This window comes from Hoyosella subflava DQS3-9A1, from assembly GCF_000214175.1.
GTDB lineage: Bacteria > Actinomycetota > Actinomycetes > Mycobacteriales > Mycobacteriaceae > Hoyosella > Hoyosella subflava.
This window is the reverse complement of record NC_015564.1, coordinates 4,298,476-4,524,617: the sequence shown is the minus strand read 5'-3', so window position 1 is coordinate 4,524,617 and position 226,142 is coordinate 4,298,476. Positions and strand designations below refer to the sequence as shown.

The window sequence follows — 226,142 nt, the reverse complement described above, 5'->3', positions numbered from 1 at the left end:
TCCGGATCGGCGGGAAAGACATGGTCGGTGTGCACCCGAAGGACCGGGACATCGCGATGGTCTTCCAGAACTACGCGCTGTACCCAAACAAGACCGTCGGAGAGAACATGGGCTTCGCGCTGAAAATGCGTGGCATCCCTGCCGATGTCCGGAAGAAGAAGGTTGAAGAGGCCGCGAAGGTGCTCGACCTCACCCAGTTCCTCGATCGCAAGCCCGCGAAGCTGTCAGGCGGCCAGCGGCAACGTGTCGCCATGGGTCGCGCAATCGTCCGTGAACCGCAGGTCTTCTGTATGGACGAGCCGCTGTCGAACCTGGACGCGAAACTGCGGGTCCAGACTCGTACACAGATCGCTGCGCTTCAGCGGAAACTTGGAACAACCACCGTCTACGTGACGCACGACCAGGTCGAAGCCATGACAATGGGCGACCGCGTCGCGGTGCTCAAGTTCGGCAGACTGCAGCAGTTCGCCTCTCCTTCCGAGCTGTATGACCGGCCGGCAAACGCGTTCGTCGCGGGATTCATCGGCTCGCCTGCGATGAACCTGATGACGGCGCCGATCGTGCCAAATGGTGTGCAGATCGGAAACTCGGTTCTCGAGCTCGAACGCGATCAGATTGCGGCACTCAGCCGTGCCGGTGTCGAAACTGCCACGGTGGGTGTGCGGCCGGAACACCTCGAGTTGTCGTCCTCGGGCGACGGCATCGATGCGGTCGTCGACCTCGTGGAGGCGCTGGGCAGCGAGTCCTACGTGTACGCGCACATTTCAGGCACCGACCAGCAGTTGACTGCTCGCTCGCTGAGCAGGGCGCCCGCGCGGCTGGCGGAGTCGGTAACCCTGCGGAAGCACGGTGGCGCAGTGCACCTGTTCCACCCGGAGACTGGCGAACGCATCGAGTGAGGTCCGACTGAGTTCACTACCCTTTTGTGTCAGCCACAACGGCCATGGACGTTGTGGCTGACACGTTTCTGTGGTGAACGTGGGGAGCGTCAGGCAGCGACGGCCAGGTGTGCCTCCACGTATGCGGTCAACCTGCGCGGTCGTGCCGAGTCTGCGCCGCGACGATTTCCGGGACCGACTCTTCAACGAGCGTGATGAGCGCAAGCAATGGTTCTGTGATGCGGCTTCCGAGGCCGGTGAGTGAGTACTCCACATGCGGGGGGATTGTGGTCAGGACATTGCGGCGCACGAGCCCGTCGCGCTCTAGGTTCTGCAAGGTCTGGGAGAGCATTCGCTCACTGACACCGTCGATATGTCGGCGCAGTTCCGAGAACCTGCAGGTGCCGTCGGCCAGCGCCGCCAGGACCAGCACGCCCCACCTTCCCGTGATGTTCTGCAGCACAGGACGGGACGCGCATTCGCGGGCGAAGACGTCTCCCAAAGGGGAGGGGCCGGTGCTCATGAGTTAAGGATACTCGGCTAGTAAAACCCTAGCACTAACATTGTGGGTTGCACTTACGACAAGTAAGTGCTCAAATTGTGAAGGAAGTTGCTCGAACAACGACTTGGCGTTCCGCTGAGTCACCCACATAGAAAGGATTCTCATGACTATTGCCGTTACCGGAGCTGCCGGTCACCTTGGCCGGCTCGCCATCGACGCACTGCAGGAGCGCGGAGTCGCCGCTGGGGACATCGTCGCGATCGTTCGCGACGCCGCCAGAGCCGCTGACCTCAGTGAGGCTGGCGTACAGGTTCGCGTCGCCGATTACAGCGATTCTCAGGCGCTCACCACCGCGCTTAGTGGGGTCGGCAAGTTGCTGCTGATTTCCGGAAGTGAGGTCGGTCAGCGAGTAGCCCAGCACGCGAACATCATCAACGCCGCCAATGCGGCTGGCGTCACATTCGTCGCTTATACATCGATCCTCGCTGCGCAGACGAGTCCGCTGGCGCTCGCTGAGGAGCACAAAGCTACCGAAGACCTGCTCGGCGAATCAGGCGTGCAGTATGTGCTGCTACGCAATGGCTGGTATTGGGAGAACTACGTGTCCGCAATCGGAACCGCCAAGGCAACCGGTGCGCTGTTCGGTGCCGCCGGAACCGGGTCCGTCGCCGCTGCAGCCCGAAAAGACTACGCCGAAGCGGCCGCTGCGATCCTTACCTCCGACGAGACTCAGGCCGGCAAGATCTACGAACTTGGTGGTGACGAGCGTCTGACCTATCCAGAGTTGGCCGAGGTGCTGTCCGGCATCGTTGGTGCGCCAGTCGCATACAAGAACCTCGCGGAAGAGGAATACTCGAGAGTTCTCGAGGAAGCGGGCGTTCCGGCGCCCTTTGCGAAGGTCCTTGCGAACTCGGACGCTGGCATCGCTGTCGGTGCCCTCGATACCACCAGTGGCGATCTCCAGCGGTTGCTCGGGCGCCCGTCAACACCAGTGGCTGAGGTCCTTGGGGGCTGATTTCCAGATAACTGGTACAACCGCTAGCCGAGTGCCCACGGATGCGACTACCTTCGGAACTGATCGTCATATCAAACTATTTGAATATGAGCACCTAAGGAGCTGATCCGATGCCGCAGCAGGTCCGTGGAGTCGTCGCCAGGTCGAAAGGGGCTCCCGTCGAACTTGTCGACATAGTTGTTCCAGATCCGGGTCCGGGTGAAGCCGTCATCACCGTCGCAGCGTGCGGTGTCTGCCATACCGATCTGACGTACCGCGACGGCGGGATCAGCGATGACTTCCCCTTCCTGCTCGGGCACGAGGCGGCCGGAACAGTTGAGGCTGTCGGACCCGGCGTGACATCCGTCGAGCCAGGCGACTTCGTCGTCCTCAACTGGAGAGCCGTTTGTGGGCAGTGCAGGGCGTGTAAACGCGGCCGCCCGCACCTCTGCTTCAGCACGTTCAACGCATCCCAGAAAATGACACTTACGGACGGAACCGTGCTGAGCCCCGCCCTCGGCATCGGTGCGTTCGCTGACAAAACTCTCGTCCACGCGGGGCAATGCACCAAAGTCGACTCCTCCGCGGACCCGGCAGTGGTGGGCCTTCTGGGTTGCGGAGTGATGGCTGGATTTGGTGCCGCCGTGAACACGGGCGGGGTCACCCGTGACGACTCTATCGCCGTGATCGGTTGCGGCGGTGTCGGAGCCGCAGCGGTAATGGGAGCTCGCCTGGTCGGCGCGCGACGAATAATCGCGATCGACCGTGACCCGCGGAAGCTCGAGTGGGCGCGAGCACTTGGAGCAACCCACACGATTGACGCCACCAGCACGGATGCCGTCGAGGCGGTGAAGAAACTCACGAACGGTGACGGAGCGAACGTCGTCGTGGATGCTGTGGGCAGGCCAGAAACGTGGAAACAGGCCTTCTACGCTCGAGATCTCGCTGGGACAGTTGTGCTGGTTGGTGTGCCTACACCTGACATGCGGCTGGAGATGCCGTTGCTTGACTTCTTCTCGCATGGTGGCGCGCTGAAGTCTTCGTGGTATGGCGACTGTCTGCCGGAACGGGACTTCCCCACAATGGTCGACCTCTTCCAGCAAGGCCGATTGCCGCTGGAAAAGTTTGTCAGTGAGCGCATTTCACTCGACGGTGTGGAACACGCATTCGAAACGATGCACCGCGGTGAGGTGCTGAGATCGGTGGTGGTTTGGTGAGAATGGATAGGGTCGTCACCTCAGGGACGTTCAGCCTCGACGGTGGGACGTGGGACGTCGACAACAACATTTGGCTGGTCGGTGATGACTCCGAAGTGGTCATCATTGATGCCGCGCACTCCGCGGAACCCATTATCGAAGCTGTAGGCAACCGCAGGGTCAAAGCCATTGTCTGCACACACGGTCACAACGATCATGTCACCGTTGCGCCGGAACTGGCGGAGCGGCTCGATGCGCCGATTCTCATGAATCCCGAAGATGATGTCCTATGGGAGATGACGCACCCTGGCATTGCGTATCGGTCACTTGAGGATGGGCAGCGAATCGACATCGCTGGCACCGAGATCCAAGCGATCCACACCCCGGGCCATTCACCAGGATCGACCTGCCTGTACGTGCCCGAAGTCGGTCAGCTTTTCACCGGTGACACGTTGTTCTCTGGCGGGCCTGGCGCGACAGGACGGTCGTACTCCGACTTTCCGACAATCATCGGCTCGATTCGGGACCGGTTGTTCGCTCTCCCGCCTGAGACTGTCGTCAACACCGGGCACGGGGACGGTACGACGATCGGGAAGGAATCCCCTCACCTCGAAGAATGGATCCGAGCGGCAGCTGACGACTAGTCGCCGTGGCGTAGCGCGCAGGACGACGTCGACAGCGTCGGCCTGGCTGTAGGTTCTCGGTCAGCTGGGGGAGCAGTGCCGCTGACATGTGAACGGCGAAGTCGAAGGTTTAAGCGAGGCTTGTCGCCACCTGGTTGATGAGCTACGGCAGTTGTGATTACTATCTGCGTATGAATGCAGATAGGAAGGCATGCCGCCGACGCCTGCAGGATGACGAGGTGAACCTCGTCGTCGAGATCTTCCGTATGCTCGCCGATCCCACCCGCATCACGATCCTGTGGGCGCTGGTAGATCGGGAACTGTCCGTCAACGAAATTGCGGCTGTAGTAGGCAAGCCAGGACCGTCAGTGTCGCAGCATCTCGCGAAACTCCGCATGGCGCGGCTCGTTCGCACGCGGCGTGACGGGACGCAGGTTTTCTACCGGATCGAAAACGAGCACGTGCGGCAGCTCGTCACCGACGCTGTCTTCAACGCCGAGCATGCAGGTCCCGGTGTGCCACCGCACCATCGTGCCGAGAGCGAAATTCGCCTCCTTCATCCAAGTGAGCGCGTGGAGGAGGCATGACCGCGGAGCACGGCCACGGGCACGGGCATGGCGGAGTACGGAACGCGGTGCGCGAGTTTTTCGTGCCGCATAGCCATGATCATGCGGACCGGGTTGATGACGCTCTGACGTCCAGCCAGATCGGCATACGCGCAGTCAAAATCAGTCTCGTTGCTCTCGGCGCTACCGCGCTGCTCCAGTTAGTCATCGTTGTCATCTCAGGTTCTGTCGCACTTTTCGCCGACACGGTCCACAACTTCGCTGACGCGATGACAGCGGTGCCGCTTTGGATCGCATTTGTGCTGGGCAGGCGGGCAGCCACCCGGAAGTTCAACTACGGCTACGGCCGCGCCGAGGACCTGGCCGGACTTTTCATTGTGGCGATGATTGCGCTGTCCGCGCTGATCGCGGGATTTGAGTCAATTCGCCGGTTGATAAATCCAGTGGCAATTTCACACATCCCGTGGGTCGCCGCCGCCGGTGTTATTGGCTTTATAGGGAATGAACTGGTCGCCATGTACCGGATTCGCGTGGGCCGTAGGATTGGGTCCGCAGCGCTGGTTGCCGACGGTTATCACGCGCGCACGGATGGGTTCACGTCGCTGGCGGTCGTCGCCGGTGCGGCCGGTGCAGCGTTAGGTTACGACCTCGCTGATCCTATTGTTGGACTCCTGATCACGGCCGCGATCGTCGCAATTCTCTTCGCATCAGGGCGGGAAGTGTTGCGCCGGCTCCTGGACGGTATCGACCCCTCGATCTACGACACCGCCCTGGATGCGCTGCGTGCTGCGCCCGATACTTCAGAGGTGCGCTCCCTTCGTATCCGCTGGATCGGGCACGAAATGCACGCGGAAACCGAAGTGGATATTGCCCCCGAGTGCACACTTGCGGAGGCCCACGAGATCGCGCACCGCGCCGAACGCCGGATTAAAGAGGCGCTGCCCCGTGTGAGTGCCGCAGTCGTACATGCTTACCCGGCGCACGGACGCGTCCGCGGATCCAGTGGACGATCAGGCCGCGATGGCGGGTGACCAGGAGACCGTCAAACCGTCGCGTTCACCAAATTCGGCGAGGTGGCGAGCGAGGATGTCTTGGACGCTCACGAGGTCATTGGCTGAGCGCGCTTGGGCGGTGAGAACCAAGTAGCCCCGGCTGGCGTCGGCCACACCGTAGCCCATGTCGAAACTGAATTCCGCGTGCGGCCCTTCGCGGACGACGGGGACTTTGTGCCCGAAGTGGCTGGCGAGCTGCTTCAGGTAGCGCTCAGCGCGGTCTGTGGCGACGTAGGCAACCGATTCAGGCATTTCCTTCTCTGGCTTTCTCTGTGCTCGACTTTGAACGGAGAGTGTTGGAAATGAAAGGTACCGGTGAATTTCTCGAAACAGGTATCAGCTGGGTCACAAAACGCAGGCCCAAAAATTAGCCAGGCCGAAACCTGCGAGTAGGGAACGATTCAGAGCGACTCCGGTGTGGCAGGAGTCACGCCGTTCCCCGGGTTCTGAGCTAGTTCTAGTCTTCTCCCAAGTTATATGCATGTGCTATGCATATAAATATGGCCACGACGACAGTCGACTTGACGTTCCTCGACGAGCAGGTGCTCCGCCTCTTCCGCGCGTTGCGCCGGCCTGGTTTTCGCAGCCGCGTGCTCGAAGGCGTCCCGGAGATCCCCGGGGTTGGGGACCTGCGGGTTCTGCGCTCAGTTGAACGTCACGAAGCGCGAGGCGAAAGTCCGTCCATTGGAGTCGTGGCGTCCGAACTAGAAGTCGAGCAGTCGACAGCAAGCCGAGCGGTGAACGCCGTGATAGCTCGAGGACTTCTGACCAAGACTTCGTGCCCTGACGATCAGCGGCGCACCCGGCTGCGTCTGACAGCGAAAGGCGTCACAGCGCTGAACAAGGCCACCGAGAACCGTGCCGCATTGCTGGCCGAGATCACGGACGCGTGGTCTGACGATGAGCGCCGCACCTTGAGTGCTCTGCTCAGCCGATTAGCCGACGGTTATGACCAGATAGAGGCGACGTATGGCGCACGCTGAAATCGCTGCGCCGCCACGGTCCGTGGCTCGCCTTCTCGTCGACCGGAACTTCGGCCTATTCACGTGGGGGCGCTTCTTCTCCACCGCAGCAGTGTGGGTCCACGGTGTGGTCGCCGCGATCGCCATCTATAGCGCCACCGGCTCGGCACTCGCGGTTGGCCTCGTCACCGCTGTGCAGTTCGGGCCGCAACTGTTCACCCCGCTGAGCGGGAAGTGGGCTGACCACGGTGATGTGAAGCGTCAAATTCTTCTCGGCCGTGTGGTGTGCGCGACGGGCGCAGGCGGAGCAGCTCTCTTCTACGCCATTGGTACACCGGTCGGCTGGGCCGCGGCGTGGGGCATCCTCCTCTGCTCCCTTATCGTTGGGATCGGGTTCGTGATCGGCGGCCCCGCCATGCAGGCTGCGACACCAGCGCTTGTCACGAGGGAAGAACTTCCGGCCGCGATGACGCTGAATACCGCTCCGATGACGGCAGCAAGGCTCGCAGGCCCGGCGCTGGGCGCATTCATCGTCACCGTTTCCGGGTCTGTCGCCGGATTCGCGTGTGCCGCCCTAGGCCATCTTCTTTGCATCGCTGCGGTCATGCTAGTAAAGATCCCGCGAAAAGCGGCGCCGAGCGAAGACGTCGACTACAGCGTGCGAGCTGGGCTCCGGCACGTGTGGACAGACCGTCCGTTGCTCTTTCTCCTCATCGCGATCGCTGCCGTCGGATTCGCATCAGAGCCTACGATTACGCTCGCCCCAGCCCTCGCTGCAGAACTCGGCGGCGGACCCGAACTCGTCGGTGCGCTCACCATGTCGTTCGGAATCGGAGCGCTCGCCGGTGTCGGCCTTCTTGCGATCTTCGCGCGTCGGATAGTCACGGAGGTCTTTGTCGCGACGGGGCTCGCCGTAATGGTGTGTGGCGCGGTCTTTGCGGCGGCAACCGCAACCACCCCGATTGTTCTCGCTGGATTTGGCGTGATCGGAATTGGATTCAGCCTCGCAGTGACGGCGATAGGAACTGGTATACAGCTGCGGATTCCTGTTGAACTGCGCGGGCGAATTATGGCCCTGTGGCTCGTGGCTTTCACAGGGCCCCGGCCAGTGGGATCGCTGCTTACCGGCCTGATCGCTGATTTGACGACCGCGCGGTTCGCGCTGGCGGCAATGGCAGTTGCGCCCGCGCTGGCACTCGTGCTGTGCCGGCCCCGTTCTCTTCGCCGGACCACGGCGAATGAAGTACCCGAGCAGTAGTGACCTACTAGCATCAATTAATGTGCCCCACGGTGATGATCCGCACAGCGATCACACCGGCGAAGACTTCTTCGCCGGTGCCGGTCTGCTCGATGGGCTGAACGACAAAGCCCGTGCGCTGCGCGTGGTGGCTCTCGATGCGCTGATCTGCGAAGGTGTCAGCGTCGATGAACTCAAGTCAGCTACGGCTGACGGACGATTACCCATGCTGATCCTCGAGCATGCGCTCGAACCACCGGGGACACTGACACTCGCCGACCTTGCCGAGAAAGCAGCGGTCGACGAGGCACTGCTGCGATCCTGGTTCAGGGCGCTTGGGCGCGGCGTCCCCGGTGACGATGCGCCCGTCTACAACACAGACGACGTCATGGTCGCGCAGCAATTGGCTGATTACCTTGCGCTTGGATTCGAATTCGAGCAGCTCCACGCGCTCGCTCGAGTGTGGGGACGGAACCTTGCCAGCTTCATTGACGGGTTAGCTGAGCTCGTCGCGGACGGTTTGTCGCGCGCAGAGGGGGACACTGACGTCATCCTCCGCTATGCGCTTGAAGTCCGTCGATTCGCTGAGGTGGAGGCGCAGGTACTCGGGCATATTCTGGGTACGACATTGGCGCAGCGAATCCGCTCGGAGGCAGTGAGTACGGCCAACAAGCAGAACATGCGCATCGGCGGAACGCAGGACGTTGCCTTCTGTTTCGCCGATCTTGTGGGTTTCACAAAGCTCGGCGGCCAACTACCGGCCGAGGTTCTCGGTGGAGTTGCTGACGAGTTGTCCGCGCTCGCGACGGAGTTGGTTGATCCGCCCGTGCGCGTCTTCAAGACCATCGGGGACGCGGTGATGTTGATGTCGCCCGATGTGGATGCGATTGTGGCGGTCGCCGTCAGGCTCGTTGATCAGGCTCAGACGCGAGGCTTGCCGCCGCTGCGTGCATCGGTGACGTTCGGCAAGGCGGTTCCGAGATCAGGTGACTGGTACGGGCATCCCATCAATTTGGCGAGCCGAGCTTTGTCAGTCGCGACTGCTGGACAGGTCGCGGTCACCAAGGAGGTTGTTGAACGCCTCAATGCCGACGGTTTCACGATCGAGCCGCTAGGTGCCTTCGCCTTCAAGGGTGTCGACACGGATACCGAAATGTTCGCTGTGTGGGTGCGGTCGGGCGACGCTGTCGTGCCACGGTGAGCGCCCACGCCGCTAGATTCCTGCGCGTTGAATCATGGCGTCAGCGAGAGTTGGGGCGAAGGTGCTGATGTGCCGGAGCATCGCAGCGTAACGGGGATGAATCTCGACCGGACGGGTCATGGCGGCGGTGAGGATCCAGTTCGCTGCCTGCTGCGGGGTCAGCGCGGGCATTGACTCGTACTGCTTGGTGGGTGCGATCATCGGTGTCCGGATCAGCGGGAACTGGACTGTCGTCACGTGGACCCCAGAACCTCTGGATTCGGCCGCTAGGCTGCGACCGAACGCGGTGATTGCTGCCTTCGACGCGTGATACGCCGTGAACATCGGCATTGATCCAGCATGCACACCCCACGTCGCGACGTTGATGATGTGGCCCTCACCTGCCTTCAGCATTGACGGGAGTAGCGCAAGCGTGAGCCGGGCCGCGCCGAAGTAGTTGAGCGCCATGGTGCGCTCGTAATCGTGAAAGCGTGATACAGAATCTTCCGCGCTCCGGCGGATTGACCGGCCCGCGTTGTTGACCAGCACATCGACCGTGCCGAACCGTGCGATTACGTCATCGACGAGGGTGGCGACGGCGGCTGCATCCGTAACGTCGCACGAGAAGGTCTCGCACGGGCCGCCTCTGCTCCGGATCGTTTCTGCGGCCGCCTCCAGTCGGTCAGTGTTTCGCGCGACGAGAAGCACGTTCGCGCTGTGGTCAGCAAGCAATTCGGCTGTTGCAGCCCCGACGCCCGAGGACGCGCCGGTGATCAGCACGTTTTTCCCCCGCAGCGGAGTCGACCTCCCCGGGAGCACGGTGGCTGCCAGACCGCGCATCGTTGCGGGTGGGCTGAGAAGAAATGTTGCTGTGGCCTTCTTGAGCACCGTGGGCATTCCGAGATCCATCTGTGTATGTCAACATAAACGGCCGCGAAAAGCGCGTTTGCGATGACATGCGCTGCTGGATTCGGTCGGTGCAGAGCGCTGTGCAACCCTGTGCAACGCTTACTGCCCGATCCGCTGAACGTGTACCACTAGGTGTGGTCCACGAGACCCAGATCACACTCAGGCGTCACACCGACAGGGCCGGGCGACCACAGGGAGCGCCCGTTCTGGCCACTTCTGACGTCCTGTATCTCTCACTTCGCGATCGAGGTATTCGTATGTCCCAAGTGTCAGTATCCGCCCACGTCACCACCACACCGCCCGCACCGAGACGGCCGATACCGTGGTACGCCTTCGGCGCTGCGAACCTGGTGATCGTTACCGCACTGTCCCTTCTGTTCTGGTATCTCCTCATCGACCCGGCATGGAGCGGCCTGGGCCTGTACCCGCAGCCATTCCTTGCCCTGCTGTTCTGGACGGTTCTCGCTGTTGTCTGGATTGGCTTCAATCTGGAGTTCGTAGGCTTTGACCGGCTGCGCCAGCCCGCCCGCGGTTTAGCCGTAATAGCGGTATCCCTCGCTATCGGTGCGGGCATCACGTACCTGCTCGCATACGGCTGGGGGAGAATTGATCCCAGTTTCGCGGCCGATCGCGCTGACGGTGCGGGCTACCTTACGGGCGCGCTGTTCGTACTTTTCGGCTTCTTTTTCTTCGTCACCGGCGTCGTGAACTGGCAGCATTGGCCGTTCGCACGCGCAGCATCACCGCAGCCCTGGACAGGCCTGGGGCAGATCGGCTTACTGATGGTGCCGACACTGCTGGTGTATGCCATCCTCGGCCTGCCTGGCCTGGCAGTGTGGGCTGATCCTGCGACGGCATGGTTCAGTACCGACACACTGATCGGCTGGTTTTACTCAGTCATCGTGTCGGTCGTACTGACGGGGCTGATCACTGACAACTGGCCGTGGCGGCTCGCAGGTTCTCCGGGCCGGGTGGCCGCCGTATCGATCGCGGGAAACCTCGCCCTGGGTACGGCGCTCTACTATCTGTTCCTGAGCGTCGGGAAGGTGGTCATCGGTAGCGACGCGGCGGCGGCCATCGGTCCGGGCATCACTGCTTTCGCGGCACAGATCGGCGTCTGCTGGGTGTTCTGGATGATCTTCTGGGCTAACGCATGTGGCAATCGCCCGGATGGATTGAGTCCCGCGGTGAATTATGCGGTTCGAATCGGGGTGACACTGGCTCTCGGTGTCGGGACTTTCCTTGCCTATTACTTCCTGTTCGCTGGGACGGTTCTGCACGAACCCGCTGTCGCGGGAGCCTTGCACGGTAACGCCCTGGGCTGGATGAACTGGATGGTGCTCTGGACCCTGTACTACGTGGTGTGCCTCGAATCCTATGGCCTGCCCCGGCCCGTCCCTTCCCCGCGCGATCCATCTGCACAGGTCAACTAAACGCGGCCCATACCAGGCGTTTAGTTGACACCCGCAGATGGATCTGGAAGGGGGACGAGAGCGCGCACGTCCTCTGCCCGGGCCAGTCGCAGTGCCTGCTGTGCGAGTTCACGGCACTCTTCCACGCTGAGGCCACGCACAGCTTGCTTCACGGCGGGGATCGAATAGGGTGCGACGCTCAGTTCGTCGACCCCGAGACCGAGCAGTAGCGGCGCAGCTACCGGGTCGCTGGCGATTTCACCGCAGACCGCGACACGCGCCTGGCCGTGCGCGGCCGCGCACACCTCCGCAATGAGGCGCAGCACGCCAGGGTCGAGCGGGTCCGAAAGGGCGCCCAGGCGCTCGTTGCCGCGCTCGGCGGCGAGCGCGTACTGCGTCAGGTCGTTCGTGCCGATGCTGAAGAAATCGACGTGGGGCGCAAACGATCCAGCTTTCAGTGCGGCAGAAGGCACCTCGATCATCATTCCGACCTCGGTGTCGGCGCGCATCGGCTCCGCTGACGCTTCCTGTAGCAAGTGTTTCGCTGCGGCGAGTTCGTCGACGGTGCTCACCATCGGGAACATGACGCTAACGGGATACTGCGCGGCCACGCGACGCAATGCCGTCAGTTGCGGAGCGAAAAGCTCCGGCTGGGCAAGCGCTAGTCGGAGGCCACGCACGCCGAGGAACGGGTTCTCTTCGTGTGGCTGTGAAACGTAAGGCAGGGGTTTGTCGCCACCGATATCGAGGGTCCGGAAGGTTGCTCTACGGCCATCGAGCGCCGCAGCTATGCGCTGGTACGTCTGGAACTGTTCGGCTTCCGTCGGCGCCGTGTCCCGGCCGAGGAACAGGAACTCGGTACGGATGAGACCCGCGAGGTCAGCCCCGTTCGCCACGGCAGCTTTAGCGTCGGCAAGGCTGCCCAGATTCGCGGCGACGTGCACGGTGACACCGTCTTGGGTGACGGCGGGGTCCACGGCACGAGCGAGTGCTTCTGTGAACTGTTGCTGATCTCTGGCTGCACGATCGCGAAGGCCGGCCAACAGTGAGTCGGCTGGGTCGACGTGCAACGTACCGGTGTCGCCGTCGACGGCCACCATGGTGCCCGGCACTACCGCGAGCACATCTGGACCCGCGCCGACGACTGCGGGAATACCGAGTGAACGCGCAAGAATAGCGGCGTGCGACGTCGGGCTGCCGTGCGCGAGCACAATGGCGTTTACGATGGTGCGGTCGAGCAGTGCCGCCTGCGCCGGTGTCAGGTCGGCGGCAATCAGGACACCGTCCTGTGGTGTGAAGTCACCGGAAATGCCGAGTAGTGCACTAAGGACCTGATTGCGTACGGCCCGCACGTCGGCGGCGCGGGCACGCAGGTACTCGTCATCGAGCCGCTCGAAATCCGCTGCTGCACCGTCGAGGACGTCGGCCCAGGCGCGGGGAGCCGACGCGCCAGCGTCGATCTGCGCGTGTACGGCGTCGAGGAGTTCGGTGTCATCGAGGAGCATCAAATGTGCGTCGAAAACGGCTGCCTCGGTTTCGCCGACTTGGCGTGCTGTGGTGGCGCGCGTGTGGGAGATGCTGTGCCGTGTATCAGCTGTCGCGCTGCGGATCCGCCGCCACTCCGCTGCCGGATCAGCAGCGGTCGAATCGATGCCGGAGACGTCGATTTCACCGGAGGAGGCGAACCAGGCAGGTCCGATGCCGATGCCTGGCGACGCTGGTCGTGGTCCTAGCTGAGTTGCCTGCCGCGTGATTGTGGGTGGCTTCTCTGTCGGCACGGTCTCATCGAAGTGGCGTGCGGCCAGCGAAAGCACGTGATCGATCGTTTCTTTGGCCTGTCTGCCGGTGGCGGAAATTTCTAGCTTGTGCCCGGCGAGTGCACCGAGTGTCGCCAGGCGGGTGAGGCTCGACGCGGGTACTGGCGCTGACCCAGTTGTGACGTTGCGCAGATGAACCCTCGCGTCACGTCCACGTACTTCAGCGGCTAGCCGGGCAGCGGGCCGGGCGTGCAGCCCGTGCGCGTTCTCTACGACGAATGTCGCTGTCAGTCCATCGTTCGTCTCCACTTCGGCGACCGGGGCAGGCTCTGCGGGCCCGAGGTGCGCTTGCTTGCCGGCGAGGCCGCCGACCGCCTCTGCCTCGACCTCGGCGAGTGAGGCACCCCCAGCGGCAGCAACGGTCGCGGCGACGAGGCCTTCGACGATCGGTGCGGAGCACAAGCGCACATTCGCGGCGATGTCAGGGTCAAGCAGGTCGAGCGCGAGTTCGGCGGACAGCACCGCGGAACCAAGGTCCATCAGGACGAGTACGCCCTCATCACCAGCGACTTTCTCGATCGCGGCTTGCACTTCGATCGCATCGGTTCCGAGTGTGCGTTCGTCGAGGCCCGCTGCCACCGCGATGCGTAAGCTGCGCCCGTGCACCATTTCCGACGCGAGCGCGACGGCGGCATCGGCGAGTTGACGGCTGTGAGAGACGACGACTAGTCCTACCATCGCGATCACCCGAAAGCTCTTGCTGCGGCGGTGATCAGTAGTGCTGCGCTGGTCGCGCCAGGGTCTTGATGCCCAACGCTGCGCTCTCCGAGGTAGGACGCGCGTCCTTTGCGTGCGAGCATTGGGATTGTGGCGTCGCGGCCAGCGTTGGCAGCGGTGACGGCTGCGGCGAGTGCGTCGCTGAGAGAGGCGCCGTCGTCAAGGGCGTCGTCGACCGCTTCTACTGCTGGAGCCAGCGCATCGAACATGGTTTTGTCTCCAGGCTCAGGTTTGCCCCGCGCGACAACGCCTTCCAGTCCCGCGTGCAGGAGCTTCGCGAAATCGTGGGAGCTGAGTTCCGTGACCGCGCCCGCGGACGCCGCTGCTCGAATGAAGAACGTGCCGTACAGCGGACCGCTTGCGCCGCCTACTTTGCTGACGAGCGCCATTCCCGCGGTTTTGAACAGTGCGGCGGCGTCGTCGGCCGGGTTGGCGTCGATGGCGGCGAGGACGGCCGCGGTACCGCGTTGCATGTTTGTGCCATGGTCAGCGTCGCCGATCGCCGAGTCCAACTGGGTGAGTTCCTCGGTGTGTTCGTTGATGAGTTCCGCGTAGATGCGAAGCCACGAGCTGAGTTGGGTAACAGTAATCGTCATTTTCAGACCCCCCAGCGCAGTGCTGGCGTGTTCACTGGTGCATCCCACAGCGTCATGATGTCGTCGTTCGCTTTGAGGAGCGTGACGGAGCACCCGGCCATTTCGAGAGACGTCATGTAGGAACCCGTGAGAGACCGCGCGATTTCTATGCCATGCCCCTTCAGGATGCGAGCGACTTCACCGAACATGAGGTACAGCTCCAGCAGCGGGGTGCCACCCATACCGTTGATGAACGCGATGACGTTGTCGCCCGTTTTAAATGGAAGATCGGAAAGGATTGGCTCCATGAGCATTTCGGCGATCTCGCGCGCCGGTGCAAGCTTCACAGTTGCCCGGCCTGGCTCGCCGTGAATCCCGACGCCAACTTCCATTTCGTCTTCGGCGAGTGTAAACGTTGGTTTGCCTGCCGCGGGGACGGTGCACGGGGTCAAGGCGATACCCATGCTGCGGCCGTTGTCATTGACGAGCTGGGCGACGTCAGCGACCTCTTTCAACGGGCGGCCTTGTTCTGCTGCGGCCCCGGCCAGTTTCTCCACGAGAACGGTCACGCCGACCCCTCGCCGTCCAGCGGTGTAGAGGCTGTCCTTGACAGCAACGTCGTCGTTGGTGACGACTTGGATGACCTCGGTGCCGGTCTCTGCGGCTGCTAGTTCGGCAGCCATTTCGAAGTTCATGATGTCACCGGTGTAGTTCTTCACGATGTGCAGCACGCCCGCACCGGAGTCGACGGACTTTGTTGCTTCAAGCATCTGGTCCGGGACTGGTGAGGTGAAGACCTCGCCAGCACACGCGGCATCGAGCATTCCCAGTCCGACGAATCCGCTGTGCATCGGCTCATGCCCGGAGCCGCCGCCGGAGATCAGGCCGACTTTTCCTTTCACGGGAGCGTCTGCGCGGTAGACGATTCGGTTCTCGAGGTCGATGCGGAGCTCGGGATGTGCGGCGCCCATTCCTGCGAGTGCTTCGGTGACGACACCGGCGGGCTCGTTGATGAGTTTCTTCATGAGGTTTCCTTGCTATGCAGGTGCTTTAACAGTCGTGGTGGCCATGGGCTGGGGAACTCTTCGCGCGGTCGTCAGCGCCAGATAGACCAGCGCTGCGGCGGCTCCAGCGGAAAGTTCGGCAGCGAGGTACACCGGTGCCTGACTCCACGCTACGTCGCCGCCGTAAAGCTGGTGGATAATCATGGGTCCGAGTGTGCGGGCGGGGTTGATGGATGCACCTGTGGCTGGTGCGAGGGGAATGATTACGGCGAAAACGACAAGGCCGATGGCAATTCCGGCGAAGCCGGGCGTCGCTGCACGATGAATCACAAGCAGGACTGTCAGGACGAGGATAAATGTCCCTATGAACTCCCCGGTAAATGCTTGTCCGGCGTTGACGCCTCCGCCGTAGGAGGCGACGCCTAGCCCCACGTCGTTTGCTTGCTGGCCGAGGACGCCGACGATGGCGAGCGCGCCGAGTGTCGCACCGACTACTTGGGCGGCGAGGTATTCGGGGACGCGACGCCATGGGAATTGCCGAGTGACGGCTAGCGCGAGCGTGACCGCGGGGTTGATGTGGTTGCCCGAAATATGGCCGAACGCGTAGACGGTCGCGACGACGATTGTGCCGAAGGCGAGCGAGATGATGCCCAGGTCAGCCATGGTGAACGGGCTGTCGCCGTTGATGATGAGCGTCGCAGGGACGGCGCCAACGCCGATGAATACGAGAAACCCCGTGCCCAGCGCTTCGGCTGCGAGTTTCTGGGGAGTGCTTGGAGGAATGTGATCGTCCATTGGTGGTCTCCGATGCCAGCCATTGAGAGCTTCTGCCGAATGACATTCGACATTATCGAATGATGTACGTCACACTACGCTGCCGGTTAGGCTGTTCGCAATAGCTTTCGAAATTCGTTGTGAGCGAGAACCGAGGACTCACGTGATTCAGTCGGTCGACCGCGCGATCCGCATCCTGACGGCGCTTCAGGGAGCTCGCCGCATGAGCCTTTCAGAACTGTCTGCGCACCTCGAGCTGCGTCCGCCCACCGTGCACGGCATCGTGCGCACTCTCGTCTCCCACGGACTTGTCGTGCAGGATCGGCCGACGGGGCGGTACCAGCTGGGGCCTGCGACGCTGCGGCTCGGCAACGTCTATCTCGACACCCTCGACCTGCGGTCACGGGCCATCACCTGGGCAGAGGAACTGGGCCGACGTACGGGTTTCGCTGTGCGGGTAGGTGTGCTGCTGCCGGGAGAAGCACTGGGCGACGTCGTGATCATCTACCATCAGCCGCGGCCAGACGGCGGACGCTATATGCCTGAGGTCGGCATTGTGATTCCAGCTCATGCGAGCGCCCTTGGCAAAGCTCTGCTCGCGTTCTTGCCGGCCGTCGAGACTCAGGGGCAGGCTCTACGGGGAATGACGGGCGAGACGATAACCAGCCGCGAGGAACTGCAGGGCGTGCTCGCGCAGGTGCGCCGGACAGGGATCGCGGAGGAGTGCGATGAAGCGGTGCTCGGTGAATCGGGGCTCGCCGGCGCCGTGTTTGACTCGCACCAGTTGGTCGGTGCAATCGGAGTCGTGGTGCCCACGACGGAATGGCCGGTTGGCGACTCAGTCGTGGAGGCCGTGCGGTCCGCAGCGCGGACGATTTCGCGCGAATTGGGTGCGACCCAATGGCCGCACCCAGGCATTTGAGTGACGCCGCGAGCGAATGCTGATGGGGCTCCCCCTATCGCTACACATGCTCGCGGCGCCGAACCTACTCGTTATCAGCCTCGTCGGGGTGGAGCTGAAGGTGGCGGAGCGCCGCCGCCAAGCCGCCGAGGGTGATTCCGAATGACAAGATCATCATGATGACCGCGGATATGTTCATTGTCTGACCTCATTCCGAGAAGGCGCCGCCGACAGGAACACAGTTTGCTGTGCGCGCCATGGCAGTGTCGCGGCGATGATGGCAAGGATGATGAGCGCAGCCTGCAGCGCCCAGCCGAACGTTCCCACGAACCCACCAGGCAGGCCGCTGTAGCCGTCACGGAGCAGCGTGTGCAGTTCCGTGACCAGCATCGTGCCGATTACGGCAGGAGTGAGCACGCTCACGAAGATGATCCAGGGTGAGCCGAGCTGGAATGTAGAGACTGAGTTCAGATGAGCCTGAAGTTCGGGGAGCCGCCGCAGTAGCCAGCTCAGCGTGACGACTGAAACCAGTGCAACACCCACGATCCCGAGGTTGTTGGTGAACTTGTCGACCACGTCGAGAACGTTCACCCCCGTCGTCGTCGGAAAGAACGCCAGCGAGACGAGCGCCATCGGTGTGCCTACCGCGACTACAGCCGCGACTCGCGAAATGCCGAGCTTTTCCTGTACGGCAGCGACGACTACCTGCACGAGGCTGATCAGAGACGTGTAGCCCGCGAACACGAGACACCCGAAGAACAGAACACCGAAGAGGGCGCCGCCGGGCATCGCGGAGATGATCTGCGGAAAGGCGATGAACGCCAATCCGATTCCGCCTGAAACCACCTCGTCGACCGGAACGGACGCCAGCGTGGCCATGTAACCAAGGGCGGCGAATACGCCGACACCAGCGAGAATTTCGAAGCCACTGTTCGCGAATCCCACTACGAGTCCCGACCCAGTGAGGTTGGTTTTCCGCTTGAGGTACGACGAGTAAGTCACCATGATGCCGAACGCGACGGACACCGAAAAGAAGATATGGCCGTATGCGGCAATCCACACCGTCGGTTCACGGAGAACATTCCAGTCTGGAGTGAAGAAGGCATTAAGCCCCGCGATCGAGCCCGGCAGGAATAGCGAGCGGACAACCAGCACGATGAATGTGACGATGAGCAGCGGAACGAAGATCTTGTTCGCTCGGCCTATTCCCCGCTGGATTCCCAGACCGAGTGCGATCAAGACGGCCAGCCAGATGAGGATCAAGGGGAATGCCACACCAGGCACCAGGGAAGTGCCGACCGCGGCTCCTTCTTGCTGACGAAGGAAATCCGTGAAGAGGAATCCTTCAGGGTCGTCTCCCCATGCTCTGGTAATCGAGAAGAAGGTGTATCGCACTGCCCACGCGACGATCACCGCGTAGTAGGCCGCGATGACGAAGCAGATGCCGACTTGCCACCAGCCGATGAATTCAGCGCGTTTATGGAGGCGCCGGAAGGCGAGGGGTGCGGAAGCGCGGAACTTATGCCCGATCGCGTAGTCGAGAAATAGCAGCGGAATCCCAGCGGTGAGCAGCGCAAAAAGGTAAGGGATGATGAATGCGCCAGCGCCGTTTTCGTAAGCGACGTAGGGGAACCGCCAGATATTTCCCAGACCGACGGCCGAGCCGATCGCCGCCAGAATGAAGACTGAGCGGCAGCTCCAGGCCTCACGGTCGGGTTGTTCCGCTGTTCGTGTTTGCTGCATGCCTGTTTGTGGCACGACCACTCCTTGTGCAGCCCGCTTCGAACAACCGCATGTAACGCGGATGGCGGGCCTGCTTGGTTGTCGGTTGGACTCTCCATTCGCCCATCAGGCTGGTGGCCCTCCGAGCGCAACTCAGTTAGCTCTGCAACGCGTGGTTACGCCGAGAGCCTCCATTGCCAGCTACCCTGAGATCAGTTGCTTGGCGATTTCCCGCATCTCGACCTTGCGGATCTTCCCGGTGATCGTCATCGGGAACTCATCGACGATGTGGACGTAGCGCGGAATTTTGTAGTGCGCGAGTTTGCCGGTACAGAACTCACGCAGGGCCTCGGCTGTGAGTGGCTCAGCGTCTTCCCGTAACTGCACCCACGCCATGAGCTCCTCGCCGTACTTCTCGTCCGGGACGCCGATTACCTGGGCGTCGAGGACGTCGGGGTGCGTGTACAGGAACTCTTCGATTTCACGCGGATACACGTTCTCGCCGCCGCGAATGACCATGTCTTTGATGCGTCCAGTGATGCTGACGTACCCCTCGTCATCCATCACTGCGATGTCGCCGGTGTGCATCCACCGAGCCGCGTCGATCGCTTCGGCAGTTTTGTCGGGCTGATCCCAGTATCCGAGCATCACCGAGTACCCGCGCGTGCAGAACTCTCCTGGCGTGCCCCGGGGCACTGTCTGGCCGGTGGCGGGATCAACAATCTTGATCTCGAGATGCGGGCCGACCTGACCCACCGTTGAGACGCGGTGCTCGATCGAGTCATTCTTGCGGGTCTGTGTGGAAACCGGTGATGTCTCGGTCATGCCATAACAGATGGATACTTCCGCCATGCCCATCCGCTCGATTACCTGCTTCATGATCTCGACGGGGCACGGTGACCCAGCCATGACGCCGGTGCGCAGATTCGAGAAGTCGTAGCCATCGAAGTCAGGTTCGTTCAGTTCAGCGATGAACATCGTGGGTACGCCGTAGAGAGACGTGCAGCGTTCTTCGGACACGGCCTGCAGCGTCGCTTGGGGCTCGAACGACGGCGCAGGGATCACCATCGTTGAACCATGACTGACACATGCGAGGTTGCCCATCACCATGCCGAAGCAATGATAGAAGGGCACCGGAATGCACACGCGGTCTTCTTCTGTGTAGCTGAGCAGTTCCCCGACAAAGAAGCCGTTGTTGAGAATGTTGTGATGGCTGAGGGTGGCGCCCTTCGGGAATCCGGTGGTGCCAGACGTGTACTGAATGTTGATGGCATCGTCAGCGCTGAGCTTCGCCTGGGCTTTCCTCACTATGTCCGCATCCGCACGGAGAGAGTCGGCGCCGGACGTGAAAATGCTATGCCACTCGGATGAGCCAAGGAAGATCGCGTGTTCGAGCCGGGTAGTTTTCGGGCGAACCTCGGCGACCATTGCCTGATAATCGGAGGTTTTGAAGGCTGCTGCCGCGACAAGGACTTTGATGCCGGCTTGGTTCAGGACGTATTCGAGTTCTTGCGTTCGGTACGCCGGGTTGATGTTGACCAGGATGGCACCAATCTTGGCTGTAGCAAGCTGGGTAAACACCCACTCCGCGCAGTTGGGAGCCCAAATGCCGACGCGGTCTTCCTTCCTGACGCCCAGTGCAATCAGGCCAGCCGCAACTGTATTCACCTCGTCTGCGAGCGCGGCGTACGTCCATCGTCGGCCGCTTGGCCGGTCGACGAGCGCCTCGCGATCGCCGAAGGCTGCCACCGTCCTATCGAATGTGTCGCCGATTGTGTCGCCGATCAAAGGTGTATCGGAAATGCCAGATGTGTAGCTGATCATCACCGCTCCGGGGTAGTTGCCGTCGTGGATGCTTCCAGTGTGATCCACGTAACTCAGTGAATCAAGGTTAACTGGAATGTTTGTGAAGCACAACGCCGGGATATTTGTGGCGTTCAGCTTGAAGAAACGTTCGGACCACTCGGGGCGGTCAGATACTCCTGCAACCCGGTCATCGCGTTGTCAAGAACGACCAGCAGGTCCTCGGACGGATTCTCAAGCCAGTGTTCGTACGCGGTGACGGCGAGAGCAAGGCTGACGTGCCCAATTGTGCGCGGGAGAAGATCGCTCGCGGGAAGACTCATCCGCGCGGCGACGAAGTCGGCGATAACCGCTCGCCATTCCGCATATCGCAGCACCGAATGCGCTTGGAGTGCAGGAGTTTTAAGAATCAACGCCATGCGTTGCCGATGCTGGGGTACTGCTTCGGGAGGGTAGGTGTTGAAGGCCAGCACGCCTTGGTGAACGGCAACATGAACGGGCAGTGTGCTGGGCATCGTGCGCAATGTTTCCCGGAAGGACACGAGGCTCGCGTCGAACTGCCCCCAGGGGATGTCGTTCTTGGAATCGAAGTACCGGAAGAATGTGCGTCTGCCAATTCCGGCAGCGCGCGCAATATCGTCGACTGTGGTTGCCTCGAAACCCTTGCTCTCGAACAGGTCAAACGCGACGCGCTCGATCCATGCGTGACTCGTCGCCGAGGGACGGCCCTGGCGTCCCTGCTGCGGTCGAGTCACGAGAAGCAAACTACCCCACCATCTCGGCGACGTAGGCATTTAATGCCCGGCCGATACGGCCACACTTGATTTATGGCCCTGAGTGCCATTAATGTGTCTGTCATCACAAACCCGAACAGTATGAGGAGTAGCTCATGTCGAGTGCACCCGAGAATTCAGTCACGGAAACAGGTTCCGACGTGCTCGCCAGCGAGGACCTTGTCGAGGACGTGTCCATCGACGGCATGTGCGGCGTGTACTGACATGTCCGTCTTCAGTGACGAAGCGTTTCTGAGTGAGGGCTGGGCGTTATCCCCGTCGGTAGCGCTTCGTCCTGAGCCCTTCGGTGCGCTCGCGTATCACTTCGGCAATCGGCGGCTGACGTTCCTGAAGCGCCCCGAACTCGTCGAACTGGTGCGCGGGCTCGCCGAGAGCGATTCGGTCCGGGGTGCGCTGAGTGCCGCCGATGTCCCGGCCCAGCAATGGCCGGCGTACCTCAAAGCTCTGCGCGGACTTGCCGCCGCGGACATGATCCGCCCCCAGCTAGCCTCAGGAGCCACACCATGACGACCGTTGAACAGCGCCCGGCCGGCGGATCGCTCGTCGAGCAGTTCGAATACGGGCTCGACGCCCCCATCTGCCTGACCTGGGAACTGACGTATGCATGCAACCTCGCGTGCGTGCACTGCCTCTCCTCCTCCGGCCGCCGTGATCCACGCGAACTCACGACCGAGCAATGCGAAGCGGTGATCGACGAACTTCAGCGGATGCAGGTTTTCTACGTCAACATCGGCGGCGGCGAACCGACCGTTCGTTCCGATTTCTGGCACCTGCTCGAATACGCCGTCAGTCATAACGTCGGCGTGAAGTTCTCGACGAACGGCGTCCGGATCACGCCGGACAAGGCGCGCTTCCTCGCATCGACAGACTACGTGGACGTACAGATTTCCCTTGATGGCGCTACGGCGGATGTCAACGACCACGTTCGCGGCCCCGGCTCGTTCGATATGGCCATCCGGGCACTCCAGAACCTCAACGACGCGGGGTTCAGGGACGCAAAGATTTCCGTCGTCGTGACCCGGCAGAACGTCGGACAGCTCGACGAGTTCAAGGCGATCGCCGACAGCTTTGGTGCGACGCTGCGGCTCACACGGCTACGCCCCTCCGGACGCGGCGCGGATGTGTGGGACGAACTGCACCCGACCGCAGTCCAGCAGCGGGAGCTCTACGAGTGGCTGCTCAGAGCCGGTGATAACGTGCTGACCGGCGATTCGTTCTTTCACCTCGCCGGGTTCGGTGAGACTTTGCCTGGACTGAACCTATGCGGTGCGGGACGCGTGGTGTGCCTCATTGACCCGATCGGCGACGTGTACGCGTGCCCATTCGCGATCCACGACCAGTTCCTCGCGGGCAATATCCTCGCGGACGGAGGCTTCGCCAGCGTCTGGCAGACGTCTGAGTTGTTCCGCGACTTGCGGTCGCCGCAAACGTCCGGCGCGTGCACCTCATGCCACGCGTTCGACAAGTGCCGCGGCGGATGCATGGCCGCAAAGTTCTTCACCGGCCTTCCTCTTGACGGTCCGGACCCTGAATGTGTCCAGGGCTACGGCGAGGCTGCACTAGAGTCACGCGGCGCTATTCCTAAAGCGAGCCAGGACCACTCCCACAGCGCAAAGCCCCGGCCGCCTAAGAGGAAAACGGAACCGGTGCTTCTCACACTGGGTAAACCTGCCCCGCCGGTCCGTGCGTGCGCGGAGAACCCGCTCGCCGGGTTCGATCCCCATTCGAAAGGCTCATGATGGCGCGAAATTCCTGGTTCGAAACTGTCGCGATCGCGCAGCAGCGGGCGAAAAAACGTCTCCCGAAATCCGTGTACAAGGCGCTTATCGCTGGCTCGGAAAAGGGGGTGAGCTATGTCGACAACCTGACCGCTTTCTCCGAACTTGGCTTCGCGCCGCACGTGGCCGGACTGTCAGCGAAGCGCGAGATGTCCACCACCGTCATGGGGCAGGACATCTCGTTTCCAGTTCTCATCTCACCCACCGGTGTTCAAGCCGTGCACCCCGAAGGTGAAGTTGCCGTCGCGCGTGCCGCCGCTGCTCGCGGCACCGCGATAGGACTGTCGTCGTTCGCCTCGCGCACACTTGACGACGTGGTCGAGGCGAACCCGCAGACGTTCTTCCAGATGTATTGGATGGGCGACCGTGACTACACGGTGCGGCGGATGGAGCGCGCAAAGAGTGGGGGCGCGAAGGGCATCATCGTCACGCTCGACTGGTCATTCTCAATGGGCCGGGACTGGGGCAGCCCGACTATCCCTGAGACGATGAACCTCAAGGCGATGCTCAAGCTCGCCCCAGAAGTCATCACGCGCCCGAGCTGGCTGTTCGAGTTCGCGAAGTCGGGCAGCATCCCCGATCTCACCGCGCCGAACCTCGACGATCCCCAGAACGAAACGCCTGCGCCAACGTTCTTCGGCGCGTACGGACAGTGGATGCAGACACCGCCGCCCACGTGGGACGACATCGCGTGGATGCGCCAGCAGTGGGACGGCCCGTTCATGCTCAAAGGGATTTCGCGCGTCGACGACGCGTTGCGGGCAGCAGAAATTGGGGTCAGCGCGATCTCCGTTTCTAACCACGGCGGCAACAACCTCGATACGACCCCAGCGCCGATCCGGATGCTCCCCTCCATTGTGAACGCGGTCGGTGATGACGTTGAGGTGCTGCTGGACGGCGGCATCCGGCGCGGTAGCGACGTTGTCAAAGCTTTAGCGCTGGGCGCTCGTGCGGTGATGATCGGGCGCGCGTATCTTTGGGGTCTTGCCGCGAACGGTCAGGCTGGTGTCGAGAATGTACTCGACGTCATCAGGGGCGGAATGGATTCGGCGCTTCTCGGGCTCGGTCACTCGACCATTCACGACCTGAGTCCCGACGATGTTGTCATCCCGCCGGGCTTTACCCGTGAACTCGGAGTGCCCGCCCGTCATAAGTGAGGTGGAACGTGAACGACCTCAGCCGCACCCACTGGAACGACATTGCGGAGCAACCGATTGTGCTGCTCCCCCTTGGATCCGTGGAGCAGCATGGTCCGCACCTGCCGCTATACACGGATACAGCAATCGCAATGGCTGTCGCCAACGGGGTGGCGGGAAGGATGTCCGGGAAATCGTACGTCGCGCCGGCACTGTTCTATGGCTCCAGCGGTGAGCACCAGTCGTTTCCCGGAACGGTGTCAATCGGGCAGGATGCGCTCAAAGTGATGCTCATCGAACTGGTCCGTTCACTCTCGCACTGGGCGAGTCGGGTCGTGGTCATCAACGCGCACGGCGGCAACGTGCGGGCTCTCGCTGCTGCCGTGAAGCAGATGCGTTACGAGGGGCATATCGTTGCATGGGCGGCGTGCGCGACCGAGAATGTCGACGCGCACGCCGGATACACCGAGACGTCGCTCATGCTTCACCTTGATCCAGGAAGCGTTGACCTATCACGTGCGGAGGCGGGAAACACCGCACCGATCGGTGAATTGCTGTCCCAGATTATCGCTGGCGGGGTCGCAGCAGTCTCGCCGAATGGGGTGCTCGGCGATCCACGCGGTGCCACCGCAGAGGAAGGCGCGCGCGTGCTCGAGTGCATGATCACAGAGATCACGCAACGGGTTGATGCGGGGGAGCCAGACAGCAAGGGTTTCTTGACCCTCCCGGATCGGAGTTGGGTGTGAATGATGGCACGGTTGCACTTGTTACGGGCGCGGCGCGTGGAATGGGAGCAGCGACCGTCCATGCGCTCGCTGCTCAGGGATACCGTGTCCTTGCCGTGGATAGCTGTGCAGGCGATGGCCCGGCGCGTCCACACGAAGTCAAATACGCACTCGCGTCAGCAAGCGAACTCCTCGCCGTAGCGGAGAAATACGACGATGCACAAGTTCAGCCACACATTGCGGATGTGCGAGACCGAAAGGCGATGGAACACGCGGCGGCGGCCGCGGTCACTGCGTTCGGGCAACTGGACGTCGCAGTAGCTGCGGCGGGTGTGATTGCTGGCGGACAGCCACTTTGGGAAACCTCCAACGCGGAACTCCACGGCATGTGGGAGACCAACCTTGTCGGCGTGTGGAACACGGCGGCCGCGTGCGTGCCGCACATGCTGACGGGACCAGACCCATCACGATGCCGGTTTGTTGCAGTCTCCTCCGCTGCGGGAACGCATGGCCTGTACCACCTTGCCGCCTACAGCGCGTCTAAACATGCCGTGGTTGGGCTGGTAAAAGGGCTGGCAGCCGACCTGGCAGGCACGGGTGTCACGGCAGCCGCGGTCGCCCCCGGCGCTACCCAGACGGACATGCTCGAAGGTACGGCACGACTCTATGGCCTCACCACATCGGAAGACCTGGGCAAATCGGCATTGATCAGGCGCCTCCTCGCGCCCGAAGACCTCGCCGGAGTGATCGCCCTGTGCTGCTCCCGCGAGGGTGCAGCGCTGAATGGTTCCGTGGTGAGTGCGGACGGCGGTTTCCGCCCGTGACCGCGACACCACGTCCCGCAGATAGCGTGCGAGTGAAGCTCCATCGCGACGTTCGCGTCTATGGGGACACCAGCATCCTCATGGGCGGCGAGCCACTGCGTGCGCTGCGGCTCAAGCCCCAGGCAAGCCGCCTTATCAGCAACCGCGAACTGCGGGTCAACGATGCGCTGAGCCGGTCGCTCGCCGAACGGCTCGTCAGCGCTGGCCTCGCTTCAACTGTCACGGAAACACTTCCGGAAGCCAGCCTCGCTGACGTTACCGTCATCATTCCCGTAAAGGATCGCAGCGACGAACTCGATCGGGCATTGAGCGCGATCACCGGTGCCGTCGCCACGATCATCGTTGATGACGGATCGGATGAGCCACAGAAAGTCGCTGCGGTGGCAGTGAAGCACGGCGCTCATCTGGTGGCTTTGCCGGTCAATCAGGGGCCGGCGGCTGCGCGCAACGCGGGGCTTCGTGAAGTGACAACGCCGTTTGTCGCTTTTGCTGATTCTGACGTCGCAGTGACCCCGGATGCGCTTGCGCTGTTGCTCCGTCATTTCGCCGATGACCGGATCGCGGTGGCAGCACCGCGCATTGTGGGCCGGGCGGGCACGAACTGGATCGCGCGATACGAGGCGGCGTGCTCCTCACTTGACCTCGGGCCCGAACCCGCGCTGGTCAAGCCGGGCTCGCGTATCGCGTGGCTTCCGAGCGCATGTTTTGCGGCGCGTGTGGCGGCGCTGGCTGACGGTTTCGATGAGCGGCTGCGCTGCGGCGAGGACGTCGACCTGATGTGGCGTTTAGCCGAGAAATGGCGGATCAGATATGACCCATCGGTTCACGCGATGCACGAACATCGTGACGAGTTGTGGCCCTGGCTTGCCCGCAAGAAGTTCTACGGGACGAGTGCCGCTCCGCTCGCATCAAGGCACGGTGATGTCGTTGCGCCAGCTGTGCTGACACCGTGGATCGGCGCGGTCAGTGGACTGTTGCTCGTGCAGCGGAAATGGTCGGTCACCCTACTTGCTGTGCTGCTCGCCATCACTGGGTATCGTGCGAGCTGCCTCCTAGAAGCACCCCCACAGACGCGGGCCGAAATCGGTGCGCGACTGGCGGTTCGGCTGCTCACCGGCAGCGCAACGCAAGCAAGTGCACTCTTGGTGAGGCATTGGTGGCCAATCGCGCTGACATCGGCACTCTTCTCGCGGCGCGCCCGGCGCGCGCTGCTGCTAGCGGTGTTGACGGACGGCCTCACAGAGTATCGCCACACCAAACCCCAACTCGACCCGGTGCGGTTTCTTGTCGCGCGAAGACTCGATGACCTTGCGTACGGATCTGGTGTGTGGGCCGGCGCGATAAGGCAGAAAGCGCCGCGTGCGCTTCTCCCGAGAATGAGGGGATTCACGATGGGAGGTTTGCGCCCTCAAGCTTTCGGCGGGGTTCATTCTCCCCACTAGGTAGGACGCGCCGCGCGGATCCGCTGCGCAGCAGCAGTCCCGCCCAGATGAAGATCGCGACATAAATCGGGAAGAGGGTGTGGCTCAATAGCGGGGATTCAACACGAATGTGTGTTGCTATCGCGCCGCCGAGATACCCGGTCAGCAGAATCGCCCCGGCTACCTCGGTGCGAGGAATGAGATACAGCACCAGGCAGACGAGAAGAATCCAGCCGACAGTCGGTAATTGTGCGGCTGCCCAGCCGAGATCGTTGGAACCTTCGATCGCTGATTCGACGGTGAAGATTTTGATCAGACTGTCGAACAGAAGGAAAATGCTGATCAATCCGGTGAGAATCCAGCCAGCGATGCGCTGCGTGCGAGTGGGGACGAGTGACATAGCTACTCCTTCGAGGTCGTGTTATTTCTACTGACCCTGGAGAGCGCGGAATTTCATCGCGGCTAGGAAGCGAGTGCCGCTTTAGCCATGTTGCGCAGTAGCTCTCGTGTGCGTGCCGCCGGTGCCCGGGCACTGTGCGGGGTGGAGTTGATGAGCCCGAATACCGCGTGGGCTTTGGTGCGCGCACTTACCGCGTCAAGATCCGGGTTGAGATCCATGAGGACCTGCACCCAGCGTTCCACGTAGCGCCGCTGCATCATTCGGACTTGATGTTGGGCCTCACGCGGCAAGCTGTGCAGGTCGCGGTCCTGGACCCGGATGAGGTCGGACTGGTTGATCGCGAAGTCCAGGTGGAATTCGATCAGGCCCGCGAGGGCGGCTTCTGCATCAGACGCGTTGTCAGCCACCTCGGTTCCCCCGTAAAGGAGGTGATCGCTGACGCCCGTCAACAGTTCAACGAGGAGGGCTTCCTTGTTGGGAAAATGGCGGTAGATCGCCGGGCCGCTGATGCCGACCTCAGCACCGATGTCCTCGAGTCGCACACCGTTGTAGCCACGTTCAGCGATGAGTTTGGCGGCTGCGGAGAGAAGCTGCTTCCGGCGGTCCGCCTTCATTTGGCTGCGGCGGGTAGGCGCTGCGTCCTGCGCGGTTGCGCGCGCGTCCATCCTGATCACCTCGCTTCCGGAAACCCTCGGCACCTTTTGGTGAATAAAGATTAACCGATGTTCGGTCGCACCTGCAGCTTCAGCGCAGCTGCAGGTGCGCTCCGCGCTGTTCAAGGATATTTTCGAGAAAGCAGGATTCGACTGCCGGACAGGGGACGCGATGCGCGGGGTACTGACATGGCTTGCGGCCGAACCTGAAACCGGGGTCGAATTCGCCCTCGCGACTGTCGTCTCGGCGTCAGGCTCCGTCCCGTTGCCGGTGGGCAGTTCGATGGCCGTGACGAGGCAGGGGCATGTCTTCGGCGGCGTGTCGGGTGGCTGCATCGACGCCGATGTCTATGCGCGGGCTGAGGAGGTGCTCGCTACGGGAATTGCACAGCTCACCACCTACAGCCCCTCGGTCGACGTCGGGAATATCGCGCTGACCTGCGGAGGCGAAATTCAGGTACTTGTGGAGCGTGTCTGTGGTGAGCAGCTGCGTCTCTTTAAGAAAGCGAGTGCAGCAGTCCTGGCGGACAAGGCGGTCTGCAGCGCAGTGATAACCCGCAGCGACGATCCAGGCCGTGTGGGGCTACGACAGTGGCTAATCGACGGCGAGGCCTGCGGGGGTACCTCTGAACTGCTCGGTGTCGTGGTGTCAGCGAGTTCTGCTGCCGAATCCGTGGGACTTTGGGATGCTGTGGGCTCGGAGGCTTTCGCGACAGTCCTTCCCCCGCGACCGCGAATGCTGATTTTCGGGATGTCCCCGTTCGTCGCGGCGATGTGCGAGATGGGAAGGATGCTTGGCTACACGGTCAGTGTGTGCGATCCCAGGGGAGCCTTCATGGAGCGCGCACGGTTCTCCGCAGCGAATGAGATCCTGATCGAGGAGCCCGCCACGTACTTGCGGAACCAGTTGGCCGCAGGACGTGTGGATGAGCGGACGGTGATACTTGCGATGACCCACTCGGGCCGGTTTGACACCGCGGTCATTGCTGACGCGCTGCGCGGCGAGTGCTCCCCAGCATTCATCGGGGCGCTTGGATCCGCTGCCACGGCACGAGAACGTAAACAGGCGTTGAAAGAACTCGGAATACCGCCCGACCGCGTCGACCGCGTTTCGATGCCGGTCGGACTTCCGCTTGGTGGTCGTACGCCGCGGGAGGTTGCAGTCGCTATTGCAGCGGAGTTAATTGCGGCAACGAGGGGGAAGCGCGGTGCACAGCCAGCAATGCGGGTTGAGGCTGAGAATTGATTAACGCGTACGTTTAGTGAATTGCTCCCAAAGTTCGGATGTGAAATAAAGACAGCACGAAAGGGCTGGACAGTTGTCCAGCCCTTTCTGCCGTTCGAATTAGATTCAGGCTGGTGCCTGAGCGTCTAATTAGGAACCGAAGTTCGCGCCGCCGCCGAGGTTGAGGCCGAGGAGATCGCCAACGTTCAGTCCGCCGTCGACGCCGCCGCCAAGACCGAGGCCGCCCAGGTCGAAGCCGCCGCCTGCGCCGAGGTCGAGGTTGAACTCAGGGAACTCGGGACCCTGGAACTCGAAGTTGAAACCGCCACCGCCCTGTGCAGCGAGGAAGGCTTCCCAGTCAGCCTGAGCCTGTGCCCAGAAGCGGTCCCATTCGGCCTGGAAATCGAAGTTGGCCTGTCCGCCACCGCCGCCGGTGCCACCCTGGCCGCCGAAGTTCGCCTCGAGCCACAGCTGCCACTCGCGCTCGACCCATGCCGCGAAGTCAGCACCGGCGTTGCCCTCAACATTGAAGTCAATGCCGGGGAAAGCGAGATCGAGGTTCAGGTCACCCATGCCGCCTCCGCCGCCAAGGCCGAAGAATGCACCGAGGTCGGCGCCGGCGCCGAGGTCGAGGCTGCCAGCTCCGAGATTGAGGTCGCCCCCAATGTTTCCGCTAGGCTGTGCCGCGGCGGTGCCAGCGAATGGAATCATCAGCGCAGCAGAAGCTACGGATGCGATTGCGATTTTGTGGAGACGTCCCACGATGATCCTCCTAAGAATGAAGCGAGATCAGTTGTCTGCAGTGTGTCACATTTTTCTTAGCGGGGAGGTCGGTCTCCACGCGGCGCACACCGGCAACTGGGATATCGGCGGTTGAACGACGAATGTTACAGCTTCTATTAAGTAGTACTTATTCAACGTTCAGGTGTGGATAAGTGACGCATTGTGACGGGTTTGTGATAGCCCCTGAGCCATTCTGGACGCCCGTTGTTTCAGGGTGTAATAAACAATGGCCAATCTGCGCAACTAGGAGAAAACGGTCGTCTGCCAGCGGATTTGAGTCATGCGAACGGCCGACGCCGACGCGGGGGCGCGAGTACAGGGCCGGCGTCGGCCCCGAAGCGGGGGCGCGGCATTTCAGCCAGGTGTTATGTGCGTCACACCATGGTCGCGCGGACGGCGGGTTGCTCTGTGATCTAGACAACGGCTCGCCCGGGCGCTACTCTCGAACTCAGTTATTCATCATTAACTCAGTTCGGAGAGTGGAGATGGCCTTCGACCGGGCAGCCAACCGTGCAGAACACCAGCGGATCGTCGCTGAGCTGCGTGACAAACTTGCTCAAACCGCGCTCGGCGGCAGCGAGCGGGCCAGGGAAAAACACGTGGCCCGCGGAAAGCTTCTTCCGCGGGAGCGCGTGAATCGGCTGCTCGACCACGGCAGTCCATTCCTGGAGCTAGCGCCACTCGCGGCCAACGGGATGTACAACGACGAAGCCCCCGGCGCTGGAGTTATCGGCGGCATAGGCAGGGTCGCTGGACGTGAATGCGTGGTTCTCGCCAACGATGCGACGGTCAAAGGTGGCACGTACTACCCGATCAGCGTGAAGAAGCACCTGCGTGCGCAGGAAGTGGCGCTGCAGAACCACCTGCCCTGCATTTACCTCGTTGACTCTGGCGGCGCCTTCCTGCCGGAACAGGATGAGGTGTTCCCCGACCGGGAGCATTTCGGTCGCATCTTCTACAACCAGGCGAACATGAGCGCGCGCGGCATTCCACAGATTGCCGCTGTCATGGGCTCGTGCACGGCTGGTGGCGCCTACGTGCCAGCTATGAGTGATGAGGCGGTCATCGTCCGGAATCAGGGAACCATCTTTCTTGGCGGTCCGCCGCTCGTAAAAGCCGCGACGGGAGAAGTTGTTTCCGCGGAAGATCTCGGCGGCGGTGATCTGCATTCGAAAGTTTCTGGTGTGACCGATCACCTTGCGGAGGATGATCAAGATGCACTCAGGATCGTCCGCAACATCGTCTCGACTTTTGGCCCTCGCAGTGAGCCGCCGTGGGACGTCAAGCTCCCGTCAGGGCCAGAACGTGACCAGACGGAACTGTACGGCCTAGTCCCAACCGACCCGCGTATCCCGTACGACGTCCGGGACGTCATCGAACGGGTCGTTGACGGCGGTAAGCACCAGGAGTTCAAGGCGGAGTACGGCAAGACTCTCGTCACGACTTTTGCGCGAATCCACGGCCACCCGGTGGGCATTATCGCGAACAACGGAGTGCTCTTCAGCGAGTCAGCACTGAAAGGTGCGCACTTCATCGAGCTGTGCGACAAGCGGAAGATCCCACTTTTGTTCCTGCAGAACATCACGGGCTTCATGGTGGGCCGTGATTACGAGGCCGGTGGCATCGCGAAGAACGGCGCGAAGATGGTGACAGCAGTCGCGTGCGCGCGGGTCCCGAAGCTCACCGTCGTCATCGGTGGTTCGTACGGTGCGGGCAACTACTCGATGTGTGGGCGCGCCTACTCGCCCCGATTCCTGTGGATGTGGCCCAACGCGCGGATCTCCGTGATGGGTGGGGAACAGGCGTCGTCTGTCCTCGCGACCGTCAGGCGCGACCAACTCGAAGCTCAGGGCAAAGAGTGGACCGCAGAAGATGAGGAAGCGTTCAAAGCCCCGGTCCGGGACCAGTATGAACGCCAGGGCAATCCGTATTACTCGACTGCACGGCTGTGGGACGATGGCATCATCGATCCCGCAGACACCCGCACGGTTCTAGGTCTCGCTCTCAGCGCCTGCGCCAACGCGCCGCTTGAACCGGTCTCGTACGGCGTCTTCCGCATGTAGTCACTGATAGGGCGGCGCCGGCGGGTATCCGAACGGTGGCGGCTGGTGTTCGCGAAGAAACTTGCGGCGCTTCGCCCAGACAATGGCCGCGGTGATGCCCGCGCCCGCAATCCCCGCGAAAACCGCGCCGATTGCGGCGAACACCAATCCAACGAAACCGAAGACCGAACTATGTGGTCCGACGGCGTAAACAAGTGGAGCATCACCGGACTGGCACGTTACGTCGAATCGGCCCGGGCGGACCGGCTCCTCAGAGCGCAGTGCGACGAACCAGGTAGTGCTCCCAACGGATATTTCTTCACTGCCGCCTGGTCGCCTGAGTGGTACCTGCGTGCCGCGGTTATTCAGCACTGTGCAATCGACTGAGGAAACCGGCCGGTTTGTGAAAACCGTGAGTCCCTCGCGGTCGAGGTCCGCCGTGAGAGAGGTCCCTGCTCGTGCCTCGGCGACCGGGGCGGGAAAAGTGTCGATGATCCGCCATACGAAAATACCGGCCAGAGCGAGACTAGCGATCAGGATCGCTAGCGCGAGCAAGTACCACGATCGCGCTGGTTTCACGTCCGGATGCATGGACGAATTTTGCCATTGTCTGCACCACTTCGCGGGCTTAACGTTCACGTGGCGGTGAGTCGTCCCCATTCAGCGGCCAGCCTGACTGCGTGAGTCCACCGAATGACCTCGCCGTCGCGGGTATCTGGCTTCATATGCGGCCGCCACTCGGCGGCCTTCTTCCAGTTGCGCCGCAACACAGCTTTGTCGGCCCAGTATCCGGCAGCAAGACCAGCGCTGTAGGCGGCGCCGAGCGCGACAGTTTCCGCCATCATGGGACGGACGACAGGGACGTTCGTGAGGTCGGCGACCATCTGCATCAAGAGGTTGTTGGCTGTCATACCGCCATCGACCGCGAGGTAGCGTGCCTGTGCGAGCGTCCCGGCGTCACGCGCATCACTGTTCATCGCCTCCACAAGGTCACGAGTCTGGAACGCGGTGGCTTGCAAGACAGCCCGGGCAAGGTGCTCGCGCGTTACATAGGACGTTAGTCCGACCACGATTCCTTGCGCGGTGGTGACCCAGTGGGGTGCAAGGAGGCCAGAGAATGAGGGGACGACATAGCATCCCCCGCAGTCCTTAACCTGGGAGGCGAGAGTTTCGATCTCAGCTGAAGAGCGGATCGCGCCGATGTGATCCCGGAACCAGTCGACGAGCGCCCCCGCGGCGGGATTGGCGCCTTCGAGGGCGTACACAGGCGGCTCGCCCTCGACTGTGTAAGCAACGGTGCTGATGAGTCCGCGGCGCGAGCGCACGAGATCCGCGCCGGTATTGAGGAGCAGAAAACTGCCAGTTCCAAACGTGCATTTCGCTTCCCCTGCACGAAGTGCTGTCTGTCCGATCAGTGCTGCCTGCTGGTCGCCGATGACACTGCAGACGCGGATGCCTGGTACCGGGTCGACGGTGACACCGACGGTGCCGAGCGATGGACGGATCTCAGGCAGTACCGACTGCGGGATGCCAAAGACGCCGAGCAGGACGGGATCCCACTCGAGCGTCTCGAGATTCATCAACATCGTGCGGCTCGCATTCGTAGCATCAGTCATGTGGATGCCACCGTTCGGCCCGCCTGTGAGGTTCCATACAAGCCAGCTGTCCATTGTGCCGAACAGGACGTCACCAGCCAGGACGCGCTCATGAAGGCGGGGGTCCGATTCGAGGAGCCACTTCAAGCGAGGTCCCGAAAAGTAGTTGGAAAGCGGCGCCCCTGCGCGATGCATGATGTCCGGAAGGTCGACGTGCGACGATAGATCCGAGATCAGTCCCGAGGTCCGGGTGTCCTGCCATACGATCGCACGATGCAGTGGCGTGCCGGTGGTGCGGTCCCACAGCACAGTGGTTTCGCGCTGGTTTGCAATACCGAGCGCTGCAATCTGCCTGGCGCTGATCTTCGCCTTTCGCAGCGCCTCAGGAATGATCCGTCTGGTCACAGCCCAGATCTCAGCCGCATCATGTTCGACCCATCCAGGCTGAGGGAAGTGCTGGTGGTGTTCGTGCTGCGCGACAGACACCATCCTCCCGTGGCGATCGAAAACGATGCACCGCGTTGATGTGGTGCCCTGGTCGAGAGCTGCGATGTAGTGCTCGGTCATAGCGACCGTCCGTGGCCGAAGTCGTGAGAGATGCTGTGGGCAGCACGTGTGACCTGCTCGATCAGTTCGGGCCGTGGCGCTCCTCGGTTTGTGCAAATGTCGTCAAGTGGCCCCTCGATGCCAATAGCAGCGATCACAGCGCCCCCTTCGTCGCGCATGGGCGCAGCAATTGCCGCCGCATCAGGAGCCAGTTCCTGAATTGCTGCCGCCCAGCCCAGGTCGCGCACCTGGGCGAGTTCCCGTGCGAGGGCAGTGCGGTCCGTGATGGTCCGGAATGCGATGGCAGGTAGAGGCTTCACCCCCAGGCTCCGGGAGGCACGAACATCATGAGCGAGAAGGACCTTTCCCAGCGCGGTCGCGTGCAGGGGCAGTGTCGCCCCGGTGGTGCTGGTTTGCGGGGCCGAATCAGTACGGAATACGTGATGGACGATCAGGAGGTGGCCACCTCTGAATGCCGCGAGGCGGGTCGTCTGACCGGTACGCGCGGCCAGTGCGTCAGCCCAGTTCATGGAGCGGGAACGGATCTCGTTCACATCCCAGAGGACGGATTCTGGCGTTAGTGGGTCGGGCGCCAGCCGATACTTCCCTGACTCCGGGTGTTGTTCGACAAAACCGACGTGAATGAGCGTTTTCAGTAGTCCGTGCGCTGTTGCTTTCGCGATGCCGAGCGCGCCGCAGATCTGGTTGAGGCCTAGCGGTTCCCGCTCAGCGGCGAGCAAGCGCAGCAACGCCGCGGCGCGTTCAACAGACTGCACCAACCCTGGCATGTATTGAAGGCTACAAGACGAAGGTGTATGTCATTACCGTCACGCGTTCGGCATTGTCGAATGAAAGACCATTCGACAATGCCGAACGGTTGTAGTTTTCGTGGTCGGCCTCGCGCTCTACATTCCAAAGACCAATTGAGACACACATCACATCGGAATGGGGAAGCGTGGCGAACTACGTCGGTGCCGTTGACCAGGGCACCACCAGCACAAGGTTCATGGTGTTCGATCACGATGGCAATGAAATCGTGCGCCACCAGCTCGAGCACGAGCAGATCATGCCGCAGCCGGGCTGGGTAGAACACAATCCGGTTGAGATTTGGGAGCGGACGTCGTCCGTACTCCAGACGGCGCTGGGGAGAGCAGGTCTTTGCTACAGCGACCTAGCGGCGCTCGGTATCACCAATCAGCGGGAAACCACCGTCGTCTGGAACCGCACAACCGGCCGACCCTACTACAACGCGATCGTGTGGCAAGACACGCGCACCGACCGCATCGCCTCGGCCCTGGAACGTGCGGGCAAAGGTGCCGTCATACGGCGCAAAGCGGGCCTGCCGCCCGCCACATACTTTGCGGGCGGCAAAGTCCAATGGATTCTCGACAATGTCGACGGGGTGCGGGCGGACGCGGACCGCGGCGATGCCCTCTTCGGCACGATTGACACCTGGCTGCTGTGGAACCTCACAGGCGGACCGAACGGCGGGATCCACGTCACCGACGTGACGAACGCGAGCCGCACCATGCTGATGAATCTCGAAACTCTGGACTGGGACGATGAACTGTTGTCGTTCTTTGGGATTCCCCGTGCGATGCTGCCTGAGATAAAGCCGTCATCTGTATCCGAGGGTTACGGGCACACCACCGAGAGTGGGCCGCTCGGCGGCCGTGTGCCGCTGACTGCCGCGCTGGGTGACCAGCATGCGGCCATGGTCGGGCAGGTGTGTTTCGCGCCCGGAGAAGCGAAGAATACCTACGGCACCGGCAATTTCCTGCTCCTCAACACAGGCACCGAACTCGTGCATTCGGACAACGGTTTGCTGACGACTGTGTGTTACCAGTTCGGTGAGGAGGCGCCGCGATACGCGCTCGAGGGATCTATCGCGGTGACGGGCTCGGCGGTGCAATGGCTGCGGGACCAACTCGGCATCATCCAGGGTGCCGCGCAGAGCGAATCGCTCGCTCGTGAGGTGCCTGACAATGGCGGCGTCTATTTCGTGCCCGCCTTCTCCGGGCTGTTCGCTCCCTACTGGCGCTCCGATGCGCGCGGCGCGATCGTTGGGCTCTCCCGGTTCAACAGCAACGCACACATCGCCCGTGCCACCCTCGAATCGATCTGCTATCAGAGCCGCGATGTCGCTGACGCGATGGCGAAGGACTCGGGGGTGCAACTCGAGGTGCTCAAGGTCGACGGCGGGGTCACCGCAAACTCGCTCTGCATGCAGATCCAGGCAGATGTGCTCGGTGTTCCGGTGAGCCGCCCCGTCGTCGCGGAGACAACCGCCCTAGGTGCCGCCTATGCTGCCGGACTCGCGGTCGGGTTCTGGAAAGACACCGATGAGTTGCGCCAGAACTGGAACGAGCACAACCGCTGGGAGCCCCAGTGGAACGACGAGCAACGAGCTGTCGGCTATCGGCGCTGGCAGAAAGCCGTCGAGCGGACCTTCAACTGGGTTGACGTGGCGTGAGCACCGATCACGATCTCACCGTCCCCACCACAGAAAAGAGAAGTACGATGCTTGCTCCAGTTGCACTGAGTCCCGAGAATCGCACCCAGGCACTCAGCGCCATGGCCGAAGGTGAGCTCGACATCCTCGTCATCGGTGCCGGTGTCGTTGGCGCCGGCGCAGCTCTCGATGCCGCATCACGCGGCCTCCGTGTCGGGCTTGTTGAAGCCCGCGACTACGCATCCGGCACCTCGAGCCGCTCCTCGAAACTCGTGCATGGCGGCCTGCGCTACCTCAAGCAGCTCGAGTTCCCCTTGGTCTTCGAGGCCCTCCGTGAACGGGCCCTCATCCTGCACACACTCGCACCGCACCTGGCACGACCCGTACCGTTCTTGTTCCCGCTGCAGCGCACCGGTTTCGACCGTCTCTGGGCCGGGGCAGGAATCGGTGTCTACGACCTGCTCGGTGCAGGAAAAGGAGTGCCCGGGCATCACCGTCACCTTGGAAAGAAGAAGACGCTCAAACTATTCCGCGGCGGGAAGGAAGGCGCGATCAAGGGTGGCGTCCTCTTCTATGAAGGACAGTTGGACGACGCCCGGCACACTATGATGCTCTCGCGAACCGCAGCGTCATACGGCGCGCTCTGCGCGAACAGCACTCGGGTGGTGGGGTTCTTGCGCGACGGAGGCAAGGTCGTTGGTGCTCAGGTCTGCGACCTCGAAACCGGCAACCTGATCGATGTCCGAGCCCGTCAAGTCGTCAACGCCGCAGGTGCCTGGACAGACGAAATTCAGAACATGCTCGGGGGCAAAGGCAAGCTCAAGGTGCATGCGTCGAAGGGTGTGCACATCGTGGTGCCCCGCGACCGCATTCCTTCCGGCGTCGGGCTCATCACAGAGACCGAGAAGAGCTTGCTTTTCATCATCCCCTGTCCATGGAGCGACGATTTCTGGATTATCGGCACCACTGACACCACATGGAACCTGGACCTCGCGCACCCAGCCGCGAGCAGCAAGGACATCGACTACATTCTCCGCGAGGTCAACTCGCTGCTGAAGCGTCCTCTGAGTCGCGACGACATCGTCGGAGTGTTCGCCGGGCTGCGACCTTTGCTCGCTGGTGAGTCAGACGACAGCAGCACTCTCTCGCGTGAGCACGCGGTCGTGAGCCCATCGCCGGGGCTCACGATTGTGGCGGGCGGGAAATACACCACTTATCGCGTGATGGCCAAGGATGCCATCGACGCTGCCACAAGAGATTTCGCCACGCCCGTCGAACCGTCACGCACAGAGTTGGTGCCGCTCGTAGGTGCCGAAAACTATGAGCAAATGTGGGCTGCCCGCGCCAGACTCGCGGCGTCGGCAGGCATCACGGTCGAGCGGATGGAACATCTCCTTCGGCGATACGGTTCCGCGGTCACCGAAATCCTCGGACTCATAGCGGAGAACCCGGAACTGGCGCACCCGCTTCCTGGCGGTGAGCGTTACCTCAACGCCGAGATTGTGTACGCGGTCGCCTTCGAGGGAGCGCTTCACCTCGATGACATTCTCGCTCGACGAACACGCCTCTCTATTGAAACGGCTGACCGCGGCAAGGCTGCTGCTGAGTTCGCAGCGAAACTCATAGCCTCCCAGCTTGGCTGGGATCAGGTGGCCGTCAAGCGGGAAGTCGAACACTACACGGCGCGTGTCGACGCTGAAATCGAGTCGCAGCGCCAGCCAGATGACCACACCGCAGACGCCGCTCGGCTGGGTGCTCCAGACGTTCGCGTAAGCGTCGCGACAACAGAGTAGAGGGCGAATTCAATGGACTCCCTGACGATTCCGCAGATTCTCATCTTCGAGGCACTGGGAACAGGACTTCTCGTCCTCCTCGGCACCGGTGTCGTTGCGACGGTGGTGCTGAAACATTCCAAGGGTGCGGGTGGCGGCTGGCTCCTCATCAACCTCGGTTGGGCGATGGCCGTGTTCGCGGGCGCATCGGTGGCGTGGAAGTCGGGCGCGCACATCAACCCGGCTGTGACCTTCGGGCTTGCGGTGTCCGGTCGTACAAACTGGGACCTGGTCCCGTTTTACGTTTGCGCGCAGCTAGTGGGCGCGTTCATCGGCGCAGCATTGTGCTGGCTCGCGTTCAAGAAGAACTTCGATGTCGAGCCGGAACCAGGCAAGACGCTAGGAATCTTCTCGACTGGCCCCGCGGTCCGTAGCTACGGATGGAACACGGTCACCGAAATGATCGGGACATTCGTGCTCGTGCTGTGGATTCTGCTCGCCGCATCGGACCCAGCCGGTAACAGCCTCGGATATGCCGCAGTGGCTTTCGTGGTGCTCGGGCTCGGCGCGAGTCTGGGTGGGCCCACAGGTTACGCGATCAACCCGGCTCGTGATCTGGGACCGCGGCTCGCCTATGCCTTGCTGCCGATCCGCGGAAAAAGCGGAGCGGACTGGGCCTACTCGTGGGTGCCCATCGCCGGGCCAATCGCTGGCAGTTTCCTGGCAGGAATGCTCTACGTTGGGATCGCTGGATACCTCGTCTAACCGCGTACGGAATGCGGCAGGGTGAGATCATAGGCGGTAACTGCAGCCGAGCAAGGAGACGCAATGCCCGAGGAGCGGAAGATCGCAGCATGGCTGACAGATATGGACGGGGTGCTGGTCCATGAAGAGCGGGCGATACCTGGCGCGAACGAATTCATCGGGGCCCTCCGCGATACCGGTACACCTTTCCTGATCCTGACAAACAACTCCATCTACACCCCCCGGGACCTGCGGGCCCGCCTCGCGAATTCGGGTCTCGATGTTGAAGAGAAGTCGATCTGGACCTCCGCGCTTGCCACCGCAACGTTCCTCAGTGATCAAGTCCCGAACGGCAGCGCATTCGCGGTGGGAGAAGCAGGGCTGACGACCGCTCTGTACGAAGCGGGCTACACGATGACAGACCGCGACCCCGAATACGTGGTGCTCGGCGAGACACGGACGTACTCGTTCGAGGCAATAACCAAGGCCATCCGGCTCATCAAAGGCGGGGCAAGGTTCATCTGCACCAACCCCGACACCACGGGGCCGAGCGCGGAAGGGCCGCTCCCCGCGACCGGGGCGGTTGCCGCCCTAATCACCGCCGCGACAGGACGTGATCCCTACTTCGTTGGCAAGCCTAACCCGATGATGTTCCGGTCCGCGCTCAACCGGATTGGTGCGCACTCGGAGCACACAGCGATGGTCGGAGACCGCATGGACACCGACATCATTGCCGGGATGGAAGCGGGACTGACCACTTTCTTGGTGCTGACCGGTTCAACCTCACGCGAGGAGGTTGACAAGTTTCCGTTCCGGCCGAGTGTGGTCGTCGACTCGGTCGCCGACCTTGTTGGACGGGTATGAAAGCCTCACCCCGCGATAGTTCCGTGCAGCCGCGGTAGGCAATGCTAGCGCGGCTGCATGTAACTATCGCGCCTGGTCGCGCTGCTTTCGCAGTGGTGGAGGCGCAGCTTGTGCGACGAAATCTCATCAGCGATCTAGACAACTCAGTGAATCACGATTAACCTAAAATCAGTGATTTCGAGTTAACTCAGTTCGGAGTGTGGCATGGGCGAATCAGCTCTTTTCAACACAATCCTCGTTGCCAACCGCGGTGAGATCGCGGTGCGCGTGATGCGAAGCTTACGGGCACTTGGCATTCGCTCCGTTGCCGTATATAGCGACGCAGATCGCGATGCGCTTCACGTTCGTGAAGCTGACACCGCAGTGCATATTGGGCCGGCGCCTGCTCGTCAGAGCTACCTCAGTGTGGACAAGATCATCGCCGCGGCGAAAGAAACTGGGGCACAGGCCATCCACCCTGGCTACGGTTTCCTGTCAGAGAACACTGCGTTTGCCGCAGCGTGCGCGGAGAACGACATCGTGTTCCTTGGGCCATCGGCGCGGGCAATTGAGGTCATGGGTGACAAGATCACCGCGAAGAACGCGGTGACCGAGTTTGGTGTGCCGGTGGTTCCCGGCATCGCCAAGCCAGGCCTGACGGACGATGAACTCATCGCAGCGGCCGATGAGGTTGGTTTCCCGGTCCTCGTAAAGCCCTCTGCAGGTGGGGGTGGCAAAGGGATGCGGCGCGTCGAAGATCCCAAAGACCTGCCGGAAGCCCTTCGCTCGGCGCGGCGTGAAGCAGGATCTGCGTTCGGCGACGACACCCTTTTCCTCGAGCGGTTCGTCACACGCCCTCGGCACATCGAGGTTCAGGTCCTCGCTGACATGCACGGCAGCATTGTGCACCTCGGCGAGCGGGAGTGCTCATTGCAGCGCCGCCACCAGAAAGTCATTGAAGAGGCACCCTCGCCGCTGCTTGACGAGGAAACGCGCGCGAAGATCGGCGAGGCTGCGTGCAACACGGCACGCAGTGTCGACTACACCGGCGCGGGCACGGTCGAGTTCATCGTTTCGGCAGACAAGCCGGACGAGTTCTTCTTCATGGAGATGAACACCCGACTGCAGGTGGAGCATCCTGTCACTGAGCTCGTCACGGGCGTGGACCTGGTCGAATGGCAGGTGCGTATCGCCGCGGGCGAGCCCCTGGGCTTCGCACAAGAAGACGTCACCCTCAGTGGCCACGCGATCGAGGCCCGCGTCTACGCGGAGGATCCAGGCCGAGGTTTCCTGCCAACTGGCGGCACAGTGCTGGGACTCAGCGAACCCTCCTCGGTGCGCGTCGATTCAGGCCTGCGCGTGGGCACGGTTGTGGGTAGTGACTACGACCCGATGCTCTCCAAAGTGATTGCGCACGCGGCAGATCGTGCGACTGCTCTGCACCGGCTTGATCAGGCGCTCGCGTCGACTGCTGTTCTCGGCGTGGGGACCAACATCGAGTTCCTCCGGTTCTTGCTCGCAGATGAGGATGTCCGTGCTGGGCGGCTCGATACCGCGCTGCTCGATCGTCGATTGCCGGACTACGTTGCGGAGCCCGCTCCGGACCTAGCATTCGTCGCGGCAGCAGTCTCCCGCTGGCTGCGACACTGGCCCGAAGCGCCCAACAGCATCTGGGATGTTCCCACTGGGTGGCGGGTCGGCGAACCAGTGCCCTATCGGGTGCGGCTCACCGCAGGTGACCGCACTGACATTGTCAAACTTACAGGGACTCCGGAGTTGGGAACAGCGGTCATCGGGGAAGCTGACCCCATCGACATTTCGGCGGAGATGGACGACGGCACCCTGCTCCTCACCGCTGCTGGACGTAGACACCGGCTCCGCGTGGCCGAGGACCACCACCACTTGTGGTTCGCAAACGGTGAAGGCGCCTGGTCGCTTCAGGTGGTTCGCGAAGCGAGCGTTCGCCAGCACGAGGCGCATCGGGGTGACGCGGAGATCCTCAGCCCGATGCCGGGCACCGTGATCGCGATCCACGTCGCTTCTGGTGACGATGTCGCGGCCGGCACCCCCGTGGTCGTCGTCGAAGCAATGAAGATGGAACACACTCTGACTTCGCCCGTAGACGGCACAGTCGTCATTCATTCCTCGCCTGGCGACCAGGTGAGCGTCGATCAGCTACTTGCCCGAGTTACCGCATCCGCGACGCCGTCCGAATAAGGAGCATGCACCACATGACGAGCTTTCTCTCCACCGCACAGCTGCCAGACGAGTATGAGCAGCTTCGCCGTTCAGTCGCTGACTTCGCGAAGACAGTCGTCGCGCCGGTCGCTGCCGAGCATGACGAAAAGAAGACCTTCCCCTACGAGATCGTGTCGGGCATGGCCGACATGGGGCTGTTCGGTCTGCCGTTCCCCGAGGAGTACGGGGGAATGGGCGGCGACTATTTTGCTCTGTGCCTCGCACTAGAGGAACTCGGCAAGGTTGATCAGTCGGTCGCCATCACGCTCGAAGCGGGGGTTTCGCTCGGTGCGATGCCGATTTACCGTTTCGGAACTGAGGAGCAGAAGCAGGAATGGCTGCCGCTCCTTGCCAGCGGTAAGGCGCTCGGCGCCTTCGGGCTCACCGAGCCCGGCGCGGGCAGTGACGCGGGTGGCACGAAGACAACTGCGAAGCTCGACAGCGGGGAGTGGGTGATCAACGGCAGCAAGCAGTTCATCACCAACTCCGGTACCGACATCACTCGCCTCATTACCGTCACGGCAGTGACCGGCACGAATGCGGCTGGCAAAAAGGAAATCTCGACGATCATCGTTCCTGCCGATACGCCTGGTTTCACCGCCCAGCCTGCGTACTCCAAGGTGGGCTGGCATGCGTCAGATACTCATCCGCTTTCCTTCGATGACGTGCGCGTCCCTGAAGGTAACTTGCTTGGCGAGCGTGGGCGCGGGTACGCGAACTTCCTCCGGATCCTTGACGAGGGACGGATCGCTATCGCTGCGCTTGGTACGGGTGTTGCGCAAGGTTGCGTTGACGAATGTGTTCGGTACGCGAAGGAGCGCAGTGCATTCGGCAAGCCGATCGGTCAGAATCAGGCGGTGGCGTTCAAGATCGCGCGGATGGAAGCCCGGGCCGCTGCCTCGCGTGCCGCCTATTACGATGCGGCCGCTCTGATGCTCTCTGGGAAGTCCTTCAAAAAGGCTGCCGCGATCGCGAAGATGGTGTCCAGTGAGGCTGCAATGGATAACGCACGGGACGCTACTCAGGTCTTCGGTGGCTATGGGTATATGAACGAGTATCTGGTGGCGAGGCACTACCGCGATAGCAAGATTCTCGAGATCGGTGAGGGAACGACTGAGGTTCAGCTGATGCTCATCGCGCGGGAGCTTGGATTATGAACCAGCAGGCGCCGCGCCGGATTGTTCAGCGGGGTCTGTGGTTCGAAGAGTTCGAGGTCGGTGCGGTTTACGAGCACCGTCCCGGCAGGACGATCACCGAAGCTGACAACGTGCTCTTCACCACCCTCACGATGAACACTCAGGCCCTTCACCTCGACGCAGCCTGGAGCGAAACCCAGAAGCCGTTCGAGCAGCGACTGGTGAACTCGATGTTCACACTGTCGACGCTGGTAGGCCTTTCCGTAGCCCAGCTCACCCAGGGCACCATCGTCGCGAATCTTGGATTCTCGGACATCAGCTTTCCGAAACCAGTTTTCCATGGCGACACCCTGTACGCGGAAACACTGATTCTGGATAAGCGCGCCTCGAACAGCCGTCCCGGCGAAGGTGTCATCACCTTCGAACACACAGGGCGTAACCAGCACGGAGATGAGATTGCCAAGGCGGTGCGCAAAACCCTGGTGCGGATGGCACCTCATGGCTGATGCTGGTGCTCGGGCCCTGTTACCCATTCGCGACCGGACGTGGTGTCCCATACGGTGAGGAGGCGCGATGACGTCATTGAAGTACGGCCCGGCCTGGTTGTTCTGTCCGGCTGACAGGCCCGAGCGATTCGCTAAGGCCGCTAAAGCCGCTGACATTGTCATCCTTGATCTCGAGGACGGCGTCGCGCCCGCGGACAAGCCTGCCGCGCGCGAGGCTTTGATCGGCACACCGCTCGATCCGGAGAGAACCGTGGTGCGCATCAATCCGCACGACACGGAAGACCATGCGCTCGATTGTGAAACTCTTGCCAAGACGGGTTATCACGCCATTATGCTCGCGAAATGTGAAGCGCCAGCACAGCTCCGTGACCTCTTCGACTATGAGGTCTTCGGATTGATCGAGACTCCACTTGGTGCGGTACGCGTGGCCGATATTGCCCAGACGCCGAACTTGCGTGGATTGATGTGGGGTGCAGAGGACCTCATTGCGGGTATGGGTGGGCAATCCAGCCGTCGCACGGATGGGACCTACCGCGATGTAGCTCGCCACGTGCGCTCCTCAGTCCTCCTTGCGGCGACGGCGTTCGGCCGCTTAGCTCTCGACGCCGTGTACATCGACATCCGCGACATCGACGGACTTCGTGACGAAGCGATTGATGCTGTGGCAACCGGTTTCGACGCGAAAGTGGCCATCCACCCATCGCAGGTCGCCGTGGTTCGAGAGGCGTTCACTCCCGCGCCAGAAGAAGTCGACTGGGCGCGCCGCGTACTCACCCAGGCGGAACGTGAACGCGGCGTATTCGCGTTCGAAGGGCGAATGGTGGACGCGCCGGTGCTGCGTCATGCGGAAGCAGTCGTTGCACGCGCGGAAGCAGCACGGCAGGAGGGGCCGAAGTGAGCACATCAGAGTCACAAGAACTGTGGACGCCCGCGCCCGGGGACATCGAGTTCGCGCAGGTCACTGAATTCACGAGGTTCGCTGGGCGGTTTGGGGCGCCATCCGGTGACTATGACGCCCTGTGGTCCTGGTCGGTGGCAGATGTAGGGCGGTTCTGGGAGGTCGTGTGGGACTACTTCGGTGTCGGTGAGCGCCGCGGCCCGGCATTGACCGACGACCGGATGCCCGGCGCCCGGTGGTTTCCGGAAGCGCGGCTGAACTATGCCGATGTGGTGCTGCGCGCCGGCCGGGGTGATCAGGTCGCGATGCTTGATCTCGCTGAGGATGAGCCCACACGGGAAGTGACCTGGCAGCGACTGCGGTTCGAGGTGGCGTCATTGGCGCAGTCCCTGCGCGACGCGGGAGTTGGCCGCGGTGATCGCGTAGTGGGGTATCTGCCGAATATCCCCGAAGCGATCGTGGGACTACTCGCGACTGCATCCATTGGCGCGGTGTGGGCCGGGTGCGGTCAGGACTACTCGCCGCCAGCGGCGGTGACGCGGCTGGGGCAACTGGAGCCGAAAGTGCTGATCGCGGCGGACGGTTACCGTTACGGCGGCAAGGCTCACGACAAACGCGAAGCAGTCAATGAGGTCGCGGACGCGCTGCCGTCAGTGAGTATGACGATTCTTGTCCAGCGGCTCGGCCTCGACGTTCCAGAGGGTATGGAGGCCTGGGATGCGGTGACGAGCAGCCCTGCGGAACTCACGGCGGAACCGGTGGAGTTTGATCACCCACTATGGGTGGTGTTCTCTTCGGGCACAACGGGTTTACCAAAGGGCATCGTGCACGGCCATGGTGGCGTGGTGCTCGAACATGCGAAACATCTTTCACTTCACCTCGATCTAGGTCCAGACGATAGGTTCTTCTGGTTCACGTCCCCGAGCTGGATGATGTGGAACTTTCTTGTTGCGGGCTTGATTGTTGGTTCGGTCATCGTCACGTATGACGGCAGCCCAGCTCATCCTGGAGCGGATGGTTTGTGGAAGCTGGCCGCCGACAACGCGGTGACATTCCTGGGGACGAGTCCGGGGTACGTGCTTGCGTGCAGCAAGGCGGGCGTCGTGCCGCGAGATTCGTACGACCTGTCAGTGCTGCGATCGGTGGGGATCACGGGGGCGACGCTGCCGGCGTCGTCGGCTCAGTGGCTGGCCGACAATGTGGGCGCGCAGAAACAGATCTGTTCGATCAGTGGCGGTACGGATGTGGTGTCGGCGTTTGTCGGCCCGGTCCGAACAGTGCCTGTGTGGGCAGGGGAGATTAGCAGGCCCTGCCTGGGCGTGGCGCTTGACGCGTTCGACGGTGCAGGCAAGTCGGCGCGAGGCGATGTCGGTGAGCTGGTGATTACCCAGCCGATGCCGTCGATGCCGGTGTCATTCTGGAATGACCCCTCGGGGGAGAAGTACCGGGATGCGTATTTCTCGGACTTTCCTGGAGTATGGCGTCATGGCGACTGGATCACCATCACCGAGCGCGGATCGATCGAAATGCATGGGCGTAGCGATTCGACGCTGAACAGGCACGGAATCCGGATGGGCAGCGCGGACATTTACCAAGCCGTGGAACAGGTTGAGGAGGTAACCGAAGCACTAGTGCTCGGCATCGAGCTACCTGACGGCGGATACTGGATGCCGCTGTTCGTTGAGTTGGCCGACGGGGTAGAACTGACCGAGGAGCTCGTTTCGAAGATCCGGACGGTGATCCGCGACGAGCTTTCACCGCGACACGTTCCCGACGAAGTAATCGCCGCGCCGGGCATTCCGCACACCCGCACCGGCAAGAAGCTGGAAGTCCCGCTGAAGAAAATCCTCCAGGGTGCGGACCCGGCAAAAGCCGTCGATCGCAGCGCCATCGACTCTCCGGACCTGCTCGACTGGTACGCAACACATAAACGGTGACAGGCCTGGCCACCGGCCAGGAGAGACTGGGACGTTACTGCCCCAGTATCTCCTTGATCACGAGATAGTCGGGCCGGACGGGAAGTGCTTGACGGGTACCAGTGATATCGGCGGGCAGTGTGCCGCTGGGATGTTCCACAATCGCTTTGATGAAGGTGCTGACGGCTTCCCCTTGCTGTTTGGTCAACTGCCACACTTCCCTCGGCGGAGTCCAGAGGTAATCATCGCGTGGCGGCGGAAGGTGGGCTGCCTTGTGCAACTGCTTCAGCGGGATGCCCAGCAGGCGTGAGAACGCCCGGAGAGTGCGGTGAGTGGGCTTCCCGTGCTTTGAGCTGAGATACAGCGAAATGGTAGCGATCGAAAGTGGCAGTCCATGGGCTTCAGCCATTTCCGAGAGCTTCCGGACTCCCCAGCCGTGCGGGATGTGGTCCTTCAAGAACTGCGACAGCTCACTCATCACCCAAATCTCCAAAATTAACAATGCCTATCAGCTAGACCCTGATACTAACCGCGGCCTGATCCAATGGGAATGGGCATACTCAGCGAGCTAGCGCGTCTGGCGCCGGAAGATCGCCATCGACCAGAAATACCCAACTACTCCGATTCCGAGGCACCAAGCTAATGCGATGGGCCCACTGCTACCGATTTCCGTGCCCATTAGCAGACCGCGCAGCGTCTCTGTGAGTGGCGTGAACGGCTGGTGCTCGGCGAAGTGCCGCATGCCGGCCGGCATTGTCTCGGTCGGCACTAGGCCGCTGCCGAGGAACGGCAGCATCACTAGCGGAAACGGCATGTTGCTGGCGCTTTCTGGATTGGCGGCGAGCAATCCCATCGCGACGGCCAGCCAGGTCAGGGCGATTACCAACAGTGCGATCAGTCCGAATGCGGCGGCCCATTCCACGGCGGTAGCGGTTGGGCGGAAACCGATGAGCAACGCGACACCGACCATCGCGGCAACTCCGAGGAGTGCCTGTATCAGTGTCCCGATGACGTGGCCCGCGAGTATCGACGATTGTGTGATCGCCATCGTACGGAACCGGTTGACGATCCCCTTCGTCGCGTCGGTGGCGATGGAGACTGCCACTCCTACCGTGACATAAGCGGGTATCAGCAGCATCATGCCAGGCGTGAGGTAGTCAATGTACGCGCTGTCACTGCCTCCGACAGCGATACCGAGCGCACCGCCGAAGACATAGTTGAAGACCAGGAGGAGAATGATTGGCATGACGATGAGACTGAACGTCATGCTCGGATACCGTTTGGCGTGAACCAGGTTGCGGCGCAGCATGGTCGCCGAGTCAGCGAGTGGGTAGGTCAGTGTGCTCATCGTGCGGGTTCCTTAGTTGTCGTGGTGTGGCCCGTGAGGGACAGGAAGACGTCGTCGAGGTCGGGTGTGTGAACGGACAGGCCCTCCGGCTCGATGCGTGCGGCGTCGAGTTGGTCGAGCACCGAGCGCAATGACCGGACTCCGCCGTCGCTCGGAACAGCGAGGGATAACTTCTCGTCGTCCCGGGCGCCGGTGTTGAGGAGACTGGCGGCAGCCTCGAGTCCGGCACGGTCCGTGAATTGCAGCCGGATATGTCCACCTGGCACGAGCCGTTTGAGCTCAGCTGGTGTGCCCTCTGCGACGATCTTTCCCTGGTCAAGCACCGCGATGCGATCAGCCAGCTGGTCCGCTTCCTCTAGGTACTGGGTGGTGAGGAAGATGGTGACTCCGGTCGCGACGAGTCCGCGGATGATCTCCCACATCGTGCGGCGGCTGCGCGGATCCAGGCCGGTTGTGGGCTCATCGAGAAAAATGATCCGAGGATCTCCCACCAGCGTCATTGCGAGATCGAGCCGCCTGGTCATGCCTCCTGAGTAGGAGCTGGCCACGCGGTTCCCGGCCTCGGTGAGGCTGAATCGCTCCAGCAGTTCGTCGGCGAGGCGGCGGCTTTCCCGTCTCGCAAGGTGGTGCAGATCGCCCATCAGGATCAGGTTTTCCCGGCCCGTAAGGAGCTCGTCAACTGCCGAGAACTGGCCCGTCACGCCGATCGCCGCACGGACGGAGTGGCGTTCGCTGGCGAGGTCGTGGCCATCGATCTGAATGACACCGCTGTCCGCCTGGATCAGTGTGGAGAGGATTTGCACGGTTGTGGTCTTGCCCGCTCCGTTGGGGCCGAGCAGCGAGAAGATCGTGCCTTCGCCGATCGTGAGGTCGATGCCGTCGAGCACGATGTGTTCGCCGAATGATTTGTGGAGACCGGTTACCGAGATCGCCGGTCTGCGGGTCGTCGCAGTCATGGTTGCCTTTCATAAAGTGATGCGAATTAATGCATGGGTTTAGCGAGCTGTGGCCCCGGGTGTGGCCAAAGTGTGCTGGAGTATGATTATTTGGTTGTGGGGCAGACCTCGTTAGATGTCGAGGTCCTCAATCTGTGGCAGGTCGGCAACACCAGCTACTCGCTCGTAAAACTTGCCTGGCAGGTGTTCGCGGAGTTCTTCGATCGAGTCCGTGATTGTCAGCGTGAAGTCGCCCCAGTCCTGATCACCGACGCTTAGCATGCGGCGCCAGTTCTTCAGGTCTTTCAGCCAGTTGATGTCAGTCGGGTACTCGGCCCAGTTGGAGCGCTGGGCGTGCATCGCAAACTTCCCCTTCCGGCCGCGATACACCCGTATGTGCTCGATGCGGCGCTCATTGAGATCGCGCCACTCGCCAAGCAGCGTGCCGGAGAACCGCACCTGGCGAACGCCGTTGTGGCCGACCTTGAGGACCACTTCGTCGAATCCTTCTTGTCGTCCTTCCTCGAGTTCGATGAATCGGCGCAGAGCTGCCACGACCGCTCCGGAGAGGTTTCCGCCGACCAGTTCTTGAGCGCGCTGAAAGAGCGGCAGATCGTCGTCGGCGACATAAATGGTCTTGTTGGGCATGAGATGACTATACGTAGATGTATACATACATGCAAGAAACGTGGGTGACTTTGCGACCGCGCGTCCGGAAAACGAAATTGCCCCTCGCCCTGATGCAGGCACCAGGCGGGCGAGGGGCGAAATCGTCTCCGAGTTCGAAGAGGATGGGGTCGCTGTTGTTACTTTCAGGGCACCTGATCAGTCGTGAAACCTGGAATGACGCCGCACATCTCGCCCGCCGCGTTCTCGTAGATCCCGTAGACCGCGGAGATGACCATCCCTGGCCCGGTTTCTGCGAGGGCAAGCGGCACAAAGACGTTGTCGGCGAGGAACTCAGTGGGCACCAGCGGCTGCGTCCCGAACTGGAATGAGTCGATGTTCAGCCAGCCGACGTTGGCGCCGTCGCCGCCCTGCTCGTTGATGACATAGAAGATGTGCTCGGCTGGCACAGCATCGTTATCGGTGTTGACGACCGATTGAACGCCAGCTATGCCGCTCTCACACAGCACGACTGTCGGCTGATTATCGAAAGGTGCTGCCCCTGCTATTGCTGGGACAGCAATAGCTGCTGCTGCGGCTGCACTGATCGCGAATGCGGAACGGGTGATGGTTTTGGTTGTAGGCACGCGAATTCCTTCCTGAGAGCCTTCGTGACAACTTGAGGCTAACCCGAATTCCGGTACGCGTATGCAGGTTTCAGGAGGTCAGCCAAGATCCGACAAAATACCCGAAATGATGCGCCTGCGCGCATCGGCGCTGACGTGACTGGTGTGACAGCGTCGCGCAGCCACAGCAAGCCTATGCGCTGCTTCATTGAGCGGGTGCCCGTTGTGCCCGCGCACCCAATCGAACGTCACGACCCGCCCGGAGCGCTTGATATCAACACGTGCGAGCACTTCGATCACCGCGTGGTCGTGCAGGTACGAGCCATTTTTCACATATCCGAGTGCGGTTTGGCTGTCCATCAGAATATGGAGCGGCTCATTTGCGGGAAACGTGTCCAGGGCGAGCTCGACCGCCAAGAGCTCCGCAACATCCACTCGACCAGTATTCGGGCGGAACCTGGACTGTGCGACACCGTCGGTACTCACGCATGCGATGCCGGCGCCCTTATGTCGTGCGCGCAGCGAGGCATCGGTAGCGACGACATTCCGTCGCGGCTCGGACCGTGCGACGCCCGCGCACTGGGCTTGACACCTATGCACTTCGCCGTCGACCCAGTGCCCCGCGATTTGATTCAGCCGGGCGAGTACCGGGTCATCCGCTTCCACGGCGATTTCAGACTGGGGAAAAGCTGCCACGGCAGGGAGGAACAGGTCGCGCAGAGGTTCCTGATGCAGATAAACGTGGAGAGTGCGCGGACGGCCTTCGACAAGCTTGTAGAGGTACTCGAAGGCGTCCACTCCCGCTAGGCCCAGCGACGAAAGATCACGGCCGTTGCCGCGCGGATTCTCTCGCGCAAAATGTCTGAGAGTGACGAACGTACCGTCGCTGACGGCCGCGACCGCGCGCGAAACCGTCCGTACGGCTGTGTCTGTCACCTGATCAGAGGTGAACGTCCGAACGACGCCATACCATTGGCCAGCGCAATTGTTGGAGGTGCGACTTTCTAGCGGAGGAGCAGGGCGCAGCAGATGCTGCAGCTTGCTGTACAGCACAGGCGCTCCTTCCTCGCGAAAGTAGCGTCAGGTTACGGCAGTTTGTGTCGCGCCGGGCGGAAAATCACCTGTCGTGGCGATTTTCCGCGTGAGTCGGCGCGCCTGTGCTGTGGTCTGTCAGCAGCCTGTCGACTGAAGCAAGTTCAGGATCTGATCCGCACGGGCATCGTCGATTTCGGCGTCGCCCGACTCGAACGAGTCGCGCACCGAGTCAATGAGATCTTCCCGATCGTCGCCATCGCGCACGTCGTCGCAGACATCCTCGGCCGCAGAGAGGATTTCCTCGTCCGTCATGTCGGCGGCAACATCTGGATACTGGTTTCGCAGTGCCGAGACGAAGGCGAGATCGACGATCGCATCCACGGCACCTCCAACTGCATTGGTCGTGGTTTCCTCCGCGTCACTTCCGTTGTCGTCCGAACCGCAAGCAGGCACCACTGCGGCGAGCGCAACGATCGCAGCGGCGGCGAATGATTTTTGAATGAAGCGAGTGTTCACAGGGTCTCCTATGAGCTAGGGCTGGATGTCAGCGTCGCGGATTGGTGTTTCGTCATTGCCTTCAATAGCACAAAGAGCTGTAACCGCGAGGGATGCTCCCTCGATCTGTGCGTCACTCGGTTCGCCTTCATGTTCTTCGGACAAGAAGTCCTCTACCGTTGAGCGCTGTTCGTCCGGGTCCTGCTCAGCGAATTCGCGGCAGGTGGTGTCTCCACCAGTCCGGAAGGTGTCGCCGACTTCCTCAGTGAAGTCTCCAATCGTGTCTTCTACATCGGTGTCATCACCACAACCGGTGAGAACTAGCGCAGCAGCCGCAGCTGCGGCAACAAAGGCGGTGCGGATACGGCGTGAAGCAGTCATGTTTACCTCCAAGTGAGCCCAAGGGAGAACAGCAGGACGCACTGATCAAGGTAACCGCTTCCGGCGAACTTCATACCTTTCGGGCGAATTTGGCGATAGTTACGGTACAGCGGATCGGGCTTCGGCGACGACGTTCGATGCCACGGTGCGTAGTTTCTCCTGGCTGCGCTGGGAGAGGTTGACGAGCAATGAAAACGCGCGCTCGTCGTCAATCTTGAAGCGCTCCATGAGAATTCCCTTGGCCATACCGATCACGTCTCGGTTGTCGAGCGCTTCGAGTAGCTGGACCTTCTCTCGTGAATGGGAGAGGGCGATCGAGGCGTGTGCAGCGAAGGGCTGTCCGGTGTAGATAGCTTCGTTGTCGAAGGCATCCCGATGGCGTGAGTAGAGGTTCAGCGCGCCAAGAATCTGGCCGTCTGAGTGCAGGCGAAACGCCAGCATGGACTGCACACCTTCCCTGACCGCGGCGGGCGCGAAACGCGGCCAGCGTGATTCGGCAGCCATGTTATTGGTGCGGAAGAAGTCCGCCTCCAGAATCGCGTCGAGGCACGGGCCCTCGCCAAATTGGTATTGGAACTGGTCTATATGCTCAACGAAATCTGAGGACGGCGCAGCAGTTTTGATCCGTCCGCTGGAGAGGAGCGATAGACCGGCCTCGTCAGTCCCTGGGATGCTTTTCTGCGCCTCTCTGACGATCGCCTCGAGCGTAGCGTCGTAGTTTGGTTCACCGCCCATAGACATTGCGGCGTCGGCGAGTAAGGCAGCAAGATCCGGGCGAGTCTGCGATTCCGTCATCGGAACTCCTTGTGAGCAGTAAGGGCCGCACCACCACCGCTGACAAGTCGGGAGCGGGTGATGCGATCAATTATGAGGTCTGCTCGAGAACCTGAACCGTTGGGTGGTGTGAAAGCTTGTGCACGGCGTCGCTGACGCCGCGCATGACGTTGAGCTTCTCGTCGAGTTCTGCGGCGCACAGCAGGTGGCGAACCGCGCGGCTACCGACCGTCGCGAACCGCGTGCCGTGGTCCATGAGCCTGTCAGCTGCGCGCAGCAGCACCTCGGCGCCGCTCACGCCGAGGAAAGTGATGCCAGTGAGGTCGAAGATGCGGGGTCCACCGGTTTCGAGGTGGGGCGCCAGTGAACTCCAGACGTCGAGCGCGTTGGTCGCGTCGATCTCACCCGAGATCCGGATGATGACCGCCCCGCTGAAGGTGCGTTCGGCTGAGACATGCGCGTCCGCTACTGCCGTCGCGTAGATACGTGTTGAGTATGACCTCATCGCTGAAGGGTCCTCCCATCTAGTGAGTGGATGGGAGCGTAAAACCGGGCCTAGCGATGTAAGAGCACCAGGCTAGGTATACCGTGACTTCACGCATCCCGCAGCGGCTGTGTGCTCAACCGTCTTTGATGTTACCTGTGTCACGCGAGCTGTCACAACAATTCGCAACTAAATCTCACATAACCGGGCGTATGACTTTCTACCATCTGGGTACCCTCCCCCGTGCACCGGGCATTGCGGTGCGTGACTAATGAACACCAGCTCACGTGGAGTAAATATGACCGACGGCGTGGGGTTTGACCACAACGCCGAGGAACGAGTCGAGCTGCGTTTCCCGGCAACCCTGACTCAGCTTTCTCTTGCTCGTCTAGTCACAGTGGCCGTCATGACGCGCGCGGATTTCGACGGTGACTCCGTTGAGGATCTGCGGATGGCCGTGGATGAGGCGTGCACCCAGCTTATCGCTACTGCATCTGAAGATGGCGAAGTTCATTGTGTGTTTGTTTCGACGGACGAGGGTGTGACCGTCACAGCAGGCGTCACCCCCAGCGGCAATTCTGAGCTGCAAAGGACGGGTCTTGGTTGGCACATTATCGAAGCGCTGACGGATTCCGCAGTCGTCCGTTCCCTCCCGGCCGGTGCGGTTTCGGGCGGCGATAGTGCACGAACGTCAGTCATCGAGTTGCAGAAGCGGAAGTGTGGCGTCAAAGGGTGACGAACGACGACTACGCCGACGTCGTCCCATTATTGAGGGAACTCTCGGCGATTCCTGAAAATACACCGGATCATGGTGAGTTGCGCGACAAAATCATCGTGCGCTGTCTTCCGCTCGCCCAGAACATCGCCCGGCGATTCGCGGGCCGCGGTGAGGACCCGGAAGACCTTCTTCAGGTTGCTCGCCTCGGCCTGGTGAATGCAGTGGAGCGGTTCGATGCGGAGCGTAATTCCGAGTTCCTCGCATTCGCTGTACCGACCATCATGGGGGAGGTTCGACGCTATTTCCGAGACAGTTCTTCAGCGATCCGACTGCCGCGGAGACTGCAAGAACTTCGTGCGCAGATCGCTGCGGCCACCCCAGAGTTGACGCAGAGGCTTGGCAGATCCGTGACTACAAGCGAAATCGCAGCCGAACTGGGTGAATCATTCGGGGATGTGGCTGAAGCCATCGCGGCGGCGGCGACGTCGCATATGGTACCTCTCGATGCTGATTCCAACGATGACGGCTCCGCCGCGGGCCGGTGGGAGCGTATTGGCATCAATGATGAGCGGCTCGAAACGGTGGATGATCAACAGCTATTGTTACCTGCGATTGCTGAACTCCCAGAACGCGAGCGGGAGATGATGCGACTTCGATTCATCGAACAGCAGACTCAAAGCCAGATCGCTCAGCGATTCGAAATCTCCCAGGTGCACGTGTCTCGCCTGCTCGATAAGGCGATGCGGCTGATTCGGGAACGCATTTCCGATTCCGAATGAGCGCACTATGTTTGACGCAGTCGGCAGCGGGGTATTCCTTTCGCGGTGGGGTGGGAGAGGAGGTAAGTGATGAGCGACCGTCCAAGTAGAGCGCCTTTCGGCAATATTGGCTTTCTCCTGATGGGTGCTGCAGTTATTGCACTAGCGTTAGCGCTGGTGGCGGCTGCCAACTCCGTCACTGGTGGCGCAGTGGCCGGCGGAGTCGTTGCGGTGGTGTTGTTCGTCGCGGGAGCGTTGCTGTGGCGTAAGAACGCGTCAGTGAAGGCTGACGTGCTTCCAGATACCCACGATAGGCAAACTTCCTCGGAGGGCAGGGGCCCGCTAGATGCATGAGGTATAAAAACGATCTCTTTGGGAACCCTACTATCGCCGCTGATTAACACCCGTCACATTGCCGGGAGTATGGCGGTCTGAGATCAAAGGAGTGAGCTGATGGCTGATTTCACCGACAGGATGAAGCACAAGGCCGAGGAACTCTCCGGCGAGGCCAAGCAGAAAGTCGGCAAGCACACTGACGACAGCGACCTGCAAGGCGAAGGTGCCAGTGAGAAGGCGAGCGCCAAGGCGAAGCAGGCAAAGGACAAAGTGACCGATGCCTTCAAGGATGCGAAAGATGCCCTGAAAGGGGACAAAAGATGATTGCACTCGGCTTGATTCTTCTGGTTATCGGCTTTCTGGCCGGTATTCAGATTCTGTGGACAATCGGTATCGTGCTGCTCGTCATAGGTGCGATACTCGCGATACTCGGCGCGATCGGACGCCCGATTGGTGGACGCAAGTACTGGTATTGACGCGAGACGCGGATCCCAGTGTGCTGAGGAGTTCCTGAGAGAAAGGTCGTTGCCATGCGTGGCGGAGGGCTAATTCTTACCATCGCGCTCATTTGGCTGATTATCGGCGCAATCGCCGCGGGGCAGCGAGGGTTGTACACCGACACCCCGGAGAACTGTCCGGGGATCAGCACCCTCGCGGTCACCGTGATCGCGGGCCCGCTCAACTACTTCGGTGTTAACCCCGAGGTCGACGAATGCATTATCCCTGAGCCGAGCCAGTAGTTATCAGCTCACAAACGACGGGTAACCCTCCCAGCGCTCGACGCCCGTCGTGTCCCAAGGTGTTGCGCCGGTTAAGAGGTAGCCGGCGCAACACCGCTTTTTGGGGTGTGTATCAGAAAACCGGGAGATTAAAAGCTCCGCCGGTGATGTCATTCACGAAGACTGAAACTGCTAGCAGGCCATCGATGATGGCCGCGTACAGATCAGACGGAGGAAAGCCTAACTGCTCGGCGCCGAGTGTGGACAGATCGAAAACCATGATGGGTGGCATTTTTCCTCCGCTGTTTGGGAGTGGGACTGGCCGGACGGCTGCCCCGGAGTTTACGGGACGCGGCACGCGGGTACACCGGAGACAGTGCATGTACTGTGGTCTGCATCACAAATCGACGACAGGGGGCCGACTATGGCCGAGGAAAAGAAAGAACGCCCCGAACCTACGAACACGGTTGACGCGATGAAGCACATCGCGCAAACCTCGCTTGATAAGTCCGGGGAGATCGTCGAGGGAGCCGCTGACACGCTCAAGGGGAATGTGTCCGGCGGCATCGGCAAGATCATCAAGAGCAGTACCGACATCGCGACGAACGCTGCGGGGAAAGGCACTCGGATCCTCACCCAGCAGTTCAAGAAGGAAGAAAAGGACGACTCCGCGCCACCACCTTCCGGTGAAAAGGAGCGGTAGCGCTCGCTAGATTTCCGCTTGGTCACATCCCGCGCGTGAAGTTGGCCGGGATGACGATGTCGTCTGGCGTGAGTTCGTGGATTGACGACTTCCCGAGGCCGAGGAGTGCGGAGTCTATCCCAGCCCGCAGAAGTTCGATCACGTTATTGACCCCTCGCTCACCGTTGGCTGCCATGCCCCATAGGTAGGCCCGGCCGATCATGACTGCGCGTGCGCCCAGCGCGACAGCTTTGACGACGTCGCTCCCGCGTCGTATGCCGCCGTCGAGGACGATCTCGATCTGGTCCCCGACGGCTTCCGCGATGCTCGGTAGCGCCCGGATCGACGCGGGCGTGCTGTCAAGATTGTTGCCACCATGATTGGAGACTGAGATCGCGCTGGCTCCGATATCGACCGCGCGGCGCGCGTCGTCGGGGTGCATGATTCCTTTGATCATCAGCGGTCCGTCCCACTGCTCGCGCAGCCAGGCGAGGTCAGCCCAGGTGGGTGACGGTGTTTGCATCCATTCGTAGTAAGCCCCGAAGAAGGTTGGGCCTGGTTCGCCAGGTTCAGCGAGGTTGGGGGCGGTGAGGTCGGGCAGCGCGCCGCTGCGAACAAAACGCGAGAGCCAGCGGGGACGCTGTATCGCTTGGGGCGCGAACTTCACCATTGTCCGGAAATCGAGGCGCTCGGGAAGCGCGGGGCTGCCCCAGTCGCGCCCTGTCGCGAACGTCCAGTCGAGAGTGACGATCAGTCCTTTCGCCCCAGCTCGCTTCGCCCGGTCGAGTCGCGTACTGAGGACATCGCGTCCTCCCATCCAGTAGGCCTGGTAGAACGTCTTTGGATTCGCCGCGACGACATCTTCTACGGGTTTGCTCGCGAACGAGCTGAGTCCCATAGCGGTGCCGGCCGCAGCCGACGCGCGTGCCACCGCCAGTTCGCCGTCCGGGTTGATCGCCTGCACACCGGTTGGGGAGATGAGGACGGGAAGCGAGATATCCTGCCCAAGTACAGTGGTCGACTGTTCACGATGTGGCGGCAGGTCCGCGATGTGCGGGCGAAATCCGAGCTCACCGAACGCGTCGACGTTGTCTTTGAGAGTGACTCCGCGCTCGGAGCCCGCGAGTAAAGCGAGATATACCGACTTGGGGACTTGCTTCTTCGCGCGTTGCTGAGCTTCGGCGATGGTTTCGAACCACTCCTTGCTGCTGGCCATGATGTTCCTTTCGAGGCTACGTGTGGTCAGGCCGGTCAGATGAGACCAGCGACTGGGCTGGCATTACACGGCCGGTCGGGAACGGAATTGCGAGGCGCCAACGGCATGCCAAGTTGCACTCCCTTTCGTTTCGCCGTGTGCGTGTGATCCTTTTCGGGGCGGGGAATTGAACTGGACCCCACAGCTGCGAGCGCGCGTTCACCATTGCCGCGGACGCATTCAGGATCTGGCCCATCTAAGGGCAGTCCGGTGAAGAACTTGGCGGCCATACAGCCGCCCTGGCATGCATCGAATGCTGGGCAGGACTTGCAGACACCACCTGTCTGAGGCTGCCGTAGTTGTTCGAAGAGCTCTGACGTACGCCAAACGGATGCGAACCCGCCTTTCTCCCGGACGTTCCCGGCGAGAAACTCGGAGTGAATAGCGAAGGGGCACGCGTAGACGTCACCCACCGGATCGATGAGACACACCACTCGGCCCGCGCCACACAAGTTCAGTCCAGGCAGCGGGCTCGAACCAAGAGCATTGAGATGGAAGAATGAATCACCTGTCAGGACGTCCTCACCGTGATCGAGGAGCCACTCGTAGATTCGAAGCTGTTGTTCAGCCGTGGGGTGCAGGTCGTCCCACACATCAGCACCTCGGCCGGATGGGCGCAGCCTCGTGATCCGAAGCTGGGCGTCGAACTTGTCCGCAATCGCCTTGAACTCGTCGAGCTGCGACACGTTGTGACGCGTCATGACCACGGAAATCTTGAATCCGGTGAAACCCGCGTCGGCAAGGTTCTCCATGGCGCGCATCGCTGTGGCAAATGATCCGGGACCACGCACGGCATCGTTCACTTCCGCCGTCGCACCGTCGATTGAAATTTGAATATCGACATAGTCGGTCGCCGCGAGTTGCCGGGCGCGGTCCGGCGTAATACGAACGCCGTTCGTGGAGAACTTCACCCCCACGTTGTGGTCGATGGCGTAGTCGAGCAGCTCCCAGAAGTCCGGGCGGACGGTTGGCTCACCGCCGCCAATGTTGACGTAGAACACCTGCATGCGCTCGAGTTCGTCGATGACAGCCTTGCATTCAGCCGTCGTCAGTTCGCGTGGGTCCCGTTTTCCTGAGGCTGACAGACAGTGCGTGCATGAGAGGTTGCAAGCGTAGGTCAATTCCCACGTCAGACAGATGGGGGCATCAAGTCCCTCTTTGAAATGCTCGACGAGTCTCATCTCGCGTGCCCTTCATTGGTGATGGTTCCTGTCGCCGCAAGACCCGCCAGTGCGTGCAAGTAGTGAGGATGATCCGCTTCCCTCACCCCTGCGGCGGCGAGAGCGCCATGCACCGACCTGTGGTTGTGCAAAGTGCGCACGACGGTCACGAGTTGTGGTGACTTTAGGAAGGCCAGGCGGCGGGTGTGGAAGTCGTAGATAAGCGCTCCGAAGGGTTCGGGACGAACCGATACTGACGCTGATAATGCGTAGCGCGAGTGGGGATCGAACGCTTCAGTTCCGGGTTCGGTCTCAGTAGACACCGCACATCCCATCGATGGACACCTCCTCGACGAGCAGGTCCTCAGACGTGAAGCCGGAGTTCTCAGTGGAGGTTTCGCTGCCGGGGTTGATGTTCGACGTGCTCACGATCTTCTCCTAGGGGTGATGTGGATCACTGGTGAGGTCGAAGGTAAATGTCTTGGTGGCCGCGGCGGAAGGGGAAATGGGGAGAACCGTCCGATCGCTGACAATGAACTATCCGGATGGACAGGGCCGACGCCGAATGCCCTGTCCAGTACCTATCCGATCGGGTAGGTACCACCTCCACCTGAGGGCGGTGTGGCGGTCGTCACAATGCGACTACGCTGTGGTGAGTAGCGGTCCATCTAGCGGAGGAGTACTCGTGATACACGCGCCCGAACCCGCACTAGCCGCGTCACGGCGATGGACGGAGAATGCGCAGATCTTCACTGATCTGGCGCAGGGTGACGTGCAGGTGCACTCTGATCTGGCTGGTCCGGGGCAGTTGCACAGTGACGCGTGCGCTCCGCAGCTCGCGAAGTTTCACACTCCGGAGATTGTGTTCGGTCCGGGAGCGCTCGCCGAACTCGGGCACGCCGCCCTTCGAGTGGGCGCTAGGCGTCCGTTCCTCATATCGGATCCCGGGATTGAGCAGGCCGGCTGGGTCGACGAAGCGTTCGATCACCTCGAACGCGCTGGCCTGCATCCGACCTTGTGGACTGGCATCACGCCGAACCCAAAGGACTATGAGGTTGACAAGGCGTTCCATCATTACGAAGAAAGCGGCTGCGATGTCATCGTGGCGGTGGGGGGCGGCTCATGCATCGACGCTGCGAAAGCGGTGGCGATTCTCGCGCGCAACGGCGGCAACATACTCTCGTACGCCGGTGTAGACCGTGTCGTGAAGCCTATCCCGCCACTGGTGATGGCCCCTTCCACGTCGGGGACGGGTGCTGACGTTTCTCAATTCGCAGTGATCACTGATACCACCGAGCACGTCAAGGTCACCATCATCAGCCGGACACTTGTTCCGGACATCACGGTGGTCGACCCACGTCTGCTGATCACGATGCCGGATGAGCTCAACGCTGCGACTGGCCTCGACGCGCTCACTCACGCGATCGAAGCATTCACCTCGCGAGCCCACAATCGCCTGACGGACTTGCATGCGCTGCACGCGGCCAGGCTGATTACACAGAATCTGGGTGAGACGATGGTGCATCGGCGCCGGGCTGAACCGCGGATCGCGATGGCACAAGGTGCACTCGAGGCGGGCATGGCGTTTACGAATGCGATCCTCGGCATCGTGCATGCGATGAGTCATCAAGTTGGGGGCCTGCTCGATGCCCCGCACGGGGTGCTCAATGGCATCTTGCTCCCGCATGGAATCAGGTTCAATGCGGGAGCGGCGCCGGAGCGCTTTACGCCCCTAGCCAGAGCGGTGGGAATCGACACCGATGATATGACGGCGGGCCGGGTGGCCGACGTTCTCGCTGACCGCGTGCGTAAGCTCGCCGATGACGTGGGTGTCCCGAAAGGTCTTGCTGCACTGGGTGTTCGAGAGTCGGACATTCCGATCCTGGCGCGCACGACGTTGCACGACGCGTGTCTTGCGACGAATCCCCGTGAAGCTGATGAAGCGCAGGTTGCTGCGCTGTTCCGTGAAGCCCTGTAAGGAAGGCCAGCTATGACCATCGCCGGCCCCACAGGTGGGTATGGACGTTCTGAAGCGGATCTCGACGCGCTGACGGGTGTGCGATCTGGGAAACGTTCGTTCTATCCGGAGTACCTGCGTTCCGCGGAACGGCTCGAGAACGCCGTACGCGCGCTCGACAGTATTTCCCGGGCGCTGGTGCGCACCACGGAAGGCCCCCGCGCGCTGATCGAAGCGATACTGATCGCGGCGAGTGAGCATTTGCAGGCCGAATGGGTCGTCGTCGTCCTCGCTGACGGTGCGCTGAAAGCTGCGCAACCACGTCAGCTATTGCTCTCCGGTGGGGAAATCACAGAAGAATCAGGCGGTCCCGTCACGGCCGTGCATGCCGAAGTGCTGCGGGCCCGCCCATGGGAGGCGGAGGACTACACCGGTGCGGATGGCGTTGTTCGTGTCGGCATGACTCTCGACGGTGAGTATGTCGGCGGCATCGCTGGTCTGCCCGCAAGACATGTACTGGTGTCGGACACGGATTTGGCTATCCTCCGGGTCCTTGCCAACCATGCGGCCGTCGCCATGCACAACTCGTATCTTTTGCATTCGACGACGAAGCTGCGTGGACGCACAGAGCAACTGTCCGAGGCGGCAGCGCAAAAGGACCGTGATCTCGCGGCGCGTGAAGCTGAGCTCGCCGAAACGCACCGGCGCCTGATCGAAGCGATGCAAGCGCAAGCCCTCGATTACGAACGCCACCGCATCGCACGCGAGTTGCATGACAGTGTCGCGCAAGACGTGCTGTCTGCTGGCATGACGATCGAATTGTGCCGAGCGCAGCTTCTTGATGATGAAACGGATACCAGCGGGCTGCTCGAACGGTTGACCGCGGCAAAAGGTCTCACGCGGAAAGCAGTTGAACGTTTGCGCGCGGCGATTTATGCGCTGCATCACGGTCCGGACGAGTGTGTAGGGTCGCTGCCGGACATGCTCGAACGACTGTCGACAGTGCATCTGCCCAGTGATGTGAAGGTCCGGGTGGTGGTGCGAGGTGCGCCGATCTCACTCCCGGGGGAGGCAGAGCACGCGATTCTCCGGATCACCGGCGAGGCACTGTTCAACACAGTCGCGCACACCAACGCGACGCAGGCGGTAGTGCGGCTGAATTATCGCCAGAACAAGATTGCCCTATCTGTTTCGGACGATGGCAATGGTGATCCAGTCAACCTGCGCCGGATGTTGCGCTTAGCCGAAACAACAGATCTGGCGGGCGCCCACCGTGGGCTCGCGAACATGCTTGCACGCGCCCAGGATCTCGGCGGAACTTTGATGATTCGTCGTTCGCCGCTCGGGGGAATCACGGTGCTGCTTGAGGTTCCACTTCCGCTTCCTGAGTCGTCACCGGACGAGAGGGCGTAACAATGCATGCCATGCAACGCCAGCAAGAGCACGTACCAGCAGGTGGGCAAGCGCGGCCTGCCATGAAGATCGTTCTTGTCGACGACCACGCCATTGTCCGTCAGGGTCTTCGCTCCATCCTGGAGCGAGAAGCTGACATGCGGGTTGTCGGGGAAGCAGCGACCGCAGCTGAGGCGATCGCGATTGTTGAGCGGTTCAGGCCAGATATCGTGCTGCTTGATCTCAAACTCTCGACCGGTTCAGATACCGAGGGCCTGGAGGTGTGTTCTGAGCTCGTCGCCCGCTACCCGCAGACGGGAGTGCTGGTTCTTACTACCTTTCTCGATGACGCACTGGTCCTCGACGCGATTCATCGCGGTGCCAAGGGTTATGTGCTGAAGGACGTCGACACCACGGAACTTGTGACCTCGATTCGCGCGGTTTCCAGGAACGAGAACGCATTTGACGCCCGGTCCGCGTCGGTGATGGTCCGATCCATCCGGACCGCATCCACCGAACCGACGCTTACTGAACGGGAACAGCGCGTGCTCGAGCACCTCGCACACGGCATGAGCAACCGGGATATCGGTGGTGCACTGTTTATTTCGGAAACCACCGTGAAGTTCCATGTGCGCAACATCATGCGCAAACTGGGTGTATCCAGCCGTGCCGAAGCCGTGTACGAGGCGAGCAAACTGGGGCTGATCTAGGGAGCGCGGCCGCGTGGCGTCGAGGTCCCCAGGTGCCTGCTTCAGAGGGCTCAATGACCCGCGTCGATCAGTCGTTTGCGAGCTGAGTTGCCAGACGCGGCGGAGCCGCAGGCGCAACAGCCGCAGCAGGTGTGGCGTGGTCAGGCTGACGAGGATCGGCCAGATCGCCGAGCGTGGCCCCCAATGATGCAACCGCGGTGTCGGCTGAGCGCAGAAACCCTATTTGAAGATGGAAGTCGTGCCACAGCGTTGGGAATCTGTGGTGGCTCAGAGATCCCGAACCGCCTGCTGCGGCGAACCGTCGTTCGAGTAGGTCTGCATCAGCTGCGATCGGGTCTCTGCCCGCGGAGTGCATGACAATAGGTGGAAGCCCGGCGAGGACGCCGCGGGCGGGGGAGATTAGCGGGTCTGCCGGATCTGCCTGCCCTGTGTACGGAGTTGCCCATTCTGCTGTCATCTTGGGAATGACGAGAGGATCGCGCCCTGCAGCACGCGTCCCCGCGGTATCGGAAGCGAGGTCCAGCCATGGGCAGATGAGCCCAAGGCCCGCGGGAAGAGGAGCACCCTGATCGCGCAGCGTCATCGCCAATGCGAGGGTCAGGCCGCCGCCGGCAGAGTCTCCCGCTACCACTAGGTGTTGTGGATCAACGCCGTCATTGATCAGCTGCAGATACAGGTCGTTTACGTCGCGGAGAGCACGTGGATACGGATTTTCCGGTGCCAGCGGGTAGTCAGGAATAACTGCCTGCATGCGTGCTGCATCGGCAAGCGCGCCAGCGAGCCCGCGGTAACCCCGTGCGCTGCCGAGTGCGTAGCCTCCGCCATGCAGGAAAAGCAGCACGCGCCCGGATTCCTCGCGTGGTGGCCGCACACGCTCAATGGTTAGCCCGGCTATGCGGCTCGGCGCCTCGTAGACGGTCCCTGCCGGGGGGCGCGCGGCTGTGGCGAGCCCGTCCACTAGCCGCCTCTTTGTGGCTACGGAGATCTTTCGCGATGCAAACGCGGGACGAAACAAACGTAGTCCTCCACGAATGATCAAAGGGGGAAGGTACATCACGCCTCCATAAAGTAAGTGATTACTTACTCACTTTAGGTGAGATCAGTCATGTCTGCAAGAGTGTTCTGGAACTGGGGCTGAAAGCTCCCGACTCCGCGCCGGTTCGCGATTTCAGCTTTCTGCGGGACCCGGGTCGTGCGCACGCAGGCCTTCCAGGATCATCGCGGCAATGGCGTCCGCGACCTCAGATCGATCACGCTCATGGCCCCCCAAGCGTTGGGACAGTGTGGTGAACCACGCCATTCCCATAAGGAACTCAACAATTAGACGTGCATCAAAGGTCCGATGAGGCCATGCAGGCAGGTTGGCCTCCACAACGCCTTGGATCTGTTTCAGTGTCGGCTCAATTCGCCTGCGGAAGTACTCGGTAGCGTGTTCCGATTCGCCGAACAGTACTATCCCGAGCAGTGGCGCAATCTCCTCCATTGCGCCGAGCAGGTCGTAGGTGAACTGATACGTCCGCTGGTGCATCAGCTCACCGCTCTCATCAAACTCTGTAGGGGGAGCTCCGGACAATTGGACTAGCTTCGTGACAGCTTCTTCCAGAGGCGTGGCTACGGCAGCCTCGAAAAGTGCTTCTTTGGAATCAAAATGCCGATACAGCAGCGCTTCGTTCACGCCTGCTTCCGCTGCGAGGTCCCGCGTACGTGCACCTGCGAGTCCCGATCTCTGGAAGATGCGACGCGCGGACTGGATTATCTGCTCGCGACGTTCCTCGGCAGACAACCGGACCCCGGATCGACGTCCGTTATTGGCGCGGCGCGGGGTGTTGCTACCCACGGCGTTCGACAACGATAGTAAGTGAATACTCCACTTGTTCAGCGTAACCGCCCAGAGAGTGCCGCGCTCACTTTGCCGGCGGCAGGTCAGGCTGCCACGGATAGAAGGGGGGCATATCCGTGACCACCGAAGTACTGAACCTTGGCTCACGTTTTTCGAGAAATGCCGCAACCCCTTCCGCTCCGTCGCCGATGCTGGTGTAGAACATGGCGAGGGAATCGACTTTGTGCGCAGCGACCGGATGGCGCTCTGCGCTGTTGCGGTACATCATCTGTCGGGTGAGAGCGGTAGCAACGGGAGATCGGTTGCTGGTGAACTTCTTTGCCTGGGCGCGCGCTGTGCTCAACAGCTCGCCTTCTGGAACGATGTTCCGCACGAGCCCAAATTCGCGTGCTTCTTCAGCCGTAAGAATGTCGGCGCGGTACGCCAACTCCAATGCGCGATCGAGCCCGACGATCCTGGGCAGGAACCAGGTGCTGCAGGCTTCCGGCACAATGCCCAGTCTCCCGAAGACGAACCCGATTCGCGCGGCGGGCGTGCAAAGCCGTATATCCATCGGAAGAGTCATTGTTGCACCGACGCCTATGGCTGCGCCATTGATTGCAGCTATGACCGGCTTAGTACACCCGTAGATTGAGAGTGCTACTCGACCGCCCGAATCCTGAATTCCAGCCAGGCCGCGATCATCGAGCCATCCATCCACGCTGGCGGTACTGGGATCCAGCGTTGTGTCGAGTCCGAAGGCATTGCCCGCAACCGTGAGATCCATACCCGCGCAGAAGGCGCGCCCACTGCCTGTGACGATAATCGCAGCGATTTCATCGTCTTTGCTCGCTAGATCAAACGCGTCCACGAGCTCATCCGCCATTCGTATCGTGAACGCGTTCAACTTTTTCGGCCTGCTCAGCGTGATGGTCAAGATTCCTTCGGATTTCTCACACTCCAGTGTTTCAAAGGTCACGACGCTGTAACCTCTCTGGTGGCAACTAGATTCGAAAGTCGATTCACGATGATCTTCTGGGCCTCTCCGGTAATTGATTCGACGAGTTCGCGACAGGACAATATCTCTTCAATCAACCCTTGAGACTGCCCTGCCCACCACATTCCCTGATTCATTAGGCCTTGTTCCAAGACTCGTTCACGGCCACGCCGTCCCGACGCCAGTTCGGCTACGTCAGCGAAACGAGCCCCAGGTTGCTGGGAGATCTGGGCGATCCGCTCGGATACGGCGTTCCGCGCCACACGCGCCGGGTTGTTGAACTCCCTAAACACGATCTGGGTAGCGAGCTCGTCGTTCTCGATTATTTGCTTCTTCACGTTGTCGTGAATCGGCGCTTCTCTTGTCGCCATGAATCGTGTTCCCATGTTTATGGCACACGCGCCAAGTGCGAGCGCAGCAACCAAACCCCCGCCGGTCGCGAAGCCGCCGGATGCGATTATCGGGATTTCGACTTGCTTCGCTGTGGCAGCGATCAAGACCAGGCCGGGCACATCGTCGGGACCCGGATGTCCGGCGCACTCGAAACCATCAATACTCAAAGCGTCGACCCCCAGGGCTTGGGCCTTCACCGCATGCCGAACAGACACAGCTTTGTGGATTACTTTGATGTTGGCTTTCCTGAAGGCAGGCAGATAAGGCGCGGGATTGCTCCCTGCGGTCTCGACGATGGTGATTCGGTTTTCGACGATGGCGGCGACATATTCGTCGTACGGGACCGGAGTTAGCGTCGGCAAGATCGTCAAATTGACGCCGAACGGCTGATCTGTCATCTCCCGGCATCTAGCGATCTCCTCGTCAAGCCCGCTTGGCGAAGGGTGAGTGAGCGCGGACAGGAAGCCAAGAGCGCCGGTGTTGGCTACTGCGGCGATCAGTTCAGCTCGCCCGACTCCCGTCATCCCGCCGCATACGATGGGATGCCGCACTCCGAACGACGTGGTGAAGTCCGTGACGAGCAGATGAGGTGTGTCATTAGAGTCCCAAGTCACGTCCGATGATCTCCTTCATGATTTCGTTGGAGCCAGCCCAGATTCGGGTGACGCGTGCGTCGCGCCAAGCCCGCGCGGCGCGGTACTCGTTCATGTACCCGTAGCCGCCGTAGATCTGGACGCAGTCGTCGAGGACTTCGTTCTGAACGTGAGACGACCACCACTTTGCCGTCGCTGCGTCGACCGAAGTGAGTTCGCGGCGGTCATGCGCGATGACGCACTGATCGAGATATGCGCGGGTGACTTCGATTTGGGTTGCCATTTCAGCGATCCGAAACTTGATGCTCTGGAACGCGCCGATGGGTTGGCCGAAGGCCTTGCGGTCCTTAGCGTATTCAATCGTTTCTTCTAGAATCTGCGCAGCATGGGCTGTGTTGGCGAGGGCTGCGCCAAGACGCTCTTGCGGGAGGCGTTCCATCATGTAACCGAAGCCTGCGCCGACCTCGCCAAGGCGATTGGCGTCGGGCACCACCACATTCTCAAAGATGAGTTCAGCGGTATCTGCCTCATCCTGGCCAACTTTGTCGAGTTTCCGGCCGCGCGAGAAGCCGTCCATTCCTGATTCGACAGCGAACAGTGTGATACCAGTGTTCTCTCCGGCTTCCCGCGTACGGGCCGCTACCACGATGAGATCTGCAGAGTAACCGTTGGTGATGAAGGTCTTCGCGCCATTCAGCATCCAGTCATCGCCGTCGCGCACCGCGGTGGTCTTCAGCGCTTTAAGGTCGGACCCCCCGGATGGCTCGGTCATCCCGATGGCAGTGAGCAATTCTCCCGTGCAGAACCTCGGGAGCCACCGCTCTTTTTGCTCAGGTGTGGTGAGGTCAACAAGGTACGGCGCTACAACCTCGGAATGTATCCCGACGCACGATGCAAGTGCCATCGTGATCTTGGCAAGCTCCTCCGCTTGCACTGCGCTGTACCGGTAGTCGCCTGCACCGCCTCCGCCGTACTCCTCCGGGACGTTCAGCCCGAGCAGACCGTGCTTTCCGGCTTCGATCCATAGCTCTCTCGGAAAAGCTCTCGCCTCGATGAACTCCGCGATGCGCGGCTGGACCTCCTTGGTCAGGTAGGCGCGCAGCATTGACCGATACGAGTCGTGGTCGGCGCTGTAAAGAGATCGTTTCATATCACTTCCTGGGTGTGATGCGCTGGACAGCCTCGTTGAAGGCCGCGTGCCGCGCGGTGATGTCTCGAAGAATTGGCCAAGCACTCGACAAAGTAAGTACTTACTGACTACAGTAGGGCAAATCACAGTCCGTAGCAATCACGAGCTGTGTCACACCATCCGCGGACAGGAGTTGGAAATGACCACCACACAATCCACTCGGAAGGCTGCTCGGGGCAGTGAGAAGGCTGGCGCCCCGCCGCAATCACCGGCTGACACGACTACACATGACGAGGCCACGCATGTAGAAGCGCTTATCCTTGGCGCCGGTGTCTGCGGCGTTTCTGCCCTCGCGGGACTCGTGCGTTCGGGGATTGACAACGTGGTTTTGATTGAACGGTCCGACGCGGTCGGCGGAACGTGGCATCACAATTCCTACCCGGGCTGCGCGGTCGACATTCCGACGCACGTCTATTCGTTTTCGTGGGCCCCTAACCCTGAGTGGTCCCGCGTTTTCGCACCCCAGAAAGAGATCAAGGATTACCTGGAGAAAGTTGTCAACGATCGTGCGCTGATGCCGAAGATCAGACTAAATACCGAAGTATTGGAGGCGGCGTGGGATGAGGATGCTCAGCGTTGGCTCGTTCAGACGACTGACGGCCAGTACAGTGCCAAGGTGTTTATTTCGGCGCCGGGCCCGCTGCACGAACCCCTCGTGCCGGACATTCCTGGCATGGAGTCGTTCACGGGGCAGGCTTTTCACTCCGCCCTATGGCCGGCTGGCATCGACCTGACTGGGAAGAAGGTCGTTGTACTGGGTACGGGGCCGTCAGCCCTGCAGTTCATACCCGCGATACAGCCGCAGGTTGATCACATGACGGTGATACAACGCACACCCTCGTGGGTAATGCCGAAGATGGACTGGAAAGTCACCAGGCTGGAGAAGGCGTTGATGCGGCGGTTTCCTTTTCTCATGCGGGTGACACGGTTGTCGATGTGGGCTTTTATGGACGCTTTCTTTGTCCTCGCGACCATGCACCCCGCTTTCGCGAAGGCAATGGCCCTCTTCGGGCGGCTACATCTTCGCCGATATATCAAGGATCGCGTTACACGTAAGGCACTGACACCGAGTTACGCCCCCACGTGTAAGCGGCTGGGTCTTTCAAACGACTTCTATCGGGCCCTAGCGGCACCGAACGTCAGCTTGACAACTTCACTGGCATCGGCGGTGCATGAACGCTCCATTGTCACCGCAGACGGTACCGAGATCGACGCCGACGTCATCATTTTTGGAACTGGTTTCAGGACGATTCAACAGCACCCAATAAACAAACTTGTCAAGGGACGTGGGGGCAACTCCCTCGACGACATCTGGCAGGGCAATCCAACCGCCTACTTCGGAACCACAGTTGCGGGGTTCCCCAACGCCTTCATTATGTTCGGCCCGAACGTTGGAACACTGTCGGGATTCGTGATGGCGGAGGCGCAAACCGATTACATAGTGGGCGCGGTGCACGCTATGAGAAGGGAGGGGTTCAGCAGCATTGACGTGCGGCCCGAAGCGCAGCAGGCCTTCGTCGATGAATGCGACGAGATTTTCAAGACTTCGACGTTCGTGCGCGGAGGCTGCGACAGTTACTACCTCGACCAAAAATCTGGGTCGCGTGTGACGCTTGTCTGGCCGGGCAGTATGGCGAAACTGCGTAAGACGGTATCCGTTTTCGACATCAATCCGTATAGCACCCAGTTGGCGACGGCCGACTCACGCCCAACCACTGCCGTTCGATTGGCGCCTGCAGTGGCGGCGCGCTAGCTCCCGAGCCCGATCACGACGAGTAAGCCCGGAGGTGCACAATGAAGATCAACACGACAACGTCCGCTGAAGAGGGCGAGACCCAACTAGACTCGACGGCCGAGGATGTCTACACTTTCCGCAGCCCATTCCCAGACGTCGATATTCCGGACCTTAGCCTTTACGATTTCTTATTCGGTTCGATCACTGCAGAGGATCTCGACCGCGCCGCGTTCATCGACGGGGCTTCTGGCGAGGTTACCACCTACAGCACGTTGCTCTTACACATTAATGCCATTGCCGCATCGTTGATCGACCGCGGACTACGGCCCGGAGACGCGGTCGCGGTGCACGCGCCGAATATACCCGCGTTCGGTGCTGTGTTCCATGGCATTTTGCGCGCGGGCGGCACTGCCACGGCGATCAACACCCTCTACACCACAGATGACATTGCCAGTCAGTTGATCGACTCGGCGGCCAGATTCGTATATACGACATCGGCATTGCTGCCGCAGGCGACCGCGGCCGCGCGGCAGGCGGGAATCAGGCACGACCGTATCGTGGTGATCGATGGTGCCAGCGGCCACGTTTCACTTGGTGACCAGTTGGCGGAATGCGGCTACACCCCCGACCTGGTCATTGATCCGGTTCGGCACCTCGCTGTGCTGCCATATTCCTCTGGAACAACTGGCCGTCCCAAAGGTGTCATGCTCACCCACCGCAATCTTGTTGCCAACGTGCGCCAAGGTGAAGTCGCTCTTGGGCTCAGTGGACACCAAAAGATACTGGCAGTATTGCCGTTCTTTCACATCTACGGGATGAACGCGCTGCTCAACCTAGCGTTGCACGAACGGTCTAGCCTTGTAACGATGCCACGATTTGACCTGCCCGAGTTTCTGCGCATCGTGGCTGAGCACCGATGCACCCAGTTGTTCGTTGCTCCGCCGATCGCTCTTGCGCTTGCGAAGCACCCTCTCGTCGACGAATTCGATTTGTCGAGTGTACAACTCGTTTTTTCCGGCGCGGCTCCACTCGATCCAAATCTTGGTCATGCGGTCGCGAAACGCCTGGGCTGCAAGGTGCGACAGGGCTACGGCATGTCTGAGATGAGTCCGGTCACTCATGCCATTCCCTTCGAGCGCGATGACATTCCGCTGGATTCGGTCGGGCTGACTGTGCCCAATATGGAATGCAGAATTGTCGATCCCGCGACGGGTGCCGGGATTCCGGTACCCACAACTGGGGTCAGTCAACCAGGCGAACTGTGGTGTAAGGGCCCGAACGTCATGGCGGGGTATCTCGGCAATCCCGATGAGACTGCGCAGACTCTGACGGGTGACGGATACCTGCGCACAGGCGATATCGTCACCGTCCGCTCCGACGGAATTGTCAGGGTTGTCGACCGGCTTAAGGAACTCATCAAGTACAAGGGTTACCAAGTCCCGCCAGCGGAACTTGAAGGGTTGCTGTTAACCCACGCCGGTGTCGCCGACGCTGCGGTGATCGGTGTGCCCGACGCTGACGGGGAGGAGATTCCCAAGGCCTTTGTAGTCCCTCAGCCCGGCGCCGTCATTTCTGAGGAAGTCGTGATGAGGTTCGTTGCCGAGCGAGTTGCCCCGCACAAAAAAGTACGTGCTGTCGAGTTTGTTGGGGCGATCCCGAAGTCTGCGTCAGGCAAGATACTCCGGAAAGACCTGCGTTCGCGAGAGACCTCGACACGGACCCCGTCGTCCGAACCGGCGCTAACCGATCGCGAGCAGCAGATGCTTGAACACCTCGCACACGGGGATAGCAACCGTGCTGATCTAGGTCCAGCCGGTTACCTGGGCGAAGATCAAGAATGCAAGCCCGATCCCCATCCACGTCAGGAATAGCGGGAAGAAGAATCGCACCCACTTCTGCCACGGCACACCAGCGATCGCCAGAGTCGCCATGAAATAGCCGGAGGTAGGAAAGAGGATGTTGCCGAAGCCGTCACCGAGCTGGTAGGCGAGCACAGCGGTCTGGCGAGTGACGTCGAGCACGTCGGACAACGGCGCCATGATCGGCATGGTGACGAGTGCCTGGCCGCTGCCGGACGGCACGATGAAGTTGAACAGCAGTTGCGCGAAGAACATCCCGACAGCCGACAGGACGACTGGCAGACCACCCACGAGATTCCCCAGCCCGTAGACGATAGTGTCGAGGATTTCACCGTTCTCGAGGACCACGGCTACACCCCTGGCTACGCCGGCTATGAGCGCGCCGACCAGCACTTCGCGGAAGCCTTTGTTAAAGGCCTCGCAGATCTCGGTGCCGTTCAGTCCAGCGATCAGCCCCACGACGATGCCCATAAGAATGAACAACCCTGCCATTTCCATCATGAACCAGCCCTGCTGCAAGACGCCGTAAACCAGCAATGCGAAGAATCCAAGGGTGGCAGCGGATGCGAGCTTCTGCCGCATCGTGGCGACGGGGCTGTCCTCGTCGAGAGTGTGCTGGTGGAATTCGTCGCGTTTGCTCGCCTCAAGCGCATCCCCGGCGAGGAGGCTGAGCTCGGGATTTTTCTGCACCTTGCGTGCGTATCTGATCACGAAGAAGATGGCGGCGGAGAGTGTGGTGACAAGGATGGTCACGCGCAGCGCCCAGCCCGAGTACAGCGGCAGGCCTGCGAGCTGCTGGCCCAGGCCAGTATTGATCGGGTTCAGCACGCCGGACGCAAAACCTGCAGTGGTAGCGCACAGTGCGATCGCTGCAGCGGTCACCGAGTCGTAGCGGAGCGCGATGATGAGCGGGAGAATCACCGGCACGTATACGAGCGAGAGCTCCTGGGTACCGATCAGTGTCGCGATGACACTGAAAAGGATCATCAGGAGTGCGATCATGACGAGGCTGCGGCTCGCGAACCGGCGGGAGAGTTTGTCGACGCCGAGTTCGATAATCCCAGTTGCGCGCAGCACCATAAAGACGCCGCCGATCATCAGTGTGAAGAACACAACTTCACCCGCGCTCATCAGTCCCTGTGGGATGGCGAGCATGAAATCGGTGAATCCGATCGGATTCGCATCAATGAATTGGAACGAGTCCGGATCGATGGTGGTGCGGCCACCCGGGCCGTCGACGCGTTCGTAGGTCCCACCGGGTACTAGGTATGTCGCAGCGGATGCCAGTGCGATGAATCCGAAGAGAATGATGTATATGTGCGGAACCTGGAAGGACTTCTTGGGCGCTTCCTTTTCGGGCGCTGCAGCGATTTGCGAATCGGATCTAGGGGACATGTCTGCCTCGCTCGGCGTCAGGATAGAAGTAGCAAACCGGTGAACCGGATAGAGAAGAACGGTACCGGCGAAAATTATGCTGGATTGACGGAGTCCGGGTGCTTTACAGATAGTTCACGGGACGCATACGTGAGCTAAACGTGACGCACCAAAAGCCGTGGGATATATTCTGTGTGCAATTCACCCGAAACACCCAGCTTGTAGCGTTCTCTTCATGTCAAATCCAGCCACGTCAGCTGCGGTAGTGCCTGCGCCTGATCCGCTTCTCATTGCGGACAAGAACCCCGCGCTCTACAACGACGACCTAGCACCGCTTCCGCATGCCAAGCGCCGCTGGGGCACGTTTGAGATCTTCAATGTGTGGTCCAACGATATTCAGAGCCTGTTCGGCTACACCCTCGCTGCAACACTTTTCATCACATCGGGGCTGAACGGCTGGTGGGTGATGGCGGGAATCGTTCTCGCGGGGTTTATCGTCATGGTTCTGGTGAATCTGACGGGGAAACCCAGCGTTAAGTACGGCATTCCCTATCCCGTCATGGCCAGGGCCAGTATGGGGGTGCACGGTGCGCAATTCCCGGCCCTTGTCCGCGGTATCGTGGCGATCTTCTGGTACGGCGTGCAGACGTACTTCGCCTCGACAGCTGTTGCGCTGCTCATTACCGCGGTAAGCGGGTATAACGGCACCGCCTCGTTCCTCGGGATGTCCCCTGTCGGCTGGCTGTCGTACGTTATTGTCGCGGTCTTCCAGGTAGCGCTGTTCCTCAAAGGTATCGACTGGATCACCCGCTACCTCAACTGGGCGGCCCCTGCTGTCTACATCGTGATGGTGGCACTGATGATCGCGATCTGGGTCCAGGCTGGCAGTGGTCTGCTCGGCGGGCTCGGTGACATTTTCGCCGGCGGAGAAGGCGGCGGGATCAGCGCCTTCAGCGCGGTCGTGGGCACGATGGTCGCCTATTTCGCGGCGGTCATCATCAACTACGGGGACTTCTCACGATTTGTGAAAACAGAACGCGGAATGAAACTGGGGAATCTTCTCGGCCTCCCCGTCAGTCTTGCGTTCTTCTCGTTCATCGCCCTTGTCATCACCGCGGGTACGGGCGTGCTCTACGGGGAGGCGCTGACCAACCCGGCCGACATTGTCGAACGTGTCGACAATGTAGGGCTGACGATTGTCGCCGCGCTCACGTTCTTCGCTGCGACTGTCGGAATCAATCTCGTCGCCAATTTCATTCCACCGGCATATGACCTTGCCAACATGATTCCATCGCGTATCAGCTTCAAGATCGGTGGCATCATCACAGCATCGATCGCCTTCTTTATTGGTGCGCTGTGGGTGGCTCTGATCAGTGACATGGGAGTAGCGCGATTCGTCGATACGCTGGGGGCCGTCCTCGCTCCGCTCTACGGCATCATGGTCGTCGACTATTACCTGATCCGGAAGCAGAAGCTCCGCGTGCAGCACTTGTACTCGACGGCTGTGGATGGGTCGTACTACTTCACCAGGGGATGGAACCTTAAGGCCCTGGCTGCCTTCGGTGTCGCAGGAGTGTTCTCCGTTTCCACGGTGTGGGTACCCGCGCTGGAAGAACTGACAGGTTTCGCATGGCTGATCGGTGCGGCTATCGGCGCCGCGCTGCACTACATACTCATGCGAGCGGTGTCGGCAGCGCCAGTGCATGCTGAGTCGCACTAGGCCTCCCGCCTCCCCCTCCCTTTCCCTCCCAAATCCATCTGTGGAGGTCAATAAAACAGCCCGATTTAGGGCAGTTCTAATGACCTCCACAGCTGGATTTCTGGTGGCCTACCGCGGCAGTGTGATACTTGCACCCATGACTGAACGTGGCGACGTACCTGGAAGCTTCCGTGTGCGTGTCGTCGCTGAGGCGATCGATCGCTTTGCTGAAGGCGGGTATGAAGCGACGACGGTCGACGAGATCGCCGCGGCAGCGGGCATTTCGCGGCGAACGTTTTTTCGGCAGTTCCGGTCGAAAGAAGATGTGATCTTCGCCGACCATGAGCAACTGCTTGATGAGGTGAAGCAGTATCTCGCCACTGATCACCGAGATCCGTGGGCAGCGATCTGCGATGCCGCGAGGCTGGTATTTGCTCACTTCCAGGAGAGCCGAGACCTTTCGCTACGGCGATATCGCGTCGTCCAGCTTGTGCCCGCGCTGCGCGACCGCGAGCTTGTGACGGTCCACAGTTATGAACGCATCTTCATCGATTACCTGCGTGAGGCACGGCCTGCTGAGAGTGTCCTCAAGATCGTCGGCTACGCCGCAGCTGTCACTGCATGCCACAACTATCTCCTGCGCGCGATGATTCGCGGCGATGCGGACGCGACGGTCGAGTCTCTTGATGCGGCTCTCGCGGACCTGCGCAAGACGTACGGCTTTGCGTCAGGGAGTGGCACCGACCAGGAGGTCGTGGTGGCGAAGTTCCCTGCGGGCACCCCGGCAGACGTGATTGCCGAGGCTGTTCGGCGCCAGATCGAGACCAACGGCCGCTGACCCTTGACTGGCACTGAGTGCCGTGTTTCACTGTCTAGTGGTAGCTGTACTGGCACTGAGTGCCGCACACGAGGGAGTGAATCCACATCATGGCTGGCAACCCCGATTTTGACCTCTTCAAGCTGAACGAGGAGCATGACGAGCTTCGCGCGGCGATCCGAGCGCTGTCGGAAAAGGAGATCGCCCCGTATGCAAAGGATGTTGATGAGCACTCGAGGTTCCCTGAAGAAGCGTTAGCAGCGCTCACAACATCCGGCTTCAACGCAGTACACGTTCCCGAGGAGTACGGCGGCCAGGGCGCAGACTCGGTTGCCACGTGCATCGTTATCGAAGAAGTTGCCCGTGTCTGCGGCTCGTCATCGCTGATTCCCGCGGTCAACAAACTGGGCACTATGGGCCTCATCCTGAAGGGTTCTGAAGAACTCAAAAAGCAGGTTCTCTCGGAGCTCGCTTCCGGTGAGGCAATGGCCTCGTACGCCCTTTCCGAGCGTGAGGCTGGCTCCGATGCTGCATCGATGCGTACCCGCGCGAAGCAAGACGGCGACGACTGGATCATCAATGGGTCGAAATGCTGGATCACCAATGGCGGCAAGTCCTCCTGGTACACCGTGATGGCCGTGACTGACGCCGAGAAAGGCGCAAACGGAATCTCCGCGTTCATGGTCCACGAAAACGACGAAGGCTTCACAGTCGGGCCGAAGGAAAAGAAGCTCGGCATCAAAGGTTCCCCGACGGCGGAGCTGTACTTCGAGAACTGTCGCGTCCCCGGGGACCGGATCATCGGCGAGCCTGGCACCGGATTCAAAACCGCGCTGCAGACTCTCGACCACACTCGCCCCACAATCGGCGCGCAAGCCGTCGGTATCGCGCAGGGCGCGCTGGACGCTGCGATCGATTACACCAAGGATCGCAAGCAGTTCGGTCAGTCGATCAGCAACTTCCAGGGTGTGCAGTTCATGCTCGCCGACATGGCAATGAAAATCGAAGCAGCCCGTCTGATGGTGTACAGCTCGGCAGCGCGCGCGGAGCGAGGCGAGGCGAACCTCGGCTTCATTTCCGCCGCCGCGAAGTGCTTCGCTTCAGACGTGGCGATGGAGGTCACCACTGACGCCGTGCAACTCTTTGGCGGCGCGGGCTTCACCACGGACTTCCCTGTCGAACGTATGATGCGTGACGCTAAGATCACCCAGATCTACGAGGGCACCAACCAGATCCAGCGCATGGTCATGTCCCGCGCGCTTCTGCGCTGACGCAACCCTCCCCAGAATCTGTCTGCGCACGTCAACAGATAGCCTGTTCTTCGGCTCATATAAGTGACTTCCGCAGGCAGATTCGCCGCAAGTGCAAAGAGCTGGAATCGAACAATAGGAGGGTCAGTGCAGAAAATTGGTGTCATCGGTGGCGGCACTATGGGTGCAGGCATCGCAGAGGTCTGCGCCGCAGCCGGTAGCGAGGTCCTCATCCTCGAGACCAAGCAGGAGTTCGCGGACGGCGCAGTGGCCCGGTTCGAGAAGTCGATTGCGCGCAGCGTCAAAGCTGGGAAGCGCAGCCAGGAGGAAGCGGATGCGGCTTTGGGTCGCCTCGGTGTCACCATCGATGTTGACGACCTCGCCGATCGTGACCTCGTAATCGAGGCGGCCCCCGAAGTCGAGTCGCTGAAGACTGAGATCTTCGCCACGCTCGACAAAGTGGTCAAGCCTGAAGGCATCCTCGCGACTAACACCTCGTCGATCCCCGTCATCAAGATGGCGCAGGCGACGCAGCGGCCCGGCCAGGTTGTCGGCATGCACTTCTTCAACCCAGTTCCGCTGATGCCGCTCGTGGAAATCGTCGAGGCGCTCACCACTGATGAAACGACTACTGACGCCGTCTTCAGCTACGCGAAGGACGTGCTGAACAAAACCGTTGTGCGAGTCGGTGACCGTGCCGGTTTCATCGTCAACGCGCTGCTGATTCCGTACCTGACTTCGGCTGTGCGGATGCTGGAAACGGGATACGCCAGCAAGGAAGACATCGACGCCGCGATGAAGGCAGGCGCGGGCTACTCGATGGGTCCACTCACCCTGATCGACATGGTGGGGCTCGACGTCACGCTCGCGGCCGCGCAGTCGCTGTACGACGAATTCGGTGAGCCGCACCTCGTGCCGCCGCCGCTGCTGCGCCGCATGGTTGAGGCAGGACGCCTCGGTCGGAAGGCCGGCAAGGGCTTCTACGACTACAGCTGATCGGCTGAAGCCGCCGATGTAGCCAGACCCACCTGCGCGGTGGTTCTGGCTACATTGCTTTATGGCCGTTACTCGGTGTCAAGTATCAGCCAGCCACCGTGATACTCCGACACAGTGAATGGCCTTCCTGCCTCATGTCCGAGGGCGCGGAGTTCTCGTATGTTGAACGCCTGGATGTGTCCGTACGCCGGGTCTGGTTCATCTTCGAACGGCACTGCGATGACCACCCACTTCGAAGCCAGCCGGACCGCCTCATGAATTACTGCGCGCGCATGGTCGTGCGGCAAGTGCTCGATGAGGTGCAAGAGGGTGACAGTGTCGAACGAATTGTCTGGCATCGGGACCGATGCAGCGTCGCACACCAATGTGTCGAGCGGCGTGCAGCGCCCTGTAACGACTTGGCTGAGTAATTCCATGCTGCCGCCGACAACATCGGAGGCAGTGACGTGATGCCGGCCAGTTTCCGCGAGCAGCATTGGGAAGAAACCGAAACACGAGCCCAAGTCGAGCACGCGGCCCGGCGGGACCAGCCGCAGCGCGCGGCTATAAACGGGTGCCATGTCGGAGATCTGGCCTCCGCCCGCCCCAGGATGTTGCCAGCATGCGCGAACCTTGCAGAGAGTGTTGCGGTAGAAGGAGTTCCATGCATCCAGGGCGTCAGGAACCGTGGACCGAATCACTCCTGTGAACACTCGCTCGAACATGCCGGTGCCGCTGAGGAGGCCCGGTGTGAAGAGTTCATCGAGCAACAGGCCTGTGAGGTCATTGTCGATCTCTTCAGCGCTGAGCCAGTGCCGTATCTCTAGGCGGCCCGACACCGTGCACACATGAAAGTGCTGTGTCCGCGCGATCATCGGAGCGCAGTCATTGCGTCCCCAGCGGTGCTCGAGATGGCAGACGCGAACCACACCATCGTCGTACTCAAATGGCCGTTGTGGTGCCAGCGGATCGATGTGTCTGGTGTCGGCGATCGATGTCGTCATTACCGGCCTTCTTTCCCTGCGAGATCGAGCGCGACATGTTCGAGCTGCTGAAGATTGCGCACTATCCGCACGCGGTCGCAGAGGTCCTCATACTGCGGCATCGCTGAGTGCCCGAGACGCCAGCTGTAGCGCGGTTCCGGTGAGAGCCAGATAGTTTCGCGGGCACGCCGGGCCAGTTCCCCGAATTCCGCGACACCAGGGTCGTTCCCATTGCTGCGCCCATCACCGAGCACCAGGAGCGTGGTTTTCCGGTTGATCGCAGAAGAGTGCTCTGACAGCATCGTCCGGAATACCATCCCGTAGTCGGAGTTCGCGTCGAGATCGATTACGTCGCCACCGATGATGAATTCGAGTGCGTCATCGCGGTACTCTGCGAAAAGCTCGGTCGTTTCGGTGACATCAGCAACGAAGACGAACGAACGTACTTGCCGGAACAGATCGGAAAGTCCGTGGAGCACCGTGAGAGTGAAGCGCGTGGTCGCTCGGACTGACAGGCTGATGTCGGCGAGCACGACGAGGTGTGCGCGGTCATCGCGGCGCGAGACCGTCACCGGCGTGAAGGGGACCCCACCAAATCGCATGCTGCGTCGCATAGTTCGTGCGGCATGTATGCATCCTCGCTGTGAGACAGTGCGGCGATGCGTTGGAGCGCCACGTATTGTCTGCGCGAGCCGCCGAAGCGTCTGGTCGAGCTCCCGTTGCTGCTGCTCATCGATGTGCTCGACGGCACTGCGGCGCCAGTCTTCACCTGGGCGCTGCAACGCGAGAAGCGCCTCGGCGTGACGCTTCAGCGCAGCGGAAAGGTCACCACGAATATCAGCTGCTTCAGCCCCGGCGGAATCATGCTGTGGGCCAAGCCAATCAAGCAGCGTATCGGTCTCCTCAGCGCTCAGGCCAGTGCTGACACTTGTTCCTTGTGCCGCCGACAACTGCCCCGCGGCGCCCGAAGTGTGCAGCCGGTCCGTGTCCAACTGGATCCGGAAACCCGCTTCACCGGTCGCCTGGTTATTCTGTGAAAACGCCATCTCATCACTCGGAGATGACAGATCGATCATGCCCTCGTCTTCAGTGAGATTGTGCCGAGAAGCAAGGTCATCGGTGTCGAAGAAGTCGTGGACGTCCTCTGGCGCCGGGCCTTCCGCGAGCGGGCTTGCAGAAGCGTCATCAGAGAGCACGAAAGGTGCATGTGCCGCGGCGGAAGCATCTGTGGTGGCATCGCTGTCCGCAGTCTGCTCCGCGAGGCCAACGGACTCAGGCTGCGACGGCGCGGGGCGCGAATCGGCAAGCCCGAAGAACGCATCGAATACCTCATCGAACTCCGGGGTATCGCGCTGTTGTTTGAGCAGTGCGGCTTTCAGCGCGCAGCGCAACGTTTCGCGGTCTGCGAGCATCCCGGGCTGCATCGCGCAGCGAATCGCATCAAGCACATCAGGTACCGAGATGCGCATGCCCCGGGACCGCAAGATCGCCGCGAAGGCCTGTACCGAAGCGTTCATCAGACACTCACTTCGCTCCGCGGCGCCGGGCGAACGAGCGCGAGCCCTGACTGCTGGTTACCGACGCGGGCGCGGGCGTTTTGGACGCACTGGGTGTGCCGTAATAACCGTTTGTGAAGCGCCCCGGGTGGTCTTTCAGCGCCCGGACGCTGCGGCCATCATCGAAATCGACAACGTGGCTGTTCGTCGGGGCAGCTGGGCTCGGCACGGGGTGCATTTCAGGGTTGAGTAAATGGGGCAGCGCGGCCTGGGCGGCCTTCAAATCCTTCTCGTACTTGACGACGACCGACATGGTCTCGCGCAGCAGTTCCTCAGAGAGGGACGTGGCTCCCAGCACTGCGAGGGTCCTGGCCCAGTCGACGGTTTCCGAAATGCTCGGCGCCTTCCGAAGGTCGAGATTCCGTAGCCCGCGTACGAGTTCAACGAGGCTTTCGGCGAGCACGTCGTCGAGACCGGTCTCTTTGGTGCGGACGATCTCCAGCTCACGCTCGGCAGTCGGATAGTCCGCGAATAGGTGCAGACAGCGCCGCTTCAGAGCTTCAGCGAGATCGCGTGTGTTGTTCGAGGTCAGAATCACCATGGGCGGGTGCTTGGCCTGAATTGTCCCTAGTTCCGGTATCGAGATCTGGTATTCACCGAGCATTTCGAGGAGTACCGCTTCGAGCGCTTCGTCAGCGCGGTCTACTTCGTCGATGAGCAGCACGACCGGCTCGTCGGACTGTACAGCTTCGAGGATCGGCCGGGAACTCAAGAATCGCGTCGAGAAGAAGACGCTGTCCTGGGCGCTGATCCGGTCGACAGCAGTTTCGATATCCTCGGCATCTGCGATGATCTCGCCGATTTTGTCACGCAAGATCTGGGTGTAGAGCAACTGTTTGCCGTAGTCCCATTCGTACAGTGCTTTGGTTTCGTCCTGGCCTTCGTAGCACTGCAGGCGGACCAGTCGTCGTCCGGTGATCGCCGCGAGTGACTTCGCCAGCTCGGTTTTGCCGACGCCCGCAGGACCTTCGATGAGCAGCGGCTTGCTGAGGCGCATCATCAGGAACAATGTTGTCGCGAGCTGCTTGTCCGCAATGTACCCGGTCGATTCGAGCGCTGTTGTCACGTCGTCAACGGTGGCGAACTCAGGTTCATCGAAGGTCATGGGGCGTCCCTTACAAGGTTGGAACAGGCTGCGGGCGGGGAGTCAGCGTCCGCCCGCAGCCCGGTCTGGGTTAGCTGAGCAGGTCGTCCAGGTCGCCGTTCATGCTGTGCTCGACCACTGGCCGCACAGTTTCGAACGTGCATTCCTTCGGGTTGCCGGGAGTGCATGCGTCACCGAGAACGTGGCGAGTGACGCGGTCAACGTCCTCGTCATTGCCCTTGATGACGCTGGCGTTCTCGTAGAACTTGGTCGGACCCTTGCCGAGGCGGTTCTTCGAGTACGTGTCCTGGGTGATATCGGTGAATTTCTCCGGAATTCCCACGTCACGCAGCAGCCGGATAGCGGCGGCGAGTGCGGCGTCAGCTGCCTGTACGTCGGTCATGCCGTAGGTGTCGACGCCCATCGCATCGGCGATCTGTGCGTACTTCTTGTATGCGACTGGCATGTTGAACGCCCACACGCGTGGGAGCGCGATCGCGTTGTTCAAGCCGTGGTGAGTGTCGTAAAACGCGGACACCGCGTGCGAGATCGAGTGAACGATCCCGAGGCCGCCGGAGTTGAAGGCCTGGCCGGCAATGTACTGCGCGTACATCATGTTCTGGCGGCCTTCGAGTTCCTGTCCGTTCCACGTTGCGAGGCGGAGGTTCTCGGCAACGAGCTTGATCGAGTAGAGGGCGCTGCCCATCGACGGGGTGAAGTTCAGCCGCGAGACGAATGGCTCCGAGCCGTGTGCCAGGACGTCGAAACCGCACTGCGCGGTGTAGTCCGTTGGGCAGTCGTAGTACAGCACTGGGTCATCGATAGCGAGCGTCGGTACGCACGCGTCATCGAAAGCCACATACTTGTGCGGGTTGTCCGGGTCGGTGGTGGTGTCGGTGATGACGTATGCCCACGACGTTTCGGAGCCTGTCCCAGCGGTGGTGGACACCGCGATGTGTGGCGGGTTCTTGGGGTTCTCCGACTTGTTGAAGCCCTCGAACTCGTTGACGTTGCGGCCATCGTGCGCGACGGAGATGCGTGCGCCCTTGCATGCGTCGTGCGAGGAACCGCCACCGATGGAGACGAAACTGTCACACCCGTGCTGCTGGTAGAGGGCCGCGCCCTCCATCGAGTTGTAGTCCTTGGGGTTTGACTCCACCTTGTCGTACAGGACGACCTCGAGTCCGTGGTGTTCCAGTGAGCCCACGATCTTGGGAACGATGTCTGTGCCGCGCAGGCCACTCGTCATGACGAGGACCTTCTTGAAGCCCAGCTTCAGAGCCTCGGGGCCGATGATTTCGTGTGCTCCGGGGCCAAGGAGCGCGCGTGGGAATGGATGGAATTCCTTGATGGGGAACGGCTTGATGAGTTCGTCTACCTGCATGTCAGGACCCTTTCTGGTGGATTTGGTTTTGTCCGGGCGGCGAAGTGAACGTATGACGCCGATCACAGTGGAGGGAATGGGTTTTGGTGAGAACCGCTCGGTTGGATATCGCGATTGAACCCTGGGGAGGGGCTGGCACTATCCGATCGGGCAGGTAATTCACGCGGCGGGTGGCAGGTATGTCTGAACGTCGTTGTGCAGGCATGCCCAGCCACTTGGAGTGAGTTGTGCGGGAACAACGTCGTGGAGATCGCCGCTGCGTGCAGGCTGAATAAGAGCTGCACTCGTCAAGCGGTGTACCGCGAACTGGTCGCAAAAGCACCGGCCGTCGATGTACAGATCGGGTTCACAGCTACAGCTCATGGTTGCTCGCCCCGCCGCAACCAGACGCAGTAAGCGGTATTCGCGATGACTGAGTTCGAACCCGTTCTCGATGTCGCGTTCCAGCTGATTAACCTGAAGGCCGTACATGTGATCCTCCTCACTCCGTACCTTCAGTGAACGCCTGATTTCAGCTGGTCACGCCTGCCTTCTGGGCTGAGTAAGGTAGCGCTTCGCAGAGGTGGTTTGCCTATCCGAATGGGCAGGTCAGTCGACGCTGAGATCGATCGTGCCGTCTTGCGTAATCGTGCGCAGCTGTGCCCGCGATGAAATTCCCAGCGTGCGGTAGACAGCGCTGAGATGACTTTCGACCGTACGTACCGAAACCGACAACTGACGCGCAATCTCGCGGGCGGTGGTGCCTTCTACAGCGAGCACGGCAACCCGTCGCTGCTGAGTTGTAAGGTGTGCGGCTGTATCGCTGCGCCTGCGCCGGCCTCCGGCGGCGACTAGTTCTCCGTGCAGTTCAGTCGAAAGGCCGTGAAGACCAGCAGCGTCCGCGTCACTGAGTGCGCGGGCAAGAATACCTCGCGCGGCCTTAGTGCGATGCCGCTGGCGAAGCCAGCGGCCGTATCGCAGGCGAATTCGAAGTCGATCCAGGGGCGCCGCAACGTCGAGAGCGAGCGCGCTCTGGTAGAACTCCTCGGCTGCGCGGTCCTCATCGGCTGCCGCAGCGAGAGCAGCCCGTCCCGCTTGTGGAACCATTGCCACCCGGTTCTGGCGGCCGGGCTGTTGCGACTCTTCGAGCGAGGCTACGAGACGACGGACATCGGCCGGGCACCCAGCTGCTACGTACGCTTCTAGCGCGTTGCCGACCCACGCGGGTAAGCCCGCGTGCCCGATGCCCAGCCGGAAACATTTCTCCTCCAGTGCCCGGTACTCGTGAAGTGCTGAAGCGGGGTCGCCGGCTGCGAGATAGAGCTGGCCGCGGGCATCGCGCAGGTAAGCATCGACGAAAAAGGCCTCGCTGCCCACCATCTGAGGTACTTGATTGAGTAGCTGTGCGGCATCCTCGGTATGCCCTGACCAGATCAGAGCCCCGGCCCGCAATATCCAGAAGTATGGCTCGGTCAGTGGAGACATTTCGGGTGCTGCCTCCTCAGCGTCACGCATCAGCGCGTGGAGGTCACCCTGGCTGAAGAGGGCTGCCATACGTGTTAAGCGCAAGGCAGCCGCGTACAAGGGGGCATTAGCATTCGTCCAGTAGTTGATACCTAACTCCGCAACCTCGATTGCATCGGTGTAGCGCTCGAGCATGTAATAAGAAACCGCGACAATCAGGAAGGGGTTGAATGAAACAGTTGCGGTCCGAGATCCAGGCTGCCCGAGCCGCCACGTCTCCCGAGCTAGGTCTTCGATTTGGCTGAGGTCGACTGCCCTGCCGGTGTGGAGTTGGCAGAGCATTCGGGCGCCCACATATTCACGGTGCTCCTCGGTCGCGGCTGTTGCACGCGCAAGCGCATCTAACCCTGCATTGGGTCCGTCCAGTACCCATGCCGTGTAAGCGTATTCAAGCCCCGTCTCCGCCGATACCGCCGTTCCAAACTCCTGCGTTATCAGTTCGAACAGACCAAGCGCTTCACGGAGGCGGCCTGCATAGGCGGTCGCGACTGCCTGGCGAGCCAGGAGTGGCATTCGCTCACCTGCCTCAGGCAACTGGCGAAGAGCATCGTGATACGCGGTACGCGCGTCAGGTGCATTGCCACTGGCTAAGAGTGCGTCTCCGTAGCTGACGAGCAGGTCCGTATCCGCGTGCTGGCCGGCGAATCGCACGGCATGGCCGAGTTGATGAACAGCAGTGCCGACAGCTCCCGTCGACAGCGCATGATTCCCGACAGCCTTCAACGCGTCGATCGCGTGCTTGTCACCCACCATGGATGCTGCGACTGCATGCGCTGACGCAGAGTGCGGATCCTGCAAACTCCGGTAATACTCGAACGCGCGCGTATGAAGGAGCCGCAATCGTCCCTTCGGCATCTCGTCGAGCAGCGCCGCGGCCAGAAGATCGTGCCGGAATCGCAGGCAGTCGTCCTCACACGTAAGTACTCCGGTGGCGAGCAACGAGTCGATGGCATCAGCGAAGTCATCTGGGGCGAAGCCGCATAGCTCCTCGACAGCGCGAATCCGGCTTTGCGCGCCAAGAACAGCGGACGCACCCGCGACCACGATGGACTGTGAGGGCAGCCCACTAAGATGGCTGAGAAGCAGGGTCTGCCGCAGGTTTCCCTCCGTACGTTCGCTGGCGTGTGGGAGCGTGCCCGAGGCGGCGACCTGGCGCGCCGCCTCCGTGACGAGTAGCGGGTTCCCCCCACTGAGCGTGTAAGCGCGGCCGACAAACTGAGGCGCCCGAACGCGCCCAACGAGGTCACCGAGCAGGTCGTGAGTAGCGCTGAAAGTGAGTTCCTCGAGCCGCAGAAGTGCGGCTTCAGACTGGGCGTTGAGTGTTTCCGCCATGCGTGAGGCGCCGGGCGGCCAGGATCGCATTGCTCCGATGAGCGAAACAGGGAGATCGCTGATCCGTCTGGCGAGATAGGTGAGGATGCGCAACGAGTCGCTGTCAGCCCAGTGCAGGTCGTCGAGCAGGTACACAGTCGGGCGGTCAGCGCGGGTGCGTAGTTCTAGGAGAGCAAGTTCGTGCACCAGCAGGCTGTGCTCTGAGGTGCCGAGTCTATCGGTGGGAGGTGCGCTCAGCGCATTCGTCATGCCGGCGAACATCCGATCGAGTACCGCGAAAGGCAGCGACGCCTCTACCGGATGTCCCTGATAGTAGATCGCCTCGGCCTTACGGGAGTTGCGGATCTGTGCTGACCGGAGCAGCGAAGTCTTGCCGAGACCGGCGGATCCGATTATGAAGACGGCATTACCATTTCCGCTTGCGGCGGAAATGAACGCACCATCTAGTGCGTTCTGCTCATGCTCTCGCTCGTATAGGCGGAGGCATACCTGCGAGCTCATGCTCTGCAGCTACGTAGATCCGCGCAGATGTGTCGCTTCATGGTATCGGGCCGCCCTACGCTCCCAGTGAACGAAGCATATTAATTATAGGTAAGCCGCCGTCTAAGTTTCCGTACTTTTCTCGGAAGTAATCACATGCGAATGTGCGAAATCCTGACCTGGTGCAAAATCTAGCACCAAAGGTAGCGCGAAATGACGGTATTGACCGATTTGATGAAGCAGCGCTGACGACTCCGATCCGGGCCTGGATTGGACTATTGGCATGCGGTCTCCTAGCGGCAGGTGTGCTGACCTGGAGCCTCACCGCCCGCGTGGACGTCACCACCAGTGCACCGGCTGTCTCGCTAGTCGACGGTGCGGTCTACCGCGTCGAGTCAGCGGTGGACGGCTACGCGGAGCAGTCGACCGCTGCGGTGGGTGACGACGTTTCCGCGGGAGATCAGCTCGGTGTCGTGCGCAGCGTGGAAGGCGAGGAGTTCACTCTCATCGCGACTGTCGATGGCACTGTGCTTGCGGCGCCTGACCAGCAGGGCGAAGCGGTCCAGGCCGGCCAGTCTTTGTACTCGCTCGAACGTACGAACGGGGCGCGCCAGCTTCGGTTATTCCTCACTCCGCCAGATGCAGAGCAGGTGTCAGCGGGAACCGAGGCGGTCATCCGGTTTCCGGGCCGTGCCGATATACGGGGCTCTGTGACTCGGGTGGGTTTGCTGCCCCTTACTTCCGCTGAGGTCGTGGCATCGCTTGGCAGTGCTGCGCTCGCGGATTTACTTGTGTCCAGCGACTCAGTCATCAGCGTGTGGGTCGAACCTGTGCCCGGGGCATCTTTGCCGGCACCAGACCCAAACTCCGAGGGGGGACGCGTCGCGACGGTGACCCTCATCCTCGATACGACTCACCCGATCGGGTACGTGCTGTGACGGCCACGGCGAGGACGCGACGTTCGCGGAGCGTTCACGTACCCACAGTGCTGCAGATGGAAGAAGCGGAGTGTGGCGCCGCGAGCTTGACGATGATCCTCAACTACCACGGTTCGCCGGCCCGGCTCCAGGAAGTGCGCGAAGCCTGCGCTGTCTCTCGTAACGGAGTTGATGCGCTACGGATCGTGTCAGCGGCACGCAGCTACGGGATGGAAGCTAAGGGGTATCGCAAAGAGTTCGCTGACCTCCACGAACTCCAATTGCCGTTGATTGCTTTCTGGAACCAGAACCACTTTGTCGTTGTCGAGCACCTTGGCCGGCGGTCCGTCCGGATCAACGACCCCGCGAGCGGCCGCCGGACCGTCAGCGCTGACTGAACCCGATGCCTATCGCCCGTCCCGACTATTCGGGGCGGGCGACCTTCTCGATCAGGCCTCGGTTGTGACGATCGAGGGTGCGCACGTTATTGACCGAACGCGACACCGGACGGGTCAGGAGAGTCGACGCAACCGTCCGGGACTCGACGTCGAGCAAGTCGACCAGGTCGGTAGCTTGGTCCTTGTCGACCTTCTCCGGGTCGAGCCAGGTGTCCCACGCCGCAGATGTCAGGAACGCGGGCATCCGGTCGTGGACGTCGCCGGCCGCGTCCTCGCCCGTGCGGGTGATGATCGTGAACGTCGTACGCCACTCGTCCTCGTCACTCTCGCGGTGGAAGGCCAACAGGCCGGCGGCGAGTAGCAGCTCGTCGTGCGAACCGTGGATGTAGCTGGGGTTCTTGACCGTCTTGCCGTCCTCGACTGCTTCCTGCCACTCGTAGTAACCGGTCATTGGAACCAGGGCGCGAGCTGACGAGAACGACGAGCGAAACATGCCGTTGGTGGCCGCGGTCTCCAGTCGGGCGTTGATCGGCCGTGGGCCCTTTTCCTTTGCCCACGACGGCCGCAGGCCCCAAGTGGGCAGGAAAGCTTCGCGCACCCGGTGCCCGTCGATCAGGCGATCGCGAATCACTGGTGCCCGTGTGCGAGGCGACACCGAGTACGTAGGTGACCACTCAAATCCTGGTTCCGTCCCATCCAGATTGAGGACGTCGACCAGGGCGGCACCGGACACAGCTATCGAGTACCGACCACACATGTTATGAGACGCTACGCTCGACGGATTGTGTCTAGGTCCTGGCCGTGCACTTGGGCCGCTGATTGGAACACTCAGCTAGCAGGAATGTCGCCGCAGCCCGCCCGATAGCTGGTCGTCCCGCGAGTCCGTCCCTCGTCAGCTGCTTGGGTTGATCTCGTACCAGGCGAGTTCCTGGGTGGGCTCGTCAGCGAACCAGGCCCATGTGCCGGAGGCGAGGTCCTTGAGCCGGCGACGAGCGGCGGCTGCATTTCGGGAGTGAAATGCAGTGAGAAAAGAACACGAGCTAGGCAGGATGTTTTGCTGGCTGGCCCAGTGCAGAAGGAGCTTGCGTCGCTCCTCGGTGACCGGCCCATCGGACGCCACCGCCTCCCCGAGCCAGAACCGTACGGGATCACTTCCGATGTCGGCTATCAGTGCGTCAGGAAGCACGTTTGCCACGTCGATCTGGATGCCGAGTTGTTGGAGGATCTTCTCGTCTCCGATGTGGACCTTGTCGCCGGGCTCGGACACGGTGAGTACTACAGGTGTTGTAAGCCGGGCTGCTGCCCAGGACTCGATTACTCCTTTGAGAATTAGGGACGATGTGCCTGGTTCCAAGGAGCGGCGCGTGCCATCAGGCAGAGTGACGTGGACTGCAGTTGACGATTGTTCGGCTCGCTGTGCGTGGACGACGCGCAGGCGAGTTCCGGGATCAAGGTGAGTCTCCCTCCATCGCTCTGCCAGCTCTTGGGCTTGGTCATCGGTCAAAGAGGGGTCAAATAGATCTGCAAAGTCGTCGCGTAGTGCCCACCGGGGGCTGCTGCTCGAGGTCACTACATCAGTGCGCTTGCGCATCGCGCCATGCTGGTGCCAGTGCTTGAATGTCTCGTCACGGAGGGTTTCGCGGGAGTTCTCGCGGTAGCGCGGCTGGAACGGCTCTCCCCACTGATCGAGCAGGGCTTCGACTTGCGCACGCCCTTTCGCCGCTGCGGTGCGCCAGGCAAGACGGTCCTGATGATCAGGATGCGCGAGCGCTGCGTCACTCATCCAGATAACCGTCGTCGGTCTGGCCCAAGTCACTGTGGTGACGGGTTGAGTGTCGGAGCAAACGGCATCGATGTACAGCAATGCCGAGACCGCCATCGCGGCCAGCGGGGCAGACAACGTTGGATCAAATGCTGCCCTCGGAAAAATCTGGCGGAGCCGTTGCTCAGCAAGGGCGGGCGTGATGACGGGACGCGATGGTCTCACCTCTCCAAGAGGGGGCAGTACGCGTTGTGTACGGCCTCTTCTAGTTCGGTGCCGCTGAGCTCGTTCCACTCAATGACGATGTCCGTGGATGGGAAGGGAAGTGCTTCGAGTTCATAGGCACTGACTGCGACAGACCCAGAGATCGCACGAATTACTTGGTCCATTGTCGACGTGCCCAAGACACGAGTCAGCGTCTCGGCTGTCAGCAATGGTCTGGGCGCTATTGGCCGGACGACGTTGACGTGGTTCTCGACGGTTACTCGACCGTGTCTGGCACCGAGATCGTTGGCTGTGAGTTGAGCCGCCACAAGGCGGCGGCGTTGCTCGGGCGCAGTGGTGCGCTGCACTAGAACCGCAGGCTGATCCAAGACCATAACCGCGGGATCAGACTTCTGAGATAGCGCCAGGTATCGCATTGCGTCTCGGGCTGCGTCCCGATGCAGGTGGCCACCATCGATATCAGCAGCCCAGATCACGTAAGAGCGGCTGGCTCCCCAGTGGGGGTACAGGTCGGCCCTCCTGCGGTTCCACACAAGCGGCCCGGTCGATACGCCCCACCCGATACTGCCAAGGGAGTTGGTCATGCGAGCAGCGCTCGCTGCGACAGGTGCGTGATCGGAACGACGCGGAAGGATCCAGGGGCTCGACGAACGTTGGAGCTTGACTCGTGCGATTGGGGTTTCAGCGCTACCGAGACTGGTGACTGTAGTTGTGCGGCGTCGACGCCGTTCGAACGTGGCCAGGCATGTCTCTTGGAGTACGGAGGTAAAGACGCCGCTGCGGTCTTCCACGAAAGTGATTGCGCTAAGGCCCGCAACTTCTCCGATGTAGGAGCGGAGCTGCTCGAAGTAGCGGCCGCTGGTGAAGCTCGTCGGCACTAACGCCGTCAGAACGCCGTCGTCGTCCAGTGATTCGATGCCGGTCCCTAGAAATAGACCGTAGAGATTGGCGTGTCCGTAAAGAAGGTGCGCATACCGGTCACGTTCAGAAGGGGCGAGTCTGACCCGGCCGTAGGGGGGATTCATGATGACCACGCGGGCGGGCCGGTCAGCTGCACGCAGTCCATCGCCCACTTGTGCCACTGCGGGGATTGGGCGTCTCCGCTGCTCTGGAATCCGGGCCAGTGTGGGGAGAAGCTCGGCAGCCACGAGGACGTTCGTGATCCAGACCGCAGCTGGGTCGGTGTCTACTCCCTCGATGAGGTTCGCAATGCTTGCCAGAGTGAACTCGGGGTCGTCTCCAGCCGAGGCGTGCAGATGCTCCCGGAGGGGAGCCAATAGAAGCGCGCCGGCTCCGCATGCGGGATCCCGCACCAGCCCCCTTAAACGTTGCGGCACAGCGGGCAGGTCAAGCGCCGATCGGGTCATCGACCACAGCTTCGTGGCGAGCTCTCGGGGAGTGTAATGGCGACCGTGGCGGGCTCTCGTCGATGCAGCCAAGCTGTCCACATAGGCCATTCCGATTTCCTCGGCGAGCAGTGTCGTCCACGGTGTTTCCGTTGGCGTCTGCGCCGCTGGAAGCTCTACCGGGGGTTGCGCCTCAAGGGCGCTTCGAACGTCGAGCCAGGCGCCCTGCAAATGCGCGGCCCTAGCCCGCGATTCCCACCACGAGGGGATCGCAGCCAACACCGCTAGGGCTGTGGGTGCCAGGTCGACTTCACTCGCAGAGATGTCGCTGCGTGAACCGCGCGCTCCGAGTGGGCGTAGCCGGATGGCGTCATTCATATCCGGTCCACCTTGCGGAGCGGTGACGATTGACACGCCGCCTCCTTCCGCAGGTGAATCTAGGTCACGCCAAAGTGTAGTGAACGCAGTACTGCAGCTTCGGCAGACGTGCCAACTGGCCCCGGGACGCGGTGTCGGCGCCCCGGTGCTTGCACGGCCGGAGCTCCGCAGCCTTGGTGAACCTCTAGGCGTCGTCGCGCTCTAGGAGGACGCGCGTGACCATGTCCTGCACTGCGTTGGTGGCGAGCTGTGTCGGGCCCGAAGCAGCGACGTCGTAGGGGCCAAATAGCGGAAGATCTCCGGTACGGACTCGTATGACTTCCCAGCCAGCGGAGCGCAAAGCAGCGTCCTTGTCCGGGTCGTTTCCATCGGCCGCGTGAGCATCTCCGTGGAAACCGGGGGAGTCGTATTCAATGGCGATCCGGTGCGAGGCCAGGAGGATGTCGGGGAAAACACGGTCGGATCCCCACGGCGTTGGGGGGACGATGACGGCATTGGCTTCGTCAGCTGGTGTGACCGGGAGTAGCAAGGACAACTTCCTGCGGAGCTCTAGTTCCGCTTTGGAGGTGGGTAGGTGATGGTCGGCGAAGACTGCGTCCCCGATCTGTGGAGCGGGATGCAGGCATTCGTCGCAGAACCCGACGATCCAGGTGGGCTGGCGGGAAACGAGTGAGATGTCCCGGGAGGGATGTCCGCACTTGCTATAGCGGGCAGCGAACTCATCTAAGGTGCACTCCCGGCATGCCGACTTGGAGCCAGCAACCCGCTGGTAGATGCGGGCGCGATTGTTCGGTCGACCGGAGCTGAAACGCCCTCGACGGCTGTACGCAGACTCTTGCCACCGGTGACCGTTCTCGCACTGCCAGAACCAAGCGACCGTCGACAGCGAAAAGCGGATCTGGCCTATCGGCACGCCAGCGTTGGCCTCGAGCTCTCGGTCGAACTGAGCGACGGCGGCAGGCCACGCGGACCAGTCAACGGCAGAACTTGTTCCGGGCATTCCTGCCTCTACCCACTCCTGCGGCGTGAACTTCACTGCCGCCTGCAGACCGTAGGTGGGTGCTGACGCAGCGCTGTACTCGTTCATTCGACCAGATCTCCTGCTCCCAGGTTTTCTGGAGTTTTACCGTCTGACTCCGACACATCTAGCATTCGCTAAACGGTGTCACGTCGGGTGCGAGCCCCGACTCGTCGAGGTTGAGGCAGTCGATCAGGCCAGACCCGGACACCGCCCACACATGCAGCGGGCGCTACTACCGGCTTGTGTCGCCGGCGGGCCGAACGACAGTGTCTCCGCAGCGAAGCTGACCGGTCACTCTCGCCAGAGGCGGCGGACAGTCCCGAAAACGCAGCCAGTCCACGCGCTCCCGCGTGGACTGGACACGATGTGGTACACTGGAAGGAATGGCCGCACTTACAGGTGCTCCATACCTTACCGATCTTTCCTACAAAAGTGACAGTAACAGTATGTGCTACCTGTGCGCAACCCTTGGTCGCGGTCCGCAGTTTGACCAGGGGAGGACGGAGGTAATCATGCGTGAAGCAAGACAAAGAGAACCGTAAAAGACTACGCCGTCTCGCTGCAAAGGCGCTGGCCCACTTGGGCTTCGGAGGCTTGAGCGGGACTGGTGTAGGCGGGATTCTGTGGGAGATTTTCTCAAGTCTCCTCTGACCCGCGTGAGTCATCGTCAAGCCTGATCCGCAGATCGTAGAACTGCGCGAGTTCACTGCTGGTCAGGGTTGGCGCCCCCAGGGGCTGCTCCAAGGTATCTGTAGACCGATGTGCGATGCAGGCCGAAGAACCGTCCCAGTTCCGCCGCGGTGTACTCGCCGGACGCGTGCATCCGTCGCAGTTTTTCGCCGTCGGAGGTGGTGAGCTTGTGTTGCCTGCCCTTGTACTTGCCCTCCGCTCTGGCCCGGGCGACGCCTTCGCGGGTTCGCTCGCGGTTCATGGCGACCTCGAACTCGGCCGCCATGCCAAGCACCTGGAACAGCATTGCGCCTACTGGATCGCTGGGATCGTAGGTAGTGCGCCCGACTGTCAGGGCTGCGCCCTTGGCTCGGATCTCATCGGCGATGTCGAGGAGATCGCGCAGCGAACGGCCAAGCCGGTCGAGCTTGGAGACTACGAGCTCGTCGCCGTCGCGCAGCTCGCCTAACGCCCGCTCGAGCGCTGGCCGCACACGCCGACGGCCGCTCACGCCTCGGTCCAGATGGATCTTGTCGGCCGCGACACCGAGGGCGATGAGGGCTTCCCGTTGCGTCTCGACGCTCTGTTCCGCGGTTGAGACTCGCCCATACCCGATCTTCACCCCGACAGTGTCGCATATACCCCTTCTCTATGCTCATTTATTGCACTACATTTATATGCGACAAGGACGCGCGGCGGCGGCACTGTTTTCGGGTTGTGTCGCGGTTGTCGCGTTAGAGGATCGTCAAATAAGACACCGTCTGACGGTCAACGTGAGATGTGAAGTTGACTGTAAGGCTGATCGTTCGATGGCGGCGTACTGCGATCGCTCTAACAGCCAATGGATGAAACTGTGAGCGCTGATGGAACGCGCTATTTGTTGGTTGTCGCCACCGGGGCTCATCTGGCGCTGATGGACGTCGGTTCGAACGTCATCGGCAGTTTCTTGTAGCCCCTCACGGGCCCTGAGAGAAGGCGCTCGGCGCCGTCGGTGAGTGCAAAGTCGGGTACGTAGGACAGGAGTTCCTCGTAGGCGACCCGGCACTCGAGCCTGGCTAGCGCGGCACCGAGACAGAAGTGGGGGCCGTGACCGAAGGCGAGACCACGCTCGGTTTTCCGGTCGAGAATGAATGACTCCGGGTCAGCGAACTCCCTGTCGTCACGGTTCGCCGACCCGTAGAGCATCATCACCTTGCTGCCAGTTCGCATGGTTTCACCGTGCAGTTCGACATCTTCGGTCACGGTCCGGGCTAGGCCTTGGACGGGGGACTCAAGGCGGAGAAACTCCTCGACAGCTGCAGGGAGCAGGCTGTGGTCCGCGGCGATCGTTCGCAGCGTGTCGGGGCGTTCACTCAGGATCTGGGCGGTGTTCGAGATGAGGTTCGTCGTGGTCTCGTTGCCGGCGATGAGAAGCATGAAGCAGAAGCCGAGGAGTTCCTCTTCGGAGAGCCTCTCGCCGTCGACCTCGGCGTCCAGGAGGGCGGACATGAGGTCGTCCTTGCGGTTGGCGCGGCGTGCGGCGAGCATCGGCGTGAAGTAATCGTAGAGCCCCAGGGCCGCGTTCATCCCATCCTCGACGGAGGCGGGGTCGTTGGGATTGACCTGCACGAGACGGTCGGACCACTCCCGGAACTGCTGCCGGTCCTCGTTCGGGATGCCGAGCATATCCGCGATGACAATCGTGGGCAGGGGGCCGGCGTACTCGTGGACGAAGTCGACCTCACCCCGCTCGATGAAAGACTCCAGGAGCCCCCGCGCGGTAGCCCGGATGCTGTCCTCCATTCCGGCCATCCGCCTGGGAGTGAAGGCCCGGGACACGAGCTTTCGGAGCGCGGAGTGCCGTGGGGGGTCCATCATGATCATCATCGGCATCAGGTCGACCATGCCTGTCGCGAGGTCCTGGCCGACGATGATCCCCTCCGCCGAGGAAAAGCGCCGGTGGTCCTGCGTGGCAGTCCAGATGTCGTCGAACCGGGACAGTGCCCAGAACTCTTGTTCCGTGTTCCAGTAGACCGGCGACTCCTCGCGCAGCACCTGATAGACGGGATACGGGTCTGCCTGGACGGCGGGGTCGTACGGGCTGTAGAGCTCCGACACTTGGGGCCTCCGGTCTAGATGACGTGCCACTTGGGACGGTAGGATACTTTCGTCCCACTGTACACCCGGTTTGCCTGCCAGAATAGAGGCGAGAAGTTCCCCCATTGCGAGGAGGCATGAAATCGACCAGCAGCTGTACCTCGACGCCACCTTGTCGGCCTTCTTGCGCCATGGGGTCAGCCGGACGCGAATGACCGACATCGCGGCGGTGGCGCGGGTGTCGAGGACAACGGCGTACCGGATTCTTGGTTCGGTCGATCGTGCGGCGACGAGCCTTCTGCAACGCGAGATCGAGCGCCTGCTGAGCGAGGTGATTCGCGGGCTCGACAGCGCAACTGACGCACCCGATGTGCTTGCCGTCTGCGCGCTGGCCCTGGAGCGGGTGGAGCAGCACCCCTTGTTCCGTAAGATCCGCACGGACGAGCCGGGGATCATCGGCGAAGCCCTCGTGCTTCACACTGCGCCGATCATCGACACCATTACCAGCGCGCTCTCGCCCTCTTTCCGGAAACTCGCGGATGAAGGCGTACTAGCGGTGGACGATCACGAGAACGTCATCGACAGGCTGGTTCGACTGGGAATCACATGCGTCCTGTCCCCACCTCGCGCCGGCTACCAGTCGTTGTTGAGCGATGTTCTCCGCGGCAATGCCGGGTAGGTGTGCGACTCGCTGCTTCCTGAGTGCCCATGTTGACCTGAGGGTATGGAGCTGAGGGGACGCGAACCCCCACATTGTGGACAGCGGGTGGTCACCGGACCTCCCCAGGGCTCCGCCGCTCGCGCGTGGGCGAGGAATCGACGAATTTCAGGTCACAGTCACAAGGTGGAACTGTACGGGCAGGGCCGTCTACGGGCACCGGGAGCGAGGTGTTGTCCCAACGGACTTTGTAGTTGTCGGTCACGGTTGTGACCCCGCGACCGAGGGAGAGAGAAGGGCTCTGTGCCAGGTGGATGGGACGGTATTCAAGTCGGCTCGCGTTTGTTGGCGGGGGCCTGACCGGAGATAGTGTCGGGTCGGAGGTCGAGGCGGCGCAGCAGCTGGGCGTTGAGGGCAACAACGACTGTCGATAGCGACATGAGGATGGCGCCGACGCTCATCGGCAACACGAATCCGATGGGGCCAGCACTCCAGCGGCGAGAGGCACGGCGGCGAGGTTGTACCCGGCGGCCCACCACAGGTTCTGCTTCATCTTGCGGTAGCTCGCGCGGGAGAGTTCGATGACCGAGAGCACCGAGCGCGGATCCGAGCTGGCCAGGATGACTCCTGCGGAGCCGATCGCCACGTCGGTCCCGGCGCCGATGGCGATGCCGACATCGGCTTGGGCCAGCGCGGGAGCGTCATTGACACCGTCGCCGACCATCGCGACTTTCTTGCCTTCGGATTGGAGCTCAGCGACCTTGGCGGCCTTGTCCTCGGGCCGGACCCCGGCGAATACCCGGTCGATGCCGAGCTCGGCGGCGACGGTGTCGGCGACGGCCTGAGCATCGCCGGTGATCATGACGACCTGCGCACCAGCAGCATGGAGCGCGTCGACGGCCTCACGGGACTCCGGCCGGATCTCATCGGCCAACCGCAATGCGCCGATCACCCGGTTCTCGGCGAGGATGTGCAGGATGATCGCGCCCTGGTCGCGCCATTGATCGGCGACGGGGAGTTCATCGCGGTCGTGCTGGTCGAGGAGGTAGGGGCCGCCGACCTCGACCACGGTGCCCTCCACCGTTGCCTTGACGCCTACAGCTGGATATGAAGAGAAATCTGTCGCCTTCAGCACAGCCAAGGTTGCTCATCCTGGCGGGCAAGTCGACTCAGTAGAAGAATCTGTTGAGAGCTTGGTGGAGTTACTGGCAGGCCAAAGCTGCCGCGTGGTCTGAGCGGTTAGTGGGGTGGCGTATCTGTTGTTGTCGACTGCCGAGCAGAATGAAGCTCGTGAGCGAGAGCTGGCGGGGGAGTCGCGACCGGGTGTTCGTATGGAGGCTGTCCGCGCTGAACCCGGCCGTGTGCCCCGTAACTGCGGTTCTTGATGACCTTGGGCAGATTCTCCATGCAGTCTGAATCTGGATCGGCTACTTATCCGCCACTGCCCGGTGAGCCGGTACTTTTGAGCTGGCCATGGTTTTGTGGTCGCGTGAGCCAGCAGTGCCCGGGGCAAGGAACGCTAGCAAGACTGCGGCGCCGGCGGTAAGGATTGCCAACGTAAGCGTGGCCTGACTGCTGCCGTTCACAAATGCTTCTTTGGCGGAGTCGACCAATGGTTGCGCCATTGGTCCGGCTTGTGCGGCGACCTCTAGGGCGGCGGCCAGAGAATCGGCGACCGGACCACGGGCAGGTTCGGGTAGCTGAGGAAGGGTGGGTTGAATGTGGCGAGTGTATCCGGCGGCCCAGCAGAGCGTGTCAGATGGTTTGTGTGAGGCGTGTGTTCCTCATAGAAAGCAGTGACACTGATGAGCATGGTTGACAAGCTTGAGCGTGATGAGCGCCGACGTGCGCAGCGGGAGGGTGTGGAGGCGCTTGAGGCGTCGGGCGCGCTGGATGAGCTGTACGCGATGATTGATGCGGGGACTGTGCAGCTTGACGGCAAGGACGGGCTGATACAACAGCTGATCAAGGCCGGTCTCGAGCGGGGCTTGCAGGCGGAGCTGACCGGGCATCTCGGGTATGAGAAAGGCGATCCCGATGCCGCGCTGCACCCGAACTCACGCAACGGCGCCTATCCGAAAACTGTGGCGACCAGCGCCGGAGACATCGAGCTCGCGGTCCCGCGGGACCGCGACGGCTCGTTCACCCCGATGCTGGTGCCTAAGGGGTCCCGCCGCGCCGGAGGCCTCGATGACATGATCATCTCGCTGTACGCGGGCGGGATGACCGTCCGCGATATCGAGCACCACCTGGTATCCACGATCGGGGCGGAGGTCAGCCGGGAAACGATCTCCAAGATCACCGACGAGGTGCTCGAGGAGGTCATAGCCTGGCAGCGCCGTCCGCTGGAGTCGTTTTACCCGGTGATCTATCTGGACGCGATCGTGGTGAAGGTCCGCGACGGGGCTCACGTGCGTAACAAGGCCGCTCATATCGCCGTCGGCGTGGACATGGACGGCATCAAGCATGTTCTCGGGACCTGGGTCCAGGCCACCGAGGGCGCGAAGTTCTGGGCCGGGGTGTGCGCCGAACTGGCCAATCGCGGGGTCCGCGACGTGCTGATCGTCTGTTGTGACGGGCTGACCGGCTTCCCGGAGGCGATCGAGGCGACCTGGCCCGATTCGCTGGTCCAAACGTGCGTTGTGCATTTGATCCGCAACGCGATGCGCTTTGTCGCGTACGGGCAGCGCAAAGCCGTCGCCGCAGCGCTCAAGAACGTGTACCAGGCCGCCGACGAGGCGGCCGCTCGGGCTGCCCTGGACGCGTTCGCGTCCTCTGAACTGGGCAAGCGCAATCCGCACGCGGTGCGCGTGTTCGAAGACGCGTGGGACCGGTTCACGCCGTTTCTGGCGTTCCCGCCGATGCTGCGGCGGGTCATTTACACCACGAACGCGATCGAGTCGCTGAACTACCAGCTGCGCAAGATCATCAAAAATCGGGGGCACTTCCCGAATGATCAGGCCGTGGTCAAGCTGCTATGGCTGGCGATCTGCAACATCGAGGACAAACGCGCCCGCGAACGCGCCAAAGAACGCGGGCTCGGCCGCGGCGCTAAACGCAAAGCCGACGGCCGACTCGTCGAGGGACAACTCGTTACGAACTGGAAACAAGCCCTAGCCCAACTCGCCCTCGCCTACCCCGACCGGATAAATCCCCACCTGTAACCCACACGAACACAACAACTTACACAAAAATCTTGACAGGCTCGGCCAGCACACTGCCGGCCACTGCGATCCCCATCGCAGCGCCGATCTCGCGGGCCGCATCGTTGACTGCGGCGGCCACCCCGTGTTTGCTCTCCGGAGTTTCGGCGATGATGGCGTAGGTTGCCGGGGCTGTACATAGTCCAAGTCCTGCGCTCATGATTAACAGCGGCCATAGCAGGTCGAGGTAACGTGCATCGACGGTCAGCCTGCTCACCAGCATCAGGCCAACTGCGATGGTCACCAGGCCAGCGACGGTCATCACTCGCAGCCCAAATCGCTGTGACAGTCGGGGGGGCGATCACCGAGATCACGATCAGTGGGACCGTCATCGGCACCAATCCCAACGCCGAGGCCAACGGTCCGTAGCCAAGGATTAATTGCAGGTACTGCACCAGGAGTAGAAACACCCCAAAAGTAACCAAGAACTGGATGGCCACCGACAACGAGCCGGCGCTGAAACCGCGCCTGGCGAACAACCGAACATCCAACAAGGGGGCCGAGGATCGCAGCTCAAAGAGGATGAAAAAGACTGTCGCCAAGATGCCGACCCCGGCGCTGGCGAGAACAGTCGGGTCGGCCCAACCCCGCGCGGGAAACTCGATCGTGGCGAATACGATTCCCGCAACCGCAACCGCAGCTGCCCCCGCGCCCACCCAGTCCACGGGAGGGTGATCATGCTGGCTGGACTCAGCGATCGTGCACGCCAGCGCGGCCAATAACGCTCCCGCTGCAGTCAGGCCGACAAATACCGACACCCACGACCAACGCTCAAGCAACACCCCAGCGCCGAGGATGCCCAACACTGCTCCGGAGCCGGCGACTCCAGCCCACACACCTACTGCTCGGCCGCGATGAACGGCGGCAAAACCAGCGGTCAGAATCGATAGCGTCGAGGGCATTACCAGTGCAGCGCCCGCCCCGGCAATCGCTCGCGCAGCGATCAACCACGCCGGGTCAGATAGCAGCAGGGGAAGTGCGGACGCCATGGTGAATATCACCAGACCTATTACGAGAACCGCCCGTCTCCCGTAGCGGTCACCGATCGCTCCAGCGGGCAGGACCAGGCACGCCAGTACCAGCGTGTAGCCATCGACGATCCAGGTCAGCTGGGCTTGCGTCGCTCCAGTCTCTACCGCTATCTGCGGTAATGCCGAATACAGTGCGGCCATGGCCGCGACCACCAACGCCACGGCAAGGCACGACACCGTGAGCATCCACCATTCGGCTCGGGTCCACCGGGATGACTCGGTGATGGTCTGTTGGGACGAGTTCATCGCCGGCCCCTTGCTGTGAGATGGTCGATCTTGTTTCGAGACAAGTAGTATCACAGTATCCGGCTGGCTGGACAGGTTAGCTTGGACGAGAAGTGAACGTCGGCCGAAGGGGGAGAGCGTGAACGACTGGAGTGCTGACCGGCCCGCTACGGACGACGACGAGCTCGATCCGCGACTGCTGCGCTCGCGAAAACGATTACTCGACGCTGCTACGCATCTTCTGAGCACTGGCGGTGTAGAGGCGGTTACCGTCGAGGCGGTCACTCGAGTGTCAAAGGTCGCGCGGGCCACGCTCTATCGACATTTCGGCGGCACCGCCCAGTTGCTTGCAGCGTCCTTCGAGCGGTTGTTGCCTCGCGTCGAGGTCTCTACCGCCAGTGGGTCGGTACGGGACCAACTCATCGCGCTTCTTACGGCCCAAGCTGACCTGATTGACCAGGCGCCGCTGAACATTACAACTCTGGCTTGGCTGTCAATCGGATCAGTCGGCAGCGATCCTGCCGATTCGGCCGCGATCACCTCACTGCGCAGTCGAGTCATTGAGGAGTACCGGCAGCCCTTTGACCACATCCTCACCCAGCCTGACGTGCGAGCACAGCTCGGGAACATCGACGCCACCTTCGCGATCGTTCAACTCCTCGGCCCCGTCGTGTTCGCTCGCCTCACCGGGCTCTGCACGGTCGACCACGACGGATGCGTGCAACTCGTTGATGATTTTCTTACGGCCCGCAAGCAAGGAGACAAACCCATCCCGGCCGAATCCAGCCACGATCTGAACCGCCCTGGCGTCATCGGCGGACCCTGCTGAATCAGGCGTTCCTACTTGTTCGATAGGTGGGACCGCTCGCCGCCGAGGTCACAGGGGAGGTGGCGGTCAAACCCAGAGCCCGCTCGTTTCGGTGCACAAGCGTCGGCGCGCCACCCACTGCAGTCGGTGAGTGCGGCCGGAACTTCTACAGTCCGTTTTGGTCTTCCCGGTTCTTCAGGCTGCCGCGAGTGATCGCGAAGCTGACTCCAGAGCTTCAGCCAGTTGAAGCTCGAGCGTGGGTAGGAGGCTAACCGTCGAAGCCACGCGCTCCAGCCGAGTATGCGCATCGACCTCGTCCTCGATCCCGGCTCGGCCGGCCTCCGTCCATGTCTGTGCACAGCGTCTGGCGACTACGGAGAGATCTTCGGTCGCGAGGTCACCGGTCAAACGTGCCACGTCCGCGCAGCCGTCAGCGAGCAGCTTTCGGAACAGGCCGCCACCGGTGCCGGCCTTCTCGATGAAAGCGTTCAGGCTGAGTAAGAGGATCTCGAGTTCGTCAGCCGGTAGATGGGACCAAGTCCGGACATCAGCGGCGAGCTGGGCGACCGCTGCTAAGCCTTCGGTACCGCTCACCGCGGTTGTGAGATCGGCGATCCCGGGCGGAGTTGGGTGGCGCATGTTCGCTGCCGATTGACGGAAAGCCGTCGCGGCAACCTGCGCAAGATCCGGCAACACATCCGGCCAGGCGATGCGGTACGTGGTGTGACGTGTCGGTTGTGGGAATGACATCGACGACCGTGCTCGAGCGAGAGCTTCGAACGGAACCTCTTGGACCTCGGCACGGTCGTTGTCAACAACGAAGGCGATCCTCTCGGCCTCGTCGTAACCAATTACCACGATATCGTGGCGACTCATCTGGAGCCGAACCCGCAGGTAGGGCAACTCTGCAATGTCGCCCCATATTAGGGCTGGCCTGCCGGCATCGATCTCCTGGCTAATCCACGACCATCCTTCTCGGGGATCGTCGGTCGTGAGCACTTGGACCTGTGCGCCCAGTAGATGGGGGAGATTTACTTCGAAATCGGAGTCTCTCCCTACCAGGTAAAGCGGTGGAAAGAGGTCGCTCGAGAGCAAGTAGGACAGGCCAAGTGACCCCCCGAGGGTGAAGACGAGTCCTTCATTGGGCGGTTCTCCCCAGTCGAGGCCTTGCCAGTGCAGAAGGTCTCGCATCGCGGCTGAGCCGCAGTGTCCCCCGATCCGATGTGGGTAGTTCTCGATGAGCGTCTGGCGAGTCATCAGAGTTCCTTTCTGAACGGCAGGCGGGGATCCGTAGCGTTCTTCGCGGTCCGTTGGACGCCGTGATCGTGAACGGCGAGATGGCGCGGCGCACCGTCTCATCAGTGAGTCTGACAGTGGGTACGAAACGGGCTCTCTTGCTGCGCCAATGGAATGTCAGCGCCGTTCGGCAAAGCTCCGCCACTGACCGTGCGAGTCCCGCTCGGGACTGGCCTACCCATCGCCCGAGGACTCGGGAGAACCCGTATGAATGAAATCGGTTTGGACGAAAGGACGCTGCTGTGTGATGACCTGTTTGCTGAGCATGAAATCACGGGGGCGATTGATGCAGTCTGCAGCAAGGAGTTCACCACCACGGAGGTAGAAGCAGCTGAAGCTACGGCCTACGGTCGGATCGCCGCTTAGGACAACTTGGTCGTATCCACAGCTCAGACCGGCAATTTGGAGTTTGACATCGTACTGATCTGACCAGAACCAGGGCAGCGACACTGCGCTCTTGGACTTCCCGCAAAGGGTAGCCGCGGCGAGTTTCGCCTGATCGGTTGCTCCGGGTACGGACTCCAGCCGGACTCGGCGACCGTATCGAGAGATGTACTTGCTGGCACAGTCTCCGGCGGCAACGATGGCTGGGTCACTGGTTCGGGCGTGCTCGTCGATCACCACACCATCGTTCAGGGTCAAGCCCGCCGCCTCGGCGAGTTCCGTTCTCGGTTCAACACCAATGCCCACGATGACGAGATCAGTCGGAATCGACTCGCCAGTAGATAGTGTGACCTCGCGGACGCAGTCGTCTCCGACTAATGCTGCGACTTTGGCGCCCGTTCGGATGTCGATGCCCTCCTCTCGGTGGATCCGCTCGAAGAACGTTGATACGGCGGGAGCAGTGACCCGCTCGAGGACGCGAGTGGTCGCCTCGAGCACGGTGACTTCCAGGTCCAGGTCCAGGGCGCGTAGCGAGGCGGCCGTCTCAAGTCCGATGTAGCCGCCCCCGACGATCGCCACCCGCCGCCCGGGGGTGGCGGATGTGCGGATTATCTCGACGTCTGCGGCAGTCCGAAGGTAATGGACCCCAGCGAGCTCGGCCCCAGGAACGCGGAACTGACGAGGGCGGGCTCCCGTGCACAGCGCGAGCTTGTCGTATGTCAGTGTTTCGCCGGTGCTCATAACGATGTTCCCAGCCGAGCGGTTGATCGCCTCCACGTGCGCGTCCAGAAGCTGGATTCGCTGCTTGGAGTAGAAGTCCGAACTGCGGATGGTGATCTCGTCGAGTGAGCATTTGCCGGCCAGGTAGGACTTCGACAGCGGAGGGCGTTGATATGGAGCTGCCGACTCTTCGCCGATGAGGACGACCTCACCGCTCCAGCCTTCTTGGCGCAGACTCGCCGCGAGTTGGGCTCCGGCATGGCTGGCACCGATGATGAGGGCTCGCTGCGATGTCATGCGCCGGATTTCGGGGTGAGGCGCACCATCATTTTGCTGATACCCCTCACGAAGTTGGACTGCACGTACTCGGGTTCGCCGACGACCTCGATGTTCTCGAAGCGGGGGAGCAGCTCTTCCCAGAGAATTCGCAGCTGCATTTCGGCCAGTCGGTTGCCCATGCACCGGTGTACGCCGAACCCAAAGGCGATGTGGTTGCGGACGTTGGCCCGGTCGATGATGAAGTCATCGGGCCGCTCGAACACACGCTCGTCGCGGTTGCCTGAGGCGTACCACATCACGACCTTGTCACCCTTACGGATGAACTGACCGTTCAAGATAGTGTCAGTCTTGGCGATTCGGCGCATGTATGCCAGCGGCGTTTGCCACCGGATTATCTCCGAGACCATGTTGGGGATCAGGTCGGGGTTGGACTTGAGCTTTTCGAACTGGTCTGGGAACCGGTTCAGCGCCAGAACGCCACCACTCATCGAGTTCCGGGTCGTATCGTTCCCTCCGACGATCAACAGAACGAGGTTGCCCATGAATTCCATTGGGCGGTCGATTAGGTCTTTGGTGTTCTCGTTGCTCTGCAGCATGGTGATCAGATCGAAGCCGGGTTCTTCCCCAGCTGCTGTCCGAGCCTTCTTGTCGTACCACAGAGAACTCAAACCTCGCGCCATCTCGCGCATTCCGTCGAACGTCTCGTCGAGATCCGCAGGACCACCGTTCGCTTCCTCGAACGAAGTCGCGATATCTGACCAATGAACGAGTTTGTGACGTTCCTCGTATGGGAAGTCCAAGAGCGTCGCGAGCATTCGAGCTGTCAGTTCGATCGATACAGCCTGGACCCAATCGAACGGCTGATTCACCGGCAAGCCGTCTAGTACCTCGCGAACCCGAGACCGAATGAGCGTCTCCATCTCACGCAGGTTCTTAGGCGCCACCACCCCCTGCACAGCTGCCCGCTGCACGTCGTGGCGCGGTGGGTCCATCGCGATGAACATTTCGATATCGAGAAAACGAGGCGGGGACCCGATCACTATCATCGGCTCGGCGGAGAAGACCTCATGGTTCTTATCGACCGCGACGATGTCTTGGTGTCGCATCACCGACCAAAACGGCCCGAACGCACTATTGGGCTGAAAGTGGACCGGAGCCTCGTTTCGCAGGCGCTCATAGTAGGACTGCCAGCGTCCTTGGCGATAGAGAAAGGGATTACTGAGGTCGATGTCGGCGAGCTCGACGTCCTCAACGGGAGGGATGGGACTCTCTACGAAGAGCTTCTTCCCATTCGTCTTTGTCACCCAGCGCCGAGTCCTGTCGTACAGATGGGCGCCTCGGATTTGAAGATCCATCGGGATGGCCGATCGGATCCTGTCTCCGACTTCTACATGATTGCTTGACACGACTCTTGATCCCTTCGTCGTTACATCTGGAACTCTGGCACCTGGACGACCAGGCCGTCCCAATCCGCGGACGCGGTCATCTGGCACGACAGCCGAGAGGTCGGCAGCCTTTCCGGGTTCATTGCGAGCATCTCCTCTTCACTTGCTCCCGAGCGGCCGACCTGTTCGGACCACTGCGGATCAACGATGACATGACACGTGCCGCACGCGGCTTCGCCTCCGCAGTCAGCGTCAATCCCGGGCACCGCGTTGTTGACGGCGATCCGCATGAGTGACTGCCCCTCCTCCAAGGGCACCACGTGCTTCTCTCCCTCATGTGAGACGAAGGTTACGACTGTCATCCCTGGCTCCTGCGTGGTTGTTCGGGTAGTAGCTGCTCACAGCATTGCTAACAACGACGACTGTGGCTAGGTTGATTGAGGGCAGAAGCTTGTTAGTTTGGCTCAGGAGGCGGGGGCGATGAATCTTGATCGCGAGGGCGTGCCACCGCTGGTGTTCGCGCAGTTTCTTGAGAGCCCAGTTCTGGAGCAAGACGCCGTCGCACGGTTCCGCGAGATCATGGATCGTGAGCGAACCGACGTCGAGTCACTTCTCGCCATCAACGCCCAGGTTCCCCTGCGGTGGATTAGGGAGGCCTTGCCCGATCTCGACGTTGACCAAGCAACAACCCTCGGTTTGGCTTTCGCCCAACATGCTCATCTGACATCCTTCGGGCCGCTGAGCGTCCCACTCGTGAGCGCAGGCTCTGCGGGCGAGATATTGGAATTGCTCGCCTATCTGCCGCTAATAACCCCAGCCCTGAGTGCGCAGTTCTACTCAAGTGAACACGGAGTGTCTGTTGCGCTCAATGGGCAGACAGGCGATCGTACTCTGGACTCCCTAGTGGTCACCTACTGTGGCGCAGTCCTACTGAGGCTGCTACATATGCTCGTTAACGATGCGCCGAACATCACACTCTCACTCAGCTGGGCCGCTCCAAAAGGCCTGCCCGCCGATCAGGGTTGGTTAGCTAATCACCTGGTATTTAACGCTCCAGTGTCGATCCTCCATCTCCCCATCGACGCGGTCAATGACGTCTGCCGATTCTCGGACCCCGTGGCGTATCGTCTCGCGGTCAGCGACTTGCAGCGAGGGCTTGACGAGCGAAGTGACAGTACTTCGTACTCGGATAAGGTGAGACGTCTGATGGAAAAGCGCCCCGCGAACTGTGGGAGTCAATGGATTGCAGAAGAACTCTCCATCTCTACGAGCACTCTTAAACGGCGCCTCGCTGAGGAAGGGGTGACCTATCGCGGTCTGCGCCAGTCGATCATTCGTGAGTACGCGATTCTTCGCTTGCTCGACGGATCTATGTCCACAAGCGAGATTGCCAAGGACCTCGGATACAGCGACCTCGCCAGCTTTTCACACGCCTTCAAGCACTGGACCGGCCACTCGCCGACAAAGTTCCGGCGACGTTAGCAGTGTCTCTTAATTGACTCGTGCAAGATGACTGGCGATGCACGGTGTCCGCCGCCTCGCGCCCTCTTCGGGCGTGGCGTTCAGCTTCTTCAGCGTTCCGTCGGCATACCCGACTCGGATTCGGACCTGGAGCTCGTCACGGTGAGTCAAGCCTAAGTTCTCGGGTTCTTCTGCGACTTCAAAAAGTGTTCAACCTCGACCACGATGAACAGGGCAGTAGCAGTAATAACACTGCGGCCCCCTGCATCCTCCATCGTGGACGTGAGGTGCAATTTCCGGCCCTCGCGAGACCGAACTGCGGCGCGCAGGATGTACGGGTTGTCGAGCAGTACCGGCGTAAGATAGTCGAGCTCGAGACGGCGCGTCACGGCGAGCTCGCCGACCGAATACAGCAAGAAGCCGAAAAGGTCGTCCATCACGGTCGCTACCGCGCCGCCGTGTGCAATGCCGGGTGCTCCAACGTGGCGCTGGTCGAAATGGTGGTGTGCGATGACGCCGTCGCCGTCACGCCGTACCGAAAGGAAGTGTCCATTCGGGTTCTCTGGTCCACAGCCAAGGCAGTTGGGGTGGTGGGGAGGAAGCTCGGATGAATCGGATTCCTTGCGCGTAAACGAGCGCACCCAGGTGTCTATATCGGCACCTACCGGCTCGCCGGCAGTATCGCGAAATTCGTCCATGCCCAGATCTTCCCCTCGATGAATTTGCGCTGGGTGTGACACCTTTGCCCAGGGCGACGGACATGCTGCCGACGCCCGTACGTTCGACCCGCGGCGTCGCCGTGAGCGGACCAACCCCAACCATGAACGTGCCTGAGGCCCGACGCAGGTGGCCTGCGCAACTGGCTGCCGACGACACGATAGTGACGTCCACAAGAAGGCTTACTGAGCCGGGACACCCGCGTACTATACGAACATACAGTATACGATACCTACGTATAGTCTAGTTTCGGGTCCGTACATTCGCCCGCAACCGAAGGGGAACCGCGTGAATCGCTCCGCACCAGGCGCTGCGGGCCAGGACCTCACTGCCAAGGCGCGCATCCGCAACGCCGCACTGGATCTCTACGCCGCCAACGGCGAGGACGGTACTTCCTTGCGAACCGTGGCAACCGCGGCCGGAGTGACGGTGGGTCTCGTGGTCCATCACTACGGGACAAAGGACGGTCTGCGCGAGGCGGTCGAGCGACTGGTCGTGGAGCATTTCGCTACTGCACTTGCCTCGGCGGCCGTGGACGTCCCAGGCGCCGACATCGCCCGGATCCGCAACGAGGCGGTTGCCGACATGCTGGTCGGGCGTCCCGAGGTGGTGAACTATCTGCGCCGCGCGTTACTAGATCCCAGCGGTCAGCGGGGGCAGTTACTCGAACGGCTCACCGAGCTGACACACCGGGAAGTGGTGGCTATGCGGGAATCTGGTGCGGCGTCCAAGACCCGCGCCGATGCTGTTCAAGTGGTCGACGTCATCGTCACTCAGCTGGGCCGGTTGTTCCTCCAGCCACTCGTGGACTCGATGTGGTCCCATCTTGGGACGTTCACCCACACCGAAGGCCCCGACAAGCCGGAACTGAGTGTTCGGGTCACCGAGACAGTGGCAACCCGTCGCCCGGTCCGGTTTACCCTCTAATGAGCCTTGCACCCACGTTAGTGGTAGAGCTGCTGCACCCCTCCCGCGGCGCGAGCTGCCGTGGCTAGCGCGCATCTCGACCGCGAGCCGCAGGTGGCAGCGTTTTCGCCCTTGTGGAATCGGCTAGCAATAGACGCACGACGAACCGCGAAGTAACAGCTCGACCTTCGCTCATACCAGGTCACATACGGTCCGAGCACGGACGCGCCCGTGCGATTGGGAGGGGTCGAGCTCGCGGAATCTACAACTCGGCATCGTTGGCTTTACATAACGACGATTATCGGCGTTAACATATTTGCTGGCAGGAGCGCTTTTCGGCGCGCTGTCCGCTCAGGACAGGTTGTGGGAACGGCTGTCCTGAGCGGGTTCGGCGCTTGCTTGTTGGGGGCGCTGGGCAGGTGGCCTAGTTGGCTGCTGCGTACGCGTCGGCTACGTCGGCGGGGATGCGTCCGCGGTCGGAGATGTCGTAGCCATTGTTGCGGGCCCATTCGCGAATCGCTTTGGTGTTCCCGGACGTGGCTGCAGTTTTGCGGGCAGTCTTGGCCTTCCTTCCGGTCACCCGGTGGCCGGCCTCGATGTACGGCGCTACGGCCTCGCGGAATGCCTCGGCGTTGTCGTCGCTAAGGTCGATGGAGGGCGAATTCATATGGTCCTTGCAACACCCCTGTTGAACAGGGGTGTTGTAGATGGTCATGACGCGTCCGCGGAAGCGAGCCGACATTCAGCGCGAGTTTTGGTTACGAATTCGATCGGGTGAATCGATTACTGACGCGGCGGCTTCGATGGGGTTCCATCGTCAGACGGTGACGCGCTGGTTCCGCAAAACTGGCGGGGTGACGCCGTCATTAGTCAAGCCGCCTTCCGGGCGGTATCTGTCGTTCGAGGAACGCGAAATGATCGGGATGCGATACGCAGCGAAATGCTCGATACGTGAGATAGCGCGGCAGCTGGATCGTGCCCCGTCGACGGTGAAGCGCGAGATCGATCGGGGATACAGCAAAACTTCCGGCAATCGCCGCTACTACACCCCGACCTACGCCCAGGCGAAGGCGGAAGAGCGTGCTCAACGTCCTAAGGACAGTAAGCTCGCAACGAATGAGCGGTTGCGCTCCTATGTGCAGGACCAGCTGAAAAGGAACCTGAGTCCTCAACAGATCGCGGGAAGACTGAAAGTGGACTTCCCCGATGATGAGGAGATGCGGGTGTCACATGAATCGATCTACCGGTCGCTGTACGTCCAGACTCGAGGCAGCCTGAAACGGGAACTCGCCAGACACTTGAGAACCGGCCGCAGCCTGCGTAAACCCAACCGCACAGCCGATAAGCGGCGCGGTCGTATACCTGGCATGGTCAATGTCAGTGAGCGCCCGCCCGAGGCCGATACCCGGAAGGTTCCCGGCCACTGGGAAGGCGATTTAATCATGGGGAAAGACGGCGCCACCGCCATCGGCACCCTGGTAGAACGCGCCAGTGGGTTCGTCATGCTGCTGCACCTGCCCGATGGTCATAGCGCGATGCAGGTACAGGACGCGATCGTCGAGAAAATGGGGCAGCTGCCAGAGCTACTGCGCAGGTCTCTCACATGGGACCAGGGCAAAGAACTAACACGACATGTGCAGATCGCAGCCGCGACCGGACTCAAAGTTTACTTCTGCGATCCGCACAGTCCCTGGCAACGCGGATCCAACGAGAACACCAATGGCCTGCTGCGCCAGTACTTTCCAAAGGGAACGGATCTGTCCCTTCACGGCCCTGGGATCCTCGACCTTGTTGCCACCGAACTAAACGATCGCCCCCGCAAACGTCACGGCTACGCAACACCCGCAGAGAAACTCCAGCAACTACTCTCAAACGAACAACCAGAAAATCCAGGTGTTGCAAGGACCCCCTGAATCCGAGGAGTATTCCTTGCCTTCGAAGGCAAAAGAGATGGTGTTCGACGTCTCGCCCAGGTCGGTTCCGTCGAGATCGTCGATGTATCGCACCTGAAATTGCTGAGCCATTGCTTCCCCCTACTGCGATTGCTGTCCTTGCGGGATCACAGTATGCATCACGGGAATAAATGAGGAGCGATCACATTCGTCGACGCTTCACGCCAAGGGTTTCTGCGCACTGCATCCCGGTGGTATGCGGCGTAGACCTAGAGGTTATCCGTAGTGGTAGCGGCAGGTGGCGATACGGACTTCGGTTTCGGTGACTTTGTAGACGAGGCGGTGTTCGTCGGTGATCCGTCTGGACCAGTATCCGGCGAAGTCGTATTTGAGGGGTTCGGGTTTGCCGATTCCTTCATTGCCGTTGCGTGTGATGTCCTGCAGGAGGGTGTTGATCCTTTTGAGAATCTTGCGGTCCTGCTGTTGCCACCAGAGGTAGTCCTGCCAGGCGTTGTCGTCCCAGACCAGCAGCATGTCAGTCGGCGTCGAGCAGGTCGCGGGGCTGTCCGCGGCCGGCCTCGAGCCTTTCCATCGCGTCCAGGAGTCGGCGAGCGTTGGCCGGGGATCGCATCAGGTGGGCGGTCTCGCGCAGGGACTCGTAGTCGTCGAGGGAGACCATGACCACCGGCTCGTGGCCAGCACGGGTGATGACGACCTCCTCGCGGTCATTGGTGACCCCGTCGAGAACCTCGGCGTAGCGCGCCCGGGACTCGGTGTAGCTCATAGTCTTCATTACGAACCTCCTGTACGTAAAAGCGTACAGGTTAAGAACGGGTGGGGCAACTAGGCTGTGTTCGTTGCGGAGCTTCGGTGCGCGTTCAGGGAACCCGACGAACGTGTTGCATACGCGGCCGCTGGGCTACCGGATTGACGCCACGCCGCGCGCGCAGCAGCGCTTCGTCCTTGACGTTTTCACTCACTACCATTCGGCTGAGGATTCGCTTCTGCGTTTCGGGCGTCCAGTAGATCTTGAGATGCTGACGAGCCCGGGTGATGGCGGTGTAGAAGATGCTGTGCGAGATCCGCTTCTCACTGGCGTCCGTGATGACGACCTTGACGCTCGCGAACTCGAGGCCCTGCGCGCGGTGGATCGAGACGGCGTACGCGATCTGGAACGGCAGCACCGTGGTCGCGGAGTCGTCATCGTCGTCGGTGCCCGCACGCTCGAGCACGTCGAACTGCACGACGGTGTCCGACACCCACCGCAGGTCCGCACCCCAGAGATCCGCTGTCGTCACGGTTCGCTTGATGTCTACGTCGAAAGTGATCCGGCCGGGCACGTAGTCAATCTTGGTGATCGTGCCCTTCATGTTGTTGAAGATCAGCGGCCGGAACCGGTCTGTCTCGTTAAAGAGAACCGGGTCGCCGACCTTGAAAGTTGAATCGCCCCACACGACGGCGGGGTTCGGGTTGCTCGTCTGCATGAAGCGGTTGACGTTGTTAATGCCGTAGAGACCGTCGTAGTTCAGGCAGAGCACAATCTCGTCCGGGTCGACGCGAGCGAACAGCGATCCATCAAGCGCCCCGGCGTACGCGTTTCCAGAGATTGACTCCTCGATTTTGTCGTCGAGCGTTCGCACTCGGTTCCAGAGGGTCAGCAGGGCACCGTCGTTCGTGCGGTACGGCTCCGTGAGCTCAAATACGGACTCGGGCGTGATGTAGGAGCGGATCGTCCTGAACCAGTTGCCGAACTCTATTGACTCGATTTGGTAGACGTCGCCGACTAGTACGAGGAGGTCGAACGAGGTCTTATCTAGAACCTTCAGTAGATCAGCGTTTCCGACGGTGCTGCACTCGTCAATGACGAGCAAATCGAAGTGCATCCAGTTCGTGGCGGATCCGCTACCTAGATGGCTGTCGATCGTGCTGAAGTACGCATCGCTCGAATTGGCGCGACGACGAAGATTGTCGACGGCGGTGTTGGTCTTGGCGAGGAAGAGCTGCCGGGCACTATCGAAGTACTTGGCAATGTGCTCCACCATGCGGGTCTTGCCTGTTCCGGCCGCACCGTAGATGAGGGCGACTTTGGACTCAGCAAACAACCGAGTGAGCGCGTCTGCCTTCAGCTCATCGTCAATCTCAAATGGGTTGGCGTCGATCCAGGCCCTCGCGTCGGTCTCGTGATTAGCGAGACCACTCGCCGCGATTGCCTGAAGCTTGTCGATGATCGTGACCGAGTCGTTTTCGTATCCGGTGATGAGGACATGGCCTTTGTCGTGCGCCATGTGCCGCGGCTTGTGGGTTGCTGTCGGTGGAAGGAGGTCGTTGTACTTCGCGACCAGCTGATCGAGGTCGCCGAGGTCCTCGAGCTCCGCGTCCGGCGTGTAGATGTTGCCGTGTTGCTCGACGTTGTTCATGACGCGGCGAGCTAGGAACTCGTGCTCGCGCCCCTCACTGCTGAGCGCCGTGGCGAGGTCGAAGAATCGCGGTGTGTGGCGGCGAGGGTAGGAACAGAAGGGCATGGTGTCGAAGGGGCGTGACATCGGCGTGAGGAATAGGTTCGACAGCGGCCCACAACGTTCTGGCTTGTACTGCGCTCGGACCACCATGTTGTTCATGCCCAGAAGCAGGTACCGCAGGATCCGCGAACCGGGCCGGTTGTGTCGGATGATGTCTCGTGAGCTCTGGAGCATAATGAAGATCTCGTCTGCCCGCGTGATGCCGTCGGTCGCCCAGGTGCGAACGCGCACGAAGTCCGCATCAGGCATATCGATCAGGTCCAGCAGGCTAAATTTGGTGGTCGTCAGGTACTGCATGAGGTTGCGGTACTCAAGCTGCCCCGCCTTCACATTGGTCTGCTGACCGAAGAAACGCGCGTAGTTGTTGAACTCGCAGGGACGTATTGAGACGTCCCATGAGCGAATCAGGACGATCGGCATAGCTTGTCCGAACACATCGATTGAGCTGCGCTCCAGCTCCATGTTTGCGGCGTAGGAGTCTGACACTTCGATGTTGGTGAAGCCGATGATGCGGTCGAACTTGCTTGTCTTGTTGTGCGCCGGCGCGAAGGTGACTTCGTAGTAGATCCGCCCACTCGCATAGAAGGGTCGCGAACTGAGGACGTAGTACCGATCGCGCCGCGGAACGCGCGGAGGCGCCGATCCCGGCGCTCCGATTTGGGCGGCGATTTTCTCGTAGTACTCGCGAAGCAAGGGATCGAGGTCGAGAGGGAAACGCTCGAGGTTTCGCAGAATATCGGTGCCGAGGTGATCTTTCGCGATCTGACGCGTGCGGAGCAGGTACTCGTAGTACTTCAGCATCAGCCGCTCGGATGGGTCGCTGTCGAGCGTGAAGTGGGACACGCTGACCTGCAGCATGGCGTGGAAGCGCGTTAGTGGTCGGTACTTGGCCTGCGCCTTCGCGAAGTCTCGAGCGGGGTCGAACTGCGTCTGGTAGGTGAAGCTCCGCGTGGGATCGCCCGTATGCGCCCAAACGATCATCGCTTCGACGAGATCGCGGAGGTACTGCAGGACGTTCTTCGAGAGGAACCCGCGGTCCGCGGTAATCATCGAGATGTTCGTATCGATGGCGTCGCTGGCGGCGCGCACCTGTCCCTCGAGCGTCGCCATCAGAGGATCCGCTCGTGGAGGCGATGCGCTGCGTCGTGGCTACAAGTGGGGTCGCCCATCGCGCTCACTACGTCGGCTCCCGCATTGCCGAGACTGGCACCCGCGATGCGGCGATCTTGTACAGGCCAACGGGCAGCCCCGAACCGGTGAGGAAGGACTCTTCGTCGACGCCTGCCTCGTGGAGCACCTCACGTGCGCGCGGCAGCATCGAAGGCATTTCCAGCGAGGAGATTCGTCCAGGCTCGGCCCGCCGCCAGCCGTTCTGGGACATACGGATGACGGCGTTGCGGTACGAGACGTCGTTCATGATTCCGAGCGCACGAGCTCGATATAACAGGGCCGCGAGGCTCACACCCCAGTACTCCTTGAGATCTGCCAGTTTCGCCCACGCCTTGCCCGCCGTCGAGGCGGGAAGGAACGGCGCGATCTCGTCGGCTGGCATCAGAAACTCCGACGCGAATCTGTTGGCCTGCTCCTCCACGACTTTGCCGCCCGGCTCCGCGTCGTGATGCATGATCAGGTGGCCGAGCTCGTGGGCAACGTCGAAGCGCTGCCGGTAGTAGTCGTCCTTCACGGGGTTCAGCACGATGATCGGGCGGGTTGCCGAGTGCAGCGAATAGGCGTCGATGGCGGCCACGCCAGGTTCGCTGAACACCACCACCACGCCGCTGCGCTCGACGAGGCGCACGACGTGTTGCACTGGCCCCGGTCCGACACCGAAGTACTCCCGCGCAGCTCGCGCTGCCTTCTCAGGGGTCATCGATCGCTCATCGGGGTCAGTCGGGAGGTCTGGGAGCAGCACCTCGGGAAACTCGACGGCGTTCTCGAGCATCCCCGCAATCTCGGCAACGAACCGGCCGTACGCCTCCGCCTCGTCTTGCGCGATTTGCGGCGTCGAGCGTAGAGAACGGAAGTTGGGCTTGTCGGTCTTCGGCGGAGCGCCGCCCCCAAAAAACTGCGGTTCGACCTGTAGCGCCAAAGCCAGCTTCGCCACCGTCGCGCGGTTGGGTTGTTTGGCGCCGCTCTCCCATGCCGTCACCGAGGCGGGTGACATCTTGATGAGAGTGGCGAGGTGAGATTTCTTGAGCCCCTTAAGCTGGCGCGCCATGGTGAGGCGCTCACCGTTGAAGAACGAAGCTGCGGCTGCGAGCGTCTGGGACGGTCGGCGTACCTCAGCCATCCGCGGTGCCCGACCCTTCGCCCGCGCCAGTCCGCTTAATCCGCACCGGCACGTCCTCGACGTCAGCCGAGGCGCCGCCTCTGGGCATCGAGAGCGAGGCCGGTAGGTCCGTTCCTCCGGCCGGGGTGCCGCCCGAGAGCAACAGCGTTCTCCAGCGCCAGCAGGAATTGTCCGCGTACTCGGGGTTTTTGCTCTGCCCGATGTAAATCTGGAACTGTTTCGTCGCCGGGTTAAACGCGTGCGCCGCAATGAGCGTCACACCGGCGAAGCCGTCGTCGTCTGGGACGCCCGGGACCGACTCAAGGCCGAGCTCTTCGTGGGAGAAGAGCTCTGCGTCTCCGACGAAGAACTGGTCTGCGACGCGCTTCTTCACGTCGCTACGCTGCGCCCACTTGATGTCGTCGATCTTGCCGAACGGGTACGACTGCAGCAGAACCCGGTAGCCCTCAATCGCCCAGCCCGGAGATTGCCTGTAGTCCCGGCGCACGACCGCACCCGCCGGAAGCCTCGGCATCGAGCCGAACGCCTCCGGTGTGATGCCCCGCTTGAGCACGTCCTCACCGAGGCCGGCGAGCCCGTCGCCCAGCTTGAAGCGACCATTCGCCGTGGCACGATCAACGAGATCTTTGAAGTGCGTGAAATTAACGAAGCCGACGAAACCCTGGCCGTGCCCCTGGTCCTCGTCGTACAGCTGATCTGTCGCAGCGAACGCCACAGGCGCCGCCCACTTCAGGACATCGAGGAAGCCCGAAGCCGTGAGGCTTCTGATGGCGTCGACTTTTGCGATCATGAGGACAATGTACACTACTGACAGTAAATAGGGTGCTTAATTTTACTCTCGGGCGTTCATGTAGGGGACTAGACGCATTTTCAACTAGCGGAACGACCGCCCCGGGGCTGATTCGGACACGGTCCAGACGCATCGCTATTCGCTGGAGGGTGTCGGACCCACCGGGGACACTAGGGGCCCAGTGTCAGGGAGCAGAAATGGCGGGGATGACGATGAGTGAGACCGACGACAAGATCATGGCGACGCAGCGCGACAAGCAGGGCCAGACAATCGCCAGGGCGGTGGACCGCTCACATGAAGCACGAGAACAGGGCGGGGAGCCTGATGCTGCGTGGTCGATGGGCGAGAAGCTGCTTAATGCTCTGATCTTCGAGCGCCAGGACCAGCTCGACGCCCTGGACTACTCCGAAGCCGAGGCAATCGACCGGTTGCGGTACGACTTCGGCGTGACTGCGGAGCAGTTCCCGGACATCCTCACACGCATCCGGGCGCAGCTGTAGGAAAGTGATAGGCCGATGTGGGACCCAGGGACTGCATTTCTGGCGGTAGTCGTAGTGGCCGGCGCAGCAGTACTCGCCCCGCCGATCGCTCGAATCACTGGCGGGTTCTGCGCCATCATCGGACTGCTCGGTGTCATCCAGGATCGCACCTGGGCGCCGACCGTCGCAGCGCTCGGGGTGTTGGCCTGGCTGATCGGTCATTGGTCGTTCGCGGTGCGAAACGATGCGCGGTACCGGTCGCCTCTGGCCCGGGCGTTGTTCGATCAGACCCCGCTGCGGTGGACGCTGCCGCAGTCTTGGTCAGCGCGAAAACGCCGGCGTTAGGGCCGGGCGCTGACACATCTGCCCCGACTGAAGCTGACGAAGGCCCCACTATCTGGCGGGGCCTTTTCTACTGGTGAATCTACGGTGGGTCAGAACAAATGGGGGGCGTCTATCGGTGCTGTGTTACCGGATGCCGCCTTGTAGGCGTGGGGGTCCCAGCCGTCGGCAATGGCGTCGCGAACCGCGCGCGAGCGGGCGTGGCGATCCTGGCGGGCGACGAGTTCACGAATGATTCCGGTGCGGCCGCAGGCGACCGCGTAGCGCAGGTTCGCGGACTGCGTGGAGGCTATAAGGTGCTCCGAGTCGACGCGGACACAGAGCGGTTCATTGCAGCGGTGCTCCCCTACTGCCCCGTCGATAAGCTCGCCCTCGACGAGGAGCGCGAACCGGTGAGCTGACTCGGTTCGGCTGACGCCGTTCGATCGCCAGGTGATGCGACCGTAGCCGTCTCCTCCGCTGATCGCTCCGGTCCAGATCCAGCAGCGGGGCGTTCGGACGACCCGCGACCAGAAGCGCTCGATTGTCTCTTCGCTGGGCATGATGTGCGCGCTGTACGGGCGCCGGGGGGTGGCGACGTCCAGCCGCCGGGACTGGTGTTCGTACTCCAACCCGGGCAGCGGGACATCGTCGAAGGTGTTCATGCCACGTGGCGGTCCTCGGTCGTGTCGTCGTGTGCAGAGTCATCGGGCTCCGCTGACACATCCTCGCTCTGCTCCTGAGCTTCGCCGGTGTCTTCGTTGGTGAGGGTGTCGAGGGACAGCTTGATGTCGCGGGTGGTGATGCCGAGCAGTTCGGCGATCTCGGCGCGCGGTTCGCCCTCGTCGACAAGAGCTTTGATCGCCTCGCCTGCGTCGAGTCGCGCCTTCTCGATCGCGTCGGCGGCGGCGAAGTAACGGGTGGCGGCGGCTTCTATGCGCTCGTCGCGTTCTCGGCGCTTGCGCTGCTTCTCGGCCAGCGCCTGGCGCGCCCGGTTGCGGGCGCTGGTCTTGTCGGAGGTCTTAGCCACGGTCGTCACTCCCCTGTCGTCCGGCTGTGTCTGTTCTCGCCGTCAACTCTATCCACGCCGCTCCTCCCCCACCAGACCCTTGTTTGCCCCCGTCCCGCAGCAGAGCCAACCCCGGCGTGTCACTTCGTTCCACGCACCAACTTCGCTTCGCTCAGCCTTGAGAACCTACACACCTCTTGCTGATTTTCAGACTTCGTCCGTGACCGGGCGGCGGGCGTGGGGTTAGAGTGGGCGTCGTGATGACCCTCCACGTGCTGCACGGCGGGGACGGCTACAGCTACCTGACACGTCAGGTAGCTACTGCTGACCGGCTGCGCGAACGTGGCCAGGAGCTGACCGACTACTACACCGCCAATGGCACCCCTCCCGGCCGCTGGCACGGCGCTGGCTTGGAAGCGCTCTCTGAGATCAGCCCGGTTTCCGGCACGGTGTCCGAGGAGCAGATGAAGGCGCTGTTCGGCGAGGGCCGGCACCCCAACACCGACCAGATGCTCGAGGCCGGCGCCGACCTCAAGGCGACCGCGCTCGGTCGGAAGTTCCCGGAGTTCAAGAACGAGATCCCGCTCGTGGAGGAGTACAAGTCCACGCTCCGGGAGCTGGCCGAGGAGGGCCACACGATCGACAAGGCCACCACCTCGGACCTCTGGCGGACGCTGGCAGACAAGCACTACCGCGCCAAGTTCGGGCACCAGCCACCCACGGAGCGGGAGCTGCTGTCCTGGGCCGCCGCGCAGCGAAGCAACGTGCGTCAGCCGGTCGCCGGAATGGATCTGGTGTTCACTCCGCAGAAGTCCGTCAGCACCCTATGGGCTCTGGCGGACACCGACACCCGGCGAGAGATCGAACGCATCCACCGCGAGTGCGTCAACGACTCCCTGGCGTGGATCGAGCGCGAGGCCGCCTTCACCCGCCGCGGTGATCGCAGCGAGCGCCAGATCGACACCCACGGTCTGATCGTGGCCCAGTTCGACCACTACGACACCCGCGCCGGCGACCCGAACCTCCACACCCACTGCGCGGTGTCGAACAAGGTGTTGGGCGTCGACGGCAAGTGGTCCGCCCTCGATGGTGCGGCGCTACACAAGCACGCCGTGGCCGCGTCCCAGCGCTACAACGCGGCGATCGTTGATCGCCTGCGCCGGGAGATGGGCGTGGCGTTCGAGGCCCGCTATCCCACACGCGACAGGCAGCCCGTCTGGGAGGTCGCCGGCATTGATCAGACGCTGTGCCGGGCGTTCTCCTCACGCCGTCAGATGGTCGAGGCTCGCCGCGACGAGCTCCTCGCCGAGTACCGGGCCACCCACGGTCGGGCACCGACTCAGGCGGTCCAGTACGCGCTTCTCCAGCAAGCCACGCTAGACACTCGGGAAGGCAAGCAGGAGTCCCGGTCGCTGGCCGACCACCAGTCGACCTGGCGCCGATTGGCCGCCCGTCACCTCGGATCAGAAGCCGCCGTCGACGCCATGGTCTCCCGTGCACTGAACCCCGAAACTCCGGACAGTCAGGCGCGCGAGATGAACCCCTCGGTGCGGCAGATGGAGGCCGTCGAGGTCGAGTCCGCCCGCGTCATCGAGGCCGTGTCCGATGCCCGCGCGACGTGGACCCATGCGCACGTGCGGGCCGTGGTCGAGACCCAACTGACCAACGTCGCGTTCACCTCACCCACCGAGCGGGACCACGCGGTGACTACCGTGGTCGACCACGCCCTGGGACGCGGGTCGGTGGCCCTGTCGACGCCCGAGACGCTGGAGGCGCCCACCGCATTGCGGCGCGACTCCGACGGGCTCGGTGTCCTCGAGCGCCACGGCGAGCTGCTCCACACCTCAACCGCCATGCTCGACGCCGAGGGCCAGGTCGTCGCCGCCGCACAAACTCCCGTCCCGGTGTTCACCACCGGCGAGCAACTGCGAGCGGTTATCGCCGAGCAAGAGTCCGCGAGCGGCCGCGTCCTCAACCCCGGACAACGCGCGCTGGCCGAACACTTCTGCCTGTCCGGGCAACTCGTCGCCGCCGGCGTCGGTCCCGCCGGCACGGGCAAGACCACCTCCATGAAGGCCGTCACCGCCGCCTGGCAAGCTTCCGGCCGACAGGTCATCGCCCTGGCGCCGTCCGCGGTCGCCGCCGACACTCTCGGTGAGGAGATCGGCGCCGAAGCCCGCACGTTGGCCTCGCTGACCTACCGGTGGCGCGGAAAAATGGAGTACATGGGGTTCGCCGCCCGCAGTCCCGAAGAGCTGCCGGTCACCATCGAACCGGGTGCGATGCTGCTGCTCGATGAGGCCGCCATGGCCTCCACCAAGGACGTCGCGGCGCTCGTGGAGATCGCCCGCGATCGCGGCGCGGTGGTGCGCATGGTGGGAGATCCCGCGCAGCTCGACGCCGTCGAGTCCGGCGGACTCATGCGCCTGGTGGCCTCCGAGACCAACGCCCCCGAACTGACCGACGTCGTCCGCTTCGGCGACGACACCGCCCAGGCCCGCGCCTCTATCGCCATCCGATCCGGCGATCAGGACGCCCTGCAATTCCACGCCGACAACGGCTGGGTCCACGGCGGCGCCCGCGAGGAGATGATCGCCGCCGCAGTGGCCGATCACTTCGCTGACACCGACGCCGGGAGCGACGGGATCGTCCTGGCCTCCACCACCGCCACAGTCCGCGTGCTCAACACCCAGATCCAGAATCGTCACCGTGACACCGGAGCCGCTCAGGCGCGCCGTCTGGTCGACCTGGCCGACGATCTGACCGCCGGCCGCGGCGACATCGTCGTCACCCGCGCCAACAACGGGGGCCTTCGCACCAAGGGTGGAACCAGGCCCGGCTCCCGCGTGCAGAACGGTGACCGCTGGCGCGTGGAGAAGGTCGGCGCAGACGGTTCGCTGACCGTGCGGCACCTCCGGCACCGGGGCCGGGTCACTCTCGATGCTGACTACGTCGCTGGCTGTACCGAGCTGGGCTACGCGAGCACTATCCACCGCGCGCAGGGCATTACCGTCGACGTCTCCCGCACCGTCGTCGACGAGGCGACCAACCGCCGCGGCCTGTACGTCGCCCTATCCCGCGGCCGGGCCGAGAACCACGCCTACGCCGTCACCGACTCTCCCCTGGATGTGGAGACCGAGAAGCCACACCTGCCCCCAGGAGTCGACGCCCGCCTGACCACAGCCCGCGGCGTTCTCGCCGCGGCCCTGGCCCGGGACGACGGCCACACCACCGCCACCGAGCAACTGCGCGACGCGCTTGCCGCAGCCGAGGACCCGGACCGCATGGCCGCCGGCTACGCCGCCGCCCGCGATCTGCTCGTGCGCGACTACACCACCCACCTGGCCGGCGCCATGACCGTCGGTGAGGTGCCTGAGGCAGAGACAGCGCCATTGCGCGTCGCCGTCGATAAGGCACTTGCCCGCGGCGTTGACGTCGCCGCCGCGATCGCGCAGTGGCACCACGAGGTCGATTCCCCGGACGACCCGCTTGCCTCGGCCACCGGCTGGCTATCGGGCTACGAGGTCGACACCGACACCGACCTCGGGCACCTGGCCCCCCTGCCCTCTCGGCACCCCGGAATGGACACCGAGCTGGCCGACTACGCAGCCGCAACCCTGGCCGAACACACCAGACTTACCCACGCGCCCATCGAGGAGACCCCCGAACAGGACGACGAGGATCTGGACCCCTTCGCGGCCTCTTACCTCGCGCACCGGGCCGCAGACAGAGCAAACGGCCCGGCCGTCGGGAAGACGACCGGACCGTCTGTGAACTGGGGTCCGGCTACGGGGCCGGATTCGTCAGCTGACCTCTGATGACCCTGCCGGGTGCCCTCGAGCCGGCGTTAGAACTGTGGCCCGGGGTCGGACTGTCGGCTCAGGTGTGAGCTTGGCGTGAAGTCGGTTGGGTCTGAGCTACTGGCCGGGTCTTGGCGTCCCCGATGGGTCAGATAGGACCCGATGAACGAACTGACCGCAGTAGCTGCCTCCTTCGCAGCACTGGGGCGCGAGGTGGTGCTGGGTGCAACGGGGGGCGACCAGGCCGGCGGGGTGAGCGTGCCGGTGGAAATCTGGACGCCTATCGGGGTGATCATGTCGAGGCGTTCGTCCACCGAGGTGCCGGTGAGGCGATCGAGTGTGGACTCAATCGCCTGTAGCGCACTAGGTCCGATCAACTCGGGCGGATCGAGTGAGATGGAGTCGATTGGTACAGCAATCGTCATCTCGTCACGCTCAGATTCCACGTTGATGACGCCCTGGAACAGGGCGTTACTCTCGACATTCCCGATGCGGATCTCATCGGGGCGGAAGTGCGTATCTGTGATGGCCATGACGATCTCGGGGGCCGCCGACCAGTGTTCCAATGCGGTAACGACGGCAGCGGCCGGTCGGGTATCGAGCAGCGTGTGGAGCTGGTCGCGCCTGAGGTGCCTGGTCGTGTCGAGCCGTGAGTCTCGAAAGTGAATCTTCCAGGGGTTCTCGGCTGGGGACGGCGGTAAGACAGTCAACGGCGAGTTCGCTGCCGCCAACACCTCAGTCAGGTATGCGTGGAGCTCGTCGGAGCTGGAGGCGCTTGCGGTCATGCTTCCTCGACCTCCGGAGATGCCTCGATAGTTGGGGTACTGGTGTGGGGGGCAAGGGTCTGCTGCGCGGAACTCTCGGACTGCATGATCAGTTCAGCCGGCGCGGTCGTCCCAACTCCTGAGCTGACCAACCCATCTACGACCGACGGGGAGACGCCTGTAGCGGTCAGCTCATCCGACAGTTGATCAGGGCTCAGCCCGACTCGACGGTCGCCGGCTAGCGCGGCGGTATCGGCTGCTGATAGATCGGGAGTATCGGTGAGTGCGGCGTCGAGTACTCCGACCAGGTCGGTGTCGGACACTTCGAGTGTCACCGCGGCGATCAAGGCGAGAGTGAGGAAATCGGGGTCAGGTCCGCCCTGTCGACGGGCACGAGTGACTGCCTCATCTCGGTCGCGTTCGGCCTGCGCACGGTCGACTTCGGCGCGTCTGCGGGCCTCGTCGGCAGCTTCGACCATTCTCCGCCGCTCTAGTTCGCCGGCGATCACCTCTCGTCGGGCCTGGGCGACCTCCCCGGACACCCCTGCATCGGCGCGAGCGGTCTCAACTATCAGAGATCCCACCGAGTGCTGGCGGACGGAGCGTTCTCCGATCGAGCGTGTCCGTGTCGGGTGCGGACTAACCGACGCGCCCACGCGGGCGTGGCGGATCAGATTGGCAACCACGGGGTCGCTGGGATGGGGGCTCATGATGCGCCTCCTTCAACTGGATCGGATTTGAGTGGTTTTCCTGGTTGATGGTTGGTGTCGCAGGCGCGCATCGGAGAACCCTCCCCCGTCAGCAGGGTCATGTGGTGGTCCCCGATGGTGCGAAGAAACAGCTCGTCACACGTGGCCGGTTCTTTGCGGGCGAGCGCCTCGTAGGCCAGCCACATCGAGCGGATGCGAAACCGCACTGAGCCGTGGGCCCACCACCGTGAGCACCACTTCTGGCTCATCCCTGTCGACTCGTACGCGTACCGGAGGTAGTCATCGAAGAACGCGAACTCGTCGGTGAAACGCAGAGACGGCGGTACACCCAACTCGGTCTCCGCGAACTGCTCCACCTCTCGCTCGATGGTGCGAGCGAGGTGATCCGACAGGCGCGGTGTCGCCAGCACGTCCTGTACTGCTGCAGGCAGCGCGGTCTTAGCGACCTCACTGATGGTGGCGCTGAACGCCTTGACGATCGTCTCGTCGAATAAGTGGCTCACGCCGCCGTCTCCTTGTTCTTCGGCGCCGGGGGCAGATCCTGGTGATCCCAGCGCACCATTCGGGCCAGAATCGGCCGACGGCCGGTGGCCAGGACGATCATTCGTCCAAAGGGCAGTGCCGCCAGCTCTGCGGCATTGAGGGTCTGCCTCTCGACGATCTGTGTAGACACGGACCTACCGCGATCGCCGCCGCCGTGGGAGACCGAACGCTGTTGTTCGGTGTGGGTGCCAATGAGGTGGGCCAACTCATCGAGGAAGCGGTAGTCCTTGTGCCCGGGGCCGATGACCACGATCGACGCGGCCGACCACAGTTTCTTCATGCCCTGCTCCCCCCAGACCTCGACGCCCTGGGCGTAGGACTGGAGCACGGTGTCACAGATGATGCCGCGAGAGCCGAACGTGGAGTAGTAGTCCGGCAGGCGGGGCCAGCGCACGATGTTGGCGATCTCGTCCAGCGCCGCGGTCACTGGGACCGGCAGACGCGAGCCAGTGCAGGTGTCGGCGCGGTCGACCAGGGCCTTGAACACGGCCACGGTCAAGATCGACGTCACCGGCCGACCGATCGGGTTCTCCTCATCGGAGACCAGATACAGCGTGTCGGCGGTGGAGCTTGCGAAGGCCACCGGGTCGAATCGCTCTGCGCCGGCCTGCGGGGTCAACCACCGCACGATCTGGCGTCGTCCCAGGCAAGAGATCATGTTCTTGGCCGCGGAGAAGACGTTGGAGCGGGTGCGGGGCTCGGCGCGGTACTTACTGGCTAGGTCTGCGGCCTGCGGCCCCCATTGACTGCCCGAGAGGATCTCGACCGGGGTGGAGTCCTCCAGGTTGGATACCCAGCCGTAGACATCGGTGATGGGCCGCCCCTCCATCGCTGCCGCCAGGAACAACGAGGCGAGCAGGTCGACAGCCTGGCTGTAGAAGTAGGCGTTCGGGTCGCTGCCAGCCTCACCGCGGGCGGTGGCGGCGTTGAAGATCTCGGCGAGCTCCTCGGCGTTGCCGTCCCACCACTGGTCACGGCGCACGAAGTCCAGCGGGTCGAAGTACCAGCTCGAGGTGTCCAGGCCGACGGCCTTGTCCTGCGGGTCGAGCACCCAGACCCGGCCGACCTGCTGCCGAAACGGCATGGTCGCCTCGATGACATCGCGCTTGCATGAGGTGGAAATGCAGATTCCCGGCGCTCGCCGGATCATCGGGATGATCCGGCTGGAGGTCTTGCCCTGCCTGGGACCCCACAGATCCAGGTGCAGGTCTTCCCAACCGCCCCAGAGGTCTTGCCCGGTAGAGACCTCTTTGCCGATGTACACCCCGGGGACGCTGGTGGCCTCGCCCCGGCTGCGGTTCGCGCGAGTCACGCTCTTGGCAGACAGTGATTTCACGTCCGCGCGGCCGGCCAGGTGCTGGCTCACGTCGTCTACGCGAGTCTTGCGGGCCTGCCGGCGCCCCAGTGCACCTGCGACACCGCCCAACAGTGCACCGGCGATGAGCACCAGGGCGACCGCGACGACGGTGGCGCCGGTGGTCCACGCGATTTGTCCTTGCGCCAGGTCGATCACCGCGACCACCGGGTTGCCGGGGACGTCCTGGCCACTGGCCGTGATCTTCTCCCCGAGTGTGAGGCACGCCCACACGCCGAGCACCGCGGCCGCGATGAGACCCATGGTGGCCAGGGCGATTGTCGGTCCGGGTTCGCGCGTCTGTGACTTTCGTGCGACGTCTTTGCCTGCCATGACTGCTCCTTGGTGCGGGTGCTTGCGGGTGGTCTATTCGCCGACGGATCTGTACTGGTAGCCGGAGACTTTCCAGTGGTCGCCGGCGCGCTCCAGCTCGACGGTCACGGTGATCTGCTCGAGCGGGGTGGTCGCTCCGTCGGTGTGCAGCACCTTCTGCTGGACCTGCACCACCCGCTGCGCGGCGTGAGCGTCGTCGTCCACCGGGTCCTGCTCGCCGGCCAGGCTGGCGGCTCCGATGACGCGGTCACCGGACCTGGCCCAGGCCGGCCATTGCCGGGGCGTGGGGTCGGGATCGGGGCGGGTCGCTGCTGCTGTGGCCATCGGCCCGGTCAGCTGGTCGGCGATCGCGTGCATCGCATCCCACGGGGACTGCTGCTGAGCCGGGGTCCACGTGTGGACCCCGGACATCACCGCGACCGCCACCTCGTCTGCCGTGGTGATCGGGTCGATGTGCAGGTGTGCGTCGGTGCCATGTTCGTCTTCGCGGCCCAGGGTGATCGCTACCGCCACGGCGGCCACCGCGACTGCGATCACTAGTGCCGCTAGTAGGACTAGTTTCGTTCTGCTCATCGCTTGATCCCTCATCTCGTTCATGCGCGTCCGAACCGCTCGGCCTCTTGAGGCACGATGACCACGTACTTCTGGGTCTCGGCGTAGGGCGGAACCCCGCCGTACTGCTGCACCGCTCCGGGGCCAGCGTTGTACCCGGCCAGCATCAGTGCCTGCGGATCCCCACTGAGTTGGCCGGAGGCGATGCCCTCTCGCTGGCCTTCAGCGATCTCGCACAGGTAGCGGGCGGCGGCCATCGTGGCATCTGCCGGGTCGGACGGGGATCCCGAGCCGGGCGGGCCGGCCACCTGCCCGTTATCGTCGACCTTCGCGCCCTTGGACGCCCACGTGCCAGGCATGAACTGCCCGTAGCCCTGGGCTCCGACCGGTGACACCGCGGTGGCCTGAAACCCTGCCGACTCGTGATAGATCAACCCAGCTAGCAGCGGCGAATCGACCTGGCGGCACACCTGGCCACCCAGGTCGATCCACTTTCGCAACTCCTCGGGGATCTCACCGGTGTTCAGGCTCCGGTGCCCGAAGTCTGGGGCGCAGTCCTCGCCGGCGGCTGTTCCGCTGGTCTCCGAGGAGTCGTCGGCCCCGTCGGTCGGGGCCGATCCGTAGCGCTGGTCGCTCGTCGGTTTCCCGCCACCGACGACGGTGACGTGGACGTGGTCGAAGTGGTTCTCGGTCGGGGTGCCCCGGTCCGGCATCTGGTTGGGCTGACCTTCGGCGGGGATGTACATCTGCCGCCAGATCATGTACTCGATGTTGAAGAACTCGCGGTGCGTGAGCAGGTAGTTCTTGATCCGATTTCCCAGCTCACGGCCCTCGCCGGACTCGTAGTCCGGGATCATGATGTCCACTGCCCGCCCCGAGGGGTGGTCCGGGTAGGCATCGACCGGGCGCCAGCCGCCGATGGTCTGCACTGACGGGAACCGCTGCGCGACGGCCCGGGCGACACGGATCGAGTCGACCTGCAGATTCTCCTTGGACTGGATCTTGTCCGAATCGGGCATTTCCCCGCCAGACGGCGGGGCTGGCCGCTTCGGCGAGGACGGGGACGGGGTCGTGTCGCTGTCCTGGGCGTCTGGGGCGCTCCCTCCGGAGCCTGGGTTGACCGCCCTGTCGAGCCACGGCTGGGGGTCGGTTTCGGTTCCCCCCGCCAGTCTCCCGCCCTCCCACACCTCAAAATGCAGGTGAGCGCCGGTGGACTGGCCGTTGTTGCCCACTTCGCCGATGTGCTGTCCTGCGGTGACGGTGTCGCCCACTTGCACTGCGACCCCGTCGTCCCACATATGGCCATAGACGGTCGAGTAGGGCTTGCCGTCGATCGTGTGGTCGATGATGATCCAGTTCCCGAACCCGGAGGCGGGGCCGGCGGCGGTCACCACTCCCCCCAGCCATCGCGTACATCGGGGTGCCGTCGGGGGCGGCCAGGTCGATGCCCCGGTGATCGGGCCGGTCCGCGCTCTTATACGTCGAGGACACGACGTAGTCGCCCTCGGCGACCGGCAGGCTGAGCTCGCCGGCGGGCACGCCGCCGCCTCCGGTGATGCCGCCGTCGGGGAGGCACCGGTCGTCGCTGGTCGGACCGAGGATCACCACGATCACCAGCGCTACCGAGTTCGATGAGGCATACAGCAAGATAGCGCTGACCTTCGAGCCTGGGGCCAGTTTCGGCGTGCACGAAAGGCCTCGGCGTGATCCGGAATTTCTTCGTCTGATGCGCCTGCTCGGCCTTTCTTCCCGGGGTGTCATTCTCGCCGTCATCACAGGACTGTTGATAACCGTGCCGACGACCGCGGCTGCTGTGCTCACAGCGATCTTCGTCGAAGAGGTTCTGAGGGCCGGTAACGATAACTGGATTGTGCCCGTGCTGGTTATCGGCACAGTTGTCTTGGTGCTGTCGTTTGCCCTGACTCTGCTGCAGCAACTGCTTCTGACACGTGTGCGCATCGTCGTTTCTATCCGGATGTCAGCGACGTTCCTCTCGCACCTGCTTCGGCTGCCCATCCGATTCTTCGATGCACGGTCACCGGGCGGACTCGTCACACGCGTGCAGCTCAATTCTCAGTTGGCCGGCCTTGTATCGGGCCAGCTCGCCACGGCCGCGATCAGTGCCTTAACGATGGTGATATTCGCGGCGGTGCTGATAGTTGTCAGCACACCGCTTGCGCTCGCTGCAATCGCGATGGCCGCGTTGAACGCGATAGCGCTGGTAGCGGTCTCGCGCGCGAGAATTGCTGTAAATCAGAACCTGCAGCAGACTCTCATCCAATTGAGCGGCTATACGTTTCTTGGCATCGGCATGATCGATGGGATCAAGGCCACCGGCGCTCAGGATGAGTACTTCGCGCGGTGGGCGGGTATCCAGGCCCGCGCTGTCAACGCTCAGCAGCGGCTCGGAGTTCTGACGCAAGGGTTGCTCGCAGTGCCAGTGCTTCTCGCGTCGCTCAACGTCGTTGTCATTCTCGGTCTGGGCGGAATGCTGGTGATTACGCAGCGTCTCAGCCTGAGCGAACTCATCGCATTCCACGTGCTCGCGGCATCCTTCTTTGCACCGATTGGCCAAGTCGTTTCGGTTGCCAGCCAGTTTCAGAACGCGTCCGCTTGGCTGATGCAGATTGACGACGTACTCCAGCAGCCCACGGCCGTGCGTGAGGACGAGCCAGTAAAGGTTGCGACGGGAAAGCTCACCGGCAAGGTAGAACTCAAGGACATCACGTTCGGATACGTCACGACTGATCCGCCGCTGGTCGAGAACCTCAGCCTTGTCCTTGAACCGGGCGCGCGAGTCGCCCTGGTGGGAGTCTCAGGGAGCGGAAAGTCAACGATCGCCGGTCTCGTCGCAGGAATTCACGAGCCATGGTCGGGCCAGATTCTGTTTGATGGCCGTCCTCGCGCTGAAGTTCCCCGCGCTGTCATGACGGCTTCACTGGGAAAAGTGGACCAGTCGATCATGCTCTTCAGTGCGACGGTAGCTGAGAACATCGCCTTGTTCAGTGAGGGAGTCGCCGCTACTGATATTGCAACCGCCGCGAACGACGCGTGTATTGCTGACGATATCGAGGCGAAGTCCGGGGGCTTTGCGCATGTGCTGAGCGAAGGAGGCAACAACCTCTCCGGCGGGCAGCGCCAGCGACTGGAGATTGCGCGAGTGCTCGCCTCGTCCCCCACAATTCTCATCCTCGATGAGGCGACAAGCGCCCTCGACACCATAACGGAAGCGCAGATTGATTCGAACCTCCGCCGCCGCGGGTGTACGTGTTTGATTGTGGCGCACCGCCTGTCGACGATCCGCGATTGTGATCAGATTCTCGTCCTCGAGAACGGCAAAGTGATCGAGAGCGGTACGCACGATGAGCTGATCCGCCATCGTGGGCGATATTTGGACCTGGTGTCCCATGACTAGACCACAGGACTTCCCTGGCACTGTCAATGTCCGGCCGGCGAGCGGCAACCAGCCGTTCGATGTTGCGGCTGATGGCGGTTTGTATGTTGCACAGGGGACTCTGAATCTGTTTCTGACGCGGAAAGATTCAGCCAGGCGGCACTACCTTGCAACGCTCGGCCCGCATGCGCTGCTGCGGACGGCTCGTGACACAGTCCCGGACGGCTGGCGGCTTCTCGCTGTAGGTGGCCCGGAAACGAAGGTGGCCTTGGTCCCGTCGGACGAGATCCCAGCCACCGCGAATGTGCAAACACTCGACGACTCGATTAAGTCGACAGTGCAGAGGATCGCCGACGCCATCGCCGCCGAACCTGAACGGATCGCGTCACTATCTGCGCAGCAGCGTGAAGCCCTCCAGGGAGCAATAGCGGGACTGGCCACGGTGATGGATGGCTCGGCAACGCCCTTCAGGCCGTCGGTCACCCAGATCGGTCAGCTTACGTCCGTGCTCGATGAGCTGGGCGGGTACCTCGGAGTTACGTTCCCGCCCGTTGACCGTGTCACGGCGGGGGACAGCGATGTCATACAGATGCAGCTTCGGGCCGCGCGCTGCCGCTCTCGCGTGGTGACATTGCCGTCGCGCTGGTGGAAGCGGCCTGGCGCCGCCTACCTCGGTTTCGCAGAGAACGGTTCGATACCCATCGCGCTCATCCCGCAGCGTGCTGGCTACGTCATGCGAGACCCGGCCGATGGCCGCGTGCGTGAGATTGACGGTGATCTCGCAGCACGTTTCAGTTCCACGGCCTATGTCGTGTATGCGCCGTTTCCGGAAGACGCTTCCGCAGGAGCGATCTCGCGGTCCGTGCTCAAGACCGTGCGCGGCGATCTGGGCTGGCTGCTCGGGTTCGGTCTGCTCGCGGGAGTTGTCGCACTGGTGACGCCGCTGGCGGTCGCCGCGGTCTTCGGATCGGTGCTCCCCACCCAAGCGTCGGGTCTGCTAGCGGCGGTGACCGCGTTACTGGCGGGTGCGGCTGTCACGCTCGCCCTCGTCACCTACACACAGAATGTCGTCAGCGTGCGGCTCGAAGGGAAAGTGGCTGCCGTCCTCGAGCCGGGGCTGACCGATCGCCTCCTTCGCCTGCCCAGTGAATTCTTCCGGAAGTATGACACCGGAGACCTGGCGGCACGGGCCGTGGGCCTGGAACAGATCCGGCAGCTTGTCTCGGGTGGTGTTCTGACGGCGCTGCTCGGCATGGTGTTCTCGCTGATCAGCGTCGGGGTGCTGTTCGTCTATTCGCCTGAATTGGGCCTGGTCGCACTGCTGGTGATCAGCGCGGTTCTTGTCGCTTTGGGCATGCTCAATGTCAGGTCGGTGCGCCAGCAATCCACAGCGCTGACAGACATGGGCAACCTGACCGCGATGATCTACCAAGTGATTCGCTCGATTTCCAAAGTTCGCGTGGCGGGCGCGGAACAGCGGATTCTTGCACGATGGGCCATTCGCTATCGCGCCCAGCAGCGTGCGACGTACCTCGGTTCGACCGCGCAAGCATGGGTCACGGCGATCACTGCAGCTTTGCCGCCCATCCTCGCGCTGAGCTTCTATGCGTCGGTGACGGCAGGATTCGCGGGTGACATCTCCGACGGCAGATTCCTCGCTGTTCTTACTGCCGCAGGGCAATTCACAGCCGCACTGACCACACTGGCATTCGCAATAGGTCCGCTGCTCGCTGTAGTTCCACTCTGGCACCGGGTGAAGGTGATACTCGACGAACCCGCTGAACGGACCGGATCCGAACAACCGGGCGCGCTCACGGGAAAGGTCTCGGTCCGCGCGGTTTCGTTCGCCTACCCCGGTATCGACGAATCGGTGCTCTCGGGGATCTCCATAGAGGTGGAGCCGGGCGAGTTCGTGGCTATCACCGGGCACTCCGGGTCGGGCAAGTCGACGCTGCTCCGACTGATCCTAGGTCTGGATAACCCGACTGCTGGTGTCGTCGCGTACGACGGCAAGGACTTGCGTTCTCTTGACGCGTCGCTGGTGCGGCGGCAGTTCGGTGTCGTGATGCAGAACGCATCGCCACTTCCGGGCGCGATTCTGACATCGATTGTCGGAGACTCGGGTGCAACTGAAGACGATGCGTGGAGGGCGGCTGAGGCTGCCGATCTGGCGGATGACATCAGACGAATGCCGATGCGGATGCAGACAATCGTCGGGGAGGGCGGTCTCACGTTCTCTGGCGGCCAAGTGCAGCGGATGATGATCGCGCGCGCGCTCGTGCGGCACCCGCGGATCGTGTTGCTCGACGAGGCGACGAGTGCGCTCGACGACAAAGCACAAGCGGCGGTTTCGCAACGCCTTGAGCAACTCCGCACAACCCGCATTGTCATCGCGCACCGCCTCTCGACGATTCGTAATGCTGACCGCATATATGTGCTCGAACAAGGACGAATCGCAGAATTTGGAACTTTCACTGAATTGATGGCTCACGACGGGCCGTTCCGGGAACTAGCAAGGAGGCAGATGGCAACCCCAAAGGACTAGTGATCCAAAAGAAGTACACCCCACTATCTCTCAGGAGGAGAAATGTCGAAGAGGTCAGAAACGGTTGACACAATTGTCAGCAAAGCGCAGAGTGATTCCGATTTCCGGCAGGCGCTGCTCAGCGACCCGGCTGCTGCGGTGTCTAAGGAACTCGGCGCCGAGTGGCCCAGCGACGTGTCGCTGCGCGTTGTTGAAGAGACCCCACAGGAGGTCTATATCGTGCTGCCTCCGGCGCCGAAGGGCGACGGAGAACTATCAGATGACCAGCTCGCGTCAGTCGCTGGCGGAGGAAGCCACCACACCGATTGTTCATGGGGCGCCACTTGCGGAATGGGAAGCATTATCGGCGACTGCTGACAAGCCCGCGGTGTGGTTCGGGAAAAGTCTTGGACCACACCGCACTCCACTACTCATCCCTGACCCGAAAGGAGACAAAATGTTTACGAGGACGGAAGTTATCGACAGAGTTGTCAGTAAGGCACAGAGTGATTCTGATTTCCGGCGGGCGCTTCTGAGCGACCCGGCCGCGGCGGTGTCGCAGGAGCTTGGCGTGGAGTGGCCCAGCGACGTGTCCCTGCGCATTGTGGAAGAGTCCCCACAAGAGGTCTGCATCGTGCTGCCCCCGGCGCCGAAATCGGACGCTGAACTTTCCGAGGACGAACTTGCGGCAGTCGCGGGAGGGGGTAATCGCCTCGACTGTATCGACTGGCGGACTAATTATCTCTCCTGAGCAATGTGGTCTCCTCGCTCTTCGGTAAGGCAGTGGGTTCCGCGCAGTCTCCCTACTCGTAGTTGGGCGTTCTGATGATTGATGAGGACATTGCACGTGCTGCCTTTCCGTTTGAGCGCAGGAACTGGGAGCCGGACGGCTCCGGGTCCCTCACGACCAGACGCAAGCAAGCGTGGGTGCGAAACCTTCTCGGTGCGAATGCATCACTGAGCGAACTTGACTGCGCGGCCAACCTGCTGACGGGCGCGGATGTCAATCGAATGACAGGCAAGGCACCGCGCGATGCAGGCGATGGGCGGGCCTGGGAGACTGTGCTTGACGAGGCGCTAGCGCAGCCGAAACACACCACGTCTCGGCCTGCAACCGAGCACGCGTTCGCCGACGTGCTTCTGCCTTTCACCGAGTTCTTCCGTCACGAGTTGCATCGTCGGGGGACGAGGGATGCGAACTGGTCGGCCGCGGCCTTCGAGGAAATGGCCGCCGAGCTAACCAGAGAGTTGAGTCGTTGGGCCGCCCGGGTGCTGTACACGGAGTTTGTCGCGTTCCGGCCGCGGCGAAGCTCGGCGAATGACGTGATGGAACGCGCTGCCGGTGTCGCGCCCACACGCGAGTCGTACCGTGAATTCACTGATTGGATGTTGCGTGGCGGCTGGCGGGAAACGCAGCACAAGTACCCCGTGCTGGTGCGGATCCTTAGTCAGGCGACGCTGGCCCGCATCGATGCTGTTATTGAGTTGCAGTCGCGACTCGCTTCAGATCTGCCTCTGCTGCGCGAGTCCTTCAATGCGGGAAGTGATCTGGGAACTGTCGTGCGCATCGACGGTTCAGGCGACTCGCATCGCACGGGAAGGCGGGTGTCGATTCTGCAGTTCTCGTCGGGAACGCGCGTTGTGTACAAGCCGCGCAGCGTCGGTATGGAGCGGCTGTTCAATGATCTGCTGGACTGGCTCAACTCCCACGGGAGCCCTGAGCGCATGAAGACACTCTGCGTTGTGGACAAAGGTAGCTACGGGTGGGTGGAGTACGCGAGTAACGACGAGTGCGCGACCCCGGAAGCAATACAAGCGTTCTATCGGCGGTCCGGGGGACTGCTCTGTCTGCTGCACCATCTCGACGCTACAGATTGCCACTACGAGAACATCGTCGCGGCTGGGGAGTTTCCCGTATTGATCGACGCCGAAACGCTTTTCCATCATCGCTTTGCTGCGGAGACGAGTTACCGTGACGGCAGCGCACAGGGGCGGGCGCAGCGATGGATCGAGAACACGGCACTTCGAACGGGCTATTTACCGCACTGGAATCTCAGTCGTGACCGGCGGTCTGCCTACGACGCCAGCGGCCTCTCTGGCGGCGAGGATCGAGAGCTCGGTGATCGTGTCCTGCGCTGGGTAGATGCGAACACAGATCGTATGTCCTTCGAGATGAGGGCTACGTCGGCCCGTGTCGTCAGCAACGTGCCCCGGATAGGGGGGCAGCCCGTGTCGCCGTCGGCGTTCGTGGATCAAGTCCGCGATGGATATGCCACGATGTACCACTGCCTGATGCGAACGCGTCAGGAGTTGCTCGCGGACACGGGGCCGCTATTTGCGTTCAAGGAGCAGCACAGCCGGGTGGTACTCAGGGGCACCGTCATTTACGGTGTCCTGCTGAGTGCATTGAGCCAGGCCCCGGAGCGCATGCGTGACGGCTTTGACGCGGCAATATGCTTTGAGCAACTCGGGCGCGGCTGCCTTCGCGACTCGGTGAAGGAAACAACAAGAGCAGCGCTTGCCGCCGAACGCGCGGCGCTCTACCGCCTCGATGTGCCGGTATTCACGGCGCGCGCCGACGCTGTGGACTTGCACTGTGACGACGGAACTGTCATCGAGGATTTCTTTCCGAAGTCAAGTTACGCGACTGTCGCCGAGGGGCTGCGGCAGCTCAGTGCTGAAGCACTCGCCGACCAGCTGCGAATCATCGATACGACGATCCATGTACGCAGAGAGATCCCGAGTGTGCCCCTGCAGGCTCCTGGAAATGAGGCGAGCTATCTGACTATGGCCCGCGCGCTCGCTGAACGGCTTGACGAGACGATGATCCGCGGCGATGACGGATCCCGAACGTGGGTGGCGCCTCAGTTCGTGGCCGATACGGAACGATTGCAGCTGAAACCGCTCAGCGCGAACTTGTACGACGGTGTCGCGGGCATCGCTGTCTTCTACGCGGCGCTGTACGCCTCGACGCAGGAAGAGACCTACCGGCAATCTGCGATCGAATGCTGGACGACAATAAAGGACGAACAGAGGGAATCCCCCCGGCCCGATGCCCCCTTCGCTTATCTCGGATGTGGAGCCGGTTCTGGCACAGCCTCCATCATGTACGCGGCGGTGCTGATATCGGCCTTACTGGGAGGCCAGAAATTCGTGGAGGATGCGCTCGACCTTGCCTTGGTCTCGGCGCCCTCGGACGAGTCTCACGACGTCATGTCGGGAACGGCGGGCCTGATTCTCGGCCTGCTTGCGGTACACGCCGTCGCACACGACGATGCCGTATTGCGTATTGCCGCGGAGTGCGGAGACATGCTTCTCAAGTCGAGAGTAGAGAGCTCGACGGGGTTCCGGGCGTGGCGTTCTCCGGGTGACGGGGTATTGCTTACTGGCTTCTCACATGGCGCAGCCGGCATCGCGTACGCATTGGGGAAACTGCACGAATTGACCGCTGATGACCGTTACCTCAATGCCGCCACCGAAGCGGTGATGTACGAGCGGTCGGTGTTCGATTCACAGGTGCAGAACTGGCCGGACCTGCGTCCAGTCCCGGGGAGGCGCAGGGGTGTGTCGTTCGAGCAAGCCTGGTGTCATGGTGGCCCTGGAATCGCGCTGAGTCGCTTGGGGTTAGCGCAACACGGTGTCGCGGCGGAAGACCTCGAACTGGGCATACGCGTGGCGCAGCGGGCAGTCAATGAGTCGAATCGGACGGATATCCTGTGCTGCGGCAGGTTTGGTCTTGTTGACACTCTGCTGACCGCTGGTCGAGCGCGAGGCCTCACCGACCTAGTGGAAGAGGCCCAGCTTTCCGCCACTCAGCTTATTGAAGCGGCGCAAGCACGCGGTGGTTTCTCGCTGTCGCACCTGCTGCCGAGCGGGGTCCGGCAGCCCGGGCTTTTCACCGGGGTTTCGGGTATCGGTTACGAATTGCTCCGCTTAGAGGATCCGGAACTGCTTCCATCGGTGCTTCTCTGGGAGCCCCCGGCAAGGTGATAAATGTCCGCCTGGTAGATGTGGAACATGCGAGCAGTTCAGGTGACAACCCTCGACGGGCCGGACGCGATCGAAATCGCGGACGTGGCAGACATTGAGGCAGCCGACAATCAAGTCCTGATCGATGTTCACGCGGCAGGCGTGACCTTCCCCGATGTCCTTCAAACGCGTGGTCTTTACCAGATCAAGCCGCCGCTGCCGTTCACACCGGGATCCGAAGTGGCGGGAGTGGTCGTCAGTGCGCCCGGGGGGTCGCATGTCAAACCGGGGGACAGGGTGGTCGCGTTCCCTGGACTCGGTGGTTTCGCGCAGCGCGTCGCGGTTGATCCTGCAGTGGTGTTTCCGCTCGCGGACAACGTCTCGTTCGAGGCCGGCGCGGGTATCCCGATGAATTATTTGACGGTGCACTTCGCGCTGCTGCGCCGCGGGCGTCTCGCCGCGGGCGAGAACGTCCTGGTTCACGGCGCCGCCGGCGGCGTCGGCACGGCAGCAATCCAGGTCGCGAAGGCTTTCGGGGCCGAGGTCATTGCGGTGGTTTCGTCTGACTCAAAGGCAGCGGTCGCACGCGACGCCGGCGCTGACCACACGATCCTCGCGGCCGGGTTCCGGGACGCGGTGAAGGAACAGTTCCCTGCCGGTGTCGACATCGTGGTGGACCCCGTCGGTGGGGACAGGATGACTGACTCGCTGCGCTGCCTTCGCGCGGAAGGCCGCCACCTCGTTATCGGTTTCACCGCGGGAGAAATCCCTTCTGTCCGGGTCAACCGGTTGCTCCTCAACAACATCGATCTTGTCGGTGTTGGCTGGGGTGCCTTCTGGCTGAGCAATCCCGGGTATCTCCAGGAGCAGTGGCGTGCGCTGGCGCCGCATTTCGAATCGGGTGCGCTGGCACCGGTAGTGGGTGAGGTCGTTGCGCTGGACCGTGCGGCTGACGCGTTGCGTGCGCTCGACGAACGCCGTGCGACCGGCAAGGTAATCCTGGCAACGCGGTGAGTTGTTTCCGCTTCGTGTCAGTGCCGTGGAATATGTCCGCGGGTCTCACTGTTGGAACTGCTGGATCAGCCCGTCGTATCCCCCGGGCTCAAACAGAATTGCCTTCGCGGAATACCGTCCGGCTGGAGCCGCGATGCGCCACTCGCCGTGAGGCGAATAAGGCGGGCTGGTCCTCACTCTGAGCTCAGATAAACCACTTCGCGTTCGCGGATTCGCGCCACGTACGGTTGCGTCTCGCTCGTGTATTCGCCGCCTGACGGCAGCCCCCCGGATCGCTGCACGGCACCGAATCCGGCGTTGTAGGCGGCGAGCGCGAGGTCCAGCGGGTCACCTTCAAGCGTTCCCGCAGCGACACCTTCAGCGGCACGCCGGTGGTTGTCGCACATGAATGCAGCCTGCGCGGTCACAGCGTCGGGGATGCTGTAGGGATCGGCGGCACCGTCGCCGTCCGCGTCGACTCCCCAAATTTCCCACGTCTCCGGGATGAACTGAGACGGGCCCATAGCGCCGCGTGGGCTAAGGGCATCGGTGCGGAAGCTGCTTTCGGCTTCGATCTGCGCAGCAAGGATCGATGGTGTGATCGCTTCACACTGGCCTGCTGCCTGGCTGATCCACGTCCGGAACTCTTCGTTGAAGCCGGAGGAGACAGTTCGCGGGTAGTAGTCAGGCGATTGCGCGAAATCGCCGCAGCCCGCTAGCGCGAACGCTGCGGCCAGCGGGGGGAGGACGATTGCACGTTTCATCCTCCGCGAGTGTGCCCACGAATCGCCCGCCGCGCCAGTGACTGTGGCGAAACGCATTGCTAACCCCGGCTGTGCCGAACAGAATGGAGTGTGACGCTAGTCACTTACTAGGGGAGGTAGCAATGCACGCAGTAGCTGGCGACCGTATCCACTTCAAGAGCGGCACGGTCGGTGCACCTGAGCATGAAGCCGAAATTCTCGAGGTGCAGGGCAGCAATGGTGAACCGCCTTACCGCGTCCGATTCGATGATGGGCACGAATCCATCGTGTACCCCGGCTCGGATATCCAGATCGAGCATCCGTCAAGCGGCTAACTAAACAAGCCAGATGAAGTGCGCGATCACCACAACAAAGAGCGCATAGGTGATGGGATGGACGTCGCGCCACCGTCCCTTCGCCACCATCAGAAGCGGGTACAGGAGCAAACCGAACGCGATGCCGTTGGCGATCGAATATGTCAGCGGCATCGCTACAACGGTCGCAAACGCGGGGATCGCGTACTCGAGTTTGTTCCACTCGATGTCACCGAGCGCTTTCGCCATGAAAACACCCACGATAATCAGCGCTGGAGCTGTCACTTCAGGTGTGACGACGGCGAGTAGGGGCGAAAACAAGAGGGACAGCAGAAAGAACCCGGCCGTGACGACCGAGGTCAGGCCTGTTCGCCCACCCGCGCTAACGCCTGCGGACGACTCGATGTAGGACGTGGTTGTTGAGGTACCGAGTACGGCGCCGCCCATGGTCGCCACCGAATCGGACATGAGAGCGCGATTCGCGCGGGGCAGCTCGCCGTTCTTGAGGAACCCTGCCTGGTTGGCCACGGCGATGAGGGTGCCAGACGTGTCGAAGAAGTCCACGAAAAGCATCGTCAGAACGACAACAAGCATCTGGGCGGTGATCAGCTCCCCGAGGTTCCCGAACGCCACACCAAACGTCGGGGCGAGGCTCGGAACTGAGCCGACGACGGCATCCGGGGCAGAGATCAGGCCCGTAATCATCCCGGCGGCCGCTGTCAGGATCATGCCGTAGAAGACGCCGCCCTTGAAGCCGCGGATCAAGAACACAGCGGTAACGGCAACGCCGAACAGCGCAAGCAGTGTCTCGGGGCGAGACAGATCACCGAGCGTGACCGTGGTGGCTTCATCGGGAACGACGATTTCCGCGTTCCGTAGGCCGATAAAGGCGATGAAGAGTCCGATACCTGCGCCGGTTGCAAATTTGAGGTTGAGGGGGATCGCCCGGATTATCGCGCCCCGCACACCAGTGACAGCGAGGATGAAAAACAGCACGCCAGACACCAAGGTGCCCGCGAGTGCCGTCTCCCAGGGAATCCCCATACCGAGCACCACGGTGAACGCGAAGAACGCATTGAGCCCCATACCCGGGGCGAGCGCGATCGGGTAGCGCGCCCAGAGACCCATGACGAGCGACCCGAGGGCTGCCGCGAGGGCGGTGGCGACGAACACCGCGGGCACATCCATCCCCGCGGACCCGAGGATCTGCGGGTTGACGAAAAGGATGTACGCCATCGCGAGGAAGGTCGTCGTACCAGCCACGACCTCAGTCCTGAAGGTCGTGCCCTGTTCGGTGATGTGGAAGAAGCGGTCGGCGCCTCGTGAGACACGCTTCGGCGCCGTTTTCAAGCTCGTCATTGCGCGATCTCCCTGCCTCGTCCCCAGACTTAATTGCTCTTCGCGTGCTGATTCTGCCGATCAGTGATGACGATAGTGTTGCGTGTGCGCTACACGGCAAGCGAGATCGCAATTGTTGCGGATTTAACTATCGCGGGCGGCCTTGTCCAGAATGAGCGCAATCGCCTCTGTCACCTTCTCTGCATAGGTGAGATTCAGCGACTCATCGGGAACGTGCGCGTTACTGTCCGGACCGAGTGCTCCAGTGATCACGAACTGGGCGTCGGGGTGCGCCTCATGCAGCAGTCCCATGAACGGGATCGATCCGCCGACACCGAGCGCGCGCCAGGGCTGACCGAACACGCCTACACTCGCGCTGTCGAGGGCGTCTTTCAGCCACTCCGCAGTAGCGGGTGCGTTCCAGCCGTTTGCGGCCTCTGCGTCCGTTACATCGACGTGCGCACCGCGTGGAGGGTTGGCCGTGAGGGCGCGAGTGATCGCGTCGAGTGCGACATCGGCGTTGATCGTGGGCGGGAGCCGGAAACTGAGGCGCAGCGTCGTCGACGGGCGCAACACGTTTCCGGCGTCGCTAGGGCTGGGCAGGCCAGAGGCGCCGATGACTTCCAGTGCTGGCCGCCACGTGTTGCGCAGGTGAAGCTCTACCTCGTCGTCGCTGTCAAGTTGCACTCCGTCACGCAGTGGGAGCAAAACCTGCCAGGCACCCGGAACGGTAGCGGCGGTAGCGCGAGTTTCCTCGATCCGGTCAGCGGGGATTTCCGCTGTCAGCTCGGGGGGCAGTATCGCTCCGGTGGCCGGGTCCTCGAGCCGGTCGAGCAGCTGCCGCACGATCCGGAACGAACTCGCCACCGGGCCCCCCGCCATCCCGGAATGGACCCCGGCTCGCAGCAGCGATACCGTGACGCTCACCGATGCCAGACCGCGCAGCGATGTCGTCAGCCAGAGCCGCTCGTAATCTGCTGCACCGGAGTCAAGACACACCACGAGCGCCACGCTGCCGAGACGGTCAGCGAGGTGGTCGAGGTAAGCGGGCAGGTCCGGGCTGCCCGACTCCTCACTCGTTTCCAGCAGCAGTACACAGCGGCCATGCGCCCCGCCGGTTGCCCGGATCGCCTCTATTGCGGTGATAGCCGCGTAGCCGGCGTATCCATCGTCGACCGAGCCACGGCCGAACAGGCGCCCGTCCCGCCGTATGGGTTCCCACGCGCCGAGGCCTTCCGACCATCCGTCCAGTGCGGGCTGCTTGTCAAGGTGGCCGTACAGCAGAGTCGTCCCGGCAGATGCGGCATCAGAGGTCGCGGGCATATCCACCATGAGTAGCGGTGTCAGGCCGGGAAGTTTCTCGACGGTGACTGTTGCCCCGGGGAGGTCCCTTGTGCGGATCCAGTCGTAAAGATGGTTGATCGCCGAATTCAGGTGACCTGACGTTTCCCAGTCGGGGTCGAATGCGGGCGAGAGTGCCGGGATGCGCACAAATCCCTCGAGGCTCGATACCGCCTCGTTCCATCGGATACTGACTGCCTCGTGTAATGCGGTCCTGTCCACGATCCCGATGCTAGCTGCTCGCGAGTATGACTGGACTGTGCCTGGTCGGCTAAGCTCCGCGCGCAGACAGTCGTGAGGTGGACAGGTACATGGCAGTGGAGACGGAACAGGACCAGATTGGCGAGCGCAGTGATCCAGGCTGGCGAGGGCGGCTAGGTGAACGCATCGAGTCGCAACTGGCTCGCCGCATTATCACCGCGCTGATCCTGATCAACGCGGCAATACTCGGCGTCGAAACGTCGGACGCGGCGCGTGACGCGGTTGGGGGACCGCTGCAGCTTGTGAACCAGTTGATCCTTGCGGTCTTCGTGGTTGAGATCCTCATCAAGCTGGTCGCGTTCGGTCCGGGCTTCTTCAAATCGGGCTGGAACGTTTTCGACTTCCTGATCATCGGTATTTCGCTGATACCCGCATCGGGACCGCTGGCGATCCTCCGCACCTTGCGCATCCTGCGTGTGCTGCGACTGCTATCGACCGTCAAACGGCTGCGCTTGCTCGTCGAGTCACTGATGCAGGCCATGCCCGGAATTGGATGGTCAGCGGCCCTCCTGCTCATGATGTTCTACATCTTCGGGGTGATGGGCACCGAGCTGTATGGGGAACGGTTCCCCGACTGGTTCGGAACTTTGGGCCGCAGCATCTACAGCCTCTTCCAGGTGATGACTCTCGAAAGCTGGTCGATGGGCATCGCCCGGCCGGTGATGCAGGAGTACCCCTACGCGTGGGTCTACTTCGTGCCGTTCATTCTCATTTCGAGTTTCATGGTGCTGAACCTGTTCATCGCCATCATCGTCAGTGCGACCCAAGAGGTGCACGAGATGGAGCAGCGCCAGGAGCGTGCCCAGTCAGAACAACAGGCCCATGTTGAGCGTGAGGAGATGCTGGATCTGCTGCGCGGCATGAGCACGCGGCTGGAAGAACTCGAACGTAGGTTGCCGAGATGAGGCGCACGAGAAAGCACAGCTGCGGTAGCCGCTAAGAGGGCGCAAAGATGGCTGGCTGAAACGTCAATATCGCATCAAGGTCGGTCCCGGCGCGCGGCTACCGCGGAATGCTAGTCAGGTGCGCGCATTAGCCCCCGCTCGGGAGTATCGGGATCGGAAGGATTTCCTTCGGAGAGCGTTCAGGACCTTTGGAAAGTACCCTGCGCGGGTGGTGGTCGGCGGGTTCACGGGGGCGATCACCGTCGGCACGGTCCTGCTGATGCTGCCCCTCGCATCAGCGAAAGCTGAGTGGACCGATCCTGTATCGGCCCTCTTCACCGCAACCTCAGCTGTGTGTGTGACAGGGCTGGTGGTTGTTGACACGGGGAGTTACTGGTCGGTGTTCGGTCAGGTCGTGATCGTGTGTCTTTTCCAGGTTGGAGGCCTCGGGATCATGACGGTGGCGTCGCTGCTCGGGATGCTGGTTGCCCGGCGCATGGGGATGCGTATGGAGCTCATAGCACACACGGAGACGAAGAACCTGCGTATCGGCGATGTACGCCGGGTGGTGATTGGTGTCGTACGGCTGAGCTTGCTCATCGAGATTGTCATCGCTGTTCTGATCGGCGTCCGGTACTACGTCACGTATACCGACTCCGCTGCCGCTGCAGCAGGGTTCGCGGTGTTTCACGCGGTTTCGGCCTTCAATAATGCGGGTTTCGCGCTACAGGCGGATAGCGTGATGCAGTTCGTCGGTGATCCGTTCATCCTTATGCCGCTGATGCTCGGCTTCACCTTGGGGGCCCTCGGATTTCCTGTGCTCTTCGAAGTGGGGAGGTATTTCCGCCAGCAGGTCATCGCAGCGCAGAAGGGTCGCGGGCGAATGCAGCACCGGCAGTGGACGCTGCACACCAAGATCACAATCCTCGCCCACGCGGCGCTCGCGGTGGTGGGAATCGTTGCTGTCATGGGGTTTGAATGGGCGAATCCGGCTACTCTCGGGCAGCTCACTCTCGGTGAGAAGCTTCTAGGCGGTGTGTTCCAGGGTCTCGCACCGAGGACCGTCGGATTCAACTCGCTTGAAGTCGGCGACATGAACTCTGCGACTGTCCTCATCACGAATGTCCTGATGTTTATCGGCGGCGGCAGCGCGGGCACAGCCGGCGGCATCAAGGTGACGACCTTCGCGCTCCTCGGCTACGTCATCTTCGCCGAACTGCGCGGACACCCCACAGTTCACGTGATGGGCCGAAAACTTGCCGAATCCGTACAGCGCCAGGCTCTGACGGTCGCACTTCTTGGCGTCGCGGCAGTGGTCAGCGCGACCGTCGCGATCCTGGCCGTCACTGACCACGAAACAGATGTGGTGATGTTCGAGGTCATTTCAGCGTTCGGGACGGTTGGGTTGTCCATGGGAATCACTGACGATCTGCCGGTGATCGCCCACCTCATACTCGTAGTCCTAATGCTGTTAGGCCGGGTAGGACCAATCATGCTGGCATCCGCGCTGGCCCTCCAAGAGCGGCCACGCCGGTACGAATTACCTGAGGAACGGCCGATCGTTGGGTGACTATCGGGGTAACAATTCTGGGATGCTGATGCCATGGCTCTAGGGAGATCGGCCCTATCGCAAGCGCGGCGGCGATCCGGCTGGCTCGCAGCGTACGTGCTTCCCGCTCTGTTCACAGTCGCGTTCTTGCCGCTGAAGAATCATGTGGCGTTCGCCAACATCGCGATGACGTTCTTGCTGATCGTTGTCGTCACGGCGGTAGTGGGTGGCTTGCTCCCAGCCTTGGCTGCTGTCGTGCTCAGCGCCGCGCTGTTGAACTTCTTCTTCACTGAGCCATTTCATACACCGTTCATCGCTGATGCCGAAAACATTATGACCCTGACTGTCATGGTGGCAGCGGCAGTCCTGGTTGCCATCGTCGTCAACAGGTCGGCGGTGCGCGCCGCTGAAGCGGAACGAGCGAGAAGGGAAGCTGCGCTTCTCTTCTCATTCGCGCGCATCATCCTGTTCGACGATAATCCAGCGGATCGGCTGCTGGCGCGGATCACTGAAGACTTCGAGCTAGAGTCGGCCGCGCTCGAGGAATTTGACGGGACGCATTGGCACACGACTGACCACGCGCGCTGTCAGCCGAGCAAACCAGTCGAGGTGAAGATACAGGTCGTTCAGGTCAGTCCAGATGTCCGGCTCGTTGTCGCTGGTAACGAGCTTGCTCGGGATGACTGGGCTGTACTGGAGACTGCGGGTTTCCAGGCCGTGCTCGCATTGCGTCACCAGCGTATGTCAGCGACGGCGGCCGAGGCTGAGCGACAGGCTGACGCGGCCGCGCTACGGAATGCGCTGCTTTCCGCGCTTGGGCACGACCTTCGAACACCGCTGACGTCGCTGAAAACAGCGATTGGCTCGCTGCAGGATGAGCAGCTGCGATTCTCCCCTGAGGACCGGCGGGAACTGTTGAGCGTCGCCGACGAGTCGGCCGCCCAGCTGAGCGGTCTCGTGGACAACCTGCTCGATTCATCCCGCCTGGTCACGGGTGCTGTCCGTCCGAACCTTGGAAATCTCGCAGTGGAAGATGCCATCGCCCGTGCGCTGCGCCATGTGACTGAGAGCGACTCGATCTCCCTCGACATTGCCGATAACCTGCCCGAAATTCTGGCGGATGGAGGTCTGCTCGAACGAGTAATCGCCAATCTCGCGGATAACGCGCTGCGTCATGGAGGTAAGGGTGTCACGATCACGGTTCGCGCAATTTCCGACGACGTGGTGATCTCGGTAGCCGATCACGGCCCTGGGCTCCCGCTAGGGCCACGTGACGAGACATTTGCCCCCTTCCGAAGACGGGGGGACCGAAATATGACAACAGGGATTGGGCTGGGAATGTCAGTTGCCAAGGGGTTCACCGAGGCGATGGCCGGGACAATCGAGGTCGCGGAAACACCAGGTGGCGGGCTGACTGTGAACTGCGCGTTTCCCGCGGTGGAGTATGCGGGAGCAGGGGAGGGATGACGACCGTACTCGTTGTTGACGACGAAAATCAGATCCTGCGTGCCCTGCGGATCACCCTCGCTGCACACGGCTACACGGTGAAGACGGCGGCTGATGGTTCGGCCGCGCTGCGTGCTGTCGCAACGGAAAAGCCAGATATTGTTGTCCTCGACCTGGGACTGCCGGATATCGAAGGCACAGACGTCATACATGGCATCCGGGGCTGGTCGACGGTTCCGATCGTGGTGCTGTCCGCACGAACCGACTCAGGGGACAAGGTCGCGGCGCTAGACGCGGGGGCCGATGACTACGTCACGAAGCCCTTCGGGATGGACGAGTTCCTCGCGCGACTCCGGTCTGCGCTTCGAAGAGCGCAGACCGTGGAAAGCACGCCAGACACTGTAGTCGAGGCAGACGGGCTGACTATCGATCTTGCAGCCCGCTGCGTGCGCCGCGACGGCAGCGACGTCCATTTGACACCCACCGAGTGGTCGATCCTCGAGTTGCTTGTCCGGAATCGCGGCAGACTCGTCACTCAGAAACAAGTGCTCCAGGCGGTATGGGGGCCCTCGTACGGAACCGAAACTCACTACTTGCGGGTGTACCTGGCACAGCTGCGCCGCAAGCTCGAAGGCGACCCGTCGCGTCCGAGGTACTTGCTGACTGAACCGGGTATGGGTTACCGCTTCGCGGACTGAGCAACGCCGAACACCACCCCGATGTGCCTTCCACCACGTCCATAGAGGTTGTGGCTGACACAAAGGGGTGGTGTCTGGTGCGAGCTAGACGGGACTAGCCCTTCAGCGCCCGGGCCATTCCCCGGCGTACCGCACCGATGATGTGCGGCCGGAGCTCAGCTGCCGGGATGATCGCGTCAACGGAACCGACCTGCTGTGCACGCTGAATGTTGTGAATGGCCTCGAACTCAGCCGCAACCTCGCCTAGCTTCTCCGACCGCACCGCTGAGCGCTGTGCTGCGAGCGCGACTTGCAGGTGCGCCTTGTCTGCCTGGTCCTCGGCTGCCGAGAGCTTCGCTTCCAGATCCTGCACCGTGGGATCAGCGGCGGTGCGCGTGTTCACCTCGCGGGAGAACACCACAGCCGCGGCTGGTGCACCACCGATGACGGAGGCGAAGGAACCTTCGATAGCGAGGACCTCCATGTTGTCGTTCAGGGCCTTCGAGAAGACCACGAACGCACCGCCGTGGTAGCGGGAGACAACGCAGAAGACGATCGGCCCGTCAAAGTTGACGATCGCCCGGCCGATCTCAGCACCGTATTCCAGCTGGATGCTGCGCAGTGACTCGGGTGAGCCGTCGAATCCGGAAAGGTTCGCCATGACGACGAGCGGCCGGTTGCCGGATGCCGCGTTGATCGCGCGGGCAGTCTTCTTCGATGACGCGGGGAACAACGTGCCCGACGTCCACTGGTCCGGACCGTCAGCGGGGAACCAGCCCTTACGCGGGATGGCGCGGGACTCGATACCGATTACGCTGACCGGCTGTCCGCCGAGGTGCGCATCGAAGACGACGGAGGTGTCGGCGTCGGCCATATCTGCCCAGCGCTCGAGCACGCTGTGATCCTGGTCGACGACGGCCCGCATCACGGTGCGAATGTCGAACGGCTTCTTCCGCTCCGGGTTGGTCTTGGAGGAGAAGATGTCACCGACTGTCGTGAAGTCGCTGCCTGGGTATACGTGCGGGAAGGTCTGGACGTCGCGCTCGATCGGGTCGGTCGTCTCGGCACGGCGGGGGAAGCGCTCGCCGCGCAGGACATACGCGTGATCGTAGTGCGCGAACAGGATCTCGCACGCAGCTGTCAGGTTCGGTGCCCAGTACTGGGCCTCGCCGTTCGGGCCCATGACACGGTCGTAACCACCGATGCCGAAGTTGTCTTCGGCCGACACCCCACCTGAGTAGTCAAGCGAGTTCTTGCCGGTCAGCACCATCGCGCTGTCCGGGGTCATCACGAGAATGCCCTTCGTGTGCATCAGCATCGTGGACTCCGCGTTCCAGTACGGCTGCGCGCCCACGTTGATACCGGTAACGATGACGTTGACCTCGCCACCCTTCTGCGTGAACGTGATGAGCCGACGCAGGCCACGCGACACCCAGTCCATGTTCTCGGTACCGCTGTCCATAGAGATCTTTGCGCCGGACGAGAGTGCGAACCACTCGACCGGAACTCCAAGTTCCTCAGCGAGATCGACTGCCGCGACGAGCCGGGAGCACTCGGCTTCCGCGACCGTGCCCAGCGCCTTGGTCGGGTCGCCGAACAGCGCGATCCGTGTCATGCCCTCTGGGTAACGCGGCGTGGGCGTGGTTACCTTGCCGACGATCAGGCCGGCCTTGTTGTCGCCGTACGGGCGGTCCACCGGCGCGAGCACACCACTATCGTCGATGTCGTATTCGACGAAGGAACCCTCTGGGCCTGTGAGCAGCGGAATGAGCTCGTATGGGTAGATCGTCCCGCGTGCCCGGGAGCTGCGCACCTTCTGGGTGTACGCGTCCATCGGCTGTAGCGGCTCGGTTGGTGGCTCGGTGATGTTAAGGACGACTCCGTCACCGGTCCGGTACGAGAACCGCAGGGCGCGCCTGGTGAGTTCCTTGCCCTCTCCCGGCATCCAGACGATCACGGTGATTTCCTCAAGCCCTGCACCCACCGTGAGCGGGGTGAGGTTTCCGGCGACAGTCCGCACGTCGTCGATGCTGAGGTCCAGCGTGTGCCAGTAGTAGATCATGACGCGGTTCGCGTCCAGGCGGCGCTTGCTACCGCGTTTGGCCTGTGCCCGGCGCACTCCGTTGAGGCAAGCGGTCAGCGTGCGCTCAAAGGAAGGCAAGGAAACCACTTGGCCCGAGTCATCCCGCTGGACTGTCGCGTCACGCACCTCAGCGAGAGCGATAAGGCGCTCATCGGCGGGGTTTTCCTTCGCCTTCAGGTGGAAGAGGAAGGTGTCGGGAGCACTGGGAACACGTACCCCTTCGAAGTTCTTCAGACGCCACAGGTCGAGACGCTGCCCGGTCAGCGGGTGCATGTCACGGATGATGCGATCTTCGCGGAGTCCGCCGTTCTCAGGCCGGAAGGTGAACTGGCGGCTCGCGGCTCCGGCGCCGAACACGGTCACCGTGAATCGGCGGGCAGTCAGCGCGCCCTTCAGCTCCGCAAGGAGCGTTTGAGCGACAGCATCCGAGTCGGTGGACGCTCCCGGCCAGGAGAGGTACAGGTCGAGCACGAGGTTCTTCCGGTCGGCAGGTGCGACAGCATCAACCGCACGGAGCATCTCGGACAGCTGGGAATACTCACCGACCGTAGAGACAAGCTCGATCCGATCGCCGAGGAGCTGGAATGAGCCGGTGACGAACTGCTGCCCGCCACGTTCGAATGCCTTTACGTCCTCAAGCTCGCGGATCTTGTAGTAGGCGCGCGTGATGACCTCGAGAAGTGGCCCGGGCCGTTCGATGCGCCCTGCGAGCAGGTCGATTAGCGGTTCCGGTGTGCGCGTCAGTTCGCGGACACGCTGAGTGTAATCCGCCGATTCAGGGTTCTCTGAGAGGTACTCGAGAGCGCCGCGTACTCGGTCGGTTACTTCGCCGCGGGCCTTGCTGATGACGGGCTCGACGAAAATGCGGAACCGCACGTTGCGCGCCAGATCGCCGACGACTGGGTAGCGAAGCTGCGTTGCTGTGATGAGGCGGTCGAGGACCTCTTCGAGTTCATCAGGCAGTGTTGTTGCAGTGCTGACGAGCCACCGCTCGAGCAGCGCTGACACGACAGGGACTTGGTTCTCCATGCGCTGTAGCGCGAGGAAGAGGCGGTAAACGGCTTCTGCGAGTTCGGGTGAGGGGGTGAGGTCTGTGACACCGTAGTGGCGGAGTGCTCCACTGAGCTTCGATCTGAAGGATTCGGGGAGCCCCTCGATGTCCGCGTCGAGCGACTTCAGGTAGGTGTGGAAGTGTTCGCGCGGGCTGTGGACACGCTCATCGGATTCGAAATCACCGGTGATGGGCCTGTTCCGTGAGATTTCGCAGATGTCCGCGAATGTCGACAGCAGGGCGAGTTCCGCGTGAACGACTTCGCTGTTGGAGTCGGTCAGCGCCGTGTGAGCGCTGAGGAGCCGTTCGTAGTCAGCGAGCAGTGACCGGGCACGTGTCCCGTCAACGTCGTATCCGGTGAGAAGCGCACCCAACGAGGTGAGCAACTCCAGTGCGTCACACTGGGATTCAGCGGATTTCGGAAACTCGACGCTTGGTGTCTCGACGGCTTCCGTGGCCTCGCTGTGTGCATCGACCCGGACCAGTGACGCACCGGCGTCGACCTGTGAGTTGACGACCGCGAACACCTCGCGAACGCGGCCAGCCACCTGGGCGCGGACTGCGGTCTCCATCTTCATGCTCTCGAGCACGACGAGCGTGTCCCCGACCTCGACGTCGTCCCCTTCAGCGACGGGAACAGCGACGACGACAGCGGGAGCCGGTGCTCGGACTACGCCAGCCTCGTCTTGAGTGATCTGATGGCTGATGCCATCGACCTCAACGAGATAGCTGGCCGGTCCTTTGACAGAAACCACGTGGTGGCGAACACCAGCGACGACGACGCGACTTTCGAACTTACCCAGCCGTTCGATGTCGACCTCGAGGTCGCCGGAGTCGCCTTCGATGCGATACCGGTTCGGGCCGATCTGCGTGACGAAAAGGCCATAGGCGTGGTTCTGGTAGTTGAGTTCGATCTTCCGGCCGATGGCGTGGCTTGCACGCGGACGTCCGCCGCGCGCTGACAAGCGGAAGGCTTCACGCTCGACTGCCTCTTCCGCGTCGTAGACCTCGATCGCTGTCGCGAGCAGAGCCGTGGCCGCCTTGGTGGAGGTGGTTGCGTTGGGGTCGCTTGAGGTGCCGACGCCGGAGCGGTCCAGCCAGCCGGTATCGGCGGACGCTGAGATCACTTCGTCCCGGTCGAGGAGCGCGAGCAAGAACGACTTGGTGGTGGTGCCGCCATGCAGGACAACGGTGGTTTCACGCAGCGCAGTGCGCAGGCGGGCTAGCGCCTCGGAGCGGTCTTTGCCCCACGCGATGATCTTGGCAACCATCGAGTCGTAATCGGGAGGAATGACGTCGCCTTGCGCGATGCCGGTGTCGACACGCAGCCCCGAGCCGAGCGGGAACTTGAGCAGCTGCACCGAACCAGGAGCCGGCGCGAATCCGTTGTCCGCGTCCTCGGCGTTGAGCCTAGCTTCGACGGCATGCCCGAATTCACGTGGACATTCGCCAGTGAGTTCGCCGCCGCCTGCAACGTGAATCTGGAGCTTCACGAGGTCGAGACCGGTGGTTGCTTCGGTGATCGGGTGCTCAACCTGCAGGCGTGTGTTGACCTCGAGGAAGGTGAAGATCTTCTGTTCAGGCTGGTAAAGGTATTCGACGGTCGCGGCGCCGCAGTACCCGGCAGCGCGGACAAGCTCAGCCGAGGCCTTCCGCAGATGATCGGACTGTTCCTTGTTGAGCAGCGGTGATGAAGATTCCTCGATGACCTTCTGGTTCTTGCGCTGGATCGAGCAGTCGCGCACGCCCGGTGCCCAGACGTTTCCGTGCGAGTCGGCGATGCACTGAACCTCGACGTGGCGCGCTTCGGTGACTAGTCGCTCGATGAAAACAACTGGGTCCCCGAAGGAGCGCTGCGCTTCGCCCTGAGTTCGCTCGAGTGCGAGTTCGAGTTCATCCTCCGAGTAGACCTTGCGGATCCCGCGTCCGCCACCGCCGCTGCGTGCCTTGATGATCAGCGGATAGCCGATTGCTTGTGCGTGACGTCGCGCATCTGCGCGGGTTTCGACCGGGCCACCGCTCCACGGTGCGACGGGTACGCCGACCTTCTCGGCGAGGAGTTTTGCTTCGACTTTGTCACCAAGCAAGCGCATCGCGTCTGAGTTGGGACCGATGAAGGTAATACCAAGGCGGGCACAGAGATCCGCGAAGTTGGGATCCTCAGCGACGAAGCCCCAGCCGACCCACACGGCGTCGGCCTTCGACTCGACGAGGGCGCGCTCAAGTTCGGCATGGTCAAGGTAGGGGGTCGCCGCAGTGGTGGAGGGGCGGAGTGTAACGCCCTCGTCTGCCTGCCTGACGAAAAGTGCGCCGCGCTCGGCTTCTGTGTGGAGCGCGACGACGCGAATACCGTAGTTGTGCTCAGCATTCAGTTCGCGAACAGCCCTAATCAGGCGTACAGCGGCCTCGCCGCGGTTGACTATAGCTATACGTGTGAACATCCCTGCCCCGTTTCTTGTGGAACCTAGTGACGACGTGATTGGTCGTAATACATCAAAGGACCCCGTCGTCCGGTGTCGCTTTGGCCAGATGTGGCCGCGATTCAGCGCCTCTCCTCGCTGAGCGAATGCCTACGCGCACGGGTGTGCCGTCAGCGCGCAGAACCGGCTCACACAATTCACTCCCGCGTCGGTTTTCCGCGCGGCGAGTGTGTGTCAGCCGTGATGCCGGAACTGTGCACCTGCTCGGCCGCAATCAACCCTGAGTGCATCCGTATCCTTTTGGATAACAGCCGTCCAGCACCACAATCATGCAGCATGGCGAACAGATTGTCACATGTAACCAAATACGATCAACCAGGCTTTTACAATAGAGCCGCGTTGTTTCGCGCGAATTACCCTGATATGCAGTGGCCTTGGCGTTGTGGGTGAATCAAATCACACTTCAGTCACGGTTGTTTGTTACCCGGAAGTAGCTGGCAGTATGCGAAATTCGGGCAGCTTACCCGCGGGTAAATTACTAGCGAGTAATAAACGGTTTCGAACGCACTCGAGCTTGCCTGCGAAGCGACGGAAGGCGCCGGAATCTGAATTGTTACCGGTAAGTAGATTAGGAATAGGCAGCTCGCGCAAATCACAAATTGCGGCACCAGCTTTAGTGGGTACCCGCTAGTGCCAGGTCATTTCGTGTGCTAACTGTCTGCGCCAGGAGGGGGTGTCCAGCCCCCAGCCGCGCGTTCGAGTTCCAGTGCCGCGCGGATTGCGACATGATCATTGCCTGGTGCGGCGACGATCTGCACACCGGTGGGCAGATTATCCGCATTGAGGCCCATCGGCACTTGGGTGGCCGGTAGCCCAAGGAAGTTGAATGCGGCAGTGTTCGCCAGGAGCCACGGCTGACCGTACGTCGTGTAGTGCCGTGGTGCGAGCCGGGGAAAAGGCGGGTGCAACAGGATGCCCTCGCCAACCGCCGCAGTGATCTGGTCGGATGCACGCTGAGCGGCACTGACAAGTCTCCGCATCGCTCGAGTACGGACAGCGCGAGCCGGGGCAGCTTCAGCGAGGCGCAGAACCGCAACGGGAGCGCTGGCAACAGTGAGCGCGACGTTGCGCGGCAAGTAGCGCAGCTGCCGCTTGCGCGGCGCCGCGGTGCCCAGCACCTCTTCTACCGTCGCCGCAAAGTCCATTTCGCCTGCAATCGCGGCGAGCGCGTAGCCCATCGCCCAGCGCAATTCCGGCAGCGGAAGCTCCTCCACGCGTGCACCAGCGCTCTCTAGAGCATCGGCCGCGCGTTGCCGTGCCTCCTCGACCGCCGCGCGCGGTTTCGTCACCGAAGATGCAGTGGAGAGGAAAACCGGCAGCCCCTTCAGCGACACGGTAGAGGGATCGCGGAGCTCCACCGGCGAACTATGCGGATCGGAGTCGTGCGGCCCGGAAATCGTTTGCAGGATAGGGAAGAGGTCCTCGGCGTGGCGCGCCAGCGGTCCAAGATAGAGCGATTTCCGGACGCCACCTGCAGTCATCGGGAAGTGTCCGGTGTTGGGAACGAGTCCGACCGAAGGGAGATGCGCGAACACGCCGTTGAAGAATGCCGGAACTCGGAGTGAACCGCCTAGATCGGACCCTAGCGCTGCGGCTGCGCCACCGATTGACACGGCGGCTCCGTCACCACCGGACGATCCGCCAGCTGTGCGGCGGGGATCGTACGGATTGTTGACCCGGCCGTACAGCGGGTTGTTCGTCTCGATCCAGTACACCGGTCCGGCAGCATTAGTGATTGCCACGATGATGACACCAGCCTCGCGCAGCCTCGAGACGGCAGGAGCGTCGCTTCGCGACCTGACGCTGCGCCGGTGCGGGAATCCGCCAGAATTCGGCATCCCTTCGACGGCGATCAGTTCTTTGATCGTCATAGGCACGCCCAGCAGGGGCGGGAGGTCCGCATCAGGGGCTGAGCTCGCGATCAGCCGGTCAGCCTCGTCGGCTTCCGCCCGCGCGGCGTCGAACCGGGGTTTCGCGACCGCGTTGAGGGACCGGTTTTTCTTCAGGACATCGATGTGCGCGTCGATTACAGTGCGTGCCGAAAGTGAGCCGCTTCTGATCTTGGCGGCTAGCTGCACCGCCGACTGGGCCGTCAAATCATCAGACATGCGGCACCTCACAATCGCTGGGAGTCGCGGAGTGCCGTCCAGCACCCCGCGACTCAACCTAGCGTGTCACGAGTTCTCCTTGCGGAAGGTTCGTGTACCCCACCAGACCGCGAGCCCGAACAGCAGCAGTGACCAGCCCGTACCCCACAACAACGGGCTGGCCGCGAACGTGCCATCGAACGAGGTGCGGACCGCATCCACGATGTGTTTCGTGGGAATGATGTTCGCGAGAGTTTCCAGCCAGGCCGGCCCCATGGTCATGGGGAGGAAAATCCCGCTGAGCAGGAAAACGGGCATGGTCACCATCTGCGTCACCGGTGCCATCACGTCCTCGCTTTTCACCGTGAGGGCGAACGCATTCGACGCCGCGGCGCACGCGCCGCCAATCAGCAGTGTGAGTGTGACACCGAGCACGACACCGAGAATTGGCGCACGCATGCCGAGCAGGTATCCGAGACCTACCAGGATGAGTGCCTGGACCAACAATTGAGTCAGGTCCCGCAGTACTCGGCCGACCAGCAGCGCCGTACGGTTCGCCGGAGTCACGCGTTCTGCTTCGATGACGCCCTCGCGCCACTCGTTGATGAGCCCGAATCCGGCGAAGAACGCTCCGAAGAGCGCCTGCATGATCAGGATGCCAGGCACGAAGAACGTGTACGCGTTCGTTGCGCCGATTTGTGCTGATAGTGGCTCGAGCAGCGGGCCGAACAGGAACAGGTAGAGCATGGGCTGGACCATGCCGATGATGACCCACGCAGGATTGCGAAGGTTGGTGCGCAGTTGTCTGCGATAGACGATGGATGTCTCGCGGGAAAAGGTTTGAACAGTAGTCACAGTCGTTCTCCGGAGGATAAGTCGTCGTCGCGCAGCGAGCGGCCCGTAAGGGTGAGGAATACGTCGTCGAGCGTTGGTTTACGTACCTCGATCGAGGTCAGGTGAACGCCGCGGACATCGAGTTCCCGCATGAGCGTTTGCATCTCTTTCCCCGCGTTCCGGACGCGTGACCGAACTCGCTGCCCCTCGATTTCGACGCTTCCCAAGTCCGCGGGAGTCAGCGCGCCTAGGGTTTCCGCTGCAGCCTGCACCTTCCCGGCCTCGGCGATTTCGAGGTCGATCAGCTCACCAGACACTTTGGATTTCAGCGTGTTTGCGGTGTCCGAGGCCACGATCTCGCCGTTGTCGATGATGATGACGCGGTCGCTGAGAGCGTCCGCCTCATCTAGGTAGTGCGTCGTCAAAAAGATTGTGGCGCCGCGCTTTTCGCGAAGGTCACGAATGTGCTCCCACAGATTCGCGCGGGCCTGCGGGTCGAGGCCAGTAGTTGGTTCGTCAAGGAAAAGCAGCCGAGGTTCGTGAACGAGCCCCATCGCGATGTCCAGTCGGCGGCGCTGGCCACCAGACATCGCCTTGGGCTGACGTTTCCACAGGCCGTCCAGGTTGAGCTGTTCGAAAAGGTACTTTCCGCGCCGTTCCGCCTCGGCCCGCGAGATTCCGTAGAGCATGCCGTGGTCCATGACCTCTTCGCCTGCGCGTGCGACTGAGGCGGTGGAACCAGACTGGGAAACGTACCCGATGTTGCGGCGCACTTGTTCTGGCTCGAGGCCAATGTCATAACCAGCCACCTTCGCTTCGCCCCGAGTGGGCTTGAGCAGTGTGGTGAGCATCCGGAGCGTCGTCGTTTTGCCGGCGCCGTTGGGCCCCAGGAACGCGACGATTTCACCCTCGGCAACGTCGAGATTGACCTCTTTGACTGCGTGAACTTCCTTCTTCTCGCGACCTTGGCCGGTGAGGAAGGTCTGTGCGAGTCCGCGGGCTTTGATCACTGTTTCACTCCCGTGTGTTCCGCGCTGGGTTAGCAGCGCCGTATCAAGTATTCAAGTTTGAATAAGTAGGGTCAAGTGATTTTTGGCGCACACTGGACGATCGTCGCTACCGGACTTTCTCCCGCAGCCCCAGGACCCTTCGGTAACGCTGCTGGTCTTCCATCATCTGCCAGCCCGGATCGTTCGGTGGTGGCTGCCATGTCAGCGGCTCCCCCGCGAACGCGAATTCACCAGCGCGAATCCTGTCCGCCATGCTCTTCGACCACTCGAGCTCGAGTGTCGCCTTCGCATGCCACATACGCGCGACTTCAATGATGTGTTCGGGCGCATCGATGCCAGCAGCCAGCTGCTGCTCGCCTTCTTCGATCAGTTTTTCCGAACGGCGAATGCGTTCGTCGAGGCTGCTCAAAAAGTCCTCGCGGGTCACGAGGAGGAGCAGCAGCCATGCGGTGTGCGCCGGGATGGGTGCCATCGCATCGGGCTCGCGCAAAGCTTCACTGAACAGCCGGTGAAACTCCGCACGGCCCTGCGCCGTCGTCACATACACGGATACCGTGCGGGCGCCTTCGTCGACTTCGTGACGAACGACACTCCCATTCTTCGTGAGTGTCCGCAGCACAGAGTAGATCGATCCCGGTTTGATCTTTGCCCACTCCTCGATGTCCCACGACCGCAACTCGCGCAGAACCTGATAGCCGTTGACCGGCTCGAACATCATGACGGCGCCAAGAATGAGGAGTCTGGTTTCGATGGCGGCCATGACTTCGAGTTTATGTCAGCGGCGTTTTGCTGCGGTTCTGGCCGCGAACCCGGTCCCGTTTGTTCCCCCAGCCAATTCGGAACCTGCGGGTTTGGCGCGGCGTCCATGGCCTTTTGGGGCATAAATGCAGACCATCAATATGACCCGAATCATGCTGCCGTAGTGGAATGCGCGGAGATCACACTAGGTGAACTAGGTGGTCCGAGGGCAAGGGTCACCAACCACACCAACTGGAGTAATACGAATGCACGCGCCCCGACCCGTCTCACGGTGGCACCGTTCGCGCACAATGCGAATCGTGCTCTCGCTCGTCATCACCCTGCCCTTGGCGTTCGCCGCCCTCTTCATGTGGGCGATGTGGAACCCGACAGAAAAGCTGAAGCACCTTCCCGTCGCGCTCGTCAACTCGGACCAGCCCGCCGGTGAAGGCGACGACACGGTCCGCGCCGGTGACGAGATCGTCAATACGCTGCTGGACGGCGGTGCCCTGGACTGGCAGGTCGTCGACGCCGACCAGGCGGCCGAGGGGCTGCGCGCCGCGGACTACTACTTCACGGTGGAGATTCCGGAGGACTTCAGCAGCACCCTCAGCGGGCTTTCGAATGGTGTTACTGAGCCAGCGAGCATCAGGGTCACCTACAACGACAACAACACGACGATGGCTTCCACCGTCGGCGCCAGGGTGATGGCCACGCTCAACGCGGCGGTCTTGAAGTCCACGTCGAGCCGCACCGTGGGCACCGTATTGACCGGGATGAATGACCTCGGTGGTGGCATACGTGATGCGGCTGATGGTGCGGGACGCCTCGCGGATGGCACTGGTCAGCTGACCGGGGGTGTTGACCAGGTCGCGGATGGGGTGACCGGACAACTAGCTCCGGGCGTCAGCGAGGCCAGGGCGGGTGGTGTTCGCTTGGCCGATGGTGCTGAGCAGCTCGCTGACGGACTGGTACGGCTGCAGAACGGCACTGGTGAGTTGGGGGACGGCGCACAACGCCTGTCCGACGGGCTGAACACGCTTGCCGGGACCGTCGATCCCGACGGGACACTCGCGGGGCGGGTGGCGGCGCTGCAGAACCAGCTCGCTTCCCTCCCTGACCCCGTGGGCAGTGAAGGTGCTGCGATCCTCGGCAAGGTGGAACAGCTTCTTGACGGCATCGCGCAGCTCAACGCAGGAAGTGCGGAGCTCGCGCGTCAGCTGAATGATCCGGCAGCGCAGTACCGTTCGGGTGTCGATACGCTCGCCGTCGGCGGAGGGGAACTCGCGACCGGTGCGCGGACACTTGCCGACGGCCTTGGCCGCATCGAGGCAGGTGTGGGCCAGCTTGCGTCGAATCTACCCCGTTTGCAGGACGGCGCTCGTCAGCTCGATGACGGCGCGGGACAACTCGCCGACGGACTGGGTGCCGGTGCGCAGCGCGTTCCTGATCTCGGCGATGACGCCTCGCGCACACAACTGGCCTCGCTGGTCAGCACTCCCGTCGCGCTTGACGCGAACAATGTCGCGGACAAGACGGTGGCGGGAACGTCGAAACTCGGACCGGGGGCTGTGCCCGTCTTGCTCGCGATTTCGTCAGCGCTCGTGGCGCTACTCGTGTGGATGTCGTTCCGGGCATCGGGCGAGGACCGAGGCGCGGTTCTATCGGGTGGGGCCCATCCGAAACGCCCCGTCCGGCGACTCCTTGCTGTGACTGCGGTCAGCCTCACCGCCATGGCAGGCCTCGCGACGGTGGTGTGGTCAGTCGTCACACCTGCACCGGCACCGGCGAGTTTCGGCCAGGTGATCGTTGTCGTCGCCGCAGCGACACTGATGTCCGTGGCTCTTACGGGCGCCGCATTCAGGATCTTCGGCTACGCCGCGGGCATCCTCGTCACGCTCGCAGTGTGGATGCTGCAAGTGTTCTCGTTCGGTGGCGTCTGGATGCTGGAAACGATCCCTGCACCGCTGCGTGCACTGCACCCGATCGCGCCGATGTCCTACACGCGCGACGGCTTGATCGCGGCATTCAATGGCAGCCCTGGGTTCGTGTCAGCGGTGGCGACAATGGCCGGCATCACCCTGCTGGGGCTGGCCGCGCAGTACCTCGCGCACCGTAGGCACGCGGCAAGGCTGGGCAATCAGCTGGATATGTCGGCAAGTCCGGCGGAACCTGCGGAGCTTGTCACGGTTGGCGCGGACCAGCGTTAACGCGGACACTGCGGCCTGATTCGGCCGGAAGACCGATCAGCTGAGTGGTGAGCTGGCTAGGATCGCGGCATGACCGCGTCGCCCGAGCCAGCTCACCCAGCGCTCGCGAATTTGGCGGACGCTCTGCTGACGCGCCTCGACGAACGCACGGAAGCGGTGGTTGCTCTGCTGCGCCGCGAGATACCGGAGTACGACGTACTGCCGATGGAGGATGTGCGCGGGGCAACCGTGGCTCTGATGCGCGATGTCATCACGCACGTCGCCGTGCTGCGGGTAGATGCAGCCACCCTGGAGCCCCTGGCGGACCTTGCGCGACGGCGGGCAGAGCAGGGCTTTCCATTCGGCGCGCTCACCCGCAGCATTCAGCTCGCGGCGCGTTACCTCCTCAATGAGGCCGACGCGATGGCCGCCGAGTATCAGCTTGACGCAGCGACGATGCTGCGTGTGCATGATTTCGCCTGGCAATTTGTCACTGACGCCGCCGGGGTGATCGCCGAAATCCAGCGTGAGATGGCCGTCGATGCGGGGGAACGCGAAAGTGGCCGTCGCGCCGACTTCCTGCGGGCCACGCTGCACGGGACAGTCGCGCCAGCCCGGCTTGCCACAGAGGCCCGATTGTTTGGTCTCGATCCGTCGGCGCGCTACCACCCGCTGCGTGCGCACCCTGCCGACGCAAAAGAAGAAGAACGCATGTCGTCCGCGATACGACGAACCACCGCCACTCAGCACCATAAGCCCGTGCTCGCTGTGCTCGAAGGCGACCTAGTGGGGCTCGTTCCGCAGGCCCCCACCCTGCCTGATGGCAGCCTCGCCGCCATCGGTTCGGCGGTCCACCTTCATAACGTTGCTGCAGCGTTCCGGTCAGCGAGCGTCGCTCTCGACGCTGCCGCGGCATTCGGCCGCACCGGGGTGGTCACCCTTGATCAGCTTGGTCCGCTGCCACTCGCGCTGATGGCCGACGAACTTGCAGTCGCGGTCGAACAGTTGCATTTCCAGTACTTAGATAGTGACAACGAGGCCAACCGGGAAATCGAGCAGACTGTGTGGACGCTGCTCGAGTGCGATCAGAATGTCGATGCCACGGCGGAGAAGTTGCATGTACACCGAAATACGGTGCGGTACCGGCTGGGCCGCTTCCGGGAGATCACCGGCCTGGATATCCGGGCGAGCACCCACGATCTTGTGCTCGCATGGTGGTCACTAGCGCGCCGGGCCGCGCGCAGCTAGGACTCCCCGAAATTCATCAGCAGGTGTCAATTACATCCCTCGAAATCGGCGGGTTTAGGCGACATCCGCAGATGGATTAGGCAGCTGGGCGAGGCCACCACTGGTCGATCCGGTCGAGTGATACCTGTGTGCCTAGCTCCACGCGCGCTGGAGGGCTGTCAAAATAGTAGGAGAAGACCGCGTAGAGCACGTCGGGCGGGACCCTGAACTTTCTGGTGTCGACGTCGATCATCGGGACCACAGTCAAACGGTCTATGCGCCACAGGCGAACCGTGTAGTCGTACTTCCACTCCCGTTCGGGATCACCGATGACGAGGACTTGCGGGTGTTTCTTGTCGTGCTCTGCCTGAACGGTGAGCACGTGACGCCACGGCATGCGTGACTCGAAACTCCAGCCGCGATTGAAGATGCCCTGCGGCGAGAACTCGATAAACCCGGGCATCAGTCCCTTCGTGGCCACGGCGAGGACGTACGAGCCGAAGAACACGGCAATGACCAGATAGATGAGCGCGCCGAGGACGCCCGCGGTCCCCTCGGATAGGTAGTGGTCTACCGCAGAAGCGGTGAAAAGTACCGTGAGACCGATCATTAACGCTGTACGCAGGTGAAACAGAATTGGCGACCGAAGTATGCGGGTTACGGGCTCACCGTCACGATTCGTCGTGAGTACCACGTCGCCGCGGCGCCGTTGTGGGTGAACTGCATGGTAGAAGTGGTAAACCGCGCCCACGCTGAAGAGCGCCGCGACGAGGACACCAAACCCGAGCACGTGCGGTTGTCCGTCTCTGAACCCCATAACCCCCGCGACTAAGGATCCTGCCGCCGCGATAATCAGCCCGCCCAGAAGGGCGATATCCCGGCGCCGGGTCCGGGGCGCAGGCCATTTCTCGGGCCACCTGCCTGGCCGATGCTGGGAACGCTTCCGGTCCACGTCGCTCCTTTGCTTTCGCGCTCGTCGTACCGATTGTGGCAGGTGCCCCGGTGTTCCCACCGTCAGCCCTGCAACCCCCCGCAACCCTGCCAGGTGTGATCCAGCTCATATAGGACTGAGGTGTCAACCGTCTCAACGGGAGGAGCGCACCAATGCGCGCGGCTGTGTATTACGGACCAAATAAAGTCTCCATCGACGACGTCCCCGACCCGTCACCTGCTTACGGACAGGTGAAGGTACGCGTGGGGTTCAACGGGATTTGCGGAACGGACCTGCACGAGTACTTCGCTGGCCCGATCTTTATCCCGACCACGCCGCATGCGCTGACCGGCAACCAGGCGCCCCTTGTCCTCGGGCACGAGTTTTCGGGAACAATCACTGAAATTGGGCCAGGAGTGGATGGTTTCAGTGAAGGTGATCGGGTGGCCATCGAACCGATCTACCGCTGTGGCACGTGCGGCCCATGCGCGTCGGGCAGGTACAACATCTGCAAGTTCATCGGCTTCCACGGGCTGATGTCAGACGGCGGTATGGCCGAGTCCACCGTGGTTCCACAAAACATGCTGCACAAGCTGCCTGACTCAGTGTCGCTGCAACTCGGTGCCCTCGTCGAGCCCATGTCTGTCGCGTACCACGCTGCGAAGCTTGGAGATGTGCAGGCAGGCGACACGGCCATGGTGATGGGGGCCGGGCCGATCGGGATCGGCGTGTGGTTCGCGCTGAAGGGACTCGGGCTCGACGACGTCTATGTGGTGGAACCATCTCCAGTGCGGCGCGCGTCGATCGAAAATCTGGGCGCTAAAACCCTCGATCCGACGTCGGTGAATGTCGCGGAGTTCATCGGTGACCACACTGGTGGCAGTGGTGTCGACGCCGCCTACGACGCCGCAGGTGTTCAGCCCGCAGTCGAAACGGCGCTGCAATGTATCGGCGCCCACAAACCTCTGGTGAGTGTTGCCATCTACGAAAAGCCGCTGGAAACGCCGTTGCTCAACCTGGTGATGAATGAATCGCGCATCCAGGGCTCACTCTGCTACACCGGCGACGACTACCGTGCGGTCATCGACCTCATGGCGGACGGGCATTACGACACGACCGGCTGGGTCACCACCATCCCCATCGAGCAGGTAGTCGATGAGGGATTCCATGCGCTGCACGCGGGCAAGAAGATGAAGGTGCTCATCGACCCATCTCTGTGAGGTCTCTCTCCGGGAGTGACGTGGGTTACTCTCGGTAGGGAGGAGGCACAGACATCGATGACCCAACCGCGGCCCACCGGTAACCCGTGGCTGGCGCTGCCACCGGGCGAGGACATCACACGGCTCGCCCGGGACCTGTCTGCGGCGTGGCAGTCGTTCCTTGCCACGCCGAATGGCGCAGCGCCCGCGTCGGTGCGCAAGGTCGTGCGCGAGTCCTGGCTGCGCGCGAAGGAGCGCGGCATCTCCCCGGAAACCGTCGACCAGACCGGGTTTCTCCTCGAGGAGGAACTCAAGGGTTACCGATCTGCACATCCGATGGCGCTGATCCGCCCAGTGGTGCGCAAGCTCCTCGTCGAAGATGCCGCCGACAGCGAGTTGCTCGTCGCGATGACGGACGAAGCGGGCCGCTTGCTCTGGGTTGAGGGTGACCATCTCGCACGCGACCGTGCTGTCGGAATGAGCTTTATGGAAGGCGCGGACTGGAGCGAAGAACGCGTCGGCACGAACGCGCCTGGGACAGCGCTCGCGCTCGACCACTCGGTGCAGATCTTCGGTACGGAGCATTTCAACCGTTCCGTGCATGAATGGAGCTGTTCAGCCGCGCCCGTGCATGATCCACTATCGGGCCGGATCATCGGCGCGATCGACATAACAGGCGGTCCCCGCGTCGCCGCGCCGGAAGTGCTGCAGCTCGTGAAAGCAACCGTGATGGCGGCGGAAACGGAATTGCGCCTGCATTTACTTCGGTCGCCGCACGCCTTGACGGAGGCGGTGCCGCGGCTCGAAACGCTGGGGGCTGTCCGGCCCGTGCTGCACTTGGGTGCTGACCACAACAGGTTGTCGCAGCGGCATGCGGAGATTCTGTTGCTGCTTGCTGAGCATCCCGAAGGTCTCACGTCGCAGCGTCTCGCGGTCCTTCTTGACGAAGAGGAACTTGACGACGTCACGGTGCGTGCCGAGCTTTCCCGGCTCCGCAAAGTCATCGGGGCGGAGCGGCTAGGTTCGCGTCCGTATCGGCTGCTCACCGAGCTTCGAACCGATGTCGCCGAAGTGCGCTCAGCTTTGGACCGCGGTGACGTCCGGGCCGCTCTGCGTGCCTATCCGGGGCCTGTCTTGCCGGAGTCGTTTGCGCCGGGCGTCGTCGACCTGCGCGAGGAACTGCAAGTACGGATCCAGGCCGCGTTGCTGCGAGCGGGCGATGCTGAGTTGCTTGCCCGATGGACATCGTCCGTGCACGGGCGAGAAGACATCGTTGCCCTCACCGCGTACCTCAGTTCCCTTGATCCGGCGGCGCCGCTGTTCTGCCAGGTCAAAGCGCGCGTCGACCGGCTCAATCGGGAGTACAGCCGCTAAGTCGCGATCATGCAACTGTGTTGCAACGTTAGCGCGCCTAGTGTCGTGGATCACAACCCACAAGCACTGGAGGAGTTCATGACCGAGTATTCCCGTCCCGGTTCACCTGACGCGCTGATGTCGTTCCCGTCGCGGTATGACAACTGGATCGGTGGCGAATGGGTAGCGCCCGCGAAGGGCGAGTACTTCGAGAACGTCACCCCAGTGACTGGCCAGCCATTCGTCGAAATTGCGCGCTCCACCGCCGAAGACATCGAGAAGGCGCTCGACGCCGCGCACGCGGCCGCGCCCAAATGGGGCAAGACGCCCGTTGCTGTCCGCGCCAACATTCTCAACAAGATCGCTGACCGCATCGAGGAGAACCTCGAATCCATCGCACTCGCGGAGGCGTGGGACAACGGCAAGCCCATCCGCGAAACACTCAACGCAGACATTCCGCTTGCGATTGATCATTTCCGCTACTTCGCGGGTGCGATTCGCGCTCAGGAAGGCTCGCTGTCGGAACTGAACGATGACACCGTTGCCTACCACTTCCACGAGCCACTCGGCGTGGTCGGACAAATCATTCCGTGGAACTTCCCCATTCTCATGGCTGTCTGGAAGCTGGCTCCCGCGCTCGCTGCTGGCAACGCCATCGTCCTGAAGCCTGCGGAGCAAACCCCAGCTTCGATCATGTACCTGATCTCAATTATCGGTGACCTGCTGCCGCCCGGTGTTCTCAACATCGTCAACGGTTTCGGTGTGGAAGCTGGGAAGCCGCTGGCATCGAGCAACCGGATCCGGAAGATCGCCTTCACCGGTGAGACCACCACCGGTCGCTTGATCATGCAGTACGCGTCGGAGAACCTGATCCCCGTGACTCTCGAACTCGGCGGGAAGAGCCCGAATATCTTCTTCTCGGATGTGCTCGCCCAGAACGACAGCTACCAGGACAAGGCGCTCGAAGGCTTCACCATGTTCGCGCTGAACCAGGGTGAGGTGTGCACCTGCCCGTCCCGTGCGCTGATCCAGGAAGACATCTACGACGAGTTCCTCGAGCTCGCCGCGATTCGCACCAAGGCAGTACGCCAGGGCAACCCGCTCGACACTGACACGATGATCGGTGCCCAGGCATCCAATGATCAGCTCGAGAAGATCCTTTCGTACATCGAGATCGGCAAGAGTGAAGGCGCACATGTCGTCACCGGCGGTGAGCGTGCGGACCTCGGCGGCGATCTGTCCGGTGGCTACTACGTGCAGCCGACGATCTTCACCGGCAACAACAAGATGCGCATCTTCCAGGAAGAGATCTTCGGGCCGGTTGTCTCGGTGACATCCTTCAAGGACTTCGATGATGCTATTCGCATCGCGAATGACACGCTGTACGGTCTCGGAGCTGGTGTGTGGTCACGGACCGGGGATACCGCATACCGCGCGGGGCGAGAGATCCAGGCGGGGCGCGTGTGGACGAACACCTACCACCAGTACCCAGCTCACGCTGCGTTCGGTGGATACAAGCAGTCGGGTATCGGTCGTGAGAACCACCGGATGATGCTCGATCACTACCAGCAGACCAAGAATCTGCTGGTGAGCTACGCACCAGGCGCACAAGGCTTCTTCTGATGCACCGTGTGGTGATGACCGTGGCGGCTCGCGATCTGCTTAAGCAGCTCGCTGGCCGCCACGGCCCGTTGATGCTCCATCAATCTGGCGGCTGTTGCGATGGCTCAGCACCGATGTGTTATCCACTGGGCGACTTCATCGTCGGCGAGCGCGACGTCCTCCTCGGCGTGCTGGAACTCGGCGACGGAAGTGTTCCGGTCTGGATATCGGGCTCCCAGTTCGAAACCTGGAAGCACACCCAGCTCGTGCTTGACGTGGTGCCGGGCCGGGGATCGGGGTTCAGTCTGGAGTCACCCGAAGGCGTGCGATTCCTGAGCAGGGGACGCGCGTTCGAAGCGGACGAGTTGTCGGCGCTCGCTGCGGAACAGGTGATTGATGGCGCTGGCTGGAAAACCGGTGTGCGGCCGGAGCCAGCGGAGGCCGGGCAGGTAGTTGTCGACGTCGCCGACGCCTGTCCGGCCCCTGGGCTACGTGATCCGTAGGGTGTGTGCGCGGATCGTGAAGGATCTTCCCCCTCACGGAGGGCGAATCCTTCACGATCTTGCGGTAGGCGGGTCAGCGCGCCACGGCGGTCCCCAGGGAGAGCGCACCCAGCGCTTTCGGAGCACCATTCTCGTAGAACTGGTCGAGTTCGTCGACGCTGAACCCAGCTTCCTGCACCAGACTGACTATCTGACGGTTGAGATTGCAGCCACCGAAGAGGCGCTGCTGCATGGGGTTCAGCCGGTGCTGCCACCGTTGCACGTTTTCGTCCGGGGCGAGTCCATGTTCCACGAAGTGGAGGCGCCCGCCGGGTTTCAGCACCCGGCGCACTTCTCTGAGCGCGGTCACCGGGTCGGGAATGGTACACAGCGTCCACGTCGTCAATGCCGAATCGAAGCGGTCATCATCGAGTGGGAGCGACTGGCCGTCCAGGCCGGAGCGTCTGATTGGTACCGGTGAGCTTTGCACGCGCTTCTGGGCCAGCTTCCACGCAACGTCTGCCGGTTCGATCGCGGCGACACTGTTGACCGACGCTGGGTAAAACGGAATGTTAAGTCCTGACCCAAACCCGATTTCGACGACATCGCCGGTAAGACCAGCACAAACCCGACGGCGTTGCGGATCGCCCATTTTCATTCCGCAGGCGAAGTTGATTATCCGTGGCACGACATGGTCGCCGTAGAACCCCATCGCTGACTCCTTTAGAGAAGTGCTTTAGGGACAGCTTAGCCGTCTCGTCTTTCCAACTTAGCGATCGTTAGATAACGTGGCAATGTCTAGCCGACCCAAAGGAGCAGTCATATGGAACCCAGCAGCACTGTCGCACTCGTTACTGGCGGAGCGTCCGGCCTCGGTTTGGCAACTGTGCGCGAACTCCACAGCAAGGGGGCCAAAGTTGTCATCGTCGACTTGCCCTCATCCGACGGTGCGACGATCGCGAAGGAACTGGGTGACGGCGCAATTTTCGCAGCGGCCGACGTGACCAGTGAATCGGAGGTCGCCGCAGCAATCAGTGAAGCGGATACGCTGGGCGATCTGCGGGTGGTCGTGAACTGCGCGGGAATCGGCAACGCCATCAAAACCGTGGGGAAGTCGGGTGCCTTTCCGCTGGCCGACTTCACGAAAGTGCTCAATGTCAATCTGGTCGGAACGTTCAACGTGATTCGGCTGACTGCTGAGCGAATGGCCAAATCCGAGCCGATTGGGGAAGAACGCGGCGTCATCATCAACACCGCGTCAGTCGCGGCGTTCGACGGTCAGGTGGGTCAGGCCGCTTACTCTGCCTCCAAAGGTGGCATCGTAGGTATGACACTGCCGATCGCTCGCGATCTTGCCAGCCTAAAGATCCGCGTCGTCACGATCGCCCCTGGGCTGTTCCACACACCCCTGTTCGCCGCACTCCCCGAAGAAGCGATCAACTCCCTTGGTGCACAGGTTCCGCACCCGTCGCGTCTGGGAGACCCGGTCGAGTACGGCGCACTCGCGCGTCACATTGTGGAGAATCCGATGCTCAACGGCGAAACTATTCGTCTTGATGGTGCTATCCGCATGGCTCCCCGTTGACAACGAAACAGGAGCGGGACTGGCGAACCTACGCGCCACTCGAACTGAGCCCGATCCTGGCAGCTGCTGCCGACGCGTTCTACGAGCACGGTTTCCATGGAACGACGGTTCGTGACCTGGCTCGCCGCGTCGGTCTGACAGTGCCCTCCATCTACTACCACCACGAAAGCAAGGAAGGCGTCTTTGTGGCCTTGCTTGAACTCGGCACAGGGGAGGTGGCGTGGCGAGTCCGGGCAGCGTCTGATGCGGGCGGCGCGGACGTGCGGCAGCAGTTCATCAACGTGGTGGAAACTGTCGTGCTCCACATGGCGCACCGCACTCGGCTAGCCGCACTCGATCAGGAACTGCGGCACCTGTCGCCGGACAACCGGAAACGCTACGCGGCCCGACGCAAGGAAGTCGAGAAGCTGGTGACGGAGATCGTCGAAAAGGGCGTTCTCGAAAAGGTATTCACCACCGGCCTGGCCGCGGAAACCGCGAGGGCAATCCTCGGTATGTGTCAGTCAATTGGTCGCTGGTACAACCCCGATGGCCCGCTGAGCCCGACAGAACTGGCAGAACAGTATGTCGAAATCGCGCTGATGACCGTCGGTGCTCGCTGAGCTAGCCGCACACGCGGCAGAAACGTGCAGCCGCGTGCGATACAACTAACGCGGCTGCACAGAGCTATCGCGGGCCTCAGGCCTTCACATTTTCCGGAAGTCCCAGCTGCGGATCGCATCTGGACGCAGGCGCAGCCACGCATGCCGGCCGTCGTGCGGGAACTCGTCAATGCCGAAGTATTTGCGGGCGAACAGTTTCTCCGGCTCCACAAGCTCGTCTACTGACTCACCGGTTCGCGGAGCCTCGCCTATCTGGCTCACGCTGCCTGTCAGTTCCGCGCCCCGCAACTCGGTGTAGTCATGACCGTCATCCACGACAACAGCGATGCGGGGATCTCGCTGCATATCTGCCCAGCGCAAACTTCGGGTGAGCGAATACAGCCATAGGCATTCGCCGTCCCACACGAACCAGAGCGGTGTCACGTGCGGCCCCGACTTACTGACCGTCGCGACCCGGCAGGTGCGCTCAGCGGCGAGGTACACATCAAGTTCGGGCTTGCTCATTGCGATCCGGCGGCCGCGTTTCTGGGATTCCAGGGGTTGCTCCGAGGTCATGAGCTGTAGCCTACTGCCGCATGCTCCACCAGGGAGCGACGGAGTCACGTACCGAAAAGCCATTCCAGTCTGTGCATAGCGAGTGTGCGCAGTTCATGAGACTGCGCCGCTGGGCTCTGCGGCCCAGCGCTTGCGGCTGAGCCATCTGCGTGCCCCGTCATACTGACGACGCGTTCGCTGAACTGTGGATGCCTGGCGAGGGCGGCTGCAACCTCTTCCGGCGTCCAGCACATGGACGCGCGTTCAGCGAATTCGAGCAGCCGTTCGGCGGTGGGAAATGGGCGCCGTGCGACGATCGCGTCGGCCCAGCGCGGAATATTGGCGCACCTGCTGACCATTGCTGCCGCTCGCTCAGCACTCAGCGCGTTGAAATGCGCGATCGTCATACGTCACCGCCTTGCCACAGAGTGAGGAATACCGCTTCCGGTGCGGCTTCTCCCACGCTAGGAAACGTGGAGTCGCTAGCGATGACGGCGCTGTAACGGCTCTGTGAAAGCTGTCAAAGGACTGCGGTCAGCGAGGGGTACGTGCCTGGACGACCGCGGGTGCCGTCGACCCTGGCAGCAGGTGCGACGGATCGGTGGGCACATGCACCGCGACGATCGCATTGGGGTCGAACCGGTAGGGCTGCCCCAGCACAACCGCGCCGAGGTGGCGTCGCAGACGCAAGAGTTCCGCGCGTACAGTCACCGCTCGGCTGGCATCGCCGAAGAGGTGTTCGGCGAGCTGACGCGCAGTACAGCCGTCGCGGTGGGTCGCGAGGACGAACAAGATTTCAGCGTGTCGCGGTGTGAGGGTGGTGGTCCAGTTGCCGCATGGACCTGCGACGGTGAGCTGCGGCTGACCGCCGCGGAGGTCCACCTCAACTGCGGTGGGGGCGGTGGGTGTGGCCGCGTCGCGGACCGGCCTGACGAGCCAACCTCCGGGGATTGGTTCGCAGACGCACAATCCCAGCGCTGGCAGCCACGCCTGACCGGCTTCCATCTGGTCAGGGAGTGCTAGACGGTTCTGTGGCGCGATACCTTCGACTGCCGCGACCCACCCGTGTGAATCGATCGCCAGTGCCGGTCCGCCCGACTTTGCGAGAACCGGCGCGGCCACCGTTCGTAGCCGGTCGAGCGACTTGCGATGTACTTCGCGGAGTTGTGACTCGGTGAGTTTCGCGACCGCATCGACGAGCGCGATCGTTGTCGGATGCACGGTCCGGGCGGGCCCACTCACGTCGATCGCACCGAGGACCCGTCCGTCACGAGGGTCACGGACGGGCGCTCCCGCGCAGGTCCACGCATGATGGGTGCGCACGTAATGTTCGGCAGAGAAAATTTGCACTGACCGTCGCGACACGAGGGCCGTGCCGATCGCGTTTGTGCCGACCGTCGTTTCTGACCAGTTGGCGCCAAGGACAAAGCCGAGCCGGTCTGCGTGAGCGAGCACTGGAGTCGGTCCAGCGCGCCACAACACTCTGCCGGAGCGATCCGCCACTACGAGAATGTTCTCCGTGTCAGCCGTGATGCTCTCGAGTGCGTGAGAAATCCCGTCGTACACCTCGGCGAGGCCGGAACTGCGCCGAAGATCCTCGAGCTCATCGCCAGCTACCGGACGGACTGTGACTCCGAAGTCAGGGTTGATGCCGCTGCGCTGCAGACGGCGCCACGAGTCAGCGATGATGTCGCGCGGTCGCGCCGGCGGTCGCGCGCCCGTCATGATCGCGTCGTAGACGTTCGACAGCAACTGAGCGTAGCGGCGAGGATCTTCCCCCGCCGCCACTGCTGGTTCAGGCATCGTTTGGGTCATCACCCTTCATTGTGCCTCAGATCACACGCTTGTAGCGTCCCGAATGGCCGTGACGACGTGCTGAGGTGACTCCATGTGAGCCATATGTCCGACACCATCGAGCACCTTCACGTTGGTCAGGCTCGACGCGTTGGATACGGGCACGATCTTGTCGTCCGCGCCCCACACCACGGCGACTTTGCCGTGGTACCGCCCGAGGTCGGTTCTGACGTCGAGATCTTCGCTGGTCAGGGTTGCTGACAGCTGCCGCAGGGCCTCGTCGACCCCGTCGAGGCGCTTATATTTCAGCAGGTCATCGATGAGCTGCCGGGTGACAAGGCCGGGATCGGCGAAGAGTTGCTGCAGATGCGGCTTCAGTTCGCGTCGCGTTTCGGCGGTCGCGAAACCGTTTATGTACGACGAGTTGATCTCTGGACCGAACCCGGCGGGCGAGATCAGGCTCAGCGATGCGACCCTGTCAGGGCTGTGTCCTGCTGCCGTGACAGCTACCGCGCCACCCATCGAATGTGCGACGAGATGCGCTTTGCTGACACCGATTTCGTCGAGGAAACCGAGCACGGTGCGCGCCAAGGTTCCGAGGGAACCGTCCCCCACGTCTTTCGATGAAGCGCCATGCCCGGGCAGGTCCAAAGCGTAGGTGACCCGATTCGTGGCAACGGGCTCCTGGACAAACAGCCACGAGTTCTTGTCGCCGCCGTACCCGTGGATGAAGACGATCGGTGTTTCGTCGCCCTCACCGAGGGAGGCGTACGAGATCTGCCTCCCGTCGACATTGACAGTCGCGATCTTCGGGCCGGACTCGTCCTCCACGGCGCCGGAGGCGAGTTGTTCCCGCGCTTCAGCGACCACGGCGCTGATGTCGTCGTCGGAAACCTCAGGTGGTGCGACGACAGCGATGGTGCCGCCAACCGGGACGTCCTCGTTGACATCCACGACCAGTGCCCGGACGGTACCGTCCCAGGTGGATTCGAGTTCGCCGGCGATCTTGTCGGTGTCGATCTCACAGATCGGGTCTCCGTCAGCGATTGTGTCACCAGGTTTGACCAGCCATTCGGTGATCTTTCCGGACTCCATCGACAGTCCCCATTTCGGCATGGTGACGCGCTGGATGTCGCTCATCTACTTGCTCCAATCAGCGACGGACTTCGCCGCGTTCACGATGTCTTGCACGGACGGAATGTAGGCGTCTTCGAGCGACTCGGCGAACGGCACCGGCGTGTGCGGTGGACTCACCATCCTGATCGGTGCTTTGAGGTCCGCGAATGCCTCCTGCACGACCTGCGCGGAAATGTCGGTTGCGATGTTGCAGCGCGGGCTGGCTTCGTCGACGACGACGAGGCGGCCGGTGTTCTCGACGGATTCGAGGATCGTGTCGAGATCGAGCGGACTCACGGTGCGCGGATCGATTATCTCGGCACTGATGCCGGAGCCTTCGAGTTCCGTCGCGGCGTCCAGTGCGAAGTTCACCATGCGGCCAAGCGCGACGATGGTGACGTCGTCACCTTCACGGGCGACGTTCGCTTCCCCGAACGGGATGGTGTACGACTCCTCGGGCACCTCGCCTGTCGCGTCGTACATAGCTTTGTGTTCGAGGAAGATCACCGGGTCGTTGTCTCGAATCGACTGGATGAGCAGACCCTTCGCCTCGTAGGGACTCGAAGGCAGAACGACTTTCAGCCCCGGAAGGTGCGTGAAGATCGGGTACAGGGCCTGCGAGTGCTGCGCCGCGGCGCGAAGCCCCGCGCCGTACATGGCGCGGATCGTGACAGGGGTGACGGCTTTGCCACCGAACATGTACCGGAACTTCGCTGCCTGGTTCATGATCTGATCCAGGCAGACACCTGCAAAGTCGATGAACATCAGCTCAGCGACCGGGCGCATACCGCGAGTGGCTGCGCCCACCGCCGCTCCGATGAAGGCGGACTCGGTGATGGGAGTGTCGAGCACCCGCCCGGGAAACCGTTCGTAGAGACCTTTGGTGACGCCGAGAACACCTCCCCACGCATCATCTTCGCCGGGTGCGCCCGCCCCGCCCGCGTTGTCCTCACCCATGACGATCACGGACTCGTCTCGTTCCATTTCCTGCCGCAGCGCTTCGTTGATCGCCTCGCGGTAGCTGAGCTTGCGTGTAGCCATTGATTCTTCCTCTCAGTACTTCACGTAGACGTCGGTCAGCACGTCTTCGGCGGTGGGGACGGGGGCAGCCTTTGCTTCGTCAACGGATTCGTCGATCAGTTGCGCGATCTCGGCGTCAACCTGGTCGAGTTGAGCGCGGGTCAGCCGCCCGGATTCTGTGACGCGGCGCCGGAAGCGTGTGAGGCAGTCCAGGTTTGCCTTTGCGTTGGCTACCTCGTCGCGGGCCCGGTAGGTCTGCTGATCGCCTTCGAAGTGCCCGTAGTACCTGGTGAACTTCACTTCGATCAGTGTGGGGCCACCCCCTTCGCGGGCCCGCGCGATTGCTTCACCGGCCGCTTCATAGACAGCGAAGAAGTCGAAACCATCAACGATGACGCCCGGCATGCCGAACCCAGCGGCCCGGTCGGCAATGTTGTCCGCCGATACGGACCAGGTCGAACTCGTCGCCTCCGCATATCCGTTGTTCTCCGCGACGAAGATCGCCGGAAGGTTCCACACGGATGCGAGGTTCATCGCTTCAAGCGTTGTGCCCTGGTTTGATGCACCGTCGCCGAAGAACGCAACGCCCACACCGCCGTCACCTGTGAGTTTTGCTGCGAGAGCAGTCCCGCAGATCAGCGGCGGTCCGCCACCGACGATGCCGTTCGCTCCGAGCATTCCTTTCGACAAATCGGCGATGTGCATCGAACCGCCTTTGCCCCGGCATGATCCAGTTTTCTTCCCGAAGATCTCGGCCATCATGGGCTTGACGTCGACGCCTTTGGCGATGCAGTGGCCGTGGCCGCGATGGGTTGAGGAGATGGTGTCGCGGCCCGGTGCGAGGTGGGCGCACACTCCGGTGGCGGAGGCTTCTTCGCCTGCGTAGAGGTGCACGAAACCCGGGATGTCACCCGAGGCGAATTCGTCGTGCACACGGTCCTCGAATGCGCGGATGGTGCGCATCGTGCGGTAGGCATCGAGGAGTTGGGATTCGCTGAGCCCAGTTGCATCTGGTGCATCTGAGCCCAGCGAAGACAGTGTTTGCGTCATCAGGACCTCCCTGCTGTAGCCATTTCTTGAGAAGCCACATGTGGCTGGCTGGGGTGAGCAAGTGTTGCGGGCACATCGATCACGTACGGTCCGTCGTGCGTCAGCGTGACGGTGACGTGATCGTTGGGCCCGAACTCGACTTCGCGCTCGCCATCGAGCGCGATGGTGCCCCGCAAAGATTTGGTTTGCGTGGCGACGATATTGGGGACATTCGGTAAGAGTGGGTACACGCGACCGACGCCGACAGGCTCGAGCAGGCCCGGGGCGATGGGTGCAAGTACACGAACGCCGTCTGGATCTAGGGTCACGCCCACACCGTCGGGGGCGGTCCTGCTTGTCGGTAGCACCTGGCCTGCGATCGACGAGAGTCCAATGGCGTGCGGTTCGGCAAACGTGCAGTACAGCTCGCGCAGTGTGTCCGGCTTCCACAGCGCTCGGGCCCCGATGTCGCTGAGCGAGTTAACGCAGACGTCGACGAGCGCGAGTTCGCGGATTGTGGTGCCATCTGTGCGTGTGACGGCGACGTGGAGAAGTTTGCTGCGGCAGGCGGGTGCAGGTGCACGGCCGGTGGCGACAAGGCCTGCGGCCATGCCCCCTACGGTCGCCTCGATCATGATGGGGAACGCGTTGTTGGTGCCTGTGCTGAGCGCCAGCATCGGTGTATCGCCTAGTGCGGGCGCAGCGGCGCGCATTGTCCCGTCGCCACCGAGCAGCACCACGGCTGCCGCGCACTCCGTGGCGATCCTTTCGGTGTAGCGCGTTGTGTCGGAAGCGGTTTCGGTCGCGTGTTCCAGGGTGAGGAACTCGACTTCGGGCCAGCGAACATGCTGGGTTCGAGCGGCGTTCTTGAGCCGCTCCATCTCTCTCAGCACTCCGGCGGCGATGCCGAACTTGTCGGTCGACATCAGCACTCGCTCGACTCCGAGGGCGCCCGCGGCACGGATGATGCGCAGAACCATCGAAGCCTTCTCGGTGTTGGGAAAAACGGAGGCCTGCGCGATGAGGCGACGAATGTCTCGGCCTGACATCGGATTGGGAATGATGCCGATCGCACTGCCGGGGACGACGGGCTGCGGGTGCATGCTCACGCTTCGTTTCTCTGTGACCTGGGACACGCTGGGGAGGGTTGCGGGGAGTTGCAACGGTCAGCGGTATACGAGCCCGCCGTCGATCATGGGGCTCTGCCCGGTCATATAGTCGGAATCCGGCCCAGCCAAGTACGAAACGAAACCGGCCACGTCTTCGGGGGTTTGCGCTCGTCCCAGTGCGATACCTTCGACGAACTTCTCGTATGTCGCACCTTTTGGTGCTCCGGTAAGTTCTGCGAAGCGTTCGTCGATTTCTACCCACATGTCGGTGCCGACAACGCCCGGGCAGTAGGAGTTGACGGTGATGCCGTCTGACGCGTACTCCTTCGCAGCGCTTTGGGTGAGCGCGCGCACCGCGAATTTGGTGGCGCAGTAGACGCCGAGCATGGCGAATCCGTCGTGTCCCGCGATCGAGGAGGCGTTGATGATTTTGCCGGGCTGTTTGCGTTCCTGGAACTTTGTCGCCGCGGCCTGAATCCCCCACAGCACGCCTTCAAGGTTGACGCCGAGGATGGTGGACACTTCGTTTTCCGTTACCTCGGAAAGAGGCTGGACCTGAGCGATACCGGCGTTGTTGACCATGATGTCGAAGCCGCCCAGCGCGGACTCCGCGTGATCGACGGCGTCGTACACCTGCTGCCGGGAGCTGACGTCGGCCTGGAATGTGGTCGCTTTTCTGCCGCGTTCGCGGATTTCCGCGGCGACGGCCTCCATGTTCTGCTCATTGGTGTCGACAAGCGCGATGGCGGCACCGTCATCGGCGAGCCGTAGCGCGATAGCGCGACCGATGCCGCGTCCACCTCCGGTTACGAGGGCGACTTTGCCAGTGATTGTCATCGGGACTCCTTCCAACCCCAGCGGTGTGCTGGAGTGAATGAGTCCGTTCTATGTGACCTGGGCTACATCTGACAGGGTTGCGAGGGGTTGCACCGCCCGGCCCGATGCAAATCCATCAGCGGGCGTCATGCGAAACCCTCCGAAATCAGCAGTTTCCATTGACCAGCGCTGATGGATTTGCGGCAGCGGTGTGCGCTGCGTCTGCTTTGCGGGCGGCGCGACGGCGTTGAGCGGCCGCATAGCGCTGACGTTCCAGGTCGGTTTGTGGTTCGAGCCGCGGGACGGACGCTGGTTTGCCGAAGTCATTGACGGCCACCATCGTGAAGTACGAACTGTTGGTGTGCCGGACTTTCCCAGTGCGGATGTTCTGCGTTTCGACACGAATACCCACCTCCATTGAGGTACGTCCCGTGTAATTGATCGACGCTGAGAACGTGACGAGTTCCCCGACGTGGACGGGCTGCCGGAACACGACCTGATCGACAGAGAGTGTCACCACGTATGTTCCGGCGTAGCGGCTGGCGCATGCGTACGCGACTTCGTCTAAGTGCTTCAGCATTGTTCCCCCGTGGACATTTCCACTGAAATTGGCTGAATCTGGGGTCATCAAGACAGTCATGTACAGCGTTCGCTGGCGGTCGCTCATTGCACTTTCCCTAACGTGGCAGGTTTCTGGTGAATGCGCGACGATGCGTTCGTTACGCGGGTGCAACCCGAATGAACCGGCGTGCACAGAGTATGTCTGGTGCGCTGCGGTTACCGGTGAGTATGTGGTGAATTGCACGCGCAGTCCGTGCGGTTCCGGTGCGGTACGCGTTGCGAAGGGTTGCAGCACGCCCCCACCTGGGATAACTGGCAGCCGGTAGCTGCGCCACTTGAGAGTAATGTCCAACACCTTCTACCTTCGCCGCCATGCCAGTCGCACCAGCAGGACGGCGCCTCCTCAGACTCGAGGTGCGCAACTCTGAAACACCGATTGCGCGGAAACCTCCGTGGATCCGGACCACGATGCGAATGGGTCCGGAATTCCGTGCTCTGCACAACCTTGTCGAGCGTGAAGACCTGCACACTGTGTGCCAGGAAGCGGGCTGTCCCAACATCTTCGAATGCTGGGAGGACCGGGAAGCTACGTTCCTTATCGGTGGTGATCAGTGCACGCGGCGCTGCGACTTCTGTCAGATCGATACCGGCAAGCCAGCCGAGTTCGATCGTGATGAGCCACGCCGGGTCGCCGAATCAATTGCCACGATGGCATTGCGGTACGCGACGGTCACGGGTGTGGCCCGCGATGATCTACCGGATGGGGGCGCGTGGCTTTACGCGGAGACAGTGCGCCAGGTCCGTGCGCGCAGTCCAGAAACTTCAGTTGAGCTGCTCATTCCTGACTTCAACGGCGCGCCCGAATTGCTGCGGGAAGTTTTCGATGCTGGGCCGCAGGTTCTTGCGCACAATCTTGAAACCGTACCGCGGTTGTTCCGGCGAATCCGTCCTGCATTCACCTACCAGCGTTCGCTTGACGTAATCAGCTCTGCGGCGGATTCGGGACTCGTCACTAAATCGAACCTGATACTCGGGCTAGGCGAGGAACGCCATGAGGTCGGTGCGGCACTGCGCGACTTGTATTCAGCCGGATGCCACCTGATCACGATTACTCAGTACTTGCGGCCCACGTCGCGGCACCATCCGGTTGAGCGATGGGTCCCGCCAGAAGAATTCACCGAACTCGCCGGCCTCGCCCGGGAAATCGGCTTCCTGGGTGTCATGTCGGGGCCCCTTGTTCGTTCGTCCTACCGCGCGGGCCGACTGCATGCCCAGGCGCGCGATGCCCTATCTCAGCACAGAAGGAGACTCTCGTGACCAGTGATGTCGTCGTTCTCGGCGGTGGATCTGCCGGCTATGCGACCGCCTTACGGGCAGCCGCTCTCGGAATGCCCGTCATTCTTATTGAATCGGGCAACCTCGGAGGGACGTGCTTGCACCGCGGGTGTATTCCGACGAAAGCCCTGCTCCAGGCGGCTGAAACCGCAGACTCAGTTCGGGAAGCGTGCCGGTATGGCATTGAGGCATCGATGTCCGGCGTGAGTGTCGACGCTCTGCGCAGCTACCGTGAGGCCGTTGTCGGCCGTCTGCACAAGGGCCTGCGCGGGCTGATCGACGCGAGCGGAATCACGGTCGTTTACGGCGAGGGACAGGTCACTGGCCCACGTGAAGTGACAGTGGACGGACTTGTCATCCAGGGTGACTATCTGGTGTTATCCACCGGATCATCGCCCAGGGTGCCCGCAGGTATCCAGCTCAGCGATCGGGTCGTCACCAGTGACGGCGCTCTTGACCTCTCGTACCTTCCTGACGACGTCATTGTGCTCGGCGGTGGAGTAATCGGGTGCGAGTTCGCAAGCGCGTGGGCATCTCTTGGCGTCACCGTGACGGTGGTCGAAGCGCAGGACAAGCTGCTCCCCGGCGAGGACGAGTTCGCATCGAAACACCTCGCCCGCGCATTCCGGAAACGAGGGATCAAGACGAAGACCCGCGCCGCGGTCACGGAGGTGATCGAAGACGAGGACGCGGTGACGGTCACCCTCGAGTCGGGTGAACAACTCGAGGCGGCGATACTGCTTGTCGCGGTAGGCAGGGGGCCGAATACGCAGGGCTTTGCCGACGCAGGCATCGAACTCCAAAACGGGTTCGTCGTCACCGATGAGAGGCTGCGCGCCAGCGTCCCGGGGGTTTATGCTGCCGGTGACATCGTCGCCGGACCGCAACTCGCTCATCGTGGTTACCAGCACGGCATTTTCGTGGCCGAAGACATCGCGGAGTGCAAACCAGAGGTGGTCGATGATCGGAAGATTCCGCGCGTGGCCTATTCGCGCCCGGAGGTCGCGTCGGTGGGTCTCTCTGAGACGCAAGCGAGGGAGCGCTACGGGAACTCCGTGGAGACTGCCGTCTACGACCTTGCTGGTAATGGTAAAAGCCAGATCCTCGGCACATCCGGTGGTGTGAAGGTCGTGGCAGTCGAGGGCGAAATCGCAGGCTTGCACCTCGTCGGTGATCGGGTGAGCGAGTTGATTGGCGAAGCGCAGGCGTTAGTGAGTCTCGGCGTTACCGCTGGCGCGGCAGCCAAGCTCATTCATGCCCATCCAACGCAAAGTGAAGCTCTCGGCGAGGCATTAATGGCGCTCGCCGGTAAACCATTCCACGTACATGTTTGATTACGGCCAGGGAATTGCTGGCCGCAATCAAACCGTGTTTTATGTCAGTGACCCCAACCGAAGCTGAGACCTGCGCTGCCGCCGCCGCCTAGTGACCATTTGCCGACGTTGCCGCTGAGGTCTGCGCCGCCGCTCACCGATCCGCCGCCGCTTGAGCAGCAACTGAAGGACGTGCCTCCGCCTGCACTGCCTCCGAGTCCGAATGACCAGGCGCTTGCTGCGGCGGGGCTGATGACGAGCGCGGCGGCTGCTGCCGCAGCGACGAGGCTAGCTCGTGACCGGGTTGTCAGTGTCATTGGTCAACTCCTTTGCCGAGGTATGGATAGTTCGCCCCGACCGGACCACGTGGTCTGTCTTTAGATTAGCAAAATAGATCCACCATTAATTTATTCACCAACGGTAATTATTTGTGAATTCATGCAACGCATTGTTGTCAATTTAGAGCATCATAGATCGCGAATAGTTTCAGAGGTGAGATTCGGGTGCCACCGCCCTGTTGGATAGCTGACCGCGAGTGGCCCGAGGTTGCATGGTGTCAGGCAGCCAGTTGGCGTGACGAGCGCATCTGGAAATTCGGCCTGCACAGCCCGGAACACCCCACCCGCACCGTAGGCAGTGCACCGTGGGCCGCGGCACACAAGGATATGCCGGTCGTGCTCGGGAATCGCCGACCAGGCAGGGCTACGGAACGCTCGCGGGCTCGCGGTGATCGCCCGCCCCGGTTGTGATGTCAAGTGCTCGACTGCGGCCGTGAGTCCGGAAGTGGAGTCGACACCATCAGTGATTGTGACGTCCAGTCGAGTGTCGCGGGTTTCACGCCAGTTGGCGACCGACCGCGCGATCCACGTCTCGAGGTAGCGATCACGGGGAACCGCAAGTGGAACCAGTGTGACGGCGAGTGACCACGTCGCGGCCTCGTCGAGGCGAGAATGAATCGATGGCTCACCCTGGTCGAGCAGAGCATATTCTGCTCCGACCGCCTCTGCGAGGCGTTGCAAGGAGGCAAGGTCCACGCCACTCGGGGTGGGGCGGGCAATGAGGACAGTGCAGCGTTTGCGTGACTCGTCTGTTTTCACCGGGCTGACACCCTCCGGCCAGCCGGAATGACTAGCGGTGTCCCAGCGAGGGGATCGTTGATCACCGAACAGGGCAGTCCGAACACCTCCTCGACCAAGTCGGTCCTTACCACCTCCGTGGGCGTTCCCTGTGCGACGACACGGCCGTCCTTCATCGCGACCAGATGATCTGCGTAGCGTGCAGCGAGATTCAGGTCGTGCAGCACCGCGATGATGGTGCGCGGCCTGAGATCGTGCAGCAGGTCGAGAACATCAATTTGATGAGCCAGATCCAGGAATGTGGTGGGCTCGTCGAGAAGCATCACGTCGGGCCCTTGCGCGAGGGCCAGAGCAATCCAGACGCGTTGTTTCTGACCCCCGGAGAGTTCGTCGATACACCGCTCCGCTAGTTCGGTCACGCTGGTTGCTTCCATTGCACGCCGCACCGCGGTCTCGTCCCGCTCGCTCCATTGCCGGAACCATCGCTGATGGGGATGGCGGCCGCGAGAAATCAGATCGGCGACGGTGATTCCATCGGGAGCGATCGGCTGCTGCGGCAGCATCCCAAGCCGCTGTGCGAGCGAACGAGCCGGTAAATCGCCTATGTTCGTACCGTCGAGCAGCACCGCTCCCGTCTGGGGTTTGAGCAGCCTCGCCAGCCCGCGCAGCAGCGTTGATTTGCCGCAGCCATTGGGGCCGACGATTACAGTGAGCTCGCCCGCGGGGAACGCAACGGTGACGTCGGTGACGGCGGTGTGACCGCCGTATCCGAGAGTGAGGCTTGTGGTCGCGAGGTGGGAAGTCATCCAGCATGTCCAATCCGGGTTGCGCGAGCAAGTAGGTACACGAGAACAGGCGCGCCGATGACGGCAGTAACGACACCGACAGGCAGCTCTGCGGAGAACATGAGCCGCGCGGCAAGGTCAGCGGTGACGACGAGGAGTGCGCCCGCTGCTGCTGCCGGGATGAGGCCCGGGCTGCGTTCTCTCAGAAGGCGGCGAACGATCTGTGGAGCCACGAGAGCGACGAACCCTATGGGTCCAGCGGCGGCAGTTGCCATCGCGGCGAGCGTCACGGCGACGATCACCAGCGCGACACGGTTGGAGCCGCGACGGCCCGACAGCGTGTGAGCCAGTTCGTCTCCGAGTTCGAGCAGTCGCAGGGATCTCGCGAGATACGTGAGCGCGGGCGTCAGAGAGGCTAACGTCACGCCGATGATGATGGCGTGCGGCCACGCGCGGTTAGCGAGGCTGCCGGTGAGCCACATGGCGGCGGTATGCGCCTGATAGATGTTCGCGCGAGTCAGAATCAGCGAAATGACCGATGAGAGCATTGCGCTCACACCGATACCCACCAGGACGAGGCGATATCCGGTGAGGCCGTTTTTGTTCGCGACAGCGAGGATGAGCGTCATCGCGAGGAGGGCCCCGCCTAGTGCGCCGGCCACTATGTGGACTCCGGACCCGCCGATGACGGTGATGACAACGAGCGCACCGAACGCCGCACCCGCGTTGATCCCGATGACGTCCGGGCTGACGAGCGGATTCGAGGCGATCCGCTGCAGTATTGCTCCGGACAGCGCGAACGCAGCCCCCGTTAGGAGGGCAACAGTTACTCGCGGCAGGCGGTCGTTGAGCAGCACGTCCGTCTCGATGAGGGTGCCGCCGCCGGTCATAACGCGAATGATGTCGGCGACGCCCATCGCGTAGTGCCCGAGCGTCAGCGACCAGACGGCGATGGCCGCGGCCGAGACGGCCAGCACACAGGTGATCAGAATTGAGCGCTGGTGCAGGCGGAACGTCATCCGCCGGTCCGGTGAGCTAAGCAGCACAGTGCCCGCTGGCAGAACTGTCATAGCTTCGCCACCTTCCGGTTGCGGACTAAGTACAGGAAGATAGGCGCCCCCGCGAGCGCTGTCACGATGCCCACCTGGATTTCCTGCGGCTGCACCGCGACCCGGCCAATGATGTCCGCAAGCAGGAGCACTGTGGGCGCGAGAACCACGCACCAGACAAGCAGCCAGCGGTAGTCGGGACCGGCTATTGCGCGCGCTATATGGGGCACGACGAGTCCAATGAAACCGATGGGCCCCGCGATGGCGGTGGCGGCACCTGCGAGAAGGACAACACTCAGAGCGCCAGATATGCGGATGAGGATGAGTCTGGCTCCGAGCGTGCGGGCCATGTCATCACCCAGCGCAATGGAGTTCAGCGCGCGCGAGACAGCGAACGCCAGCACCGCGCCAACCAGCATGAATGGCGCCACAGTGGACAGGGACCCCAGGTCGGCTCGGGTAAGGGAACCGACTACCCAGAACCGGAAGTCGTCGAATGTGCTGCGGTCGAGCAGACTGATCGCGGTGGTCATGGACCCGACTAGCGCCGCGAAAGCAGCGCCAGCGAGAGCCAATTTGACTGGAGTTGCCCCGCCGTATCCGAGTGAACCCAGGACGTACACGAATACAGCCGCAACTGCGGCCCCAATGAATGCGAACCAGATGTACCCGCTCAGTGCCGTCACACCGAGAGCGCTCATCGCGATGACCACCGCGAACGCGGCTCCCGCATTGATGCCCAGAATCCCTGGTCCCGCGAGTGGGTTGCGAGTGAGTCCCTGCATCACCGCTCCAGCGAGGCCGAGCGCGATTCCAGCGAACAGTCCCGCGAGCGTGCGCGGCAGGCGGATGTGGTGGACCACCAGGTCCGTGTCAGCGCCCTGGTAGTCGGTGAACGCCTGCACAGCCTGGTCCAGACTTAGTGGGTGATTCCCGACGAGAATCGACGCGGCACACGTCGCGGCGAGGAGCAACGTGGCGAAGAGGAGACCCGCCCCGCGCGTCAAACCGCGCCGGGCGAGTCCGGTTGCCGGTGCTGCGGCATCGCGAGTGGTGCGCTGCGGCGAATGAGCCACACCGACCATGGCTACCCCCCGAACAGATCAGGATGGATGAGTTCCGCGACGAGTTCTGTCGAATGGGCGGCACGGACGCTCGCGGCGCGATCAGCGAAAAGGAACGCGTAGACAGTCCCGTTCTGTACCGCGGTGAGGTTCGCGAGCGCCGGTGACGTGACAATCTTCTCGACATCGGGGAGGGCATCGTCTCGGGTGTATGAGGCGTCGCAGCACGTGCTGGTGAGGATGACGTCCGGGTTTCGCTGGATGAGTTCTTCAGCGCCGATCTGTATGTTTCGCCGTTCCGTGAGATCCGAGAAGGCGTTCACCCCGCCGGCAGCGTCGATGATCTGGGTGATGAAGTCGGTGCCACTCGCGATGCTGAACGTGCCGTCAGCCCGCGGACTCACCACGGCGACAGACGGCCGTTCGGCGCCTGCCACAGCGTCGCGCACGGCAGCGATACGTGACTCGAGGCTGGCGATGACTTCTTCAGCCCGCTCCTCCACATCCCAGAGAGCGCCCAAGTCACGCAGATCCGCGTATACATTGTCGAAACGCACGGTTGCGGGGTTGATTGCCTCGTCGGCGAGCCCGTCAGAGCTCGGGCAGAGGGGGCTGAGAATCCACGTGCCGACGCCGAGGTTATGCAAGCTCGCTCGCGTGCCGACGCTGCTCTGTGAGGACTCAGCGAAGACACCGTTGAAGCCGGAGAACACGAAGTCGGGGTTCTGTGCAAGGAGTTCGTCCCGGCTCGGCAGGCTTTCCACGTAGGCTGCGTCCGCTTGCGCGTTTTCGTATTCCGGCAGTACTTGCGAATCGAAGAATGCCGTGCCGATCAGCCGGTCGCTGACACCCAGCGCATGTGCGACTTCGATTGCTGGCTGGTAGGCCGCGTAGATCCGCTGCGGTGGTTCGTCGACGGTGATGTCGATCCCGCAGTTGACGCGAGTGGTGTCCTCGCCGGCATGGGCGACGGTTTCGGGTTCGGTGTTGCTGCAGCTCGCGAGTGCTAATGCAGCGGTAGTGAGAAGCGCACCGGTGCGCAGGTACGCCAAAACAGAGATGGTCACAGTGACCGCCTTCCAGGTCCTCGTGGAATCGGATAACGCTGGCCGTGGCCGGTCTCCTGGCTGACGGGAATTGCCGCGAGGGTTCTGCCTTCCCGAAACGTTGCCGTTTCAGTGACTCCGCGCCCAGATAGAAACTTGAAAGGCGCAGAACGAACCTTCACTCCCGATCACAGTGGCGAGGGCCGCACCGGTTTCACACCGATTTCCCGAGCACCACGGCAGATATGACAGTAGCAGTGAACCGCTATTGCTCTAATCCGTCCCGGTCGGCCCACTCGAGCAACGGCTGCAGATCGAAAACTGCGTCGTCGATGCCTTCGTGGAGGTCGCCGAACTTGGCGAAACGGTCTGGCATGGATGCGATGGTGAAGTCATTGGGTTCGGCATCGGGTATTTCGTCCCATTTCAGGGGAGCCGAAACCGTGCCGCGCGGGTTACCGCGCACGGAGTACGCCGCAGCGATCGTGTGGTCGCGGGCGTTCTGGTTGTAGTCCACAAAAAGGTCACTCGGTGACCGGTCACGGCGCCACCAGGCGGTGGTGACGTCGTCGGGCAGGCGGCGCTCGACTTCGCGGGCGAACGCGAGCGCCGCGCGCCGCACTTCAGCGAAGCCATGCTCCGGTTTGATCCGGACGTAAATGTGAAGCCCGTGGCCGCCAGATGTTTTCGGCCATCCGACGGCCCCAAGCTCCTCAAGGATTTCGTGGCTGACCTCGGCTGCCCGCCGCACCTTCGAGAAAGGGCACTTGGGCATCGGATCGAGATCGATACGCCATTCATCGGGCTTCTCAGTGTCCGCGCGGCGCGAGTTCCAGGGATGGAACTCCACGGTTGACATCTGGACGGCCCAGATGACGCTGCCGAGTTCCGTGACGCACAGTTCATCCGCGGTCCGGTTGTATCTCGGGAAGTGCAGCCGCACCGTTTCCACCCACGGCGGCGCCCCGCGGGGGAGGCGTTTCTGATGGACTTTCTGACCGTCGACTCCGTCCGGGAAGCGGTGCAGCATGCACGGACGCTCGCGAAGGGCCCTGACGATGCCATCTCCGACGGACATGTAGTACTTCGCGAGGTCGAGTTTTGTTTCGCCGCGCTGCGTGAAGTACACGCGGTCGGGACTCGATAGTTTGATGACGCGGTCGCCGACTTCGAGTTCCACCGGCGCTGCCGATTTGGCCTTGGCCATACTCGGAGGGTAGCCGGTGGTGCTCGTCAGAACTTGGGATTGGTGGGGACTGTGACGGGTTCCAAGGCGCGTTGCGTAATGCGGATATGGTTACCGAAGGGATCTCGGAGGGAGCAATCGGTGCCATAAAACCGTTCAACGGGTTCCTGCGTGAATTCGACACCTTTCTTCTCGAGTTCGTCGAAGGTCTTCTGGCAATCGTCTGTGCCGAAGATGACCGTCCCGAGGGCCCCTTTTGTGAGGAGTTCACGTACGAGTTCCGCCGTAGCCTCGTCATGGTTGGGCGGGCCAGGCTTCATGAGAAGGATTTCGTGGCGTGCATCGCCAGGGACGGCGACGGTCAGCCAGCGCATGAAACCCATGTCCGCGTCGGTCTGGACCTCCAAGCCGAGCTTGCCGACGTAAAAGTCGAGAGCCTCATCTTGGTCGAGAACGAAAAGCTGCGAATGGGTTGTTCCAGTTACCAATTGATCTGCCATGCCCGTAACAGTACGGAGCAGGCAGAAGCGCACGCTTCTCCAAAACTGCTCAGTCTTGGTGGGCGGGCTTCACTTCAGTGCTGGGTCGGTACCAGTTCATGACGAAGCACGTGGGTACCGGGGGCAGGCCTGCCGTGTGACGTCGATACTCGGTGGGTGATTCACCCATGATCGCGCGAAATGTTCTGCTGAACGTGCCGAGGCTGGAGAAACCGACGGCGAAGCAGATGTCCGTAACGCTCTGGCGGGTTTCGCGGAGCAGGAACATCGATCGTTCAATGCGGCGCCGCTGCAAGTACCGGTGAGGCGTTTCGCCGAACGTTTCCTTGAACGTGCGGATGAAATGTGCTTCCGACACGTGTGCGGCGCGGGCGAGCGCTGAGATATCGAGGTCATCGGCGTAAGCGCGGTCGATCATGTCGCGCGCCCGCAGCATGCGACGATTCGACTCCTCGACCGCCCGTCCCACGCAGACGACGGTACTACGGGCAGGCGTTATAGGTGCGTGGGTTCTAGGGGTTACGTGCTCTCGGTTTCATCGAGCATCTCCCAGTCCCCCTGGTCAGTTTGCACTTCGAGACGATAGGCGTCGGCACCGTTGGGCAGGTTGTTTCGGAACCATTCGACGGCCTCTGTCGCGTCGTGCAGTTTGGTGCTTTCGACGACTTCCTTGGACGAGTTGATGATCCGGTATTCAGCCATGGGGGAGCGGTACCCGTCATGCTTCCCTGTTAAACCCAGGGCGCAGCAGCGGGCTCAGCCCATCCGGGCCTGGGCCAGCTTTACCAAGTCCGCATTGCCGCCTGACACGACGAGGACGACGGTGCTGCCGGCTGGCAATGAGACAGCTCCGGACCGCAACGCTGCCAGTCCCACCGCCGCGGCAGGCTCCACGATCAGCTTCGCCGAATCCGCGAGGTCAGCCCACGCCTCACCGATCGCGTTTTCGCTGACTACTGCCATTTCGTCGACGTAGGCGAGCGCGTTCTCCAGGGTGTGGTTCCCGGCTCGCGGCGCCGCAAGGCCGTCGGCGATGGTCCGCGCGGCACGAGGCAGTTCGCGCACTTCACCGTGCGTCATCGCGAGGGACAGCGCATTAGAGACTTCCGGCTCAACACCGATAACGCGCATCGACGGGGCTAGTGCCGTCACGGCCGCCCCAATCCCGCTGATCAGACCACCTCCACCGACTGGCACGATCACCGCCGCCGCATCTTGAGCGTCTTCTGCAATCTCCAGCCCGACTGTGCCTTGACCAGCGATGACTTCGGGCAAGTTAAACGGCAGCAGCGCGGGATACCCGTACTGCGCGGCCAGTTCCTCAGTGGTACCCAACAGGTCGTCCGTCGGCACGATTTCGCCACCGTAGCGCCGCACATTGATGACTTTGGATTCGACTGCGTCGTGTGGCATCGCGATGATCGCTTTCACGCCGAGCCGCTGACCCGCGAAGGCGACCGCGGCGGCATGGTTCCCTGCGGAGAAGCCGACGACCCCCTCGGGGAGTGTGCCGTTCTCCTTCCATGTGAGCAGGGTGTTGAGGGCTCCTCGCACTTTGAAGCTACCGGTGTTTTGCAGGCTCTCCGGTTTGATGAGAACCCGCAGCCCAAGTTCGTCGGACAGGCGCGCACAGGGGAGGAGCGGTGTTCTGATGACGTCGCTGGCGATCCGGGTCGCGGCACCTCGCACGTCATCGACGGTGACCAGTGTCATGGGGCGAGCGTAGCCCAACCATTGCGGCGACAGCCTCACAAGCAACGGGACAGAATGCGCCGAAACGACTTGTGAGTCTGTCCTGTTTCCCATGAGGCTACGGGGATGCAGCGAGCCAGCTCTGATTCCGTCACCACCATATGAAGAGTTCTGAATCTAGGCCAGGTGAACTGCACCCGCTATCGCTGTATTACTTCGCGAATGAACCGGCCGGCCTCGCCGACCGCGGCTGTGGATTCGGCAACCAGTCCGGCGTGCAGATGCACCACGTGCCACAGGCCGTCGAAAACCCGGTACTCGACAGGTATCCCAGCAGTGCGTGCATGCTCAGCGAGCCGTTCCGAGTCGTTGAAGAGAATCTCGTCGCTACCGACATGGATCAGCAGCGCGGGCAATCGACTTATGTCTGTAGTGAGCGGGTCGAGTTCGCTGGTGATCGCGCCCGCGACGTCTTTGCTGCCGACATAAAGTTCCGCACATTTGCGCAGCCACGAAACCTGAAGCATCGGGTCGGGCCGGTCGGCAAGCTGGTCGAGCGTCAGATCAAGCCAGGGGGATAGCAGCACCGCACCGGCGGGGAGCGGCATTCCCGCGTCTCGAATGCGGAGCAGCGCTGCCATCGTGAGTCCGCCACCTGCGGAATCACCGGCGATGACGGTTGTGCTGGGTTGTACACCGTCTGCGAGCAGGGCCTGGTATGCGGCGACTACGTCATCTACAGCGCCTGGATATGCCGTCTCAGGCGCGAGGCGATAGTCGAGAGAGTAGACCTCCGCGCCCGCAGCCTTTGCCAGGTGCGCAGCGAGTGGCCGGTGCGTCGCTGGCGAGCCGACTGTATAGCCGCCACCGTGCAAATAGAGCACCGAGCCAACCGTACTGTTACCGCGAATGCTGACGCGATCCGCTGGCCGCGTGCCGAGCGTGACCTTCTCCACCACAGTGTTCCGTGGCAGCATCGACGCACCACTTACCGCAGCAATCAGTCTGCGCTGCACCGGCACTGGAATTGCTGGATTCAGCACCGGACGCAGGAGAAGCTGAACACCGAGTCGCATGGCGCGGGGGCTCAAACGATCTGTTGTTTTCACACGAGTCACGATACTGACGCGCGCATCGGCTCGGCGTAGTAGTCAGCAGGATCGAGCTTGCGCGTCATGGCGTAGTAGGAAAAGGTGAAACCGGGCCAGTTGTTCGTGTTCTTCCCCGCGTCGTTCTTGTACCAACTGGTGCATTCACGGTCCCAGATGGTGGACTCCATGCGCTCTTGCACTTTCTTGTTGAAGGCATTTTGTGTCGCTGGTTTCACGTCGAGCCAGCTGAGCTGCGCGTCGCGCAGGTGACGGATAGCGTCGAGGGTGTAATTGATCTGCGCCTCGAGCATGAGGATGATCGAGTTGTGACCGAGGTTCGTGTTTGGTCCGTATAGCAGGAAGAGATTCGGGAACCCAGAGATTGTGATGCCCAGGTACGCCTCGGCGCCGTCCCGCCATGCTTCGTTGAGGTCCTTGTCTTCAAGGCCGGTGATGCGCATCGGAGCTAGAAAGTCGTTCGCCTGAAAACCTGTCCCCAGGATGATCGCGTCAGCCTCGTGCACGCCGCCCCTAGCGGTAGCGATTCCGTGTGCCAGCACTGTAGCGATTGGTGACGTCTCCACACGGACGTTCGGGCGACGGAGCGCCGCGTACCAATCATTGGACAGCAGAACGCGTTTGCACCCGATCGGGTCTGAGGGGGTGAGTTTTTCGCGCAACGCGGGATCCGTGATCTCGCGGCGCAGATTTCGCAGGAACTTACGTTCATACAGGCCAGCGATTTGCGGGAACCTCGTGAACATCAGTGCGCGGGGTTCGAGTTCGCAGTAGGTCGCCCACCGGCTGACACGTAGCGCGCCGGGAATGCGCTCGAAGGCTGACTTCGCGAGGCGTGGGTAGGCGAAATCGGTTTTGGGGATCACATGGGGGGCGCTGCGCTGAAAAAGTGTGAGCTGCTTGACCTTCGATGCGATCTCGGGCACGAACTGGATCGCGGATGCACCCGTGCCGACGACGGCGACACGTTTGTCGGTCAGCCCGTAATCATGGTTCCAGGCTGCGGAGTGAAACACGGTACCGGCGAATGAATCGAGCCCGGGCAGGCGGGGATACGCGGGGCGGCTGAGCTGACCGCACGCCGGTATCAGGATGTCAGCAGAGTGGTGAGTGCCGTCGGCAAGACTCAGGGTCCAGCGCCCGGTACTGGCACTGAAGGTCGCGCTGGTGACTTCCGTTTTGAACCGGATGTGCTGCCGCATATCGTACTTAGCTGTGCAGTGCTTCAAGTAGTCGAGGATCTCGCGCTGCTCAGCAAAGCGCCGTGACCAGTCGGACTTGGGCTCGAACGAGAACGAGTAGAGGTGTGACGGAACGTCGCAGGCGGCGCCAGGATACGTGTTCTCGCGCCATACGCCGCCCACCTCATCGGCCTTCTCGAACACGGTGACATCGGTGTACCCGCATTGCTTCAGCCGAATACCCATTCCGAGTCCACCGAAGCCTGCCCCGATGATCGCTACCGACGGTTGCTCGCGCCTCATTGCGTGTGTCCAATCTCGTGGGAAACTCCACTCTAAATTTCAGGTTAGGCCTGTGGGGCCGGAGTAGCGTGCCGAATATGAGCGGACTGATTGCGGTAAGCGGTGCGACGGGCGAGATCGGCGGCCGGGTCGCTCAACGTCTGGCAGCTTCTGACGCGAGGCACCGCCTGATTGTGCGAAACCCCGAGAAAGTACGCGAGCCGGGCGCGGAGATCGCACTTGGTGACTTCTTGCACCTCGATACGATGCGGGACGCACTCGAAGGCGCGGACACGTTTTTCTTCGTTTCAGCCCCCGAATCGCGGGACCGTAAGGACATCCAGTGCCGCGTGGTTGAGGCTGCAGCAGAAGCTGGGGTCCGCCGCATCGTGTATGTCTCGTTCGTGTCAGCCGCTCCTGACTGCACATTCACGTTCGGGCGCGATCACTGGCACACGGAAGAAGCGATCCGTGCAAGTGGTCTCGACTTTACGTTTCTGCGCGACAACATGTACCAGGATGTGTTGCCACTTTTCGCTGGTGACGACGGGGTTCTCCGCGGACCCGCGAGCGACGGCAGGCTAGGTGCGGTTACACGTGACGATGTTGCTGATGTTGCCGCTGCGGTACTCACGCAGTCCGGACACGACGGAGAGACGTATGACGTCACCGGTCCTCGCGCATTCACCATGCACGAGGCGGCTGACATGATCACAGAGGTTACGGGGCGTACGGTCACTTATCGTCCGGAGACGCTCGAGGAAGCGTACGCGTCTCGCCAGGTCTTTGACGCGGAGCAGTGGGAGCTCGATGGCTGGGTCACCTCGTACGCTGCCGTCGCTACGGGCGAACTCGACATTGTGACCGATGTAGTTGAGCGCGTCGCTCGCCATCCGGCGACGGACTTCCGCGACTTTCTCGCAATGCAGTGACTCCGCCCGTCACCAGCTGAGAAGGCCCCGCTTCCACTGGATGATGTCGTCGAGGCTTCCTGGATCGCCTGGCGTGAGGTCTGGCGGTGTCAGGAGTGTGCCGAGATCAATCGGCAGATCTAGGGACTCGGCTAGTTCATCGACCTCGTCAGTGAATTCATCGATCGCATCGTCTTCAGCAGTTCGCTCGCGGAGGACGAAATCGACACCTGTCGCATCTGTCGAAGCGGTGCTTACCGGCACAAATGACCGATCCGTCACGCAACCTTCGGGTTCATCGATCTCGACTGTGTATCCGGACTGGGCGTGGTAATTGATGAACGCATAGGTGCCGTCCGCGCTCGTGGTTGTTTCCGCGATCACGTCGCCGTCGCGAAGCAGTGCTACGGGGATGTCACTGGGGCTTCCAGACGCCTCTTCGCAACCGGAGACGCGGCCGTTGATATCTCGGGCAATTGTCGCGAACCATGTCTGAAATATGGGGGTGCCTGACAGCCTATGGAATTCAAAGCGCAGGGAGGTCAGTTGCACGGTGGGCTCGAACCAGGCTGACGCCCCGTCGGTGTCACTGCCGCGGCCACGCAACTCACCCGTCACCGGATTCCACACCGGTTCATCGGTTGGCCGCGAACACGAGGGGGAACCAGGGCCGAGGCAGTAGTTGAACGTGCCCCGAAATCCCAGCGCGGCGGCAGGAACCGCATCGCCGTCACGACCGCGAGCGGACACAACCACATAGTCGGCGTCGACGTCACCGAGTGTGAACATCCAATTCTCGGCAGGTGTGGGATTGGAGAATGTATATGTGGTGACTGAGGGTTGCGGATCCGCTGCTGTGCTGCTGAGCGGGTTTACGTTCAGGTAAGGGAGGTTTCGGCTCGAACCGTATTTCGCGCCTGGTGGAGAACTGGCGGCGAGCCAGTTGGTGGTCCCCCCTATTCGTTGCGCTGTGCGCGCACTCGAGGTGAATGATGTTTGGGGGAACCCACCGCCAAGCGACATCGTTCCGGTCCAGTTTGTCGCGGCTCCTGATACGGCAAACTCGGCGTAGCCGCCTCCCTGCCCATCGACCGTATTCGCACCTGCTACTGGCGAGATGAGAAGGATTGCGGCGGCACTGATAGCGCCTGCCGCCATTGTCTGCCGCTTCATTGGTCTCCGCTCAAGCGATCTTGTTTTGTAGCCTGACGTTAGCAAGGACAATTTGGGCGGACGGGTGAATCCTCACATGCATTGCCCGGCGTGCTATTTCGGCATACCAGACGAAATGTGACACGGTATCGGAGTGGGCAGCCTTTCTGAGCAGTACATCGCGGCGGTTCTCCGGCGCCTGCCGCGGACACTTCGCCCCGAGGTGGAGGCGGAACTGCATGCGACTATCGCCGATATGATCGCGGACCGCGGTGCTGGTGACCCGGGTGAGGCTGAACGAAATGCCCTGATTCAACTAGGCGACCCGGCGGGCGTTGCCGCTGAATACACGGGGGCTGCACAGCATCTCATCGGTCCTGCGATGTATCCCGACTATGTGCGACTCCTGAAGGTGCTGGTCCCGGTGGTGCTTCCGGTTGTGGCTCTCATCATCGCCTTGCCTAGGGTGGTGATCGACGACGGCGAACCGCTGCAGGTTATCGGGGCGACACTGCTGGGGACGTTTTTTATCGGTGTCCAGCTCGTCTTCTGGACGACGGTGGTTTTCGCGATCGCCGAGCGAACGGGCGGTCGGCACCGGCATTTCCGGACATCATGGAGTCCCGACGATCTGAGCCGCGAGAATCTGACATCGTCTCGTCCCGATGCGGTGATATCTCTGATAGCTGTTGTTTTGCTGCTCGGGTTTCTGCCATGGCAGCACTTTTTCTCAGTGGTTCCGATACTGGACCCCTATCTGTGGCGAGGCTGGCTACCCGCGATCGGTGTGTTGTTCGCCGGCGTGCTGATAATCGACGTGTACCGCATTAAACACGGGCAGTGGACGCTGCGCATGGCGGCCCTCGCAATCATGCTCGACCTCGCTATTTTTAGTGTGCTGGTGTGGGCGGCGATGGCGAGTCCCATCGTCAGCCCAGCGTTTCTTGCTGCGCTTGGCGGTAGCCCCGCCGAGTTCAATCAGTGGATCGTGGTCGGCATTTTCGCCGTGTACCTCATAGGCGACATCGTCGCTTGTGCCGCTGCGGTGAACTCACGGGCGACTACCGTAGCGAGTGGTGCGTTGAGTACCCAGGAATGAGGAGGGCGCAATGGAGAAGAGTGCAGTGGGGAAGAGTGTCGTCATCACCGGAGCGAACGGCGGTATCGGTCTCGCGACAGCAGTCGAACTCGCAGGACGCGGGTTTGATGTCATCGGGACGGTCCGGTCTGAGCGCGGCGCCGAGACTGTCGCGGATGCTGCCGAAAACGCGGGTGTAAGCGTTCGGACCGTTCTCTGCGACGTCACAGATGAGGAGCAGACGCAGGCAGCGTTCGAGGAAATCGCGGCGACTACCGATGGTGGACCGTGGGCACTTGTCAACAACGCGGGCATCGCCCAGGCGGGGGCCATTGAGGATGTGAGCGAGGAACTCGCGCGGCGGCAGGTGGACGTTAACCTCCTGGCCCCCGCGCGGCTTATGCGGCTTGCGCTTCCCGCTATGCGTGCGCGCGGCGAGGGGCGAATTGTCAACGTTTCGTCTATGTCTGGCCGGGTCGCGTTGCCGTTTCTCGGATGGTACGCAGCGTCTAAATATGGGCTCGAAGCAATATCTGACGCTGCGCGGCGCGAGGTAGCAGGCTTTGGTGTCAAGGTGATCCTTATCGAGCCAGGCAGCTACGGGACCGGCGTCTGGAATACGGCTTTCTCGGCGTTGCCTGAGCGCGAGAAGTCGGCATACCAGGAGGCGTACGCCATGGTCGATCAGATCGAAGCTGGCGTGGCGGACATGCCCCCGCCGACGCCTGTCGCGCAGACCATTCGCCGTGCCCTTAGCAGCGCCCGTCCGCGTAGTCGCTACCTTGTTGGCACGGATGCGATCGGGGCGGTGCTGCTGAACTCTCTGGCGCCGACGGCGGTGTCGGATTATGCGATGCGGCTGGGGACTGGGCTGACGAAAGCACCGAAACCATTCGACAAGATTGTTGATCGTGTGGTTCAGCAGTTCGTTTAGCTTCAGCATCGACGCGTGACCGGTTAATTGGTACATTCTGTCTCAGCATTTACGGACAACGAAGTTCGTAAACAAGGCAGGGAGAACCTATGTCACCGCAGTACGACGCCGTTATCGTTGGTGCAGGCTTCGGCGGAATGGGCGCGGCAATCGCGCTCAAGCAACTTGGGCTCGGCAACATCCTGATTCTCGAACGCGAAGACGATTTGGGTGGGACGTGGCACGTCAACCGGTATCCGGGCCTCGCCGTGGACATCGCATCAGTGACCTATTCGTACTCGTTCGAACCGAACCCGCACTGGTCGCGGCTCTTCGCCTCGGGGCCCGAACTGAAGCAGTACGCGGACCATGTGGCGGATAAATACGAGCTGCGTCAGTACATGCGGTTCGGCGCCGTGGTCGGCGGTGGTGTGTGGGACAGCGAAGCGCGCCAGTGGACAGTGTCAATCGCGGGCCAAGAATCTGTGACTGCTCGGTACCTCCTTACAGCCACGGGCTTCCTGTCGCAGCCACACACACCAGATATTCCTGGCATCGACACCTTCAAAGGCAAGATCATCCATACAACGGCTTGGGATGATTCCTATGATCTGAGTGGACGCAAAGCCGCGATCATCGGTACCGGCGCTACCGCTGTCCAGTTGATCCCGAAGCTTGCCCAGCAGGTCGACGAACTGACTGTGTACCAGCGGACCCCTATCTGGGTGACTCCGAAGGTCGACGCTCCGATCCCACGGCCTGTGCAGGGACTGTTTGCGCGGCTGCCGTTCACACAGCGCGCTGCCCGCGCCGTGAACACCGCAATTCTGGAAGCAATGATGGTCAGCGCAGTGCTGCATTTCCGGCAGGCACGGCTGCTCAACACCGCCGCCGCAGCTGTCGCGAAGCTTCACCTGCGTGCACAGGTGAGGGACCCAGAGTTGCGCCGCAAACTCACGCCCGACTACGACTTCGGCTGCAAGCGCCCCACCTTCTCAAACGATTACTTCCCGACTTTCAACAAGCCGAATGTTCACTTGCAGACCTCGACTATCGAGCGCATCGAGTCGGACGGGATAGTCACCGCGGATGGCCGCAAGGCCAACGTGGACACGCTTGTCCTGGCGACGGGCTTCAACCTTTGGGATTTCAACTTCCCTGCGATCGAGATCATCGGTAGGGAGGGGCGAAACCTCGGTAAGTGGTGGCGTGAGAACCGTTTTCAGGCATTCGAAGGCATCAGCGTGCCGCAGTTCCCGAACTACCTCACGTTGGCGAGCCCCTACTCGTACAGCGGCCTCTCGTACTTCACGACTATTGAGGTCCAGATGAAGCACCTGAAACGGCTCCTCAACGAAGTGAAGCGCCGCGGCGCGACGACCTTCGAGGTCACAGAAGAAGCCAACGCGGAGTACCTCGACCGGATGACTGAAAAACTCGGCGATTCTGTGTTTTATCAGGGCAATTGCCAAACGTCGCGCAGCTACTACTTCAACCAGCACGGCGAGGCGGCGATATTGCGGGCCACGTCGACGATCACCGCGCACCGTGAAGCTGAGCGGTTCCCGCTGGAAAGCTACAACTACGCATAAACCAGCGCACGGTGATGGAGCACGTGACCGGCAACAGGTGATGCCAGAAACGCGCGCCATAGTGAACCCTCGCGCGTTAGAACGGTTCTTCACTGCCAGCGGCTTGTTCACTGCGTTGCCGGTTCCGTCGGCGTTCGGCACGGATGCGGGCGGCTCTGCGAGTGTCAGGCGTAGTGGAGCGGCCCGCGGTCTGACGGTCTCTGCTGGGTGGCCGCGTGTTCGCGCCGGTGATGTGCTGGATCGGACCGGTTCGGTCGGTGTAGTACGTGTGTCCAGTGGGCGCGGTGAAGTCTAGAGCGCCGGACGCATCGCGTTTGATGGTCCATTCGCCGTATGTCTTCAGGCGGTGGTGTCCACGGCAGAACGGCCCGAGGTTTTCCAGAGTGGTGTGCCCGCCGGATTCGGGATCGCCCCATTTGAATGCTTTCAAGTGGTCGATATCGCAGTTCCAGGCGGGAACGTCGCAGTTCAGCCACTGGCAATGCCCGTAGATCGCACGGACCAAGTCGGCAAGGTCGCGGCCGGGGCGGTACTCTAACGCACGCTTACTGGGCCCACTGCTTGGCGTTCGCAGGGGCCGGAGCGTCGCGTCTCCAGCGAGACTGCGCGCGTACTCCGCGTCGATCAGCCCATGTCCCTCCAGAAATGCTGGGCTCTGCTCGGACGGGTCAGTAAGGGTCTGCTCGGTCATGACTACGTGTACAAGAGTTTTGCGCGCGACCAGGCGGTGGTCGTCAGTGCTGTTCGGGCAACCAGCCGCCCCGCAATGGCAGATGAGGTGGTGTTTCCCTCGGCACAGCGCCAGCAGCGCGTCCGCACGGCGGGCCTGGAACGTGCGCGGATCGTTCGCGCAAACGCCTTGAGCCATCTCGGTGAGGCGCCCGTCGACGAAACGGCCCCCATCGGCGGGTAGCGCAGCGAACAGATGCGCCATTCCGTCTTCGACCGGCGAGACCTCGACGCATCTATCGGCGTGTGCCCGTTCCCGCCTCCGCCGAATTCCGTCCGGGTCATGCCGCAGGATGGCGCGGTCAACAAGATCATGCAGCCGACGGCCGATCACTGGGTGCCGACCTGGCTGCAGGACGTGGGAAAGAACCTCAGTTTCGACAGCCGCGATCGTCTCATCGGTGACATTTGTCGTGCGTGAATCGAGCTGGGTGACCTGCTGCACCGACAATTCTCCACGAGCCATGGCTTCGCGAGTCCGCCGCAGACGGGTGCGCAGGGAGTGTCCAAGCCCGATGAGGCGTCCGGCCGCGCGCCGTCCGATTGACAGTGCCGCCGCGACCTCAGCTTCGGCGCGTTCATGCGCGGTCGAATGCCACGTGTGCGGCGGATCGACATGCTCGGCGGCGCGCCGATCAAACAACTCTGCCGCAGCGGCCAGTTTGCGCTCACACGCGATCGTCTCCAGCCGCTGCCAAGCTACGGCTAGGTCAACGAGGTCAGCGTCAGGAACTGCGGCGGCGTCAGGCAGCCCCACCTCCGCCACGGCCCTCAGTAAGCGATCGAACACACGAACGATAGTAGCGGCCACCACTGACAGCTTTTGTAGCTGTCGCCGACGGTGGTCAAGGGTGCATTCTGCGCATCATGAAGAAGTACCGGGTGCGGATGCACGTGGTGCGGTGCTCCGCTGACTTATGGCGTCGGCGACCTCATCGATAGCAGTACGAATCGAGTCACCGTAATCACCGTCGGGCAGACTCGAGAGGCGTTGTCTGGCGGCGGCGGCGTGGGCGTCGGCTGCATCGAAGGAACTGAGTCGTCGGTAGTTGTCCGCCAGATTCAGGTGCAGAGATGGGTAGAAGCCCGCGATGTGCAGGCTCGCATGGTGCTCCTGAACCCGTTGGTCGGTCAGAGCGTCGGCCGCGTCGAGTGCACGTACGTCCCATACGAGGGCTTCCGCGGGATCAATATAGAGGTCAGCCAAGTAGTGCGCCAGAGTGCAGCGGTGCATGGGGTCGCCGAGGACGCCGATTTCAGACCATAGGGCGAGCAGTTTTTCCCGTGCGGACGCAAGTCTGCCGGCTCTGCCTTCGATGACGGCCTGGGTGATCGCATGCATGGTCGCGTCGGGGCTTGGGTGGGTTGTCATCGGAGTGCTCCTTATATCGCGTCAGGGTCGTGATCGGGTTTGACGGGCATAGCCACGGTGGTGAGATCGCCGCGGTCGGCGGACCGGATCGTGATGGGCTGGTTTGGCCCGCGCAGGTCGAGCATCACCTCGGGTCCGATCGCGGTGCTGACAGCCGGGTAGACCGTGGTCAGATGGAAAGAGATACGCAGAGCGGCTCCCGTTACCGCGGCTGGGAGAGATTGGCTTGGCTGTTTGTCGTCCGTGAGGAAATTCAGGCCAGAGCCGGTCACGTCCAGCGTGATCAGTTCGTGGACGCTTTCTTCCATGGCCCGCAGGAGTAGGTCCTTGGAGACGGTGGCGCGAGTCGTGGCCTCGGGCAGGGTTGCAAGCATCGCCCGATAGTCGGGGAACTGCCCCGAAAGGAGCCTGCAGTGCTGATCTTCTCGCTCACTCGACCGCAGCCAGATTCCGTGCGTCGATGCTTCAACGCGCACCATTGCACAGCGGCGTACCTCGGCGGCCGCGACCCGCAGGCTGTCGCCGTCAACGGTCGCGGCCCATATGTTCGATGCCGATTCATCGGGGACTAGGGTTCGCGTCGAGAGCCGGTACCGGTCCGTTGCGGTGAGGGTGACCGCTTCTGGGCTGGCCTCCAGATGGAGGCCACCGAGTACCGGCATCGTCGTGTCACTGGCCGTCGCGGTCAAGACTTGCTCGACCGCGTCGGCTAACACCGGCCCCTTCAGCACGGCTATCAGCAAACTGGGCAAGTCTGTCAGCTTTGCGGTGAGCCGGGCCGCTTTTCTCCGCGCCGCGGCGGCATCCCCGAGGACCTTCGCGACGTGCTCGTCAATCATCCGGGCGACCTCGTCGGGGCCCGCTTCGAGAGCTGCCTTGACTGCAGGTAGTGGCATGGCGATCTCACGGAGCTGCCGAAGCATATCCGCCCGCGCCAGCTGGTCAGGATGGTAATAACGGTAGCCCGAAACTGGGTCGATCTCGGCAGGCAGAAGCACTGCAGAGTCGGCGTAGAACCGCAGCGCACTCGGGGTCAGGCCAGTGCGCCTGGCGAAGTCCCCGATGGGCATCAGGTCAGGTAGTTGCACCCTGCCATCATCGTGCTTCAACCAACTCGAAGCTCAAATGACGACTACGTCTGTTGAGCGTTCCAATCGATATCAGCACCCGTCGCGAGGTCGCCGCACTCGACCAGGCGGACGTTGTGAGTCCGAAGGTAGTTTCCTGCGCCGGTGTCGCCCGTGAGGGATCTGGTAAGTGCCGGCCAATGCGATCGGCCTATCGCGACGGGGTGGCCTGGGACGCCCGCGAAGCTCACCCTCGTGAGGGTGTGATCTCCACTGTGCCCTGCCAGCAGTCGGGTAACAACGTCAGCGCCGACATCGGGTGTGTCGACGATGTGCAAAACAAGCGTGTGGCAGGTACCGGCGGTGCTCGCAGCATCGACCGCTGCCCGCACTGATTCACTCAGACCGTGGAACCACTTAGGGACGTAGAGTTCCAGCGCCGGTGCCGGAATGGGCGGTCTAGCGGCGCCCGTCGTCACCCACACGGCGGCGCATCCCCCATCCGCTAGCGCATTGACGGCAGATTTCAGCCATCTTCCGCCCGCAGCGAGTATCTTCGGTCGGCCGTAGCGACGGCCTGACCCCGCCGCGAGAACGATACCGACGACCTCTAACTTCTCGCGCCTGATCGGGCTGTCCATGCGTGCCGCAGCGCTCCCGTCGTTGACTGAAATCGATGCGTCCATTCTTGCCCGGGGAGCGACGTCGCGCTGATTGAGGTAGCGAAAATCGCCAACTACCGATTTGATGATCTAGTGGTACATGCGATTCAGTTCGGAGGTGACCGTGACGCGAGCCAGGCTGGATGCGTTCAATGCTCTGCCATACGACGACGCTGTCGCTGAATTGCACCGCTGTTGCTCGTCGAGGCGGTGGGCAACATCTGTCGCGGCGGCGCGGCCCTATTCCAGTGTGAACGAGCTGCTGAACGGCGCGCAGGAAGCGTTCACCGGATTGAGTGATGCTGACTACCGCGAGGGTGTCGCTGGGCACCCGCGCATCGGAGATCGAACCGCAACCGGCCACTCGAGCTCTGAGCAGGCTCACGTAGCCACTGCGGGGCGAGAACTCATCGGAGAGCTCACAAGGAAGAACGAACAGTACGAGGCGCGCTTCGGTTTCGTCTACCTGGTCTTTGCTCACGGACGTCGGGCAGATGAGCTCCTTGCGATACTCAACGAGCGCCTCGAAAACGAGCAACCGGCAGAGTGGCACAACGCATGCGAGGAACTGGTCAAGATCACTTTGCACCGGATACGGCAACTGGTGTCCGACTAACGGAATGAGGGTGAACGGTGAATATCTCTCTCGGTGAGAACCAGTACGGCAAAGCTGAAAATCGCGTGGTGCGTATCTACCGCGATACTCCCCGGCATGAGATTCGGGATCTCACCGTCTCAACGGCACTGCGCGGGGATTTCACCGTCGCACATACCGAGGGGGACCAGTCGCCCGTTCTTCCGACCGATACGCAGAAGCAGACCGTGTATGCCTTCGCGAAGACTCACGGTGGCGGCACGATCGAGGAGTACGGCATTGCGCTCGCGCGGCACTTCGTGGACGACGTTGCGCCCGTCAACGAGGCGCGCATCGAGATCGACGAGCACGCGTGGGACCGTGCGATCGTCGATGGCGCAGAGCACGAACACGCCTGGACACGGCGTGGGCCAGACGTACGGACAGCTGCGGTGACCGTGTCAGGGTCAGGTGCAGCACAACGAATCTGGGTTGTTGGTGGTATCCGGGATCTCGTACTTCTCAAGTCGACGGGCTCCGAGTTTCGTGACTTTCTCCGCGACGAGTTCACTGTGCTGGAACCCACGACGGACCGGGTCATGGCGACGTCGCTCGTCGCGCAATGGCGCTTCGCGGACATCAACTGCGATTGGGACGAGATTTTTGCGTCCGTGCGCAGGACGATCGTGGAGACGTTCGCCACGCATCATTCCCTCGCCCTCCAGCAAACGCTCTACACGATCGGCAAAAACGTGCTCGAGGCTCATCGCGAACTCGTCGAAATGCGGCTCTCAGCGCCGAACAAGCATCACTTTCTTTACGATTTGGAGCGCTTCGGGATCGAGAACCGTAACGAAGTATTCCACGCGGATGACCGGCCGTATGGGCTGATTCAGGCGACGGTACTCCGGGATGACGCGGCAGATGCGGGCCCTGCATGGATGCAGCAACTGGGCTGGCTCACCTGACGAGGTGAACACTGCATGACGTGCGAATGAAGCGCCGTTGTTGTACGGCGTGGCTTCGCACGCTCGGCCGTTATTTGCGCGTACAAAGGAATGCGCTCGGGTAATCGCTGTGGGGGGTGGGGGGAACGTTGACGTCTTCCGATTCGCTGGCGTTCGCCGTGGGCGCGGTTGCGTCAACCATCGTGCTGATCTGTGCCGGCGCATGCCTGACCGTCTACATTGTGGCGGTGGCGCGAGGCCGGATCCGGAGCTGGGATCAACTGCAAGTGGAAATGCCGGAGCCAGGTTCTCCTGCCGAAATTTCGCGACCTGCGACGTACACGCCGGTGATCGCCGATTCCCGCATCGTCATCAGCAGGGCGAAAGCAAGCGACTCCGCGGAACCGTCGGCGGAGTCGAGCGATGTCGACAGCGGCGCCCACCTGCGCGGATCGACAACGAGGAAGTCAGCATCTTTCCCCGCATCGAGGTTGCCGAATCGGGCTTCCATATCGAGCGCTCTTGCGCCCGCCATCGTTGCCGTGAACAGGAGCGCGGCCGGGTCGATTGCTGTTGCGGCAGGTGCCTTCTCGCTGATGTGTACTTTGAAGCAATCATTGGCGACGCGGCTGATCAGCCATTCGTCACCGGCACCGACATCAGAGCCAAGCGCCACTGTCACCCCGCTACGGACCGTTCTGAGCCATGGCATCGTGCCGGAGCCGAGGAACAGTTGGGACGTGGGACAGTGGGCAATAGACGTTCCAGTGTCTGCGAGGCGCGCAAGTTCGCTGTCGGTGCAATGCACGGCATGCGCGAGGATGCTCCGCCTCCCCAGCAACGATCGTCCACTCGGAATCGAGCCCGGGAGAAAGGCACCGTCGTACGTGTCGAGGTAGCGCGTTGTGCCGAAATCGCGGCAGACAGCATCAACCTCCCCGGTGCCGGGCGCGTCATTCTCACTGAGGTGCGAGTGGAAATACACCCCCTTGTTGCGTAGTTCGTCGTAGAGGTCCCCCAGCCACCGCAAGGTCTGGGTGGTGACGGACAGCGAAAACCGTGGCACCAGAGCCACCTGCAGGCGCGCATGGTCAGGACGATCCGGCTGATCGGCGCAATGCCAACGTTCGAACTCGGCGCGGCACATGTCCTCAGCTTCGCGCTCGCCGGTCATCAGCGGTGCAGCCGTCACCGGCCCGCGCGTCTGAATGCCGCGGCCACTGACCATCCGCAACCCGGATAGCGCCGTTTCTTCGAAAAGTGCATCCTGTGCTTCGGGGAAAGCGGAACCGAACACCATTGCAGCCGTTGTCCCGGCGCGGATGCGCGCCGAACAAAACGCCTGCGCCGCCCGGCGCGCAAACACGGGATCACTGAGACGAGACTCAGCCGGGAAGATGCAGCGACCTAACCAGTGCAGCAGCGTTCCCCCGCCATACGCTGCGACAGAGAAGACCTGTGGAAAATGAACGTGCGCGTCGACGAAGCCGGGAATGAGAAACGCTGGCCGATGGTCGCGCACCACGGCGATACGGAATCGGTCTGGCAGCCTGCGGTAAGGGCCGGAGTAGAGAATGCGACCGAGCGCGTCGACCACGAGGGCGCCATCGGATTCGCAGACGAGAGCGTCTCGGGCTTTCCCGATCGCTGGGCTGCCTGTGATGTGTAGTAGATGCCCACGGTGGACGTGCACTCACAAACAGTCGCACATTGCGGAGCGTTCGGCAGCGTGACTACAACAGCCGTTCCACTCGCTCGCTCACTGACCGTCCTAGCTGGTGCACTTCCTCTTCGATCAGGGAGATCATCGGACGCGCGAATTTGCTGGCGAGGGCCAGTCCAGGGCCTGACTGCAGTAGTGCACGCATCCAGTACACGACGCGGACGGAGCCGGGCACATAGATTCGTCTGCGCCGGTTCTCGATGCCATCTGCAATCATTTTCGCGCAGGCCTCCAGCGTGGTAGTGGAGTGCAGGGGCCACGGCAAGACCTGTCGCATCTGCTGGAAGCTGCTGAGATCAGACTCCGCGTCGCGGACCATGTCAGTGTCAATCCATGACGGATGCGCGCAGCCGACGCGGACGCCCAAGCCGTCAACCTCGGTGGCCAGCGCGGACGAGAACGCCTCCGCGCCTGCCTTGCTCGCGGCGTACGCAGCCAGGCCAGCAATCGGTGCGAAGCTGGCCACGGACGCGATCACCAGAACGTATCCGCGCCGTTCAATGATCGCTGGCAACGCTGCACGCACAGTGCGAAAGGCGCCGGTGAGATTGATATCAATAGTCCGGGCGAAGGCTTCCGGATCAGTGACGCGCACCGTCCCGAACGACGCGATACCGGCGTTCGCTATGACCGCATCGATCCCACCGAAACGCTCAACCGCATCGGCGACAGCAGCCTCCAGCTGTTCCTGGCTGGTGACATCAGCAACGAACGACGCAGCATTCGGCCCGATTTCACGCGCTATCCAGGCCAGTTCTTCGGGTTCGATCCCTGTCAGCGCGACATTCCAGCCTCGGGCGGCGAGTTCCTGAGCAACCGCCGCCCCGATTCCGCGGGACGCACCAGTAAGCAGCGCGGTCTTTCCAGTTGACATTCCTGAACTCTACGCGACCTGGACCTCAGCTAATGAGAGAAATCCGGCACGCGCCGATAAGCTCAGTTCATGACAGCGAGCCCGCTTCAGGGACACGGACGTCGCAACGACGAACTCGTCGGGACAGCCAACAAGCCACGGCAGGTCATCTCGTGGGGCCTATGGGATGCAGGAAACTCGTCGTTCCACGCCCTGATCGTCACCTTCGTGTTCGCCGTGTACCTGGTGAACACGGTTGGTGAGAACATCACGGGCCCATTCGCAGCATCAACGTGGCTGGCGTGGTCGATGGCGGTCGGCGGAATAATCATCGCCGTGCTCGCGCCCGTGACAGGGCAGCGATCAGATGCGACTGGGCGGCGCAAGCGCACTCTCGCGTTCCTCACCATCGGGACCGTCGTGTGCATGTTCGGCATGTTCTTTGTCCGTAATAGCGACGCGCCGTTCACCGTCAATCTGGGGTTCACCGAGTTCCAAGTTGAGTTCTATTACTTCTGGCTCGGACTGATTCTGCTGGCTCTCGCCGCCGCGTTTTCGGAACTCGCCAACGTCCCGTACTACGCGATGCTGCGTCAGGTATCGCGTCCCGAGTCAATCGGCCGCATCTCCGGTTTTGCTTGGTCACTTGGCTATTTCGGTGGGATCTTCCTGCTGCTCTTCTCATTCTTCGGGTTCATTTCCGGGGACGGTGAGACTCGCGGATTCTTCGGACTGAGTACCGATGAAGGCTTTAACGTCCGCATGGTCGTGATCATGGCGGCGGTGTGGTTCGCGGTCCTTGCTGTCCCACTGTTTCTGACTATTCCCGAGTTGCCACCCGATCCGCGAGCTCCCAAGCGGGCGTCCATCAAACAGTCGTATGCGAAGGTTTTCCGCGACGTGAAAACGCTGTACCGGGAGGACCGCCGCACCGTCTTGTTCCTGCTTGCGCAGGGTGTTTTCCGCGACGGGCTGTCCGGGGTTTTCGCCTTCGGTGCGATTCTCGCGGTTACCGTTTACGGCATCACCGAGTCTGACGTGCTGCTGTTCGGTGCGGCGGCGAACATCGTCGCCGGTATCGGCGCGGTGTCGGCCGGCTTCTTCGACGACAAGTTCGGGCCGAAAGCGGTGATCGCGACGGGTCTGACCGCGATGATCGCGGCCGGTGTGGTGCTGCTGTTCGCTGAGGGCCCGATGATGTTCTGGATCTTTGGTCTCGTTCTCACGTTCTGGGTTGGTCCGATCCAGTCCGCTTCCCGAACTTTCCTCGTTCGTCTCACCCCACCTGGCCTTGAAGGGCAGATGTTCGGTTTGTACCTGATGGTGGGACGCGCCGTTTCTTTCCTGACACCTGCGCTGTTCGGCCTGTTCGTGTGGCTATTCGCAGGTGACCGTTACGGCATCCTCGGCATCATTCTCGTCCTTGCCGCCGGCCTTGCGCTCTTGCTGGCAGTGAAGAAGCCCGATCAGCTTGGTGTCGGAGTCGCACGGTAGGCAGCGATCAGACTTTCCTGGGGAAACGTCACCAGCGTGTAATACAGCATCACTAGATTCATGACTATGGCGGTGACGAAGGTAATCCGGGGCGCTCGGATCGTGACAATGGACCCCCAGCGGCGTGAGCTGTCGGGCAGTGTCGTCATCGAGGGCAACCTCATCACCGCGGTAGGTGACGAGCCTGAACTACCCGACCGTGTCACCGTCATCGACGGACGTGGCTGCGTGCTCACACCCGGGCTCGTCAATACGCATCATCATCTATATCAGTGGCTGACGCGTGGGCACGCGGTCGACCAGGACCTGTTCAACTGGCTCGTCGCGTTGTATCCGGTGTGGAAGGGTGTCGACCCGGACATGGTGTACACGGCTGCGGTTGCGTCGCTCGCGCAGCTCGCGCAGACCGGATGTACCTCGACGACGGACCATCATTACGTGTTTCCGAAAGGCCAGTCTGGAGACATTCTTGGCAGTGAAATCACCGCTGCCGCGGCAGTGGGCATGCGATTCCACCCGACGCGCGGCTCCATGGATCTCGGCCGCAGCGACGGCGGTTTGCCCCCAGATGAAATAGTCCAGTCGACGGACGAGATTCTCGAGGCGAGTGACAAGGCCATTGCCGAGTGGCACGATCCGTCACCGGCGTCGATGCTGCGGATCGGTCTCGCGCCGTGTTCGCCATTCTCTGCCAGTGCGGACCTGATGCGGGAATCTGCTGTGCTTGCGCGCGAACGGGGCGTCCGCCTGCACACTCACCTCGCGGAGACGGCGGCGGAGGTCGAGTTCTGCAAGACACACCTCGGCGGCAGTCCACTTGAGTATGTCGCGGACCTGGGCTGGACGGGCCCGGACGTGTGGTTCGCGCATGCCGTCCATCTGGATGACGATGCGATCGACATGATGGCTGAAACGGGCACGTCCATAGCCCACTGTCCGACGTCGAACGCCCGACTCGGCGCGGGCATAGCGCGCGTCCGGGACCTCCTTCACGCCGGTGTGCACGTGGGGCTCGGTGTGGATGGTGCCGCAAGCAACGAAGGCACCTCGATGGTCGAAGAGTTGCGGCACGCGCTGCTCTTCGCGCGCGCACGCGACGGCGCTGATGCGATGACCGCACGGCAGGCTCTCGAGCTGGGAACGATCGGGGGTGCTGCGGTCCTGGGCAGATCGAGCGAACTCGGATCAATCGAGCCGGGCAAGCTGGCGGATTTGGCGTTGTGGCGAATCGACGGCCTCGCCCACTCCGGGATCGACGATCCGGTTGTCGCGCTAGTGATGGGTGCCCCGCCGCTCGTCGAAAGGCTCATCGTCGATGGCCGTGTCATCGTGGAAGAAGGCAACGTGGTCACCGCTGATGCCGAGAAAGCGGCGAAGGTGGTGCTCACCGCGCAACGCGTTCTCGGGCAGCGGACGGGGTGACGTAGTGGATTTGCCGACGATCGAAGCGGTTGTGACCGCGCATTCTCGTGACGACCTGCGCGGAATGACGCAGGGTGACGGCATAGTCGCGGGTGGCACATGGTTATTCTCCGAACAGCAGAACCATCTGACACGGCTGGTCGACCTGACAACAATGGGCTGGACACCGTTGACCGTCACCACCGGGGACGCTGAGGGTCTCGAAATCGCCGCAACCTGCACAATTGACCAGTTGATTTCGTACGAGTACCCGCGGGAGTGGGTCGCGACCACATTGTTCCGCCAGTGCGCAGAGTCGCTTCTGGCCTCGTTCAAGGTGTGGAAAGCAGCGACCGTCGGGGGCAACATCTGTATGGGACTGCCTGCTGGATCGATGATTTCGCTCACCGCCGCTCTCGATGCGACGCTGCTCATCTGGTGTCCTGATGGTTCGGAACGGACATCGTCGGTACTGGACTTCGTCGTGGGTGACAACCGCACCACCCTGCGGTCCGGTGAGGTGCTGCGCAGTATCCATATCCCTGCGGCGGCATTACGAAGTCGCGCAGTTCTGCGTCGTGTTTCGCTCGCGCCCCTTGGACGTTCCGGATCACTGGTGATTGCCCGCGTGACGGCGAGCGGTCCGCAGATCTGCGTATCGGGCGCGACTGACCGGCCGTACATCTTTCCCGCGAGCATGTCCCTTTACGAGGCGATTCCGGAGGCCGCCTGGTACACGGACGCGCACGGCGCGGCGGACTGGCGCCGGAGCGTCACAGCACTGCTCGTGGAAGAGTCGCTGGCTGAGATCGGCAGTCCCACATGATCACCGTCAATGGATCTGTGGTGCCCGGCGAGCCGAAGCCGGGGCAGTGCCTGCGCAGCTTCCTGCGTGAACAGCACTGCTTCGACGTCAAGAAGGGCTGTGACGCGGGCGACTGCGGCGCCTGCACAGTGTTAGTCGACGGTGACCCCGTGCATTCCTGCATCACACCTGCTTATCGCGTAGCGGGCAAGGATGTCGTGACCGCGTCCGGTCTTGATCATCCGATCCAGCAGCAATTCGTCGATGCGATGGCTTTCCAGTGCGGATACTGCACTCCCGGAATGGTGGTGACCGGAAGCGCGCTCACCGATCAGCAGCGCGACGACCTGCCCAGTGCGCTGAAGGGAAACTTGTGCCGCTGTACCGGATATCGGTCCATCGGCGACGCCTTCGCCGGTGAGAAAGCGGAATCGGCGCGCCCGCCCGCAGCGGACCGGGTGGTCCGCGGTACGGAGCCGTACACGCTCGACACCCAGGTCGAGGGGCTCTTGCATGTTGCTGTTCTCGGCAGTCCCCACCCGCATGCGAGAATCACGCGGATCGACACATCGCGTGCCCAGATGATGCCGGGCGTGGTCACGGTTCTGACGCATACCGATAGTCCAGCAACGAAGTACTCGAGCGCGCGCCACCATTTCTATACCGACGACCCGGAGGACACGACAGTGTTCGACCGCGTCGTCCGTCACGTCGGCCAGCGGGTTGCAGCCGTTGTCGCCGAGTCGAGCATTCAGGCTCAGCGCGCGTGCGCGGCAATCGACGTCGAGTATGAGCTTCTCCCGGCAGTTTTTGACGCTGAACGGGCAACAGCAGCGGATGCTCCGGTCCTGCACCCGGATGTGTCACAGCTCAACATCGTCGCGGAACTGCAAGGGGAGACCGGTGATGTTGCCGCCGCTGTCGCTCGGGCCGAGAACGACGGCGCTGTCGTTAGCGGCGTGTGGCGCACGGCGCGCGTGCAGCACGTCCACATGGAGACTCACGCAAGCATCGGCTGGATCGACACCAACGATCGGCTGGTCATCCGGACTAGCAGCCAGGTGCCGTTTCTGACTCGCGATGAGCTAGCCCGGATTTTTGGCCGTCCCAAGGAATCGATCCGTGTCTTCACCGCTCGCGTAGGCGGAGGTTTCGGTGCGAAGCAAGAAATGTTCACGGAGGATGTTGTCGCCCTTGCGGTCTTGAAGACGCGACGACCGGTGCAATATGAATACACCCGCTCTGAGGAGTTTCACCGGGCGGCATGCCGGCATCCGATGCGGATCAAGGTGACAGCCGCAGCGGACGAGATAGGTACGCTCACAGCATTATCGGTGGATGTGCTGTCCGACGCTGGCGCCTATGGGAACCACAGTCCCGGCGTGATGTTCCACGGCTGCAGTGAGTCCGTTGCGCAGTACCGCTGCGAAAACAAACGTGTTGACGCCCGCGCTGTGTATACGAACAACCCGCCATCTGGTGCGTTTCGCGGTTACGGGCTGGGGCAGTTGATGTTCGGGATCGAAAGTGCACTCGACGACCTCGCGCGAAAACTCGGGATCGATCCGTTCGAGTTCCGCCGCCGCAACGTCGTCCGTCCGGGTGATGCTTTTGTGGATGCCGCGCTGCACGAGGATGACCTGACGTTCGGGAGCTACGGATTCGATCAGTGTCTTGACCTCGCAGAGGCGGCGCTGCATCGCGAACCAATGGCCGACGTGCCGCCGCATGTTCGGGTGGGCGAGGGCATGGCTGCGTCAATGATCGCGACTATCCCCCCGCGCGGGCACATCGCTCACGCAACGGTGGCGCTCAGCGAAACAGGTGGTGTCACAGTGCGAGTGGGTACCGCGGAATTCGGAAATGGAACGACGACGGTGCATGCGCAGCTCGCCGCGCACGTACTCGGGGTTGCTATCGACGACGTGCGGATTCTGCAGTCGGATACTGACCTGGTTGAGCATGACACGGGAGCATTCGGATCCGCGGGCATCGTCGTTGCCGGAAAAGCGGTTTACCAGGCGGCGTCCAATCTCGCCGCGCGGATACGCGATGCCGCACGGGAGCTGACGAGCCCGAACACCCCAGAAGACTTCAGGCTCGAAGGTGGCGCCGTCGTGTGTGGCGGGCGGGAGGTCCAGTTCAGCGAGATCGCCGCGCACGCCGGTCCACTGGAGGCATCCGCTCAGCACGACGGGACGCCCAGGTCTGTCGCGTTCAACGTGCACGCATTCCGGGTGGCCGTCGACACCCGAACCGGTGTGGTTGAAATCCTTAAGTCCGTGCACAGCGCGGACGCGGGCACGGTGCTCAATCAGGAACAATGCCGAGCGCAGATCGAAGGAGGTGTGGCGCAGGCGCTGGGCTCAGCCCTGTGGGAAGAAATCCCGGTGCAGGACGGTGAACCCCAGGTCAGCACACTGCGTAACTATCACATTCCGCAGTATGCTGACGTGCCGGAGACCGAGGTGTATTTCGCCGATACCCACGATGATCTGGGCCCACTTGGTGCGAAGTCGATGAGCGAATCACCCTACAATCCCGTCGCGCCAGCGCTTGCCAATGCCATTCGTGACGCTGTGGGAGTCCGGATGCGCGAGCTGCCAATGAACGCCGTACGCGTGTGGCGGGCTGTGCAGAGTTGTGAGTAACACCGGGCAGGATTGTTTGCGCGCCCACGTACAGGCTGTACAGCGGGATCATGGGAATGGGCAGTTTGTACAGGGGTGCCGAAAAGGGATCGGCTGCGGTCCTATGCTGATTCGCAGGCGCACCCGTGGACGGGATCGTCGGCTAGCAACTCGGCGCTTGTGCCGAACTTTTCGGTGTCGGCGAGCACGGTGTACACCTCCCACCTTTCACCGCCGGGACCAGTGACCCAGACCTTGTCCTGCGTGGCGTAGCAACACGTCGTGCCGATCTGTTCTTCGGTGAAGAAGCCCTCCTCGCTGAGGCGGTCAATCTCGTTGTGGACCTTCGCGCTGGATTCCACCTCGACGCCGAGGTGGTTGAGGGTGCCGCCGCTGCCGGGATTCTCGATCAGCACGAGCTTCAAGGGTGGCTCGGCGACCGCGAAGTTCGCGTAACCCGGCTTGCGCTTCGCCGGGGCGGTGCCAAAGAGCTTCGAGTAGAACGCCACTGCAACGTCGATGTCGTCGACGTTGAGTGCGAGCTGGATACGGGACATGACTGAACCTCCACCTGTGAGACATATGTCGAACTAGTCGGACAATGTCGATCCTCCCACCTTTTCGATATATGTCAAGAAGTCTGGCACTATGGGATTATGCCCAAGGCCTTGCCCGTTGTTGATATGTCTGAACCGGTGTGCTGCGACCCTGTCGCTGCTCGCGCCATCAGCGACGAAGACGCACTGCACGTGGCACTCCGGCTGAAGTCACTCGCGGACCCTGCGCGTGTGAAACTCCTGTCGCTGCTACTCACCAGCCCCGACGGCGCGGAATGCACCTGCGATCTCGCCACTGCAGTCGGTCTGACTGAGTCGACCGTGAGTCACCACCTGGGTCAGCTCCGCCGTGCTGGACTCACCGAATCGGAGCGGCGAGGCATGAACGTCTACCACCGGGTACGGAGAGACTCACTGGCTGCGCTGTGCTTCGTACTGGACCCGAACTGCTGTGGGTGACGCCGTGCCTCCCAGTGCAAATCCATCTGCACATGTCAACAGAATGGCCCCTTGGGGAGCCGTTTTCGTTTACCTGCGCAGATGGATTTGCCTATGAGCACTATCGCAAGGGCCAGCCCCGTAGATGTTTCGGCCGGGGCGTCGCATAGGTCCGCACCTTGCTCGTCGACAGTCCCAGCGAGACCAGCGATTCTGCCAGCTTCACCGCTGCGGCCACGCCGTCGACCACCGGTACGGCGGTGGCTTCTCGTACAGCCTCATCGAGCCCGGCCATCCCGCCGCAGCCAAGGATGATGGCTTCCGCTCCATCGAGTTCAACGGCGTGCTCCGCCTGTGTGACGATCGAATCGATCGCAAGATCAGGGGATTTATCCAGGTCGAGTACCGATAGCCCGCTTGCGCGGACGGACGCGCATTGAGTGTGCAATCCGGCGAGCAACAGCCGCCCCTCGATCAGGGGCACGGTCCGATCAAGAGTCGTGACGACCGAGTAAGTGCGGCCCACCAGGCAAGCGACGTGCGCCGCGGCCTCGGTAATGTCAAGCACGGGGACGTCGAGCAGTTCCTGCAGGCCCTCGCGGCCGTGTTCCCCAAACCCCGCCAGAATGACGGCGTGAAAGTCATCCCCGCACTCTTCGCGGTACGCGACAACGCGGTCCATCACTGCGACAGCCGCCAGGTAACTCTCGAAATTGCCCTCCACTGATTCTGCTCCGAAGAACGGAGTCAGCGGGACAATCTCGGTGCCCTTAGCCGCTGCCGAGGCCGCCCGGGCGCCGATCATCGAGGTCATCGCCTCAGTGGTGTTGACATTGACAACGAGGATCTTCAACGCCGTTCCGCACGTTCCCCGGACCGGGTACCTGCAGCGTCGTTAGCGGCGGGCAAGAACCGTCGAGACGACGGCCAGAACTTCATCAGCAAGTAATAACACAGCCCTGCTGGCAGTAAGCCCGCGTAGAACGAAATGTCAGAAAAGGTGAAGGCAGCAGCGATGCCGACGCCTACCGAAATCAAAGCTGTGTAGTTGACACCTCGATACGCTCCGGACGCGTCGTAGAGCTTGATCAGGTTCAGGGTGCGTTGCCGCACGAAGTAGTAGTCAACGACCATCACCGCGAAGATGGGGCCCAAGAACGCTGAGTACGTCTGCACGAAAATCTGCAGCCCATCAGCCGACTCCTCCCGGACGAGCAGCCAGGGGAACGTCGCGAAGGCCAGCAGCCCGACCAAGACAGTCGCGACCCGGTACGGGACCTTGAAGATATCCATGAGGACGTAGGTCGGCGGTACGACGTTATTGAGAACGTTAGTGGTGACCTGCGCGAATGCGATGAAAACGAGGGTGATCACTAGTAAGGGGGTGTTGTCGACAGCGTTGGAGAAGACCTGGATCGGATCGACCACGCCCGTCGCACCTGACACCATCAGCCCGATCAAGCCCATGAATACGGTCACCGGGAGGATCGCGGCCGTGTAGATCGTGAGGAGTAGACCGGGGCGTGAGCCAGGTGTGTGCTCACGCGAGTAGTCACTGACGTTGATCATCATGGTCGCGTAGATACCTAGGAAAAGCATGGTTGCACCCCAGAACGGCGTGCCCCACGTTCCGTCGACCGAAAGCAGGTTGGATTCGATCTCCGCGCCGTAGCGATTGAGAACGCTCACGAACATGTACACCAGCGCCGCAAGGATGAAGATCGCACCGACGTTTTCGAGCCACTTGATTCCCTTGAATCCGAAGATCGAAAGCGCGATCTGCAAGAACTGGAATGCGATGAAGTACAGGACGAGGTTGTCGAATCCGAAGAGAACCGCGGAAACCTGGTTCAGCGCGGCGGCTCCCACCCAGCTCTGAAAGCCGTACCACACTAGCGCCGGGACCGCGCGCACCATTCCGGGAATGCGCGTTCCGGCGAAGCCGAAAGAGCTGCGTGCCTGCACCATGAACGGAATGCCGTACTTATACCCGGCAGCGCCGTTGAGGACTAAACCAAGACCGATGACCAGGCATCCGATCGAAATCGCCACGAGCAGCTGAATGAGATTGAGAGTGCCGACGAGGCTGGAGCCCATGGTGAATGTCCCTATCGAGACACAACCGCCCATCCACATCAGGAGGTAGGACGTGCGCCCCACGATCCGCACCTTCTGCGGGCCCAGGGACTCTTGACCAGCCGTTTTTGTGTGCAGTACTTCGGGCGGAGACTCGGCAGGGTTTCCCGTACCAGGATCGTGTGAAGTCAGCATTGTGCACCTGCCTGCGGGGGACGATGATCAGCCTGACTTAGAACAGTAGGAAGACTCTGTTGCAGCGATATGCTGTCGCGTCACAAGCTGATGAAGGCATGAATATATTCGCGGGAACATTTCTCGTACCGCGTACGTTAATTGTGGGTCACGACAGAAAGTGGGGCTCACATGACGACCGCTGAACTGACCAAGGAAGCCGCTGAAGCAGAGGTCAACCGTCAGATCGACAATCTCCGCCGCGCCCTCACCGCCGCAGGGCGTTCCGATGAGGCGCTCGCCGATACCGAAGGTCTGCGGGATGCACTCGTTAGAGAAACAGCCGGTTCCGCGCTGCCCGAACCCGCTCGTGTCCCGTTCGCGCTGGTGCTGCACCGCAGCGCACTCCCAGTGTCCGAGGTTATTCCCTTGCTGCGCTTCGGGAGTCGGCCAGGATTCATCTCAGCCGACACGGCCGATATTGACACGTTCACACCGATCACTGGCCTCGACATTCCTGAATCACCTTTGTATGCGGTGATCGACATCGATCGAGGGGCCGCCACCCGGAACTGGACGCCAGACGAAGCGATGGCGAAATTCGCCGATGAAGATCGCAGCCCGCTCACCGCCGAGGAAGGAGCCGCGTTCCTGCTCCATTACCCAAAGTCGCTCGAAAAGAACAACTGCATCCAAACCCCCGGCTCACGCTGCGGCGATCGTCGTGTACCGGGAATCTGGATCAGCAACAGAGCGCCGAAACTGGGCTTCTGCTGGGCGGGGAACCGGCACACATGGCTGGGGATCGCGTCCTGCGCCAGCCGGATCTGACGGCGCCTAGTTCGCTGGGTGTATCCGGCGCCAATGATCTGCGATATCGATGCGCCGGGTCACCCACACCTCCTCATGGCCTTGCACGTAGTCGAGGAAGCGTTCCAGTGCGGCCGTACGAGACGGGCGCCCAACTATCCGGCAATGCAAACCCACGGACATCATTTTCGGTGCGCCCTCGCTGCCCTCCCGGTACAGCACGTCGAACGCGTCGCGCAGGTGCGCGAAGAACTCCTCGCCATTCGCGAAACCCGCAGGTGAGGCAAAACGCATGTCGTTCGTTTCCAGCGTGTACGGGACAACCAGGTGTTTAATTGAGCCGTCACCTAGGGGAACATCGACCCAATAGGGAAGGTCGTCCGCGTAGGAATCGGCATCATAGGTGAAGCCACCGTGCTCCACGACAAGCCGACGGGTGTTTGGCGAATCGCGCCCCGTGTACCAGCCAAGTGGTGCCGCACCCGTGAGGTCGCGAATGATCCCGACTGCCTCGGCCATGTGGGCTCGTTCAATTTCGGGGTCGAGCTGCTGGTAGCTGATCCAGCGCAGTCCATGGCTGGCGATCTCGTGTCCGAGTTCACCAAAGGCCGCTGCTACCTCCGGGTTCCGTTCAAGAGCGCGGGCAACCGCGAACACGGTCAAGGGAAGTCCGCGCCGCTCGAAGATGCGCAGCACCCGCCACACACCAGCTCGGGAACCGTATTCGTACAGCGACTCCATGCTCATGTGCCGGTCCGGGTACGACTGCGCGAAAACGATGTCCGACAGGAATGTTTCCGAACCGGCATCGCCATCGAGCACGGAGTTCTCGCCGCCCTCCTCATAGTTGAGGACAAACTGGACAGCCACTTTCGCGCCACCGGGCCACTGCGGGTCGGGAGGATTCTTGCCGTAGCCGATCAGGTCACGGGGGTACGTCACGTCCATCTCACCTCGGCTCCGTCAGTGCGGCAAGACCTGCGGGAGTGAGCGTCCCCCATGCGCGCAGCCTGCTCAGCCCGCCGTCGGGGTAGATATCCAGCCGAAGATCCGTCACACCAGCCGCTTCTACACGGAACCGGTGCCGGGTATCAGGCTGAAGAGCAGTGCGCGGCAACAACTCCACCCACTCATCTCCGACACGGCCGCGCACCGACGCGGCCCCCGGCGCATTGTGGAGGAAACAGGTGGTGTCCAGCTCTACGACGCGAAGAGCGGCTTCCGCAGCCAGATGTACCTCAACCCAGTCGTTGCTCGACTCCCATTCACCGGGCGAGAACCGCCTGCGGGAGGTTTCCCAGCCATCACCCATCACCCGCGCGTAGCCCGGCATCAACAGGTTGTGCGGTGAGCTATAGAACCAGTTGGAGCAGCCAGTGACATGTCCGCCATTTTCGAGTGCGGCGACATCGACGGGGCCCGCGGCAAGAAACTCGGGATCGGGCACCCCGTAGCCATGGACGCGTAGTCGGGCGACGCCACCATCTGGAATTAAAGTCAGCTTGACGTGCGTAAAACGCCGCTCATCTGAGACGGGGAACATGTTCGCGGAATCACCAGTCACGGCGGTGCGCAAAACGAGTGGCTCCCACTTAGCCTCGTCGCGCAGCGCTTCGGGGGACGGATAACCGGCGACCGCTGCCGCCTCCAGCGAGATTTCGGGAGGATAGTTACCAGTAAAGAATGCGGTGTCCACGACGACCCCGTGAATTACTCCAGGCACTCCAAGGCGCACGATCGCTTCGTCACATCCAGGTTCACGACGGCGCCGCGTCTCCCACCCGTCATACACCTGCCCCTTATGGCCGAACGTTGCAGGGCTGAAGCCAGGCGGCAGCGGGCGAATGAGATTCTCTTTCTCAGCGAACGACTCGTCGTTCGCCCACACCACCGAGCCTCCTAAGCTGCGAACCGCAAGATCTGGCAGCTGGGTGAACTTCGGTGCATCAGTCACGGGGCCTCCGGATATCAATTTCAGGGAGTATCGGGCAGCGTTCGCTGCACTAACTCCTCCAGTATCCCCGTACTGCTGTGAGAACTCAGCGCGACAACGTCTGCCTCCTCGAACGCACCGCAGTCAAGTCCCCGGAGCACCACTGTGGCGAGCGCCTGCGCGGTCGCGGGTTCGTCGACAACTCCGCCTGACTGGCGCCGCAAGTAACTCTCCAGCCGCGGGGCCGCCACAGCCAGCGATTCACGGTAAAAACTGAACGTGGCAAGCCATCGAGTGACGAGGTGGCCGGGGTGCATATCCCAGCCCTGATAAAAGCCGTTCGCGAGGGACCGCGTCACCAGCCGATGGTGATTACGGAGAGCCGACTCCTGCTGTTTCTCCTCGCCTGCAGGGACGATCTGAGTCGATCCGTCGCACACCCAAACCCCCGTTTGGGCAGCAGCAGCGAGCATGACTGCTTTCGCGTGATCAGCGACCGGGTGATCGAGCGACTGATGCTGCGGGGCGATTCCGCAGGCGGCGCTGTAGTCGTATGTGCCGAAATGCAGTCCGGTGCAGCGGCCTTCCGAAGCATGAAGCGCAGGGGCAAGGGGAACAGTGCCGTCAGCGGCGATCACGGCTTGTGGCGACTCAATCTGCAGCTCAAACTTCAGCGCTCCGTCGCTGAGACCGTGAACCCGTTCAAACTCGCGGCAGAGTGCGACCACAGCAGGAACCTGGTCAGCGTGACGAAGCTTGGGCACGGTGAAGACGAACCCGGCCGGTACGCCGCCTGCCCCAGCGAGAACTGCTTCGAGAGTCTGGACGAGCCGGTGGCGTTCGTGGGGAGCGAGGCCTTTCGGTCGGACACCGCAGCTCTGCGGCCCATCGGACTGCTGGGAGAGCCGCTGCAGCGCTTCTCCGGCACGCAACGCATGTCGATTTTCTATCGCGTCATCACGCCAGCCGTAGCCGTCTTCAAAGTCGAACCGTAAGTCGTGAATGGGTCTTTCGCTCAACCGGTCAATGACACGGGGGAGTACCCCATGCTCATCAAGCGTCTGGAGCAGATCGTGGTGTGTGTCGATCAGCCCAAGAGCCTGTGCCGCCCACGCTTGTGTGATGGCTTCGGATGCGTCCGCGCCGCTGACATACACGGTGTGCGGCGGCTGGCCCAAGCGAAATGGAGTGGGGTAATGCTGCTCGAGAAATTGGTCAACAGGGGCGAGTAAAGCGTCGAGATTGATCATTTCTTTTGACTACTCGCCTTCAGCGTCGCTTCGAGCGAAGCGAGAAGGTCGGAGACGTCCTTGTCGAGATCTTCACCGGTAGGTTCGGGTGGTGTGTACGACTCGCCCTGTGCGAGTTTGTTCTCGATCAGTTCACGCAGCTTTTCCTGGTATTCATCGGCGTGCTGGTCGGGTTCGAAATCCTTGGTCATCGAGTCGACGACTTGATTGGCCATGTCGAGTTCGGCCTTGCTGATCTTCGCCTCTTTTTCAAGTGAGGAGAATTCGGGATCGCGGATCTCATCGGGCCACAGCAGCGTCTGCACCATCAGCGTATTGCCTTTGACGCGCAGTGCGGCAAGTCGTGTCTTGCTGCGCAGTGCGAAATGCGCGATCGCGATGCGGTCCGTTCCGGCAAGAGTCTTCTGCAGCAGTTGATATGCCTTGGTGGACTTGCCGTCGGGCTCGAGATAATACGCACGATCGAACATGACCGGGTCGAGCTGGTCAGCAGGTACGAACTCGACGACCTCGATTTCGCGGGTGATGTCTTTGGGGATGCTCGCCAGGTCCTCGTCAGTGATGATGACCATTTCGTCATCATCGGAGGTGTACGCCTTCGCTATGTCCCGGAATTCGACTTGTTTCCCGCATTCTTCGCAAATCCGGCGATATCTGATGCGCCCACGGTCCTCTGCGTGAACCTGGTGGAAACTGATGTCGTGGTCTTCTGTCGCCGCGTACACCTTCACGGGCACGTTGACGAGCCCGAAAGTGAGTGCACCTTTCCATATTGAGCGCATGATCTTAGTATTGCCGACAACCTGTTCCGGGGGTAGCCAACGGAAGGGCCTGTATGTCGAAACTGGTCATCGACGGGTATACCGTTGCGCTCACGCATCTCGACAAAGTGCTCTACCCCGAAACGGGAACCACCAAGGGTGAGATTATCGCTTACTACGAGGCAATCGCCTCGGTGATGCTGCCGCACATTCGTGACCGGCCTGCGACCCGAAAACGCTGGCCGGACGGGGTGACGGCGACGCCATTTTTTGAGAAGAACATTCCGTTCTCCGCCCCAGACTGGATTCCGCGTCTTCCCCTCGAGCACAAGTCGCGCACGGTGACGTATCCGTTGCTCAATTCCACTGCCGCGCTCGTGTGGATCGGTCAGCAGGCGGCACTGGAAGTGCATGTGCCCCAGTGGATCGCTCGGTCGGGAAAGCCGGGGCCAGCTAACCGGATCGTGTTTGACCTCGACCCCGGGCCAGGCACGACGCTGGCGGACTGCGCGGTCGTCGCGAAACGTATTCGGGAGATCTTCCGCGAGATCGGCCTGCCTGTCTATCCGGTCACGTCAGGCAGTAAGGGACTGCACCTCTATGTACCGCTCGTAGATCCCGTGAGCTCCGCGCAGGCGTCCCGTGTTGCGCAATCCGTTGCGGCGAGCCTCGAACGTGCGCTCCCCGAACTGGTTACCGCCACCATGTCCAAAGCGGCGCGTCCCGGCAAGATCTTCGTCGACTGGAGCCAGAACTCGGCAGCAAAAACGACCATCGCGCCGTATTCACTACGGGGCCAGTCACACCCGTACGTCGCGGCCCCCCGTTCCTGGGAAGAACTCGACGACCCGCACATCGCACACCTGACGTTTTCGGACGTGCTGCGCCGCGTCGATGAATTCGGGGACCTGCTGTCACCTGAGCGGCCGCGGCCAAGTGAGTCAGGCCCGGATCGGCTTGCTCTGTACCGGGCGAAACGCGACCGCGCGCTAACCCCGGAACCGGTCCCGGAACCGAGTGAAAATCTCAAGGAAAATGAAAGTGAGCCACTCTTCGTCATCCAGGAACATCATGCCCGCCGACTGCACTACGACTTCAGGCTCGAGCGCGACGGTGTACTCGTCTCGTGGGCGGTGCCGAAGAACATCCCCGACACCCCGGACGTCAACCACCTTGCCGTGCAGACCGAAGAACATCCGATGGCGTACGGGAGCTTCGCGGGGGAGATCCCGCGTGGCCAGTACGGCGCGGGCGAGGTGAAGATCTGGGATCGCGGCACATACACGCTGGAAAAGTGGCGCGACGATGAGGTGATCGTCGAACTTCATGGGAAACGCGCCCAAGGCAGATATGCGTTGATCAAAACGGGCGGCAAGAACTGGCTGATGCACAAGATGAAGGCGCCGGACGCGAATCGCCGCGTGCGGGGCATACCGCGCGGCTTGTCACCGATGCTTGCCAAGTCGGCGTCCATAAAGCGACTTGACGCCGGGGAGTGGGCGTTCGAGGGCAAGTGGGACGGTTACCGTGCGATCGCCGAGATCAGCGAGGGCACGGTGCGGCTGCTGAGCCGCAGCGGAATTGATGTGACGCGCGACTACCCACAACTGCGGCAGCTCAGCGAGGACCTGGGTGGTCATGAGGTGGTCCTCGATGGCGAACTAGTCGGTTTCGGCGAAGAGGGGGTGACGAGCTTCGCGCGGCTCAGGGAAGCACCACGTGAGGCGACCTACCTGGTTTTCGACGTGCTTTATCTCGACGGCACCTCGCTGACACGGAAACCCTGGTCCGACCGGCGGAAGGTGCTCGAAGCCGTTGCTGGTCTCTTGCGGTGTGCGAGTGTTCCGCCGCTGCTCACGGGTTCGGCCGAGGATGCGATCGCTGAGTCGGTTCAGCGAGGCTGGGAAGGCGTGATCGCGAAGCGCCGCGACTCGATTTATCTGCCCGGTCAACGAGGCACCGCCTGGCTCAAGCACAAGAACTGGCGGACCCAAAACGTCGTTGTGGGTGGCTGGAAACCAGGCGAAGGAGGCCACGGTGGCGGCATCGGCGCCTTACTGGTGGGAGTGATGCGGGATGGGAAGCTTCGCTACGCGGGACGCGTAGGAACGGGGTGGTCGGAGAAACAGCGCGCCGAACTGCTTGAGCGGTTGACGCTCCTTGTGCAGGAAAAAAGCCCGTTCGCCGACTGGGCAAGCGAACCTGAGTCGTCTGAAACCCAGTTGCGTGATGTCGTGTGGGTCAGGCCCGAGATGGAGGGGACCGTGCGGTTCCAGGAGTGGACCAGCGCGCGACGGCTGCGCCATCCCGTCTGGATGCGTAGCTAACTCTGGGCTGACGCTCCGAAGCCAACAGTTGCCCCGGTCTGTTCATGCCGGTGGTGCCTGATCGCCCGCGCTGTTCGAGACGCGCTGCGGGCGGAAGGCGGAACGACATTGCCACCGTCGGCAGGGACAGGCAGATTGCCTCGTTGCGGGTGTCCCTCTGCGTTGTGGCGAGCGCGATACGCGCGCGAACCGAGGATCGCGAGGACGGTCACGACAATGATGAGGTAGATCAGGGGGTACGCCAAACGGACGGTCGTGACGAGGGCAGGATTCGAGGGCAGGAGCATGAAGGTGCCGATGGCGTAGAACACGCCCGCCGGTTGCGTGATATCGATGAACCGCTGAATCCAGCAGGCCGCTGCGAGGAACAACGCAACAGGAAGCGCCCACATGACGCGGTAGCGCGACGTCGCCGCGTAGTGACACAGAATCGCGAGGAGTGGAATGAACCACACCCAATGATGGCCCCAAGAGAACGGTGAAATCATGCACGCGGTCAGGCCGGTAAGTGTCACGGCAAGTAGTTCTTGACCCGACCGATGAGCGAGCCACATTGCGGTGAGTCCCAGTGCAAGTACCACCATCGTGACTGCTGCGACGCCGAGACGTGACGGCTCGGGTGTGCCGAGAATCTGTGCGAGGGCTCCCGTTATCGATTGATTCGCGGGAGAGTCGATCCTGCCCACCCGTTCAGCCTCGAACAACTTGCCCTGCCAGAATGTCAGGGCATCCCGGGGAATCACTGCAAACCCGATTGCCACTGTGGCAAGGAACGCGACAACCGCCGTTGTAAACGCACGCCACTGCTTCGCAAGAACGAGGTAGACGAAGAAGAAGGCTGGTGTCAGCTTGATCCCCGCAGCAATGCCGACGGTCCACCCGCGCAGGACGCTGCCTTTAGGGCGTGTGAGATCCCAGACGATAAGCAACATCAGGAAGATGTTGATCTGGCCGTACCAGATCGTGGTGCGGACAGGTTCGAGCCACGTCGCAATCACCGTCAGATACGCGCTAACGACCAGCAACTGCCAGCCTGCCCGGTAGCCGAGCGCGCGCCACGAGAGGACAATAGTGAGCCATAACGCCGCGATTGTCGCACCAGCCCACAGGCCAATCAGCCATGCCTTGTTTAATCCAGCCAGGACGGTGAAGAGCACCGCGGCGAATGGCGGATACGTGAAGGGTAGATTGCCGATGACGTTGCCCTCGTAAAGAGCCTGCCCCTCACGAACCAGGGAGCCGCCGACGGCATACACCTGAACGTCGACCATGTTCTGGAACAGGCCCCAGTGCGGGGCACCGATCGGGATGACGCGAATATGGAAAGCAACGACGAGTAGGGCCGCAAGAATAAGCCCGGCATGCGCCCACCATGGCAAGCGAAAGCGCCTTAGACCACCGCTGCTGTGGGCAGAATCTGCCATTCCGACCGCCATCGAACCCCCTGGACTGAGCATCCCGCGCTCGATAGCAGATTAGCGCCTGGATCTGACAATTCCGAACCTGGCGACGTGAGTTTTGGATTTCGCCTTCACAATGTGGGGTATGGCAACGACACGAAAAGCCGCGAAAGCGACACGGCACCTCACCGATGATCAGCTCGTGGAGCTCTCCGAAGCGCTGAAGGAAGGCAAACGTGCCACGGTCTACCTGCGCGAGCCATTGCCGGGGCTTGGTCTCGAAGCGGGTGCGTCAGCCCGCGTCGTCTCGATAGACGGCAACACGCTGATCGTGCGCCCTCGAGGCGTGGACGATGAGATCCCGTTCGAAGCAGAAGAGTTACGACGGACGAAAGCAGCCCCACCTGAACCCCCGAAACCGGCGAAGTCGCAGGCACCACGCAAGCGTGCGCCGAAATCTCAGTCGCAAGCAGTCCCCGGGAAGCCGGCCCCTGTCAAGGAAGATCCAGTGGAGGCACCCGCGGCATCGCGAGCACTGGCTGCCCCCCGGCGTAAGTCTGCGCCGAAGTCCGCCGCGTGCGCGATTACCCTGCGCGCAGACGAAACCGGCGGGTGGTCGGTCGAGGTGGAACGCTCCAGCGGGCAGCAGCTCAAACCTGCGTCAGTGACGCCGGACGCGGTCCTGCGTGCTGTCGAGGCACTGGGGCACCCTGCCGCCCTGAGGACCGCGCAAACCGCACTCGACGCTGCGCGCGACGCGGCAGCACGGCGTGTTGAGGAGCTTAAACAGAAGCTGCTGGAAGCAGAGTCGGCGCTGCACTCCCTCAACGACAAGGAGTAACTCACTGACGTAACCGCGCATCTGGTGCGAGGATTGGCAACGTGCAACTTCCGGTGATGCCTCCTTTAGCGCCGATGCTGGCCAAGGCCGCCGCAACCGTCCCTGAACAGGCGCCCGACGCCTCGGCCGAACCCACCTGGCTGTATGAGCCCAAATGGGACGGTTTCCGTGCGATCGTGTTCCGGGACGGAGACGACGTAGTGATCGGCTCTCGTGGCGGGAAGGACCTCTCCCGGTACTTTCCCGAGGTGGTGACTGCTGTTCGTGACGAGCTGCCAGGCCGGTGCGTCGTCGATGGCGAAATCGTCGTGCCGCAGAGCACCGAAGAGGGCACGCGGCTGGACTGGGAAGCCCTTTCGGCGCGCATTCACCCCGCAGAACGGCGGGTGCGCCAGCTTTCCGTTGACACCCCGGCCTTGTTCGTGGGCTTCGACCTTCTCGCGCATCACGATCGCTCTCTGCTTGACGCCCCTTTCGGCGAACGACGGGGCATGCTGACCGAACTGGCCGCAGCGGAGATCGGTCCGGCTAGATGCCACGTGACCAGGGCAACTAATGACGCCGCGGTCGCGCAACACTGGTTTGAGACGTTTGAAGGCGCCGGCCTCGACGGTGTGATCGCGAAGCGGCTGGCCTCGCGGTACCTGCCTAACAAGCGGGAGCTGGTCAAGGTCAAGCATTCCCGCACGGCAGAGGCGGTCGTGATCGGGTACCGGCCGCACAAAAGCCAGCCGGGCGTCGGGTCGGTCCTCCTTGGCCTGTATGACGGGGACGAACTCAAGATGGTCGGCGGGATGTCTGCGTTCACCAATGCCAAGCGAATCAAAATTCAGGAGGACCTTGACGGGATCCGTTCGGGGGACCGCGCGGAAGGCGAGGTCTCACGCTGGCGTACGTCCGCCGACGCGGGATTCGTCCCGGTGCGACCTGAGCGTGTGGCTGAAGTTGCGTACGACCAGATGGAGGGCGACAGATTCCGGCATGCGGTGCGGCTCTTGCGATGGCGGCCAGACCGGGATCCCCGATCGTGCACCTATGACCAGTTGGAGGTGCCGGTTCGCTACGACTTGGCTGACGTCCTCGAAGGGAGCGCGCGGTGACGGCTGAAATGCTCGATATTGACGGTATCGAAGTCCGGTTGTCGAATCCGGACAAGATCTACTATCCGGCGCTCGGCTCGAAGGGTGGGACGAAACGCCACCTCGTCGACTACTACCGCACGGTAGCGGAGCGCGGCGCGATCCTTGCTGTCCTGCGTGACAGGCCCACGAACCTCCAGCGTTTTCCGGACGGTGTCGAGGGGGAAGAGATCTATCAGAAGCGGGTCCCGGCGCGACGGCCGCACCATGTTGAATCGTGCACGGTGACTTTTCCGTCCGGACGGACGGCGGAGGCCTTACGCGTCAGGAGTGCCGCTGATGTCGTATGGGCGGCCAATCTCGGTACCGTCACGTTTCATCCTTGGCCGGTCGTGTGTAGAGATACCGACCGCCCTGATGAACTTCGGGTCGATCTTGATCCTCAGCCTGGTACCGGCTTCGCGGAAGCCCGAATCGTCGCGCGCGACGCGTTGCTGCCAGTGCTCAATGAGCTTGGGTACGAGGGCTTCGTCAAAACCTCGGGCGGACGGGGGCTCCACGTGACCATTCCGATCGAACCCAAATGGGACTTCATCGAAGTGCGCCGGGCAGGTATCGCGCTGGCGCGCGAGGTTGTGCGCCGGAGCGAGGACCTCGCCACAGCGGCATGGTGGAAGGAAGAGCGTGGGAATCGGATATTCCTCGATTACAACCAGAACGCTCGGGACCGGACAGTCGCGTCAGCGTACTCGGCGCGTAAGACCCCGATCGCGACTGTTTCAGCTCCACTGACATGGGATGAAATTAACGACGCCGACGCGGATGACTTCACGATCGCCACCGTTCCCGCCCTGCTCAGTGAGCGTGGTGATCCGCATGCGGACCTCCACAAGACGTCGTACTCGATACAGACATTGCTTGACTGGTTTGCCCGGGACGAGGAGCAGGGCGAGGGGGAACTGCCGTATCCGCCGAACTATCCGAAAATGCCGGGCGAACCGAAACGAGTTCAGCCGAGCAGAGACCGGGACCGGTTGAGGGACTGAACCGGTACTGCGTCGCGGACAAACCGCCCGATCTCCCGGATAGCGCGGGATGACTCCGGCACCAGGCCAGCCGCGGCCTGGAAAACATGCACTTGCCGTTCCCACACCTGCAGGTGGCATGACACACCGAAATGGGACAGACGATCGGCCATCATTTCGGAATCGGAGAAAAGCATCTCCGTCGAACCAACTTGCAGCAGGGTGGGAGGCATACCCGACAAGTCACTCTCGACGGGGCATACCCGGGGCCCGGGTGTGCCATCGATAAGGAGGCGCTGCTCGACGCGATCAGCGTATTCCGTGAACACATTGAGGACGTCGGCGGCGAAAAGAGCGCATTTGTTGGCGTTCTCGTGCGCGAGCTTGGACGCTGGGTTCAGGTTCGTGAGCGGCGAGAGGGCCACGAGGCCTGCGGGGACTGGCAGGCCCTGCGAGCGCAGAGCCAGCGCAACCATGAACGTGAGATAACCGCCCGCGGAGTCGCCGCCGATGACGATCTGATCCGGGCGGTAGCCGCGGCGCAGCAGCCATCGGTAGGCAGAAACACCGTCTTCGATCGCATGATTGATTGTGTGCCGAGGCAGCATCCGGTAGTCGACACTGAGTACTGGTGACTGTGCCGACGCTGAGATCAGGGAAACCATGCGGCGGTGTGTGCGCAGGCCGCATGTTACGAAGGCGCCGCCATGGAGGTAGAGAATGACGCGGTGGGTGGTGACATCTTCCGCGCGGATCCATTCGGCTTTGCACTGCGGCAGCTGCACCGGCCGGTAGCGCGTGCCAGGCACCGGAGGAAGCGCTGAGCCTGCCAGGTCAACGAGGCCGGTAGGCCACGGCAAATGGGGCCATTTCGCCCACACGGAAAGCAGGGGTCGGACTGTGAGTCGCAGCGTTGCCGCGAGTGCTGTCGCCTGTAGGCTTGCGCCGACGTAATTCTCGCGCACCACAGTGGCGTGCTGGGGAAACGCTTGCGCTGTTGCGGTGTTTCCAACGAGACGGAGGGGGCGGTTGTGACGCATGGTGTTAGACATCGCCAGTCGCCTCCGTTCGTCTTTGTACGGGTTCAGGTCGAAGTAATGTACAACGGAAAATCGTGAAACACGCCACTTTGTTACACACTTGTTTCATTAAAGTTTCCACTAGGACGAGTGATCGTCTGTTGCGCCCCGGGGGGATGGCGAACGTATGGCTCTGATGCTGCCGCAAGATTTCATGTTCCTCGCTATTGAGAGCCGTGAACATCCAATGCACGTTGGTGGACTCGAGCTCTTTTCGCCGCCGGAGGGTGCTGGGCCAGAGTTTGTCCGTGATCGCTATCAGCAGCTACTCGACACGCCGGAAGTGGCCGAGAAATTCCGGAGGCGGCCCGGAACTCCGTTCAACACACCCCGCAACCTTTTCTGGGCAACTGATAGCGATATCGATCTCGACTATCACGTCCAGCTTTCCGCGCTTCCGCAGCCGGGCCGGATGCGCGAACTCTTTGCCATGACGTCGCGCTGGCACAGTCAGCTGCTGGATCGGCACCGCCCGCTCTGGGAGACACACGTCGTGGAAGGGCTCGAGGACGGGCGGTTCGCCGTTTACACGAAGGTGCATCACGCGCTTATTGACGGTGTGTCCGCCCTGAAAACGCTGCAGTCAGTACTCCTGGAGGATCCGGATGCCACCGGAGCGCCATCACCCTTTGCGCCGCGGCCACGGAAGTCGATTCTGAGTAAAAAATCGATGTTCAATCCACTGGGTCTGGCGAAATCAGGGGCCGACCTTGTTGGCGATGTGGCTGGCGGAGTGCCGGCCGCAGCGCGGATCGGCTGGCAGGCTGTGCGTGAGAGAGACATGGTGCTGCCGCTGCGGGCGCCCCGGACCATGTTCAATGTTCCGATCGGCGGTGCACGCCGCTTCGCGGCCCAGTCGTGGCCGATCGACCGAATCAAGGCGGTTGGTAAAGCGGCAGATTGCACTCTTAACGACGTCGTTCTGGCGATGTGTGGAAGCGCATTGCGTGACTATCTTCTCAGCCAGAACGCGCTGCCGGAGGACCCGCTCATCGCCATGGTCCCCGTTTCGCTGCATAGTCTTGTGGAAGAAGATTCCGGCGGCAACGCGGTGACGAGTGTCCTGGCGAACCTGGGCACCCATCTGGATGATCCGATCGACCGTCTCGAATGCATCACAAATTCGATGCGGCAGGCAAAGCGAATGCTTACCGGATTGAGTCCATTGCAGGCAATGGCAGTAGGTGCATTCATGGTGGCCCCGCTAGCATTCGCGCCACTTCCCGGCTATGTAACGCACGCGCCTCCGCCGTTCAACGTGGTCATCTCGAATGTTCCCGGCCCAAAGGTGCCGTTGCACTGGGATGGCGCTCGCCTCGACGGCATCTACCCACTGTCGATCGCAATGGACGGCTTGGCCCTGAACATCACTCTGACCAGCAATGCTGGCAACCTGGACTTCGGCGTCGTCGGTTGCCGCAAGTCGGTGCCGCACCTGCAGCGCATCCTCACCTACCTCGAGGATGCACTCGTGTCACTTGAGAAACGAGTGGATAACAGTTCCGCAACGTCTCTTTTGTGAGATTGGTTTCACATGTCTTCCATTGAGCGGCCTGGGATCTTAGTCTTTTCTCAGGCCGGAGTGCCGCTAATTCTCGATTTTGGCTGGCCGTCACCGCGCAGGCGCAGATCGTCGGCCGCAAGCAGCTCACCCAGGGAGATGATGGAATGCTGGCGTCACCGCAGAGAGGGACCGCACTGGCAGAACCAGTCGCGGCGCCTGAACCGGACCTGACGCACGCTGTCTCCCGTCGGGTGATGTACCCGGCCGTAGTTGGGCGGCCGTCCGCCCAGCCTGCGCCAGCGAAGGCGGGGCCGGTTACGGCGAAGCCAGCGCCAACTGTTCCCGCCAAGAAAGCGGCTAAGCCGCGAGTCGAGTGGGTAGACATCGCGAAGGGCATGACGATCGTCATGGTCGTCCTCCTTCACGCGGTCAACATGCTCGTCACGAAGGATCTCGCGCCTGATTTCTGGCGAACAGTCAACGGTGCGCTCCAGCCGATCCGCATGCCGCTGTTCTTCGTGGCCTCTGGATTGTTCGCGCAGGGTATGGTCTCGATGACCTGGCCGAAGATGCTGCGAAGCCGGGTCGCCCATCTCTTCTATCTGTATGCGCTTTGGCTGGTCATCTTCTTCGCCGT

Annotated in this window: 215 protein-coding genes, 3 pseudogenes and 1 riboswitch (2 of these 219 only partly in view); of the genes and pseudogenes, 97 read left to right on the top strand and 121 right to left on the bottom strand. The window is 62.0% G+C overall.

What is annotated here, in order from left to right; translation table 11 throughout:
• Positions 1 to 899 carry the 3' portion of an ABC transporter ATP-binding protein gene (locus AS9A_RS21005; protein ID WP_013809175.1) on the top strand. It extends 184 nt beyond the left edge of the window, so the window shows 899 of its 1,083 coding nt (coding positions 185-1,083); its start codon lies off the left edge, out of view; the stop codon is at positions 897 to 899.
• Positions 900 to 1,026: 127 nt separating this feature from the next.
• Here the strand turns inward: AS9A_RS21005 and AS9A_RS21000 are convergent, their stop codons facing one another.
• A complete protein-coding gene (locus AS9A_RS21000) occupies positions 1,027 to 1,401 on the bottom strand; it encodes a winged helix-turn-helix transcriptional regulator (protein WP_041451266.1) in 375 nt (124 codons plus the stop codon).
• Between the two features lie 142 nt (positions 1,402 to 1,543).
• On the opposite strand from AS9A_RS21000, the gene AS9A_RS20995 reads away from it, so the two are divergent.
• The 5 genes from AS9A_RS20995 to AS9A_RS20975 all read left to right on the top strand — a co-directional run bounded on the left by AS9A_RS20995 (position 1,544) and on the right by AS9A_RS20975 (position 5,790).
• On the top strand, positions 1,544 to 2,395 hold the full coding sequence (locus AS9A_RS20995; protein WP_013809173.1) for an SDR family oxidoreductase: 852 nt from the start codon (positions 1,544 to 1,546) through the stop codon (positions 2,393 to 2,395).
• 110 nt (positions 2,396 to 2,505) lie between these two features.
• Positions 2,506 to 3,591: an S-(hydroxymethyl)mycothiol dehydrogenase gene (locus tag AS9A_RS20990; RefSeq protein WP_013809172.1), complete on the top strand. Its 1,086-nt coding sequence runs from the start codon at positions 2,506 to 2,508 to the stop codon at positions 3,589 to 3,591.
• A 2-nt stretch (positions 3,592 to 3,593) separates the two neighbouring features.
• Positions 3,594 to 4,214, top strand: a complete 621-nt coding sequence (locus AS9A_RS20985) for an MBL fold metallo-hydrolase (RefSeq protein ID WP_013809171.1) — start codon at positions 3,594 to 3,596, stop codon at positions 4,212 to 4,214.
• Between the two features lie 170 nt (positions 4,215 to 4,384).
• Positions 4,385 to 4,780: an ArsR/SmtB family transcription factor gene (locus AS9A_RS20980; RefSeq protein WP_041451265.1), complete on the top strand. Its 396-nt coding sequence runs from the start codon at positions 4,385 to 4,387 to the stop codon at positions 4,778 to 4,780.
• Positions 4,777 to 5,790: a cation diffusion facilitator family transporter gene (locus tag AS9A_RS20975; protein ID WP_013809169.1), complete on the top strand. Its 1,014-nt coding sequence runs from the start codon at positions 4,777 to 4,779 to the stop codon at positions 5,788 to 5,790. The genes AS9A_RS20980 and AS9A_RS20975 overlap by 4 nt, the downstream gene beginning before the upstream one ends.
• On the opposite strand, the gene AS9A_RS20970 is transcribed toward AS9A_RS20975, so the two are convergent.
• The gene (locus AS9A_RS20970) at positions 5,770 to 6,063 is read right to left on the bottom strand and encodes a DUF2218 domain-containing protein (RefSeq protein ID WP_013809168.1); all 294 of its coding nucleotides are present in this window, start codon (positions 6,061 to 6,063) and stop codon (positions 5,770 to 5,772) included. The genes AS9A_RS20975 and AS9A_RS20970 overlap by 21 nt on opposite strands.
• Before the next feature lie 248 nt (positions 6,064 to 6,311).
• Between AS9A_RS20970 and AS9A_RS20965 the strand changes: the two genes are divergently transcribed.
• From AS9A_RS20965 to AS9A_RS20955, 3 genes are read left to right on the top strand one after another with little or no spacing between them, the layout of a single operon-like run.
• A complete protein-coding gene (locus tag AS9A_RS20965) occupies positions 6,312 to 6,794 on the top strand; it encodes a MarR family winged helix-turn-helix transcriptional regulator (RefSeq protein WP_013809167.1) in 483 nt (160 codons plus the stop codon).
• Entirely contained in the window at positions 6,781 to 8,031 is a 1,251-nt protein-coding gene (locus AS9A_RS20960; RefSeq protein WP_013809166.1) for an MFS transporter, read from the top strand. The genes AS9A_RS20965 and AS9A_RS20960 overlap by 14 nt, the downstream gene beginning before the upstream one ends.
• A gap of 22 nt (positions 8,032 to 8,053) precedes the next feature.
• A complete protein-coding gene (locus AS9A_RS20955; RefSeq protein ID WP_013809165.1) occupies positions 8,054 to 9,211 on the top strand; it encodes an adenylate/guanylate cyclase domain-containing protein in 1,158 nt (385 codons plus the stop codon).
• Between the two features lie 12 nt (positions 9,212 to 9,223).
• Here the strand turns inward: AS9A_RS20955 and AS9A_RS20950 are convergent, their stop codons facing one another.
• A complete protein-coding gene (locus AS9A_RS20950; RefSeq protein ID WP_049793811.1) occupies positions 9,224 to 10,087 on the bottom strand; it encodes an SDR family oxidoreductase in 864 nt (287 codons plus the stop codon).
• A gap of 269 nt (positions 10,088 to 10,356) precedes the next feature.
• Here AS9A_RS20950 and AS9A_RS20945 point away from each other — a divergent pair, with 269 nt between their 5' ends.
• The gene (locus AS9A_RS20945) at positions 10,357 to 11,532 is read left to right on the top strand and encodes a hypothetical protein (protein WP_013809163.1); all 1,176 of its coding nucleotides are present in this window, start codon (positions 10,357 to 10,359) and stop codon (positions 11,530 to 11,532) included.
• A 20-nt stretch (positions 11,533 to 11,552) separates the two neighbouring features.
• On the opposite strand, the gene ptsP is transcribed toward AS9A_RS20945, so the two are convergent.
• The 4 genes from ptsP to AS9A_RS20925 are packed head-to-tail and all read right to left on the bottom strand — an operon-like array spanning position 11,553 to position 16,419.
• A complete protein-coding gene (gene ptsP / locus AS9A_RS20940; protein WP_013809162.1) occupies positions 11,553 to 14,006 on the bottom strand; it encodes a phosphoenolpyruvate--protein phosphotransferase in 2,454 nt (817 codons plus the stop codon).
• A 5-nt stretch (positions 14,007 to 14,011) separates the two neighbouring features.
• Entirely contained in the window at positions 14,012 to 14,635 is a 624-nt protein-coding gene (gene dhaL, locus AS9A_RS20935; protein ID WP_041452332.1) for a dihydroxyacetone kinase subunit DhaL, read from the bottom strand.
• A gap of 8 nt (positions 14,636 to 14,643) precedes the next feature.
• On the bottom strand, positions 14,644 to 15,645 hold the full coding sequence (gene dhaK / locus AS9A_RS20930; protein ID WP_013809160.1) for a dihydroxyacetone kinase subunit DhaK: 1,002 nt from the start codon (positions 15,643 to 15,645) through the stop codon (positions 14,644 to 14,646).
• Between the two features lie 12 nt (positions 15,646 to 15,657).
• Positions 15,658 to 16,419, bottom strand: a complete 762-nt coding sequence (locus tag AS9A_RS20925) for an MIP/aquaporin family protein (protein WP_013809159.1) — start codon at positions 16,417 to 16,419, stop codon at positions 15,658 to 15,660.
• Between the two features lie 142 nt (positions 16,420 to 16,561).
• On the opposite strand from AS9A_RS20925, the gene AS9A_RS20920 reads away from it, so the two are divergent.
• Positions 16,562 to 17,320: an IclR family transcriptional regulator gene (locus AS9A_RS20920; protein WP_013809158.1), complete on the top strand. Its 759-nt coding sequence runs from the start codon at positions 16,562 to 16,564 to the stop codon at positions 17,318 to 17,320.
• A 64-nt stretch (positions 17,321 to 17,384) separates the two neighbouring features.
• Here AS9A_RS20920 and AS9A_RS23755 read toward each other — a convergent pair whose 3' ends face one another.
• The 4 genes from AS9A_RS23755 to mftR all read right to left on the bottom strand — a co-directional run bounded on the left by AS9A_RS23755 (position 17,385) and on the right by mftR (position 21,579).
• Complete coding sequence (locus AS9A_RS23755; protein ID WP_013809157.1) at positions 17,385 to 17,498, bottom strand: methionine/alanine import family NSS transporter small subunit; 114 nt, start codon at positions 17,496 to 17,498, stop codon at positions 17,385 to 17,387.
• Positions 17,495 to 19,042, bottom strand: a complete 1,548-nt coding sequence (locus tag AS9A_RS20915) for a sodium-dependent transporter (RefSeq protein WP_041451263.1) — start codon at positions 19,040 to 19,042, stop codon at positions 17,495 to 17,497. The genes AS9A_RS23755 and AS9A_RS20915 overlap by 4 nt, the downstream gene beginning before the upstream one ends.
• Before the next feature lie 180 nt (positions 19,043 to 19,222).
• Positions 19,223 to 20,845, bottom strand: a complete 1,623-nt coding sequence (locus AS9A_RS20910) for an AMP-binding protein (RefSeq protein ID WP_041452331.1) — start codon at positions 20,843 to 20,845, stop codon at positions 19,223 to 19,225.
• A 113-nt stretch (positions 20,846 to 20,958) separates the two neighbouring features.
• Entirely contained in the window at positions 20,959 to 21,579 is a 621-nt protein-coding gene (gene mftR, locus AS9A_RS20905) for a mycofactocin system transcriptional regulator (protein ID WP_013809154.1), read from the bottom strand.
• Between the two features lie 134 nt (positions 21,580 to 21,713).
• Here mftR and mftA (AS9A_RS23465) point away from each other — a divergent pair, with 134 nt between their 5' ends.
• Genes mftA (AS9A_RS23465) through mftF form a run of 7 tightly spaced genes read left to right on the top strand, consistent with a single transcriptional unit; the run spans position 21,714 to position 27,523 of the window.
• Positions 21,714 to 21,821: a mycofactocin precursor MftA gene (gene mftA / locus AS9A_RS23465; RefSeq protein ID WP_083826626.1), complete on the top strand. Its 108-nt coding sequence runs from the start codon at positions 21,714 to 21,716 to the stop codon at positions 21,819 to 21,821.
• A gap of 1 nt (position 21,822) precedes the next feature.
• Entirely contained in the window at positions 21,823 to 22,125 is a 303-nt protein-coding gene (gene mftB, locus AS9A_RS20900) for a mycofactocin biosynthesis chaperone MftB (protein ID WP_013809152.1), read from the top strand.
• Entirely contained in the window at positions 22,122 to 23,357 is a 1,236-nt protein-coding gene (gene mftC, locus AS9A_RS20895) for a mycofactocin radical SAM maturase (RefSeq protein ID WP_013809151.1), read from the top strand. The genes mftB (AS9A_RS20900) and mftC (AS9A_RS20895) overlap by 4 nt, the downstream gene beginning before the upstream one ends.
• Positions 23,357 to 24,553: a pre-mycofactocin synthase MftD gene (gene mftD, locus AS9A_RS20890; protein ID WP_013809150.1), complete on the top strand. Its 1,197-nt coding sequence runs from the start codon at positions 23,357 to 23,359 to the stop codon at positions 24,551 to 24,553. Before mftC (AS9A_RS20895) ends, mftD (AS9A_RS20890) begins: the two co-directional genes overlap by 1 nt.
• 8 nt (positions 24,554 to 24,561) lie before the next feature.
• Entirely contained in the window at positions 24,562 to 25,278 is a 717-nt protein-coding gene (mftE, locus tag AS9A_RS20885; protein ID WP_013809149.1) for a mycofactocin biosynthesis peptidyl-dipeptidase MftE, read from the top strand.
• Positions 25,275 to 26,081, top strand: a complete 807-nt coding sequence (locus AS9A_RS20880; protein ID WP_013809148.1) for a mycofactocin-coupled SDR family oxidoreductase — start codon at positions 25,275 to 25,277, stop codon at positions 26,079 to 26,081. Before mftE ends, AS9A_RS20880 begins: the two co-directional genes overlap by 4 nt.
• The gene (gene mftF / locus AS9A_RS20875; protein ID WP_013809147.1) at positions 26,078 to 27,523 is read left to right on the top strand and encodes a mycofactocin biosynthesis glycosyltransferase MftF; all 1,446 of its coding nucleotides are present in this window, start codon (positions 26,078 to 26,080) and stop codon (positions 27,521 to 27,523) included. The genes AS9A_RS20880 and mftF overlap by 4 nt, the downstream gene beginning before the upstream one ends.
• Here mftF and AS9A_RS20870 read toward each other — a convergent pair.
• Both AS9A_RS20870 and AS9A_RS20865 read right to left on the bottom strand, forming a co-directional pair.
• A complete protein-coding gene (locus AS9A_RS20870; protein WP_049793809.1) occupies positions 27,468 to 27,902 on the bottom strand; it encodes a DoxX family protein in 435 nt (144 codons plus the stop codon). The genes mftF and AS9A_RS20870 overlap by 56 nt on opposite strands.
• Before the next feature lie 62 nt (positions 27,903 to 27,964).
• Positions 27,965 to 28,567 carry an SACE_7040 family transcriptional regulator gene (locus AS9A_RS20865; protein WP_013809146.1) on the bottom strand — a complete coding sequence of 201 codons (603 nt, stop codon included), beginning with the start codon at positions 28,565 to 28,567 and terminating at the stop codon, positions 27,965 to 27,967.
• 94 nt (positions 28,568 to 28,661) lie between these two features.
• Between AS9A_RS20865 and AS9A_RS22955 the strand changes: the two genes are divergently transcribed.
• The gene (locus AS9A_RS22955) at positions 28,662 to 29,801 is read left to right on the top strand and encodes an XdhC family protein (protein WP_013809145.1); all 1,140 of its coding nucleotides are present in this window, start codon (positions 28,662 to 28,664) and stop codon (positions 29,799 to 29,801) included.
• 129 nt (positions 29,802 to 29,930) lie between these two features.
• On the opposite strand, the gene AS9A_RS20855 is transcribed toward AS9A_RS22955, so the two are convergent.
• Positions 29,931 to 30,542, bottom strand: coding sequence for a hypothetical protein (locus AS9A_RS20855; protein ID WP_013809144.1), 612 nt, complete (start codon positions 30,540 to 30,542; stop codon positions 29,931 to 29,933).
• Positions 30,543 to 31,048: 506 nt separating this feature from the next.
• Between AS9A_RS20855 and AS9A_RS20850 the strand changes: the two genes are divergently transcribed.
• The gene (locus tag AS9A_RS20850) at positions 31,049 to 32,626 is read left to right on the top strand and encodes a carboxyl transferase domain-containing protein (protein WP_013809142.1); all 1,578 of its coding nucleotides are present in this window, start codon (positions 31,049 to 31,051) and stop codon (positions 32,624 to 32,626) included.
• On the opposite strand, the gene AS9A_RS20845 is transcribed toward AS9A_RS20850, so the two are convergent.
• From AS9A_RS20845 to AS9A_RS20835, 3 genes are read right to left on the bottom strand one after another with little or no spacing between them, the layout of a single operon-like run.
• A complete protein-coding gene (locus AS9A_RS20845; protein WP_013809141.1) occupies positions 32,627 to 33,196 on the bottom strand; it encodes a hypothetical protein in 570 nt (189 codons plus the stop codon).
• 44 nt (positions 33,197 to 33,240) lie between these two features.
• Positions 33,241 to 34,767, bottom strand: coding sequence for a glycerol kinase GlpK (gene glpK / locus AS9A_RS20840; protein WP_013809140.1), 1,527 nt, complete (start codon positions 34,765 to 34,767; stop codon positions 33,241 to 33,243).
• Complete coding sequence (locus AS9A_RS20835; RefSeq protein WP_013809139.1) at positions 34,764 to 35,534, bottom strand: IclR family transcriptional regulator; 771 nt, start codon at positions 35,532 to 35,534, stop codon at positions 34,764 to 34,766. The genes glpK (AS9A_RS20840) and AS9A_RS20835 overlap by 4 nt, the downstream gene beginning before the upstream one ends.
• Before the next feature lie 167 nt (positions 35,535 to 35,701).
• Between AS9A_RS20835 and glpK (AS9A_RS20830) the strand changes: the two genes are divergently transcribed.
• The 9 genes from glpK (AS9A_RS20830) (at position 35,702) to AS9A_RS20790 (ending at position 47,272) form a co-directional block, all read left to right on the top strand.
• A complete protein-coding gene (gene glpK, locus AS9A_RS20830; RefSeq protein WP_013809138.1) occupies positions 35,702 to 37,219 on the top strand; it encodes a glycerol kinase GlpK in 1,518 nt (505 codons plus the stop codon).
• A 47-nt stretch (positions 37,220 to 37,266) separates the two neighbouring features.
• Complete coding sequence (locus AS9A_RS20825) at positions 37,267 to 38,991, top strand: glycerol-3-phosphate dehydrogenase/oxidase (RefSeq protein ID WP_041452328.1); 1,725 nt, start codon at positions 37,267 to 37,269, stop codon at positions 38,989 to 38,991.
• A gap of 21 nt (positions 38,992 to 39,012) precedes the next feature.
• Positions 39,013 to 39,735, top strand: a complete 723-nt coding sequence (locus AS9A_RS20820; protein WP_148262647.1) for an MIP/aquaporin family protein — start codon at positions 39,013 to 39,015, stop codon at positions 39,733 to 39,735.
• Positions 39,736 to 39,798: 63 nt separating this feature from the next.
• Positions 39,799 to 40,578: an HAD-IIA family hydrolase gene (locus AS9A_RS20815; RefSeq protein ID WP_013809135.1), complete on the top strand. Its 780-nt coding sequence runs from the start codon at positions 39,799 to 39,801 to the stop codon at positions 40,576 to 40,578.
• Positions 40,579 to 40,782: 204 nt separating this feature from the next.
• Positions 40,783 to 42,774, top strand: a complete 1,992-nt coding sequence (locus AS9A_RS20810; protein ID WP_013809133.1) for an acetyl/propionyl/methylcrotonyl-CoA carboxylase subunit alpha — start codon at positions 40,783 to 40,785, stop codon at positions 42,772 to 42,774.
• A 14-nt stretch (positions 42,775 to 42,788) separates the two neighbouring features.
• Positions 42,789 to 43,952, top strand: a complete 1,164-nt coding sequence (locus tag AS9A_RS20805; RefSeq protein WP_013809132.1) for an acyl-CoA dehydrogenase family protein — start codon at positions 42,789 to 42,791, stop codon at positions 43,950 to 43,952.
• Positions 43,949 to 44,437 carry a MaoC family dehydratase gene (locus AS9A_RS20800; protein WP_013809131.1) on the top strand — a complete coding sequence of 163 codons (489 nt, stop codon included), beginning with the start codon at positions 43,949 to 43,951 and terminating at the stop codon, positions 44,435 to 44,437. Before AS9A_RS20805 ends, AS9A_RS20800 begins: the two co-directional genes overlap by 4 nt.
• Before the next feature lie 67 nt (positions 44,438 to 44,504).
• Positions 44,505 to 45,335, top strand: a complete 831-nt coding sequence (locus tag AS9A_RS20795) for an HpcH/HpaI aldolase/citrate lyase family protein (RefSeq protein WP_013809130.1) — start codon at positions 44,505 to 44,507, stop codon at positions 45,333 to 45,335.
• Positions 45,332 to 47,272: an acetoacetate--CoA ligase gene (locus AS9A_RS20790; protein WP_013809129.1), complete on the top strand. Its 1,941-nt coding sequence runs from the start codon at positions 45,332 to 45,334 to the stop codon at positions 47,270 to 47,272. Before AS9A_RS20795 ends, AS9A_RS20790 begins: the two co-directional genes overlap by 4 nt.
• 34 nt (positions 47,273 to 47,306) lie before the next feature.
• Here AS9A_RS20790 and AS9A_RS20785 read toward each other — a convergent pair whose 3' ends face one another.
• The 10 genes from AS9A_RS20785 to AS9A_RS20740 form a co-directional block, all read right to left on the bottom strand.
• Entirely contained in the window at positions 47,307 to 47,729 is a 423-nt protein-coding gene (locus AS9A_RS20785) for a helix-turn-helix transcriptional regulator (RefSeq protein ID WP_041451262.1), read from the bottom strand.
• Positions 47,730 to 47,819: 90 nt separating this feature from the next.
• Entirely contained in the window at positions 47,820 to 48,599 is a 780-nt protein-coding gene (locus AS9A_RS20780; protein WP_013809127.1) for an ABC transporter permease, read from the bottom strand.
• Positions 48,596 to 49,555, bottom strand: coding sequence for a daunorubicin resistance protein DrrA family ABC transporter ATP-binding protein (locus AS9A_RS20775; protein WP_013809126.1), 960 nt, complete (start codon positions 49,553 to 49,555; stop codon positions 48,596 to 48,598). Before AS9A_RS20775 ends, AS9A_RS20780 begins: the two co-directional genes overlap by 4 nt.
• Positions 49,556 to 49,666: 111 nt before the next feature.
• Positions 49,667 to 50,182: an EXLDI protein gene (locus tag AS9A_RS20770; protein WP_013809125.1), complete on the bottom strand. Its 516-nt coding sequence runs from the start codon at positions 50,180 to 50,182 to the stop codon at positions 49,667 to 49,669.
• A 164-nt stretch (positions 50,183 to 50,346) separates the two neighbouring features.
• On the bottom strand, positions 50,347 to 50,787 hold the full coding sequence (locus AS9A_RS20765; protein WP_013809124.1) for a hypothetical protein: 441 nt from the start codon (positions 50,785 to 50,787) through the stop codon (positions 50,347 to 50,349).
• 78 nt (positions 50,788 to 50,865) lie between these two features.
• Complete coding sequence (locus tag AS9A_RS22950; RefSeq protein ID WP_013809123.1) at positions 50,866 to 51,819, bottom strand: RNase H family protein; 954 nt, start codon at positions 51,817 to 51,819, stop codon at positions 50,866 to 50,868.
• 117 nt (positions 51,820 to 51,936) lie between these two features.
• Positions 51,937 to 52,317, bottom strand: coding sequence for a DUF732 domain-containing protein (locus tag AS9A_RS20755; RefSeq protein WP_013809122.1), 381 nt, complete (start codon positions 52,315 to 52,317; stop codon positions 51,937 to 51,939).
• Between the two features lie 15 nt (positions 52,318 to 52,332).
• Positions 52,333 to 52,677, bottom strand: coding sequence for a hypothetical protein (locus tag AS9A_RS22945; RefSeq protein ID WP_013809121.1), 345 nt, complete (start codon positions 52,675 to 52,677; stop codon positions 52,333 to 52,335).
• A gap of 99 nt (positions 52,678 to 52,776) precedes the next feature.
• Entirely contained in the window at positions 52,777 to 53,472 is a 696-nt protein-coding gene (locus AS9A_RS20745) for a GAF and ANTAR domain-containing protein (RefSeq protein ID WP_013809120.1), read from the bottom strand.
• A gap of 70 nt (positions 53,473 to 53,542) precedes the next feature.
• Positions 53,543 to 53,956, bottom strand: a complete 414-nt coding sequence (locus tag AS9A_RS20740) for an STAS domain-containing protein (RefSeq protein WP_013809119.1) — start codon at positions 53,954 to 53,956, stop codon at positions 53,543 to 53,545.
• 277 nt (positions 53,957 to 54,233) lie between these two features.
• Between AS9A_RS20740 and AS9A_RS22940 the strand changes: the two genes are divergently transcribed.
• From AS9A_RS22940 to AS9A_RS20715, 6 genes are all read left to right on the top strand, one after another.
• On the top strand, positions 54,234 to 54,671 hold the full coding sequence (locus AS9A_RS22940) for an ATP-binding protein (RefSeq protein WP_013809118.1): 438 nt from the start codon (positions 54,234 to 54,236) through the stop codon (positions 54,669 to 54,671).
• Complete coding sequence (locus AS9A_RS20730) at positions 54,668 to 55,432, top strand: SigB/SigF/SigG family RNA polymerase sigma factor (RefSeq protein WP_013809117.1); 765 nt, start codon at positions 54,668 to 54,670, stop codon at positions 55,430 to 55,432. The genes AS9A_RS22940 and AS9A_RS20730 overlap by 4 nt, the downstream gene beginning before the upstream one ends.
• A gap of 69 nt (positions 55,433 to 55,501) precedes the next feature.
• Positions 55,502 to 55,765, top strand: coding sequence for a hypothetical protein (locus AS9A_RS20725; RefSeq protein ID WP_013809116.1), 264 nt, complete (start codon positions 55,502 to 55,504; stop codon positions 55,763 to 55,765).
• 99 nt (positions 55,766 to 55,864) lie between these two features.
• Positions 55,865 to 56,071, top strand: coding sequence for a CsbD family protein (locus AS9A_RS20720; RefSeq protein WP_013809115.1), 207 nt, complete (start codon positions 55,865 to 55,867; stop codon positions 56,069 to 56,071).
• Entirely contained in the window at positions 56,068 to 56,223 is a 156-nt protein-coding gene (locus tag AS9A_RS24395) for a DUF6131 family protein (protein ID WP_013809114.1), read from the top strand. Before AS9A_RS20720 ends, AS9A_RS24395 begins: the two co-directional genes overlap by 4 nt.
• A 54-nt stretch (positions 56,224 to 56,277) precedes the next feature.
• The gene (locus AS9A_RS20715) at positions 56,278 to 56,487 is read left to right on the top strand and encodes a hypothetical protein (protein ID WP_013809113.1); all 210 of its coding nucleotides are present in this window, start codon (positions 56,278 to 56,280) and stop codon (positions 56,485 to 56,487) included.
• Between the two features lie 112 nt (positions 56,488 to 56,599).
• Here the strand turns inward: AS9A_RS20715 and AS9A_RS24220 are convergent, their stop codons facing one another.
• Positions 56,600 to 56,758 carry a hypothetical protein gene (locus AS9A_RS24220; protein WP_158307393.1) on the bottom strand — a complete coding sequence of 53 codons (159 nt, stop codon included), beginning with the start codon at positions 56,756 to 56,758 and terminating at the stop codon, positions 56,600 to 56,602.
• A gap of 132 nt (positions 56,759 to 56,890) precedes the next feature.
• Between AS9A_RS24220 and AS9A_RS20710 the strand changes: the two genes are divergently transcribed.
• Positions 56,891 to 57,169 carry an Rv1893 family protein gene (locus tag AS9A_RS20710; RefSeq protein WP_013809111.1) on the top strand — a complete coding sequence of 93 codons (279 nt, stop codon included), beginning with the start codon at positions 56,891 to 56,893 and terminating at the stop codon, positions 57,167 to 57,169.
• Between the two features lie 22 nt (positions 57,170 to 57,191).
• Here AS9A_RS20710 and mftD (AS9A_RS20705) read toward each other — a convergent pair whose 3' ends face one another.
• From mftD (AS9A_RS20705) to mftA (AS9A_RS20690), 4 genes are read right to left on the bottom strand one after another with little or no spacing between them, the layout of a single operon-like run.
• Entirely contained in the window at positions 57,192 to 58,364 is a 1,173-nt protein-coding gene (gene mftD, locus AS9A_RS20705) for a pre-mycofactocin synthase MftD (protein WP_013809110.1), read from the bottom strand.
• Positions 58,365 to 58,399: 35 nt separating this feature from the next.
• Complete coding sequence (mftC, locus tag AS9A_RS20700) at positions 58,400 to 59,584, bottom strand: mycofactocin radical SAM maturase (RefSeq protein ID WP_013809109.1); 1,185 nt, start codon at positions 59,582 to 59,584, stop codon at positions 58,400 to 58,402.
• Positions 59,581 to 59,886, bottom strand: coding sequence for a mycofactocin biosynthesis chaperone MftB (mftB, locus tag AS9A_RS20695; protein ID WP_041451260.1), 306 nt, complete (start codon positions 59,884 to 59,886; stop codon positions 59,581 to 59,583). The genes mftC (AS9A_RS20700) and mftB (AS9A_RS20695) overlap by 4 nt, the downstream gene beginning before the upstream one ends.
• Positions 59,876 to 59,992 carry a mycofactocin precursor MftA gene (mftA, locus tag AS9A_RS20690; RefSeq protein WP_013809107.1) on the bottom strand — a complete coding sequence of 39 codons (117 nt, stop codon included), beginning with the start codon at positions 59,990 to 59,992 and terminating at the stop codon, positions 59,876 to 59,878. Before mftA (AS9A_RS20690) ends, mftB (AS9A_RS20695) begins: the two co-directional genes overlap by 11 nt.
• A gap of 349 nt (positions 59,993 to 60,341) precedes the next feature.
• On the opposite strand from mftA (AS9A_RS20690), the gene AS9A_RS20685 reads away from it, so the two are divergent.
• From AS9A_RS20685 to AS9A_RS20675, 3 genes are read left to right on the top strand one after another with little or no spacing between them, the layout of a single operon-like run.
• Positions 60,342 to 61,541: an iron-containing alcohol dehydrogenase gene (locus AS9A_RS20685; RefSeq protein WP_322786552.1), complete on the top strand. Its 1,200-nt coding sequence runs from the start codon at positions 60,342 to 60,344 to the stop codon at positions 61,539 to 61,541.
• 12 nt (positions 61,542 to 61,553) lie between these two features.
• The gene (locus tag AS9A_RS20680; RefSeq protein WP_013809105.1) at positions 61,554 to 62,933 is read left to right on the top strand and encodes a MadS family sensor histidine kinase; all 1,380 of its coding nucleotides are present in this window, start codon (positions 61,554 to 61,556) and stop codon (positions 62,931 to 62,933) included.
• Positions 62,934 to 62,935: 2 nt separating this feature from the next.
• Positions 62,936 to 63,622 (top strand): MadR family response regulator transcription factor, encoded by a 687-nt coding sequence (locus AS9A_RS20675; RefSeq protein ID WP_013809104.1) that lies wholly within the window; start codon positions 62,936 to 62,938, stop codon positions 63,620 to 63,622.
• 67 nt (positions 63,623 to 63,689) lie between these two features.
• Here AS9A_RS20675 and AS9A_RS20670 read toward each other — a convergent pair whose 3' ends face one another.
• The 5 genes from AS9A_RS20670 to AS9A_RS20650 all read right to left on the bottom strand — a co-directional run bounded on the left by AS9A_RS20670 (position 63,690) and on the right by AS9A_RS20650 (position 68,574).
• Positions 63,690 to 64,580 (bottom strand): alpha/beta hydrolase, encoded by an 891-nt coding sequence (locus AS9A_RS20670; RefSeq protein ID WP_237707849.1) that lies wholly within the window; start codon positions 64,578 to 64,580, stop codon positions 63,690 to 63,692.
• A 210-nt stretch (positions 64,581 to 64,790) separates the two neighbouring features.
• On the bottom strand, positions 64,791 to 65,459 hold the full coding sequence (locus AS9A_RS22935) for a TetR/AcrR family transcriptional regulator (RefSeq protein WP_049793808.1): 669 nt from the start codon (positions 65,457 to 65,459) through the stop codon (positions 64,791 to 64,793).
• Positions 65,460 to 65,526: 67 nt separating this feature from the next.
• Positions 65,527 to 66,420 (bottom strand): crotonase/enoyl-CoA hydratase family protein, encoded by an 894-nt coding sequence (locus AS9A_RS20660; RefSeq protein WP_013809101.1) that lies wholly within the window; start codon positions 66,418 to 66,420, stop codon positions 65,527 to 65,529.
• Positions 66,417 to 67,415 (bottom strand): NAD(P)H-dependent flavin oxidoreductase, encoded by a 999-nt coding sequence (locus AS9A_RS20655; protein WP_041452318.1) that lies wholly within the window; start codon positions 67,413 to 67,415, stop codon positions 66,417 to 66,419. The genes AS9A_RS20660 and AS9A_RS20655 overlap by 4 nt, the downstream gene beginning before the upstream one ends.
• Before the next feature lie 13 nt (positions 67,416 to 67,428).
• Positions 67,429 to 68,574, bottom strand: coding sequence for an acyl-CoA dehydrogenase family protein (locus AS9A_RS20650; RefSeq protein ID WP_013809099.1), 1,146 nt, complete (start codon positions 68,572 to 68,574; stop codon positions 67,429 to 67,431).
• A gap of 178 nt (positions 68,575 to 68,752) precedes the next feature.
• Between AS9A_RS20650 and AS9A_RS20645 the strand changes: the two genes are divergently transcribed.
• Both AS9A_RS20645 and AS9A_RS20640 read left to right on the top strand, forming a co-directional pair.
• The gene (locus AS9A_RS20645) at positions 68,753 to 70,366 is read left to right on the top strand and encodes a flavin-containing monooxygenase (RefSeq protein WP_049793807.1); all 1,614 of its coding nucleotides are present in this window, start codon (positions 68,753 to 68,755) and stop codon (positions 70,364 to 70,366) included.
• A 41-nt stretch (positions 70,367 to 70,407) separates the two neighbouring features.
• Positions 70,408 to 72,219 carry an AMP-binding protein gene (locus AS9A_RS20640; RefSeq protein WP_083826621.1) on the top strand — a complete coding sequence of 604 codons (1,812 nt, stop codon included), beginning with the start codon at positions 70,408 to 70,410 and terminating at the stop codon, positions 72,217 to 72,219.
• Here the strand turns inward: AS9A_RS20640 and AS9A_RS20635 are convergent.
• Positions 72,151 to 73,602: a YfcC family protein gene (locus AS9A_RS20635; protein WP_013809097.1), complete on the bottom strand. Its 1,452-nt coding sequence runs from the start codon at positions 73,600 to 73,602 to the stop codon at positions 72,151 to 72,153. The genes AS9A_RS20640 and AS9A_RS20635 overlap by 69 nt on opposite strands.
• Positions 73,603 to 73,816: 214 nt before the next feature.
• Between AS9A_RS20635 and AS9A_RS20630 the strand changes: the two genes are divergently transcribed.
• The 4 genes from AS9A_RS20630 to AS9A_RS20615 all read left to right on the top strand — a co-directional run bounded on the left by AS9A_RS20630 (position 73,817) and on the right by AS9A_RS20615 (position 78,343).
• Positions 73,817 to 75,301 carry an NCS1 family nucleobase:cation symporter-1 gene (locus AS9A_RS20630; RefSeq protein WP_013809096.1) on the top strand — a complete coding sequence of 495 codons (1,485 nt, stop codon included), beginning with the start codon at positions 73,817 to 73,819 and terminating at the stop codon, positions 75,299 to 75,301.
• A gap of 136 nt (positions 75,302 to 75,437) precedes the next feature.
• Positions 75,438 to 76,118, top strand: coding sequence for a TetR family transcriptional regulator (locus AS9A_RS20625; protein ID WP_041452314.1), 681 nt, complete (start codon positions 75,438 to 75,440; stop codon positions 76,116 to 76,118).
• Positions 76,119 to 76,207: 89 nt separating this feature from the next.
• On the top strand, positions 76,208 to 77,368 hold the full coding sequence (locus tag AS9A_RS20620; RefSeq protein WP_013809094.1) for an acyl-CoA dehydrogenase: 1,161 nt from the start codon (positions 76,208 to 76,210) through the stop codon (positions 77,366 to 77,368).
• 126 nt (positions 77,369 to 77,494) lie between these two features.
• Positions 77,495 to 78,343 carry a 3-hydroxybutyryl-CoA dehydrogenase gene (locus tag AS9A_RS20615; protein ID WP_013809093.1) on the top strand — a complete coding sequence of 283 codons (849 nt, stop codon included), beginning with the start codon at positions 77,495 to 77,497 and terminating at the stop codon, positions 78,341 to 78,343.
• Between the two features lie 68 nt (positions 78,344 to 78,411).
• On the opposite strand, the gene mftM is transcribed toward AS9A_RS20615, so the two are convergent.
• The 6 genes from mftM to AS9A_RS20585 all read right to left on the bottom strand — a co-directional run bounded on the left by mftM (position 78,412) and on the right by AS9A_RS20585 (position 86,665).
• Positions 78,412 to 79,326, bottom strand: a complete 915-nt coding sequence (gene mftM, locus AS9A_RS20610) for a mycofactocin oligosaccharide methyltransferase MftM (RefSeq protein ID WP_013809092.1) — start codon at positions 79,324 to 79,326, stop codon at positions 78,412 to 78,414.
• Positions 79,326 to 80,822, bottom strand: coding sequence for a VWA domain-containing protein (locus AS9A_RS20605; RefSeq protein WP_013809091.1), 1,497 nt, complete (start codon positions 80,820 to 80,822; stop codon positions 79,326 to 79,328). Before AS9A_RS20605 ends, mftM begins: the two co-directional genes overlap by 1 nt.
• 7 nt (positions 80,823 to 80,829) lie before the next feature.
• Positions 80,830 to 81,966, bottom strand: coding sequence for an AAA family ATPase (locus tag AS9A_RS20600; protein WP_013809090.1), 1,137 nt, complete (start codon positions 81,964 to 81,966; stop codon positions 80,830 to 80,832).
• Positions 81,967 to 82,036: 70 nt separating this feature from the next.
• On the bottom strand, positions 82,037 to 83,329 hold the full coding sequence (gene mdo, locus AS9A_RS20595) for an NDMA-dependent methanol dehydrogenase (protein ID WP_013809089.1): 1,293 nt from the start codon (positions 83,327 to 83,329) through the stop codon (positions 82,037 to 82,039).
• A gap of 159 nt (positions 83,330 to 83,488) precedes the next feature.
• Positions 83,489 to 83,800: a hypothetical protein gene (locus AS9A_RS20590; protein ID WP_013809087.1), complete on the bottom strand. Its 312-nt coding sequence runs from the start codon at positions 83,798 to 83,800 to the stop codon at positions 83,489 to 83,491.
• A gap of 117 nt (positions 83,801 to 83,917) precedes the next feature.
• Positions 83,918 to 86,665, bottom strand: coding sequence for an ATP-binding protein (locus AS9A_RS20585; protein ID WP_013809086.1), 2,748 nt, complete (start codon positions 86,663 to 86,665; stop codon positions 83,918 to 83,920).
• A gap of 161 nt (positions 86,666 to 86,826) precedes the next feature.
• Between AS9A_RS20585 and AS9A_RS20580 the strand changes: the two genes are divergently transcribed.
• Both AS9A_RS20580 and AS9A_RS20575 read left to right on the top strand, forming a co-directional pair.
• Complete coding sequence (locus AS9A_RS20580; protein WP_158307392.1) at positions 86,827 to 87,582, top strand: HlyD family efflux transporter periplasmic adaptor subunit; 756 nt, start codon at positions 86,827 to 86,829, stop codon at positions 87,580 to 87,582.
• A complete protein-coding gene (locus AS9A_RS20575) occupies positions 87,579 to 87,959 on the top strand; it encodes a cysteine peptidase family C39 domain-containing protein (RefSeq protein ID WP_272942024.1) in 381 nt (126 codons plus the stop codon). The genes AS9A_RS20580 and AS9A_RS20575 overlap by 4 nt, the downstream gene beginning before the upstream one ends.
• A gap of 25 nt (positions 87,960 to 87,984) precedes the next feature.
• Here the strand turns inward: AS9A_RS20575 and AS9A_RS20570 are convergent, their stop codons facing one another.
• The 6 genes from AS9A_RS20570 to AS9A_RS20545 form a co-directional block, all read right to left on the bottom strand.
• Entirely contained in the window at positions 87,985 to 88,716 is a 732-nt protein-coding gene (locus tag AS9A_RS20570; RefSeq protein ID WP_041451259.1) for an SOS response-associated peptidase, read from the bottom strand.
• Between the two features lie 135 nt (positions 88,717 to 88,851).
• Entirely contained in the window at positions 88,852 to 89,946 is a 1,095-nt protein-coding gene (locus AS9A_RS20565) for a BsuBI/PstI family type II restriction endonuclease (RefSeq protein WP_013809082.1), read from the bottom strand.
• Entirely contained in the window at positions 89,943 to 91,706 is a 1,764-nt protein-coding gene (locus AS9A_RS20560; protein WP_013809081.1) for an Eco57I restriction-modification methylase domain-containing protein, read from the bottom strand. The genes AS9A_RS20565 and AS9A_RS20560 overlap by 4 nt, the downstream gene beginning before the upstream one ends.
• A gap of 148 nt (positions 91,707 to 91,854) precedes the next feature.
• Positions 91,855 to 92,757: a hypothetical protein gene (locus AS9A_RS22930; protein ID WP_013809080.1), complete on the bottom strand. Its 903-nt coding sequence runs from the start codon at positions 92,755 to 92,757 to the stop codon at positions 91,855 to 91,857.
• 637 nt (positions 92,758 to 93,394) lie between these two features.
• Positions 93,395 to 93,982 carry a recombinase family protein gene (locus tag AS9A_RS20550; RefSeq protein ID WP_013809079.1) on the bottom strand — a complete coding sequence of 196 codons (588 nt, stop codon included), beginning with the start codon at positions 93,980 to 93,982 and terminating at the stop codon, positions 93,395 to 93,397.
• 278 nt (positions 93,983 to 94,260) lie between these two features.
• Complete coding sequence (locus AS9A_RS20545; RefSeq protein WP_013809078.1) at positions 94,261 to 95,457, bottom strand: cytochrome P450; 1,197 nt, start codon at positions 95,455 to 95,457, stop codon at positions 94,261 to 94,263.
• A 190-nt stretch (positions 95,458 to 95,647) separates the two neighbouring features.
• Between AS9A_RS20545 and AS9A_RS22925 the strand changes: the two genes are divergently transcribed.
• Positions 95,648 to 96,115, top strand: a complete 468-nt coding sequence (locus tag AS9A_RS22925) for a hypothetical protein (RefSeq protein ID WP_013809077.1) — start codon at positions 95,648 to 95,650, stop codon at positions 96,113 to 96,115.
• A 305-nt stretch (positions 96,116 to 96,420) separates the two neighbouring features.
• On the opposite strand, the pseudogene AS9A_RS20535 reads toward AS9A_RS22925, so the two are convergent.
• Positions 96,421 to 97,214 (bottom strand): annotated as a pseudogene (locus tag AS9A_RS20535) (HAD-IC family P-type ATPase); the annotation flags it as partial.
• Positions 97,215 to 97,384: 170 nt separating this feature from the next.
• Between AS9A_RS20535 and AS9A_RS24830 the strand changes: the two are divergent.
• The gene (locus AS9A_RS24830; protein ID WP_013809074.1) at positions 97,385 to 97,510 is read left to right on the top strand and encodes a hypothetical protein; all 126 of its coding nucleotides are present in this window, start codon (positions 97,385 to 97,387) and stop codon (positions 97,508 to 97,510) included.
• A gap of 11 nt (positions 97,511 to 97,521) precedes the next feature.
• On the opposite strand, the pseudogene AS9A_RS24705 reads toward AS9A_RS24830, so the two are convergent.
• A pseudogene (locus tag AS9A_RS24705) lies at positions 97,522 to 97,836 on the bottom strand (MFS transporter); the annotation flags it as partial.
• A 63-nt stretch (positions 97,837 to 97,899) separates the two neighbouring features.
• Here AS9A_RS24705 and AS9A_RS20530 point away from each other — a divergent pair.
• Complete coding sequence (locus AS9A_RS20530) at positions 97,900 to 99,258, top strand: IS256 family transposase (protein WP_013809073.1); 1,359 nt, start codon at positions 97,900 to 97,902, stop codon at positions 99,256 to 99,258.
• 43 nt (positions 99,259 to 99,301) lie between these two features.
• Here AS9A_RS20530 and AS9A_RS20525 read toward each other — a convergent pair.
• Positions 99,302 to 100,514, bottom strand: a pseudogene (locus AS9A_RS20525) (MFS transporter); the annotation flags it as partial.
• Between AS9A_RS20525 and AS9A_RS24825 the strand changes: the two are divergent.
• Entirely contained in the window at positions 100,468 to 100,593 is a 126-nt protein-coding gene (locus AS9A_RS24825) for a hypothetical protein (protein WP_272942036.1), read from the top strand. The pseudogene AS9A_RS20525 and the gene AS9A_RS24825 sit on opposite strands and share 47 nt — an antisense overlap.
• A gap of 99 nt (positions 100,594 to 100,692) precedes the next feature.
• Positions 100,693 to 101,382, top strand: coding sequence for a TetR/AcrR family transcriptional regulator (locus tag AS9A_RS20520; protein ID WP_041451258.1), 690 nt, complete (start codon positions 100,693 to 100,695; stop codon positions 101,380 to 101,382).
• Positions 101,383 to 101,556: 174 nt separating this feature from the next.
• On the opposite strand, the gene AS9A_RS20515 is transcribed toward AS9A_RS20520, so the two are convergent.
• The 4 genes from AS9A_RS20515 to AS9A_RS20500 form a co-directional block, all read right to left on the bottom strand.
• Positions 101,557 to 102,618 (bottom strand): BtrH N-terminal domain-containing protein, encoded by a 1,062-nt coding sequence (locus AS9A_RS20515; RefSeq protein ID WP_013809070.1) that lies wholly within the window; start codon positions 102,616 to 102,618, stop codon positions 101,557 to 101,559.
• A gap of 213 nt (positions 102,619 to 102,831) precedes the next feature.
• The gene (locus AS9A_RS20510) at positions 102,832 to 104,058 is read right to left on the bottom strand and encodes an NAD(P)/FAD-dependent oxidoreductase (RefSeq protein ID WP_013809069.1); all 1,227 of its coding nucleotides are present in this window, start codon (positions 104,056 to 104,058) and stop codon (positions 102,832 to 102,834) included.
• Positions 104,055 to 105,395, bottom strand: a complete 1,341-nt coding sequence (locus AS9A_RS20505) for a cytochrome P450 (RefSeq protein WP_049793806.1) — start codon at positions 105,393 to 105,395, stop codon at positions 104,055 to 104,057. Before AS9A_RS20505 ends, AS9A_RS20510 begins: the two co-directional genes overlap by 4 nt.
• Before the next feature lie 71 nt (positions 105,396 to 105,466).
• Complete coding sequence (locus AS9A_RS20500; RefSeq protein ID WP_013809067.1) at positions 105,467 to 105,787, bottom strand: 2Fe-2S iron-sulfur cluster-binding protein; 321 nt, start codon at positions 105,785 to 105,787, stop codon at positions 105,467 to 105,469.
• A gap of 118 nt (positions 105,788 to 105,905) precedes the next feature.
• Here AS9A_RS20500 and AS9A_RS20495 point away from each other — a divergent pair, with 118 nt between their 5' ends.
• The gene (locus AS9A_RS20495; protein ID WP_013809066.1) at positions 105,906 to 106,907 is read left to right on the top strand and encodes a helix-turn-helix domain-containing protein; all 1,002 of its coding nucleotides are present in this window, start codon (positions 105,906 to 105,908) and stop codon (positions 106,905 to 106,907) included.
• Positions 106,908 to 107,059: 152 nt separating this feature from the next.
• Here the strand turns inward: AS9A_RS20495 and AS9A_RS20490 are convergent, their stop codons facing one another.
• Entirely contained in the window at positions 107,060 to 107,584 is a 525-nt protein-coding gene (locus AS9A_RS20490) for a PaaI family thioesterase (protein WP_013809064.1), read from the bottom strand.
• Positions 107,585 to 107,891: 307 nt separating this feature from the next.
• On the opposite strand from AS9A_RS20490, the gene AS9A_RS20485 reads away from it, so the two are divergent.
• On the top strand, positions 107,892 to 108,530 hold the full coding sequence (locus AS9A_RS20485; protein ID WP_013809063.1) for a TetR/AcrR family transcriptional regulator: 639 nt from the start codon (positions 107,892 to 107,894) through the stop codon (positions 108,528 to 108,530).
• A 403-nt stretch (positions 108,531 to 108,933) separates the two neighbouring features.
• On the opposite strand, the gene AS9A_RS20480 is transcribed toward AS9A_RS20485, so the two are convergent.
• A complete protein-coding gene (locus AS9A_RS20480; RefSeq protein WP_013809062.1) occupies positions 108,934 to 109,176 on the bottom strand; it encodes a histone-like nucleoid-structuring protein Lsr2 in 243 nt (80 codons plus the stop codon).
• 40 nt (positions 109,177 to 109,216) lie between these two features.
• Here AS9A_RS20480 and AS9A_RS20475 point away from each other — a divergent pair, with 40 nt between their 5' ends.
• A complete protein-coding gene (locus tag AS9A_RS20475; protein ID WP_013798052.1) occupies positions 109,217 to 110,422 on the top strand; it encodes an IS30 family transposase in 1,206 nt (401 codons plus the stop codon).
• Here the strand turns inward: AS9A_RS20475 and AS9A_RS23460 are convergent.
• From AS9A_RS23460 to AS9A_RS20450, 6 genes are all read right to left on the bottom strand, one after another.
• Positions 110,378 to 110,533 carry an Lsr2 dimerization domain-containing protein gene (locus AS9A_RS23460; protein ID WP_013809061.1) on the bottom strand — a complete coding sequence of 52 codons (156 nt, stop codon included), beginning with the start codon at positions 110,531 to 110,533 and terminating at the stop codon, positions 110,378 to 110,380. The two genes, AS9A_RS20475 and AS9A_RS23460, sit on opposite strands and share 45 nt — an antisense overlap.
• 144 nt (positions 110,534 to 110,677) lie before the next feature.
• Positions 110,678 to 110,935 (bottom strand): Txe/YoeB family addiction module toxin, encoded by a 258-nt coding sequence (locus AS9A_RS20470; RefSeq protein ID WP_013809060.1) that lies wholly within the window; start codon positions 110,933 to 110,935, stop codon positions 110,678 to 110,680.
• A 1-nt stretch (position 110,936) separates the two neighbouring features.
• The gene (locus AS9A_RS20465) at positions 110,937 to 111,194 is read right to left on the bottom strand and encodes a type II toxin-antitoxin system Phd/YefM family antitoxin (RefSeq protein WP_013809059.1); all 258 of its coding nucleotides are present in this window, start codon (positions 111,192 to 111,194) and stop codon (positions 110,937 to 110,939) included.
• 85 nt (positions 111,195 to 111,279) lie between these two features.
• Positions 111,280 to 114,030 carry an ATP-dependent DNA helicase gene (locus tag AS9A_RS20460; RefSeq protein WP_013809058.1) on the bottom strand — a complete coding sequence of 917 codons (2,751 nt, stop codon included), beginning with the start codon at positions 114,028 to 114,030 and terminating at the stop codon, positions 111,280 to 111,282.
• A 67-nt stretch (positions 114,031 to 114,097) separates the two neighbouring features.
• Entirely contained in the window at positions 114,098 to 115,210 is a 1,113-nt protein-coding gene (locus tag AS9A_RS20455; protein WP_013809057.1) for an XRE family transcriptional regulator, read from the bottom strand.
• A complete protein-coding gene (locus tag AS9A_RS20450) occupies positions 115,203 to 116,000 on the bottom strand; it encodes a hypothetical protein (RefSeq protein WP_041452308.1) in 798 nt (265 codons plus the stop codon). Before AS9A_RS20450 ends, AS9A_RS20455 begins: the two co-directional genes overlap by 8 nt.
• Before the next feature lie 197 nt (positions 116,001 to 116,197).
• Here AS9A_RS20450 and AS9A_RS20445 point away from each other — a divergent pair, with 197 nt between their 5' ends.
• Both AS9A_RS20445 and AS9A_RS20440 read left to right on the top strand, forming a co-directional pair.
• Positions 116,198 to 116,500 (top strand): hypothetical protein, encoded by a 303-nt coding sequence (locus AS9A_RS20445; RefSeq protein ID WP_013809055.1) that lies wholly within the window; start codon positions 116,198 to 116,200, stop codon positions 116,498 to 116,500.
• A gap of 15 nt (positions 116,501 to 116,515) precedes the next feature.
• Entirely contained in the window at positions 116,516 to 116,824 is a 309-nt protein-coding gene (locus AS9A_RS20440; RefSeq protein WP_013809054.1) for a hypothetical protein, read from the top strand.
• A gap of 89 nt (positions 116,825 to 116,913) precedes the next feature.
• Here the strand turns inward: AS9A_RS20440 and AS9A_RS20435 are convergent, their stop codons facing one another.
• Entirely contained in the window at positions 116,914 to 117,465 is a 552-nt protein-coding gene (locus tag AS9A_RS20435; RefSeq protein ID WP_013809053.1) for a hypothetical protein, read from the bottom strand.
• Positions 117,462 to 117,830 carry a hypothetical protein gene (locus AS9A_RS20430; protein ID WP_013809052.1) on the bottom strand — a complete coding sequence of 123 codons (369 nt, stop codon included), beginning with the start codon at positions 117,828 to 117,830 and terminating at the stop codon, positions 117,462 to 117,464. Before AS9A_RS20430 ends, AS9A_RS20435 begins: the two co-directional genes overlap by 4 nt.
• 239 nt (positions 117,831 to 118,069) lie before the next feature.
• Between AS9A_RS20430 and mobF the strand changes: the two genes are divergently transcribed.
• Entirely contained in the window at positions 118,070 to 121,627 is a 3,558-nt protein-coding gene (gene mobF / locus AS9A_RS20425; RefSeq protein WP_237707978.1) for a MobF family relaxase, read from the top strand.
• 29 nt (positions 121,628 to 121,656) lie between these two features.
• On the opposite strand, the gene AS9A_RS20420 is transcribed toward mobF, so the two are convergent.
• The 6 genes from AS9A_RS20420 to AS9A_RS20395 are packed head-to-tail and all read right to left on the bottom strand — an operon-like array spanning position 121,657 to position 127,256.
• On the bottom strand, positions 121,657 to 122,394 hold the full coding sequence (locus tag AS9A_RS20420; protein ID WP_013809050.1) for a hypothetical protein: 738 nt from the start codon (positions 122,392 to 122,394) through the stop codon (positions 121,657 to 121,659).
• Entirely contained in the window at positions 122,391 to 123,083 is a 693-nt protein-coding gene (locus AS9A_RS20415; RefSeq protein ID WP_013809049.1) for a hypothetical protein, read from the bottom strand. Before AS9A_RS20415 ends, AS9A_RS20420 begins: the two co-directional genes overlap by 4 nt.
• The gene (locus AS9A_RS20410) at positions 123,080 to 123,586 is read right to left on the bottom strand and encodes a DUF4913 domain-containing protein (RefSeq protein WP_013809048.1); all 507 of its coding nucleotides are present in this window, start codon (positions 123,584 to 123,586) and stop codon (positions 123,080 to 123,082) included. Before AS9A_RS20410 ends, AS9A_RS20415 begins: the two co-directional genes overlap by 4 nt.
• Positions 123,583 to 125,313, bottom strand: a complete 1,731-nt coding sequence (locus AS9A_RS20405) for a type IV secretory system conjugative DNA transfer family protein (RefSeq protein ID WP_013809047.1) — start codon at positions 125,311 to 125,313, stop codon at positions 123,583 to 123,585. Before AS9A_RS20405 ends, AS9A_RS20410 begins: the two co-directional genes overlap by 4 nt.
• Positions 125,314 to 125,346: 33 nt before the next feature.
• On the bottom strand, positions 125,347 to 125,886 hold the full coding sequence (locus AS9A_RS20400) for a hypothetical protein (RefSeq protein WP_237707848.1): 540 nt from the start codon (positions 125,884 to 125,886) through the stop codon (positions 125,347 to 125,349).
• Positions 125,887 to 125,906: 20 nt separating this feature from the next.
• Entirely contained in the window at positions 125,907 to 127,256 is a 1,350-nt protein-coding gene (locus AS9A_RS20395) for a peptidoglycan DD-metalloendopeptidase family protein (protein ID WP_237707847.1), read from the bottom strand.
• Between the two features lie 164 nt (positions 127,257 to 127,420).
• Here AS9A_RS20395 and AS9A_RS20390 point away from each other — a divergent pair, with 164 nt between their 5' ends.
• From AS9A_RS20390 to AS9A_RS20365, 6 genes are all read left to right on the top strand, one after another.
• Positions 127,421 to 129,280, top strand: a complete 1,860-nt coding sequence (locus tag AS9A_RS20390; protein ID WP_083826619.1) for an ATP-binding cassette domain-containing protein — start codon at positions 127,421 to 127,423, stop codon at positions 129,278 to 129,280.
• On the top strand, positions 129,273 to 131,804 hold the full coding sequence (locus AS9A_RS20385; RefSeq protein ID WP_013809043.1) for an NHLP bacteriocin export ABC transporter permease/ATPase subunit: 2,532 nt from the start codon (positions 129,273 to 129,275) through the stop codon (positions 131,802 to 131,804). Before AS9A_RS20390 ends, AS9A_RS20385 begins: the two co-directional genes overlap by 8 nt.
• Before the next feature lie 42 nt (positions 131,805 to 131,846).
• Positions 131,847 to 132,161, top strand: a complete 315-nt coding sequence (locus AS9A_RS20380) for an NHLP leader peptide family RiPP precursor (protein WP_013809042.1) — start codon at positions 131,847 to 131,849, stop codon at positions 132,159 to 132,161.
• A 79-nt stretch (positions 132,162 to 132,240) separates the two neighbouring features.
• Positions 132,241 to 132,534: an NHLP leader peptide family RiPP precursor gene (locus AS9A_RS20375; RefSeq protein WP_013809041.1), complete on the top strand. Its 294-nt coding sequence runs from the start codon at positions 132,241 to 132,243 to the stop codon at positions 132,532 to 132,534.
• Between the two features lie 74 nt (positions 132,535 to 132,608).
• The gene (locus AS9A_RS20370) at positions 132,609 to 135,773 is read left to right on the top strand and encodes a type 2 lanthipeptide synthetase LanM family protein (RefSeq protein WP_013809040.1); all 3,165 of its coding nucleotides are present in this window, start codon (positions 132,609 to 132,611) and stop codon (positions 135,771 to 135,773) included.
• A 27-nt stretch (positions 135,774 to 135,800) separates the two neighbouring features.
• Positions 135,801 to 136,766, top strand: coding sequence for an NADPH:quinone oxidoreductase family protein (locus AS9A_RS20365; RefSeq protein ID WP_041452302.1), 966 nt, complete (start codon positions 135,801 to 135,803; stop codon positions 136,764 to 136,766).
• Positions 136,767 to 136,939: 173 nt separating this feature from the next.
• On the opposite strand, the gene AS9A_RS20360 is transcribed toward AS9A_RS20365, so the two are convergent.
• Entirely contained in the window at positions 136,940 to 137,509 is a 570-nt protein-coding gene (locus tag AS9A_RS20360) for a lytic transglycosylase domain-containing protein (RefSeq protein WP_083826717.1), read from the bottom strand.
• A 122-nt stretch (positions 137,510 to 137,631) separates the two neighbouring features.
• Here AS9A_RS20360 and AS9A_RS20355 point away from each other — a divergent pair, with 122 nt between their 5' ends.
• Positions 137,632 to 137,823 carry a DUF1918 domain-containing protein gene (locus AS9A_RS20355; protein WP_013809037.1) on the top strand — a complete coding sequence of 64 codons (192 nt, stop codon included), beginning with the start codon at positions 137,632 to 137,634 and terminating at the stop codon, positions 137,821 to 137,823.
• Here the strand turns inward: AS9A_RS20355 and AS9A_RS20350 are convergent, their stop codons facing one another.
• On the bottom strand, positions 137,824 to 139,161 hold the full coding sequence (locus AS9A_RS20350) for an NCS2 family permease (RefSeq protein WP_013809036.1): 1,338 nt from the start codon (positions 139,159 to 139,161) through the stop codon (positions 137,824 to 137,826). It abuts the gene before it with no gap.
• A gap of 123 nt (positions 139,162 to 139,284) precedes the next feature.
• Positions 139,285 to 140,703, bottom strand: coding sequence for a M20/M25/M40 family metallo-hydrolase (locus AS9A_RS20345; RefSeq protein ID WP_013809035.1), 1,419 nt, complete (start codon positions 140,701 to 140,703; stop codon positions 139,285 to 139,287).
• Positions 140,704 to 140,792: 89 nt separating this feature from the next.
• Here AS9A_RS20345 and AS9A_RS20340 point away from each other — a divergent pair, with 89 nt between their 5' ends.
• The 4 genes from AS9A_RS20340 (at position 140,793) to AS9A_RS20325 (ending at position 145,319) form a co-directional block, all read left to right on the top strand.
• On the top strand, positions 140,793 to 141,647 hold the full coding sequence (locus AS9A_RS20340; protein WP_013809034.1) for an ion transporter: 855 nt from the start codon (positions 140,793 to 140,795) through the stop codon (positions 141,645 to 141,647).
• A 208-nt stretch (positions 141,648 to 141,855) separates the two neighbouring features.
• On the top strand, positions 141,856 to 143,196 hold the full coding sequence (locus AS9A_RS20335) for a TrkH family potassium uptake protein (protein WP_013809033.1): 1,341 nt from the start codon (positions 141,856 to 141,858) through the stop codon (positions 143,194 to 143,196).
• Positions 143,197 to 143,229: 33 nt separating this feature from the next.
• On the top strand, positions 143,230 to 144,642 hold the full coding sequence (locus AS9A_RS20330) for a sensor histidine kinase (RefSeq protein WP_049793803.1): 1,413 nt from the start codon (positions 143,230 to 143,232) through the stop codon (positions 144,640 to 144,642).
• Positions 144,639 to 145,319 (top strand): response regulator, encoded by a 681-nt coding sequence (locus tag AS9A_RS20325; RefSeq protein WP_013809031.1) that lies wholly within the window; start codon positions 144,639 to 144,641, stop codon positions 145,317 to 145,319. Before AS9A_RS20330 ends, AS9A_RS20325 begins: the two co-directional genes overlap by 4 nt.
• Before the next feature lie 94 nt (positions 145,320 to 145,413).
• Here the strand turns inward: AS9A_RS20325 and AS9A_RS20320 are convergent, their stop codons facing one another.
• The 5 genes from AS9A_RS20320 to AS9A_RS20300 form a co-directional block, all read right to left on the bottom strand.
• Positions 145,414 to 150,873: an ATP-binding protein gene (locus tag AS9A_RS20320; RefSeq protein ID WP_013809030.1), complete on the bottom strand. Its 5,460-nt coding sequence runs from the start codon at positions 150,871 to 150,873 to the stop codon at positions 145,414 to 145,416.
• A 689-nt stretch (positions 150,874 to 151,562) separates the two neighbouring features.
• Positions 151,563 to 153,020, bottom strand: a complete 1,458-nt coding sequence (locus AS9A_RS20315; RefSeq protein ID WP_013809029.1) for an amidase — start codon at positions 153,018 to 153,020, stop codon at positions 151,563 to 151,565.
• A 66-nt stretch (positions 153,021 to 153,086) separates the two neighbouring features.
• Complete coding sequence (locus AS9A_RS20310; protein ID WP_013809028.1) at positions 153,087 to 153,854, bottom strand: ABC transporter permease; 768 nt, start codon at positions 153,852 to 153,854, stop codon at positions 153,087 to 153,089.
• Positions 153,851 to 154,843 (bottom strand): daunorubicin resistance protein DrrA family ABC transporter ATP-binding protein, encoded by a 993-nt coding sequence (locus AS9A_RS20305; protein WP_013809027.1) that lies wholly within the window; start codon positions 154,841 to 154,843, stop codon positions 153,851 to 153,853. The genes AS9A_RS20310 and AS9A_RS20305 overlap by 4 nt, the downstream gene beginning before the upstream one ends.
• Before the next feature lie 106 nt (positions 154,844 to 154,949).
• The gene (locus tag AS9A_RS20300; RefSeq protein ID WP_013809026.1) at positions 154,950 to 155,603 is read right to left on the bottom strand and encodes a PadR family transcriptional regulator; all 654 of its coding nucleotides are present in this window, start codon (positions 155,601 to 155,603) and stop codon (positions 154,950 to 154,952) included.
• A 244-nt stretch (positions 155,604 to 155,847) separates the two neighbouring features.
• Between AS9A_RS20300 and AS9A_RS20295 the strand changes: the two genes are divergently transcribed.
• Together AS9A_RS20295 and AS9A_RS20290 are read left to right on the top strand one after the other, a co-directional pair.
• Positions 155,848 to 157,791, top strand: a complete 1,944-nt coding sequence (locus AS9A_RS20295) for a YhgE/Pip domain-containing protein (protein WP_013809025.1) — start codon at positions 155,848 to 155,850, stop codon at positions 157,789 to 157,791.
• 69 nt (positions 157,792 to 157,860) lie between these two features.
• Positions 157,861 to 159,018, top strand: coding sequence for a PucR family transcriptional regulator (locus tag AS9A_RS20290; protein ID WP_013809024.1), 1,158 nt, complete (start codon positions 157,861 to 157,863; stop codon positions 159,016 to 159,018).
• Between the two features lie 76 nt (positions 159,019 to 159,094).
• Here AS9A_RS20290 and AS9A_RS20285 read toward each other — a convergent pair whose 3' ends face one another.
• The gene (locus AS9A_RS20285; RefSeq protein ID WP_013809023.1) at positions 159,095 to 159,949 is read right to left on the bottom strand and encodes a hypothetical protein; all 855 of its coding nucleotides are present in this window, start codon (positions 159,947 to 159,949) and stop codon (positions 159,095 to 159,097) included.
• 152 nt (positions 159,950 to 160,101) lie between these two features.
• On the opposite strand from AS9A_RS20285, the gene AS9A_RS20280 reads away from it, so the two are divergent.
• The 4 genes from AS9A_RS20280 (at position 160,102) to AS9A_RS20265 (ending at position 164,585) form a co-directional block, all read left to right on the top strand.
• Complete coding sequence (locus AS9A_RS20280) at positions 160,102 to 161,148, top strand: 2,3-butanediol dehydrogenase (protein ID WP_013809022.1); 1,047 nt, start codon at positions 160,102 to 160,104, stop codon at positions 161,146 to 161,148.
• 57 nt (positions 161,149 to 161,205) lie between these two features.
• Complete coding sequence (locus AS9A_RS20275) at positions 161,206 to 162,501, top strand: sigma-54-dependent transcriptional regulator family protein (protein ID WP_013809021.1); 1,296 nt, start codon at positions 161,206 to 161,208, stop codon at positions 162,499 to 162,501.
• A 78-nt stretch (positions 162,502 to 162,579) separates the two neighbouring features.
• Positions 162,580 to 164,103, top strand: coding sequence for an aldehyde dehydrogenase (adh, locus tag AS9A_RS20270; protein ID WP_041451254.1), 1,524 nt, complete (start codon positions 162,580 to 162,582; stop codon positions 164,101 to 164,103).
• Positions 164,103 to 164,585 (top strand): DUF779 domain-containing protein, encoded by a 483-nt coding sequence (locus tag AS9A_RS20265; RefSeq protein ID WP_013809019.1) that lies wholly within the window; start codon positions 164,103 to 164,105, stop codon positions 164,583 to 164,585. The genes adh and AS9A_RS20265 overlap by 1 nt, the downstream gene beginning before the upstream one ends.
• 73 nt (positions 164,586 to 164,658) lie before the next feature.
• Here the strand turns inward: AS9A_RS20265 and AS9A_RS20260 are convergent, their stop codons facing one another.
• The gene (locus AS9A_RS20260) at positions 164,659 to 165,276 is read right to left on the bottom strand and encodes a class I SAM-dependent methyltransferase (protein ID WP_013809018.1); all 618 of its coding nucleotides are present in this window, start codon (positions 165,274 to 165,276) and stop codon (positions 164,659 to 164,661) included.
• A 111-nt stretch (positions 165,277 to 165,387) separates the two neighbouring features.
• On the opposite strand from AS9A_RS20260, the gene AS9A_RS20255 reads away from it, so the two are divergent.
• Positions 165,388 to 166,149, top strand: coding sequence for a 3-hydroxyacyl-CoA dehydrogenase (locus AS9A_RS20255; protein WP_013809017.1), 762 nt, complete (start codon positions 165,388 to 165,390; stop codon positions 166,147 to 166,149).
• Positions 166,146 to 166,751: a TetR/AcrR family transcriptional regulator gene (locus tag AS9A_RS20250; protein WP_013809016.1), complete on the top strand. Its 606-nt coding sequence runs from the start codon at positions 166,146 to 166,148 to the stop codon at positions 166,749 to 166,751. The genes AS9A_RS20255 and AS9A_RS20250 overlap by 4 nt, the downstream gene beginning before the upstream one ends.
• An 84-nt stretch (positions 166,752 to 166,835) precedes the next feature.
• Here the strand turns inward: AS9A_RS20250 and AS9A_RS20245 are convergent, their stop codons facing one another.
• The 9 genes from AS9A_RS20245 to AS9A_RS20205 form a co-directional block, all read right to left on the bottom strand.
• On the bottom strand, positions 166,836 to 167,306 hold the full coding sequence (locus AS9A_RS20245) for a pyridoxamine 5'-phosphate oxidase family protein (protein ID WP_013809015.1): 471 nt from the start codon (positions 167,304 to 167,306) through the stop codon (positions 166,836 to 166,838).
• Between the two features lie 44 nt (positions 167,307 to 167,350).
• Complete coding sequence (locus AS9A_RS20240) at positions 167,351 to 167,692, bottom strand: 2-oxo-4-hydroxy-4-carboxy-5-ureidoimidazoline decarboxylase (protein ID WP_013809014.1); 342 nt, start codon at positions 167,690 to 167,692, stop codon at positions 167,351 to 167,353.
• A 127-nt stretch (positions 167,693 to 167,819) separates the two neighbouring features.
• The gene (locus tag AS9A_RS20235) at positions 167,820 to 169,100 is read right to left on the bottom strand and encodes a helix-turn-helix domain-containing protein (RefSeq protein WP_013809013.1); all 1,281 of its coding nucleotides are present in this window, start codon (positions 169,098 to 169,100) and stop codon (positions 167,820 to 167,822) included.
• A gap of 21 nt (positions 169,101 to 169,121) precedes the next feature.
• Entirely contained in the window at positions 169,122 to 170,219 is a 1,098-nt protein-coding gene (locus AS9A_RS20230; RefSeq protein ID WP_013809012.1) for an acetoin dehydrogenase dihydrolipoyllysine-residue acetyltransferase subunit, read from the bottom strand.
• A complete protein-coding gene (locus AS9A_RS20225; RefSeq protein WP_013809011.1) occupies positions 170,220 to 171,236 on the bottom strand; it encodes an alpha-ketoacid dehydrogenase subunit beta in 1,017 nt (338 codons plus the stop codon).
• Positions 171,237 to 171,248: 12 nt separating this feature from the next.
• Positions 171,249 to 172,265, bottom strand: coding sequence for a thiamine pyrophosphate-dependent dehydrogenase E1 component subunit alpha (locus AS9A_RS20220; RefSeq protein WP_013809010.1), 1,017 nt, complete (start codon positions 172,263 to 172,265; stop codon positions 171,249 to 171,251).
• Positions 172,265 to 173,380 (bottom strand): ATP-NAD kinase family protein, encoded by a 1,116-nt coding sequence (locus tag AS9A_RS20215; protein ID WP_202798178.1) that lies wholly within the window; start codon positions 173,378 to 173,380, stop codon positions 172,265 to 172,267. Before AS9A_RS20215 ends, AS9A_RS20220 begins: the two co-directional genes overlap by 1 nt.
• A gap of 30 nt (positions 173,381 to 173,410) precedes the next feature.
• Positions 173,411 to 174,190: an acetoin reductase gene (locus AS9A_RS20210; protein ID WP_013809008.1), complete on the bottom strand. Its 780-nt coding sequence runs from the start codon at positions 174,188 to 174,190 to the stop codon at positions 173,411 to 173,413.
• A gap of 145 nt (positions 174,191 to 174,335) precedes the next feature.
• Positions 174,336 to 174,836 carry an acyl-CoA thioesterase gene (locus AS9A_RS20205; protein ID WP_013809007.1) on the bottom strand — a complete coding sequence of 167 codons (501 nt, stop codon included), beginning with the start codon at positions 174,834 to 174,836 and terminating at the stop codon, positions 174,336 to 174,338.
• A 266-nt stretch (positions 174,837 to 175,102) separates the two neighbouring features.
• Here AS9A_RS20205 and lipA point away from each other — a divergent pair, with 266 nt between their 5' ends.
• Positions 175,103 to 176,047: a lipoyl synthase gene (lipA, locus tag AS9A_RS20200; RefSeq protein ID WP_041451252.1), complete on the top strand. Its 945-nt coding sequence runs from the start codon at positions 175,103 to 175,105 to the stop codon at positions 176,045 to 176,047.
• Positions 176,044 to 177,399, top strand: coding sequence for a dihydrolipoyl dehydrogenase (gene lpdA / locus AS9A_RS20195; protein ID WP_013809005.1), 1,356 nt, complete (start codon positions 176,044 to 176,046; stop codon positions 177,397 to 177,399). Before lipA ends, lpdA begins: the two co-directional genes overlap by 4 nt.
• 44 nt (positions 177,400 to 177,443) lie before the next feature.
• On the opposite strand, the gene AS9A_RS20190 is transcribed toward lpdA, so the two are convergent.
• The 13 genes from AS9A_RS20190 to AS9A_RS20130 form a co-directional block, all read right to left on the bottom strand.
• Positions 177,444 to 177,695, bottom strand: coding sequence for a hypothetical protein (locus tag AS9A_RS20190; protein WP_013809004.1), 252 nt, complete (start codon positions 177,693 to 177,695; stop codon positions 177,444 to 177,446).
• Between the two features lie 150 nt (positions 177,696 to 177,845).
• Complete coding sequence (locus tag AS9A_RS20185) at positions 177,846 to 178,475, bottom strand: (2Fe-2S) ferredoxin domain-containing protein (protein WP_013809003.1); 630 nt, start codon at positions 178,473 to 178,475, stop codon at positions 177,846 to 177,848.
• Positions 178,472 to 179,260 (bottom strand): ABC transporter ATP-binding protein, encoded by a 789-nt coding sequence (locus tag AS9A_RS20180; RefSeq protein ID WP_013809002.1) that lies wholly within the window; start codon positions 179,258 to 179,260, stop codon positions 178,472 to 178,474. The genes AS9A_RS20185 and AS9A_RS20180 overlap by 4 nt, the downstream gene beginning before the upstream one ends.
• The gene (locus AS9A_RS20175) at positions 179,257 to 180,309 is read right to left on the bottom strand and encodes a FecCD family ABC transporter permease (RefSeq protein ID WP_013809001.1); all 1,053 of its coding nucleotides are present in this window, start codon (positions 180,307 to 180,309) and stop codon (positions 179,257 to 179,259) included. Before AS9A_RS20175 ends, AS9A_RS20180 begins: the two co-directional genes overlap by 4 nt.
• The gene (locus AS9A_RS20170) at positions 180,306 to 181,373 is read right to left on the bottom strand and encodes a FecCD family ABC transporter permease (protein WP_013809000.1); all 1,068 of its coding nucleotides are present in this window, start codon (positions 181,371 to 181,373) and stop codon (positions 180,306 to 180,308) included. The genes AS9A_RS20175 and AS9A_RS20170 overlap by 4 nt, the downstream gene beginning before the upstream one ends.
• A gap of 2 nt (positions 181,374 to 181,375) precedes the next feature.
• Positions 181,376 to 182,419, bottom strand: coding sequence for an ABC transporter substrate-binding protein (locus AS9A_RS20165; RefSeq protein WP_013808999.1), 1,044 nt, complete (start codon positions 182,417 to 182,419; stop codon positions 181,376 to 181,378).
• Between the two features lie 29 nt (positions 182,420 to 182,448).
• Positions 182,449 to 182,652, bottom strand: a riboswitch (cobalamin riboswitch).
• An 11-nt stretch (positions 182,653 to 182,663) separates the two neighbouring features.
• Positions 182,664 to 183,605 carry a non-homologous end-joining DNA ligase gene (gene ligD, locus AS9A_RS20160; protein ID WP_041451251.1) on the bottom strand — a complete coding sequence of 314 codons (942 nt, stop codon included), beginning with the start codon at positions 183,603 to 183,605 and terminating at the stop codon, positions 182,664 to 182,666.
• 26 nt (positions 183,606 to 183,631) lie between these two features.
• A complete protein-coding gene (locus AS9A_RS20155; RefSeq protein ID WP_183377623.1) occupies positions 183,632 to 184,084 on the bottom strand; it encodes a VOC family protein in 453 nt (150 codons plus the stop codon).
• A gap of 49 nt (positions 184,085 to 184,133) precedes the next feature.
• Positions 184,134 to 184,520, bottom strand: a complete 387-nt coding sequence (locus tag AS9A_RS20150; protein ID WP_013808996.1) for a helix-turn-helix domain-containing protein — start codon at positions 184,518 to 184,520, stop codon at positions 184,134 to 184,136.
• An 83-nt stretch (positions 184,521 to 184,603) separates the two neighbouring features.
• Positions 184,604 to 184,786 (bottom strand): hypothetical protein, encoded by a 183-nt coding sequence (locus AS9A_RS20145; protein ID WP_013808995.1) that lies wholly within the window; start codon positions 184,784 to 184,786, stop codon positions 184,604 to 184,606.
• A gap of 54 nt (positions 184,787 to 184,840) precedes the next feature.
• Positions 184,841 to 185,797, bottom strand: a complete 957-nt coding sequence (locus AS9A_RS20140) for a threonine ammonia-lyase (RefSeq protein ID WP_013808994.1) — start codon at positions 185,795 to 185,797, stop codon at positions 184,841 to 184,843.
• A 179-nt stretch (positions 185,798 to 185,976) separates the two neighbouring features.
• Positions 185,977 to 186,885 (bottom strand): alpha/beta hydrolase, encoded by a 909-nt coding sequence (locus AS9A_RS20135; RefSeq protein WP_237707844.1) that lies wholly within the window; start codon positions 186,883 to 186,885, stop codon positions 185,977 to 185,979.
• Positions 186,886 to 186,890: 5 nt separating this feature from the next.
• Positions 186,891 to 188,369 (bottom strand): flavin-containing monooxygenase, encoded by a 1,479-nt coding sequence (locus tag AS9A_RS20130; RefSeq protein ID WP_013808992.1) that lies wholly within the window; start codon positions 188,367 to 188,369, stop codon positions 186,891 to 186,893.
• Positions 188,370 to 188,446: 77 nt separating this feature from the next.
• On the opposite strand from AS9A_RS20130, the gene AS9A_RS20125 reads away from it, so the two are divergent.
• Complete coding sequence (locus tag AS9A_RS20125) at positions 188,447 to 189,280, top strand: SDR family oxidoreductase (protein WP_041451250.1); 834 nt, start codon at positions 188,447 to 188,449, stop codon at positions 189,278 to 189,280.
• A 9-nt stretch (positions 189,281 to 189,289) separates the two neighbouring features.
• Here AS9A_RS20125 and AS9A_RS22920 read toward each other — a convergent pair whose 3' ends face one another.
• Positions 189,290 to 190,432, bottom strand: a complete 1,143-nt coding sequence (locus tag AS9A_RS22920; protein WP_013808990.1) for a hypothetical protein — start codon at positions 190,430 to 190,432, stop codon at positions 189,290 to 189,292.
• Positions 190,433 to 190,565: 133 nt separating this feature from the next.
• On the opposite strand from AS9A_RS22920, the gene AS9A_RS20115 reads away from it, so the two are divergent.
• The 3 genes from AS9A_RS20115 (at position 190,566) to AS9A_RS20105 (ending at position 193,994) form a co-directional block, all read left to right on the top strand.
• Complete coding sequence (locus AS9A_RS20115) at positions 190,566 to 191,510, top strand: hypothetical protein (protein ID WP_013808989.1); 945 nt, start codon at positions 190,566 to 190,568, stop codon at positions 191,508 to 191,510.
• A gap of 10 nt (positions 191,511 to 191,520) precedes the next feature.
• A complete protein-coding gene (locus tag AS9A_RS20110) occupies positions 191,521 to 192,423 on the top strand; it encodes an SDR family oxidoreductase (protein ID WP_013808988.1) in 903 nt (300 codons plus the stop codon).
• Positions 192,424 to 192,512: 89 nt separating this feature from the next.
• On the top strand, positions 192,513 to 193,994 hold the full coding sequence (locus AS9A_RS20105) for a flavin-containing monooxygenase (RefSeq protein ID WP_013808987.1): 1,482 nt from the start codon (positions 192,513 to 192,515) through the stop codon (positions 193,992 to 193,994).
• A 76-nt stretch (positions 193,995 to 194,070) separates the two neighbouring features.
• Here AS9A_RS20105 and AS9A_RS20100 read toward each other — a convergent pair whose 3' ends face one another.
• From AS9A_RS20100 to AS9A_RS20085, 4 genes are all read right to left on the bottom strand, one after another.
• On the bottom strand, positions 194,071 to 195,513 hold the full coding sequence (locus AS9A_RS20100; RefSeq protein WP_158307389.1) for an HNH endonuclease signature motif containing protein: 1,443 nt from the start codon (positions 195,511 to 195,513) through the stop codon (positions 194,071 to 194,073).
• Between the two features lie 75 nt (positions 195,514 to 195,588).
• On the bottom strand, positions 195,589 to 196,095 hold the full coding sequence (locus AS9A_RS20095) for a hypothetical protein (protein ID WP_013808984.1): 507 nt from the start codon (positions 196,093 to 196,095) through the stop codon (positions 195,589 to 195,591).
• An 11-nt stretch (positions 196,096 to 196,106) separates the two neighbouring features.
• Positions 196,107 to 197,183 carry a DNA polymerase III subunit beta family protein gene (locus AS9A_RS20090; RefSeq protein WP_013808983.1) on the bottom strand — a complete coding sequence of 359 codons (1,077 nt, stop codon included), beginning with the start codon at positions 197,181 to 197,183 and terminating at the stop codon, positions 196,107 to 196,109.
• A gap of 44 nt (positions 197,184 to 197,227) precedes the next feature.
• A complete protein-coding gene (locus tag AS9A_RS20085) occupies positions 197,228 to 197,848 on the bottom strand; it encodes a nucleotidyltransferase family protein (RefSeq protein WP_013808982.1) in 621 nt (206 codons plus the stop codon).
• Between the two features lie 100 nt (positions 197,849 to 197,948).
• On the opposite strand from AS9A_RS20085, the gene uraD reads away from it, so the two are divergent.
• Positions 197,949 to 198,440, top strand: a complete 492-nt coding sequence (gene uraD / locus AS9A_RS20080) for a 2-oxo-4-hydroxy-4-carboxy-5-ureidoimidazoline decarboxylase (protein WP_158307388.1) — start codon at positions 197,949 to 197,951, stop codon at positions 198,438 to 198,440.
• A gap of 17 nt (positions 198,441 to 198,457) precedes the next feature.
• Positions 198,458 to 199,366 carry a factor-independent urate hydroxylase gene (gene pucL / locus AS9A_RS20075; protein WP_013808980.1) on the top strand — a complete coding sequence of 303 codons (909 nt, stop codon included), beginning with the start codon at positions 198,458 to 198,460 and terminating at the stop codon, positions 199,364 to 199,366.
• Between the two features lie 256 nt (positions 199,367 to 199,622).
• On the opposite strand, the gene AS9A_RS20070 is transcribed toward pucL, so the two are convergent.
• Positions 199,623 to 201,038, bottom strand: coding sequence for an amidohydrolase family protein (locus tag AS9A_RS20070; protein ID WP_041451248.1), 1,416 nt, complete (start codon positions 201,036 to 201,038; stop codon positions 199,623 to 199,625).
• Between the two features lie 40 nt (positions 201,039 to 201,078).
• Positions 201,079 to 201,942, bottom strand: coding sequence for an SDR family oxidoreductase (locus AS9A_RS20065; RefSeq protein WP_013808978.1), 864 nt, complete (start codon positions 201,940 to 201,942; stop codon positions 201,079 to 201,081).
• Positions 201,943 to 202,011: 69 nt separating this feature from the next.
• Here AS9A_RS20065 and AS9A_RS20060 point away from each other — a divergent pair, with 69 nt between their 5' ends.
• The 4 genes from AS9A_RS20060 (at position 202,012) to AS9A_RS20045 (ending at position 208,272) form a co-directional block, all read left to right on the top strand.
• Positions 202,012 to 203,415, top strand: a complete 1,404-nt coding sequence (locus AS9A_RS20060; protein ID WP_013808977.1) for an MFS transporter — start codon at positions 202,012 to 202,014, stop codon at positions 203,413 to 203,415.
• A gap of 66 nt (positions 203,416 to 203,481) precedes the next feature.
• Positions 203,482 to 204,837 (top strand): 8-oxoguanine deaminase, encoded by a 1,356-nt coding sequence (locus AS9A_RS20055; RefSeq protein WP_407636554.1) that lies wholly within the window; start codon positions 203,482 to 203,484, stop codon positions 204,835 to 204,837.
• 4 nt (positions 204,838 to 204,841) lie between these two features.
• Entirely contained in the window at positions 204,842 to 205,642 is an 801-nt protein-coding gene (locus AS9A_RS20050; protein WP_013808974.1) for an FAD binding domain-containing protein, read from the top strand.
• Entirely contained in the window at positions 205,642 to 208,272 is a 2,631-nt protein-coding gene (locus AS9A_RS20045) for a molybdopterin-dependent oxidoreductase (RefSeq protein WP_148262641.1), read from the top strand. Before AS9A_RS20050 ends, AS9A_RS20045 begins: the two co-directional genes overlap by 1 nt.
• A 101-nt stretch (positions 208,273 to 208,373) precedes the next feature.
• Here the strand turns inward: AS9A_RS20045 and AS9A_RS20040 are convergent, their stop codons facing one another.
• The gene (locus AS9A_RS20040) at positions 208,374 to 208,808 is read right to left on the bottom strand and encodes an ArsI/CadI family heavy metal resistance metalloenzyme (RefSeq protein WP_013808972.1); all 435 of its coding nucleotides are present in this window, start codon (positions 208,806 to 208,808) and stop codon (positions 208,374 to 208,376) included.
• Positions 208,809 to 208,907: 99 nt separating this feature from the next.
• On the opposite strand from AS9A_RS20040, the gene AS9A_RS20035 reads away from it, so the two are divergent.
• Positions 208,908 to 209,267, top strand: a complete 360-nt coding sequence (locus AS9A_RS20035) for an Rv2640c family ArsR-like transcriptional regulator (RefSeq protein ID WP_041451246.1) — start codon at positions 208,908 to 208,910, stop codon at positions 209,265 to 209,267.
• A 100-nt stretch (positions 209,268 to 209,367) separates the two neighbouring features.
• Here AS9A_RS20035 and AS9A_RS20030 read toward each other — a convergent pair whose 3' ends face one another.
• Both AS9A_RS20030 and AS9A_RS20025 read right to left on the bottom strand, forming a co-directional pair.
• Entirely contained in the window at positions 209,368 to 210,099 is a 732-nt protein-coding gene (locus tag AS9A_RS20030; RefSeq protein WP_013808969.1) for an aspartate/glutamate racemase family protein, read from the bottom strand.
• Positions 210,096 to 211,517, bottom strand: coding sequence for an NCS1 family transporter (locus AS9A_RS20025; protein WP_013808968.1), 1,422 nt, complete (start codon positions 211,515 to 211,517; stop codon positions 210,096 to 210,098). The genes AS9A_RS20030 and AS9A_RS20025 overlap by 4 nt, the downstream gene beginning before the upstream one ends.
• A 171-nt stretch (positions 211,518 to 211,688) precedes the next feature.
• On the opposite strand from AS9A_RS20025, the gene AS9A_RS20020 reads away from it, so the two are divergent.
• Positions 211,689 to 212,327, top strand: coding sequence for a DUF5701 family protein (locus AS9A_RS20020; protein ID WP_013808967.1), 639 nt, complete (start codon positions 211,689 to 211,691; stop codon positions 212,325 to 212,327).
• A 6-nt stretch (positions 212,328 to 212,333) separates the two neighbouring features.
• On the opposite strand, the gene puuE is transcribed toward AS9A_RS20020, so the two are convergent.
• From puuE to ku, 4 genes are read right to left on the bottom strand one after another with little or no spacing between them, the layout of a single operon-like run.
• A complete protein-coding gene (gene puuE, locus AS9A_RS20015; protein WP_085930625.1) occupies positions 212,334 to 213,254 on the bottom strand; it encodes an allantoinase PuuE in 921 nt (306 codons plus the stop codon).
• Between the two features lies 1 nt (position 213,255).
• The gene (alc, locus tag AS9A_RS20010) at positions 213,256 to 214,275 is read right to left on the bottom strand and encodes an allantoicase (RefSeq protein ID WP_407636580.1); all 1,020 of its coding nucleotides are present in this window, start codon (positions 214,273 to 214,275) and stop codon (positions 213,256 to 213,258) included.
• Positions 214,276 to 214,280: 5 nt separating this feature from the next.
• A complete protein-coding gene (locus AS9A_RS20005) occupies positions 214,281 to 215,489 on the bottom strand; it encodes a DUF6986 family protein (protein WP_013808964.1) in 1,209 nt (402 codons plus the stop codon).
• The gene (gene ku, locus AS9A_RS20000; RefSeq protein WP_013808963.1) at positions 215,486 to 216,271 is read right to left on the bottom strand and encodes a non-homologous end joining protein Ku; all 786 of its coding nucleotides are present in this window, start codon (positions 216,269 to 216,271) and stop codon (positions 215,486 to 215,488) included. The genes AS9A_RS20005 and ku overlap by 4 nt, the downstream gene beginning before the upstream one ends.
• A gap of 53 nt (positions 216,272 to 216,324) precedes the next feature.
• Here ku and AS9A_RS19995 point away from each other — a divergent pair, with 53 nt between their 5' ends.
• Positions 216,325 to 218,577 (top strand): ATP-dependent DNA ligase, encoded by a 2,253-nt coding sequence (locus AS9A_RS19995; RefSeq protein WP_013808962.1) that lies wholly within the window; start codon positions 216,325 to 216,327, stop codon positions 218,575 to 218,577.
• On the opposite strand, the gene AS9A_RS19990 is transcribed toward AS9A_RS19995, so the two are convergent.
• The gene (locus AS9A_RS19990) at positions 218,574 to 220,001 is read right to left on the bottom strand and encodes a glycosyltransferase 87 family protein (RefSeq protein WP_158307387.1); all 1,428 of its coding nucleotides are present in this window, start codon (positions 219,999 to 220,001) and stop codon (positions 218,574 to 218,576) included. The genes AS9A_RS19995 and AS9A_RS19990 overlap by 4 nt on opposite strands.
• A gap of 121 nt (positions 220,002 to 220,122) precedes the next feature.
• On the opposite strand from AS9A_RS19990, the gene AS9A_RS19985 reads away from it, so the two are divergent.
• The 3 genes from AS9A_RS19985 to AS9A_RS19975 are packed head-to-tail and all read left to right on the top strand — an operon-like array spanning position 220,123 to position 222,943.
• Positions 220,123 to 220,818, top strand: a complete 696-nt coding sequence (locus AS9A_RS19985; protein ID WP_041451245.1) for an NfeD family protein — start codon at positions 220,123 to 220,125, stop codon at positions 220,816 to 220,818.
• Between the two features lie 41 nt (positions 220,819 to 220,859).
• A complete protein-coding gene (locus AS9A_RS19980) occupies positions 220,860 to 221,918 on the top strand; it encodes an ATP-dependent DNA ligase (RefSeq protein ID WP_013808959.1) in 1,059 nt (352 codons plus the stop codon).
• Positions 221,919 to 221,926: 8 nt separating this feature from the next.
• A complete protein-coding gene (locus AS9A_RS19975; protein ID WP_041452280.1) occupies positions 221,927 to 222,943 on the top strand; it encodes a DNA polymerase domain-containing protein in 1,017 nt (338 codons plus the stop codon).
• Here AS9A_RS19975 and AS9A_RS19970 read toward each other — a convergent pair.
• Positions 222,907 to 223,974: an alpha/beta hydrolase gene (locus tag AS9A_RS19970; protein WP_013808958.1), complete on the bottom strand. Its 1,068-nt coding sequence runs from the start codon at positions 223,972 to 223,974 to the stop codon at positions 222,907 to 222,909. The genes AS9A_RS19975 and AS9A_RS19970 overlap by 37 nt on opposite strands.
• 154 nt (positions 223,975 to 224,128) lie before the next feature.
• Between AS9A_RS19970 and AS9A_RS19965 the strand changes: the two genes are divergently transcribed.
• Both AS9A_RS19965 and AS9A_RS19960 read left to right on the top strand, forming a co-directional pair.
• A complete protein-coding gene (locus AS9A_RS19965) occupies positions 224,129 to 225,523 on the top strand; it encodes a WS/DGAT/MGAT family O-acyltransferase (protein WP_013808957.1) in 1,395 nt (464 codons plus the stop codon).
• A 146-nt stretch (positions 225,524 to 225,669) separates the two neighbouring features.
• Positions 225,670 to 226,142 carry the 5' end (the start) of an acyltransferase family protein gene (locus AS9A_RS19960; protein WP_013808956.1) on the top strand. Its footprint extends 736 nt past the window's final position, so the window shows 473 of its 1,209 coding nt (coding positions 1-473); it begins with the start codon at positions 225,670 to 225,672; the stop codon falls past the right edge of the window.

What these genes read in the sequence shown, in the direction of transcription:
- AS9A_RS20460 (WP_013809058.1), bottom strand. Translation starts at nt 114,030, where the DNA reads ATGGCGACGCTCGAGGGACAGGTGCGCGCCGCCAGCGACGCCATCGAT.
- AS9A_RS20675 (WP_013809104.1), top strand. Translation starts at nt 62,936, where the DNA reads ATGCATGCCATGCAACGCCAGCAAGAGCACGTACCAGCAGGTGGGCAA.
- AS9A_RS20800 (WP_013809131.1), top strand. Translation starts at nt 43,949, where the DNA reads ATGAACCAGCAGGCGCCGCGCCGGATTGTTCAGCGGGGTCTGTGGTTC.
- AS9A_RS20480 (WP_013809062.1), bottom strand. Translation starts at nt 109,176, where the DNA reads ATGAATTCGCCCTCCATCGACCTTAGCGACGACAACGCCGAGGCATTC.
- AS9A_RS20390 (WP_083826619.1), top strand. Translation starts at nt 127,421, where the DNA reads ATGCCGCCGTCGGGGAGGCACCGGTCGTCGCTGGTCGGACCGAGGATC.
- AS9A_RS20330 (WP_049793803.1), top strand. Translation starts at nt 143,230, where the DNA reads ATGGCTCTAGGGAGATCGGCCCTATCGCAAGCGCGGCGGCGATCCGGC.
- AS9A_RS20405 (WP_013809047.1), bottom strand. Translation starts at nt 125,313, where the DNA reads ATGGCAGGCAAAGACGTCGCACGAAAGTCACAGACGCGCGAACCCGGA.
- AS9A_RS20365 (WP_041452302.1), top strand. Translation starts at nt 135,801, where the DNA reads ATGCGAGCAGTTCAGGTGACAACCCTCGACGGGCCGGACGCGATCGAA.
- AS9A_RS20380 (WP_013809042.1), top strand. Translation starts at nt 131,847, where the DNA reads ATGTCGAAGAGGTCAGAAACGGTTGACACAATTGTCAGCAAAGCGCAG.
- AS9A_RS20810 (WP_013809133.1), top strand. Translation starts at nt 40,783, where the DNA reads ATGGGCGAATCAGCTCTTTTCAACACAATCCTCGTTGCCAACCGCGGT.
- AS9A_RS20870 (WP_049793809.1), bottom strand. Translation starts at nt 27,902, where the DNA reads ATGTCACTCGTCCCCACTCGCACGCAGCGCATCGCTGGCTGGATTCTC.
- AS9A_RS20640 (WP_083826621.1), top strand. Translation starts at nt 70,408, where the DNA reads ATGAAGATCAACACGACAACGTCCGCTGAAGAGGGCGAGACCCAACTA.
- AS9A_RS20845 (WP_013809141.1), bottom strand. Translation starts at nt 33,196, where the DNA reads ATGCATCCGGACGTGAAACCAGCGCGATCGTGGTACTTGCTCGCGCTA.
- AS9A_RS20260 (WP_013809018.1), bottom strand. Translation starts at nt 165,276, where the DNA reads ATGGGGTTCTACGGCGACCATGTCGTGCCACGGATAATCAACTTCGCC.
- AS9A_RS20280 (WP_013809022.1), top strand. Translation starts at nt 160,102, where the DNA reads ATGCGCGCGGCTGTGTATTACGGACCAAATAAAGTCTCCATCGACGAC.
- AS9A_RS20105 (WP_013808987.1), top strand. Translation starts at nt 192,513, where the DNA reads ATGTCACCGCAGTACGACGCCGTTATCGTTGGTGCAGGCTTCGGCGGA.
- AS9A_RS22930 (WP_013809080.1), bottom strand. Translation starts at nt 92,757, where the DNA reads ATGAACGAGTACAGCGCTGCGTCAGCACCCACCTACGGTCTGCAGGCG.
- mftD (WP_013809110.1), bottom strand. Translation starts at nt 58,364, where the DNA reads ATGGCCAGCAGCAAGGAGTGGTTCGAAACCATCGCCGAAGCTCAGCAA.
- AS9A_RS19965 (WP_013808957.1), top strand. Translation starts at nt 224,129, where the DNA reads ATGGCTCTGATGCTGCCGCAAGATTTCATGTTCCTCGCTATTGAGAGC.
- AS9A_RS20725 (WP_013809116.1), top strand. Translation starts at nt 55,502, where the DNA reads ATGAGCGACCGTCCAAGTAGAGCGCCTTTCGGCAATATTGGCTTTCTC.
- AS9A_RS20220 (WP_013809010.1), bottom strand. Translation starts at nt 172,265, where the DNA reads ATGACGCAAACACTGTCTTCGCTGGGCTCAGATGCACCAGATGCAACT.
- ligD (WP_041451251.1), bottom strand. Translation starts at nt 183,605, where the DNA reads ATGGCCAAGGCCAAATCGGCAGCGCCGGTGGAACTCGAAGTCGGCGAC.
- AS9A_RS20255 (WP_013809017.1), top strand. Translation starts at nt 165,388, where the DNA reads ATGGAACCCAGCAGCACTGTCGCACTCGTTACTGGCGGAGCGTCCGGC.
- AS9A_RS22940 (WP_013809118.1), top strand. Translation starts at nt 54,234, where the DNA reads ATGACCGACGGCGTGGGGTTTGACCACAACGCCGAGGAACGAGTCGAG.
- AS9A_RS20965 (WP_013809167.1), top strand. Translation starts at nt 6,312, where the DNA reads ATGGCCACGACGACAGTCGACTTGACGTTCCTCGACGAGCAGGTGCTC.
- AS9A_RS20340 (WP_013809034.1), top strand. Translation starts at nt 140,793, where the DNA reads ATGGCAGTGGAGACGGAACAGGACCAGATTGGCGAGCGCAGTGATCCA.
- AS9A_RS20350 (WP_013809036.1), bottom strand. Translation starts at nt 139,161, where the DNA reads ATGACGAGCTTGAAAACGGCGCCGAAGCGTGTCTCACGAGGCGCCGAC.
- AS9A_RS20780 (WP_013809127.1), bottom strand. Translation starts at nt 48,599, where the DNA reads ATGAGCACACTGACCTACCCACTCGCTGACTCGGCGACCATGCTGCGC.
- AS9A_RS20865 (WP_013809146.1), bottom strand. Translation starts at nt 28,567, where the DNA reads ATGGACGCGCGCGCAACCGCGCAGGACGCAGCGCCTACCCGCCGCAGC.
- AS9A_RS24395 (WP_013809114.1), top strand. Translation starts at nt 56,068, where the DNA reads ATGATTGCACTCGGCTTGATTCTTCTGGTTATCGGCTTTCTGGCCGGT.
- AS9A_RS20170 (WP_013809000.1), bottom strand. Translation starts at nt 181,373, where the DNA reads ATGGTCGGTGTGGCTCATTCGCCGCAGCGCACCACTCGCGATGCCGCA.
- AS9A_RS20515 (WP_013809070.1), bottom strand. Translation starts at nt 102,618, where the DNA reads ATGACTCGCCAGACGCTCATCGAGAACTACCCACATCGGATCGGGGGA.
- AS9A_RS20190 (WP_013809004.1), bottom strand. Translation starts at nt 177,695, where the DNA reads ATGACACTGACAACCCGGTCACGAGCTAGCCTCGTCGCTGCGGCAGCA.
- mftM (WP_013809092.1), bottom strand. Translation starts at nt 79,326, where the DNA reads ATGACGACATCGATCGCCGACACCAGACACATCGATCCGCTGGCACCA.
- AS9A_RS20360 (WP_083826717.1), bottom strand. Translation starts at nt 137,509, where the DNA reads ATGAAACGTGCAATCGTCCTCCCCCCGCTGGCCGCAGCGTTCGCGCTA.
- AS9A_RS20470 (WP_013809060.1), bottom strand. Translation starts at nt 110,935, where the DNA reads ATGCTGCTGGTCTGGGACGACAACGCCTGGCAGGACTACCTCTGGTGG.
- AS9A_RS20315 (WP_013809029.1), bottom strand. Translation starts at nt 153,020, where the DNA reads ATGTCTGATGATTTGACGGCCCAGTCGGCGGTGCAGCTAGCCGCCAAG.
- AS9A_RS20960 (WP_013809166.1), top strand. Translation starts at nt 6,781, where the DNA reads ATGGCGCACGCTGAAATCGCTGCGCCGCCACGGTCCGTGGCTCGCCTT.
- AS9A_RS20205 (WP_013809007.1), bottom strand. Translation starts at nt 174,836, where the DNA reads ATGAGCGACCGCCAGCGAACGCTGTACATGACTGTCTTGATGACCCCA.
- AS9A_RS20505 (WP_049793806.1), bottom strand. Translation starts at nt 105,395, where the DNA reads ATGGATCTTCAAATCCGAGGCGCCCATCTGTACGACAGGACTCGGCGC.
- AS9A_RS20085 (WP_013808982.1), bottom strand. Translation starts at nt 197,848, where the DNA reads ATGGACGCATCGATTTCAGTCAACGACGGGAGCGCTGCGGCACGCATG.
- AS9A_RS20970 (WP_013809168.1), bottom strand. Translation starts at nt 6,063, where the DNA reads ATGCCTGAATCGGTTGCCTACGTCGCCACAGACCGCGCTGAGCGCTAC.
- AS9A_RS20500 (WP_013809067.1), bottom strand. Translation starts at nt 105,787, where the DNA reads ATGACAGTCGTAACCTTCGTCTCACATGAGGGAGAGAAGCACGTGGTG.
- AS9A_RS20490 (WP_013809064.1), bottom strand. Translation starts at nt 107,584, where the DNA reads ATGGACGAATTTCGCGATACTGCCGGCGAGCCGGTAGGTGCCGATATA.
- AS9A_RS20245 (WP_013809015.1), bottom strand. Translation starts at nt 167,306, where the DNA reads ATGACCTCGGAGCAACCCCTGGAATCCCAGAAACGCGGCCGCCGGATC.
- AS9A_RS19985 (WP_041451245.1), top strand. Translation starts at nt 220,123, where the DNA reads ATGGCAACGACACGAAAAGCCGCGAAAGCGACACGGCACCTCACCGAT.
- glpK (WP_013809140.1), bottom strand. Translation starts at nt 34,767, where the DNA reads ATGACCGAGCACTACATCGCAGCTCTCGACCAGGGCACCACATCAACG.
- AS9A_RS20510 (WP_013809069.1), bottom strand. Translation starts at nt 104,058, where the DNA reads ATGACATCGCAGCGAGCCCTCATCATCGGTGCCAGCCATGCCGGAGCC.
- AS9A_RS20585 (WP_013809086.1), bottom strand. Translation starts at nt 86,665, where the DNA reads ATGAGCTCGCAGGTATGCCTCCGCCTATACGAGCGAGAGCATGAGCAG.
- AS9A_RS20910 (WP_041452331.1), bottom strand. Translation starts at nt 20,845, where the DNA reads ATGATCAGCTACACATCTGGCATTTCCGATACACCTTTGATCGGCGAC.
- adh (WP_041451254.1), top strand. Translation starts at nt 162,580, where the DNA reads ATGACCGAGTATTCCCGTCCCGGTTCACCTGACGCGCTGATGTCGTTC.
- AS9A_RS20020 (WP_013808967.1), top strand. Translation starts at nt 211,689, where the DNA reads ATGACGACCGCTGAACTGACCAAGGAAGCCGCTGAAGCAGAGGTCAAC.
- AS9A_RS20770 (WP_013809125.1), bottom strand. Translation starts at nt 50,182, where the DNA reads ATGCCCAACAAGACCATTTATGTCGCCGACGACGATCTGCCGCTCTTT.
- AS9A_RS20745 (WP_013809120.1), bottom strand. Translation starts at nt 53,472, where the DNA reads ATGACGGAATCGCAGACTCGCCCGGATCTTGCTGCCTTACTCGCCGAC.
- AS9A_RS20055 (WP_407636554.1), top strand. Translation starts at nt 203,482, where the DNA reads ATGGCGGTGACGAAGGTAATCCGGGGCGCTCGGATCGTGACAATGGAC.
- mftC (WP_013809109.1), bottom strand. Translation starts at nt 59,584, where the DNA reads ATGAGACTCGTCGAGCATTTCAAAGAGGGACTTGATGCCCCCATCTGT.
- AS9A_RS19995 (WP_013808962.1), top strand. Translation starts at nt 216,325, where the DNA reads ATGTCGAAACTGGTCATCGACGGGTATACCGTTGCGCTCACGCATCTC.
- AS9A_RS20060 (WP_013808977.1), top strand. Translation starts at nt 202,012, where the DNA reads ATGACAGCGAGCCCGCTTCAGGGACACGGACGTCGCAACGACGAACTC.
- mftD (WP_013809150.1), top strand. Translation starts at nt 23,357, where the DNA reads ATGGCGCGAAATTCCTGGTTCGAAACTGTCGCGATCGCGCAGCAGCGG.
- AS9A_RS20225 (WP_013809011.1), bottom strand. Translation starts at nt 171,236, where the DNA reads ATGGCTACACGCAAGCTCAGCTACCGCGAGGCGATCAACGAAGCGCTG.
- AS9A_RS20385 (WP_013809043.1), top strand. Translation starts at nt 129,273, where the DNA reads ATGACTAGACCACAGGACTTCCCTGGCACTGTCAATGTCCGGCCGGCG.
- AS9A_RS20230 (WP_013809012.1), bottom strand. Translation starts at nt 170,219, where the DNA reads ATGAGCGACATCCAGCGCGTCACCATGCCGAAATGGGGACTGTCGATG.
- AS9A_RS20155 (WP_183377623.1), bottom strand. Translation starts at nt 184,084, where the DNA reads ATGGCAGATCAATTGGTAACTGGAACAACCCATTCGCAGCTTTTCGTT.
- mftA (WP_083826626.1), top strand. Translation starts at nt 21,714, where the DNA reads ATGTCGAGTGCACCCGAGAATTCAGTCACGGAAACAGGTTCCGACGTG.
- AS9A_RS20295 (WP_013809025.1), top strand. Translation starts at nt 155,848, where the DNA reads ATGCACGCGCCCCGACCCGTCTCACGGTGGCACCGTTCGCGCACAATG.
- puuE (WP_085930625.1), bottom strand. Translation starts at nt 213,254, where the DNA reads ATGGACGTGACGTACCCCCGTGACCTGATCGGCTACGGCAAGAATCCT.
- AS9A_RS20465 (WP_013809059.1), bottom strand. Translation starts at nt 111,194, where the DNA reads ATGAAGACTATGAGCTACACCGAGTCCCGGGCGCGCTACGCCGAGGTT.
- AS9A_RS20600 (WP_013809090.1), bottom strand. Translation starts at nt 81,966, where the DNA reads ATGACCTTCGATGAACCTGAGTTCGCCACCGTTGACGACGTGACAACA.
- AS9A_RS20720 (WP_013809115.1), top strand. Translation starts at nt 55,865, where the DNA reads ATGGCTGATTTCACCGACAGGATGAAGCACAAGGCCGAGGAACTCTCC.
- AS9A_RS20110 (WP_013808988.1), top strand. Translation starts at nt 191,521, where the DNA reads ATGGAGAAGAGTGCAGTGGGGAAGAGTGTCGTCATCACCGGAGCGAAC.
- AS9A_RS20125 (WP_041451250.1), top strand. Translation starts at nt 188,447, where the DNA reads ATGAGCGGACTGATTGCGGTAAGCGGTGCGACGGGCGAGATCGGCGGC.
- ptsP (WP_013809162.1), bottom strand. Translation starts at nt 14,006, where the DNA reads ATGGTAGGACTAGTCGTCGTCTCTCACAGCCGTCAACTCGCCGATGCC.
- AS9A_RS20175 (WP_013809001.1), bottom strand. Translation starts at nt 180,309, where the DNA reads ATGACAGTTCTGCCAGCGGGCACTGTGCTGCTTAGCTCACCGGACCGG.
- AS9A_RS20375 (WP_013809041.1), top strand. Translation starts at nt 132,241, where the DNA reads ATGTTTACGAGGACGGAAGTTATCGACAGAGTTGTCAGTAAGGCACAG.
- AS9A_RS20275 (WP_013809021.1), top strand. Translation starts at nt 161,206, where the DNA reads ATGACCCAACCGCGGCCCACCGGTAACCCGTGGCTGGCGCTGCCACCG.
- AS9A_RS20925 (WP_013809159.1), bottom strand. Translation starts at nt 16,419, where the DNA reads ATGGACGATCACATTCCTCCAAGCACTCCCCAGAAACTCGCAGCCGAA.
- AS9A_RS20835 (WP_013809139.1), bottom strand. Translation starts at nt 35,534, where the DNA reads ATGCCAGGGTTGGTGCAGTCTGTTGAACGCGCCGCGGCGTTGCTGCGC.
- AS9A_RS20715 (WP_013809113.1), top strand. Translation starts at nt 56,278, where the DNA reads ATGCGTGGCGGAGGGCTAATTCTTACCATCGCGCTCATTTGGCTGATT.
- dhaK (WP_013809160.1), bottom strand. Translation starts at nt 15,645, where the DNA reads ATGAAGAAACTCATCAACGAGCCCGCCGGTGTCGTCACCGAAGCACTC.
- AS9A_RS20130 (WP_013808992.1), bottom strand. Translation starts at nt 188,369, where the DNA reads ATGAGGCGCGAGCAACCGTCGGTAGCGATCATCGGGGCAGGCTTCGGT.
- AS9A_RS20645 (WP_049793807.1), top strand. Translation starts at nt 68,753, where the DNA reads ATGACCACCACACAATCCACTCGGAAGGCTGCTCGGGGCAGTGAGAAG.
- AS9A_RS20915 (WP_041451263.1), bottom strand. Translation starts at nt 19,042, where the DNA reads ATGCAGCAAACACGAACAGCGGAACAACCCGACCGTGAGGCCTGGAGC.
- AS9A_RS20455 (WP_013809057.1), bottom strand. Translation starts at nt 115,210, where the DNA reads ATGGCTGAGGTACGCCGACCGTCCCAGACGCTCGCAGCCGCAGCTTCG.
- AS9A_RS20530 (WP_013809073.1), top strand. Translation starts at nt 97,900, where the DNA reads ATGAGCATGGTTGACAAGCTTGAGCGTGATGAGCGCCGACGTGCGCAG.
- AS9A_RS20300 (WP_013809026.1), bottom strand. Translation starts at nt 155,603, where the DNA reads ATGGCCGCCATCGAAACCAGACTCCTCATTCTTGGCGCCGTCATGATG.
- AS9A_RS20740 (WP_013809119.1), bottom strand. Translation starts at nt 53,956, where the DNA reads ATGAGGTCATACTCAACACGTATCTACGCGACGGCAGTAGCGGACGCG.
- AS9A_RS20495 (WP_013809066.1), top strand. Translation starts at nt 105,906, where the DNA reads ATGAATCTTGATCGCGAGGGCGTGCCACCGCTGGTGTTCGCGCAGTTT.
- AS9A_RS20445 (WP_013809055.1), top strand. Translation starts at nt 116,198, where the DNA reads ATGGCGGGGATGACGATGAGTGAGACCGACGACAAGATCATGGCGACG.
- AS9A_RS21000 (WP_041451266.1), bottom strand. Translation starts at nt 1,401, where the DNA reads ATGAGCACCGGCCCCTCCCCTTTGGGAGACGTCTTCGCCCGCGAATGC.
- AS9A_RS20680 (WP_013809105.1), top strand. Translation starts at nt 61,554, where the DNA reads ATGACCATCGCCGGCCCCACAGGTGGGTATGGACGTTCTGAAGCGGAT.
- mftB (WP_013809152.1), top strand. Translation starts at nt 21,823, where the DNA reads ATGTCCGTCTTCAGTGACGAAGCGTTTCTGAGTGAGGGCTGGGCGTTA.
- AS9A_RS20355 (WP_013809037.1), top strand. Translation starts at nt 137,632, where the DNA reads ATGCACGCAGTAGCTGGCGACCGTATCCACTTCAAGAGCGGCACGGTC.
- AS9A_RS20475 (WP_013798052.1), top strand. Translation starts at nt 109,217, where the DNA reads ATGGTCATGACGCGTCCGCGGAAGCGAGCCGACATTCAGCGCGAGTTT.
- AS9A_RS19990 (WP_158307387.1), bottom strand. Translation starts at nt 220,001, where the DNA reads ATGGCAGATTCTGCCCACAGCAGCGGTGGTCTAAGGCGCTTTCGCTTG.
- AS9A_RS20320 (WP_013809030.1), bottom strand. Translation starts at nt 150,873, where the DNA reads ATGTTCACACGTATAGCTATAGTCAACCGCGGCGAGGCCGCTGTACGC.
- AS9A_RS20620 (WP_013809094.1), top strand. Translation starts at nt 76,208, where the DNA reads ATGGCTGGCAACCCCGATTTTGACCTCTTCAAGCTGAACGAGGAGCAT.
- AS9A_RS20005 (WP_013808964.1), bottom strand. Translation starts at nt 215,489, where the DNA reads ATGATCAATCTCGACGCTTTACTCGCCCCTGTTGACCAATTTCTCGAG.
- AS9A_RS20795 (WP_013809130.1), top strand. Translation starts at nt 44,505, where the DNA reads ATGACGTCATTGAAGTACGGCCCGGCCTGGTTGTTCTGTCCGGCTGAC.
- AS9A_RS20040 (WP_013808972.1), bottom strand. Translation starts at nt 208,808, where the DNA reads ATGTCCCGTATCCAGCTCGCACTCAACGTCGACGACATCGACGTTGCA.
- AS9A_RS20825 (WP_041452328.1), top strand. Translation starts at nt 37,267, where the DNA reads ATGCTTGCTCCAGTTGCACTGAGTCCCGAGAATCGCACCCAGGCACTC.
- AS9A_RS20440 (WP_013809054.1), top strand. Translation starts at nt 116,516, where the DNA reads ATGTGGGACCCAGGGACTGCATTTCTGGCGGTAGTCGTAGTGGCCGGC.
- AS9A_RS20980 (WP_041451265.1), top strand. Translation starts at nt 4,385, where the DNA reads ATGAATGCAGATAGGAAGGCATGCCGCCGACGCCTGCAGGATGACGAG.
- AS9A_RS23755 (WP_013809157.1), bottom strand. Translation starts at nt 17,498, where the DNA reads ATGAACATATCCGCGGTCATCATGATGATCTTGTCATTCGGAATCACC.
- AS9A_RS20635 (WP_013809097.1), bottom strand. Translation starts at nt 73,602, where the DNA reads ATGTCCCCTAGATCCGATTCGCAAATCGCTGCAGCGCCCGAAAAGGAA.
- AS9A_RS20145 (WP_013808995.1), bottom strand. Translation starts at nt 184,786, where the DNA reads ATGGCTGAATACCGGATCATCAACTCGTCCAAGGAAGTCGTCGAAAGC.
- AS9A_RS20625 (WP_041452314.1), top strand. Translation starts at nt 75,438, where the DNA reads ATGACTGAACGTGGCGACGTACCTGGAAGCTTCCGTGTGCGTGTCGTC.
- AS9A_RS20290 (WP_013809024.1), top strand. Translation starts at nt 157,861, where the DNA reads ATGACCGCGTCGCCCGAGCCAGCTCACCCAGCGCTCGCGAATTTGGCG.
- AS9A_RS20180 (WP_013809002.1), bottom strand. Translation starts at nt 179,260, where the DNA reads ATGACTTCCCACCTCGCGACCACAAGCCTCACTCTCGGATACGGCGGT.
- AS9A_RS23460 (WP_013809061.1), bottom strand. Translation starts at nt 110,533, where the DNA reads ATGGCTCAGCAATTTCAGGTGCGATACATCGACGATCTCGACGGAACC.
- AS9A_RS20985 (WP_013809171.1), top strand. Translation starts at nt 3,594, where the DNA reads ATGGATAGGGTCGTCACCTCAGGGACGTTCAGCCTCGACGGTGGGACG.
- mobF (WP_237707978.1), top strand. Translation starts at nt 118,070, where the DNA reads ATGACCCTCCACGTGCTGCACGGCGGGGACGGCTACAGCTACCTGACA.
- AS9A_RS20805 (WP_013809132.1), top strand. Translation starts at nt 42,789, where the DNA reads ATGACGAGCTTTCTCTCCACCGCACAGCTGCCAGACGAGTATGAGCAG.
- AS9A_RS22920 (WP_013808990.1), bottom strand. Translation starts at nt 190,432, where the DNA reads ATGAAGCGGCAGACAATGGCGGCAGGCGCTATCAGTGCCGCCGCAATC.
- AS9A_RS20235 (WP_013809013.1), bottom strand. Translation starts at nt 169,100, where the DNA reads ATGACCCAAACGATGCCTGAACCAGCAGTGGCGGCGGGGGAAGATCCT.
- AS9A_RS20815 (WP_013809135.1), top strand. Translation starts at nt 39,799, where the DNA reads ATGCCCGAGGAGCGGAAGATCGCAGCATGGCTGACAGATATGGACGGG.
- AS9A_RS20435 (WP_013809053.1), bottom strand. Translation starts at nt 117,465, where the DNA reads ATGAACACCTTCGACGATGTCCCGCTGCCCGGGTTGGAGTACGAACAC.
- lipA (WP_041451252.1), top strand. Translation starts at nt 175,103, where the DNA reads ATGCCAGTCGCACCAGCAGGACGGCGCCTCCTCAGACTCGAGGTGCGC.
- AS9A_RS20710 (WP_013809111.1), top strand. Translation starts at nt 56,891, where the DNA reads ATGGCCGAGGAAAAGAAAGAACGCCCCGAACCTACGAACACGGTTGAC.
- AS9A_RS20650 (WP_013809099.1), bottom strand. Translation starts at nt 68,574, where the DNA reads ATGAAACGATCTCTTTACAGCGCCGACCACGACTCGTATCGGTCAATG.
- AS9A_RS20975 (WP_013809169.1), top strand. Translation starts at nt 4,777, where the DNA reads ATGACCGCGGAGCACGGCCACGGGCACGGGCATGGCGGAGTACGGAAC.
- AS9A_RS20945 (WP_013809163.1), top strand. Translation starts at nt 10,357, where the DNA reads ATGTCCCAAGTGTCAGTATCCGCCCACGTCACCACCACACCGCCCGCA.
- AS9A_RS20400 (WP_237707848.1), bottom strand. Translation starts at nt 125,886, where the DNA reads ATGAGCAGAACGAAACTAGTCCTACTAGCGGCACTAGTGATCGCAGTC.
- AS9A_RS20605 (WP_013809091.1), bottom strand. Translation starts at nt 80,822, where the DNA reads ATGAACGCTTCGGTACAGGCCTTCGCGGCGATCTTGCGGTCCCGGGGC.
- AS9A_RS20995 (WP_013809173.1), top strand. Translation starts at nt 1,544, where the DNA reads ATGACTATTGCCGTTACCGGAGCTGCCGGTCACCTTGGCCGGCTCGCC.
- AS9A_RS20065 (WP_013808978.1), bottom strand. Translation starts at nt 201,942, where the DNA reads ATGTCAACTGGAAAGACCGCGCTGCTTACTGGTGCGTCCCGCGGAATC.
- AS9A_RS24825 (WP_272942036.1), top strand. Translation starts at nt 100,468, where the DNA reads ATGGCCGCGACCACCAACGCCACGGCAAGGCACGACACCGTGAGCATC.
- AS9A_RS19970 (WP_013808958.1), bottom strand. Translation starts at nt 223,974, where the DNA reads ATGTCTAACACCATGCGTCACAACCGCCCCCTCCGTCTCGTTGGAAAC.
- AS9A_RS20590 (WP_013809087.1), bottom strand. Translation starts at nt 83,800, where the DNA reads ATGTACGGCCTTCAGGTTAATCAGCTGGAACGCGACATCGAGAACGGG.
- AS9A_RS20775 (WP_013809126.1), bottom strand. Translation starts at nt 49,555, where the DNA reads ATGACTGCGACGACCCGCAGACCGGCGATCTCGGTAACCGGTCTCCAC.
- AS9A_RS19975 (WP_041452280.1), top strand. Translation starts at nt 221,927, where the DNA reads ATGCTCGATATTGACGGTATCGAAGTCCGGTTGTCGAATCCGGACAAG.
- AS9A_RS20210 (WP_013809008.1), bottom strand. Translation starts at nt 174,190, where the DNA reads ATGACAATCACTGGCAAAGTCGCCCTCGTAACCGGAGGTGGACGCGGC.
- ku (WP_013808963.1), bottom strand. Translation starts at nt 216,271, where the DNA reads ATGCGCTCAATATGGAAAGGTGCACTCACTTTCGGGCTCGTCAACGTG.
- AS9A_RS20265 (WP_013809019.1), top strand. Translation starts at nt 164,103, where the DNA reads ATGCACCGTGTGGTGATGACCGTGGCGGCTCGCGATCTGCTTAAGCAG.
- AS9A_RS20990 (WP_013809172.1), top strand. Translation starts at nt 2,506, where the DNA reads ATGCCGCAGCAGGTCCGTGGAGTCGTCGCCAGGTCGAAAGGGGCTCCC.
- AS9A_RS22925 (WP_013809077.1), top strand. Translation starts at nt 95,648, where the DNA reads ATGACCGACATCGCGGCGGTGGCGCGGGTGTCGAGGACAACGGCGTAC.
- AS9A_RS24220 (WP_158307393.1), bottom strand. Translation starts at nt 56,758, where the DNA reads ATGCCACCCATCATGGTTTTCGATCTGTCCACACTCGGCGCCGAGCAG.
- AS9A_RS20140 (WP_013808994.1), bottom strand. Translation starts at nt 185,797, where the DNA reads ATGACACTGGTCACCGTCGATGACGTGCGAGGTGCCGCGACCCGGATC.
- AS9A_RS20450 (WP_041452308.1), bottom strand. Translation starts at nt 116,000, where the DNA reads ATGATCGCAAAAGTCGACGCCATCAGAAGCCTCACGGCTTCGGGCTTC.
- mdo (WP_013809089.1), bottom strand. Translation starts at nt 83,329, where the DNA reads ATGCAGGTAGACGAACTCATCAAGCCGTTCCCCATCAAGGAATTCCAT.
- AS9A_RS20420 (WP_013809050.1), bottom strand. Translation starts at nt 122,394, where the DNA reads ATGACCGCAAGCGCCTCCAGCTCCGACGAGCTCCACGCATACCTGACT.
- AS9A_RS20785 (WP_041451262.1), bottom strand. Translation starts at nt 47,729, where the DNA reads ATGAGTGAGCTGTCGCAGTTCTTGAAGGACCACATCCCGCACGGCTGG.
- AS9A_RS20150 (WP_013808996.1), bottom strand. Translation starts at nt 184,520, where the DNA reads ATGCTGCGGGCGCGCGACATGATCGACCGCGCTTACGCCGATGACCTC.
- AS9A_RS20570 (WP_041451259.1), bottom strand. Translation starts at nt 88,716, where the DNA reads ATGTGTGGTCGGTACTCGATAGCTGTGTCCGGTGCCGCCCTGGTCGAC.
- AS9A_RS20325 (WP_013809031.1), top strand. Translation starts at nt 144,639, where the DNA reads ATGACGACCGTACTCGTTGTTGACGACGAAAATCAGATCCTGCGTGCC.
- AS9A_RS20630 (WP_013809096.1), top strand. Translation starts at nt 73,817, where the DNA reads ATGTCAAATCCAGCCACGTCAGCTGCGGTAGTGCCTGCGCCTGATCCG.
- AS9A_RS20415 (WP_013809049.1), bottom strand. Translation starts at nt 123,083, where the DNA reads ATGAGCCCCCATCCCAGCGACCCCGTGGTTGCCAATCTGATCCGCCAC.
- AS9A_RS20025 (WP_013808968.1), bottom strand. Translation starts at nt 211,517, where the DNA reads ATGCTGACTTCACACGATCCTGGTACGGGAAACCCTGCCGAGTCTCCG.
- AS9A_RS20240 (WP_013809014.1), bottom strand. Translation starts at nt 167,692, where the DNA reads ATGACGATCGCGCATTTCAACGCGCTGAGTGCTGAGCGAGCGGCAGCA.
- AS9A_RS20370 (WP_013809040.1), top strand. Translation starts at nt 132,609, where the DNA reads ATGATTGATGAGGACATTGCACGTGCTGCCTTTCCGTTTGAGCGCAGG.
- AS9A_RS20035 (WP_041451246.1), top strand. Translation starts at nt 208,908, where the DNA reads ATGCCCAAGGCCTTGCCCGTTGTTGATATGTCTGAACCGGTGTGCTGC.
- AS9A_RS20950 (WP_049793811.1), bottom strand. Translation starts at nt 10,087, where the DNA reads ATGCCCACGGTGCTCAAGAAGGCCACAGCAACATTTCTTCTCAGCCCA.
- AS9A_RS22945 (WP_013809121.1), bottom strand. Translation starts at nt 52,677, where the DNA reads ATGACTGCTTCACGCCGTATCCGCACCGCCTTTGTTGCCGCAGCTGCG.
- AS9A_RS20095 (WP_013808984.1), bottom strand. Translation starts at nt 196,095, where the DNA reads ATGACAACCCACCCAAGCCCCGACGCGACCATGCATGCGATCACCCAG.
- mftC (WP_013809151.1), top strand. Translation starts at nt 22,122, where the DNA reads ATGACGACCGTTGAACAGCGCCCGGCCGGCGGATCGCTCGTCGAGCAG.
- AS9A_RS20850 (WP_013809142.1), top strand. Translation starts at nt 31,049, where the DNA reads ATGGCCTTCGACCGGGCAGCCAACCGTGCAGAACACCAGCGGATCGTC.